Below are 230,686 nucleotides of genomic sequence, written 5' to 3' on the forward strand. Positions count from 1 at the left end.
TGATAATATTCCAAGCTCTATAAAACCTGTCTCGTCAACCATTCGTTTTAAAAGTCGCTGCTGTTGAAGCAAATCCATACTTTCCATTTCTTCCATTACTGAAATTGTATCTAGAATTTTTCTCTGTGATTCCAATCGACTACTTTCCAATTTAGCAGCATCTAAAGCTAAAGCTTCTAACGTAGTTTTCGCTTCCTCAATTATAATATTACTCGCTATATTTATGGTAATAATTCCAGAAGTGATTAGGGCTAACAAAATTAAAACAGTAAATTGTATAATAAGTCTTGTTTTAATGCTTTGGCTTTTCAAATTAATTTCCCTCCAATGTAAGTTTCAATTTTTTATTCTCGGTACCTTTAGCAAATCATCCTTTGTAACTAGTTCGCTATTCCTCCTCACCCTTTTTTATTTTACTCAGAATTATCGAATGAAATTTCTAAACCAAATAATGAATCTCATAAATCACATTGAGTAATAAAATGATGTTTTCTTGATTTCATGCGCATAGAAAAGGGAACAACTTCTTGTGTGTTATTGATAATATACCTTAACGCACAATAGTAAGTTCCCAGTTACTAAAAACCTACGATGTCACTGACCATTCATGAAAAAAACTGAACATGAAATTTTTAAAAAATAATGTGATAATAGCACACGAGTACCAATACAACATAATACATAAAATGTTACATTAAAATTTCCTCTTATTTATTAAAATGCAGCAATTTTCTATAACTAATTTTCTAAATAATATAAAAAATGTTGAAAAACAATGTAACATTTTATATAATCATATATTAAAACTTTACATCATGGAGGAAATGAAAATGACGGTTGAACCAATCAGAGATAAGAATAAAATTAAACTAATGCAGCAATTCTTATCTGGGAAAGATTTACGCTATGCCACAATATTTAATTTTGGATTAAATACAGGTTTAAGAATCAGTGATATCTTACCCCTTAAAGTTAGCGATATATTAACGAAAAATGGTGAATTTCGTGATTATCTTGTGATTAATGAGAAAAAAACAAAAAAAGAGAAGAAGATTAAGCTGAACAATGCACTACGAAAATCATTAAATAAATATATTAAAGAATATGAATTAGGACACCAAGATTACCTGTTTCCAAGCAAAAAAGGCGCCTATATTGGGAGAATTCAAGCATATCGAGTATTAAAGGAAGCTGCTGAATTATTTCATATAGAAAATTTCGGAACACACAGCCTACGAAAAACATGGGGCTATTGGACATACAAGATGTCAAAATATAATATTGGCTTAATAATGGATACCTTTAACCATAGTTCTCAAAGTATTACCTTGCGATACATTGGGGTAAACCAGGATCAAAAAGATGAGCTTTATTCGCTTGTCCAATTTTAATTAATTTTAATTAATTTTCTATAAAATATTGATATTCTAAGGATATAATGGTATATTATTGTAAAATGTTATATATTTTTAATCATTTCCTTATGTAACATTTTATGTAATTTGTTACATTCATAAGTAACATTTATGCAAATTCCCTATTTTATTACATAATCAACAGTTATATACTTAGTATATTATCCAATAAATAATATCTTTTTAGTCCGAATTGTATCTTTCACAATTAAGTATGTATATTTACTCTTGTACCTTTTGTTAAGGTACTTTTTTTATTTGAATAAAATTAATATTCATCAATAATGATTTTTAAACTATTTACACTATACGATTTTACCCAAGCTAATATAAAGAAATTCTTACATTCTTAAATAAGAAATCTAAGTAAATAGAGGTACCCCAAAATTTTTATAATGTGATACCTCATTTCTTTATTTGATGAATTTTAAGTTCATAACTATTTGCTTATTATCTCAATCGGTTTTCATATTTTAGGATTGCTTTCTTTCTGGAAACGAGATACAACATAATTCCTATGTTCGCTACAATCAATTCAGCTGCTGGGAACACGAGCCAAACACCCAACATTCCACCAAGTGCAGATAGCAAAAATGCAAGTGGAATGATAATTAAAAATCCGCGCAAAATTGATATGATATGTGCTGGGCGTGCATAATCGGTCGATGTAAAATAAACAGAAATAATGATATTAAAACCAGCAAAAACACATGCTGTGAAGTAAATTTTCAAACCTTTTACAGCAATGCTTTGCAAAATCTCATTCTTCTCGCTATTAAAAATACTTGCAATCTGCGGTGCTCTTAGAGCTATAGTTAGATAAACAATTCCTGAAACAACTAACATAGAAATCATAGCATATCGTAAAATTGCCTGTACATTTTCACGCTTGCCAGAGCCATAGTTACTACTTATTAACGGCTGTATTCCTTGAGCGATTCCTGTATATATCGAAACTACTACCAGTGAAAGATTAGCAATAATGCCATAGGCAGCAATTCCTACATTTCCTTGCAATCTCAGTATAATTATATTAAAAACGATCATAACAATACCGGAAGATACCTCTGTAATAAGCGATGGAATTCCACTTGAAACAATGCCGCTAATAAGCGTCATAGAGAGGTTACACTTCGTTAAGTGAAAACAATTCTTCTTTCGAAAAAAGAATGGAGAGAGAATTAGTATACTAATTACCGGTGCAAGGCCAGTAGCAAGAACAGCACCAAAAATGCCCATCTCGAGTGGAAACATAAAGACATAATCAAGTACAATATTTGAGAAGCTCCCGCCTAACATTGCTATCATGGAGAGTTGCGGAGAGCCATCATTTCGCACAAAGCATAAAAGAACATTATTCAATAGAAACATCGGAGCGAACAATAATATTACTTGTAAATAGGTTTTACTCATATGTAAAACTTCTCCCTCCCCACCCAATAGCATTACAATGCGTTCGGAGTAAAAAAGACCAAGTATAAAGAAAATAACAGCAAAACCCAGCGCAAGAAAAACAGTATTAGTAAATATGTGATTTGCGCTATCTGTTTCATTTTGGCTACTTTTGATAGAATACCCCGTAGCACCTCCCATGCCAAGCATTAAACCACTTCCATGAATGAAACTATAAATAGGAATTGCAAGATTGAGTGCGGCCAGTCCATTCGCCCCAAGCCCTTTGGAAACAAAGAAAGTGTCCGCTAAAATATAACAGGACAGCCCTAGCATACCTAGGACGTTTAACGATGAGTATTTTACAAAGTTCTTAAGACAATCCGTATTTTCCATAAATATTACCTCCATACAAAAATAAAAAGCGCCAGAGTTTCATATCTTCTATGGCCTAATGATATGAAATCTGACGCTTAACTTCTTTACTCGGCAGTAAAGAATAAGTCAATAACTTATTCAATTTAGCGATTAGTGTAACACATGATATTCGGATTGTCAACGCTGTATGATTTTGTTCTTCATAATATAATTAGATGCACAATAGTAATGGAAACCTATGCACCCATCTTCAAGGGCTTATCTTATGTCCAAGGATAACAAAAAGCCTTGAAAACTATGTTTTCAAGACTTTTATTAACAGGGGCAGTAGGATTTGAACCCACGACCTGCGGTTTTGGAGACCGTTATTCTACCAGCTGAACTATACCCCTATATTTAATTTTTATGTGTCACTCACTGTGCTATATCATGATACTATGAATTGTCATAATTGTCAAGAGAAATATGAAAATTATCTTTCCTTATTTCAGATATCTCAAACACCGATAAATAGCATATTTACGCAGTTTTTTCACTGTAATGACTTATTTTTGTATAATTTACCATAATAATTCGTCTTAATATCTCACTTTTGTATAAAAAGATTATCTTATAATATAGACAGCTTTACAAAAGGAGGTGTCTCGAAATGTATGTAATCTACATTTCAAAACACCTCTCAACTTCTTTAAAAACAATGAATGATCTTAAAACCTCTATTTTTTAGCTGTTCTAAGCTCATCTATAAATCTCTATAATCTATAAAGCTTAATGATTTTATATCTATACTAATTTTCTTCCCATTAAAACACCCATAACTGATGCCATCATAAGGCCTCTTGTCCATCCAGAAGAGTCTCCTAGACAATGAAGTCCCTTAATGTTCGTATCAAATTCTGGTGTCATCTTAATGCGGTTGCTGTAAAATTTTAATTCTGGAGAATATAATAATGTTTCTGAACTTGCGAATCCAGGAACTACATTATCAACTGCTTGAATAAAGTTTATAATATTTGTCATTGCTCGGTAAGGCATTGCTGCTGTAATATCTCCAGCGACAGCGTCTGGAAGTGTTGGTTTTACATTGGATTGACTCAATTCCTTTGGCCAAGTTCTCTTACCAGAAAGAATATCTCCATAACGCTGTACTAAGATATGTCCACAACTTAGCATATTCGTTAATTCACCAACCTTTTGTGCATAAGCTATTGGTTGATTAAATGGAACGCTAAAGTTATGAGAAACTAAAATAGCAAGGTTTGTGTTATCAGACTTCATTTCCTTGTAGGAATGACCATTTACTACGGCTAAGTCATTATCATAATTTTCTTGACTAACAAATCCTCCAGGATTTTGACAGAAGGTACGTACTTTATTCTTAAATGGAGCTGGATATCCAATTAATTTGGATTCGTATAATACCTTATTCACATCCTCCATAATCTCGTTACGAACTTCTACACGTACACCGATATCTACTGTTCCTGGTTGGTGAGCAATATCATGTTCTTCACATATTTTCTCAAGCCAGTCAGCTCCTTTACGACCTGTTGCAACAACAATCTTATCTCCCATTAACTCAATACAATCATCATGTTTTAAAACATTTTCAATGATTGCACCGGTACAGGTGTTGTCTTCTATAATAATATCTTTACATATATAATTAAAATAAATCTCCACACCATTTTCTAACAGATACTCTTCAATGCTCTGATAAATCATTTGTGCTTTCTCTGTTCCAAGGTGCCTGATTGGACAATCGACCAATTTTAAACCAGCTTGAATCGCTCTTTTACGGATATCTTTTGTTTTTTCTGGCTCACTAATTCCCTCAATCTTGTTATCAGCGCCAAACTCTAGATAAATTCCATCGGTATAGTGAATCGTTTCCTGAGCAAGATCTTCACCAATTAGAGTTGGTAAATCTCCACCCACTTCATAGCTTAAAGACAATTTTCCATCTGAAAAAGCTCCAGCACCGGAAAATCCTGTTGTGATATGGCAAAAAGGTTTACAATTCATACATTGCTTGGTTTTTGTTTTTGGACAGCTTCTTTTTTCTACAGAACGTCCTTTTTCAACGATTGCAATCTTTTTATTACTACCCTTTTTGATCATCTCAAGCGCGGTAAAAATACCTGCTGGGCCTGCTCCAATAATCACGACATCATAGTGTTTCATCTGCATCATCCTTTCGGTAATTCCTTCATCAGTTTACTGATTCGAAACTTTATTCTGAAACTATAAAGCGGTGAAAAAAGCAATTGCTTCCATATCCCCTTATTTTCTTCCTGATATGTTTACAATAGTTTCTTAACCGTATTTATTATAGTCAGCATTAAAACTTGTGTCAAGCAGAAGGTAACTATCAGAAGACTATCTATCAAGCTAACTATCACCAGACCTATCGGCAGAAACTAACTATTTATACGTTACATACGAAAACAAATCTCTTGTATTTTGGCGACCTAGATCTTAAATTGTTCTACTATTTTTTGTAAGTCCTTTGCATGCTGCATCGATTCAGATACGATCTCAGTAGTTTTTCCAGTAAGCTCAACTGTATTCGAAGTCTTGTGAGCAATATCATTGATTCCTGTTGCAGCCTCCGAAACTGTGTCATTAATTCCATTGATTGCTTCTGCTATGTTTTTAATTGTTGTCTGTAGACCACTTATCGATGTATTGATAATCGACATACTATCATTAAATTTGAGAGCATCATCGGAATACTGTGTACTGACATTACTAAATTCCGTATAATCATTCAATACTGTTTTTTCTAAGAAATCCAGTGTCTTTGATAAACAATCTACCATATTGTTAACAGAATCCTGTACCTCTTCTACAATATCTGTAATATCTTTTACTGCTCTTGTAGATTGATTTGCCAAGTTACCAATCTCCGAAGCTACTACTGCAAATCCCCTTCCTGACTCTCCAGCTCTTGCAGCTTCAATCGATGCATTTAAGGATAATAAACTGGTCTGAGAAGCAATGTCCATAATCGCTTTCGAGAGGGCCTGTATTCGTTCCACTGATTTTGATTTATCAATTGCTATTGTAGTCCTTACTTTTACTTCTTCATACATCTGCTTTGTAAGGTCACTAGCATGTTCCATGTTGGAATGAAGTTCTTTCGCTCTTAGCATGATATCCTGAGCCATTGACTTTCCTTCTTCCGTAAGCAGATTAATTTCTTTTGTATTACCTTCTATATGAATAATATTTGTATTAATAGATTCTGTTGTTGCCGCTGTTTCTTCTATACCAGCAGCAATTTCCTCTGTTGTCGCTGAGTTATCACTTGAATTTTCATTCACCTCATTGGAGAAGCGACTCAATACTTCTGCATTATTTCCAATTCTATCGGAAGCATTCGTCAAACTTTCAATGACACCAATAATATTATCACGCATTTTACCAATAGAACGGCTCATTTCACCAAATTCATCTCGATGGCCATTAAGTTTTTTCTGACTCTCATCCTCTGAAAAATCGAGATTTGAGATACGATTCACTGCATTTGTTATAATAATAGTAGGTTTTGCTAGTAAATAAGCAATGATGGCTCCTATAAGAGTTGCTACCGCCAGTATAAAAATATTACCGTATATCATACTTCTATTAAACTCTTCTCTAGGTAACATAATATCAGATTCGTCAGCTGTTAAAACAAGGATAGAATTATCCACTCCGGAAATATAATATCCCGCATACTTTTTAACTCCTTGGAACTCATAGTTTATCGTATTATTCTCAGGTATTATCCCTTGGTTCAACTGCTCTACGATTCCCTTGACAACAGAATTTTCAACCTGCATTCCAACTTTACTTTCCGTAGGATGATATAGCATAACTCCATCACGGTCTACCACATATGCATAACTTGACGGATTACCTTCTAATGAAATTCCACGAAGAAGTATAGCAAAATCTTCGTATGTAAGAGCTTGAGCTTTCATATTCGACTCATTTTCCAATAAACGTCCATAAGCATTGGTTACATCCATCATGCTATCCTTGGTCTTCTCATCAATTACTTTTTCAAAACTTGGAAAGGCATTCCATAGGTTAAATACAGACCCGATCGCTGTAATTAATAGCACAATACCTATCACTTTTACCTTCATGGTGCGAAACATACTTGTTTTCACTGTTTTTCTAATCTCTTTTGTAATTTCTTTTTCTTTTAGACTTTCTACTTTCATTTGTAAACCTCCACCCAAGTATAGTATTTTAATTTCGCCCCTTTATATTATCGACAATATTTACTGAAAGCTTATATTTTTTAATATTTTCTTATAATTATTAACAATAGTTATTTTTTACCATTTTTAAGCAAAATATGTACTAAAGCAAAAGCTGTTACATCGAAGAAGAAAGAAAGTACGATTTCCGACTTTCCATATCCCAAAATGTAACAGCTTTTAAATTTAACTACTCATCTTTATTAAACTCTTCTAATTCCTCTTCCCGGGTATAAATACCTTCCATATGAGTCAATTCCTCTGCAAATTCTTCCTCTACTTGCTTTGCTAAATCTTGGGTAAATAGAAGAAAATCTTCATTCTCAGGCTCTACGCTCGTATCCTCTTGCTGCAATGTAGACTCCTTTTCCTCTAACATAGAGTCATACTCGTCCTCTTCTTCTAACTTGGATTCATACTCGTCCTCTTTTTCTAGCATGGATTCATACTCGTCCTCCTCCTCAGTATCCGTTATTTCTTCCGATATATCTAAGGAATCATATTGCTCTTTTGAATTATTACGTGCTCTCTTAAAAATATCCGTATCCTCATCTTCGTAACTGTCTTCTTCCCCAGTTAACTTTTTCTTTATTGCATAGAACATTCCTTCAATTAGAATAGTCATAATAAGATAGAAGATAATGCATACAAATATAGAGAAGAACGGATACATTGTTCTTTGGCCAATTCTTGTCATAACTTCTGTTAAATCATTTACTGAAATATATCCAACGATAGTAGTCCATTGTAAAAGCAAGATTGCAAGACGTTTGATCATAAATAAGGTATCTTCCACTGTCTGTGGTAGTGTTACTGTAAAATAGACTTGTTTCAATCTTCGAATCACTGCAATGTCCTGATGCTTTTTCGCTTCTCTCACCTGTCGTGCAATAATTTGCGCAAAATGCCCTGCTCCATATAATCCAATTGCAATCCCAGAAATTAGAGTGACACTAAAAACCAAACGTTTAAATACCACATAATAGAATAACAAAAGTAATAATACTACTGGTGTACTACGAAATATAAAACTAGTTGCATGTGCTAAACCCGAGATTCCTCGCTTATGATATGACATAAAGTAACTTAACACAGATCCGATTACTACCGTCACGGTCCATGCGATCATTACTAAAATAATTGTCACAATAACGCTTTTTGCGATTAGATAATATGCTCCACCAGAGATTAGATTGTTATTTATCGCATCAAAGATATTTCTGATAAAACTCATATTCTTTCCTCCTCTATTCTAAAACTAGATAAGCGTATTGATTCATCGTATAGTAACCGTCAGTCATACAATATAATTTTTTTGTATCTACTGTATTCTTACTAGTTCCATAGCTAAAAAGCACATCTACTTTACCTCCCATGAGCACAGAAAAACTCGTGTCATTTTGAAGGTATACAAATCGAATATCTTTTCCTAAGATTTTACCTATTTCATGCATTAATGCTACGCTAAATCCATATGGTTTTTGCTCAAAATCTACCATATCAATCGGAGGTAGTGCTCCCGTAACACCTACATATATCGTACCATTAGTTCCTGGAATTTTTTCAAAATTCTTGGCATACATAGGCTTGATTTCTTCTGCTTCAATATAGGTAGATACGAGGGATTCTAAGGTACCATTTTCCTTTAACGCTTTCAAAGCTTCATTCAGATTATCTTTTAATACTTGGTTCTTGGCTGAAAGCGCCATACCAAACTCTAATCGATCCTCTGATGCTTTCGGAATCTCAAGCTTTCGGATTCCTTTTTCTGTACGTGCTAAGTAATCTGCTGTCACATCAGCAAACCAAGCTACCTGTATCTCATTGGTTTTAAGCGCTGAGAGTGTTTCATAAACATCCGAATAAGAGCGATACCCTTTTAATTTAATTCCAAGTATGCTATCAAACAATATCTTAGCACTAGTATCTGGCATTTTAGAAACTACACCACCCATTGTCTTACCGTTAAGTTCCACAACAGCTTCTAAATTCTCAGAGGTAACCTTAGCTTCATCATGAAACAGTCTTGCACCAGCACATATCAGACAAAAGATTGCAAGAACTGCAACTGTTAACCATTTTGATCTCGTTCTCATCATCTTAAAGTCACCCCGATTATCTTTTCATTTCGAGTTCCTACCACAATTTTATTCTCATACACTGCTGCAGTCGCCTCGATTCCGCCACCAACATCAATGCTATCAACAACTTGTCCTGTAACAGCATCAATTAACATAAGTTTGTTATTATAAGCTCCCTGTAATAGATAAGCATCCCCGTTTGTTGTATAAATCATATTAGCTGAGCTCCAAGAATCTGTACCTAGGTCTGTTCTCCAAGTTTCCTCTCCAGTCTTCTTATCTAATGCTACTAGATAGCCGCCTTCAATATTAGGAGTCTTAGAAACAAAGTAAAATACCGAATTGGAAACTCTTCCTTTTCCTACAATTCCTGTTGCTAAAAATCCGCCTGCTAGACCTGCAACACTATGAACTTCATACGGCTTTTTCCATACAATTTCACCAGTTATCGCATTTAATTTATATACACTGGCTTCACCCATATTGTGGATGTCTTTTCCATACTTAAGGGTTGTTGCTACATAGATGTATTTTTTTCCATCCTCTTCTTTATCAAAGAGTATGGAAGAGTTAACATCATCTCCGACATCCTGTGTCCACATAAGTTTCATGGTATTTAAGTTAATACAGTTTACAACACCGCCATTATCACCAAGGTAGAGATAATTTTCCCACACACTACCACTGCATTCACTACCCCATACATGAGATTCTTCCGATGCACGCGCAGCACTATATACAACACGAACTTCCTCTGATGGCGCTATGGATAAGGTTCCTTTCACCTTATCGTATTTTGTATTAAGTTTTAATGTATACAATACACCATTTTCACCAGGACATATAATAGTGTCAGATTCCACATGGAAGATAGCTGAGCTATCATAAGCATGCCAAATACGAGGTGCAATAGGATCATTCATCGCAAACTCGTAAAGTTTTGAACCATCAATCAAACTATAGATATAAATTCTTGGGCTAATACATTCCCCATAAACACCAGTTTGTGCATCCCCCGATCCCATAACCAGCAACGGAATACCACCTGGATGAATTGAGCCAGTACCTTTAAAAGTCATACCAACATTGATTGCATCTCTTGTAGGTTCACCAGTATCCATATCCAAAAAGTGTACATATCCATCCATACCAGGATAGATTACTTCTACAAGTCCTTCCTTCTTCTTCGCTGTATCATACAAATTCATGATTCTCTTCGTCTCTTCATCCCACTTAACAACCAGTGGCTGACCTGTCCATCCATTCCCTGACCAGTAATCAACCCCATTGCTTTTTAATACTTTTCCCGTTTTAAATGACCAGATGTCAGAATCAAACTTTTTTTCTATAAGATTAGCATAGCCATAGGCTTGGTGATTTCTATAATAGTCTCCGCGAAACGTATAGATACCCTTTAATTGATTCATTCCTGATAAGTCCTCCTCTGAAAATGACAGATCATAAGGACGTTCATAACTCTTAACATCTATCCCATTCACCTGAATACGGGTAGACATCGATAGTACACTCGAATTTGTATTTTTCGTTGCTCTTGGTACCATCTCCTCCGCACCCTTTGCATTATCAAGGTATTGCTCTACCGGAAGGCTTCCTCGTGTATTAACGGTGTAATTATATAAATAGCGAATGTTTCCCTTAACTTTTACCAGTAATTTAAAACCATAAAATCCTGCTCCCAGTATTGCTAGAACTAATACACCGACTAGAATCCGAAATGTAATTGACTTTGTAAATCTTTTCTTTTTATTCATATTTAACAACTCCCATCTGCACGCTCTAGCACGCATACAAATAAGAAAAAGCACGCTTTACGAACTTTTCCTTCTAAACCATTCCATCCATTAAATTTTCTATCTCATTAGTTGGCACCTTATCTAACACAATATAGATAAAGTCCTCCACAGATTAACAATTATGATAAAGAATATTACCTTTTTTGTCAATACTTATAATAATATCCAATGAATAGTAAGAGAATCGTAAAAAAATACAGCGCAAAAAAAGAATGCAAGCAAGTACAAACATAAATCATTGTCGAAACGCCTACATTCCCTCTTATTTTACTTCAATTCAATGTATCCTAACTACAGCTTAGATACAATTGATACAATCTCCAATTACCTCAATGTCTTCACGGTGAACTGCTACTTCATTCTCCATGATATGTACTAATTCACAAGCAGCGGCAGCCTGTGTATTCAATGTGTTGATATACTGTGATACTAATATACCAATCGATTCCTGTTCTTCCACCATCGACATCACATGTTCTAACTCTTTTAATTGTTCCCCTTGTACTCTTGTTAGATGATCTTTTAAATGATTTGAAACACAGTAATTAATTGCTTCCATCTTAGAAATTAACTTTTGCACCTCAAGCGAAGTTTCTGAAACAAGGCAACAAAGTTTATCCTGTTCATTGAGTACATCAAATGTAGTTTTCTCAACTTGCTCTTGAGAACAATACAGCTTTTCTACAATCTCTTGTAAAGATCCATTTTGCATTGTTATCCCCCATATAAAATTTCTTAGGCAGCGCCTTTTGGCGCCTTAGAAATTCTCTTCACGCTTAATCCTGTAATAATTTAAATAATTCTCTGACGTTATTAACACCAATAAGACGGATTCCCTGTATCTTTAAATGCTGCTGATTCACCTGTGGTAAAATACAAATTTCATAGCCCATCTTCTTTGCATCGTTAACACGCTGTTCCGCCATACTTACAGCACGTACTTCTCCCGTAAGACCTACTTCTCCAAACACAAGTGTTTTACTACTTAGTGCTCTATTCTTGTAGCTGGATATTAGCGCCATCACGATAGCTAAATCTAGGGCAGGCTCATTTATTTTCATTCCACCTGCAACATTTACATAAGCATCACAAAAAGATAACTGTATCCCTAATCGTTTTTCAATAACCGCCATCAATAAATTCACACGATTATAATCGGTTCCTGCTGCTGTTCTACGGGGCATATTTAAGTTGGATTGACAAACCAAAGCTTGTACTTCAACTAACATGGTTCTTGTCCCTTCCATAGAAGCTGCCACAACAGACCCTGGTTCATCCTCTGGTTTTCCTTGAAGCATATACTCGGAAGGATTCATTACTTCTGCCAATCCTGAATTTTTCATTTCAAACACACCGATTTCATTCGTGGAACCAAAACGGTTTTTCACCGCTCTAAGGATTCGATAAGCAGCAGTATTATCCCCTTCAAAATATAGTACCGTATCTACCATATGCTCTAAGACTCGTGGTCCAGCAACAACGCCTTCCTTCGTCACATGCCCAACAATAAATATCGATATCCCCATACCTTTTGCTAAATGCATTAAGGCTCCTGTGGATTCTCGTACTTGGCTTACACTTCCTGGGGATGCACTGATTTCTTCTTTAAACATTGTTTGGATCGAGTCAATTATCATTATCTCAGGAGTATCTTTTGATACAATATCCTCAATCTGATCAAGGTTTGTTTCAGAAAGTAATAGCAGTTCGCCTTGGAAGGTTCCAAGGCGCTCTGCTCTCATTTTAATTTGTTGTTGAGATTCCTCTCCGGAAACATATAGTACCTTCTTTTTAGCCGTAGTCAATTGTCTGCACATCTGAAGAAGAAGTGTGGATTTTCCAATACCCGGATCTCCACCGACTAAAACTAAAGATCCTTTTACGATACCGCCACCAAGAACACGGTCTAATTCGCCAATTCCTGTTACGGTTCGATTTTCTTCTTCCGTACATACCTCAGAGAGGTATTTTGGTGTTTCTGTTTTTCTGCTACTAGCTTTATTCACCGGTGTCTTTTTGACAACAGGTTCTTCCGTAAAGCTGTTCCATGATTTACATCCTGGACATTGTCCTACCCATTTTGTAGATTCAAACCCACACTCTTTACAAAAGAATACGGTACTTTTCTTTGCCATTCTTCTTTCTCCCATGCTAAAAACAAGTATGCTTTCTTGTATTTTATAACTTGATCACGCGTACCTCAACTTCTCTTTCGCAATTAAGCTCTGTACTGATTACTAGCTTTCCGCCTAAATTTGTCTTCATTTTACCAACATTGGTACCATCAATGAAGATTTTGTATTCTTTTTCTGCTTCTAACTCTAAAGTAATCTGAGCATCTTCGTTGCCCTTTACAAAGAAGCTAACTTCTTTTTCTGAAATATCCAAATGAGATACAGCAGTCCCTGGAACAGACTCATAAACAAATAAACCATTTTTCTCTAATTTTGTAATCTCATGAAATGTTTTTACTTTATATAAATCTCCGTTGTGCTGGAAATCCGAAACCTTTTGTTTTGCCTCTAAGGTATAATCACCAAAGCTAATTGTGCCATCCTTTTCTTCACGAATCAGATTCTCATATAATGCCATTTTCTTATCCTCCCGGTATTGTTCACAACCATTTGTTTTTAGACTCATTTTGTAACGTATACAAATATTATGATTCATTTTCTATATAAGCATTATAATATAATCGCTGACATAATGCTACTAAATCTTCTGCAATTCGATTAATTTGTATAGAAAATGAGTTAGATATTTCCTTCGAAAGAAACTACTTACAGTTTTGACTCACAATAAATAATACAAGCCTTCTATGGTTATTAAGCTGCCCGATTTCTATTTAAACTAATCAAATATTACTCTGTTTTTGCTTTTCTGGTTCGTTTCTTTTTCCCTGTCATCACAATCTGATTTTCTTTATAATCGACCGCTACAAAGTCCCCCGAACTTACCTTACCTTCTAAAATTTCTTCCGCCAACTTATCTTCAATATAACTTTGTATAGCACGGCGGATTGGTCTTGCACCATATTTATCATCAAAGCCTTTTTCCGATATAAAATCTATTACACTTTCTTCTATCGTAAGCTTTAAATCCATTTGTTGCTCGCAGCGCTTTTCAATGGTTGCTAACATAATCCGAACAATGTTCTTGATATCTTCTCTTGTTAAGGAATGGAATACAATAATTTCATCAATTCGATTAATAAACTCTGGCTTAAAGATTCGTTTTACCTCATCCATAACGCCTTCCTTCATTCGATTATAATCTGCCTTCTCATCGACTACCGAAGTAAAGCCTAGCTTCTTTGGTGAAATAATACTTTGCGCACCAGCATTTGACGTCATGATGATAATTGTATTCTTAAAGCTAACTTTTCTTCCCTGTGCATCCGTGATATGACCATCATCCAACACCTGAAGTAAAATGTTAAATACATCTGGATGTGCTTTCTCAATTTCATCAAATAATATAACGGAATATGGATTTCTGCGTACCTTCTCACTTAACTGACCGCCCTCATCGTATCCAACATATCCTGGTGGAGAACCAATCATCTTTGATACACTATGCTTTTCCATATATTCAGACATATCAACTCGAATCATGGAATTCTCACTTCCAAACATCGCTTCCGCAAGTGCTTTGCTAAGCTCTGTTTTACCTACACCAGTTGGTCCAAGGAATAAGAAGGAACCAATTGGGCGATTCGGATCTTTTAGCCCTACTCTGCCTCGGCGAATCGCCTTAGCAACTGCAGAAACCGCTTCCGACTGCCCCACAACACGTTCATGCAATATTCCTTCCAATTTCATGAGACGTTCGCTTTCTTCCTCTTCTAATTTTCTTACCGGAATCTTGGTCCAGCCCGAAATCACCTCCGCAATTTCGCCCTCAGTTACCATTAGTTTATTCTCTTCCCTAGCCTTTTCATGCTCAATCTTCTGACGATTTAGTGTATCTCTTGCTCTATCTTGCTTTTTCTTAATTTCACTTGCTTTTTCAAAAGCCTCCGCTTTAATAGCTTCTTCTTTATCAGCTTCTAACTGTGCAATCTTTTCCTCTAACTGCTTTATCTTTGGGGATACCGCATAAGTACTTAATCGAACTTTTGATGCAGCTTCATCCATAAGGTCAATTGCTTTGTCTGGTAGATAACGGTCGTTTAAATATCTCTTTGATAATTTTACTGCTGCAATTACTGCATCATCAGTTATCACTACATTATGATGACTTTCATAGCTTGAACGAAGACCCATTAAAATTTTGATGGTTTCATCTTCGGATGGTTCCTCTACGACTACCGGTTGGAAACGACGCTCTAATGCAGCATCCTTCTCAATATACTTACGATATTCCTCTCTCGTAGTCGCACCGATTAATTGAAGTTCTCCTCGAGCTAGGGATGGCTTTAATATATTCGATGCATCGATTGCACCCTCTGCTCCACCAGCACCTATAATGGTGTGTAATTCATCTAAAAATAGCAGAACATTTCCATCATAGATAACTTCTGCAATTACTTTCTTAATACGTTCTTCAAATTCACCACGGTATTTAGAGCCAGCTACCATACCTGATAAATCTAAGGTTACGACACGTTTATCCTTAATGGTATCTGGTACATCACCCTCCACAATTTTCAGTGCTAATCCTTCTGCAATTGCAGTTTTACCAACACCAGGCTCTCCTACCAAACATGGATTGTTTTTCGTTCTTCTGCTTAAGATTTGAATGACACGATTAATTTCATTTTCCCTACCAATGACTGGGTCTAGTTTTCCTTCTTTTGCATACTCCGTAAGATTTCTACTATATTGATCAAGTGTAGGGGTAGAGGACTTTCCCTTGCCCTTTCCTTTTGCGTTACTAAATTCGTTCTTTGCTGCATTCATGTCAACTCCAGCAGCAGCCAAAGTATCTACGTAAAGCTTTTGAATATTAATACCGAGCGTATTTAATAATCGTATTGCGATACAGTCTGATTCCTTCATTAAAGCAATCAATATGTGCTCCGTACCAATTTGCTCTGCATTCATTCTTTTCGCTTCTTTGTCACTTTGCTCCAAAATTCCTCTTGCTCTGCTGGTAAAATTATTACTTCCTGCGACTTTCATCGGTGTGTTAGGTGCAATTAATTGATTCACTAATTCCAACACTTTATCTTCCTCTACACCGTTTGTTTCAAGCACTTTAGAAGCAACTCCGTCGGCCTTTAACAATCCAATTAGTAGATGTTCAGTTCCTATATAATTATGCATTAAGCGGAAAGCGACATCGGTTGCTAGATTGATTGCCTCTTTCGCATTTTCTGTAAATCTATCTCTCATATATTCCTCCATTCCTCTTTAAAGCTGTGGTAACTTATTATTAATGTATTCCGCACGATAGCGGTCTCTTTCGCCACGTCCGACACTCTTACCCAGACTTTTTTGCAAATTACCTGGTGTAACCTCCATCATTAACTTATGAATATTAAGTGGCTCACTTAATTTCATAAGCCCTGCATCCATTCCTAGCTTTAACTGAGATAACATCATTAATGCATCCACAGTATTAATCTTTTTCGCATATTTTAATACACCGTAAGAACGATATACCTTATCTTCAATTTCATCCATATTCATGTTAATCAGGTATTCTCTACGCTTTCTTTCTTGAAATACCACCTGATCCACAAGTTTCTCTAGGTTATCGATAATCTCTTTCTCTGATCTTCCAAGGGTTGTTTTATTTGATATCTGAAAGATATGTCCTAACCCCTTGGTTCCTTCACCATAGATGCCTCGAATTTGTGCCCCATAGCGGCCAATTTCTTCTGCTAGTTTTTCAATCTTACCAGCGATATTTAATGCAGGTAAGAATACCATATAGGATGCCCGCAGTCCAGTTCCGACATTGGTTGGACAGCTGGTTAAATAACCATAGCGATCATCATATGCATAACCCAATTGCTCTGAAAAAAAGTCATCTACTCTATCCGCATCCAAAAATGCCTTTTCCATATTCATTCCACTTGAAATTGCTTGTATGCGAAGATGGTCTTCTTCATTTACCATTACACTAATTCCCTCATCTTCAGAAACAATAAGACCAGTTTCTAGCTCTTTTTCTGCTAAGAGAGGACTGATAATATGCCATTCTACCATCGATGCTTTATCGATATCTCGCAGTTTATTTACATTACAGTGATAAAACTTCTGATTTTCTTTTAGTTCCAGGTCTTTTGTCAGTCCAGTAACTTTAGTCACAAGCTGTATCGCTGACTCTCTATTCATTCGTTCTTGAAAATAAAATCCTTTGATGTTTCTTGCAAGGCGGATACGGCTAGAAATTACAACGTCGCTATCCGTTGATTGCTCTTCATACCATTTATTCATAGCCTACCTCCCTCTTTAAACCTTCTTAAGTTCTCGGATTCGATCTCTTATTCTTGCTGCTTCCTCATATTCTTCCTGTTCAATCGCCTGTTGCAATTGAATTGTTAGTTTTTCCTCTTCTGAAAGTTCATTTATAAGACGATTCATTTCACTTTCATAGCCCTTTGGCTTTTTACCGGTATGAGTGTCTGCTCCATGAATACTTCTAAAGTTTTTATTTAGTACCTTACCAAAACTGCTATAGCAATCTGCACAACCAAATTTTCCTTGTTTTAAAAATTCTTCATAGCTTAACCCACAGCTTTTACATTTAGTAATCGGGATTTCTTCCTCATTTTGTTGTTTTTCAATACTCTCAAGTAATTCAAATAACATTCCGCCTAAAGTGGGATCACTACCATCCCCCTGTGGAAAATTTAGGAATGAACTGTTTTTCGCAGCGCATTCGGAACACAGATGCTGTTCTGTTTTCTTTCCGTTTAGGATTTCCGTATAGTAGATTTTCGCTTCTTTCTTTCCGCAAATATCACATAACATAGCTTACCTCCTATCTGGAGTCACTGGAGAACTCTCTCATGATACTATCCATTAGCTCATGAATCTCCTCACAACTGATATCTTTACAGATGGCCTGTGCTAAAATCACTCTCATCTGACTCTTAAGTTCAGCAATAGCTGCAATTTTATCATAATCGAGTGCGATTACAGCTCCTCTTCTTCGGTCAAGTTTTACAAAGCCCTCCTGTTTTAAAATAGTGTAGGCTTTATTCACTGTATGCATATTAATTCCTATATTTTCTGCTAATTCTCTCACAGATGGGAGATTATCCCCTTCTCTGATTTCTGAGGTTGCAATTCCCAGGATTATCTGATTTCTTAATTGAATGTAAATTGCTTCATCACTATTAAAGTCAATGGTTACAATCACATTCTTCACCTCCTTGCTGTATTACAACGTGTTCTCGAAGTTATATCTGTTATATTCATACTATAACACTATGATTCATTTGTCAACTGATACTATTTGGAGAAAATCCGAGAAATCAAAGATACCTCACATTTTTATAATAAAGCAATTCACTCTGATAGTATTGTGCTACCACATGAATTCGTAGGTTTGCAGTTTAGTGGTAGGGTTTGCAGTATAGTAGTAGTAGTTTATCATTTTAAAATAAATCATCCTCTTGATTCGTTTTCATTCGGAGCATTAAGCGAACAATACCGATCAAAAGTATAGCGCAGATGCCACACAGTACAATAATAACGATCGTTAATTGACTTATTTTCTCTTCAAATTCTTTTTTCTGTACTTTTAGCTCTAGATTATTGTTAGCAGCAGGAGAGCTGTCCTCTCTTTCTATTATTGTCTGCTCTGTATAAAGTTGAATCGTTTTCTCGGTACGATCATATCGATAAAGTGAAGTATTCCCGAATTGATTCTCAAGAACCATCAGTAAATAATCCTCTTTTAGACTGTCTTTCTTTTGATAAATTGGAATTGCACAGCCATCCACAAGAATGCTACTCTTTACATAACCTTTTGGTATTATAATATTGCTATCATCAGATGCTACGGTAAACTTAAATTGACCGGTTATCATTATCTTCCCTGCATCTCTCACTGCTCTAAAATTAGGAGCATCTCCGCCTTCGTTTGAACCATCTTCCACTTGTTGATAACCTTCTTCTTTTAATACTTGTATTCGGTACTCACCAGTATTTCCGCTTTGCGCTGTAACAGTTATCACAATTGTATTATTTCCAATCTTCAGGGCCTCATTACCTTTTATCCCCACTGTTGCATCGGTATCCTCCGGTATTGCACTGATTATAATTTTCTCTGTTTCCGGTCCAACCATAATACTATACTCTTTTTCGTCGGCCTTAAAGGATGGCGTTAAAGTACCAGGACTAACTTTCAATATTGCTAAATTCGTATTCTTTGAAGCAGCCTCCTTGGCGCGGATTGTGACGCTCCCAGAATATGCGGACACAGACATCGGATCTCCTGATTCGAACTCATAAGCAATTGGGTTTCCAGTCATTAATAGCTGGCAATTCCCCACTTCTAAAGCTTTAAAACGCAATACATATCTTCTTTCACCATCGGAGGAAGATGCATTCGTATCCATAAATCGAAGCATTCCATTCCCACCAGAAACACAGGATGGTCCTGACATAAATTCTATGATTTCCGCATTATAGGAAAGGTAACCTTCAAAGTCACCAAGTATACTATCGGATGCGATTACAATTGAAATCTTAAATTCATCCCCCTTACCAACCTCATCATTTGGTACCTCTATTTTAATAGTTGCACTCGCAGCAAGACTATCTATACTTGGAATATTCATTAACAATATTCCAAGACTTAAATATAAAACAGATAGTACGATTTTTTTATACCATGTTTTCATAGTATTCTCCTCTCGTTTTTAGAAAATCCCATAAAGTTAACCATTTGTCTTGAAACCTTCGTTTCTTACCGGTCGGCTAACTTTATGGGATCTCTTTTAATATATATAAGAAGTATCTTCTATTCTACGCGTTATAAACACGCTTTGTTTTAAATCATCTTAATTACTGTAATTCTCGAGCAACTGAAATCTTATAGTCACGTAAATCTCCATTTTGAGCAATTACCATAATTGTAATTTCGTTAAGACCTGGATTTAATTGCACAACACCGGTTCCACTAAGAACTGCCTTATTACTTACTGTCGCAGCAGATATATTAATTCCTTCACAGCTGTTAGGTACAACTAAGAAGAATTCTTTTGTATTTAGTATGTCAAATGTTGGTGTTAATGTCAATTCATTTCCATTGAAATCTTTTACGCTTAATGTCTTTAGATAATTATTCGGATTATACTTTGTTGTTGGTGCGGCACATGGAATCTTTGGCATATTTAAGTAAACAGGAATGGAAAATACCAATGGGAGATTTCCAATCTGAGCATAAGCTGCGCCAACCTTCTTTCCTTCAGAAAATGGTGCTTCTACATTCGACATATACTGATGGGAATGTGTTGAAGTAGGTGTTACATTAAACTTTTGAAGGTATATGGTATCCTGTCCTCGGTTGATATAGGAGTCACCAATAATAAATGCTCCCCCTACGATGGAACGGTAACGATTGTTCCAAGGAATTAAGGACTTCACATTTAAAGTTGCATTCGTGCTACCACTCTTTGCATACTTTAAACCATTTGCAATTGCACCACCTTCTGCCGTGGAGTTATAAGCACCAATATTATAGAAGTTATATAAACCTTCCCATCCGCTTACAGTACCAGATACACTATTACTTAAGGTAGAGGTACCAGTCACTACTTCCTGCTTTACACGAGAAGCTAGGTGATAAGGACTTACACCAGAATACTCTGCTGCTTTTATAAAGGTCTCACCATAGGTGATACTTTGCGTCGTCCCATATTCATCGGTATAAGTATAACTTGAATTATACATAGCCGTAGACTTTAGAATACTCTCAACACCGCTTAGATTTTGATAGGATGTTTTATAAGTAAGCACCTCAAACTGGTAGATTGACTTATCATCTAGGAAGTTTCTTGGATCCATATAGTACATGATAGCATCTCTTGAAGCTGTTACCCAAGTAGAACCATCATATACAATGAAACTATCCGTCTTCCAGTTGTATGCCTTATCCTCTAGTGATTTCCACTCGATTCCTTTTGCATTTGATAGCAAATTCTTTCCAGGAATACTTTGATTATCGATTACTGAATTCCAATCAAGTCCTGTGTGATATGCCTCAAATGTCCAGTCTGGATTGGCTTCGTGCAGTGCACGTAAATATGGCTTATAGCTATCTGGAAAGCCCTGTATTGTTAACAGTTGTTCAAAATCTTGACTTACTACAGGTGCTGTTGGCGTTGGAGTTTCAACACTTGATGAAGAATCACCATCAACTATCGTTGATTCATCAATTTTAACATAATTATCGTTTACATAGCCCGAATATTCAACACCACTTTGAGTGAATTTTATATTATACCAATAGATTTTATCCTCGTAATACTTTCCATTTACCTTTACTTTATCATTATTATAAAGTGTTACAGCATATCCTGCACTATTTTTAACAAATGAACTACTATAACCTGGCGCTTGTTTTACAACTAAAGCAGTTGCGTTGATTATCATACCATCCGCCGTGAAGAGTTTTACTGCTGGAGTTGGTGTAGCCGTAGGCTTTGGTTTTGCACTAGGAGTTACTGTTGGTTTTGGCGTTGCCGTTGGTTTTGGCGTCGTCGACGGTGCCACAGTTGGCTTCGTCGTTGGTGCTACAGTCGGCTTTGGTGTTGCTGTTGGTTTCGGAGTCGCAGTAGGTACTGGTCCGTTAGCAACTAGTGTAACTGAGTTTGCTTTCAGATAACCTGTTACTGTCTCTCCTGATTTTGTATAGGAAACCTTAAACCATTTATCGTCAGAAGTTTCTTCTGAGATTACGGTTACTTTTGTATTTTTAGCAAGACTTACTAGCGTTCCATTCTTATATTTCACGTAGCCAGCTGTAGATTTCGCTGAAGAGCTTATTTTAGTGCCATTTGCTAAGATAGAAGCAGTCGCCTTATCTGTTAATGTTAATTTCACATAATTACTAAGAACATGTCCAATCGTTTGTTTCTTGTTTACAGTAACAGCTACTCGGTACCAAATATCACTTCCAACCTTAACCTGATTGAGTACGGTTAGTTTTGTATTTTTCGCGAGCGTTCCTAGTACCTTGCTACTTGTCGTTGCATCCTGTCTAAGATTTACTGTTGATGCAGTTATTACACCAGGTATTTGAAAAGCTTCATTTTTATCGATTGGTTTCTGTGTTGGAGTTGGAGTTGCTGTTGGTTTTACCGCTTCGGTAGGTTTTGGCGTACTGGTTGGAGTCTCATCCACTGCAGTATCTTTTGACTTACCAATTAACTCTAGATCATTCTCCGTTACATATCCAAAATAAGTAACAGTAGGCTCTTTATAGCTAATACGGAACCACTTTGTACCAGCAACTGTTTTCTCCTCAGACACCCATACATAGGAACCTTGCGTTGCTGTAATCAACTCTCCATCGTCGGTATATAAATCCTCTGCTGTAAGAGAAGCTACCTTTTTGTAAGTGATTTCGTTTGTAGGTTTTGCATAAAATCCACTTCCCACTGTCGCAGTAACATATTTACTAAGCATATAACCAGTTACTGTTTTTTTATCCTGTACAAAGGATATCTGATACCACTTATCATTACCGTCGTACTTCTCTTTTACTATAGTCACACTGGTGTTTTTATTTAAAGAGGTTACCTTAGTACTGCCTGTTGTTGCATCTTTTCTTACATTGACTCCCTCAGCATTTACCTTACCACCTAGATTTATCTTATGGCTTGCTGGTGTTGTTGAAGTGTTTGGAGTTTCTGTTTGATTCTCTCCTTCGCTGCTACCACCGGAATTTGAATTATCTGAATTATCCTGACTATCATCAGTATCCTCGTCTCCGATTGTCTCATTACCTCCGGTTGTTACCTTGGTTCCATCTAACTCTACAAGGCTCGCTGGAACATAACCATAATATTTTGCCCCACCGTACGTAATATAGACATAAAACCATTTATCGTTTCCTACGCGTTTTTCTCCGGTTATAAATATTGCACGATTCTTATTTAAAGTAAGCTTTGTTCCATCTGCAGTCGATATCGTTTTATTTCCTTCTCCTGCATCAAGTTGCATTGCTGTATTATTGGTACGAATCTTGCCATAAATTCCGCTTTTATAATTCATCTCGACATAAATAGCCAGAACATATCCAGTTACCGTTTTGCCGCCTACTTTTGTCTGAATTTGATACCAACAATCCACACCATTCCACTTAGTCCCTATTACAGTAACGGAGTCACCACTTACTAAGGTTCCTAAGACAGTACTTGTAGTATTGTTATCTTTTCTAATATTTAATTGGGATGCGTTCACTGTTGCTGGTTGACTTAATTTATATGTTGCTGAAGAACCGCTTGATGGTGTAGGAGTTGGAGTTGGTTTACTTGCAGTACCATCCACTTTCTTTATGTAGGTTCCCAGAGAATAGCCTTTGATCTTTTTCCCACCAAATGTAGCTTCAATCTCATACCATCCGTCTTTTTCTGATAAAATTGTTACCTCTTGATCCTTTACGAGATATACATCTGCGCCACCTGAGGTTACCTTATCATACGAAGTTTGCGGCCCTTTTCTAACATAGAGCGTTGATGCTGTACAAATCCCTTTTGTTGCTGCATAAGCTGCATTTGGAGTTTGCCAAAGTATATTTGGAATCAACATGCTGATGCATAATATCCATATAATTAAGCGTTTGTGTTTCATTTCTAGTCTCATATTAACCTCAATTCTGGCGCTATGGCGCCCTTTTTTAACCATTGTAAATTTGTTCCCATATATAAAGGATAAAACTTTAAGCGACTTATTTCTTCGTTTTTCACGTTTTTTCATTCGTTATCATACTAAATGGGAGATATGGCAGTATTATGGCATCTTATAGAAAATAGATAGGTAAAACGATATATTTTAGATATGATCAGAAATGATTTAGATTAATAAAACGATTCTTAATATCAAATTTCCCAGTTATTTATAGATACTGGAATAAATATGCTTTCTTCATTCTCATATATAAAAATGAACCGTTCCATTAGCCATAAGACAGGATACGGTTCATAAATGTTATTATGCAATAAATCAAGAGGATTAAATCCTTTTATATAAACAAGAAAAAGCAGATACTTTTAAACTTCCTCTATAGCTTTCCCAATATCGTTTCTCTTGTATTTATTTTCAAACTGAATCCATTCCGTTGCTTCATACGCTTTATTACGTGCCTCACGCAAATCTTTACCGGTTGCAGTTACTCCTAACACTCTACCTCCATTGGTTACGATACCTTCGTGTGTTCTCTTCGTTCCTGCATGAAAAGCATAAAAATCTGATTTTCCTTTAAATGTGGAAAGACCATCAATTAAAAATCCTTTCTCATATTGTTCCGGATACCCCTTGGATGCTAATACAACACAAACCGCAGCATTATCGTAAAACTCCAAAGGAACTTCTTGTAGTCTTCCATCAATACAGGCTTCCATCACATCGATGATATCATTTTTCATTCGTGGTAACACTACCTGAGCCTCTGGATCACCAAATCTGGCATTGTATTCCAGTACTTTAGGTCCCTTCTCGGTTAACATTAGACCACAAAATAGGATGCCAGTAAAATCTCTACCCTCATTTTTCATAGCATCGATGGTAGGTTGATAAACGTACTTCTTACAAAATTCATCTACTTCTTCGGTGTAGAATGGACTAGGAGAAAACGTTCCCATTCCACCTGTGTTTAGCCCTTGATCACCATCTTTAGCACGTTTATGATCTTGTGCACTTGTCATAGGCTTAATCGTTTTTCCGTCACAAAAAGCCAATACGGACACTTCCCTACCAATCATAAACTCCTCGATCACAAGAAGATCTCCTGCTGTTCCAAACTGCTTATCAAGCATGATGCTTTTAACACCAGCTAAAGCTTCTTCATACGTATTGCAAATCAATACACCTTTTCCAAGGGCAAGACCATCCGCTTTTAATACAATCGGATAAGGAGAGGTTTCTAAATAACGGATTGCCTTCTTTGCAGAATCAAAAGTTTCGTAAGCAGCCGTTGGAATATGGTATTTCTTCATTAAGTCTTTCGAAAATGCTTTAGAACCTTCAATCATCGCAGCATTCTTTCTTGGTCCAAATACTCTAAGCCCTTGCTCTTCAAATAAATCCACAATTCCACCAACGAGGGGATCATCCATACCGATAATGGTTAAGTCAATTTCTTTTTCATTTGCAAACGCTACCAATTTGTCAAATTCCATTGCACCGATTGAAACACACTCAGCAACTTCTTCTATTCCGGCATTTCCAGGTGCACAATATATCTTAGTAACACGTTTGCTTTCTGAAACTTTTCTTGCAATGGCATGCTCTCTACCGCCACCACCTACGATAAGTACTTTCATAATCTACCTCTTTTCTACGCTATCAGTTATGAAACTAAGGCTTATGCAACATCTACTATCTCACAATAGCTTTGTTATCCTTTATTTCGACTCTTCCATTTGCAATCGCATCGATAGCCTGAGGCAAAATAATCCACTCTGCTTCCTCCATCACACGCTTTTGGAGAATTTCCGGTGTATCATCAGCCATAACACTAACCGCCTTTTGTAAAAGAATCGGACCAGAATCTGTCCCTTCATCCACAAAATGAACAGTTGCTCCCGTTATTTTATTCCCTCTCTCTAACACCGCCTCATGAACCCGAAGACCATAGAAACCTTCCCCACAAAACGACGGAATTAGGGATGGATGAACATTAATGATTTTGCTCGGATAACTAGCCACTAACTCTTTTGGTAATATTACTAAAAATCCAGCGAGTACTATTAAGTCTGGTCGAAAACCGTTAATAGTATTTAAAAGCGCCTCATGAAACTCTTCTCTTGTCTCAAAGTCTTTTGGAGATACACTGCAAGCAGCAATGCCATAGTTCTTTGCTCTCGTTAAGGCATAAGCATCTTTTTTATTACTAATGACCGATACGATTTCTGCATTACTAATGCGCCCTATTCGGATGCTATCTATGATCGCTTGAAGATTTGTTCCACCACCAGATACCATTACCACAATTCTTAGCATAGGCAGATTCCTTTCTCTCCATCCTGAATCTCACCAACAATATATGCAGTCTCACCAGCTACACTCAGTAAGCTCACTGCTTTGTCTGCATCAGCTTTATCAACAGCAATCATCATACCAATCCCCATATTGTAGGTATTATACATCATCTGTTCTTCAATGCTGCCATCTTTTTGTAGCATATGAAAAATCGGAGGAATGACATAAGAATCTTTTTTCACAATAGCGGTAACACCTTCTCGTAACATTCTTGGAATATTCTCATAGAATCCTCCACCCGTGATATGAGAGCAAGCTTTTACTTCCACATTCCCGGTCTTTAAACTATTAAGAGCTTTCACATAGATTTTCGTTGGTGTTAAAAGAACTTCACCAAGTGTACCGGAAAGACTTTCATAATACGTGTTAAGTGCCTCCTTTTCCATTCGAAACACCTTACGTACTAAAGAATATCCATTGCTGTGGATCCCAGAAGAAGCGATCCCAATTAATACATCTCCATGTTTTAATTTATCACCTGTAATTAATTTCTTTCTATCAACGATGCCAACTGCAAATCCTGCAAGGTCATATTCTTCTACTGGATAAAACCCAGGCATTTCAGCAGTTTCTCCACCAATTAAGGCAGCATTCGATTGTTTACAGCCTTCTGCAACACCGCTAACAATCGTTGCAATCTTCTCAGGCTCATTCTTCCCACAGGCAATATAGTCTAAGAAAAATAACGGTTCACCGCCCGCACAAGCAATATCATTTACACACATAGCTACACAATCAATTCCTATGGTATCATGCTTATCTAATATAAAGGCAAGTTTTAACTTTGTACCAACGCCATCCGTACCAGATACCAAAGTAGGTTCCTCCATGTCTTTAAAGGAGGTTAAAGAAAATGCACCCGAGAAACCACCAATTCCCGTTAATACCTCACTTCTCATCGTTCCCTGAATATGTTTCTTCATCAGTTCTACAGCCTTATAACCTGCTTCAATGTCTACTCCTGCTTTCTTGTAATCCATGGGTACCCTCCTGATCATGTGTTTATGAATTTCCTCTTAGTTGCCTATTTTTATATCTAAAGATTAATAAATCAGCTTTTATACTCTTGTCCATATCTTATTTATGAATATTATTCTACCATAGGTTCTATCCTTTGTCGTTAATTTTCCATTCTTGATTTCTTATCTAACTTATTACTATAACTTATAAACCTATAAGCTAGACTATAAAATAGACTACTCCGACCGCTATTATGTTGCAAGTATTATTAACAAAAAAATAGTCCTGAATCTAGTTGCTAGACAGATTAGGATGGTACCAAAGTAAATACTCTCAGTATGTAAAGAACCTCAGCCCATCACTTTGCACACAAAGTATGAAAACGGGGTGACAAATAGGTAACCCTTGAAAGCTAACACTGCTTTCTTTAGATACCTAAATGCCACCCCACTTAGAGTGAATAAGTTATACAAATAAATTTACATTAGATTCTTCCGCATCTCCAAGGTAAGTTGCAACTCCAGCAAACTCTACCCCATCAAGTAACTCTTCTTTTGTAATTCCCATGACATCCATCGACATCGTACAAGCAACTAATTTTATACCACTCTTCATAGCTTGCATCATCAATTCTTCCACAGAATTCACATTCTTATCTTTCATTACTTTTTGCATCATCTTCGTTCCCACTCCGCCCATATTAAGCTTTGACAGCTTTAATCTCTTGCTGCCTCTAGGCATCATAGCACCGAACATTCTATCCATAAATGGCTTTTTTACCTTTACTTTTTCTGGTTTTCTTAATGCATTTAACCCCCAGAAGGTAAAGAACATCGTAACTGGTCTTCCAAGCGCTCTTGCGCCATTTGCGATAATAAAGGAAGCTAATACTTTATCTAAGTCTCCACTAAATACAATTATCGTCTTACCTTGTGGAAGCGTAGTTGGTATAACACTATTTAAAATGGAACAAGAATCATTTCCCTTTTTGATGTATACCGTATTTTCTTTTTTACCTCGCTCCGTCTTAACTAAAGTATTTCCTGTGCGTTTACACCAAGCTTCGGCATCCCTAGCAAATCCCATGTCGGTTGCAGTTACTTTTATCACATCTCCATCCTTACATTTGGAAAGTGTTTCACTTACCTTTATAATTGGGCCTGGACACTGCATACCACAGCAATCTAAGATAGCAATCTCTTTTACTGGTAACTCTGCTGCGGATTCTTTTATAGACTCTTCAACTGGTACCTCCGTCGCAGATTCTTTAACCTGCATTTTCGCTATATTTGTCTCTGCTGCCATTACTTTTTCATCACCTTTCAATAAGCTATCCTCTGATTTCATATCTACCTCATTTATATCATAACCTTTTGAATATTCTTCATGGTGCACAGACTTATAAAATGAGGTTCCTCCGGATAACACTCTCACTTTATCAAATCCATGTTGCTTTAATATACGGGCTGCATTATAGGAACGTACACCGATAGAACAATAAGGCACAATGGTTTTATTTTTATCTAATTCATTCAGTCTTTGGCGTAATTTTCCAAGAGGAATGTGATATGATTTTGGTAACTGATATACCATTCGTTCTACTTCTTCTGTAACATCCAGTATGATATAGTCCTTAGATTGTTCTACATCTGCTATGATCTGATCAATCTCCTTTGGCTCAATAAAACTTACGAGACCATTTATGATATTCTCAGCGGTAAAGCCTAACATATTAACAGGGTCTTTTGCTGAAGAAAATGGTGGTGCATAAGCAAGTTCAAGTTCCGTTAGATCATGTACCTTACCACCTAGCTTCATCACAGTTGCTAACGTATCGATTCTCTTATCTGCTCCTTCTACACCAACGATTTGACCGCCGTAGATTTGTCCCTTCGCATCAAATATAAGCTTTAATGCCAAAGTAGTAGCCCCTGGATAATAACCTGCATGTGATTTCTGATAAATAAGCGCGGTATGATAATCGATATCTTTCTTCTTACCAAGCTGTGTTAACATTCTCTCATTTACGCCAACACTAGCACTTGTTAGATCAAATACTTTTGCAACCGAAGTTCCCATCGTTCCTTGATACTTTAAGTTATCACCGGCAATATTATCCGCTGCTATTCTTGCCTGCTTATTTGCTGGTCCTGCTAACGGTATCATTGTTTTATTAGATAGAATTGGATTCTCTACTTCAATTACATCACCAACTGCATAAATTGAAGGATCTGATGTCTGTAGGTATTCATTGACAACAATACCACCACGCTCGTTAAGCACGAGATTTGCTTCTTTTGCAAGCTTACTATTTGGCTTGATACCGATTGACAAGATAACCATATCCACAGTACAAGATTTTCCACTGTTAAGTAATATCTTTGTTTTCTCACCGTGTTCCAAAGCTTTCACACCATCGGATAAGATTAACTCCACTCCTTGGCTTCGAATTTGTTCATGAAGAAGCTGTGCCATCTCGTAATCCAGTGTTGGCATTACTTGATTTTGCATCTCTATCATCGTCACTGAAAGACCTGCTGCATGAAGATTCTCTGCCATCTCAATCCCGATGAAACCACCACCAATTACTGCAACACTCTTTGGCTTTTCTTTGTTTAAGTAATCCTTAATCGCATCCGTATCTGGTACATTCCATAATGCAAAAACATTCGGTGCATCAATTCCTGTTATGGATGGACGGATTGGAGAAGAACCTGTAGCAATGATTAGTGTGTCATAGCTCTCTTCGTAGGAATCTTCTTCTCCTACTTTCTTAACGGTTACTGTTTTCTCCTCTGGATTAATTTTAACTACTTCACTCTGAACTCTAACATCGATATCAAATTTAGCTTTCATTCCAGCAGGTGTTTGTAGTAATAAAGCATCTCTGCTTTTAATTACATCACCAATATAATAAGGGAGACCGCAATTAGCATAGGAGATTTCTCCTCCTTTTTCAAAAACTACGATTTCCATCTCCTCATCACGTCTACGAAGTCGTGCTGCTGCGGTAGCTCCGCCAGCAACTCCACCAATAATCACTGTTTTTTTACTCATCATTATCCCTCCAACTAAGATTTATTGAACAATACTACTTCTAGTTGTCATTTGTATTTGATAGAACCTATTCTTATCTTTTATAATTGATACCGTCACATATAAGAACTTTCCCAGAATATGTTTGCTTAATTTTTAACAAAGCAGTAGAAAAGGTATCCCTTATTTTAGATCCTTTAAACACAGTATATTCCTGTAAAAAAACTAAGTCTGTGATTAAATCACATAGTACATTTTTAAAATACAAATTCAGTAATTATTACAAAAGTACGTGATTAAACCACAAAAGTTATTGTAGTAGTACAACTTCCAGATCTTATAATATAAGTGATTGTTTAAAATAATTATCTAAAAATTATTGAATTATCAAATTAGTATTATCAAATAAAGTGATTATCAAATTAGTGATTACATCAATGTCATTGCAAACATGAATAAGCCTCTTCGTAAATTTCATAATATCGTTTGTCAAGTTTCATTGGCCACACTTAATTTAAAAAGAGCTATTACAAAATAGGCTTAAACCTAACGTTGTAATAGCTCCTTTGTTTTACTTAGGATGATTTATTGTTTCGTTCTCATGTTATGAAAGCATAGTCTGGGGACTACATGGGGATTATTTCATGTATTCTTTGTAGCCAACTTTCTCAAGTTTCTCTTTCTTTGCTACGACAGAATCTTTTAGCTCTTCTTTATAAGCCTTTAGCTTCTCAAGAATTTCTGGATCAGAAGTTGCTAGTATCTTTGCAGCTAAAATACCTGCATTCGCTGCTCCGTCGATTGCTACAGTTGCTACTGGAATACCTGCTGGCATCTGAACGATGGAGTATAGGGAATCTACACCGCTTAATGCTTTTGAATGAATTGGTACACCAATTACAGGCATAGTAAAGATAGCTGCTGCCATTCCTGGAAGATGTGCTGCACCACCCGCACCCGCTATAATTACCTTAAATCCATTTTCTTCTGCTTTTGTAGCATAATCGAAGAAAATATCAGGCATTCTGTGCGCACTGATTACAGTTATTTCATAATCAATTCCAAACTTCTCTAGCATTTCTGCTGCCTTACTCATTACTGGAAGATCTGAATCACTTCCCATTACAATTCCTACTTTAGCCATGTTAAATACATCCTTTCCTTTTACTTTCTATCTTTAGGTAACTCTTGATGTAGAGTAACTTTAAAAGGGTGAGTACTTCTCTATTTTATTGAAGCAATTTTATTGAAGCTCTTTTAATGCATCATTTAAACGCTCAGTTCCAGGTAGAACAAAACATCCATCTTCTATAATCATGATCTTTTGATTGTCTTTGGTATGAACTGAGATTTCTTTGATTTCATCATATGGAATCGTAATGTCTGTGTGGCAATTTACATAAGCTTTTGCCATGTCGGTATGACGAAGTGCGGATACTTCATTTTCTCTTGCAACAATCTCTTTTCCATCCGGATTATATACCTTATGGTCCTCACTTCTACTATAGCAAGTATCCCCTACAGCAAAATGTGGTCCTGTTTTTTCTGCAATTAGAATTGGCAACTTACGCTGGATATCAAACTTACGCCCCATAACATAGGCAGTAGTATTGGTTCCTATCGCAAATTCTCCAAGAGGAAGAGTATCTCGATTCATCAAGATATTTTCCTTTACATAGTTAGCATTTTGTTCACTGTCAGTAAAATTAGAACAACCATAGTCGGCTATCATACCATCTTCAAAACTGATCTTTAGGTTCTTGTATTCCAAACCATTTAAGAATACTTTGCTTACATTTAACACACCACAAGTTCCTGTCAGCTTTGGTGAGGTAAATACTTCTCCTACTGGAATATTAACATCTGCTGTACAGTTTTCAAAAATCGTTTCTTTCCCTGGATTCTTTAACTCATATAGCATAACCTTTAGGTCTGTCGTATTTCCATTTGCGCCTAAGATATGACAGTAAACCCCCTGATCAAGTGCGTCAATAATGTGTTGCTGAATTGCTTTATATTCATCATTATCAAGATTATTTACTTTTACAGTCTCAGCAAATATATCATGGAACTTCGCTCCGATGGATGGAAGTGGATAAGCAATGATGGTAAAGGAGATTTCCTCTGATTTGATAAACTCTTGCATCATCTGACTTATCTGTCCCTGTGACTGAGTATTTAATTCCTGTTGTTTATTATCTAAATGAATTGCTTCTGGCTTATTGATTGGTTCAAAATCTGGTTCACCAAAGGTTTCTAAAACAGCAGGACCCGCGTAGGAGGTACACTCCACACGATATTTTTCCATTGCTGCTTTGGTAGCAACCAAATGACGTTCTGCATAGTTTTTATCGAAGAACAATGCCTTATCAAATCGATGGTCATATTCATACTGTGGATTAGGGCTAGTTGCATAGTAACCAACTTTTCTACCACCCTTACGATTAATCACATCAGTGGCTACACGATATACCGTTACCTTCTTACCTAGGTTTTCAAAGTTTTGAAATGCATATCGATTCATTCGTTCAAAACCAATACAGGTACGAATTCCAACAATACTCTTCTTAGATAAGTCCGCTCCCATTACAACAAAACCACGAACATATCCTTCTGTATAAGTATTCGCCATCGCTTTTACTTCCTCTTCCGAAAGTTCATTTAAAAACTCGGCGATTTTTAATTCATTTTCTGTAATGTATTCTCCGTATTGATAGAGATATCTAAGGTCTGATAAATCAGAATCCATGATAATATCATAAGCAAAAGTATAGGTTGGATCATACATTTCACGTACACGCATGTCCATAAATTCTTCTGCATAATCACTAGCGAAGTAATAAATAGCTCGTTTTACATCCTTGTAAGTGTATTCATCCTCTTCTTCAAAGTAGTTATATACTTCAATAAAAAGCTCTACAGACATAGTAAATGGTAATAATTTATACTCAAAAGCACATGGAATTAAAGAACGAACCTCTGTCGCCAAAAAGGTTATGATCTCCCCATATTCCTCACCAAATACAGAAACAGCATAGGCAGGATTTGCATAGCTTTGATTATAATTATCATTCAGTATATCTTCATAGAGCTCTGCGTTCTGTTGCTTTAACTGCTCCAGTGTTAATTTTGCTTGATCTCCACTTTTAACTGCTAATGCAATATCATATAACTTTAATAAGAAGGCAGCATTTTTCTTAAAAAAATCACGATACTTCTCACTCACAGTATCCTCGGTTTGCATTACTTGCAGGCGTTCGATTGATAATGACAATCTCTCTAACACTGCTTCATTTTCTTCCTGTAAACGTTGAATCGTTCTCATATTCACCATTCCTTCTTTCTATGCTTTTTTCTCTTTTTCTATGCTTCTTTACTACTTTTGTATGCTAAAAAACTTTTATAATTTATAATACAATTCCTAAAATATATAAACAGAACAAGCTTATCAACATGATTCCATTGATACCAATACCTAAAATAGGTGCTACCAAATAAATATCTTTCTCTTGAAAACTTTTATAACCTGCTAAAAACCCATATACCGATGCGAGAAAGGTTGTAATACCAATTGCACCAAGCACGATATCGCCTTGTCCTTTATTTATACCAGAGATAATTGAAATGGTAAAGAAGGATATGATTACAGCAATTCCGAGTAAAAATGATAAGATACCATTCTTTGAATGCACTCTTCCTTTAAATTTATATTTTGCTTTTTTTAGTATCATGAATTCCTCCTGTTTCTTCGATACAATTATTCTGTTCCATACTAACGGTGACTACTATTTCTTCTCCTATATACCAAATAAATCGCAAGCATAATCTTGTAGCTTATATATCCAAGCACTCCTCCAATGGTATTTAGCAACAAATCATCAACATCAAAAGTTCCAATCTGATAGAGAAGTTGTATTGTCTCTATCGTTAAGGAAAGTCCAAAACTCCAGAAAAGTATAGAGAAAAACCCTCTCCGTTTTAAACTTATCATCGGTAAACAAAAACCAAACGGCATAAATGCTACCACATTCCCTACCATATTTACTAGAAACCCTTCTAGCCCAACTTCCTTTCGGTAAGTATAGAAACGCTTTATTTCACGAAATAATACTAAGTTGTATCGGTATCCGTTACTTGAATCTGTTCTCCCATATCGTTCGCTAAAAAAAAGAAAGTATGACAAACAAGCTAAATAGACAAGAAAAAGTATCCATACCATTGCTCGTTTCCCTGCGGTCAAATTATACTTCAAAACACATACTCCTATCTGTCATACTAGAATCTATCTCATTATACACTAGCATTTGTTCATATTCAAGAAACTCAAGTAACAAAAATTTCATACTTAATAAAATAACCAATTTCTGTGCTTTTAGCCAATTTAAAATAATCTACAAATTAAGAATTTAGTGCAATATGATATCCTTATCTTATGATAATCAGTTTAAGAAAGCACAAAAAATCTCCAACCAATGAAACATGGTTGGAGATTTAAAAACATTATGACCTGTCTACTTGATAAAGATCACTAATTCCCTGATAGTGTTCCTTTAATATCTTTCAACTTTACATTAACTCTTTTAGTTAGCTTTTTGAATCATAATAGGGGAACCAAGTGAAACTGGATTTCCATTATTATCAACAAAGTAATTACTTATTAATAACAGATAGCTAGCATTTGGGATGGAATCTTTAAATGCCACATAAATGGTATTACCATTTACAAAAGTACTTGATACATTTACTAAGCTAGTTCCATTAAATACTTGGAATGTCCCTGTTCCGCTAATCTGCTTTGACATAACGATTTCAACACAATATGCTGAAGTTTGCTTACAAGAAATAATTGATGCTGTTGTATTTTCAGTAAGTGTTACAACAGTATTGTATTGTTTCATCTCACTATAAGTTCCATTGTAGCCCTTAACATTAAGAACCTTAAATGCATAGGAACCGGTTGTAGATATTACTCCATTCTGGAATGTAAGCTCTACTACTGCTTTGGTATCATTTTGTTCTAAAATCACAGCACTAAATGGTGTAATATAGGATCCTAAAATATAATTAGAAACATTTGTCGCACTTGCAATATCAAGTTTATTATTAAAAGTCACCCTTATCTTACTTGGGTTTGCTACATCTTGAACAATAGACACTGGTGCAGGTAATGCTGTTGAGGAGCCTGCTGATTTAATAATCTGAACACTTTGCTGCAATGAACCATTACCTAAATTATCGATTACAAAATCTTTAGGAATATTAAATGTATATGTTCCTGCTTCTAATGTTTTATTAGTGAATGTTAAGGTAACGACTTTATCAGTCACAGTACCTGTATAAGCATATCCGTTAGATGATATATTTCCATTACTACCATATAATGATCCTTCAATCGCACCTGCAACATTTGTTAAGCTTACAATCTTGTCAAAAGTTAATACAAGCTTATTCACAGTTATTTTGTTTTCTACTACGCTTGTAAGCTCATAAGCCATTAAATTTGGTGGAGTCTTGTCTAAAGTAAAATTCACAGCAATTGACTGATTAGCCATAGAAGAATAACTTGCATTATAGTTATACCATCCGGTAAATGTAACTGACTGCGTGCCAGTAAGCGCCTGATTTGGAATTGTATACTGTACCTTAGTATTATCCTCTGTAACTACTGATCCATATACGGTAGCACCATCAATTTTTGCATAACCACCCATTTGAATTGGCTTACTGAATGTTGCTTCTAAAATTGTCTTATTTATTCTTTCAACTTTAACAATACCTGCTAGCGGTTTTTCAGAAGCATCACATTTCACTACTACTGACATAGGGAACTGAATAGCTGCATTTCCCTTTAAGTCTTTTACTCCAGTAATCTCGACTAGGGTATCAACAACTTTTTTACCAATTGTCCTTAAATCAATTATAAGGTATTTCTTATCCGCACTAAGTGAATAATTTCTTACATCACCAAGATAAGTCTGAACTACAGTATCATTATCTCCTTGTACCTTTAAAATCTTCAACTCAGATACATCGACTGCTTCATTGAAGTATATCTTTGCCTGATATCCATCGTCGCTAATTTTTGTCTCTGTATACATTGGTCCAATCGTATCTTCAAAATCATTCTGGAAAGATGTTGCCTGAACAGGAGTTCCATCTAATGCATTTACTTTATTAAACACAGTAACTACATAAGTACCTGAAAACTCACCGCTTGACATAATATGGATTCCACTCATATCATCTGATAACTTAGCACTTAAGTTACCAACAGGAGTTGCTCCATTGCCAGGAGTTATTGTTATTGCCCCAGAAATTAGATTTCCATTTTTATCAATAATACTTGACTTACTTAACTGACAATTAAAATTAACTAAAATTTCTTGTGAACTAATTAAGGTTACTCCAATTGCTTTTGGTTCTGCTACTGGTGTAGGTTTTGGAGTTGCTGTTGGAGTAGGAGTCGTACTAGACTTAGGTCTAATTAATATATAGGTTCTCGCAACAACCGTGTTGGTAGATTTCATTGCTTCCGTCTTATTTAAACCAATTCTTGCTTCTAACACAGTAATTCCAGGTTTCTTGCCAGTAACAATACCTGCAGAATCTACTGTAGCATAGGTAGTATCTGAGATACTATAAAAAGTAGAGTCTGTGGAAGTTGCTGGTGTTAACTTTGTATCGAAGTCATATTTACCTCCAACTTCAATAATATGAGCATTAATTTCGTCATAAACTACGTTAAGCTCAACACCAGTAGCTGGGATACGCTTCTTTACAGTTACCTTACTATCTAACTGTTTCTGAGTACCATCTTTGAAATAAACAGTTGCAGTTATTGTTGCAGTTCCTGCTGTGACTGGAGTTACAAGTCCCTTACCATTAACTGTGGCAATTTTAATATTCGAAGATTTCCATGTGGTTTTGGACATATTCGTAGCATTATTTATAGACAGTGTATATGTATTGCCCACTACCACTGTCTTACTGGTTGCATTCAACGCAATGGTAGCAGCATATGTATTCACTGGCTGACTTACTGCTATTGTACTGAACATCACTGCAAGCATCACCGCAATAGCTATGAATCTCGCGTTTCTTTTTTTCATTTTTTCTCCTCCTAGTGTCAAATTTAGGACTATTACCCTTTATATTCTAATTCTAGAGATTAGTTTTGTCAAAACTATGTTAAAACATTTATTTAATGGTAAATTAAGAAAATTGTAACAATATTTTGTCACTGGTTTTCTACAAGATAGCAAGTATTTATTATCATGAAAAAACCGGGCTTATTTGCCCGGTTTTCTTAACTATAAATGTAAGATTCTAATAAACATCTCACTCTTCTATCTATGCCAAAAACGAGATAAATTACTTTACTGTCTTAACTCGATTCCAAGAGCTGAAAGTCCCTTTAGAATCTTGTTCATTACTTCTGTTACATCCTTATCCTCTAACGTACGATCAAGTGCTCTGAAGCTGATAGAGTAAGCCATTGACTTATGGCCTTCTTTAATCTGTGCACCTTCATAGATATCGAATAAGTTATAGTGCTCTAATAACTTACCACCGTTTTTGCGGATTACTTCTTCTACTTGACCAGCTAAGATTTCTTTCTTCATAACCATACTAATATCTCTGGAAACTGCTGGATATTTTGCAATTCCAGTATATTTTATATCATAGCTTGCTCTTGCAACGATTTCAGGCATATCAAGTACTGCAACATATGCTTTTTCACCGATATCATAGTTATCAAGTACTTCCGGATAAACTTCACCTAGGTAACCGATTAAGGTTCCTTCATAGTAAATATTTGCTTGGCGGCCTGGATGAAGGAAGGTCTTTCCTGAATTAGGATCATAAGTTAAGATACCTTTCATTCCAACCTTCTCAATAAATTCTTCCACAACACCCTTTAAGTCAAAGAAATCACCTGCACCATAGAAACCTAGAGTAAACTGCATTCTCTCATCTGGTAACTCTGTCACTGGAAGTGCCTTAGGTAGATAAATATTAGCAAGTTCATATAAACGAACATTTTTATTACGACGATTAAAGTTTGTAGAAAGTGAACCTAACATACCGTTTAATGGTGAGGTTCTCATCACACTATAGTCTTCTCCAAGAGGATTTGATATGGTTACTGTCTCTCGAAGTTTATCTCCCGCTGGTAATAATAACTTATCAAATACCTTAGGACTTTCAAATGAATACGTCTGAGCTTCGGAGAAACCAAATTGCTCTGCCATCGCTCTTGCTTCATCTTCAATACGAAGTTTAAAGGAAATCTTACCGGTAGTTGCCTCTCCTGTAGGAAGTGTTGTTGGGATATTATCATATCCAAAGAAACGAGCCACTTCTTCATCAAGATCGGCTTGGCATTCTACGTCTTGTCTCCAGCTTGGAACGATAACTTCATCTGTTGCAGGATCAAATCCTAAGTCTACCATTTTGAAATAAGAAAGCATTGTTTCTTTATCAAGAGAAGTACCAAGAACTTTATTGGTACGCTGCCAGTTGAATTTTACTCTCTTTTCTCCACGTACTCTAGGATAAACATCCACTGCTCCACCAACAACTTCGCCTACGCCTAGTTCTTCGATTAACTGACATGCACGGTTGATTGCTGCCATTGCTGTGTTTGGATCTAATCCTTTTTCAAACTTTGAAGATGCGTCGGTACGTAAACCTAACTTCTTACTGGATAAACGAATGTTAGTACCATCAAAGCAAGCTGCCTCGAATAATAATATCTTAACGTCATCTGTAATCATTGAGTTTTCGCCGCCCATAATACCAGCAATAGCAACTGGCTTTTCTGCATCACAGATCATAAGCATACTGGAATCGAGTTTTCTTACCTGACCATCTAAGGTTACAAATTCTTCTCCATCTTTAGCACGTTCTACAATAATCTTGTTACCTGCAATTAAGTCAAGGTCGAATGCATGCATTGGCTGTGCGAACTCTTCCATAACATAGTTTGTGATATCAACGATGTTATTGATAGGACGGATACCGGAAGCAGATAATCTTCTCTGCATCCATAATGGAGATGGACCAATCTTAACATTCTTAACTACCCTTGCAACATATCTGCTGCAAAGATCGGTATCTTTAATTTTAACTTCTACATACTCTGCAACCTTTTCATCATTTCCTGTTTCTTTCACAACTGGAGGAACGAATTCTTTACGGAATGTTGCTGCAGCTTCTCTTGCAATTCCAATAACACCAAAGCAGTCTACACGATTTGAAGTAATCTCATATTCAAATGTAATATCGTTTAATCCCAACGCTTCAATAGCACTAGAACCAATCTTAATATTATCGTATTCCTTCATATCACTAAAAATATAGATTCCTTCTTCTGGTGCCTCTGGGTACATTTCTTTGGAAGAACCTAATTCTTCAATGGAGCACATCATACCATTTGACTCAATGCCTCTTAATTTACCCTTTTTAATTTTAATTCCACCAGGTGTCTTACTTCCGTCATGTCCGCCAGCAACACGTCCGCCGTCTAATACAACTGGAATTACGTCACCTTCTTTAACGTTCTTTGCTCCAGTTACGATTTGTACGCTCTCGCCCTCTTCTGTAGTCTGAACCTGGCATACAATTAATTTATCCGCATCTGGGTGTCTCTCTATTTTAAGAATCTTACCAACGATGATTTTCTCTAAATCAGCGTCTAGTCTTTCAAATCCTTCTACCTTAGTTCCAGTCAGGGTCATTGCGTCCGTATAATCCTGTGCTGTCACATCCAATTCTGGAACATAAGCCTTAATCCATGAAAGTGGTGTATTCATTCTTATTCTCCTTTCCCGCGCATAATGTGTTATGCGCTACCGTCTTCTAGAACTGCTTTAAGAATCTCATATCGTTCTCATACAGAAGTCTCATATCATCTATTTCATATTTGAGTAATGCGATACGCTCAAGACCTACTCCGAAAGCAAATCCTGTATACTCTTCTGGATCAATTCCGCTCATTTCAAGAACTCGTGGGTGAACCATACCACATCCTAAGATTTCAATCCAGCCAGAACCCTTACAGAAACGACATCCCTTTCCCCCACATTTGAAACAAGATACATCCACTTCAGCGCTAGGCTCTGTAAATGGGAAATGATGAGGTCTGAATTTAACCTTTGTCTCTTCTCCAAACAACTGCTTTGCAAATTCAGCTAAGGTTCCTTTTAAATCTGCAAATGTGATATTCTTATCGATTACTAATCCTTCAATCTGGTGGAAACTTGGAGAATGTGTCGCATCCACTTCATCAGAACGGAATACTCTACCTGGTGCAATCATACGGATTGGAAGTTTTCCCTGCTCCATTACATGTACCTGAACTGGAGAAGTCTGTGTACGAAGTAAGATATTGCTTGTAACATAGAAAGTATCTTGCTCATCTTTTGCTGGATGGTTCGCTGGAATATTAAGTGCTTCAAAGTTATAATAATCATACTCAATTTCTGGACCTTCTACTACTTCATAGCCCATACCAACGAAGATACGCTCTGCTTCCTCTAATGCAATCGTATTTGGATGACGATGACCAAGCATAGGCTTCTTTGCAGGAAGTGTAACGTCGATTGTCTCTGCCTTCATCTTTGCTTCACGAAGCACTTTTCCAAATGCTTCCTTCTTACTCTCTAGTGCTTCCTCCAAACTTTCTCTTGCTTCATTCACTAACTGACCAACTTTTGGACGATCTTCTGGTGCCACATCCTTCATTGATTTTAAAACAGAGGTCAATTCTCCCTTCTTACCTAAGAAATTCACTCTGATTTCATTCAATGCATCCAAGGTATCACTTGCATTAATTTGGCTGAGTGCTCTTTCCTTGATTTCCATCAATGTTTGATTCATAGTAATGCTCCTTTCTTTACACTTACTTCAATTCTTTACTTAGACAAAATTATTAATCATTTTTCAATTACTTCTAGGTTGGAATTTACCATGCGAATATATACTTCGCCTTCCGATCCCGCAGGATGAGTGCACATACCTCGGAGAGTTTTTATTTATAGGAAATTGCATAGCAATTTTCTATAAAATAAAAAAACTCCGTCCCCAAAACAGGGACGGAGTATAAAAGCTACCCGCGGTACCACCCTAATTCCTATAATAAAAACAAAAATTATCATAGGCACTTAAGTCATGCGTAACGTGCATATACGTCATATCCTACTAATGTTAACCCTGTGACTTTAATTTTGTGGAGGTTGATTAACAAATTCAAATATGCGGCTCCGGTGAGAAAATCAACTAAACTTTGAACTTAAGGAAGCTTTCAGCCGATGACTTCCTCTCTCTGATAGAAAAGTTTAATCTGGTTGCCTGTGGCAACACCTTCATAGCCTTTTTCTTATAGGGGTAATTCTATCAGTATATTTTTCTATTGTCAAGTGCTCAATTTTGTTTTACTATGGATATAATATAATATAATATCAAAAGCTGTTTAAAGCTAAGATCGGAGTTTGTGCAATGCTGTTTATTTCAATCGCAAGAGTCATTCGGGTATTTAGTCATAAACTAAGAGATGATTATATCAGTGCCTTTTCTGCGCAGGCAGCATTCTTTATCTTCATCTCCTTTTTCCCGTTTGCTATGTTTTTATTATCCATTATGCAATTCCTACCTTTTACAGAGAATGAGGTAATGAATGCTTGTAGAAGTGTTTTTCCTGCTGCAATTCAAGGCTTTGTAATCTCTATTATTACTGAGCTTTATGGAAAAGCTACCTCAACTGCAATATTATCTGTTACTTTGGTAGCAACACTTTGGTCCTCTTCCAAAGGTTTTTTAAGTATTATCCGCGGAATGAATGGGGTTTATGCCAATACTGAAACAAGAAATTATATTGTTATCCGTATTAAATCAGCGATTTATACACTTCTTTTTGCCTTTATGATTATTTTATTTCTTGTAATCTTTGTTTTTGGAAATCAGCTATATCTTTGGATTGTTAAGCGTTTTCCAGTATTAAAAGAATTCGCTTTAGTTATTATTAGTGTACGTACCATCGTAGGTCTTTGTTTACTGATTGTTTTCTTTTTATTTATGTTTATGGTGATACCTAACCGAAAAACAAAATTAATTAAGGAGCTTCCTGGTGCTATATTAGCGTCCTGCGGGTGGATGATTTTTTCTTATTTGTATTCTTTCTATATTGATAATATGAGTAATTACTCTTATACTTATGGCAGTCTTACTGCAATTGTTTTAGCCATGATATGGCTGTATACCTGTATGTACATGATGTTTATTGGTGCGGAAGTTAACTCAGTACTTTCAAATCCAACGGTACTTGCTGCACTTAAAAAACTGTTTAGCAAAAATTCGGTAGAGGAGTAAACATAATTCCCTAAATTTATGGTGTTAATATGGCTCTAACACAACATATTCTTGAATTTTAATATATTTTGAGCAGACCATTCTCTGCTCAATTTTTTTAATTTGACAAAATAACCTAAAAGGCATTCATTTATGTTCCATATAGCAGCATTATTTAAACCGTAGTTCCTGCTAGAAGTTCCTATTGAAACTCCAATTTATGCAAAACAAGGAAAAGTTCGCAAAGCGTACTTTTCCTTGTTTTAAAGTTACAATACAGTGTCTTTTCTACTCATAGATTACTTCCAGATTAGCATCCGTATAATAATGCTTTAGAATTTCCTCGTAGCTCTTACCTTGGTTAACCATTGTTTTCACGCCATTTTGTGACATTCCTGTTCCATGACCAAATCCACCACCGGTAAATGTAAATGCTGTCTTAGAATCCTTGCTGCCCTTATCAATAACAATGAATGCGCTTGGTAATAAAGACATTCCATTTACGGTACTACCATCTAATCTTACCACCTCTGTTGCAACAGGTGCTAATAATTTACGTATGTTCGTTTGATATCTTACTAGTATAGTATTCTCCGTACCCTTTATTAGCAACTCTTTTATTATTCCACTGGTTCCCCTTGTAATAACTTTCATATCTGTCACAGTTCCAATACTAGATACCGGAATACTTTTAAAGACTTTTCCTTCCACGATGGTTGCTCCTGGAATTTCAGTAGCATCATTTAAATCTTGTGAGGTTACATAGGTTAAGATTGATGTTTTATTACTGTTATAACAATTCAATATATTGCTGTTAATCTGTTTGCTTAATGTCCCCGTATCCATCGTTACGTTCCAGCGATACATTAAGAATCCGCTGTCATAGGTTGTCATAGGTTCCTCTTTTGTTGCTCCTTCCGCCATTACTGCAACCGTATCGTTTGCAAGGAAGTTTCGAAATACCTCTTCCTTCGAAAAATCTACCGTTATATTTTTTTCGGTTTGAAGATTCCCTGTCAAATATTTCGTTGGTTTTGCATCTTGCCAGACATCCTCAATACTTGCGGTGTGCCCACAAGAGGTTGAAAAATAGTAAGCTGTTATCACCTTCCCACCTTGCGTTAACACTTTCCCATAAGTATCTTTTACTGCAATAATAGAAGCATCACTTTCTGCCACATTATTGTATACTTGGCAGCTTACACTATCATCGACATGTGCACCGTAGGCACTATATTTATTAGCATAAAGCTGATTAAAGGCATAACTTCTTGCACAAACTGCTTGAACCTTTAAGGCCTCATTACCGTAACTTACCGGCATCTCACTCGGTACTACAGCATATAAGTATTCTTCAATACTAAGTTCGTTTATTACGATGAGTCCTTTTTCATTCGCCACGATCTCTATGGTTCCTCGATATCTTGGTACCCCTAGATTGCGCTTTACATTTAGGAGTGCCACTTTCCCATGTTCTTCTAATGGGGTAATCTTAATTCGGCCTTTGACTATAAGATTACTATCTTTCGATACGGTTATCTCCTCATCTTTTTCATAGCGTACACTCTCTTCTCCATTGTCAACGGTAAATGGACAATCAACCGTAAAGGAGACCGACTCATGATAAATACCTTGATAATTGCTTGTATTAATTAAAACTCGAATATTTTCTGCCTTGATTTGATCTCGAATTAATGCTGCACATATTTTTCCTTCTGAAACAACAAAGTCGGTAACACTATATCCTACTAAGATGTTATTGGTCTTTTCCATCTCCATCTCACCAAAAAGCTTGTATATTCGATAGTTTTCATCGAGTGGCAACACTCCATAACCTTCTACTTCAATCTCATTTTTCCCAATCACTAGAACTTTTCCTCTTATGACATCTGGTTTTATTGTTACCCCTGTAATCAATCCACCCGATAATGTGATATCTCCAACTTTCTCCGTAAAACTATCAGAAAGGGTAAGACTCGTTTCAAATGTTCTTGTCATTCCTGATAGAAAGATCTTTATTCCCTTATCTTTTCCCTCGATCATATAAACATTCTTTAAAACAACTGGCTTGTCTATCTGAGATTTCACATAAACTAGTTCATCAGAACAAGTTATTACAGAAAGAAATTTCCCTATGTATTTTTCAAAGTCTTCCTTACCTCGAAATGGTACTGCCTTTGTAGACGGTTCCTGCTCCGATTGGAATAAATCCTCATAGTTACGAAAATAAGCAGTATGATACTGATTCCCATCCTGCGCTAGTATAACATCTCCTGCTTCAGATAAGCTCCCAATAAAATAAAGTTCCCTAGAAGAAAGCTTCGTCTCTCCTTTTAACATCGAAATCATCGATTCGTAGGTAGTAAGAAACTCCGAAAGTAACAGTTCATCATTTTCTCTTACTGTAGAAAACCTCGCTGGAAATGTTTTCTTTAACTTATTGTAGTCCATTTGATAAAGGTCAGTTATTATAAACAGCATGTCTCGAAATTCACCACAAGTAATGTTCTCTGACAGCCTTGCTTTCTTATCCTCATTCGTTGCATTACTGACAAATCCTGCATTAATTGCAGCGTTTAAATACTCGCTATACTCATCTTTCGCTGAAACATCAGTATACTCACTTAGGAAAGATAATCCTTTCCTTCCTTCCGAGTCATAGAAAAGATAACTAAAGAGACGAATCGCTTCTGCACGGGTAATGCGCTCCCCATATATTGTTTTAGACTGCTCTCCGCTATCCTTATCCCCTACTCCTCCCAGAATATTACGAAATAAAAGTATGATAAATATAACAACACAAATCCCTGCTAATATCAGCTTTTTTATCCATTCCTTTTTCTGCATTCTATCCCCCATTCTGGCACAAGCTTTATGCATATTTGAAGTCTTCGCCAATACAAGAAAAAAGTACACTTTGCGAACTTTTTCTTGCCATGAACTAGTAAAATCACGCTTCGCGAACTTCCCCTTGCCATGAATAATATGGCACAAAAATGATGTTTGAGTATTTTTCCTTATAGCTTGTATTACCTTATAAGCTAATATATTAAGAACAGAATTAGAATATACATCAAAGTTTCTAGTACTACTTTCCCTATGTAAACCCATTTAATAAACAAGAAAAAGTACACTTTGCGAACTTTTCCTTGTCATATACATAAAAAGAAAGGAGCTGTTGTCATGGTATCTATTTAAAGCGAATAAATACTTACAACAGCTCCCTTTTCTTATTAACATGTGAATTAGCTTACCAATTCATCTTGTCTATCAAAATTAATCGATTGATACGCACATTGCCTTTTTCACTTTAGCAACTGTTTCCTCTCCGATTTTATTTGCCTTTTCACTACCGGCCATTATAATCTCTTTTACTTCTGATCTATGTGCTTCATAATAAGCACGTCTATCACGAAATGGATCAAGCAGCTCATTAAGCTTTTCAGCCAAACGCTTCTTACAAGCAACACAACCGATCGTAGCTGTACGACATCTATTGCAGACATCCTCATGTTCAGTAGGATTAAATACCTTATGATATGCTTGGACTACACAGATTTCTGGATTTCCTGGATCTTTTAACGTAATACGATTTGGATCAGTAACAGCATTTCTTACTTTCTCACTTACAGTTTTCGCATCATCGGAAAGGTAAATTGCATTTCCAAGACTCTTACCCATCTTTGCATTTCCATCTAATCCAACCAATCTTGAGCAAGAGCTAAGTTTCGCTTTTGGCTCATGTAATGTCTCGCCGTATAAATCATTAAAACGACGAACAATCTTTCTTGTCATCTCCATATGAGGGAGCTGATCTTCTCCTACAGGAACTAAATCTGCATTACAGAACGTGATATCTGCTGACTGACTTACAGGATATCCAAGGAATCCATACGTTAAATCTTCGTATCCATAATTAGCAGCTTCTGTTTTAATTGTTGGGTTGTGGCGAAGTACATTGACCGATACAAACATAGAATAAAATATAGTTAATTCTGCAATCGCTTTGATCTGGGATTGTTGAAATATTGTAACCTTATTTGGATCAAGGCCAACTGATAAGTTATCCATCGCAACATCGTAAATACTAGCATTAATTAGCTCCGGTCTTTCAAAATGTGTTGTTAAAGCTTGTATATCCGCTAATAAAATAAAAGTATCGTATTCATCTTGCAACTCAACACGTTGGGAAAGACTTCCCACATAATGTCCAAGATGAAGTTTACCTGTCGTACGGTCACCAGTTAAAATTCTCTTCTTTGCTTCACTCATGATTTTCCATCCTCTCAAAAATACAATTTACATTTTTAGGTGATTAAATAAAAAGATAAAAAAAGCTCCTGCCCCTGCTATTTCAGGGACAAAAGCCTAAACTTCTGCGGTACCACCCAGATTGGTGCAAAAGCACCCTCTCTATCTGCAACGTTTTTCATTGCAGTCCCATTAATAACGGCCGGGGTTCCGTCAACATCTACTTCCTTACGGTTTCAAGTTGCCCTCACAAGTCCATTCCATAAGTTCTCGTTACTGTATTCCCACCTACAACAGCTCTCTGAAAACTCCTTACTTATGTACTCCTCTTGATCATCGGTTTATCTTTTATTTGTAGTATATCTTTTGTATTTTCATTTGTCAAGCTAGCGTAATTACTATAAACAAAATTTGCGTAATTACTATAAACAAAATTTGCTCGTATTTACTAAAACCAAATTATGAGTATTTATATAAAAAGAGTGTTTGTCATAAACAATAAGATTTCCTATGCAATCACATCACTCATGGAATAAAGCCCTGGACCTTTACCCGCTAAATACTTTGCGGCTGTAATAGCCCCCTTGGCAAAGATTGCTTTGGAATAAGCAGTATGCTTAAATTCGATCACTTCATCCGTACCTGCAAAGATTACTTCATGCTCACCAACGATATTACCGCCACGAACTGCACTGATACCAATCTCTTTTATATCACGCTTCTCACGTACCTTGGAACGGTCATACATGTAATGATATTCATTATTCAAAGCCTCATTGATCGCATCTGCAAGTGCAAGAGCTGTTCCGCTAGGTGCATCCACTTTTTGATTATGATGCTTTTCAATAATTTCAATATCAAAGTCTGCTTTCGCAAGTACATTCGCTGCAACACTAACTAGTTTTAGTAGCGTATTTACACCCAATGACATATTGGCAGAGCGAAGGATTGCAACTTCTTTCGAGGCTTCTTCGATTTTCTTAAGATCCTCCTCTGTGTAACCTGTTGTACATAGTACTAAAGGAAGATTTCGTTTTTTAGAAACTCGAAGTAGCACCTCTAAGCTCTTAGGAGATGAAAAATCAATGACTGCATCTGCTGCAACCGTACACTCTTCTAGATTTTTAAATACCGGATATGGATTTCTTCCATCATCAAAAACATCCACACCAGCAACAATCTTTGCATTCTCATCCTGCGCAACTAAATTACTGATTACCTGTCCCATCCTTCCGTTACAGCCAACCATTATTATCTCTGTCATGACTTCACCTTTCCTTTGCCTTTTTATCTGTATTAGCAGGGAATTGATTTAACAATTCCCTGCATATTATTCTTTCATAGAAAGATTCTTCTATACCAAAAATCTTTATAATTTTTCTTCTATTGTATTTTAAATTATATTAAACCAACTTTTTTCATTTCATCAGCAAGAATCTTTGCATGAGCATCTTCCATCTCGGTTAATGGACTTCTTAAAGGACCCACTTCAAAGCCCATAAGATTAAGCGCTTTCTTCACCGGTATCGGATTTACCTCGCTAAATAATGCATTGATTACTGGTAAATACTCTAACTGAAGATCTAAGCTGCCTTTCGTATCCCCTTCAAGAAATTTTGCCACAATATCATGTGTTTGTCTAGGTGCAATATTAGATAATACAGAAACAACTCCAAGTCCTCCTAAGGACATTACTGGTACAATAGAATCATCACATCCAGAATAAATATCTAACTTTCCTTCACATGTATGCGCAAGTTCTGCAACCTGAGCGATATTACTCGAAGCTTCCTTCATAGCAACAATATTATCTACCGTATTAACTAAAGTAGCAGCCGTCCCTGGTAGGATATTGCAACCCGTTCTTGAAGGAACATTATATAACATAACAGGTAGATCAATAGACTTAGCAATCGCAGTAAAATGCTCGATTAATCCTTTTTGAGTTGCCTTATTATAATAAGGAGTTACTAAAAGTACTGCATCTGCACCTGCAACCTGTGCTTCCTTTGATAAGTATATCGCTGTTTCTGTACAATTTGATCCAGTTCCAGCAATCACTGGTACTCTTTTCTTTGTGTATTCAATTGCAAAACGAATACACTCGATATGTTCTTCATGTGTCAAGGTAGATGATTCTCCTGTTGTACCACATATTATTATACTATCAGTTCCATTGTTAATTTGAAAATCAATAAGTTCACCTAGCTTTTCGTAATTAACCTCTCTGTTTTCCTTAAATGGTGTAACAATAGCCACACCAGCACCAGTAAAAATCGCCATAATAGCACCTCCATGGAATAAATTGGCATAAAAAAAGCCGACGCGGAGTCGACACTAAAGAATTCTACTGCATTACCAAGTGATACCCTAACGCTTTCTAAATAGGATATGATTGATTCATTCTTTAGGTAGCTCTCCATCAATAACTTGATGACAGTCCCATGATTCTTCATCATACGACCAGCCTTACATACTCAGGATATCTAAAGCTTCGGCATCTCATCCTTTCAACAAATCCTCATCTATGCCTGACATATCCGATTGTTTACTGATAATTGATGCACCTCTACCAATTGTTGTTCAATTGTAAGGTAATATTATCATCACAATCTCTTAATGTCAACCCAATCTAACACATATTTCTAAATTCTGCGCTATGCTCCATTCATTCCATCTTTATAATTATTATATTCGTACATAAAAAAAGGGTGTTGCTTCTAACACCCTTCTTTTTATTATGTTATATATGGAAAGCAGTGTCCCTTCTTGCAATTCGTATGCAAAAAGGCATTCATTATTCTTCCTCGCTATTTACATACTCTAGTTTACTTACAGAAACTTCATATGCTACTCTCTTCTCAAAATCAATTTCACCAGTCTTCTTCTGATACTCACGACTTTGTATTCTGCCCCATACCTGAATATGTCCGCCAACTTCGAAGCTTTCTGCAAATCTAGCATTTCTTCCCCAACAAATGCATGGAATGTAATCCGACTTACCATATGGACGATTCACAGCAAGTAAGATATCCGCAATTTCTCTTCCAAGTGGTGTCTTTCGATATACTGGTGGTTTGCATACAAAACCATCTAAGAAAATGTAGTTTGGCTTTGCTTCGGATTCTTCATCGGTCACTTTAATCTCTCTAGCAAATACAGAAAGTACTAACCGATTCTTACTGTCTTCATGACGATTATAGGAACGGAATTGTCCGCTAACTTCAACGAACTTTCCCTTATAATTTCCTTTCACATCAATCAGACGTTCTGATACCATTACAGGTATCATATCAAATGAGTTACTTAATCTTCCAACAAGTACCTCCAATAAATAGAAGCCTTCTCCAAAGACTTCATGGCTAAAAGTAAATTCACTGATTACCTCGCCTGCAACACTTACTTGATTGTTATCAAATACTTTATCTGTCATGCTGTATGACTCCCTTCTCTTCTTCTGGTTCGTTCAGATTTTCTCTACAACTAATTTGTATTCTATCTGTCTTCATTATATAAGGAAAATATTTACAAATCAATCATTTTTGGTATTCAATTTCTGACATAATTCTTGTCAAAAGTACTCTTAACCTGTTTCACGATACCCTTTTCCTCATAATTTCTGTTCTTTTGTGTTGCTACATCAGTTCTTGCAGTAACTAACGTAGTTAAAACACAACTTCTTTATAGTATTCCTATCCGTGCAGAAATACCTTGAAAACTTTGGTTGCTTTGGAAATGTTTTACTTGTGAATTTTTACTAATTATACCCTAGAATTACAACGAAAACAAGTTATTTTTTTGTTAAGATTTGTCGAATTCTGTTTATATATAAGTAATAATACCTAGATGAAAATATTTATCATTTCAAGTTAGGTAAATATATCACAATACTCTATATATTGGGCATTTTACCATTGTAAAATTACCATTACTTTATGTTAGTTATGTGGATAAAGGTCGTAAAATATACTTATACTTTTAAATAAATCTATCTTTATCACAATCTATTTATAAAAAATTTCTTCCTATTTAAATGATTTTAAATTTATAACCATATACACTTCTCAATCAAAGCTCACACTTCGCTTGAGAAGCACGCTTTTCTTAAGAAGTAGGGGACTTCCCTTATGAGTTAAACCGTAAAAAGAATAGCCCAATTTCTCATGATAATTGAAAAAATATCCTAATTTAACAGAACTCGCATAACCTACCATGAAGTAAAAACAAGAATTTTCTTGTAAATTCATGAAAATATGTTACAATACAAAAGTTGAACAGTGAACGATTAAATGATGGACCATTAAAGAAAGAAGGTTTCAAATGAATACGAAACGTGAAAATGTAAGAAATATCGCAATTATTGCCCATGTCGATCATGGTAAAACTACGCTCGTAGACGAGCTTCTAAAACAGAGCGGTGTATTCCGTAGCAATCAAGTTGTAGAAGATCGTGTTATGGACTCCGGTGACATAGAAAAAGAACGTGGTATTACTATCCTAGCGAAAAACACGGCTGTTACTTATAAAGATACAAAAATTAATATCATTGATACTCCTGGCCATGCGGACTTTGGTGGCGAGGTAGAACGTGTTCTTAAGATGGTAAATGGTGTTGTACTTGTAGTCGACGCCTTTGAAGGTGCCATGCCACAAACGAAATTCGTTCTTAAAAAGGCATTAGAACTTAGCTTACCAGTTATCGTGTGTATTAATAAAATTGACCGCCCAGAAGCTAGACCAACCGAAGTTATTGATGAAGTGTTAGAACTCTTCATTGACCTAGATGCTAGCGAAGAACAGCTTGACTGTCCATTTATCTTCGCTTCTGCAAAATCAGGAATCGCAATTCTTGAATTAGATCATACTCCAAAGAATATGGAGCCACTTTTTGAGACTATCCTTGAATACATCCCTGCCCCAGAAGGTGATCCAGATGCAGGTACTCAAGTACTCATTAGTACCATCGACTATAACGAATACGTAGGTCGTATTGGTGTAGGTAAAGTTGATAATGGCGTACTCCGTGTAAATCAAGATGTTGTTATTGTAAATGAGCATGATCCAGACAAGTTTAAAAAGGTTAAAATAAATAAGCTTTATGAATTTGAAGGTTTGAAAAAGGTAGAAGTAAACGAAGCAACTGTAGGTTCTATCGTTGCTGTCTCCGGTATCTCAGACATTCATATTGGAGATACCATCTGTTCTACTGACAATGTGAACCCAATCCCTTTCCAAAAGATTTCTGAGCCAACCATTGCAATGCACTTTATCGTAAATGATAGCCCTCTTGCTGGACAAGAAGGTAAGTTTGTAACATCAAGACACTTAAGAGAACGTCTCTTCCGTGAATTAAATACTGACGTCAGCCTTCGTGTAGAAGAAACCGATACCACAGAAAGCTATAAAGTATCTGGCCGTGGTGAGCTTCACTTATCCGTATTAATTGAGAACATGCGCCGTGAAGGCTTTGAGTTTGCTGTTAGTAAAGCTGAAGTATTATATCGTCATGATGAAGCTGGTAAAAAGCTTGAGCCAATGGAAAGAGCATACCTTGACGTTCCAGAAGAATTCTCCGGTACAGTTATCGAAAAATTAAGCCAGAGAAAAGGTGAACTCATTGGTATGTCATCTGCAAACGGTGGATACACTCGTCTAGAGTTTTCTATCCCTGCAAGAGGCTTAATTGGATACCGTGGAGAGTTCATGACCGATACGAAGGGAAATGGTATCATCAACACATCATTTGACGGTTACGGCCCTTATAAGGGAGATATCCAGTATCGTAAACAAGGTAGCTTGATTGCTTTTGAATCTGGTGAAGCGATTACTTATGGTTTATTCAATGCACAAGAGCGTGGTTCCTTATTCATCGGACCAGGCGAGAAGGTATATTCCGGAATGGTAATTGGACAGAACGGTAAAGCTGAAGATATCGAGATTAATGTATGTAAGAGAAAACAGCTTAGTAACACTCGTTCCTCCAGTGCAGATGAGGCACTCCGCCTTACAACACCTAGAGTATTAAGCTTAGAGCAAGCGTTAGAATTTATCGATACCGATGAGTTATTAGAGGTTACTCCAAAGAGCTTAAGAATTAGAAAGAAGATTCTTGATCCTACGATGAGAAAGAGAGCAAGTAGAAATTAATTATAAGAATCCCAAACTCCTTAACCCTAAGAAGTTTGGGGTTTTCTTATGCAAATGATGATTATACCGTCATTAACTCATATACAATTTTACTGCACTTAATAAGTTCAGAAACTAAAGTATACTCCTCTGTAGAATGCACCTTGTTCATTCCAGATGCTATGACAATTCCAGTGATTCCATGGCGAATGAAATTATTATTATCACTTCCTCCAAAGGTCTTTATATATTTAGTCGGAATTTCTAGCTTATTGCATGCTTTTTCATATTTTATAACGACAGGATTGGTTTTGTCTATTTCATATGCGATACAACCAAAGGATGTCTTAAATTCGCACTCTGCACCGTATTTTTCCGCAGTAGCTTTAAAAATACCTTGAATTTTATCTACTTCAAGTACTGCTTTATCGTGATTTAAACTTCTCGCTTCTCCTTCGATGATGCAACCTTCTGATACAATATTTTTTGCCAAACCGCCAGAAATTGTACCTATGTTTACTGTTGTAATCTCATCAATGCGCCCTTGTTTTACCTGCCCTATAGCATCTGCTACTGCAGCAATTGCATTTATCCCATTCTCCGGAGCAAAACCTGCGTGAGCTGCCTTTCCAATCATCTTAGCGGTAAAAGAAACAAGAGTCGGTGCACTTAGCGCTGCTGTCCCAACTTCTCCGGTTAAATCAAGGACATAGGCCTCCTTGGCACGAATTAAGGAATAGTCGAGGACCTCACTTCCTAATATATAGACTTCCTCCGCTATCGCAAATAAAACCTCAATACTTCGATGAGGAACCCCTTGTTCCTTTATTTTTCTTATCGCTTCTAGGATAGCGACGATGCCGGAAATATCATCCGCTCCAAGCACCGTAGTACCATCGCTGGTGATTCTCCCATCCTCATGAACTACTGCTTTTTTATTCCTTGAAGGTTCTACCGTATCCATATGAGCGGAAAAAAGAATAGGATCTCCCGGCAATTCTCCTTGTAAAAAACCATAGATATTACCGCAGTTTCCGTTATAACAATCCCCCGCCTTATCTTCCCTAACCTCAAATCCTAGTTCCACAAGATAAGCTTTTAGCTGATCTGCTATTTCCCGTTCCCCAAATGAGGGAGAGTCAATCTCAACTAATTTACAAAATTCCTTTACGATACGTTCTTCCATCATATCATCTATACCCCCCTTACATTGTTTTATTATTTTTTGTTTTATTATTTTTTGTTTTATTGTTTTGTTTTATTGTTTTATCAATCCTTAATCTTGTTATACCTTAATCTTGTTATTCCGTAATCCCAATGATATCTTTAACCACTTCACCTGCAATAATGAGTCCTGCTACCGATGGTACAAAGGAGGTACTTCCAGGGATTGCTCTTCTTTGGGTACACTTTCTCTCTGCTCCAGGAGGGCAGATACATCCAGTTTTACAACTAAGTGCCATATCAGAAAGAGGCTGTCTAACAGGCTCCTTTGAATATACCACCTTTAACTTTTTAATCCCCCTAGTCTTTAACTCCTTACGCATTACCTTTGCAAGCGGACATACTGATGTTTTATAAATATCGGTAACCTCGAACCTGGTAGGGTCTAATTTATTCCCTGCACCCATGCAACTTATGATTCTTGTATTTGCTTGATTGGCACGTAAAACTAGTTCAATTTTTGCAGTAACAGTATCAACAGCATCCACAACATAAGTATACTCGCTAAAATCAAAATTGCCAGCATTTTCTGGCATAAAAAAGCACTGATGCGTATTCACAATAGCATTCGGATTTATCTCAAGAATTCTTTCCTTCATTACATCCACTTTGTACTTTCCAACGGTCTTTCTTGTTGCTATCAACTGTCTGTTTATATTCGTTAGACAAACTTTATCATCATCGAATATATCAAAAGTACCAACACCGCTTCGCGCAAGTGCTTCCACTGTATAACTACCAACACCACCAATCCCAAATACCGCAACTCTCGCTTTTGATAACTTTTCCATTCCTTCTGTGCCTAATAACAGCTCTGATCTTGAAAATTGATTTAACATAAAACTCCTCTTTCTTAACTAAATTCTAATCATTCCTATATAATTAATATGGATTAGTATAGGTATTTTCTAATATAAAGTCAACTCATTTTTCATAATCATACATTGACACACATTTTTCAGAATCATGATTGGCACCATTTTTCATAATCATAGATTGACACTTATTTTTCATGATCATAGATTGACACTCATTTTTCATGATCATAGATTGATTTTTCTCTCTGATTATCCTCCTATGATAGGAGACTACACACATGAGATGTAACTAAAAAGCAGTTCACGAACAAAATAATTCTTAATTCGTGAACTGCTTTCCTTATGTATTTCATAACTTACCTTGCTATGTTATATCTCTTTATATATATTCACAGAAAATACGTCTTTTCCAATTGCCTGAATAAGCCTCTGCTGTAGATACTTTGGAAAATCTTGATAGCGTTTTATTTGGAATTGACCAAACATCCTACCGTATACATTTCTTAAATAGTCTTTCGTTAAGATTTTGCTTTTAAGCCCTTCTAATAATTCCTCCGTAGCCTTTCTCTCCACTGAAGCGATGGCCAAAAAAGCTTTATTCCCATACCAACCACAGGCATTGTGGACACAATCTATAATGTCTTTATCATTTCTACTTAACTTATCAGGGTTCATTTCAATTGTACGAATCCCTTGCTTCTTTAGAGCCTCATAGAGGTTTAAATAAGGCATCTGATTGTAAGTCAGCTGTGCATCTTCTTCAAATATCTCTTCTCCCAAAAAAACTAGAGAAAGTATTTGAGAGTAGAACAATATATATTGAATCTGCCTTGCATTTATTTCAGCATTTGCCTGATTAATAATATATTGTGTTGCTACATGAAGCTTCGAACGCATCATAGCCTCCAATACTGCTCTTTTGCTTTTCTTGAAAGCAACATTGGTAATTTTACTTTGGTTCTCCATAAGAATACGATAATAGTACATTGGGCTTTCTGCAATCTCTTGTAACTTTTCTGTATATTCGGAAGTTGGAATATCTCCTTCCAGATAGCGAATTACTGTGGTCTCTCCCCACCCCAATAACTTCGCCAATGGTTTTTTCCCTATGTTGTACATCTCCAAAATCTCTCGAATTTGGTTTACGCTGATGATTTTTTCGTTTAATGACTTTTCCATTACATCCACGCTCATATTAACCCCTTCCCTTTAAATTGGTACCCCTCTTAGACATATCCATTCTTTTGAGTCTGATGTATTTTGGTTCATATTTCTAACTTTAGTATTTTCTGAAATCGTTAATACCAGAAACTATTATTTTAATACCGCGTGTAATTCGTTCAAACATTCCAAGTCGATAAAGACTAACTAGTACCATTCCTATTGGAATTCCAAATATCATACCGCCAATTCCATATAGTTTATATCCAATAAACATAAAGAGGAGGGTCTGAAAAGGATTGATTCCAATGCTATCTCCTACCATTTTAGGTTGCAATACCTGCTTAATGATTTGGCAAGCAAGATATAGTACTAATATAACTATGGCCTCTACATAATTTTCATTTATAAATGAAATTACTGCCCATGGCCAGAATACTAGTCCTGTTCCAAGTACCGGCAAAAAGTCGATGACTGCTATAGTAAGTGCTAGTAAAATTGAATAGTTTATTCCCATAAACTCAAATGTTATAAACATTACCACCGTAAGTATAATCATAATTTTAAACTGGGCTTTAAAATAGCCCCCAACTGCTGTTTTAAAATTATCACTAATGATACGGTTAAATCGTTTTATAGATTCCGGTAAAATCTTGTTCGCAGCTGCAATTATCTTATCGCGGTCCACAATAAAAAAGTAAGTAGCCAATATTGTAATTATCATCATAAATACCGTATTGGTAAAAGTCGAGACAACCCCGCCAGCCTTTATGACGCTGGTTAAATCCACACCGCTTAATAGCTTGTCTAACGATCCTTGTGCACTAGTATTTAGATTATCTAAGAACGTCTTCAAGCCTTGTGGAAGTGCTTCATACAAGCTTGCAAACTTAGTAGAAATACCCTCTATGGATTCGGCGATTTGCTGTGCAATATTTGGTAAATCAGTAATTAGACTATAGATCTCACGAAATAGTATTGATAAAACCAAATAGAGCAAGCCAAATATTAGAGCCAATACTAGTATAATGATAATGGCAGAACCATGCTTTCTTGCTATCTTTATTCTTTTTTCCATAAACTTAACAAGTGGATTAGCAATTAGTGATAGAATATAAGCGACTACAAACGGAAGAAAGAACGCTAATAACTTTGGTCCAACAAACAGTAGGAGTACTCCTAACAGTATTGTTAATAATAGGTTTACAATTATTTTAATATAAATGACCCAATTTTTCTGCACTTTTTCACCTCTAATACGTTGGTCTGAAGTCAGTATAGCAAATTTTGTAAACTTTTACAATATCAAGCCAACATAATTCTATAATTTTCGTTCATTTTCGTTACAATAAATCGTTGTTCTATGTGAATTTTGCATATTTCGCAAGAGTATTTTTTTTACATTCACTTTACTGTGATTATTTAGTCACGAATATTACTATCTTTAAATAAAAAAGTTTCTTAAATCCCGAAAGTTTAGCTCTCCACTCGTCCCTTTATCCATAACGTAGAAAAGAATATAACTGCTGAAATAATTACGATCATTGGCCCAGTTGCTAAGTTTAAGTAATAACTTAAGATTAGCCCCAAGATACCGGAAAATACTGATATAATAACACTAAACAGGTGGTATTCTCTCATATTTGAAGAGATATTTCTTGAGGATGCAGCAGGTAAAATTAACAATGCATTGAGAATTAGTAACCCCACCCACTTAATAGATAGCATGACAATTAGAGCAATCAATACCGCAAATAAATTCTCAATTACACTAATATTTACTCCTTTGCTCCTTGCTAGGCTTGAATTCAAGCTTAAGGAATGCAACTTATTAAAACATGTTGCAAAAAATACAAGTGTAACAGCAAAAATGATTACTAATAACCCTATTTCATTCGGCGTAATACTCAATACATCCCCAACAAATAAGGAGGAGTATTTTGAAAAATTACCACCACTAGATAATATGACTAGACCAATCGCTGTACTAGTGGAGGAAAACACTGAAATTATAGTATCCGTAGACGCAGTGTTATTTCTCTTTATAAAATTAAGTAACAAAGCAAATACTACCGCAAATGCAATGGTAGAAATGTTCGTATCCCCTATTCCAAGTATTACACCAATCGCCATTCCTGTAAATACAGAATGACCTAATGCATCCGAGAAAAACGCTAATTTGTTATTTACGATCATCGTTCCTAACATACCAAATAACGGTGTGATTACTAAAACCGCTAATAATGCATTTTTCATAAAATTATAGGAAATAAAATCGAACGGAAGCACTGCTTCCATTAAATGATAAATTGTATCCATGGTTTCTTACCCTTTCCATGATTTCGAATAGAAACTTATAATGACTAAGCTCCAAACACCTCTTTAAATTCTTTACTTGATAAAACCTCTTTTGGTGTTCCCTCTTTTAAGATATGCTTATCCAATAGAATTACATGATCAGCATATTTCTCTACAAATTTTAGATCATGGGAAACTAAGATAAATGCACAGTCGTAGTTGTTTTTAAGCATTTCAATATTTCTATAAAAGAGTTCCATACCGTTTCGATCAATTCCAGATACCGGTTCATCAAGTAATAGTAAGTTTGGCGTTGGGGTACATGCGATGGATAACATTACTCTTTGTAATTCTCCACCAGATAAATCGCAAACTCTCTTATCAATTAAGTCCTGAGCCTCAAAAAAACGTAGTTTTTCTTTGATATCCTCATATAGACGTTTTTTTCTTGGTAAAAATACAGGACGACTATCAATTAATCCTGCAAACATATCATATACACTGGTTGGTGTATTTTTCTCCACATTTAGAGATTGTGGAACGTACCCTACCGTCATCTTTGGAAGAGTATTATTCTTCATATCTTTAAATTCTATGGTTCCCTCATGCTTTAGTTCGCCAAGAATAGCTTTTATCAACGTCGATTTTCCGGCGCCATTTTTCCCGATGATGACTGTTAATTTGCCACAATGGATATGCAAATTAATATGTTCAATAATCGTTGTCTTTCCTATTGTAACACCAATATCATTCATTCGAATACAATGACGACCACAGGCTCCTTTTGAGCAGGATTCATGCTGGTTCATACAAGAAGAACAGATAAGCTCAATCTGAGATTTATCCTTCTTTATATTAGGCGATGATTTTTGTTGTTCCATACCTTTCCTCAATTCTGGCGTCCTTAACGCCTGTCTATAACAATGGAATATTTAATAGCAATCACTTGCTCTTTACTGCAAAAGCTTCTTTTAATATCTCAATATTCTTTTTCATTCCCTTAATATACGAATTCTTATCAAGTCCCCCTGTTACCAAGGAGTCCATCACATAAGCCGTTGCATTGGTTTCTGCCTCGATTCGCTCTGCAATTGTATGCTCGTACTGCTCTTCTGTAAATAGAAATGAGATATCATGAAGTTTTATTTCTTCCACTACTTCTGCAATCTCACCAGCACTCAGCGCTGTTTCACCATCGGTATTGACTGCATGTACCACTTCCATTCCTAGCTCTTCCGCTAAATAGGCAAAAGAATCATGGAAAATAATGATTTCAGCACCTGATGTAATCTCTTTTAAGGATTCTAACTCTATTTTTAATGATTCAAGTTTCTCTAAATACTTTTCTTCATTCTTACGATACATTCCTTCATGCAAAGGATCAATTTTACAAAGTCCATCCGTGATTGTTTGTATCTGTTTCATATAACGCTCTACATTAAGCCATACATGTCCATTAATGTCACTGTGGTTATGAACATGTGAGCTCTCTTGTTGATTGCTCTCCTCCTCATGGTTATGCTCATGAGTACTACCAGTCAAGAATTCCATACCAGCACTAGAATCAATCACCTGAATTCCTTCCTGTTGATCTAGTACACTCTCCATGAATTCTTCCATCTCACCGCCATTTAATATAACCACCTGCGCTCCCGACAACGTTCTCATATCCTTTGTCGTTAGCTGATAATCATGAACACAGCCAGTTTGGTTCTCTGTTAAGTTCATCACCTGTACTCCATCGATTCCATCGGCTATATTAAGGGCAGCAATATACATCGGATAAAAGGAGGTGACTATCGTAAGCCCCTCCCCCTTATACTGCTTATTTTCCCCATTAATTTTTATCGCTCCGTAGCTACCTAGTGATAATAAAAGCATCACTGATAGTAAATAAATTAATTTTCTTTTCATTCCAGCCTACATTCTAGTGCATTCGCACATATCTAATTCAATTGTAACCTAATTTTCTAACTTGCAAACTAATTCCATTTTAGTCATTTTTCTTATAAACTAATTCCCTTGTAAATTTATTCCCTTATAAACTCATTTTCTTACAGACTATTTTCTTGCGAAATAGCTTATTCTCTTCCTAAATAATAAGCTATAACAAACCCTATTGCAAATGTTAAAACACTTACGATAACACTTGCTACCGTAATCACTCCCAAACCAATCCCCATATATATGGCAAATGGTGAGGCAGTTACTAAACCAAGTATAGCATAGTAGGTTCTTTTTTCATAACGAGAAAGTAAAAATTCTATAATTTTTGCAATAGCAAAAATACCGACAAGTACTCCAATTCCAAATGGAGCAAGGATTGCAACATTATGAAGTATCGTATTAAAATCCCATGGTGACAATGCTCTGATAGTTGAATTTATAGTTTCAATGATTGGATTATAATATCCTAAGATTAAGAGTACCATAGATCCACTCACACCTGGAATTACCATAGTTGCTGATGCGATAACGCCTATGATAAATAGTTTCACCATCTGAAATACAGATACCGTTAAAGTAATCTTTGCTTCCTTACCACTTCCAAAAACCTGTAGAACTATGATTAGAGCAAAAAATGCTAAAAATAATACTATATCTAATACATCAAACCTACGCCCCTCACTTTTTCCTCCAGCTGAAGGTTTTTTCACTTTACTTATAAGGATTGGAACACCACCTAAGATGAGCCCTACAAATAGTGAACTAGTTTGTAAAGGGTAATTTTCAAAAAAGGTCTCAATAAAATAGGATAGTCCTATAATTGCTGCTGCCATTCCAATCGCATATGGAAACAAGGTTATTACACTTTTCTTAAATTGTTTAAAAAGGTTTGTGATGGAACCAATGATCTTGTCATAGATTCCCATCGATACAGCCATGGTTCCTCCGCTCACGCCTGGAATGATATTGGCTATGCCGATTAATATACCGCATAGTATGTCTTTTATGAATCTCATAGTGGTATCCTTTCTTGGTTGTGTTATTTTATAAAAACTAAAGCATATTTAAGCTGATCTGTTATTAACTTTTTCTCACTCTCCATCTTACCTCTACATCAGTCTAATAATTTTATCTCTTGTAGAATAATATCCCATAACTCATTAAGTATAACACAGTCCAATTTTCGTTGTAAATGAGTTTAATTTATTTCTAATAAAAACAACCATTTTTCTAATTATGATATACTATTTCGTGTTATATACTAAAACTTTGTAGATGTAGATTAACTTACTACAAAATATAGATTTTTCTAGGTATAATGTAAGCACTCAATAAAAGAGTGGCGAGTAAAAATAAGGACCGGCTATAAAGCCGATCCTTGAGTCATTTACCACATTCAGCTTTCACATTTTCTAGCCAAGTCAATGCATCTAGTTCTTCTGGATGATTACGTCAGTCCGTATCAGACATATATAAGGCAGATATTCCAGATATGTATATATATTAAGAACACCTTACTTTTGTAGTATCGATTACACTATATACTGCAGCTGATGCAAAAGCTCCCTTTGGATTTATACCATCCACGCCCAAAAGGAGACAGTTTCGATTGTATTTTAGTATTGACGATGTTTCATCGGTCCTTCATTTTCGTTTAGTTCCATGATACACACAAGCCTACTCTATGTAGCCTTTTCCTTTGTGCTAAGCACCATGACTTTAGCCACAGCAACCCAAAAGTTGTTTGAAGCTTATACCTGGTTCATGAGGCCCACCCTCATCTTATATAAATCATGCACTATTTTCAGTGCCTCAGGACACACTTGAACACTTTACATATCACCCTCTAGCCTTGCTGGTTTAACTTCCTTATCAACAAAAAACCAAGGTCTTCGCCTGCTTCATTGACTATATTATATGATTGCAGATCACTACTGTGAATTTATCGTATATTTCTTTAAACTCCTCTGAGGTTGCATCATTATATGTAAATGAATTACTCGTAGCACCTATAATATCTATTAAGGTACCTTCTTACAATTTGATTTGTTCTATCGTTTTTTTTCTCTCTTCTTAGTTAGTTAAATAATGATTTATAGAACAATAAAATAACTCTACATCTAGCATTTAGTGGGATTACAATGAGTTCTACCAAAACTTGACATAGAGTTTACCTTTATAATATTGTAATGCTTATTTATTTTTAAATATACTAATATTAATTAATTTATGTGCTATCTTTTGTGATGGCTTTTCAATAAACTTATAAATAAGAAACGAGACAATAAAACAGATTGTGCACGAAATTAGAAATGAATACTTAAATGGTATTCCATTTTTATGCAATATATTTAGTACTAAAGTTCCTACTGGTAGATGAATAAGGTATAAAGAGTAACTTATGTCGCCTAAAAAAGTAGTAATTTTATATTTCTTGTTATAAAATATCTTGAAAATAAAAAATACTATTATAGCCATTATAATCGTATAAATAATGTGTGATGATTCATTAAATAGACTGTTCGGATATAAATAATCATAAAATAATATATAACAAAACAGACTTACAATTCCTAAAATTATCGATTCAAACAATGGTATGTATTTTTTCTCACAAAGATATATTATACGACCCAATAATACGAAGAATAGATATACTGCATAATGAGCAATTCTATTAATTATTGGATTAATCGAAGAGAGTATTATAATTATGTTTATAGCAATAATAAAGTACCATGTTGCTTTTAGCGGATCTTTTTTTGTAGACTTTATAAAAATTGCTGTTAATAAATAAAACAAAATTTCGACAAATAAAGTCCATGTTACTGCTAAAGCGCTTGGTGTTCCAAGAGGATAGTCCAACAAAAATAATGAATATAGATAGTCTTTTAATTCAGTTGCATTGTTTCCTAAAGGAATGCTCAAATTAGTTCTTAAACTAAATGTTGCTATTATATAAGAAATAATTAATACAATAAATAATGCTGGGAATATTCTAAAAAATCGCTTCAATAGAAATCTTGAAGAATTTTCTTTTAATGATACATGTGCTACAATATACCCACTAATTAGAAAAAATATTAGAACCCCGAGATGCCCTCCATTTTGATATAAATGGAAAGGTCTTACTATTAAATTTTCCCAATAACCCTGTAAATTCGAAGTTGCCTGATTGACAGGCAACCACCAGCCAACAAGGTGCGACCAAACAACTATTAAAGACGCTAATCCTCTTAACACATGCACAAAATTAAAATATTCATCTTTTGATTTTGACAAATTTTATTAACCACCTTTCAAATTATACTATATCTACCTAATGTTAACATTTTTATTATGACATGTAAATCAAAAGTATAAATTATGTAGCTTTTTAGGAACATTATAGTTGTTATTATAAATTCTTACTTTAATTAAATTCAATCCAATTGATTTAATACCATTTATTATTGGTTGTATCCAACATTTCTTCTCCATTACCTCTGGGTGCTATATTACCAATCGAACCGTTGATAAATCTAAAGGCTTCATATTACAATTACCTATATATGTACTTTTAAACAATTCATCACGAACCATATATTCACATTTGAGTCCTATACCTGAATATCAGCTTCGAAGGGGCCACCCTCATCACTGTTTTGAGTCCGCCAGGACACATTTGAGCGCTTACGGTATAATAGAAAAAGAATGGCATTGCGAGCTTTTTCTTGTTACGAATAAAAAATGACTCCTAATCTTCTTAGAAGTCATTTCAATTGGTATTTCCTCAAATCTACCTAATATCGGTTTTGTTACAATTTATAACTACATTTCTTAGAAAATGTATCTGGTATGCCTTTCGTCGAAACCTATTCAGAAGCTGCAACTTCTTCTCTTGCTTCAATATTATAAGAATAGGTATCTACGATTTCTCCGACCATTTCTCGAATATACTCTGTCTCGTTATTACATGCGGTGTATAACTCCTCTAATTGATGATGAAACTTTTCATCATCAATCTTTAAAGGCTTCCCAATAAATATCTGTGAGTTTTCGGTTTCACCTAATCCCTCCTCTTCCATAAGAAGCTCTTCATATAATTTTTCACCAGGTCTTAATCCAGTAAACTTAATTTTTATATCTACATCTGGTATATACCCAGACAGGCGAATGAGGTTTGTAGCTAAATCAAGAATTTTAACTGGCTCTCCCATATCCAGTACAAATATCTCTCCACCCTTTGCATAGGCACCTGCTTGTAATACTAAAGATACCGCTTCTGGTATTGTCATAAAATATCGGATAATATCCGGATGTGTTACGGTAACAGGCCCACCTGCTTCAATTTGCTTTTTAAAAAGTGGAATTACACTACCGTTACTTCCGAGTACATTACCAAATCGAACCGCTACAAATTCAGTTTTAGATTTTCTATTAAATGTTTGTACAATCATCTCACACATACGCTTCGTTGCACCCATGATGTTTGTAGGATTAACTGCTTTGTCAGATGAAATTAATACAAACTTTTCAACACCATATTTATCGGCAGCTTGGGCAGTTTTAAATGTTCCAAAAACATTGTTTTTAACAGCTTCATTTGGGCTATCTTCCATTAAAGGTACATGCTTATGGGCTGCAGCGTGATAAACAATGTTCGGGCGATAAGTGTCAAATATTTTGTCAAGTCGTTTCTCATTACGTACCGAACCAATCAGTGTTACAATATCTAAATTTGGATATCTTTTCTGTAGCTCCTGCTGTATATCATAAGCATTATTTTCATAGATATCTACGATAACTAATTGCTTTGGTTTATGCCCTGCTATTTGCCTACAAAGTTCACTTCCAATAGAACCACCGCCGCCAGTAACTAAAACAACCTTGTCACTTACATAACCCATAATCGAGTCTAAATCTACTCTTATAGGATCTCGTCCCAGTAAATCTTCAACCTCAACACCGCGAAGTTCTGATACACCAACTTCACCGTTTAAAAATTGATACATTCCTGGTAATATATATAACTTACAATCTGTTTCTTTGCAGATTTCTAAGATTTTACTAATTTCTTTTCTTGATACCGATGGCATCGCTATGATAATCTCATTTATCTCATACTTCATCACATTATCTATGATGGTGTCTCGACTACCAATAACTTTAATTCCATGGATATAGCGACCTAATTTATCTTCTGCATCATCTATGATGCACTTAACTACTTTATGTATATGGTCACTATTTATTATTTCTTTGATTATCATATTGGATGCTTCTCCAGCACCAATTACCATCACATTCTCACAGGACTTCCCATTCTCTCTCTTCCGTAACTTCACCCGAACAGCGCGATAAGTAAATCTCGAAGCCATGGTAGCTATAATTAATAAAACCGGAAATATGAAGAAATAGCTTCTTGGAATTGGAAGCTTTAAAAGTATGAAACCAATTACTTGTAAGGCTGAAACCCCGATTGATGCAGCAATAATATTCTCTAACTCAGTAATACCTGCAAATAACCACAAACTGTGATACAAGCGAAAAATATAGAATATTAGTAGTACTGTAATGATGTTAATAGGGAAATATGTCCATATAGTATCAAGGTATATCGTATCTATATTTTTATATCTAAAATCGTATCGAATTAATAGAGATAAAATACTGATTAAGCAAACAGCTCCTATATCTATCAAAAGCAAACATAATCTTCGAAGCAATAACTGTTTATCCTTTATATACCTTTTCATACGCATCTCCAATAATTGTTTTATATAACTAAATTAGTATAGCACATATAAGTTGTATGTGCAAATGTTAAAACAATTCACAGCTTGATTCTGCTTTAAAATAGTGTATAATTAAGGAACATAATTACTTTTTTTTAGCAATGAAAAATAAAATCATGTTAAGCTTATGCTATAGCAAAGGAGATAATATATCAATGACCAGAAAGAAAACTTACACTTACCAAAGTCGTTCTAATACTAATTCTGTATTATTACTATTCCCTTTATTCTTAATTATAACTATATTACCTTTAATAGTAAGTATACATAGCTTTAATCCCGGACTTAATCAATTTGATTGGTATCCTAATACTGATTTAGCGAATGATTTTTTTCTATACTATAAACAATGGTTTTTTGTTTTTATTAGTGGTTTGTGTGCCCTCATATTAGTAATCAGAGCTTTTCTAAATAAGAAAGAGGTTAAATTTCATAAAATATTTATTCCATTGGTTATATATGCAGCGCTTGCACTAATCTCTACAATTGTATCCCCTTATCGTTCATTTGGTTTTTCCGGTATCTTTGAGCAATTTGAAAATGTGTTTTGCCTCTTGGGTTATGCATTGATTGTTTACTACTCTTTTTGTATCATTCAATCAGATTATGAATTGCAATTATTAATTAATGCTTTAGCTATTGGTGCATTAATTCTTGGAGTCATTGGTTCACTTCAGGCACTTGGCTATGATATCTTTAGTACTACTTGGGGAAAAGCTCTCATTTTAGATAAGAGTGTAGTAGATCCTAATGCTTTGGAGATAACATTTGGTAAAAACCGTACCTATGCGACATTGTATAATCCTAATTATGTTGGTGTTTATACATCAATGATAATTCCACTTTATACGGTATTATTATTTTATACCAAGTTCAGTTACGAATATATATTATATATATCTGTAATTATAACGAATCTAATCAGTATGTTTGGTTCACAGTCAAAATCTGGTATTGTTAGTATTGCTGCCAGTATGTTGATTGCTCTCCTCATTATGCGAAAAAAATTAATAAATCGATGGTTTGTTACATTACCTATCATAGCCTCCGTATGTATCGCATTCTTAGGTATCAATTATATTCAACAGAATGCTTATATTAACGCGATAAAGAATGCATTTAAAACTACTTCCACTGCAACACCAGCTCTGACAGAAATCAATACGGAGAAGGAGTACATCAAAGTAGTTTATAATAGCAACACCCTATATGTCTCACAGGATAATCAAAACAGTCTATTGTTTTATGATAGCTTTATGAATGCTATCCCATACCACGGTTATGAAGTAGAGAATAACCAGACTATTCTAGAGCTAGAGGATCAACGATTCTTAGACATTACTCCAGTGGTCTATCATGATGAGATAGTAGATTTTGGATTATTGATTAAGGAGAAACCATGGTACTTTAGATATGATGAAGAAACAGAACAGTACCTATTTTATAACAGATATGGACGATTCTCGCCAATTGCAACCGCTCCAAGTGCGGTCTTTACTGGCCATGAGAATTTTGCTTCAATGCGTGGGTACCTTTGGTCCCGAACGATTCCTCTTCTTCCTAATTATATCTTTCTAGGGTCTGGAGCAGATACATTTACCATCACCTTCCCGCAATATGACTTCGTAAATGCTTCTAATTTTGGTTATGAAGATTCGTTGGTTACAAAGCCTCATTGCCTCTACTTACAGATAGCAGTGCAAACAGGTGTTTTCTCCCTGATTGCTCTCCTTGTCTTTTATAGTTGGTATTTTATACAAAATATAAAGCTCTATATAAATCATTCTTTTAATACGAAATCCTCCATTTATGGAATGGCAATATTCATCAGCAGTACTAGCTTTATGATTAGTGCCATCTCGAACGATTCCAGTATCTCTGTCTCACCAGTATTCTGGTGCTGCATTGGTATCGGACTTGCTGCAAATATGATGGGAAAGAAAACTGATAAATAAAAGGGTTCTATAATAAAGGTTGGGGTGTGTATCATTTAACACATTCCCAACCTTCTTTTTATTTAATAAAATAAAAGAAGCCTCCCCGAAAATGCCCGTCGTCCAAACAAACACTTCCAAAGGAGGTTCCATATAAATGCACTCTAATTGTACCAGAAATCTTTTAGATTTAAAAGATGTTTATATCAAAAAAGTCGTGCATGCTGATCACTATGTAAAGATATTCATTGAAACAGCTCCTTCTTTACATACTTGTCCTTGCTGCGGTAATCAAACCAAACGCATTCATGATTACCGTAATCAAGAAATTAAGGATCTTCCATTTCAAATGAAACATACATATTTGGTCCTTAAGAAAAGACGCTATGTCTGCCAGTGTGGTAAAAGATTTACGGAAAAATATCATTCCTTCCCTCTTATCAACAGCGTACTTTACGATTATCTTACAAGATTATAGACCTACTCAGAAATCTTATAAATATCAAGTCCGTTGCTGAAATAACGAATGTATCAGTAAATACTGTTACCCGGCTTTTAGACACCGTTAACTATTCCGCTCCCTCTCTTCCAGAGTGTATCTCAATTGATGAGTTCAAGGGAGATACGGATGCAGGAAAATACCAATGTATTCTTTTGGATGCCAAGAAACGTAGCATTCTAGATATACTACCGGACAGAACGCAGAGCCATTTAAGTGCCTATTTTAAAGAAACAAGCCGAGCAGAGCGTCACCGTGTGAAGTTCTTCGTCTGTGACATGTGGCAGCCTTACGTGGACTTAGCAAAAGCTTATTTCCCTAATGCCACAATCATTATCGACAAATACCATTTCATCCGGTATGTTACATGGGCAATTGAAAATGTGAGGAAAAGACTCCAGAAAACAATGTCTGCAAACCTCAGAAAATACTACAAACGTAGCCGAAAGCTAATACTAACTCGCTACGCCAAGCTTAAGGATGAAAACAAGAAAGCATGCGACCTTATGTTGCTTTACAATGATGACTTGAGAGTAGCTCACAATCTTAAAGAATGGTTCTATGGTATTTGCCAAAGCGAAAAATATTCTTATCAACGAACAGCTTTCTGGGATTGGGTTAAAACAGCTGAAAAATCAGGAATACCTGAATTTGAGAACTGTGCCAAAACCTATAGAAACTGGTCAAAAGGTATATTAAATGCCTTTAAATACAAATATACAAATGGCCCTACCGAAGGCTACAATAACAAAATCAAGGTACTAAAAAGATTATCTTTTGGAATGCGTAACTTCAATAGATTCCGAACAAGAATTATACACTGCACTATTTAATTAGAAAATGGACGACTAGGCAAGAAGCTTATTTGGCACGCCCAAAAACATGAATTATAAACCCAAACATTAAAATAGCTCTAAATGAAGTAATGGAGCGGGATTCCGTGAATCCCACCCCAAGACTTGACAAAGAGCCAATAAAAGAAATGGGTATAAAGATAGTCTCTCTTATCTTTATACCCATTTCACTTTTTATAATTCTCTATTCATATATGTTACTAATAATATTCTAATTACTCCAGCTACTATAGTATATTAACGACCGGATATGTAAATTTGGAACGTTCAACAACAAATGAAAGTAAAACGCCACAGCTTCAACGTTAAAATATCATTGCTTATTTAACAGTTCAGAAATTATTTATTTTCAGATACAGAATTAAATACTATACTATTTAAAATCCAAAACAACATTATAGGTAATGCAGTTGTAAGAATAGGCTGAACTAAGGCAATTATAAACAATGAACCTAATGATAGTATAAAAGTACATATCAATCTTATCTTCACTTTATTTTTAAAAGAGTATAGAACAATTGAAATAACCGGTAATACTAAAATAATAAGATACAAAATACCGCCAATGCTCCCAAAAATTAAAATAGATTCTAAAATAAAATTATGTGAACCTTGCATTACTATTTGATCTAGATACGTTGTTTCAAATACTATATTTCCTGTTCCAAATAGTGGGTCTTTTGAAATTTCACTAAATGATTTATTCCATAAATCTGATCTAACTGAATTACTGCTATTTATTCCTTCTAATACATATTGTTTATAACTTTCATCATCATTACTACTATTATTTTCTGGTTCATTAGTGGTACTAGTAGTAGTATTATTCGAAGGTATTTTATCAATATAGGTAATGGTTTGCCTTAATATTGAAGTTCTAATATCCATGTAATTAATCTTGTAAAATATTGCAATTAAAGATATGGATATACTTAATATAATTGCACATTGACATATAAATTTTTTACTTTTATCTATGTTAATTATTATGCTAATGATAAAAGATAATAAGACAATTACTAATGCAGTACGCGAACCAGAGGCAATATTTGCAATAAATATAATTATTAAATTAATAATAGATAAATATTTTATCACATTTTTTTTACTGTATCTTAGAATATAGAATAAAAAAGGAACCATTAAATTAGCGCAACTAATATATACCATAATATTCTGCAATACAAAAGAAAATCTTATACTGCCTAAATATATTGACACAATAACTTGTAGTATATTTATTAAAGTTATGATAAATAAAACATCAAAATGAATGTCTCTAATATTTTGTATTTCTGTTTCAATTAAGAAATAGAAAACAATAGCTGAAAATAATGTTACAACATGATAAAAGCTTTGAATAGCATTTCCACCGGTAAAGTATCTATAAACACACAAAAATAAGTAATAAAAAAATAGAAATAATGTTAAATTAAGAATTCTTTTTGATGTTTTCAATGATATATATTCTTTTTTAAAGAATTTATATAAAATGTATAACGCAAGCAGGCAAAGTACTAATTGTGGTAAAAAAATAATTACAGTATCAATTTTGTCAGGTAATATGGAATAAAAAGTGGATGAAAAAACTAATATAAACAATAATTTTGCAGTAATATGTCTTAGACTAAAAATATTATTAAATATTTTCATAATTAAATTCCTTCCTTTTTATCTACAGTATAGACTAAATATTTTTTAAAAAATTTTTGTTGAATAAATCCGTAAGGTAATAAAATCAGAGCATTTATAATTATTATACAAATCCAACTTTTTATAAAATAAGAGGCTAATATAACAGCTGGAATTTTTATTACGGCCGCTAACGCATTACATATTACTTGACACTTTAACTGCCCTATACCATTCGCTATACATGAAGATGCTGTATTATAAATGGTAATACTAGCATACAGAACAAAGAAAAAACCGTATATATAATTAATTTTAAAATTATTATTAATCCATAAATTGATAATGTTTTGTGAAATAATTAGTAAAAATAGATTACCAATCGTTATAATTAAAACAATAATCTTCAAAATTTTATTCACATTTATTATCCAATCATGGCTCCTATCCGCATATGCTTTAGTAATTGCTGACCATAATGGATTTGTAATTAAAGAAAATAATGTTACGGCTAAATAAAATAGCTTGTAATATATTTGATAATCGACTACAAAAATTGGACCATAAAGACGCATTATTAATAGTTCATTTGTTGAATTAATAAATAAAAGAGCAAGTTGTATACCAAAAAAATTACCACCCAATTTTAATATACTATATGCAAAATTTTTATCATAATATTTTATACTTGGTTTTTCCTCTTTTAGCTTAGTTGAAAAAATTGCTATAGTAGCTATAAGAAGTGGTATATTTATTGATATGATATTAATAATTGCAAGAAGTATTAAATCGGTTTGAGTATCCCCTGTTTTAAAAAATGATACATAAGCTAAAATTAAAAGTGAAGATATTAGTAAAATCATATTAGATAATGCTGTTTTTTGCATTGCATATAGTATAGAAAGTATTAAATTAAGTATAAATTGAAGAATTATACCAATAAAAACTATTAATATAACAGTTTTTAATACATTACTAGGTACTACAAGCGTTGATACATTCAATAAATTATTCCAATTAAAAATTAATATCAAGATAGTTCCTGTGATTAGTACAAAAAATGAAATGACGCCAATGATTATATACGAAGATGATATATACTTTTTTATTTCTTCTTTATCTTTATTTACTATCGCTGGTACTAGCTTATTTCGAAGTCCATTTCCAACACCTAAATCGAACATTAAAACCCATTGCAATATTGATAATATAGTAAACCAAACACCCAAAACTTTTTGGTCGGAAAAATATTTCATATAGGCAGGTATAGTTAATAAGCTAATAAAAAGAGAACTTCCTTTTACTAGAAATGTTCCAATAATATTATGTATCAATTCAGTATTTTTTAAATATAAACCCTTTATTTTATCTATTTGCATTTTAGGAATGTCCTCTCATTACTTTAAAAATTAAATCTAATTAAGGTGCCAAAAGGAGCGTGGCCTTATTAATATATTTGATTTACTGAGTAGGCTAATTACTTTTTAGTAAATAAGACTCTTAATGTAGCCTTTATACTTTCATTCTTTGGAATTTTAAATATCTTTTTAATTATAAGAGATATCTTTATTTTTAATCGTAAAGAAAAAGGATAAAGAATGATTTTACCTACCTTTTTTTCATATTCTTTATCCGGAATTATTGTTGAAGGATGTATTAAAGGAAATTCAAGAGGAAAACTTTTTATATTACAAAAACGCTGAGTCATAATATTTGAATAGTCTACTCCTCCATGTATTGAATCATTATCTACTCCAATGTTTTCAATTTGGTTATATTTTGGGGAAATTCCATACAGATTATTGGCACGTAAAGCAAATTCCATTTGATAATCCCATGAAATTGGTCTCATATTATTATCAATTCTACTTTTTTCCATGCTTGTTAAATATAGTTGCTGAAAGTATAAGCGATGATCTTCATATTGTGACTTTAAACGAATGAGAAGATCTTTATTATTCATAAGATTTAATTCACCATCATAGAATTGTAAGAATTTTTTACTCCATGATGCCCACCCACAAGGCATTAAGTGTTTTGTAAACACATAACTAGAACCGTCTTCTGGTTCGTATTTTTGCAAATAATTAGTACCGCATATCCAAAGAATACGTGTATCTTCACGGTATCTTTCCAATAATTCTTTGCAAAAATAAAAGAATGTAACCTCTGGCAAATTATCATCTTCTAGAAAGATGGCATATTCTTCGTGTTCAAATACCCATCTTGCACCTAATCCTATATTTGCATAAACACCTCGATTTTTATTAGCATAATTTCTTACTATCTCACAGTCCCATACAATACAGTCTTCTACTTGCCTACGACATTCATTAATTGCTTCAATTTCGCTATCATTTCTTGGTCCATCTGCTATAATATATATTTTCTGAGGTTTAACTTGAGCAATACGTTCTAATATTCTTTTTATTTTCTCTTTTCTTTTATAAATAAGTAATACTATTGGTATATCAAATGGAATATCAATATTAATCATAATAATTATACATAATTCCTTTCAGAATTAATATCTCCTAACACTATAATTTAGAATTAACACTTAATATTTATCTTATAATCTATGATTACCTTCAGATATAGTAATTATCATATTAAGTAATTTTTTTGCTTGATTAGCACTATTTTTCTCTTTCAATACAAATTCCTTTGCACGAAGACCTTTTTCTTTCAATTCCTCATCAGATTTTTCTAGTACTTCTTTCATAGTTAAAAAAAGGCCATCACTTTCTTCTGTATCTTCATTAATAAAATAGATATACTCATTATACTCTTTAGGAATACCATCTAATCTATATGATATTAAAGGAATACCAGATGATAAATACTCCAAATTTTTAGACGGGAAACTATATTTTGTATATTCTTCATTATTGGGTCTAGGATTTACTAGTACAGTTGCAGATTTCTGCAATGCAAGAACTTCTTCCCTTTTTAATAATCCTTTGAAAATTATTCTTTTATCTCTAGTAGCAGCTTTTTTTATATATGCTTCTGCATCTCCAGAGCCACAAATAATTAATTGATAATTCTTTTCTTGCAATTTTTCAAATGCTTGTATTAATTTAATGACCCCGTATTTTTCATTCAATCCCCCGCTATATAGTATAGTTTTTATTCCGTTGTCTTCAGGTACACCATTAACATTATCAAAAAGATTTGTAGAAATACCTTCTATAACAACATACGGTACATTAATATTTAAAGCATCTCTCATATATTCTGTTAGCAAAACATAACTATCAATATAATTAGTATCAGATTTAATTAAATTAATCTCAATATTTTTTATTAATGTATAGATTACCTTCTTATTATATGTAAGGTTCATATACTGAGGTAAATCTGGCACTATTAAACAAGTAATAATATTGCTATTTATTCTTTTTACATATCTCAAAATGTGCGTAAATGTAAAGGTCATTGCATATGCGATCACAATCTTAGTTTCTCCGCTTTTGTTCAATGCCCACTTTTTAAAATATGTTTTTAGAGAATGATATCTACTAAAATTTTTAATTATAGGTAAATTTAAAAAGCCTACATTTATATCATGGGAATTTTGGAGTGCATGATGAAACTTATAAGTATCAATAGTTAATTTTTTATATCGTTTCGGAAACGAACCTATATATAATGAATTTATAATCTTTATTGGTTTTGGTAGATTTTCATCTAATCCTTTAACAAATTCCCATTGTAAATTATTAGCTGCATTTTGAACTGAGATAATAGAATTATTTATAATATCTTCTTCTTTTTCTTTTGGAAATAGTCCACCCAGAAAAATAATATCTAAATTATTGTACAATGTCATTTCCTCCAAACAAATCTATTAACATAATCTGTATATGACAGTATAATTCTTAATACTTTATCCGAAACATTAGGCATGCAATAATCAGATACTTGTCTCAAAATATTTTTTTCCTGTGCTTCCAAAACTTCAAGTCCTTGTAATATTCTATCTTTACCTAGACCTACCATCATAACTGAAGCCTCTTCCATAGCTTCAGGTCTTTCATGATTTTGTCTAATATTTAGTGCCTTAAAACCAAGAATAGATGATTCTTCACTTATTGTCCCACTATCACTTAGGACTGCTTTAGCTTTTATTTGCAATTTAATATAATCATTGAATCCTAAAGGTTTCATTGTATTAACAAGTGAATTAAATACTACTCCCTTTGATTCTATCATCTTTCTAGTTCTTGGATGAGTACTTATTATTACAGGTAATTTGTATTTTTCTGCTATTGAATTAATACTATTAACTAACTCGAAAAAGTTCTCTTCAGAATTAATATTTTCTTCTCGGTGAGACGATACAACAAAAAACTTTCCTTCTGAGAGTTCTAATCTTTCTAATATATCTGATTTTTCAATATCTTCTATTCTTGATTGTATAACTTCATACATTGGGCTTCCAGTCTTTACTATTCTATCTGCTGGTAAGCCTTCTTTGATTAAATATTCTCTTGCAATATCACTATATGGCATATTAATGTCTGATATATGATCTACGATTTTTCGATTAGTCTCTTCTGGCACTCTTTGATCAAAACATCTATTACCTGCTTCCATATGAAATATTGGTATATGTCTCCTTTTTGCAGAAATAGCACATAGACAACTATTAGTGTCTCCAAGTACCAGCAGCGCTTCTGGATTTACTTTTTCAAGTATCGAATCAATCTTTATTAGAATGTTGCCTATCGTTTCTACTGCAGTTCCTGTTGCTGCATTTAGAAAAAAATCAGGCTTTTTAAGTTTAAAATCATTAAAGAAAACCTCGTTTAATTCATAATCATAATTTTGTCCTGTATGAACAAGTATATGTTCAATAGCTTCAGATTCTTCCAATTTATTTATAACTGCTGACAATCTTATAATCTCCGGTCTAGTACCAACCACCGTCATTACTTTAAGTTTTCTCATTTCTTTATACCTCCAAATAGTTAGTATCTGGTTTTTCCGGATTAAACACTTCATTTGCCCACATTACTGTAACCATATCAGAGTCACCTTCATTAATTATACTATGAGTATACCCGACAGGAATATCTAATACCTCAAGTTTCTCGCCCGATACATGATATTCAATTACTTCTTCGCTATCTACTTTTCTAAACTGAATTAAACCATTTCCTTTAACTACTAAGAATTTTTCATTCTTCGTATTATGCCAGTGATTGCCCTTAATAATCCCTGGCTTAGATATATTAATTGACACTTGTCCTCTTTCTGGGGTTTTTATAAACTCAGTAAAAGAACCTCTACTATCTATGTTCATCTTTAATAAATACTTAAATTGATCTTTAGGTAAATAGCTTAAATAAGTACTATAAAGTTTTTTTTCGAATTCATTAGCCATATTAGGAACCATTAAGTTAACTCTAGATTCTTTAAAGGATCTAATCAGTTCTACAATTTTCCCAAGTGTTACTGTATGTATCACTGGAACCATACAATATTTATCTATTTTATTCTCTTTCCCCTCTATTGCATTAATAAATTCATCCACAACATCATCAATATAGACTAAATTCATTACAACTGTTGGATCATTAACTATAATCTCCAAATCATTTGCTATATTGTTACAGAAAGTTGCAACAGCACTATTATAATTAGGTCTACACCATTTTCCAAAAACATTAGGTAGTCTATATATTAATACTTTACTGTTATTATCTTTTTCATATGCATAAAGCTCTTCTTCTGCAGCTTTTTTACTTCTTCCATAAGGGTTATCTAGTTCAGCTTGTATAGAAGAAGTTATCAGAATTGGTGATCTATTACCGTTTTCTCTTAATTTCCCAAGAAGTATTGATGTAAAGCCAAAGTTACCCTTCATAAATTCTTCATCAGTTTCTGGTCTATTTATTCCAGCAAGATGAAATACAAAGTCACACTCTTTCGTATAATGATCAAGAAGAGATATATCTGTATCTTGATCAAATTCTAGAATATCTTCATACTTTCTGTTTCTTAACTCAGCTATTAAATTCTTTCCAATGAAACCTTTTGCACCAGTTACTAATATTTTCATTATCGGTTCTCCCAAGCTTCTATTTCTTCTCTTATATAGGATAATGTTAATAATTTTTCTTTCGTCTGTTCTATAGTAAGTAGCTGCGTATTATTAGAATTAAATTCAGATAATTTTTCTCTTCCTTGATCTCCAACTTTAAAATACTTATCATAATTTAAATCTCGTTTATCTGCAGGAACACGATAAAAGTTGCCCATATCTATTGCATGTGCACACTCTTCATTAGTTAATAATGTTTCATACATTTTTTCTCCATGGCGTATTCCTATAGTTTTTATTTCGTTATCGACATTAAACAATTCTTTTATTGCTTGAGCCAAGACTCCGATAGTTGTTGCCGGTGCCTTTTGAACCATAATATCTCCACTTTCAGCATGGTGAAAAGCGAATATAACCAACTCAACAGCCTCTTCTAAGCTCATAATAAATCGAGTCATTGTGGGTTCTGTCACAGTAAGTGGTTGTCCAGCTTTTATTTGTTCTATAAATAATGGTATTACAGATCCCCTTGAGCACATTACATTACCATAACGAGTTCCACATATTAACGTTTTGTTTGGATCTACTGTTCTCGACTTCGCTACAAAAACCTTTTCCATCATAGCCTTCGACGTCCCCATGGCATTGACAGGATAAGCTGCTTTATCTGTGGATAAACAGATTACCTTTTTCACTCCCTCTTCTATACAAGCTGTTAATACATTGTCTGTACCTATGATGTTAGTCTTTACTGCTTCCATCGGAAAAAATTCGCATGATGGTACTTGCTTTAAAGCTGCAGCTTGAAAAACATAATCAACACCATGCATAGCATTTTTAATGCTTTGTAAATCCCTGACATCTCCTATGTAATATTTAATTTTATCATTATTATATTTATGTCGCATATCATCTTGTTTCTTTTCATCTCTAGAGAATATGCGAATCTCTTTTATGTCGGTATTAAGAAATCTCTCAAGCACAGCATTACCAAAGGAGCCTGTTCCACCAGTTATTAATAAAGTTTTTTCTTTAAACATTTGTTTCCCTCCGTTACTTACATTAATCAAAATAGTAATCCATTTCATTTAATAACTCAATTTTGCTAAAATTATTATTGTAGTAATTACATGAATTTTTACCTAATTGAATCAATTCATTTGATGTTTTTTCTAACATCAGCATAATGTTTTTACTTAATTCTATTTCATCTCCTGGAGAACTACACAAACCTGCATTAGCTTCCGTTATTATATTTTGTGATTCCCCCTCAGCAGATGCAAGAATAGCTATTCCACAAGCCATATATGATTGAAGTTTTGCAGGAATTGTTTTTTCAAACAACGGACTTTTTATTAAGCAAAGAAATGCTGCATCACTCGCTGCTATAATTTCAGGTATCCGAGTGCTTGGCTGCTTAGGAATAAAATTAAACATTTCTGAAACATTATAATCACTTACTAGATTTATCAAAGTTTCTTTATATCTACCATCTCCAACTATGTTAAATCTTACTTTTCTTTTTAGTTCCTTATTCTTTAAAACACGTGCTGTTTTAGGTAATATATCCAATCCTTGAGCGGCACCAATATTTCCTGCAAACGTTATATTAAACGCACCGTCGTTAGGAATTTCACTGACACTTGTTTTTCCCATAGGATAGTAATAATCTTCCGCATATTGCGGCCAATATTTTATTTTATCTTTCGGAACACCTCTAACTTCAATAGCTGTAATAAAGCTTTTAGAAGTTGTAAAAACGTTTGTACAACGGTGATATATATAATCAACCATCTTACCAATAGCACCAATAATTTTTCTATTAGATATTCCAGTTATAATTTCAACATTTTCTGGCCATAAATCTTGAACATATAGGTAACATGGTATTTTTTTCTTTTTTGAGTACCATACTCCTGGTAAAGCCTGTGTCATTGGTGAAACTTCAAAAATAAACACATAATCCGCTTTTACTTTAGTGAAATTTTTCCAAATAAATCCTGATGCGACAAAAGAAAAATAATTCATAGCAAGCATTATTGAATTATTACCCCGTGGAATTAATGGAATTCTAATAATATCCATACCATTATAAACTTCTTTTCTCTTTTTCGTTAAACCATACCCTTTATAATACTTACCATGAGGATAATTAGGAATACCTGTTACAACTGTAACTTTATATCCCCTTTTTACCCATTCGGAACAAATATCATTTATTCGAAACTGTTCAGGGTAGAAATATTGTGATATAACTAGAATATGTTTCTGCAACTTATTATCCACCCTTCTACTCAAATTTCAGTAGTCTTAATTGAATCTTTCAGATCCCTAATTTGATAATCTTCCTTATATTCACTCATACTATGATCGTAAACTAAATTACCAAACACTTTATTTATAATTATAATTTTATTACTCATTATTTTTAACATCCAATTGAATACTTTTACCAATTTAATTTTCTTTCCATGAGCTTCAGCTACTAGCTTTACCATTTCACTAGTTTTAACATACTCACTATTTTGCGGAAAAAATAGCCCACTTTCTTCATTAATTATCATTAACCTGATAAATTCACAAAGATTATCTATATGTAACATGCTTCTTTCATTATCTATATCTGGGAAAATAGGAAGTTTACGAGCTGCTTTCGCCAACTTTGGATAATTCCCTTTTGATCCTCTCCCATATATCATAGGTGGTCTAAGGATCACAATCTTAAATTTATCATCTTCTAACGATTTAATACTTTCTTCAGCTTGCAGCTTACTATTTCCATAGGCATTACTAGGTGATGGCACAGTTCTTATATCAATGACCTTTTTAAAACAACTACTATCACCATATACAATGATACTACTCATAAAAAGAAATTGCTTCACGCCTTGATCTTTTGCCTTTTGGGCAATTTTTATTGTTAAATCGCGATTCACTTTATAATATAAGTCTTCTAAGTTAGGGTCTGATGAAACATGAGCTATTCCAGCAACATGAAATACAACATCATAATATGAAAAATCTATTTCAGTCCATAAATCATTTCTCGTATCTACTGTTTCAATGAAATAATCATCTGGATACTGGGATATCCATTTTTCAAAGCTTGTCCCTATATAGCTATTAGCTCCTGTAATAAGTATTTTTTTCATTGTCCAGCCGTCTCCTTATTAACAGTTTTTCGATGCCCTAATGTTCCTGTTCCACCTTCAACAACGCCATCTCTTTTTAAAACTGCTATAAATGTTCCAAAGAAGCATTTCACATCCATTGAAAACCCAATTTTATTAACATACTCACCATCTAATTTTGCTTTTACATCAATAGGGAGTTCATCTCTTCCATTAATTTGTGCCCATCCAGTAAGTCCCGGTAATATATTATTAGCACCAAATTTATCTCGCTCATCAATTAAATCATATTGATTCCAGAGTGCTGGCCTAGGTCCAATAATACTCATATCACCTTTAATTATGTTAAAAATTTGTGGTAACTCATCTAAACTTGTTTTTCTTAAGAACTTACCAACTCTTGTAATCCAATAATCTGGATTTTCTAACATATGTGTAGGAGTATCCTTTGGAGTATCTATCCTCATAGTTCGAAACTTTAATATATTAAAATAGCTTTTATGTCTACCAACTCTTTTCTGCTTAAATAAAACTGGTCCTCTTGAATCAATTTTAATAGCAATTATTAAAATCAAGAATAATGGAGATAATAATATAAGTGCTATTAATGAAATAATAGAATCCATTAATCTTTTAATTTTCAAATAAAACATAATTATGTATTCCCTTTCACTTTTTACTAGTAACATAACCTTTGATGATGACTCAAACATAGCAGCAATTTCGGTAGATACAACGTTAACTAATTATTAATTACTAATATCTTGACTTTTAATTATATAAGTTGGACCATCATTGGATGCAATTTATTTTTCATAAACTATGATAAATACAAGAAAAAATCGCAGATATTTACAATTTCACTTACTTATTTCTTTTTTGAAATGGAATGAGCCGACTGTTAATTGTTATGAAGTTCTCTATATAGAAATTAATAACTTATGGGTATTGGATATGATAAGTAAAAGCGTCTATACCGTTTCAATATATATTCTATCTATCTTTGGTAAATTAAAGTCAAATCTTTATCACTTGTTTCCACATGATTATTAGTGTAGCATCTTTGATAAATTAAAGCAATAAGTAGCAGACAAAAAATACAATATTTACATACATTATCCCGAATTATTTATCATAGTTCAGCCAAGATGCTTCGCAGCGTATAGTTACTATTTTTCGATCTTTTTAATGCTTTACTTTATAGAATGAAGTCATAATAATAAAGAAAGAGTCTCTCATTGGGTATATTTTTCTACCTCACAAATCTCAAACCAAGGAGAAACCCTTTTCTTTAGTTTATGTTTGCTTCAGTCAGAAAGCAACATTGAGACCAAATATAGTATTAGATTAGCGATTCTAATTTTTTCATCTCTTGCGCTTTGGTCTGCGGTAAAACATGCGTATACAAATCCAACGTCATTGTAATACTGCTATGCCCTAATATCTCCTGAACAACCTTTGGTGGAATACCATTCTCAAGAGCTCTCGTCGCAAAAGTATGACGTAAAGCATGGGGTGTAAAATAATCAAACTTCTCTTCCAGGAGTTTCTCTTGTCTAATTGACTTCTTTGAATAATACTTCTCATTAATACCATCCACAATATGAACAAGTTGCTGTCTAATATGCTGACCCGAGAATGGTTTGCCATCTTCTCTCAAGAAAACCAAGTCTTCTAGTCCTTCTATCGGTTTCCAATCAATCCCCATTGAAAGCTTATGTTCCTTTTGAATAATTCGATATCTCTTTAACATCAATTCCATATTGTCTAATAGTGGAATGCTCCGAGTACTTTTATCTGTTTTGGGTGTATCCTTATAATATTCCATACCCTTCCTTGTACACTTTAATGTTCCACGGACAGTTACCTCTTTTTTATTAAAATCAACATCACACCATTCTAAACCTGTAACCTCTCCAACCCTTAGCCCTGTAGCTAATGATAAGCGTACTACTGGCTCTAATTCATGCCCTGTAATTTCTTTTAATAATATCTCTTGTTCCTTTAATGTAAGTACTCTTCTTTCTTTCTTCCTTTCTGCTCTAGGTAAAGTTGTAAAATCAACTGGATTCTTTTTAATTAATTCATTCTTTAGGGCTTGCTTAAACATAGCACCAAGCAGAACATGAATAAGTGAAATTGTAGATTTCGAATAACCATTTCTGGATAGATCATTATACAATTTCTGAATATGCTCTCCACGAATATCTTTTATTAATCTCTTACCTAATTCTGGTTTCACATAATAAAGATACATACACTCGTAACTCTCCACTGTACCCTGTTTCACTGTCATTGACTTGTACTCATTTATCCATGTCTCATACCAAGCATTTAATGAAATTCTTTCTTCCTTTGCGTAGATACCATGTTGTATCTCATATTTTGCATTATTTAGTCTTTCCTCAAGTTCTTTTACATCTCTACCATATAAACAATATCGATGTCCCTCATAAGTATATCTAGCTTGATAACGGCCGTCAGAACACCTAGTAATTCCCTTAGGCAAATTCAATGACTTTTTTTCATTCTGTTCTTTCTTAATTTCTTTCTTGCTTTCTTTCTTGTTCAGTACCTCCTTATTACCTTGCAGACTTTCCACACCTAATTTTCTTTCCATTTTTTTTAATTCTTCTTTTTTTCTCATCTGTACTTTTTCAACTCCTTCTTCCATTTTTCACCTTTCTCCTATATGAGGAATTCAATCCAAGTTTTAGTGATCAAACTTAGTTCAAATCAAAAGATGCATCATCTAATCTTTCGTAGGCCTAGCTTTGATGCCACTTTTTTTCCTATGACTGGCATCATATGGCATCAGTCTGGCATCATTGCATTAAATCATCAAATATTTTTTATGAAATTTCTCTTGATTCTACTAACTTAGAGATATTTTATGTATTTATCTGATAACTTAATACATCATTAACAAGATGCCAGAAAGTACATGATTTGGTAATCAAAACACAAGAAATTGCAGAGTAAATATAAGAAAAAACACATATACTAGGAGGAAGAAGAAAATGAAGAATTTCTTTAAGAAACTAGCCTTCGTTTTAGCTTTGGCTATGGTAGTCCTTGCGATTGCCCCAGCAGCAAATGCCAGTGCTGCAACAGCGCCAACGTTAAACACTACAGGCAAAAAGTTATATCTTGAAAAGGATGTAGCTACAGGAAACTATAAAGACTACTTTACGCTAAAGGTTTGGAATAAGGGTGATTACAAGGTAACATTCAAGAGTATGAATCCAACAATCGCTACTATCCATTCAACAAATGGTACTGTAAAAGCAAAAGCAGTTGGTGAAGCTTTATTAAAAGCTACTGTAACTAATACTAAAACTGGTAAGGTTGTAAAGAACTTAGAATGTAAAGTATGGGTTAAGAGAAATGCTGTTGAAAGTGGTGTTTCTACTGCATCTGCTGCAAAACTTGATAATGTATTAGCTATCGGTGATAAGGTTAAGCTTAATATCTACAGAAAAGCTATTACTGGTCAAGTAGCTTGGCAGCAAGCAGATAAGACAATCGTTACAGATTACACCGTTTGGTCTTCTAGTAATACAAAAGTAGCTACAGTTGATAAGTGGGGTACTGTTAAAGCGGTTGGAGCTGGTACAGCAACTATAACTGTTAAGACTTTACAGACTGAGAACACCGCTGTTCCAACTACAAAAGAGACTAAGTTAACTGTAACAGTAGCTGAACCTTTCTCAGTAACTTCTGTTAAGGTTGACACGCTAAAATTAACTTTAGGCACAGGCATTGAGTCTTTATCTGCTGATGCTATCGTAATCAAAGATGCAAAGACTCAAACTAGAAGTTATGTTAAAAATGTAACTCTTTCTGCTGACAAGAAGACTGCAGAAGTTGAATTATTCAATCCATTAGTTAACGGAAATATTTATACTGTAGAAGTTTCTACAAATGGTAAGGTTTTAAAAGATGAAATCGAATTTAAAACAGGTAAAGTTACTAAGATTGAAGTAGTTGATCAGATTATTCCAGCAAACAAAGAGACTGCAATTCAATACAAAGTATATGATGAATTTGGTCTTGATGTAACAGCTGTGACTAATGTATCTTTCAACGATAATTTAGGTATCAACAGCAATAAGTTAACATTAGATAACGGTGTTATTGCTTACTGTACTATCTCTTATGTAAATCCTACAACTGCAGAAGTTATCACTTCTGGTCAGTTTAAAATAACTGCTAAATCTTCTACAGTTACTAGCATTATTGGACATACACTCAGCACACAAGAGAATGTAGCAAATGAAACATTTAAAGAAACAAATACTTCTTTATCATTATCTGATGCAAATAAGTACTATTTATACTTACAGCAGGTAGATCAGTACAATAACAAAGCTGGTATTATCGCAGATTCTTATACAAGTTTAACTCCAGAAGTACTTGTTGTAAGTTCTAACGGTTTAGTTACTCCTGTTAAAGAAGGAACTGGATTAGTTTCTGTTAAGGTTGGTGATTTAACTCAGACTATTTCTATCACTGTAACAGCAGCTCGTAAGGCAACTGCAATTAAAACTACAGTAAATGATGGATCTATGACAGAAATCACTCAGTCAACTGAAAATCCATTAGCAGCAAATAATAAGCCATCTATCAAGGTAGAGATTCTTGATCAGAACGGTAAGATTCTTGAAAATGCGAATGGTACTGCTAACCTTACAGTTATTAGTGGTTCTAACTTAGGTTTTTCAAATACTACTTTAAATATCGTTAATGGTGTTGGTACTTTAGAAATCAATCCGACAACATATGGTACTGCAGTAGTAAAGGTTGAATACGGTACATTGAATTTTGCACTTTCAAACGTAACTGTAAGAAAAGCAGATACAATTGCTACAGGATACAAGATTTTCGGTGCAGCTAACCTTGATGTTAAAGATTGTTACGAGAAAAATGAGTCTATCAACCTTGGTCTTTACTCTGTAAACGCTTCTGGTGATTATATTGCAGATGCTAGAACAACAATCTCTGATGCAAGCAAGATTGAATTTAAAGTAAATAATGCATCTGGAACTACAGTTAAGACGGTTACTGGTGGTACTCTTGCACTTAGAACATCTGATCTTAAAGATGCTACTGGAACATATACAATCGTAGCTTCTTCTAACGGACAGGTAGTTGCTACTACTCAGATTACAGTAACTGATTCTTCTACAAAGCCTGTATTAACATTAGTTAAAAACAGTGCTATATCGAATGGAACAATCAGTACAGAAGATATCAAAGATTGCTTAAACTTTGACAAATCTTCATACACTATTGTTGGTGTTAAGTTCGTATCTAACAATACAGAAGTTGCAAGTAAGTCAACCTATAGTTTATTAGATACAACATCTATTTCTGAAACAACTACACTTTACAATGTAGGTGTTCAGATTAAGGATGCTAATAACAGAATCTACACTTACGAAAATATTGGTCACATTACTTTTACAAGATAATTTAAAAGAAAAAAAGATGGTGAGATTATCTCACCATCTTTTTTATTTTACTCAATAGAAATAAATATTACTGAATGTTGAATGTGATATGTCCAAGATTCTCGTAAGTATAAGTTCTCTGAGTGGTAGTAGTGTTAGTAGTGTCAGTAATCTGAACACTAACATTGAAAAGAATAGTATTTGTTGTTATTGTTGCATTAACAGATCCGAAGGTTGTTAAGTTAGGAACTAAAGCATTGCTAGATAAGAACTTAACGCCTGTTACATGGTATCCTGTAGGAAGTGTTAAACAATCTTCAATTGCTTGATTAGTAATTAAAGTAGAAACTTTGCTATTAACATTAATAGAAACAGCTGGCTTAGTAGCAGAATCAGTTACCTTGAACTGAGCTACATTAACAACTTCATTGTTAGTGATAGCAGATACTGTATAAACACCAGGAGTATCCTTAACAGTTGTTTGATCAATTGTCATAGAAGCACCTGTTACAGTTTTAACTGTTGCTCCAGTAGCATCGGTAATCTTGAAAGTAATGTTAGCAGCAGCTACTCTATCTGTAGCATTTTCAATATAGAAACCACCTGCGTTTACAGAGTAAAGCTCAATATTTGCAGCTGACTGAGTATTAGCGTAAAGCTTAGCAAGGTCAAGATCCTTAACACCAGTAATCTTGTATCCTACAGCAACTCTATCGGAAGCTGCTACAGCTACTGTTGCAAGTGTGTATTGTAATGTATCAAATTCAACCTTAAGAATTCCAGTGCCAGCAGCAGTTGGGTTAAGGTTAATTGTAGCTTCACCATTTAATAATGTAACATTTGAAACAGCACCTAAGTTAGTTCCGCTTAATACAGAAACGCCTACAACGCCATTTGCAGATTTAAGAACATTACCATACTGATCAAGAACTTCAACCTTAACGGATGGTAAGTTAAGTGCAGCTGGAGTAGTAACAGTCAAAGATCCATTAGTTACAGTAGTTTTGATTGTTGTAGCCTTTAATTCAGCAGTAACAGTAATTGCTATTGTTGTGGATTTATCACCAATATTAATTCTTACATAACCAGTACCCTGAGCTACAGTATTAACTAAACCATTGCTGGATACAACAAAAATTTCAGGAGATAAATTTTCGTAAGTAACTTTAATTAATGGGTTATATTCACCTTTAACAGCAACTTTGGTATTATACTGATCTACTGTTTGAGACCATAAATAAGTGTTCTGAGCACCCTTAGCAATTGTGAGAACTGGTGTTGTAAAGGATACATCAGTACCAGTAGTCTTTGTTGAAAGAGTAGTGTTAGTAATATTAGCAATAACAGAAGTACGTCCAGTAACTGTAAACTGAGCTGATCTAATTAATTCAGCTGTAGTTGGGTTTACATAAGTAATAGTAACATATGCAATAACACCATCTGAAAGAGTTAATTTACCATTCTGATTAACACCAAGGTTATCACTAAATGTAACTACTGTACCAGCTGTTACATCAAGACCAAACTCATCATAAACTGTGTACTTGATATTAGAAGCAACACCAGCAACGATTACTTGATTTTCAGCAACGATAGACTTAACAGCACCGCTCTTGAATGCAAGATCAGTATTGTATGTCTTACCACCAGTTGTAGCTGCAATAGCGTATGTCTTGCCATTTGTAAAGTTGTTATAGAACTCTACAGTTGCAGTTTTCTTATCTTCAGATAAAGTTACGCTCTTAGCATAAGTTCTAACATCATCAGATGTATTCTTAACAACAACGTTAGCTGCGTCTAAAGATTCAACTGCAGTACCAAATGTTAACTTTAATGTGTTAACTTTAGTAGCTTCTGCCTTGAAAGCTTCAACTACTGTTACATTATAAGATGCTGACTCACCAGCTGTTGGGCCTTGAGCCTGAGTAGCTGTAGCTGTAATTTTAGCTTCACCAGGAGCTACTGCAGTTACAGTACCAAACTTATCAACTGTAGCTACTTTTACATCGCTGGATTTCCAAACGATCTTATCTGTACATGTAGCCATGTCATTCTGAGTCCAGATCTTCTTTTCGCCAACAAGTCTGTAAACATTGATCTTAGCTGTTTGACCTACAGTTAATGGAGATTCAACAGCTGTCATGCTACCAAATCCAACTTCTTGAGCATTCTGTCTTACATAAACTTTAGCTTTGCAAACAACTTCGTTGCCAGCTTTGTTTTTAAGAGTAGCTACAACAGTTGTTTCACCAACGCCAACTGCAACAACTTCTTTGTTCTTGTTAACAGTAGCTACTTTTGTATTTTCGCTTTTCCATGTAGCTGTGTATCCAGCTGCGTTGTTAAAATAGAAACGAAACTTTGATGGGATCGTTCCTGTTAGGTCGCCACCGATGTAAAGGATCTTGCTAGTCTTCTTAAGAGAAGGTGCTTTAGTAGCTGCGTTAGCTGTAGCTGGCGCAACTGATACTAATACCATAGCAAGAGCTAATACGAAGGCGAGTTTTTTAAAGAAATTCTTCATATTCTTTCTTCCTCCTTAAAATATATGGTTTTGTATTATATTGACTTACGTCACATAACGAGTATAATTAAATTGTTAATGATGTATTAACAATTCGAAAAACTCTAAAATGTGCATAAGTAAATATAATCGTTCCAATAACAAGATGATTATAACAACTATCGTAGGAAAGGTCAAGTCTTTTTGCTTACAAATTCACTTTTTGTACCCCATTCTAAGTCATGTTTCTAAACATTTCATCAAAGAACTTCATTTGATTTGCCACAATATTTCGACAAATTAAAATTCTTGTACAAACTGGTCAAAACGACTGGGTTGCAATCCTACTATCCTGTAACTGGATTGATTATATCTAGCCAAATAACCTGCCTTACGGGCAATTCTCCAAACCCCTACTAACATCCTATAGGACATTTGTCTGGATGTGACTTATGCTGTCTTATAGACATGCTCGCAGTAGTCCCGGGCATTTGGTTTTGACTTACCTTAATAATGCACTTTCTTTGTGTCAAAGATATGTCATGCTCTTGTCACATTTAGACTATTTAGAATTTTGTGATTATGTACAATAAAGCAAAGTTTCTTTTAGTTATTTTTCTTTCTCTTATTCCCTTATTACCATAGAGCTTTTTAATCCCCTTTATAATTTCCTTTTTATAATTTCATCCTACTCAAAAAAGGACCTTGCTGGTTTCCATCAGCAAAGTCCTTTTTTACAATTTGTATTCTATATTTATATTAATTAATCTATTTACTAATACTTTGTCTATTTATTTTATCTATTTTCTTAATCTGCTGTCTTAATCTATTTCTTAAAACTCCATACATTTACCTAATACTACCCTATTATACCCTCAATATCTTCTCCACCATCTCCTGCATCTTCTCTGTCTCGCATACCATCTTATGAATAACAGGTGCGGTACGAATTTCTTCGATAGCTTGAGGTATCTTTGTTTTACTTATTTCACTAAGCTGATCTATTAATTCAAAATCAGACTTGCTTTCTGTCTCAACTTCTAATGCTTCCATCACGCTACGAGTAAACTTATATGGACTAGCCGTTGAAGCGATTAATGTCTTTGTTGCATCACCACTTGCTGCTTTGTAGTTATAGTATACACTTGCAGCTACAGCTGTATGTGTGTCAATGACATAATCGGCTTTCTCATAGACACGTTTAATAACAGCCTTTGTTTCTTTTTCCTTTGCATAACCCCCAATAAAGTCCGAGAGTTTTTGTCTCATCTGCGGAGTGATTTCATATTTACCTTCTTTGGAGAGTTGGTTCATAAGTGTTGCATTTGTGATTGCACGTTCTTCAGTGGTTTCTCCGGAAATCATATATATCAAACGTTCTAAATTGCTTGAGATTAAGATGTCCATAGAAGGTGAACTTGTTAAGATGAATTCACGGTTTCTATTATACTCTCCGGTTGTGAAGAAATCATATAACACTTTATTTTCGTTTGAAGCACAGATTAATTTGCTAATCGGAACACCAAGTTCTTTTGCAAAATATGCTGCTAGTATATTACCAAAGTTTCCGGTTGGTACCACAACATTTAATGGTTCACCTTTATTTAATTCGCCAGCATGAAGTAGACGACAATAAGAATATACATAGTATACTACTTGAGGAACCAGACGACCTATATTAATAGAGTTTGCAGATGAGAATAAGTAACCCTTATCCTGTAAGCTCTTTGCAAGCTCTTTATTGTTAAACATTTCTTTCACACCAGTCTGTGCATCATCGAAGTTTCCATGGATACCGATAACATAGGCATTATCACCCTTTTGTGTTACCATTTGCATTTCTTGAACCTGACTTACTCCATCCTTAGGATAGAAAACAATGATCTTTGTACCAGGAACATCTGCAAATCCAGCAAGAGCTGCCTTTCCTGTATCACCAGAAGTAGCCGTAAGGATTACAATCTCTTCCTTTACTTCGTTCTTCTTTGCAGCTGTCGTTAGTAAGTGAGGTAATATAGAAAGCGCCATATCTTTAAATGCTATGGTAGCTCCATGAAATAGTTCAAGATAATATGCTCCATCCGATTTCTTGATTGGAGCTATTTCTTTTGTATCAAATTTATCATCATAAGCTGCAGTGATGCAGTGTTTTAATTCTTCTTCAGAGAAATCCGTTAAGAATAGTTTCATAACCTCATAAGCTATTTGTTGATAACTCATGCTGGCTAATACTTCTAGACTTATATTAAGCTTTGGCAATTCGGTCGGAACAAACAGTCCACCATCCGAAGCAAGTCCTTTTAAGATAGCCTGGGACGCTGTAACCTGTTCATGATTATCACGGGTACTTTGATACAGTAAATTCATGGTCTTCTCTCCTTTATAGCTTTCAGTTCTATTCTATGATTAATATATTTAGCACTTTAACTTGTTAATGTAAGTTCAAAGTATTATATCATGATATCATAGACGTGGCAAGTCAGAATGGGTAAAAACCTGCGAGTTATTTGATGAATTGTTTGATTAATTTGCCCATTAATTAAATAAATCGGGTACAGACTGAATACCAAAGTAGCGTTACGCTAAATAGACATTCTTTACTGTACCCGTTTTTATAATGGCTTTATTAATAACTTCTGTGGACTTAGTCTGTAAGAATTCTATTCCCCTTACTACTTGTCCTTATAAAATTCATGGCAACCATACTTTACTACCTTACGAAGACTGTTATCAAACCAACAAGCTTTATTCTTACTTGTTAGCTTTCTCGCAAAGAAGTACACGGCACCATTACTGTAGTCCTCTCCCTCAAGGGCACGGCTTACTGCTTCAATCGTTTCCTTGGATATCTTCACAGACCAATATCGACCATCTTTGGTTGGGGAGAACTGATAAGTATTACCGCTCTTTTGAAACACAACTTTTTCTACTGTATTTGGAAAATTTTTGTTGTTTACACGATTTAATATAACGTTTGCCACAAGTATCTTACCGTAAATATCTTCTCCAGTTGCTTCTGCTTCAACAATACGATATAAAACATCAAGTTCATCTTGTGATAAAGACTTTATCATTTTCTTGTTTAATGTCTTTACAAGGGCATCTGATTTTGTAGAAGTAGTGTTTGATTTATCCTTCTTACTATCAGAATCTTTCGCGTTATCCTTCGCTTTTTCTTTTTTCTTACTAGTTTCTGTTTTTTGGCTATCCTTACTAGTTTCTGCTTTTTGGCTATCCTTACTAGTTTCTGCTTTTGGGCTATCCGTGCTAGTTTCTGTTTTTTGATTTTCCTTAATAGCCTCTGTATTATCTTTATTTCCTACTGTGTTTGTGGAATTTTCCACAGCCATGGTTGCTAATGCAACTCCTGCTTCAACTTGTGCAGCGGTAGTCAAGTTAGTTAATTCCTTTTCGGAATCCTCTAGGCCTAATAAAACAATCTCTTCCTCTTTTGGATTCGAGGTATCATAGAGCATTTGCTTTAATTGTTCCACAGGATCTGTAATTGCTACTTTTGCCACTGTGTTATTATCCGAAAATGATTCTATGTCTTCTTTCGTTAACTCCCCTTGGTATAATTGTCCAAACGGATACACCAGGAGTGATGCTTCTAACAGCTTCGCATTGTTTTTCTGATACGATAAATCTTGTGTATCATTTTCTTGTCCCTCAGTTTCGTGCGTAGCTGCATTAACCATATACTCTAGAGAGTACAGGCGTAAACCAGGGATATCTCCGAAAGATGTAACAAGAAGTATAGCAGTCATAACATAGGCAACAATTGCAATTCTTTTGCTGTGTTTATATTGAATACCTTTCTCAAAGTGCTTTTCCTTGTCTTTCATCGTCCGAAGAAATGAATATATTTTTAACATAATATTTCCTCTTTCTTTAACTTTTCTGACAAAGACTACTGCGTATAATAGCACGTAGTTGACTCAGTCAATTCGACATCTATAATAAAGCGTTTCCAGTCATCCCCAAAACGAATGGATTTTTCGCATGAGTTGTATTATAGGCATGGGGCTTTTTACTGTCAATAAGGTTGCCATATTTTCGTCACATACAGAGAGAAGAAAATTACCTCTCATTTCCACATGTGTGTAATGTGCACAAGTTTTTAACCTAGAACGCCCTCATAAATTGTATGTTTTTACTATACTCAGAAAATCTAATTGTTACGCTTTTGTTAAGAATTATATACATAGAATTTAATATTTATACAGTCAAGCCTAATATGATTCAGTTCTATAGCTGTAGAACACCTATATTTGCTATATTTATGTTAATTTGGGTGTCAATTTTTATCCAAATTAGTGTAATAATTATGTAACAATTAGTCATATTTAGGTATTACTGTCGTACTCTTCGACATACTTCTTATCTATTGCATTCTGCCTGATTGTTGAGTATAGTTAAATCAGAAATTCTCTGCTCAATACCGTAAGTGGAAGCTCTTTCAAAATACATATTATATTCTGCTCAATATCAAAAGTGGAAGCTCTTTCAAAATACATATTATATATAGAAGAAACTCATACCAGAAAGGGGTGGTACCATGCCATTACCGGGGGTCTATGTAGCAAACAAAAAAAATGGTGAGACCTACTATCGTTCTTCCATTACCCACAAAAACAAACATATTAGTCTTGGGAGCTTCGATACCGAAAAAGCTGCTCACGCGGCATACCAATCTGCAATGAAATTATTAAATAAGAAAAAAGGCATAAAAAAAAGCATTCCTACTGCGGATGCCTTTTACGCCTTACGTTCTCCAATCTCTTTTGATAAGTGGATTATGTTATTAAATTTTATAGATAACGGAATCTACTGTCGCAATCCTATCTATTTGCAAAACAATTACTTCTTATATTATCTGGATGAACATACACCTCTGAAATTTGATGCAGATGATTTGTTTTATTATATGAACCATCGCATTATGAGAAGAGGCGGCCACTTATTCGTATCTGATTATGGGATGCAAGTAAATATTCTATCCCGATATGGAATTAAAAATTTTGCGGTTGCTGGGCGAGACTATCGCTTTTCGAATGGTGATTTGATGGATTTTCGTTATGGTAATATAAAAATTATAAACCGATATCATGGAGTTCAAAAAACAATAGTAAAAGGTCAAGAACTTTATACAACAAGAATCCATATCAACGGTGATTATATTGTTGGAAAATACGGAAGTGAAATTGAAGCAGCGATCGCTTATAACAAAGCCGCATCATTATTAAAGAGTAAAGGTTTAGTAAAAGACTTCCCTGATAACTATGTTGAAGGGGTTGACGATATCACCTATGCTAAGCTATATAATAACCTCAGAATCAGTAAAAAGCTTCGTGAATTGCCAGACTTTATTTAATGTGATTTGTGATTTGTCAGGCTTTAATTAACGTAATTTGTCAACTTTAATTAACATATTTTGTGTTTTCTTCCCAGTAATAAATTGTCTGAAAACTTTTTTAAAAAAAGGTACCTTTTTTCGATATTTTATGATATAATACAACTATATTTTTCTTCTTCCATTTTCATATTTAGCGCCATATGGCGCATTGGAAACGCACGCTACCGCGTGCGTTTTCTTTTTTTCACTGGAGTGATTAGCCAGGAAGAAACAATAATAAGTATGAAAGATACCGCACTTTGTACTAAGAGACTTATTGTAAACCAATGATTGATGAGATATTTCGTCGCTTTGCTATAAGCTCTCCAATCGGTAAATGCACCCGCTTCAATTCCTATTTGTTGTTTTAACATAGAGAAAAAAGTAAAAATAGGGTCAAATAATAGGGTAGAAATCGTAATTTTAACTTCAGCCATACCACTCATTTTACTCACTCCATAAACCACCTCACGTCTCATACTTCCAAGTGATTCAAGCAAATGACCTCCAAGTAATAACATCGCAAGCCCTATCGTTATAATCAATCCAGTTGTATAAGTACAAACTGTTGAGAGTGTTGTTCGTTTACATAAACTAGAAAAGAAGATACCTATACTGCCTAGATAGATAGAAGTTACAAACATAAATAGCTGAAACTGAAGCAGCTGAACGAAGTTAATTCCTCCTACTGCAAAAACTAGTGCAGTAATTGGTAACGAAGAAACTCCTAGTAAAAGAATTAAACTTAAGGACGCAAGTAATTTTCCTTTAATAATTTGCAATGGAGTCATCCGAGTCGAAAGTAAAATGTCTAATGTTTGTTTTTCCCTCTCGCCAGAAATTGCGCCAGACGATATTCCTGGGATCAAAAACAACACTAATAAAAATTGAGCACCGACTATAATTCCGTATATGGTAAGTATATCAGAGTAATTAACTGAGCTTCCAAGCTTTTGTGCACCTTCAAACGTAAGATAGAAAGCTAAAAGTCCAAATAAAGATAGGATTCCATTAAATACTGACAATAAAACCGCAGTCTTTTTCATTCTTGCATTTTGATATAGTTCTCTAAGATAGACAGAGTTCACATGCCACATACTTTTTCTCCTTTCTATTTGGTCAGCCTAAGAAAAATCTCCTCTAAAGTTCCATCCTCTCTCTTATAAGAGGCGATTGAAACACCAGAAGCTATCAACCTTGATAATAATTCTGCTTCTTTACTCTCTTCTCCATAAAAGTGGAAGGAGATGCTTCCTTCCTTACTTGCAATATTCGTTACTTCAGGCATTTTTTTTAGTAACTTTATTGCAATATCATGACCATCTATAATTTTCATCATAAGAGGGTTTTCCGCTTTTTGTTTTGCCATAATTTCTTTCATTGGGCCTTGTATCACAAGTTTTCCACTCTCAATGATTCCAAGGTTTGTACACATTTCCGAAAGATCCTTAAGGACATGAGAACTTAAAAGAATCGTTACTTTCTGTGCGCAAAGATTCTTTAATATTCCCTGAAGTTCTAACCTCGCTCTTGGTTCAAGACCAGAAGCAGGTTCATCTAGTAACAACAATTTCGGTTGATGCAGCAATGTCCTCGCCAGACATAACCGCTGCTTCATTCCCCTAGAAAGTTCATCCACATAGTCATGCTTCTTATCTTTAAGATCTACAAGTTCAAGAAGCTCATCAATTCTTCTTTCTGCATTACTACCAACAATTCCATAGATTGTGGCATAAAAATTTAAATACTCCGCGGCATCCAAATTGTCATAAACGCCGAAGAAGTCAGGCATATATCCAATCCGTTCTTTTGCATGTCTAGGATAGCGAAGGGCATCAATCCCATCCACCCAAACTTCACCAGAATCCGCTGATAAAAGGGAAGCTATGATTTTCATAGTGGTTGTTTTACCAGCACCATTAGGGCCGACAAAACCATATAATTCTCCCTTATGAAGTTCCATATTCAGTCCATCAAGTGCATATGACTTACCAAATTTCTTTACCAAATCCTTTACTACTAACATAGCTCCTCCTTTCCGTTCATAATACATTCTTTTCTATCCTTGATTCACTTTTACAACCCACATTGTGAGTACGCATCTCTTAAAAGATACAATTCTTCAAGAAACATTTATAACCGATTAATTAGCCATCTTTATGTAGGAGATAACCGGAATAGTGAATACACCACTCATCTCGACTTCTTCTCCTTCATACTTAATCTTTAATTCATGCTCCTTACTTAGATAATCCTTTAGTTCTTCTGCGCTTAAAGAAGCATCTCCCTCACCATCTTCAGCATTCACCTTCTGATATCTACCATCCTGTAATAAATCAGATCGAAATACCAAATCATACTGGCTGGTAGTTCTATTGTAGAAATATATCTTCTTTGCCAATAAATAATAATTTGTATCTTGATTTAAGCTAAGTTGAAAAACATCTGCCAGTACTAGCTTTGAAATTTCATCTTCTTTTGGTAGCTGATACTCTAATTCAATGCTATTCGTATAAACATAGCGAAGCGCATTATCATAATAGTTGCTCCCACCTGCCTTTAGATAGCGATCAAGGTTTGGAACTAAAGTCACATCACCGGTTGTTGTATTAAGTTCCAAAGGAACTACCATCATAGAAACTCCATAGCTAGCACGATTGTTAGATAAAGATGAAAATGGATGTTCCTTAGGTAAACTATCTATAAACCCGATAAGATATGCTCCTTCTTTCGCATAAAGTCCCTCTTCAATCACCATGCTAAGTGCATTATTTTTTCTTACACGATCCGGTGATATCTTAGTTTCTTGATTACCAAGCTCTACACTAATCGAATTTGAATTATACAAAATACTATAAATATTAAAATTGTATTCTTGGCTACATTCCTCAAGGGAAGCACTCTCACCGCTTTCTAAATCTCCAAGCAAAGCAACTCTACCATTATAATAAACATATGCTTCTTCAAAATTTTCCGAAGTATCATTTGTTACACTACCACTCATAGTACTTTCTGTAACCGAAACCTGACCTGTTACTTCATCATCTAATTCTCTGGAGTAATCTAGAGAAAAATACTGAGGAGTGAATGCTGGTATATGGTCAAACATCAAGGAATAGCTATCTTTCGATTTTAACACTGAAGTATTGACTGCCTCACCAAAGCTCAGAGTATCATATGGTTTCTCTTTATCAATTACATCATAAAAGGTTGGATACTGATACTTTCCCGCAATGACCTCATTTGCATCCCCAAGACTTAGCTCCGTCTTTTGGTTGGAGGATAAATATACATTTACATTGGATTCGGCCTCAAGCGTTTTAGTATTAGGGTCATAAGTCTCTACATTAAAATAAGAAATATACGGCTCTGTAATTCTTGTATTGGTTCCCATCACATATACAATGCAAGAAAATACAAGAGAGAGACAAGGAACTAACACCCAGACTAGGATATTCTTCTTCTTTTTATGAAGTATAAAGTATAGGAGAGGTCCAATGATAACAATATAGACCACTAATAAAATCGTATAAGGAAACACTTTCGGAACATCAATAGAATTAGAGTTATTTATAATTCCCTGGACTCTGTAATTATCGAAGTTCGCATATTGCTCAACCTCCAAATGTTTCTTTACAGCAGCGGGTATGTCTTCAAGCACTTGCGAAACCACGGAAAGATAAAAGGTATTCAATATCTTTCCACTTACCCCATCATTCACTAAAATCTTTGCTTCCGTCAATCCCTCCATACCCAGTGGAAAATGAAATACCAAAACATTACCTTCTCCATATGGCACCTTCTCATAGATAGTAAGATTGTTAGATTCCTTCTTTTTTGTAGCATTCGTGGTAGAAAATACAGTAACAGTCTTTTCAACCGAAGTAAACTTTAAGTCGCTAATAATTTTATTACCTAAAATAGATTTTCCAATATATAAGTTACAATCTTTCTGTGGCTCTTTGTTTTTTATATCCTCTTTATATTTTAAGTTAGAAGCTCGTAATGTTTCATATCCCTTCACCCTTAATAAAAGATCTGAAAATTCAGAAGGCTCTTTCATGGATATCTTTGCATTCTGCACTGAAAAATCGGAAGTTTCTTCTTCAAGACTTACTATATTTTGATTACTAAGCCACTTAATTGCAGGTATACCATCCTCGTAGTAAGCCTCACTTCCAAAAACCAGCGTACCACCACGTTTCACAAACCCTAGTATTGCTTGTTGCTGTTCCTCGGTTAGACTAGATATCTTAAAATTTTCAATTACCAACACATCTATCATATCAAGTCCAAAATAATCACTTGGAAAATTACTTTTATCCAAGTAAACACACTTATTCCCAAAATACTCAAAATAAGACAGCGGAGTCGACATATCACTTAAAATACCTACGTAATAATAGGTTCCTAAGTTAACGACATTAAGAGGGATTACCTCTTCTACAATTGTATCCTTACTGGAAGATAGAAGCTCAAATTTCATGCTTTTACTGGCTCTGTTCATAGGAATATTTAACGTTACGACATTTTTTTCTAATCCTAGAATTGTCGCTGTAGTAGCATAACGAATATTATCTTGTTCTTCATTCATTATAGTGGCAGCTATTTCACCAGTAAAACTTTCACCTTTGTTATAGATTTTTGCAGTTACCTGTATGGTTCTACCATATCTAGCTTGTTGCTCAAACCCATATTGTAACGTAACTACGACACGGTCATTGGCTAAAATGATTGGTTTCCCACTTTGATCGGTATTTCCTACATTCGTTTGCGGAGCCCTTGCTGCAGTTGCATCAACCATTTTACATGGCAATAACATGACTATAGACAATGAAATTATTACAAGCAATATTATAGCTTTCGATAATATTGCTTGCAATAAACAAGGTACACGTAAATGTTTCATGGAGCTCCTCCTTTTCCTTTATTGACCGATTGGTAATATCACCTCAAAAACTGTTCCATCCAACCCACTTCGAGCCGTCACTTGACCACCGTGCATCTCAAAAATATTTCTTGCAATAGCAAGACCAAGACCTGTCCCGCCATGCTCTTCATTTCTAGAATATTCAACACGATAGAATTTCTCAAAAATGTGCGTAATATCTTTCTTTGGTATAACCTCACCATAATTTGTGATTGTTACAATTACCTCAGTATCTTTTACCTCTAAACGTAAATTTATATTCTTACCATCTGCGCCGTATTTTATTGCATTTCCTATTAAATTAGCAAATGCTCTAGCCAAATAATCTCCATCTGCACTTACAACCGCGGAAGGTACTGTCACATCAAAACTATATTCTAAGCCATATTCCGTAAAGCTTGGATAAAACTCATCCAATAATTGATAAAGCATCTTTACGATATCAACTTCTTTTTTATAAAATTTAACTTCTCCAAATTCAAACTTGGTATAGGAAAATAAATCTTCAATTAACTTTTCCAAGCGAATTGACTTATTGTAAGCAATACCGATATACTTATCCTTTATCTCCGCAGGAAGGTCTTTCTTCGATACCAAATCTAAATAACCTATTATTGAAGTTAATGGAGTTCGTAAATCATGCGCTACATTTGTGATTAACTCATTTTTCTTACTTTCCGTGTTACGCTCTTCTTCCATGATCGCTTTTATTTCCACTGCCATGCGATTTAAATTCTGAGCTATTCTTGTAAATTCGTCATCATTGCGAAGCGGTATTCTCACATCAAAATTGCCAATGGCCAATTCATCAATGCCCTTTGATATTTCTTTTAGATAAGAACTCATCTTCTTAGTAAAAATCATAAAATAAGTAATAAAAGATGCAAAACCAATAAATAAAGCAACCAAATAAACGACTGGATCAAGCTCGCCATTACTTTGGCTATTTTTTGTGTTTACATCTGGTGCATATTTTAGATTTAAAGAATTCTGGTAAATAGCATCACTCACCGAATTATTAGAACTATTTGATGTTTGATTTTTATAATCCGAAGTTGCAGTTTCAAGCGCTTGTCTATATTCCTGATTTGATAGCAAAGTGTAAGAGATGAAGTGAACTATACCTAGAAAAAACAGTACTGTAAGTAAGGCTAAGATAGCACTTAGGATACTGTACCATAAGTTTCGGTATCGAAAACTATGAATAAATTTATCTTCCATCGTGGTCCTCTCTTCCAAACATGCCGCCAAAGGCATCACGCCGCTAAAGCGGCACAACACTTACTTCTCAATCTTGTATCCAACACCCCATACAGTTTTAATGATTTCTGCATTCCTTGAGTCCATTTCGATTTTCTCTCTAAGTCTTCGGATATGTACCATGACCGTATTATTTGCCTCGTACATCTTTTCGTTCCATACGCGCTCAAATATTTCATCCGTACTAAATACTCTTCCTGCATTTGAAGCTAATAAATATAAAATATCAAACTCTATTGGTGTCAATCTCACTTCTTTACCATATGCCATAACAACATGGGTTTCTTTATTAATTACCAAATGAGTCACCGTAATTTCTTTTTCATTTTTGTCCTCATAGGTACTTGGATTAAATTTTGTAAAGCGTCTTAACTGTGACTTAACTCGTGCCATTAATTCCAGCGGATTAAATGGCTTAATCACATAATCATCGGCACCTGTGCTAAGACCTATAATTTTATCGATGTCTGCTGACTTCGCACTTAACATAATGATTGGCACAGTACTGGTTTCTCTAATCTTTTTACACATACTCAGTCCATCAATTCCTGGCATCATGATATCCAGTATGACAAGTTTAATGTTCTCCTTTTGGAGAATTTCGAGTCCTTCCATGGCATTGTATGCTTTAAATACCGGATATCCATCACTAACTAAATGGATTTCAACCAATTCTGCGATCTCTTTATCATCATCAACTACTAAAATATTTATCTCCTCTGCCATTTCTTACCTACCCCCATTCTGTCGCAATTCTGTGAATTTGAGCGACAGCACAAATTCGTGTGTGAAAAATCTTGATCTTTCACACTATTCTCACTAGATTTATCTTATCATACCATAGTCCCAAAATCTTTACTTTTTTCTTACAAAACCCTAGTTTTTCTTGTACTAATTCCTAAGTAAATCCAGCTTATTCCTGTATTTCCTTATGCTGTTTCAATATCTATGTTTTACTTCCTATTTATCTTTATCGAAACCTATCTACTAATACTTTACCTATCCCGCACTCATATATTTATCTATTTTTACGCTCATACAAAAATACATTACTTAGGATACTATGCGCATTTATATTTCAAGTGAATTATCCACAAAGACCTAAAATACAAGTACATTTATCCACAAAAAAGGCGAAATCTCTGATACTCTGTGTATTACAAAAAAATAAGACTGTCTCCATGTTCTGCATATCTGCCGAACCGGATTCAGTCTCATAATCATGACAAGTCAGAATCTTACTGGCTCATCTTAAGTTTAATCGAAGTTGAGTAGTACTATAAGCCGGGTTCTGTATTTGATGATCATCTATCTTGACTGTACGTTACCATACAGCTCATTTGCCCGTTACCAGACAAAACGCGACCTACCTAAGAGCACGACGGGCCGCCGTATCGCTCTCATACCATAAAGGTATTTGTTTGGTCTTGCTTCAAGTGGGGTTTACACAGCCTTCTCTGTTACCAGAGAAGCGGTGGTCTCTTACACCGCCATTCCACCCTTACCTAACCTAACGGTTATTATCTAACCTGCGGTTAGGCGGTTTATTTTCTGTTGCACTGGCCTTAGAGTCGCCTCCACCGGACGTTATCCGGCACCCTGCCCTATGAAGCCCGGACTTTCCTCACCGATTAAATCGGCGCGATCATCTGTACTACTCAACCTTAGTATGCTAACATGAATCATTTCATTTGTAAAGAAGTTTATCTTGGTAAACATCAAACTTTAAAACAACTTCCACCAATAAACTCCCTAATAATCGAATTCTTAGGAATATCTTCTGAACTTACTCCAAGAAAATAATCTAAAAATTTTAATAATCGTTTTGCTTCTATATATTCTTTGCAATCTTTATCGATTCCAAACAAAGCTGGTTCTGCATATTGCTTTAGAACAGACAATTCATAAATAAGAGCGGAATTAAACATACAATCTGCTTCTTCTTGAAATGGGAAGATATTTTCCTCTTCTCCTCGGCGTACCGATGGCCACATCGCAATTGTCTCACGGGCGGAAGTCCCCCTCGTTCTTGCATCTCTTACCATACGGCGAATTAATCTTCCATCGGTAGTCGGAATACGGTTATGTTCGTCAATATTGAGCTGAGTTAAGGCACTGATATAGATTTTAAATCTGCTCTCTTTTGGTAGAGAATAGGATAATTCATCATTTAGGCCATGGATTCCTTCTATGACAAGAATATCTTCTGGTCCTAGTTTCTTATAGTTTCCTTTATATTCCCGTTTCCCAGTTTTAAAATTAAAGTTTGGAAGTTCTACCGTTTCTCCATTTAATAATGCAGTCATATCCTTATTAAATTGCTCTATGTCGATTGCATGTATAGATTCAAAATTAAAGTTACCATATTCATCTTTTGGAGTATTTTCTCGATCCACAAAATAATCATCGATGCCAATCGGGTGTGGCTTGTATCCTAGGGTACGTAACTGAATTGATAGACGATGAGAAAAGGTGGTCTTACCAGAAGAGGAAGGTCCAGCAATCATGATAAACTTCTTACTTCCTGCACTTTTAATCTTTTCTGCTATCTCTGCTATTCTCTTCTCCTGTAACGCCTCCTGAATCAGAATGATGTCATTCATATTCCCTTTTGTTATCTCATCATTCAAGGAGCCAACCGTAGAAATCTCCATGGTTCTTCCCCATTGATTGGCTTGCTGGAGAGTTTCAAATAGATTCTTTCTTGGTTTAAACTCTGGAACCTTTTCTGGTTCTTCTTTTAGCGGTAGCATTAACATAAATCCATCTTCATATGGAAATATATCGAAATACTTTAAGATTCCGGTGCTTGCAGGCATATAACCATAATAATAATCCTCAAATCCATCTAAATTATAGAGATTTGCGCTGGATACACGGCGATAGCGAAATAGTTTTTCCTTATCATACATCTGATACTTATGAAATAACTCTGCTGCCTCCGCGGTAGCTATGGAACGTTTCATAAATGGTATGTCTCGATGAATAATGGATTGCATCTCCTTCTTAACTTTATCCATTAATGTAGCGTCTACCTTAACTTTTCCATCTAATTCGCAATATAAACCAGAACCAATCGAATGTTCCACCCTTACTTTATCAATATTATCATGACCTAATACGCGATAAATAGCACGAATCATCACAAAAATAAGCCCTCTGGCATAAGTCTTACGGCCAGCATCCTCAGTTATTGTAACAAATTCTATCGTACAGTCCTGTTTCACTGTTTTAAACAGCTCACGTAATCTTCCGTTCATTAAAACAAGTATTATCTCATGTTTAAACTGAGGCTGATATTCCTTGCTAATTTCCAGATAAGCCGTACCCTGTGTGTATTCTTTTGTCACGCCATTAACCGTAACTTTAAACATTCCCATATACTTATCACCTCATTTCTTCGCTGCTTTTATCTTACCCGCAAGACAATGCGTATCATCAAGTTTATGGTTGCAGCGCAGATATAAACTTGATAAGAGAAAGATCTATTCCCTCCCATCTACACGATATTGCTTGCGTGCAAATAGGGAGGGTAACTTGCCCCTCTAAGATCTATAGTATTGTAACGCATCCTCTAACATTTCTATTTCCTTTAAAAGTTCTGCATATCTCTCTCTATTTTTAAGAGTACTAATGCTTTCTAAATTTTCTCTAATTTGATAAGCTTTCGCTCTTTCTTTCTCAAGAAACTGCTGTAGTACTGGATGTTTATTCTCTAAGAGATATCTCCCATACCTATTATATAACTCTTCGGCATCCTTCGTGACTTCCCTCTCTTCGCAGAAGCTGTCCCGGTTTTCTTGGAGCAATGAAGTACAGCCCCGTGATTGGGGCTGCGCATAAAGTACTGTATAATACTTACCTTCATCAATACACATATCCTCTTTTGTAATTTCGAAGTTCAGATTATGTAGATACTCTCGTACCCTCCAGATTTCTGACTGTGGCTGTAAGATAAGTTCCTTTGCCGCCGCTACGCACTCGCTGCCTTCTTCTAATATTCTAATCATAAGGGCTCCACCCATGCCAGCGATGACAATCGAATCTACCTCATTTGGTTTTAGCATGTGCAATCCATCGGATAACCTTGTCGTTATCAGATTCTCCATCCCATAGCTTATGATGTTTTCCTGCGCCCGCAGCAGCGGACCCTCATTTACATCAAGAGCTATCGTTTTAGGAGCAATCTTTCCTTCTACAAGATATATGGAAATGTAGGCGTGATCACAGCCTACATCTGCAACCACATTTCCTTTTGTGACGCTATCAGCCACCATACGTAATCTTTTTGATAAGTTCATGTGAAACTATTTTCCTTCCTCTGTATCCAATATTAATTAATCTAAAGATTAATTACTCTAAATAATCCTTTAATTTGCGAGAACGACTTGGGTGTCTCAATTTGCGAAGTGCTTTTGCCTCGATTTGACGGATTCGTTCTCTCGTTACATTAAACTCTTTTCCTACTTCTTCCAGCGTTCTGGCACGACCATCATCTAACCCAAAACGTAATCGCAATACTTTTTGCTCACGATCAGTTAATGTGCCAAGTACCTCCATTAACTGTTCTTTTAATAAAGTAAAAGCTGCTGCTTCTGCTGGAACTGGTACGTTATCATCCTGAATAAAATCACCCAAGTGACTGTCTTCTTCCTCACCGATTGGAGTTTCAAGAGAAACTGGTTCTTGAGAAATTTTCTGAATTTCACGTACACGTTCTACTGGAATATTCATTTCCTTAGCAACTTCTTCTGGAAATGGTTCTCTACCAAGCTCTTGTAATAGCTGGCGTTGCACACGGATTAATTTATTTATGGTCTCTACCATATGAACTGGAATACGGATTGTTCTCGCCTGATCTGCAATGGCTCTTGTTATCGCCTGACGAATCCACCAAGTTGCATACGTACTAAATTTATATCCTTTTCGATAATCGAATTTTTCTACCGCTTTAATTAATCCAAGATTTCCTTCCTGTATTAAATCTAAAAACTGCATGCCACGGCCAACATAGCGTTTTGCTATGCTAACTACCAGCCTTAAATTTGCTTCTGCAAGTCTTTTCTTTGCATTTTTATCTCCTTGCTCCATACGCTGAGCAAGAACAATTTCTTCATCTGCACTTAAAAGCGGTACTTTACCAATTTCCTTAAGATACATTCGCACCGGATCTTCTGTACTAATTCCCTCTGGTACCGTTAAATCGATGTTAGTTATTTCCTCTTCTTCTGCTTCGATCAAAGCTAAATCGCTTTCATCAATCTCTTCTTCTTCCTCTAATTCTGGTGCACGCAAAACATCAATATTATGTGCCTCTAAATACTCATAGATCTTCTCAATACGGTCCGCATCAATCTCCATATCAGAAAAGAAGTCATTAATCTCTTCGTATTCTAGTACATTCTTTTTCTTTTTTGCATACTCCAACAATTCTTTCAGCTTCTCGTGAAATTTTGCCATGGTTTCATCCATAAATACTTCCTTCTTTCTTCGTCTGAATGTTGTATAATTCGATACCCTATATTTTCACAGTTTAACCATGATTTAAAGAACTATGCAATTTCTCTAAGCCATGCTGTTCTTTCATAACATTCTGAAGTGCCATTATGTCATTGTCTTCAATCGCTTTCTTATAAGCAATGTCTAGACTAGCTCTTTTGACACGTACTACCGTATCCGCAAAAAGCTTTCTTCTCTCCGCCTCTGTCATCTCAAGCTGAATGGAAGTCGAGAATAGACCGGCCACTTCAGTTTGCAACTCCTTGCTTTCAAAACGATTGATAATCTTAGCGGGAGTTACTTTATGTTCACTTTCGTATTGCTCAAAGACCATATTTGCAACCTCGCGATATAATTCCTCTGTAAAATCATCCGCTGTAATAATTCCACGAATTTGATCAAACGCCTTGGAATCATCAATCAACCAGGTTAGCAATATCTTTTGCGACTTTTGCATCCCTTCTTCTGGCTTGCCTTTTTTCGCATTTTGTTCCTTTTCTCGGTCTCTTGTTTCTTTCGCTACGTTTACCACTGTCATTTGGGCACCATAACGGTTTACTAGTTTTCTTAAATTGTCATAGGAAACATTATATTTTCTTGACAACGCCTCAATGTAGTTGTTTCTCTCAATTTCCTCTGTAAATATTAACAGTTTCTTTGCCATCTCATTGAAGAACTTCGTCTTTTGTTCCGGATCTCCTAAATCATAATCCCTTTCTAATACAGAAATTTCAAAGAAGAAACTGTTCATTGCTTGATCAATTCGATTTTGATACTCCTCCGCTCCAAGTGCCTTAATAAATTCGTCCGGATCCTTGTAAGGCTTCATATCAATTACTTTTGCAGATAGCCCTGCCTCTTTCAGAATCGGTATTGCTCGAATCGCAGCCGCAACTCCAGCACCGTCACTATCATAGGTCAGATACGCTTCTTTTGTGTAACGGGATAATAATCTTGCTTGTTGTGGTGTAAATGCAGTTCCTAAAGATGCTACTGCATTCTGAAATCCAGCCTGGTGAAGTGCTATAACATCCATGTAACCTTCGCAGATCAGAAAGTAATCCTTTCTTGATGTTCTGGCAAAGTTTAAACCAAATAAATTCCGGCTTTTATCAAATACTATCGTTTCCGGAGAGTTTAAATACTTTGGTACTCCATCGCCCATCACTCGGCCACCAAATGCTATCACTTTATTGTTCCCATCCATAATCGGAAACATGACTCGGTTCCAAAACTTATCATAAGCCCCTTTACTTTCTTCCATTGTAAATAGGCCAGATTGTCTAAGTAACGAATCTTCATACCCAGCTTTTTTCATATATTGATATAAATCATCGGAGTATTTGGTAGAATACCCAAGCCCAAACTTTGTAATAATTTCCTCGCTAAGTCCTCGATTTCTTAAATAAGCTAGTGCTTCTTCTCCTTGCTTACTTCTTAGTTGGTAATAATAATACTTACCAGCCTCTTTATAAAGCTCTAAGACTCTTGTTTTTAAATCTGCTGCCTTTTTCGCTTCTTCTGAATATTCTAATTCCGGCAGTTTCACTCCAGCTCGGTCACCTAAAACTTTTAAAGCTTCCACAAAGGTATAATTTTCATATTCCATCAGAAAGGTAAACACGTTTCCCCCAACACCACATCCGAAACAGTGATACATCTGTTTTGAACCACTTACAGAAAATGACGGAGATTTCTCATTATGAAATGGACATAGTCCCATGTGGTTGGCGCCACGTTTTTGTAATTTTACATAAGAACCAATCACATCAACGATATCATTGCGTTCTCTAACTTCTTCCACAAGTTCCTCTGGATAATACATAGTAAGCTCCATTTCTTAGTTTGATACACTTATTCAATCTCATCTTAGTAATTTAAAGGTTGTATTTTAAAATTTCCTTTTTCAAAACGTAAATCATATATTTTTCCTCAATACACAGCCCTTGCTTTAGAGCCCATATTCTTTTAACACATTTTTCATGGTGTAGAAATTATATTTTTTAATATACATCCCATGCTGTAGGAATCATAATTTTTAATATACATCCCACGCTGTAGGAATCATAATTTCTTTATATTTCGCAACCGCATATCGGTCAGTCATACCAGCAATATAGTCACACACAACTCTTCCAGCTAGTTCCTTCTTCTCTTCTATCATAAACAAATACTCTTCTGGTAAGCAATCAAGGTTCGAATTATAATAAAGATAAAGCTGCTCTATCATCTTCTCTGCTTTTGCCTCCTGCCCTTTTGCGACAGGATTCGTATATACACTGCGAAACATATATTTTCTTAATTCTAACATAGCGGTTTGTACCCGCTCTGACATAATAATATCGGCTTTTCCGAAGCTATGGATAACAATATCATGAATCAGAGTATTCAGTCTCTCTACCGGGCTATGTCCAAGAACATCCGTGAATTCCTTCGGAATCTCTTCTTCCTTTATAATTTGCCCACGGATGGCATCATCTATGTCATGATTTATATATGCAATTTTATCCGATAGCCTTACTACCTTACCTTCTAAGGTCGATGGGTTTCCGGCTGTTTGATGATTTTTTATTCCATCCCTTACTTCTTTCGTAAGGTTTAGTCCCTTCCCATGCTTTTCTAATAACTCCACTACTCGTAAGCTTTGCAAATGATGTTCAAAACCACCTTTGTATACACGGTTTAGTGCTCTCTCTCCTGCATGGCCAAATGGGGTATGGCCTAAATCATGTCCTAATGCAATCGCCTCGGTTAAATCTTCATTTAGTTGAAGTGCCTTAGCAATTGTTCTCGCATTCTGCGAAACTTCTAGCGTATGGGTCATTCTGGTTCGATAATGGTCTCCTTCTGGTGCTAAAAACACCTGCGTTTTTCCATTGAGTCGACGAAATGCCTTAGAATGTATAATTCTGTCCCGGTCTCTTTGATACACTGGACGAATGTCGCAAGCAACCTCATCCATATCTCTGCCAAGAGAACAATCACTGAATGCTGCATAGGGGTTCAAATATTCATGCTCTCTTTGCTCCTGAAGTTTTCTTATGTTCAGTTCTAACTGCTCCATACTAACCTCCATTCCTAAACAAACGTAGCCATCCGGGTCTCCTTAACATCCTATTCCGTTTTAAAAAGAGACGAACCTTGTCCCAAACTATCTCAATAGGTATTATAGTAAATACGATATTGTCTTATACTAAATAATACCGTCTACTATACTGTTCTACAAAATAATTCGAATTCCTCTTTTTATTTAGAAAAAGTTGAATGCAAATTTGAATGAAGTTGAATGCAAAACTAAATTTAGGTGCTTTTTTCTCATTACAACTTTGCAAAACTCAAATTTGTTTTGTAATTTTTTCTTTATTTTCCCTTTACTTTCGGCATCTATACCGACTTTAATATCCTAAAGTTTATGATATATTATAATAGGAAAAGGAGGCAGATGCTTTCATCTACCCCTTTTCCTATCACTACTTATTTTTCTCATTTATCCTTGAAATATTTTCACTTTCTCTTTTGCTTTTTTTGTATCATCAACTTTCGAACAGTTACAATGACTTGGACAATCGGAACATCCACAACTGCAAAACTTACCAGCTTTTATTTCTCTCGCTCTTTTTCTCACGACATAGAAGACATATGCTCCTAGTAATAGTACTATAATTAATGTTGGCCACATACTCATCATCCTTTCTTAAGCCTTGTATTAATATCTAACCTTTATTCAGATATCTTAAAGACTTGTAATAAAACTGCCAATCTGGAAAAACAATACGGATACCAGATAAGCAACACCTAATTGAAACAATATTGAAAATATGGTCCACTTCGTGGATTTTAATTCTCTCTTTACCACTGCGATGGTTGCTACACACGGAGTATACAGTAAACAAAATAGCATAAATGAATATGCATTAACCGCGGTAAAATTCTGACTTGATAGTGAAGATATCAAGGTATTCATACCCTCACGGGAACTGATATTTGCTATTCCATATAATACACTGAAACTAGATACTACAACTTCTTTTGCAGCTAATCCAGAGATTAACGCCACAACAATTTGCCATAATCCAAGACCCGCTGGTACTAAAATTGGACTAGCAAACTTACCAAAGATTGCACCAAAGCTCTGTGACATATCCTCTGTCATTCCTTGTGGTCCAAAATTTAAAATAAACCAAATTACGATCGATGCAAGGAATATCGTTGTTCCCGCTTTCGTTAAATAATCTTTCACTTTGTCCCATACATAGATAAAGATAGTTCTTTTATTTGGTGTCTTATACTCTGGTAACTCAATAAGTAAAGGACTCATATTACCTTTTTTTCCGAATTTGTTCATTACAAAGGCAGATATTACTGCAATAACCAAGCCAACCACATACATGGAAAATGCTACTAGCATTGCGTATCGTCCAAAAAACATTTGGGAAAATAACACGTAGATTGGAAGTCTCGCACTACAGGACATGAATGGTGTAATCAATACAGTTCTTCTTCTATCTCTCATATCCTCTAAGGCTCTTGATGCCATAACCGCAGGAACAGTACAACCAAATCCAAGTATCATTGGGATAAAAGCTCTTCCTGAAAGTCCAAGTTTTCCCATCAAACCATCCATCACATATGCAACTCTTGCCATATAGCCACTATCCTCTAAGAAGGCTAACGCAAGAAATAAGATAAAGATATTTGGTAAGAAAGTGAGGATTCCACCAACACCAGCGATAATACCATTAACTATTAAAGAAGTTAACATCTCATTTGTACCAATCGCTTCCAGTCCTTTAAGAGCCATAGTAGAAAAGCTTTCTAAACCAACTTCAAAATACCCTTTCAGAAAATCACCAATGGTAAAGGTTAAGAAAAATACCACTGCCATAATTCCTAAGAATACTGGTAAACCAAAAATACGATGTGTAACCACTCGATCCACTTTATCTGTTAAGGCAGCCTTTTTGCTTTTATTTACTAAGCATTCCTCAATAATTTCATCAATAAAATCATACTTTTGATGAATAATCTCTGCTTCGTAACTTTCATTAGCAATCCCAGCTAAATCAATAGATACAAGATTCATTACCTCTTCATCATGCTCTAATAACTTAAGTGCGTACCAGCGATAGTTTTCACTTTCAAATCCTACTTCCTTCATTCGATCAGTGAGTATATCAATCTTATCCTCAATTTCATCGCTATAGACCATCGTAAATTCTTTATGATGTTCATGCGCGTGATGGCTTTTGCTCTTTCCAAGGTTTGGATGCTGATGTACAATGCTATTATGACGACACTTTTCTTTATGGTGTGCTACCGTATGCATTAGGATATCTAGACCAGTACGTCTTCTTGCTGATACTGGGATACAAGGAATCCCAAGCATCTCAGGTAATCGATGCATATCAATCTCCATACCACGTTCTTCTACAATATCCATCATATTAAGTGCTAAGATTACTGGTTTCCCAAGTTCTATTAACTGTAACGTAAGATATAAATTTCTCTCCAGAGCCGATGCATCTGCAACGTCAATGATGACTTCTACCTCAGAATCCAAGATAAATTGTCTCGTCAGTTTTTCCTCCATGGTATAGGAAGTTAAGCTATATATCCCTGGAAGGTCTACTAATTTAAAACGATGATCATGGTATTTCATCGCTCCTTCTTTTTTTTCAACCGTAACTCCTGGCCAATTAGCCACCTTTAGTTTGGCACCAGTATAGGCATTAAATAATGTCGTTTTTCCGCAGTTTGGGTTTCCTACAAACCCAACTTTTAATTCCTGCTCTTCTCTGAGATTCTCTTCTTGAATCATGGTTAACATCCTTTCCGTCCCTAACATGCTGTTAATGTTGTTGTCTTAACTTTCCTCGATATGAATTGCTTCTGCGATCTTCTTTCCCACTGCAAGTCTGGTTCCACGTACATTGAAAATAACAGAGCCACCACGTTTATTATTTAAAACCTCAATCTTTGTGCCATCGGTTAAGCCAAGCGCTTTCAAACGGATTTCCGTCTCTTTTGCCAACTGAATGTTATGCACTGTATAGGTCTTGTTTGCCTTCCCATCCACTAGTGTCATGTCGTTCACGTCCTTTTCTCTCGTTCATTTTCTTTTATTGAGAATAATTATCATTTACAAATTCATTATATGAAGAATTTTGCGTTCTGTCAACGTTGATTTTATAAAATATGCTATTTTTTTTACTTTTTCTAAATATATAGACTAAACCAAGCTAAACCCATAGGATGAAGGCGTATTTCTCGCGGTTTAAATTTATAGAGACTTACACCGACTGGTATGTCCAGCTTTGATGGACATACCACTAAAAAAGACTGCCGCATATAGCAACAGTCTCCGAGATATAATACTATGATTTATTTGATTATAAAAATGCAATCTTAGGAAAATAGCTTATTTTTTATCATTGAAAGTATCTTAATTTGGATTGACATAATAGAGAATCCACCTGCAATTCCAGTTAAGAATCTTCTTTTATTTGTTGACTCCTTAATTTTTGATTGCTGTATCGCCCAATCCGCAAACATTATCAAGGCTCCAGTGATGGAAAGCTTTTTATGAAACCCAAAGAGAAGATAGCATGGTATTGCAATTAGATAACCTATGATAACACCGGTACAACGCGCGCATACCGGAAACTGATATCCATGATAAAAAAAACTTCTCTCCGGCTTTTGATGACATCCTGTGTACTCTCCAACTCTCATTAACTTTTTCCACATCTCATCATGTTTCTTACGTATGCTAATTTTCATATCCTCTCCTTACTCTATCATCAAACCAAACTATGATTACTTTACTGTCTTTACGTTCTAAATTTTCTACCACAATGTTGGCAAATCCAGAAAGTTCTTCTTACGGTATGTGATTTTCCCATTCCGCATAAACCGCATACCCAACCAATTGGTCCTAAAATTAGATAGCCACAGCAACCTTTCCCAAGACCATATCCTTTTTGATTCGTTTCGGATTCCTCTACAATAATACAACGATCATCTCCGCAATTTGGACATCTCATATCTACATCCTCCCGTACTAAAAGTAAAAACAGATATTATAGGCAGAGTTTAGCATAATTAAATTCGTCCTGCAATAATTCTGGAGAATTCTAATTGACTACTTTTCTATTTCTAATCAATCTCTCATTTCTTGACAAAAAAACTAATAAAAAAATTAAAAATGATAATATTAACAATTACTAAAATGAAGAAAAATTACTAGAATAATAAAAACCTGATTAAAGAAAGAAAAAAGCTGCTCTAAACAGATCTTAAGCAACTTATCGTCACACTTTTTCCTCTGTTTAAAACAGCCATATGCTTTACATTACAGTAATTCTAATTTCTTTAATACATTCTCAAACTTTGTTTGGTCGATTGGTTTACCTGCATAAGCAACACAACCAAGTTCGAAGGCTTTAGTAACATTTCTTCCTTCACTTAGAGCTGTAGTCATAATAATCTTTGCCTGTTTTTCTTCAGGAATTCCCTTTTCCTTTTCTAAATCACGGATTCCCTTTAATGCTTGATAACCATCCAATGCTGGCATCATAATATCAAGGCAAACTAAATCGTATGGTTCATTTGATTCAAGCGCCATCGTAAAGGCATCTACTGCTTCCATCCCATCTACGGTAATATCACATTCCCCGTATTGCGATAAAAATCGAAGCATAAACTTTCTACTTGCAAAATCATCTTCCGCTATTAGTATCTTCACTGTATCCTCTCCTCAAAATTATTACCTATCCCAAGGTTTACAATAATACCCGTTGTAGGGAAAACGCAAAATTATATGAAAGCAGGTCTTCTTACGAATATTCCTTCGTTTCATCGACTTATATGGATAAGATATCTACACTTTCCCTTGTAGTATAATGTCATTATACACCGTTTTTTGTTAATAATCTAGTCACTTTCCAAAATTTCTTAAAAAATGAGAAAATTAGACTATATTTCTTACTACCCTAAGAAACTCATTCATCTCCTCATCAGTTCCGATGCTGACTCGAAGATAGTTAGAAATCCTTGGTTTATTAAAGTATCTCACGTAAATGTGCTCTTTTCTTAGCGCATCGAATAAATCCTTCGCTGCGACTTTCTCATGGGTAATAAATAAGAAGTTCGTTTTAGAATCCGGCATTTGAAAACCGAATTCAATTAGTTCACTCTTCACACGCTCTCTTGTTGCTATAATCTTATCAAGTGTCTCATAAAAATATTCCTTATCTTTTACTGCCTCTGCCCCACATACTATGGAAGGATAATTCATGGTATATGAATTATAAGATTCTTTTACATTCTTTAGAGCTGTGATTAGTTCTTTATTTGCCATTGCAAATCCAATTCGCATACCTGCCATTGACCTTGACTTAGAAAATGTTTGTACCACGACCAAATTATCATATTTTTTTAACAACGGCAATGCACTTTGACCGCCAAAATCAACATATGCTTCATCTACGATTACAATCGAATCCTGATTATTGGCGACGATATCCTCGATTACACTAAGATCCTCAGAGATAGAGGTTGGAGCATTCGGATTCGCTATTACGATACCTCCATTTACCTTGTAATAATCTTCTTTTCTTATGTGGAAATTCTCATCTAATGCTGGTCTTTCATAAGGAATTCGGTATAAATTCGCCCATACATCATAAAAAGAGTAGGTTATGTCGGGGAACAATATCGGTTTATCGGAGTTAAAAAAGGTCAAAAATGACATTGCAAGCACATCATCAGAACCTACTCCTACAAAGATTTGATCTTTATCAAGTTCATAAAATTTCGCCAGTTCTTCCACAAGAACGGTTGCTTCTGTATCTGGATATAATCTAAGCATTTCAGATTGATGTTTTAAAGCGTCTTTGATATTCTTTGTTGGTGGATAAGGATTCTCGTTCGTATTTAACTTTATTTTATTCAAATCTTTTGGCTGCTCACCTGCCACATAAGGTGTAACCTGTCTTATATTCTTTTCCCATGCTCTCATGATTTTCCTCATTTCCGTGCTGCTAATTTATCTTTTATTTCCGCGTATGTTTTCTACGCTATTAAAAACCATATTCCTTCGCTAACTGCTCAAAATGAGGTAGCGCACGTTTTATCATATCATAATCGACACAATACGCTAAGCGGAAATATCCTGGGCATCCAAAAGAAAATCCAGGTACAATTAATATGTTATGTGCCTTTGCCTTTTCTACAAATGCCTTATCATCCTCTTCTAAGGCTTTTACAAATAAATAAAATGCCCCCTCTGGTTTAATACACTCATAACCATAAGACAATAAACTTTGATACAAAAGTTCTCTGTTTCTATTGTAGATTTCTACGTCAACCTCCGCATCCAAACAACGAGACACCGCACGTTGTATGAGGGATGGTGCATTTACAAAACCAAGGATTCTGGTAGCTACGTTTGCTGCTGCCTTTATATCACCAGCATCATCAAGTTCATCTGGTAGGACAAGATAACCAATTCGCTCTCCTGGAAGAGATAAGGATTTACTAAACGAATACCCAACGATCGTATTCTTATAGTATTTCGTAAGATAAGGAACCTCTACCCCATCATATACAAGTTCACGATAAGGTTCATCGGAAATCAAATAGATGGAAGTTTTATATTCCTCCTGCTTTTCCTCTAAGATACCAGCCAATTTTTTAATGGTCTCCTCAGAATATACAACACCGGTCGGATTATTTGGAGTGTTAACAATCACTGCTTTTGTCTTAGCTGTTATTTTATCCTTAAATTCCTCTAAGTTAGGCTGGAAATCTTTTGTATTCGGAGATACCACCACAAGACTACCATCGTAATTGCTAACATAGTTACGATACTCACCAAAAAATGGAGCAAACACTATTACTTCATCGGATGGATTTAATAGAGTTTTAAAAATAACATTTAATCCACCTGCTGCACCAACCGTCATCACGATATTGTCATGGCAGTACTTGGTATCAAACTTTTGATTGATATGATTTGCAACCTTTTCACGGACGTCTTCATAACCAGAATTATTCGGATATCCATGGATAAGATTCTGGTTCTCTTCATTAAGAACTTCGATAATTGCTTCTTTCACTCTTTCTGGTGGCTCTACGCTTGGGTTTCCTAAACTAAAATCATATACATTCTCTGAACCGTATTTAGCTGCCAACTTCTTTCCTTCTTCAAACATCGCACGGATTACCGAACTATTTTTCACCAAATCTACCATTTTGCTTGATATCATCTCTTATCCTCCATTCCAAAGCACCATTTTTATATTGATTCAAATAGACTTATATCTATTTAATTTTACTATAATTCGAATAAAATACATCTATTCAATTTTACTTTAATTCGAATAGAATAAATCTATCCAACGTAAATTCTACTATTCAGCTAAATAAAGATAGCATTTACATTAATGTTTATGAATACTACTGCATGTAATTTACAATTCATATATCAATATGCAGAAATACTTGAAAGGTTGAAAGAAATAATATTTCCTCCAACCTTACTTTATTGTTTTATTACTTCAAACGAATATCCATGTAGTCAATTACCATATCAACACACTTTTCGAACCCTAATTTACTACTATTTAGGCACAAGTCATAATTCTCCGCACTCTTCCAGTCCCTACCTGTGTAATATTTATAATACTCAGCACGGTGTTTGTCAATCGATGTTATTTTCCTTGATGCCTCTTCTTTCGAGAGACCATCTAATCCCATCACTGTTTTAACACAGTCGTCAAATGGGGCATGCACAAATACCTTAATGACATGATCTACATCTTTTAATACATAATCTGCACAACGGCCAACCATAACACAAGATGTTTCATTCGCTAACTCCTTAATTACCTTAGCTTGATAATTAAATAAGTTGTCATTCGATACAAAATCATCGGAATCTGGCGGAATTAATTCTCCTCTATATTCTTTCCTAGCAACTCGAAATAGTAAGCTTTTCTTTACCATCTCGTCTGCTCTCACAAACAATTCCTCATTGATTCCACTCTTATCCGATGCTAGTCTCATTAGTTCCCGATCATAATAATGAACTTTTAGGCGTTCCGCTAACATCTTTCCTATCGTTCTACCACCGCTACCGTAACCGCGTGCTATTGTGATTACAAATTTTTCACTCATAAACATAACCTCCTTATTCTCCTAGGTAAGCTTTTTTAACAGAGTCATTATTCATCATCTCATTCGCATCACCAGATAAAACAATTTTACCAGTTTCCAGTACATAAGCTCTATTGGCAATAGAAAGAGCTTTTTTTGCATTCTGTTCTACCAATAATACTGTAGTTCCATTCTTACTTATCTCTTGTATGATATGAAATATTTCTGAAACAAATAAAGGGGATAACCCCATGGAAGGTTCGTCTAATAACATAATTTTTGGCTTAGACATGAGTGCACGCCCCATAGCAAGCATTTGCTGCTCCCCTCCGGATAAAGTTCCGGCAATTTGTTTTTTACGTTCAGCTAGTCTTGGAAAACGCTGATACACTTCTGTCAAGGTTTTCGAAATCTCTGCATTATCTTTTCTACTATAAGCACCCATCATAAGATTCTCAAATACCGTAAGCTCTGCAAAGATTCTTCGGCCTTCCGGTACATGTGCCATACCAAGCGAAACAATCTTATGTGCTGGTGTTTTTAATAAATTGTGTCCTTCAAAATCGATACTGCCATGTTTAGGAGTCACTAAGCCAGTAATCGTATGTAGGATTGTGGTCTTACCAGCTCCATTGGCACCAATCAAAGCAATAACTTCTCCTTCATTTACTGTGAAGGAGACACCCTTAATTGCTTGAATTACTCCATAGTATACATCTAAATCATTTATTGTCAACATTGCCATATTAGCACCTATTCCTTTCTATCATTCGCCAAGATATGCGGTAATAACTTCAGGGTTATTTAAAACCTCAGACGGTGTTCCTTTTGATAATTCCATACCGAAGTTTAGTACCAATATCTCCTCACAGATACCTGTCACAAGTTTCATATCATGCTCAATTAAAAGAATAGTTATTTTATAACGGTCTCTTACTAAACGAATTGTTCGCATCAGCTCTTCTGTTTCATTCGGATTCATACCTGCTGCTGGCTCATCAAGAAGCAGTAGCTTTGGATTTGTAGCTAGTGCTCTCGCAATTTCTAATTTACGTTGCTTACCATAAGGAAGATTAGAAGCTAAAACCTCCGCTTGCTTATCAAGGTCAAATACCTCAAGGATCTCAAGTGCCATCTTATCCATTTGCTTTTCTTTCTTCCAATACGACGGAAGTTTAAATAATGCCTGGAATAAGGAGTAGTGTACCTGATTGTGTAAGGCTACTTTTACATTATCAAGTACTGTCATCTTTTTAAACAATCGTATATTTTGAAATGTTCTTGCGATTCCGGCTTGGTTAATTTGAACCGGTTTCTTTCCATTTAATCTCATACCCTCTAATATAATACTACCATCTGTTGGTTGGTATACTCCAGTTAATAAATTAAATAGGGTAGTTTTCCCAGCTCCGTTTGGTCCAATTAATCCATATAATTGACCTTCCTTGATAGAAAATTTAACTTGGTCTACTGCTCTTAAACCACCAAAGGAGATACCTAAATTCTTTACTTCCAATAATGCCATCTTAGTGCTCTCCTTTCTTTTCCTGTAATTTTTTCGGTTTTACTTTACCAAAGGGTACTATTTTTCCAAAGAAACCTTTTATCTTTTCTTTCATCTCACCAGAATTAAGAATCATAATAATTATCAATGCAAGTGCATACGTTAGCATACGGTAGTCACCAAACTCACGGAATTTCTCCGGAAGGTAGGTTAAAAGAATCGTTGCAACGATAGTACCCGGAATATTTCCCATACCACCAAGTACAACAAATATTAATATATCAATTGATTTGTTATAATCAAAACTATTAGGTCGTAGTACACTATAGGTATGCGCATATAATGCACCAGCTATTCCAGCAAAAAAAGCTGCTATTGTAAATGCGAGAATCTTAAACTTAGTAACAGGTATTCCCATAGCTTCAGCTGCTACATAATTCTCACGAACGGATAGAATCGCTCTTCCATGCCTTGAATTCTTTAAATTTACCGCTACCAAAATTGTTAAGATACCAAAGATATAAATCCAAGTATAATTCGCATAATCCGGAATCTTAGATAATCCCATTGCACCACCAGTAATTGACATAGAATTGATGATAGAACGAATAATTTCTGTAAAAGCCAGAGTAACAATCGCAAGGTAATCCCCACGTAAACGAAGTACTGGTATTCCAGTAATCACGCCAAATAATGCAGCCATAATACCACCAATGAGAAGTGCTATGATAAAGGATAAAAATCCTGGGAGTCCTACCGCCTGCGTAGTAAAGATAGCACTGGAATAAGCTCCTATCGCCATAAATCCAGCATGACCAAGAGACAATTCCCCTAATAATCCTACCGTAATACTTAAGGATACCGCTAGAATAATGTTAATTCCAATTCTAGGTATTAAGGATGTCATCTGACGGCTTAAGATATTCCCTTCCATCATGAAATAAACAGCCATATATCCAAGGATAATTGCAGCAAAAGCAATCACCGCATTTATTAGATTCCGTCTTTTCTTATTCTTCTCCATACCGTTCACCTACACCTTCTCAATTCTATTCTTGCCAAGTAACCCAGATGGTTTTACAAGTAAGACAAGTACAAGAATGCCAAATACGATAGCATCTGCAAGTTCTGTTGAGATATATGCTTTACTTAAGCTTTCAATTACACCTAATAAAAGTCCACCAAGCATAGCTCCCGGAATACTACCAATACCACCAAATACCGCTGCAACGAAAGCTTTGATACCTGGCAAGGTTCCAAGCGTTGGTCTTAGAGATGGATACTGACTAATAAAAAGGATACCAGCTATTGCTGCAAGCATGGACCCAATTGCAAACGTAATCGATATGGTTCGATTCACGTTAATTCCCATAAGCTGCGCAGCCTGTTTATCTTCCGATACTGCTCTCATTGCACTACCAATCTTCGTATGATTAACAAATAAGGTTAGTAAAATCATGCATACTGTAGTTACTATAAAGGTAACTATCGTAATACCAGAAATGGTTATTTTCCCGATATGTAAAGCAGGTACCTCAATAAAAGTAGAAAAAGGAATTGGAGTAGCTTTAAATATCAAAAGAGCTACACTTTGTAATAAGTAACTAACACCGATAGCAGTAATTAAAACCGCTAAGGATGGAGCCTTACGTAGTGGTTTGTATGCCACTTTTTCAATGGTAATACCAAGTATGGTGCATACTAACATTGTAAATATAACTGCTACTACTGGAGGTAGGTTAAGTTTTTCAATAAATATATATAAAGAATATGCTCCCACCATGATAATGTCACCATGCGCGAAGTTAATCATCTTTGCGATACCATAAACCATGGTATAACCGATTGCTATCAAAGCAAATATACTTCCAGTTCTTAATCCATTAATCAATTGTTCTATAAAAACCATACTAACCACCTCATCTAAGTTTTAATTTCGTAACTTCTTCCGAAATGCTTCGCTTGCCTCAGAACCTTAAGCACATTTCCATAAATCTTTACTTCTTAAAACTTTTTCTGTGTCAAGCGAAGAATTTCGCTGTGAGAAAAACATTTCCGAAACAGCATACTTCGCTGATTCGGAAATGTAATACTTCCACTACATCAAGTCATTTGACTACAATTACTGTCTTAAAGCGTAATTACCAAACTATTTGATTACTGTCTTGAAGTATAATTGCCATCCTTAATTTCGATGTATTTCGCACCTTTATTTGGCTCACCATCTGCGGTAAAGGATACACTACCAGTAAGACCATCTACTGTAATTTGTGTCATTGCAGAAATCATATCTTTGCTATCTACAGAAGAAGCTTTTTCTAGAGCTGCCTTTATTACATATACACTATCATAGCCATCTGCCGCGAACTGATCTGGTACCGCATTGTAATTTGACTGATAAGTCTCTACAAATTTCTTAAGTACAGGAGCTTCATCACTAGCAAAGAATGGGCTTAAAAAGATTGCACCTTCAAGAACAGCTGGGTCCTTAACTTGCGCTAATACACCATCCCATCCATCGCTACCTAGGAATGGAAGATTCATACCAAGATCACTTGCCTGCTGTGTAATGTACGCCGCATCATTATAATAAGCAGGTACGAAGATTACTTCTGCATCCGTTGCCTTAATCTTTGTTAATTGAGTGTTAAAATCAATTGCATTCTTTGCGAAGGCTTCAGAAGCAACAATAGTTCCGCCATTTAAAGTTACCTGCTCGGAAAATGCTTGCATAACACCGGTACTGTATTCATCAGAGTTATTGTAAATAATAGCAATTTTCTCATAACCTAATTCCTTTGCAAGATTAGCAAGAGTTACACCCTGTAATGGATCAGTAAAACATAAGCGGAAGGCATTCTCATATTCCGTACATTCAGCTGCAGATCCAGAAGGTGTGAGCTGAAAAATTCCTGTTTCAAAAGTATCCTTCCTAATAGCAAGACAAGAACCAGAGGTTACTGAACCAAGAATTGCTTGTGCTCCCCAATCCATCACCGTATTAAACGCTGTGACTGCAATTTCAGGAGATGCTTGATCATCCGCAAAATTCATCTCTAATATGTAGTTCTTATCGCCAACTGTTACACCACCTGCATCGTTAATTTCTTTGATTGCTATCGTTGCACCATTTTTAACAGAGATACCATAAGATGCAGCCTCTCCTGTCAATGGTCCAATACCCCCGATTTTAAAAGTAGCTGCTCCACTACCATTTTCATTGCCGGGTGTAGATCCACCCTCCTTAGTACCGCAACCAACCAAGGATATCGCCATAGCTGTCGCAAGACTTAAACTTGCTAATTTTTTTAGACTTTTCTTCATAATTTTATCTCCTTTTCCTTTAATATCATTACAAACCGTTACTACATTAGAAATAGTAGAATGTTTCTTTAAGAAATTTTTTCACCTAAGAGAAATTTTTTTCACTAAAAAGAGATTATTTCACCTAAAAGATATTACTTTCATTTCTCCTCTGTACCACATTAATACTTATAAACGTCAATATGTTAAAGCGTCATGGTTGAAAAAGAAGACGTCGAAAAAGAGAAAATCCCTCTCTGGACGCCTTTTATGTCACTATAATACTATCGAGCTAATTGTTTGTCAAGTCCCCACCGCATTTATCACAATATTCCAGTCCCTCTAACGTAACTCCTCCACAATCCGGGCAAATAATTTTTTCTGGCATAATCTCCATCTCAATGACCTCATATTCACAGTCTCTTGTACCCCCCTGAGAAATGGAAGGATTGTTATTAGCCGTCGTTACCTTGGGTATCGTTACGGTTTCTGTCTCCTCGGGCGCTGTATTCTTACGTTCTAACTCAGCGATGTCTATCTTTTTCTTTGGGAATACACGAAGCAGTTTATTCATTAACGTCATATACTCGCATCCTTTTCTTTCATCTAGCACAATTATAGTATGGATGTGACTTCTTCGCAAGTAGATTATTATGTAAGACGTAAACTATTAAATGCACCATAGATATCAAGAATACCATATCCAAATTGTCTGTTTGGGTATTCTGTGCCTATTCTTTTTGCTCCCCTTATCATTAGAGTTTTCACATTCGTCGTATTAAAATAAAAACTGTTTTCTCTAACGATAGCCCACTCTAATAAAAGCGCTGCTGCACCTGCTGTATGAGCTGCTGCAATACTAGTTCCACTCATCATTGCAAAGGAATTTCCGGGTACAGGACCATAGATATTCACTCCTGGTGCTGCAATATCAGGTTTTATATTCCCACTTCTGGTATAACCACGCCCAGAATTTATATAGATACTGTTATTCACATGATTGCACGCCGCCACAGTAATCGGCCTAGTAGTGTTGCCCGGGTCGGTGATTGTAATATCAGGGTATGGCTGTATAAAATATGTATCGGAAGTCATAAATTGCCGTATTGGTAACCAGAGATCAAATTCATTCTTAAAAGACTGTTCACGAAATACCCGAACTTTCCATATACCTGGTGTGGGGTTCGCGAATCGAATAAAGACTGATTCGTCACCAGTGCGTCGTTCTATTACTTCATAATCAACATAAATGACCGTTGGCTCAAAAAGAAAGGAAATCACTCGATTTTGTTCAACGCTTGGCGGAATCCTTTCTATATACTCTCCGCTCGGTGAAACAAAACCAATAGAGTAAATACTTGGTGCCCTGACCCAGAATTCTAATACAAAACCTTTTTCTCCCCCTCCTACGTTAATTTCCACATCTATATAATCCTCTGTTGGTTGGACAATCCCACGGTAATGCCCTCCACTATTTGCCTCGTTACCAGTTGGGAGTACAATACAAATACCTGTATAATCAGATATATTTCCTAAATACTCATCCCAGATTCCACTGCCATCATGCCCTCCGGAATTCGTTCCAACCCCAATACAAATAACTAGTGGCTTTCCAAGCTCTATTGCTAATTCAAGTAAATACTTTGTACCCATGATAAGATCTGTTTCCTGATAACACTCTACATCATCTCGGATATAATAATAGTCCCTTAAATACTTTTTTGCCTGTTTTAACTTTACCATTGCAATATCCGCTAGAGGAGCAACTCCGGTAAAGTCATTTTCATTATCAATATTACCAGCTGCAATCCCTGCTAAGAATGTACCATGACCATTCGTATCGGTAGAAGGTACTACCGATAACGGGTTCTCACTATTTAGTGCCTCATCTATTTGTTCCTTAGTATACTCCGTCCCATAATAGTGTCCTTTTGGTGGTGTTCCCGTTTGTATTGTCTGATCCCAGATACGTATCACACGTGAGGTGTTATCTGCATTCTTAAAAATCTCATTCTGATAATCAATTCCTGTATCTATAAACCCAATGATAACATCTTTTCCTAATAAATTCAGATAGGTCTGTCTACGAATTTTCTGAACTCCAATATACTCCATATTAGACTGATCCATCAGCCCATAACATTTAGGAAAGGAACTGTAAGAAAAATTGTAATTTTGTATATTGGAAAAATCAGACACAAGCTGATGTACTATTGTATATCTTGGGTTTACTACTTGTATACAGTCTGCATCATAGAATTTCATCATATCAGCTATTGATCCACGTACTAGAGCAAAGGAATCTATCACATTCTCAGAGAGAATGGCTTCTTTGCACCTGGAATTTAAATCAGAATCACCATTCATTCTATCACCACATAGTTTATTTTTTATAATCTATGCGGTGTAGCTTAGCATTAATCATCTTTCAAATCGCTTTATATGGAAAATTAAATACAACTGCTTTATAGAAGCCCATACTTCTAAAGTGATAGGGGAATTCACTTACTAATTACCCAAAAAGGTCCATTTTCAGCTGCCCATGCTTTTGCCTCATTCACAATAAAGGATGGCTCATAAGACTCTTTCGTTAGTTCTTTACTATTTGGATCTGCGATTAAAATCTTTCCGTCCTCCGTGATACCTCGAAGAACAATGAAATGCCCGCTTTTCGTGAAAGTTCCCTTTCCCATTAAAACAATGATCAAATTGCCAGAAGATAACGCATTTTTTATTTTATCTACTGCATCTGGCGTATTTTCAATACCTTCTACCTTAAGTCCAAAGGCTTTCGCTGCATCCGGGATTAATCCATGAATCGAACCGCTACCAGAATACCAATAACCGCGATCATAAGCCCATTTACACATTTGCTCAGGATCAATTTTTACATTAGTAAATGCAGATATCACCATTGCGAGCGAAGTAGGTCCACAACCAAATTCTCCTATGGTATCGGAACCGCCATAAAGCTTTTGCCCCCATCTTTCGTCTGTTTGCATATAATAAGTTAAATCGACTGCCCCGCTACTACTCAAAGACTCTCCTGTTTGTGCTTCGGATAGGTTTGCCAAAAATGTCTCTTGACTTAATTTATTGGATGTAGAACCTTCATTTCCAACCGATGAACCTTCAGAACTTGAGGAATTTCCTCCCTCAGTACCTTCTGAACCGGTATTATCTAGTACCCCGTCTTTACTATCATTGTTTTGGTCAGTTCCATTAGAAGAATCATCCCCATTCGGTGATGCATCGTCAACTTTTCCTGGAGAAGTATTCCCATCATCTAACTCTGGCGTCCCTGTTATTCCTGGCACCTCTGTTATCTCAGGGGTTACTTCCGGAGTGATTGTTATCTCATTTTCTGTGTTTGGTTTGGTCCCTGTCTCCTCACTACCACTTCTCGTAATCTTTATTCCCGCGTATATTCCAATGAGAATTACTAAGCACAAAAGCTCAACCGCTATTATGCGGTTAAGCTTTGTCCCCTTACTAATCTTCTTTTCTTGCATCACTAAAGCCCTCTCCTAGTGTTTTATCCTTTTTGTGTCAGCATAGGTGTCTTAAAACTCCCACGCATTTCTATCATTGGAGCTCCCTTTTTCTCAATATAATCTCTTGTAATGGTAACACGACCAATACTATCATCTTTTGGTATCTCATACATGATATCTAGCATAAACTCTTCTATAATGGCACGAAGTGCACGTGCACCTGTTTTTTTCTCCATTGCCTTCTCAGCAATTGCTTCTAGTGCACCCTGATCAAAATTAAGATCAACCTCATCAAGTGCTAATAATTTCTTATATTGTTTTAATATTGCATTCTTAGGCTCAATTAATATCTTAGTTAACATATCTTTAGTTAAGGATTCTAAAGAATAAACAACAGGAAGTCTTCCCAGAAATTCTGGAATCATCCCAAATTCACGTAAGTCATCCACCGCTACTTTTTGAAGTAAGTTTGGATCATCATCATATTTATCTTTCAAATCAGCTGAAAATCCGATGGAGGATTGTTTATTCAAACGCGCTTTGATAATCTTATCTAGATCTGGAAATGCTCCCCCGCAGATAAACAGAATATTTTTTGTATTAATTGTAGTAAGTGGAACCATTGCATTCTTACTGGTAGCTCCAACTGGAACTTCTACATCACTACCTTCTAACAGCTTTAACAATCCCTGTTGTACGGACTCTCCGCTTACATCACGATTATTTGTACTCTTTTTCTTTGCTATCTTATCGATTTCATCAATAAAGACAATTCCTTGCTCTGCTTTTTCTACATCATTATCTGCAGCTGCTAATAGTTTACTAAGAACACTCTCAACGTCATCACCGATATAACCAGCTTCCGTTAATGAAGTAGCATCCGTAATTGCTAGCGGTACGTTAAGAAGTCTAGCGAGTGTCTTAACTAGATAAGTTTTACCGCTACCTGTTGGTCCAATCATCAGCATATTAGATTTTTCTATATCTACATCCTCCATTAAAGGATGTTCGGTATCTTTTAGCTTAGCCACACGTTTATAATGGTTATAAACAGCAACAGAGATTACCTTTTTGGCATGGTTTTGTCCTATAACAAACTCATCTAGCGATGCCTTTATAATATGAGGAGCAGGGAGTTTCTTAATATCGATTGCTTTTTCCGTTACCTTTTCCTTCTCCTCAGCTTTTTTATCTGGCTCTTCTACTTTTTTCTTAATTTTTTGACGATTTGGTATATCCTGTTGCATCATAAATCCCATCATTGCAGGGTTTAATGCAGACATATCCATATAAGGATTGTTTCCATTGTTCATCGTATCAAAGGTCTTTTGCATACAGCTTTGACAGATGCAGATATTCCCTGGTATATGAATCATCTTCCCAGCTTTACTTTCTGGTCTTCTACAGATATAACAAATCTCTTCATATTTATTTTTATTATTTTCCTCGTTATGGTCGAGGTTATTATCCTTTTTATTTTCATCACTCATGGATAGTTCTCCTTCCAATCTTACAACTTAAGATGTCATAGTAGCAACAAGAAAAAACATCTAATATGGTCATTATAACGTAACCCTTAATATTAAACAATAGGTACCGAAAACCCACTTAAAAACATACCTGCTTAGTAGTACGCTGTGTGAAAATTGTCTTTTATCTTCACGTTTGAACACATGGACTCTTAGTAGGCTGGAAGTTTGTGCCGAGGATTACGCAGGCACAAACTTCAGTTTGAAAGAACTTTGTTCTTTCAAACTTAGCTCTTTTTCATAAACTCAGTTTGACACTTTGGACAACGAACCATAATCTTACCTTTTCCCCTAGGAACACGAATCTTTTGCTTACACTGAGGACAAGAGTAAATATGGTGAGTCTTATTCTGATTGTTTCGATATTTTATTTTACTAATATAATACTTTACTTTATCTACTTGTCTTGTGTAAAACAGATTTTCTTTATATCTTTGCTGATGATTTTTTGAAAATACACGAAATGTACTAAAAACAATTAAAATTAGCGCTAGTGTGTTAAATACCTGAGGTAGCACAAACCAAGATAATAATAAAAAGGCCATGGCTACCGCCGACATTGCTCGCGACAATGCATCCGAACCATATCTCCCAACCATAAACCTAGCGAATGACTCTCTCCATCTCATATCCTTACCTCCAATTTTTTTATAGAAAGGAACTGAAACTTCTCCTTGTTCCTCTTATCTCAACTTGATATGATGTTTTTTATTGTAGCCCTTAAGGCACAAACATTCAAATTAAATTTTCGTTAAATCTAATTAATTAAAAAAGGAAGGATGCTGTAACATTTTATGCTACAATATCCTCCCTTTACACTCGAGTACTGTTTTTAACTTATAAATAATTAAAACACAATATTTATAAATTAAAATTTTTATAAGTCTTGATGCTAATAGGCATTTTTATTAATAAATCCTTTAAATATGGTTAAGAATAATATCTTAAAGTCGAGACCAAGTGTCCAGTTCTCTATATAATACAAATCACATTCAATACGTTTTCTAATTGAAGTATCTCCACGAAATCCATTGATCTGAGCCCATCCGGTAAGGCCTGGGCGCACCTGATGTTTAATCATATAGCGAGGAATTTCCTCCTTAAACTTCTCCACAAAGTAAGGGCGTTCTGGTCTAGGACCAACCAAACTCATATCTCCACACAAGATGTTAAAAAGCTGAGGTAATTCATCAATACTAGTTTTACGAATAAAACGACCAATCGGAGTCACTCTGTTATCATTTGCTGTTGTCCATGCCTTCTTTTCACTCTTTTCAGTTTGTACGACCATCGAACGGAACTTGTACATCTTAAATTCCTTATTGTGAAGACCTACACGTACTTGAGAATAGATAAGAGGGCCCGGGGAAGTACACTTAATGATAATAGCAACAATAGCCATTGGTATTGAGAACAAGATAAGAGCAACAATGGCTCCAAAGACATCTACCAACCTTTTCACAATACTATTAAATGAATTGTTTAAAGGAACATTACGTATATTAATTACTGGCAGACCATCCAAATCTTCCATTACAGGTATTGTTGGAATAATATTGTGATAATCAGGAACAAATTTCGTATGAGCTCCAGCTTTTTCACAGACTCCTACTAAGTACTCTAATTTTGCATATTCATTAATACTAAGAGTTACTGCAATTTCATCTAAATCATTTTCCTCAAGGATTGTCTGCAATTCATCGGTTGTACCTATTACTTTCACTTTTTTATAGGTAGTACCAACCTCCATGATGTCGTCAAGAATACCATAGATATGGTAACCCCAATCCGGATTTCCAGCAAGCCGATCAATATAACCTTCTGCAGCACGGCTATAACCAACGATAAGTACGTGCTTTTGATTAAATCCCTTCCTTCTCATTTCACTAAGAATTTTCGCTAGGATAAAACGAAATAAAGCTCCATATAAAACACTTACCGTCATAAAGGTAGCAGAGAATTTACGAGATACATCCAACTCCTTGGTTAACCATAGTATTGATATAAATACTAAAATACCAATGAAATTCGCCTTCACTAAATTCCATACCATAATACGTTTGCTATTGCTTCGTTGAGGCTTGTACATATTACAAGAGGAATATATGATTAAATATGCTGGAACTAAGATATAGAGATAGGGCAATAATTTATATAACTCATAAAATTTTTCACTATCCTCTATCTCAAAGAAAGGCATTCCTTTTAATAAATGGAATCGTAAAGAATAGGCTGATATAAAAGCCAAAATAATTAAGATTCCATCAATAATTATATGAATACGGTTTAATATTTTCTGATTATCCTTTATCATTCATTACCTCATTTCTGCTTATCATCAAATTGGTGGATGCAATGCAGACACAAACTTTGATGACTGCAAAATTGAAAATTTTTTCACTCTTGGCTACCATCTGCGCGACACAGTGCGAATAAAAATCAGGGGCACTTTATTCCTTTTAATAAATTTGATCGTCACATTGTTTATAAGAAAAGATACAATACTGCCATATTTAAAGATAATTGAAATATATGGCAAAAATATTGCAATATGCTTAAGAATTTCTTACCACCACAATAATTATGCAACTAACAAGTACTATACTGATTATATCAGATAATTTACAATTATACAGAATTTTAAACATTTCTTCACATTATATTCACAAACTATTGATACTATGGAACAAAGAAATCCAAAACAGCAGCTGCTGATTCATCAGATTTCAATTATAGACACTTTTACTAAATATGCAAGTATTTTTTTATTTATTAAGTATAAAGGAGCAATGTGATATGACAGAGAATAATTCGAATTTTAGTAATTCAAATGATAATCAATTCAGTAATTCAAATGATAATCAACTTAGTAATTCAAATGATAATCAACTTAGAGACTCAAATGAGAATCAGTTCAGAAACTCAAATGTGAATCAATTTTGTAGCTCAAATGAGAATCAACTTAGTAACTCAACTGAGAATCAACTTATTAACTCAAACGAGAATCAACCAAAACCCCAAAACACTTACAGCTTCTGGGCAGAACAAATGGGACAAAATCAAAACGCTTCTAGTTTCTCTACTCAGAATAGCGAAGCAAACAGCAGCAATAACAATTTCAATGAACAAACTTTAAACTCACACAATTTTAGTGCTAACCAAGGGAGCCAAAATTTTTATAATGTACCTCCTACAAGCGATAACCCTCCAGAAAAGAAAAAATCAAAAGCTGGCAAAGCTGTAGGTTTTCTTCTAAAAGCTGCTTCCTTCGGTGTTGTTGCTTCCTTAACTTTCCTTGGCTGTAATGCATTATACAATAATTATGGGGATTCTAATTCTGGGGGTAATAAAACTACGGCAAACAGTAATGGATTATTTCTTGAGCCTGCTAGCAAAGACAATAAGCTTGCTTCCACAACCGTATCCCAAAACGTCTCTATACAAAGTACCGACGTTTCTGATATTGTTGAACAAACTATGCCTGCTACCGTAGCGATTACCAGCACTATGAACCAAAACATTAACTTTTGGGGACAGGGATATAATCAAGAAGTAACTGGTGGAGGTTCCGGTATTATTATTGGAAAAACCGACAAAGAATTACTTATTGCCACTAACAATCACGTAGTTGCGGATGCAACCAAGATTCTTGTAACTTTTATTGATGATTCTACTGCAGAGGCAACCATAAAGGGCCGTAACTCTTCTGCTGATCTTGCTGTTGTTTCTATCGATATAAGTAAATTAGAAAAAGATACATTAGATAAAATTAAAGTTGCTAAGCTTGGTAATTCCGATGATATTAAGGTAGGTCAGATGGCGATTGCAATCGGTAACGCACTCGGCTATGGTCAAACCGTGACTGTTGGTTATATCAGCGCTAAAGAGCGTGAAATTACAGTTGAAACTGGTAACAAATTAGAAGTTCTTCAGACCGATGCAGCAATTAACCCAGGGAATAGCGGTGGTGCTCTAATTAATATAAAAGGTGAAGTTATCGGTATCAATTCTGCTAAACTTGCCAGCACAAATGTAGAAGGAATGGGCTATGCAATCCCAATTTCCAAAGCTTACCCAATCGTCGATGAATTAATGAACCGTGAAGTTCTTACTGACAATGAAAAAGGATACCTTGGTGTTTATCCAAAGGATGTAGATGAACAATATGCGAGTGCCTATAATTGGCCAGTCGGAGCATATGTTTACCAATTAGTAGATGGTGGCGCTGCCGAAAAGGCAGGTATCTATCAAGGCGATATCATTACCGCAGTGAATGGAGCAACAGTAAAAACGGGTGATGAATTAAGAGAAGTGGTAACCTCTTATCGATATGGTACGACAGTAAAAATAACATTAATGCGTTTGAATAATGGTGAATATAAAGAAATGACTGTGGATGTAGTTCTACAGGCAAATACGACAAACAATAACACAAATACCCCAACAGATGCTCCAACAGATGCTCCAACAGATGCTCCAACAGATGATAATCAAGGCATTCCTGGAATCACAATAATACCTCAGCCATAATATTGTAGGATTTAAATATTATTAAAATCTCAATCAGAGAGTATTAGGTAATAATGAAATAGCATTCGTTAATATTAAATGGTATTTAATAACCTTTAATAAAGAAAATTTGTGATAAAGAAAATTTTCTTTAACAGTTATAAAAAAAAGACCGAAGAATTAATTACGATTAGGTAATAAACACCTCGTAAAAACCTTCGGTCTTTTTTATTTCTTCTTATAAGCTATTGTTATTACTTCTTATAAGTTCTTTTTATCACTTGATCAATGCGATCAGCTACCTTTATAGAAGCTGCTCCTGTTTCTTTTACTTCAAGTTCCGCTAAAAATCGTTTCACTACTTCTTGTTCTGAATCCTCGTAATGTCTAATCTTATCCTTTAACTCTCCTTCCGTATAAGCGATCGGAAACGGAAGTGTAGGAAAATCAAAATAGAAACCTCTCTCTTCCTTATAGTTTTTATAATCTTTCGCGTATAAAAAGACTGGACGATTCATCAAAGCAAATTCAAACATGGTATTTGAATAATCTGTTATTAATACGTCTGCAATTAACATCAGTTCATACATATCTTTATAAGAACTTGCATCGATACGGTTTCCTAGTTTCTTTAACTGTGTACTTTGTTCTCTAACCAGTGGATGGAGGCGCTCAATTGCAACGAACTCTCCTCCAAATTTCTTCGATAACTCACTACAGAGAGTATCATAATGAAGTTCGTACACCGATAAATCTTCTGAACTTCGATAGGTTGGTGCATACAGTACAACCTTTTTTGTCTTATCAATACCTAAATTTGCTTTGATCTGATTCTTTAATTTCTCATTTTGGGAAAGTAAAAGGTCCATTCGAGGGCTTCCCCACTCTGCTATTTCACCAGTAAACCAAAACGCTCTCCGGTACATCTTGGTACAATAAGTACTGTTAGATACATACAAATTCGTCATCAAAGAATCCTTCTTTGCACGTTTAATATAAGTTTCACCGAGATAATCTTCACAATCGCCTTCTATTTTCTTTAGCGCAAATCCTCCATGCCACAACTGTATATAATACTGGTTCTTCCGCTTCTTAATATAACCTTCTTTTCGGTTACTCTCGACCCACACCTTAGCGGTAGCAAGTGCATAGATTGCAGATAATGTATTTGTCTTTTTTATCTTTACCGATTTTGATATGGTTACATTCTCTGGACGATTACATATAAAAATAAGCTCATAAGGTTTCTTTCTGCTTATAAGCTCTTCCGTCACATATTTTACATTGTCGCCGAATCCCCAAACATTCATCAATACGATTCGATTCTTCCTTATCGGGAAGATTCGAAACAGATAAAAGAATACGGTAATGAAACCATACCGTATTCCTTTATATAATTCAATAATAGCTTTTGGCGTTAGCCTCTTAATTCGTTCTCTCATAATCGCTCCAAAATCTCACCAAACTGCTTTCCGGTCTTTTCCCAGCTTAGTGTATTTAGATATTCCTGTGCATTCTTTTGTTGTTCCCTAAGAACCTCTGGTTTAGAAATCACACTTTTTAATTTATGATATAAATCATCCGCTGACATCTCAACTAAAGTAGCAGAATTCTTTGGGAAGAAATATTCAAATGTACCTTCACTAAACTCGATGAGCGGTAATCCCGTAGCTAACATCTCATATGGTACCGTACAAATATTAGTCATGGATGCAACAAGGCCAAAATCGGCTTCTTCATAAAGTGCACGAAGCTCTTGTTTATTTAACATACCAATATTTTCACCGCCCTGTACTTTAAAGGTCTTTGCTTCCCCATAATACTTAGCAGTAAGTTTAACGCCATCTTCCTTTAGCATCTTACTAACTTTTTCTATCATGTATTGAACTACACATGGAAGGCGCTTTCCATAATATTTTAGATATACAGCGATCACAATCTCCTTCTTATCTGGATAGATATCAAAATCTCGCTCTTTTAGCGGATATTCCGCTCTTTCATATGGAAAATCAACGACATCAATTGGAGAAACCGGCTTACACTCATGCTCTATCATCTGTTTATTCCAGGCGCCAAAACTTACCATATGAAGCCCTTGCTCATATGTCTTTTTTGCCATTAGAAACATTTCACCAAAGGTATAGAAGTATGGCTCATAGTCCTGAACATAATACATCTTATAACTGCCAAGCTTCTTTACGTGGGATACGGTATCCCAGCCAGTCGCAACCACAACGTCTGGACATTTTTTTTCATTAAATTTACGGAAGGAGGCTGCTGTTAAAAAAGTACCTTGTACTCCTGGTAGATTGCACTTAGCAACATATTCCATCTCTTCCTTGCTTTGTGGTTTGTAAACCGCATAATATACGTGATATCCCTGCTTTGATAATTCTGTTCCTAAACGCAAAACGGATGTCTGCCCACCAACAAAACGAACCATACGGGTTAATAAAAAGCAGATTGTTTTTACTTGTTTAGGCGGATTATTCTCCACTACAGAAGGATCATAATTTTCTAATAAAGCGTTGACACGATAAGCATCTACTCTTGCTTGTACACTATGAATCAAACTGAGTAATGTTCGTTTTCCCTCTCGAATTAAGGCTTCCATTTGAGTCCTCCATTGCATCTTTATTGTTATTTATTCATCTTCTGCTCATATAAATTACAAATTGTTTCTGAATCTCCCTGGGCAACAATTCGTCCCTTTTCAATAATGATAGCGCGGTCACATATAGCGCGTACCTGCGCAAGACTATGTGATACAAATAAAACAGTAATCTGTTTATCAAACATGTCCTTTATCTTTTTTTCACTTTTTTTTCTAAACTTAGCATCACCAACCGACAAAACCTCGTCCAAAATTAAAATATCTGGCTCTACTACAGTTGCAATGGCAAAACCAAGTCTGGATTTCATACCAGAGGAGTAATTTTTTAATGGTACATTGATAAAATCTCCTAGCTCGGAAAACTCTACGATTTCATCATATTTCTCCTTGATAAAACTCCTAGGATAGCCAAGTACTGCTCCATACAAATAAATATTCTCTGCACCGGTATATTCTTTATCAAATCCAGCACCAAGCTCAAGCAATGGTACGATATTTCCACTTTTTGTTACCGAGCCCTCGGTTGCTTTTAACACTCCGGCAATTACCTTTAAAAGAGTACTTTTACCAGCACCATTTAAACCTAATATGCCGACACGTTGTCCTTTTTTTATCTGAAATGACACTTCTTTTAGAGCCCAGAATTCATTGTACCGAATTTCTCTTCGAAATAGCTTAATAGCATATTCCTTCAAACTGTCGACTTTTTCTGCACTCATATTAAATCGAACACCAACATTATTTACTTTTAATGCTATATTATTATCCATTCTTCCTCCATTCAGTTCCTAATCTTGCCCTTCGCTTCTTTAAAACACGCCCACTTAGTCGGCTGGATATTTGTGCCGAGGACCACGCAGGCATAAATATCCATGTGAGAAATCTTGATTTTTCACACTTTCCTGCACATCTTTCCTAAAAGTTTGTGCTAAGGATTACGTAGGGGCAAACTTCCTGAGTAAAAGATTTATCTTTACTCTTCTTAAATATGCGCTCTTAGATATATAATACGAATTTATCTTGCTTTTTATAAAACATGAATACACCTATAATAAGTGTGACTACACTAAACATAGCAGAATACGCAAAATACTTTGTATTCATTGGGGCTCCTAAAACTGCATTACGGAAATTCTGAATAATACCAAACAGTGGGTTATATTTTAAAATCCATGCATTGCTACTTTTCAGTATCTTTTCTGGATCGTAGAATATAGCTGATGCATACATAATAAGCGTTAGGATAACACCCCAAAGATATTCTGTATCACGGAAAAATACTCCTAAAGTTGCCAAAATAAATCCAACGCCAACGGTCAGAAGAAGTAATGTTAACATAGGAAATATGGCCTCTAAAATATGCCATGTAGGTTTTACATTCTGTACGACTGCTACGGCAAATAAAACAATTAATGATATTAAGAATGTTATAAATCCTGACAAAGTAGAAGATAGTGGATAGATATACTTTGGTACATAAACCTTTCTTATCATTGCACTATTCCTACGAATCGATTTTAGAGCTAATTTGGTACCGTTAGAAAAGTATGAATACAGCAAACGACCACACAATATATATACTGGGTAATGAGGTGTAGTACGCCCCATCAACGATGTAAATACGATTGTTAATACAATCATTGTTAACAAAGGCTCTAACATAGTCCAAAATAAGCCTAGTACGGAATTACGATATTTTAATTTAATGTCTTTTCTTACTAGTTCTCCTAGTAAGTATCTATACTTATTAAAATTATTTAATATTCTCTTCAAATTATCCTCCATTCTTGCGCACGCATTTACGCATTGGAAGCTATAAAAAACCAAACGTAAAGAAACGTTACTAAAAATTGCTACACAATCTATCAGTGACAGTATCTCATTCAAGAACGGATATGTCAATAGATGCGATTATGTAGCAGAATTTGTTACTACGATATATAATCGGAACTAAAATCGTATTCCAATCATCGAACTCTCGGTGCTAAAGAACGCACCTTTTGTCAGAAGTTTATAAAACAGTCTTTTGATAAGTCAACTATAAGTAATACAACCTGTTAATTGCACTGAATAAACCTCTTAAAGAAGCTCTTGTAATATTGGAACTGGTGCCGACACCAAAGGCAGCTTTTCCAGATTCCTTATCCATTACATGAATATAAGCTGCTGCCCTAGCATTTGCACCTTCTCCAAGGGCATGTTCACTATAATCTAGAATCTTAATTTTCTTCTCGACAACATCTTGTAATCCATGATGTACTGCATCAATCGGACCATTGCCGGTAGCATGAAATACCTTCTCTTCACCATTGTGACAGTAGGTAACTGTAACAATAGTATCATAGGTATCATTCGAATCAGTCACATCCTCCATCTTGCAGCGTACAAAATGAAGTGGTTCCATTCGTTCCAGATAGCAGTTTTTAAATTCCTGCATAATTTGCTCCGGAGCTACTTCTCCCTGCTTTTCGGAAATTCGTTGAATTACATCTGCAAATTCCTTGTGCATTGCCTTAGGTAACTTATATCCAAAATAAGTTTCCATAATAAAGGCTACGCCACCTTTTCCGGATTGACTGTTAATACGAACAATCGGTTCATAGCATCTGCCAATATCGGCCGGATCAACTGGCAAATAAGGTACTTGCCAGAATTCCCTGTCTCTATCCTTCATGGCTTTTGTTCCCTTGTTAATAGCATCCTGATGGGAGCCGGAAAATGCAGTAAACACTAATTTCCCTGCATACGGATGTCTTGGAGGTACTTGCATTTTACAACAGCGTTCATAGATTTCTATGGTATCATTGATATTTTCAATATTTAGTTTAGGATCAATTCCTTGAGAAAACATATTGTAGGCAATCGTTAAGATATCAACATTACCAGTACGTTCTCCATTACCAAATAAGGTACCTTCCACACGGTCCGCACCAGCAAGAATCGCTAATTCTGTACTGGCAACTCCCGTACCTCTATCATTATGAGGATGTACACTTAGGATAATGCTTTCTCTGCTTTTTAAATGTTTTGACATCCATTCAATCTGGTCTGCATATACATTCGGTGTATTCATTTCCACCGTAGCAGGCAGGTTTATTATTATCTTGTTCTCTATTGACGGTTTCCAAATCTCTTGAACCGCTGTACAGATTTCTAACGCAAAATCGAGTTCTGTTCCGGTGAAACTCTCCGGTGAATACTCTAATATGATTTTGCCCTCAAAATCCTTTGCATATTCCTTGACTAACCTCGTTGCTTGCTCTGCAATATGAGTGATTTCTTCACGGTTCATGTGAAATACAACATCTCTCTGCAGAGTAGAGGTTGAGTTGTAAATATGTACTACCGCTTGTTTTACTCCCTGGAGAGCTTCAAAAGTTCTTTGGATTAAGTGATCTCTACACTGTACCAGAACTTGTATGATAACATCATCCGGTATTAATTTACGGTCAACTAACTGCCTTAAAAAATCATATTCAATTTGGGACGCGCTTGGAAATCCAACTTCAATTTCCTTAAAACCTAGTTTGACTAATAGGTTAAAAAATTCTATTTTTTCTTCTACAACCATTGGTTCGATCAAAGCTTGATTGCCATCTCTTAAATCAACACTACACCATATTGGTGCTTTGACAATCTCCTTGTTTGGCCATTCACGCTCTGGATACGTAACTACAGGATTTTTTTGATATCTCTTATAATTAATCATCCTTAACCTCATCAATGCGCTGAAACTTTATGCATATCAAGTTTGCGGTGCAGCGCAGACACAAACTTGCATAGTGAAAGACTTATCATTCACTCTTTATTATCTTTCGACTATTATATCAACACTTGTTTTATAAGTCATTCGAAATTTAGTACAAATTGTTCTACATATTCATTTATTTTTCGTGATATTCTACGAATTTAGATTCTAGAGCATCTACCATCTTATCAAATGCTTCCTCCTCATTCTCACCATCGCAGATAACCTCAACTTCATCACCAAACTTGATACATGCTGACAAAACACCCAATACACTCTTTGCATTTACGGTACGATTGCCTAGTTTCATTTCTATCTTGCATGGAAATTTCATAGCTAATTTACATAGATCCCCGGCTGGTCTAAGATGAAGACCTGTTTCACTTTTAATTACAACCTTACCGCTAATCATCTCTACCTCCATTCCTGCACTTAACATCTACATAGAATATTTAACCTCTACAATAGAAATTACCTAGGGAATGTATCAGACAAGTCTGCTGCATTCCCTAGCCACTATGCCCACTTTTGCTTTTTATGAACTTAGTATCACTATTCTCTCTTCACCACTTCAATACTAATCGTAACAGGCTGAATTGTGAGTTCCTCATTTGATTTATATTGTACCGTAACCGAATGGACTCCCAGTCCATAATTTGTTACATCTATATATGGCCGTATCGTTAATGCAGATACCTCATTTAACGATCCTGAAACACCTCTGACGCGTACATTTATATTACCAAGTGTCCTAAAAATAACTTCATAATCAGGATCTAAATTTCTAACCTGAATGTCTGACGTCGGTATCGTTATATCTTTGCTACCTAACTGGTCAATCTTAACCGTGATGTCAAAGGTATTACTTTCATCGACTAAAGTATACATTCCTGGATAAGTATCTTCTAAGATTGTTTCAATATTTCTTTTCTCTGGGAAGGTTTCTTTCTTACCACTAATGTCTATCTGTTGCTTTAACCAATAAATCTTATTCAGATCTTTTTGCTCTCCAGCAATGGTAATGGTTTTTGGCTCCCAAACAACGTCGGTGCATTTATAGCCATATGCAGGAGTTCCAACTGCAGATACTTGAATTGGTATTGTCTTTGTTGGTAGCACAGTCACATCTATCGTTGCTTCTTTAGTCTCAAAATCAAGTTTTTCAGAGTCTATAATATATCCATTCTCATCATAAGCAACTAGTTTTTTTGTAACTTGATAAGAGTTACTTACCTGTTCAACGTTAACCTCAACAACTACATCCTTAATTTTAGCAATCTTTCTTTTCGATCCAGAGATTTCGATAATGCTTGGATTAGCGATTAATTCCGTAACATAGAAACCTGCCTTCGCTTCTCCAGTCTGTCTAACATTAACACGGAAGGTTTGCTTATCTAACTCTTCTAGTGTCAGTTTCATCATCTGTGTCTGCTCTAGAATCTCTATTTCATCTGCATTGTATCTGTAAGATTGCTTTGGTGATACATGAATAGGTACAGCATCCACCATAGACATCTCTTTAAAATCAGCAACCGCTATAAAGTCAGTATTCTTTAATCCGTCGATAATCGAGCGTTTTCCCCGAACCTTTATTGAGATAATATCGCCAGACTCTACATCATAACGCTTGTTATGTTGTTCCATAGTCTCCGTGTTAATGGTTTTAACTTCAATATTATCAATCGTACTGGTTATGTAGGGATCTGAAATATTCATAATCATTACCCAACATAACACTGCGATAAGGAAAGATATGATTTTAAGCGGTATATTTCTAGTTATTACCTTTTTCATCCTTTCTCTTTCCCCTCCATAGCTTTATCTTCTTAACTTCGCCTGGTGCTTTTTTTTGTATCTCTAAAAGTTTGGCTCTTAAATAATCTCCATCAACACTACGGATTAATTGTCCACCCTTCGCTATTGATACCTTACCTGTTTCCTCTGAAACGATAATTGTAAAACTATCTGTTACCTCACTAATACCAACCGCAGCACGATGCCTTGTTCCTAAATCCTTTGAAAGTCTCATATTGTCAGAGAGCGGTAGATAACAAGTTGCTGCTGTAATTCTATTTCCACGAATGGTGATAGCTCCATCATGGAGTGGTGTATTGTGTTCAAAAATATTAATTAACAACTGACTACTTAACACTGCATCAAGTGAAATGCCAGTTCGCTCAAACTCACCTAAGGATACCTCTTGCTCAATCACCATCAAAGCTCCAGTTTTCGTTTTTGCCAATTCAAACGTCGCTCTTACAAGCTCATTTAAAGTTTCATCAGAAAATCGTTCTGGTTTTTCTTTTGTATCACTAAGGTAGAACAACGGAGAAACAATGCTCTTTTGTCCTAATTGTTCTAGCGCCTTTCGAAACTCTGGTTGGAATACAATAATCAATGCTATGATACCAACATTAATCGTATTCACGAATATCCAAATAATTACATTAAAGTTAAAGATGTAGGCAATAACCCAAAAGGCAAACAGGATCACTAATCCTTTCATTAAGGACCATGCACGTGTTGTCTTTACCCACTTAATCACATTATAGATTAAGAATGCCAGTAAGAATATCTCTATGATATCCGTTATCTTTAATTTTGGTAAAGAAAGGCGTACTAAATAGTCTTGTATAAACGTCTTAATTGATTCCATGTACATCCCCACCTGTTTGTATCTTTCTTATCGTCTTCGATTCATATTATCCTGTAATCTTGCTTCTCTTGCCCTCGTATCACGAATGCGACGTTCTACTTCTCTTGTATCTTCTCTGTCATCATCATCAAAAGAATCATCAAGCTCTTCTTCAGAAGCACGTTGTGCATTAATTCTTTTTACCTTAACATTCGTCATACTTACTTTAATTTTAGGAACAGCCTTTACATAATAATAGTAATCATCATCTTCAAATTGAACATTTTCAACGGCCGTATAATCAAGTACTCTGCGGAAAAATTGTATCACAATGACAATCAGAGCAGAAATTAAGGTCCCTAAAATCATTGTACCAATCTGTTTTGGTATGTCAAGTCGAAGGTATACGATTAAGAATCCTATAATGGTGGTTATGGTTCCAGCACCGATTGCAATTTCAAACGCATACTCAATTTTTAATCGACGTATTACATAAACTAAAGTTATTACCAATGCAAATACGATAATCGACATAATCAATTGTTTATTTGCAACGATTTTATCAACAATGTTTATAAAAATCGGAAAAATATCATCCATATTAGTAATATCCGGTGCTGTAGCTACTTCTTCTTGAATAATGTGGATAATGTAATAGATTGCCACACCGCAAGATGCAGGTAGTATCGTAATTGGACTAGCAATTAATCCAAGTAACAACGGAACTGCATATGGAATATGAAGTAAATATAATATCGGTATACCTAAAACTACATACCCGAATCTTGGGGTATATCTTACAAATAAGCAATATAAAATAACATAAATAAATACCAATAAAATTGCAAGTAACTTTGCTACCGAGTAGACATGTGCTAAAGATAAAACCATTGCTAGTAATACTAAGATAGCAGATGGTGTAAACGCACTTACTACGGCTAGTAACAAGGAAATAGTAACCTTATTAAGCTTATCGTTATATCCAATTGCCTTATTGATCATCAGAAACACGATAAACCCAACGATAAATTTTAACACTGGATTTAAATAGTTCTGATATTTTTGATAGATTTCGCGAAGTTTCTCACGAAATTCAAGAATTTGCATCATATTGACGTATCCTCCCTTTGCAGCTCATTAAGGCTGCCGTCTTCTTCTTTATAGATGATACGAAGCCTTTTTAATAAATTGAAATACTTGGACAATTTTTTTCTAGAACGATCATACTTTATGGAGTATCCAATCATGGTCCCTATAATTGATATCGTTTGTAGTACAATAAAGTATCCAAGAATTGTCATTCCGATGGAACGATAGTCCAATGAAACTGCATGTTGAATTAAATATTCTGACTTATAGATAAAAATCATAAGCAATAATAACAGATAGCCAATGGTGGTTGCTGTAATTGATTTTAATACCTGAAGTCTAACATAATCTGTTTTATAATACTTACTAAGTCGAATGTCCTCTTTGCCTTCCTTATTCTCATAAGCGGCAAGTTTAGTCATCAACCTAATCTTCCTGTTATTTAGCATTTCGCGCCTCCTTACATACTTACCCTTTGCGCATATGCGCATAGTGAAAATTGTGCTAAAAATCGTAACACAATTTTCTTGGTTAAAAAATATTAACCTTTGCGAAGATATGTATCAAAGTAACTGTCCCCTCAGAATGAAAGGAACAGTTACTTTTATTTTTCACCTATTTTAACTGATATATTCCATCTTCGCAAAAAAGCAATTACCGCATAATACAGGCAGTGTAACGTAAATATTATATCACAATGGTTTTTGAATATCGATAGTTTTTAAAAATTTAAATATTCTGTAATACATTTCCATCTTATTTAAATAACTTACTCATCATCTGGTTGACCTTTTTACGACGCTCATCTGCTTCTTTATCATTGATTCGAATGATACCGTCGTCATCAATAAGGGAGTCTCCCTCCTTGACTTCCATTGGAAGTTTATACTTTGGGATATTTACCATATTTTTCATCTCATCCTCGCAGACTGCGTAGGTTCCTTCAAATCTGTCAATTATATATTTCATAAACAAGCTCCTTGCATTTTTTTGCTTTAAGTCTTATGGAATTGGAGACACATTACATGTCAACTGATCTCCATCTGATATCATAACAATAGTACCTTGTTCATCCGTACGAAAATATTTAATCTTATTATTCTTAAGCATCTTAATCGTACTTTTACTTGGATGTCCATAAGTATTACCTTTTCCTACCGAAATGACAGCATACTTTGGATTTACTGCCTTCACAAACTCTTTCGTTGAAGAAGTATCACTACCATGATGTGATAACTTTAAAACGTCTGCGCTTAAATCAAGTTTTGTAGCTAACATATCTTCCTCTGCTTCCTTCTCAGCATCACCGCACATGACAAAGGAGTGTTTGCCATTACTAACTTTAATTCCGATTGACCAGTTGTTTAAATTATTACCGTAATCCCTACTCGGTGCTAAAAATGTTACAGTAACAGCGCCAAAATTAAATTTTTCTCCAGATTTTGGTGCGTTGAGTGTATTTCCAGTTTCTATTACTGCATTTAATACATCTTCGTAAGTCTTTGTAGTATGTTCTTTTTTCGGTGCATAGATTTTCTTTACTTTAAATTCTCGTATTACTGTATCAATGCTTCCAATATGGTCTTCATGTGGATGTGTCATAATGATTGCCTCAAACTCTTTTACGCCAAGACGATTTAGATAGTCCAGTATAACATCTTTATCGTCATTATTACCACCATCCACTAGCATGTACTTATTGTTATTTTCTACTAAAATACAATCCGCTTGGCCTACGTCAATAAAGTGAACCTTCATTAACGGATCATCCGTATCCTTCGCAGATGTTTCCTTGTTTTCTTCTGTTTGCCCTCGTTGGTCTGATGTATATAGATACTGTCCAATTACTAATATTATAATAAGTAATAATTTAATAATTGTACTAATCTTCTTATTTCTTTTCATCTAAAATTCCTCAAATTATTCTTTCTCTTATGTTACTACAAACTCAGGGAGTCTTCAAGTTATAACACTTAATATGAAAAAAATCCCTCCTTATTATATTTCTTTGCGTCTCATACTAAACTTAACTACCCAGAACACTAAAAAAGGTTGCCACACAGTTAGGCAGCGTCGTATCTTCCTATGCCTCTTCACAAATCACTTGCAATGATTTGTACTGTGTAACAACCTCTTATCGTGGTTCTTTCAGGATTATATCCAATTCGCTATTAGCTTAAACTCCTATTGCTGGGAATAGAATTTGATTTCTCATAACTTCTCTTATTTTCATTTCGTAATTTTCTGTTGTATTTGCTTCACTTCCTTATTCGTTAATTCAGTCCAGTTACCACTAGGTTTAAACCACCCCTCAAGTCCAAATATCTGCGCTTCTGCTATAGTTATATAAGCACGCTGTTTTTCACTACTAAAATTGTCAATTAAGTATTTATCCCCTTTATCATCAACAATATACAGGAAAGTAGACTCTTTTTTTCTATTACTTGAATTTGTATATCCATATTGTATATATACTCTGTATACAAAATCTATCGTAGTATCGGTCCTTTCTTCATCTGATACATATATCTCGTTTAATGATAAAGAATTTGGATTATTAATAGTCCTTTGTAACTCTAAGCTTTACATTAATTCCATTATTTCACTTATATTATATCAAAATACGACCTTTATTCAATAAGATTTTTGTATAGCAAAATGGATTTTACCAAAATCAGAAACAGCATTCTATGTATTTTATAAAAGCAGAAGTATAGTTGTTAAATATGGAAATAAACTAAATTCTCTTAGTTTAGAAAAAACACCATTACCTATATTTTAATTCTATAAGCAATGGTGCTTCTATCATTTTACTATTTTATTTATCTAGGCTCTTCATAGTAGGGAACAATAATACATCGCGGATTGCAGAAGAATCCGTTAATAACATTACGAGACGGTCGATTCCAATACCGATACCACCAGTTGGAGGCATACCATATGCTAATGCATTTAGGAAATCTTCGTCCATGGAGTTTGCTTCCTCATCTCCAGCAGCTTTTAATGCTTCTTGTGCCACAAAACGTTCTCTTTGATCGATTGGATCATTTAACTCAGAGTATGCATTTGCCATTTCTCTCTTAGTCACAAACAACTCAAATCGCTCTGTGTACTCTGGGTTCTCTGGTTTCTTCTTTGTAAGTGGAGAAATTTCAACTGGATGATCTATTACAAAGGTTGGTTGTATTAGATGCTCTTCTACAAATTCTTCGAAGAATAAGCTTAAGATATCACCCTTTTTATGTCTGTCTTCAAAAGAAACATGATGCTCTTTTGCAAGAGCCTTAGCCTCTTCTTCTGTCTTAACCTGATCAAAGTCAATACCTTTATATTTCTTTACTGCTTCTACCATGGTAATACGCTCAAATGGTTTGCCTAAGTCGATTTCAACACCTTCATAGGAAATCTTTGTTGTACCAATTACTTTTTCTGCCACGGTACGGAATAATTTTTCTGTTAAATCCATCATTCCGTTATAATCAGTGTATGCTTGATATAACTCAAGTAGAGTAAATTCAGGGTTATGACGAACAGATAAGCCTTCGTTACGGAATACTCTACCGATTTCATATACTCTTTCTAAACCACCAACAATCAATCTCTTTAAATATAATTCTAAGGATATTCTTAGGTTTAAGTCTTCATCTAAAGAATTGTGATGTGTCATAAATGGTCTTGCAGCAGCACCACCTGCATTCTTAACTAAAACTGGAGTTTCTACTTCAATAAAGTCTTCTCCATCTAAATAATTACGGATTTCACGGATGATTGCAGAACGCTTAATAAATGTCTCTTTTACTTCTGGATTCATCATTAAGTCTACATATCTTTGACGATATCTTGTATCTGTATCTGTTAAACCATGGAACTTTTCAGGTAATACTTGTAAACATTTTGATAATAGAAGAATTTCATTTGCACGTACTGAGATTTCCCCTGCGTGTGTTTTGAATACCTCTCCTTTGATACCTACGATATCACCGATATCAAACTTCTTAAATCCAGCATATTCTTCCTCACCTATGCTGTCTCTTTGAATATAGGATTGAATATTACCAAGCTTGTCCTGAATATTGATAAAGGAAGCTTTACCCATCACTCGCTTTGTCATAATTCTACCAGCAATTGCTACGATTTGACCTTCTAAATTCTCAAAGTTATCTTTGACATCTATAGTATGATGAGTCACATCATACTTCATAATCTGAAACGGATCTTTTCCTGCTTCTTGTAAATCAGCAAGCTTTTGCATTTTTACTTTAATTAATTCATTTACATCTTGCGCGTTATTTGCGTTTTGAACCTTATTCTCCTCTGCCACTGTTTTCATCCTTTCCGTTTATTGGCATCTCATATTGCAGAAAGCGACCATTTAAAATGCTGTTGCACCTTTTATGGTCGCTCTTTCCTCTGCGCATTGCAGCCAATATAAATCTTAATTTGATTTTTGAATCTCAAGAACTTTATATTTAAAGCTGTTGCCATTGATCTCGATTTCAATCACATCATCTTTTCTTGCGCCAATTAATGCTTTACCTACTGGTGACTCATTTGAGATTTTTCCCTTTAAGCTATTCGCTTCGGTAGAACCTACAATTTTATATTCTAATTCATCGTTAAATTCCATATCTAAAATTCTAACTAGACAGCCAATGTTTACGGTGTCAACGTCAACCTCATCTTCTACGACAACTTCGGCATTCTTTAAAATCTTATCGATTTCTTCGATTCTTGCCTCTATATCTCTTTGCTCGTCTTTCGCTGCGTCGTATTCTGCATTCTCTGACAAATCACCTTGTTCTCTGGCCTCTTTAATCTTCTGAGAAACTTCTTTTCTTTTGTTTACTTTTAAATCTTGTAACTCATCCTCTAATTGTTTCAGCCCTTCATAGGTCAAAATATTCTTCTTCTCCGCCATTAAAATACCCTTCCTCCATACTACATTATTATCTTGTGAATATATCTCTGCAGTCAAGCTAATAAGCATAAAAACGATATAATACCAATATTCAAAGTATTATATCGTATTCAAAACCTCTTGTCAACAAGACCAAAGGGATATATTATGAAATCCTTATCGACACAAATCTTTCTTTCTACCGATAAAAACAATTGTCTCACATATGATTTGGTCAACATTTAACCTCTAATCTTCTAGTTCATTTATATGTCCATGAATTGAATTTCATACATAGTTTTCAATTGTATGGATGTAGTATGACAGAAAATCAAAAAATCATACTTATTATATTTAGGTAGTTACTGTTAATTTTTAGTATGTTAATTTCTAATCTGAGTTCTTTCCGTATTATAATAAGTGTAAAGATCACACCATATTTTTACAGTTTTTACACGTTTCATTAATAATTTCTTATATTTCTTTATTTGTTTGTAAAATTTACTTAAATTTCGCCAGAAAACAAAAGAAAGCCTTTACTAATTAATAGTTTAGTGATACTCTTTTATGTAGGTATTTTTTAAAATACATTAAACCTAGGTAATTGAGGAAAGTTACAATTACCATTATATAAGGAGGATATTCAAACATGGCTAGAAAAATGAAAACCATGGATGGTAATACCGCTGCGGCACACGTGTCATATGCATTTACCGATGTAGCGGCAATCTATCCAATCACACCATCTTCACCAATGGCTGACTACACAGATATGTGGGCAACTCAGGGAAGAAAGAACATCTTCGGACACGAAGTATTATTATCCGAGATGCAATCTGAAGCAGGTGCAGCAGGTGCTGTTCACGGTTCTTTACAGGCAGGTGCATTAACTACAACCTACACCGCGTCCCAAGGTTTATTATTAATGATCCCTAATATGTATAAGATCGCTGGTGAGTTATTACCAGGCGTTATTAATGTTTCTGCACGTGCTCTTGCAAGTCATGCACTTTCCATCTTTGGCGATCATTCCGACGTTTACGCTTGTCGTCAATCAGGATTTGCTATGCTTTGCTCCGGTAATGTTCAGGAAACTATGGACTTAGGTGCTGTTGCTCACTTAACAGCTATCGACGGTCGTGTTCCATTTATCCATTTCTTTGATGGATTTAGAACATCTCATGAAATTCAAAAAATCTCTATCTGGGATTACGAAGATTTAAAAGAAATGACTAATATGGAAGCTGTAGATGCATTCCGTAATAGAGCTTTAAATCCAGAACACCCAGTTCAAAGAGGTACTGCTCAGAACCCTGACGTATTCTTCCAGGCAAGAGAAGCTTGTAACCAATACTATGATGCAATTCCTGAACTTACTCAAGTTTACATGGACAAGGTTAACGCTAAAATCGGTACTGACTATAAATTATTCAACTACTACGGTGCTGCTGATGCAGAGCATGTTGTCATTGCTATGGGTTCAGTTTGCGATACTATCGAAGAGACAATCGACCATATGAATGCAAGTGGTGCTAAGGTTGGTCTTATCAAAGTTCGTCTTTACAGACCATTCTCCGCTAAGCATTTATTAGAGACTATTCCTGCATCTGTTAAGCAGATTACTGTTCTTGATAGAACAAAAGAGCCAGGTGCTCTTGGTGAGCCTTTATACTTAGACGTTGTAGCTGCTCTTAAGGATACACAATTCCATAATCTTCCTGTATTAACAGGCCGCTATGGTTTAGGTTCCAAAGATACTACACCAGCTCAGATTATCGCTGTTTACAACAACAAGGATAAGAAGAATTTCACAATCGGTATCAACGATGATGTAACTCATCTTTCTCTTGATATCACAGAGAATCCAGATACAGCTAACAAGGGTACAACAGCTTGTAAGTTCTGGGGACTTGGTGCTGATGGTACTGTAGGTGCTAATAAGAACTCCATCAAGATTATCGGTGACCATACAGATAAGTACGCTCAGGCTTACTTTGATTATGACTCCAAGAAATCCGGTGGTGTTACTATCTCCCACTTACGTTTCGGTGATAGCCCAATCAAATCCACTTACTTAATCAACAAAGCTGACTTCGTTGCATGTCACATGCCAGCTTACGTTAGAAGATATAACATGGTACAGGATCTTAAGAAGGGTGGTACATTCCTCCTTAACTGTTCTTGGAACATGGAAGAAATCGAGAAGAACCTTCCTGGTCAGGTAAAACGTTATATGGCTCAGAACAACATTAAGTTCTACACCATCGACGGTATCCAGATTGGTAAAGAAGTTGGTCTTGGTGGACGTATTAATACTATCCTTCAGGCTGCTTTCTTCAAATTAGCTAACATCATTCCTATTGAGGATGCTGTAAAATATATGAAAGATGCTGCTACTGCTTCTTATTCTAAGAAGGGTGATGACATCGTTAAGATGAACCATACCGCAATTGACCGTGGTGTTGATGGTCTCGTTGAAATTAAAGTTCCTGCTGAATGGGCTAACGCTTCCGACGAGGACTTAGCTGCTAAAGCAACTGTTGGTAGACCAGAAGTTCTTGATTATGTTAACACAATTCTTCACAAGGTAAATGCTCAGGACGGTAACAGTCTTCCAGTTTCTGCTTTCGTTGACAATGCAGATGGTACTGTACCTCTAGGAACAGCTGCATACGAGAAACGTGGTATTGCAATCGACGTTCCAGTATGGAATCCAGAAATTTGTTTACAGTGTAACCTTTGTTCTTACGTATGTCCACATGCAGTAATCCGTCCAGTTGTTATGAACGAAGAACAAGCTGCTAATGCTCCAGAAGGCATGAAGATGGTTACTATGAAGCAAGTAGAAGGCAAGAAGTTTGCTATCACTATCTCCGTACTTGACTGTACAGGTTGTGGAAGCTGTGCTCATGTTTGTCCAGAAGTTAAGGGTAATAAGGCTCTTAGCATGGATTTACTTGAGAACCACTACGATGATCAGAAGTATGCTGATTACGCTGCATCCTTAGAAACTCCTGTTGAAATCCTTGAGAAATTCAAAGAGACAACTGTTAAGGGTAGCCAGTTCAAACAGCCATTACTTGAGTTCTCCGGAGCTTGTGCTGGTTGTGGTGAAACACCTTACGCTAAATTAGTTACTCAGTTATATGGTGATAGAATGTATATTGCAAACGCTACTGGATGTTCTTCTATCTGGGGTGGTTCTTCTCCTTCTACACCTTATACAGTTAATAAAGAAGGCAAGGGTCCAGCTTGGGCTAACTCCTTATTCGAGGATAATGCTGAATTCGGTTTCGGTATGCAATTAGCTCAAACAGCTCTTAGAAAACGCCTTATCGATTCTACAGAGAATTTAGTAGCTAATTCATCAAGTGCTGATGTTAAGGCTGCTGCTGAAGAGTTCCTTGCAACACAGAATAACTCCACTGCAAATGCTCCTGCTACTAAGAATTTACTCGCTGCATTAGAAGCTTGCGGATGTGACAATGCAGATAGAGAAAACATCTTAAAGAACAAGAGCTTCTTAGCTAAGAAGTCTCAATGGATCTTTGGTGGTGACGGTTGGGCTTACGATATCGGTTTCGGCGGTCTTGACCACGTAATCGCTTCCGGCCAGGATGTAAACATCATGGTATTCGATACTGAAGTTTACTCCAATACAGGTGGACAGTCCTCTAAGGCTACACCAACAGGTGCTATCGCTCAGTTCGCTGCTGCTGGTAAAGAAGTTAAGAAGAAAGACCTTGCTCAAATTGCTATGAGCTATGGCTACGTATATGTAGCACAGATCGCTCAGGGTGCTGATTACAATCAGTGTATCAAGGCTATCACAGAAGCTGAGAACTATCCAGGTCCATCCTTAATTATCGCTTATGCTCCATGTATCAACCATGGTATCAAGGGCGGTATGACAGGTGCTCAGACAGAAGAGAAACGTGCTGTTGAAGCTGGTTACTGGCACTTATTCAGATTCAATCCTACTTTAAAAGAAGAAGGAAAGAATCCATTCGTGTTAGATTCTAAGGCTCCAAAGGCTAGCTACCAAGAATTCCTTCAGAGCGAGGTTCGTTACAACAGACTTAGCAGAACAAATCCAGAAAGAGCTGCAGAATTATTTGCAAAGGCTGAGAAGGATGCTAAGGAGAAATACGAGAAGCTTGTAAAGATGGCTGAGTAATTCAAAGTAAATACTGACAAATAAGCAGTTATTGTTTTATTTGTTGTAATAAAAAGAAGGGGCTGTGCACTAGTGGTTGAAAAACCGCTGGTGCACAGCTCCTTTCTAATAAAATCTGATATTAGAATTCTTTGCTAAGTCCAAAAGTAGAGCTATAATCTGGTTTATTTTGTACGTTGCATTTTTTAGATAAGATCTTTTCGTTTAGCTTTATACCTTCAAACTAAATTTATTATATGATTAATACTATCTCATTCCTTCCCATAAAGATAATTAGTATTAAACTCTATATTTTCCTCCAATATCAGTTCCCCTTCTTCCGAATAAAAGCGTAGCTGAAAAGGGTAGCTTTCTGATACGTTATATCTAATTTCTGCAAGCCCTCCCAACATTTCAATCAAATGTTCCAAATTGGCATCTTTTTCCCATGCAAACTTAGTTTCTTTTTGATTCTCTATTTGAAAAAAATAAACCCCATCTGCTTCTCTTGTACCCTCATATGTGAAAATATTTGATGTCTTATTCTCATTACGATCCGCAAATTCAAAATTGATTGTCATTTCCGCTCTCATCGAATCTTTCATGTTTGTTACTACAAAAATCGCGCTATTGTTAAGCCCGAGAGTGTCGTGTGGGATCACCGTTATATCACCATGGCTTTTTTAACTGAAAAAGCCCATACCTTTCCACAAGTGATTGGACTTATAAACCTTGCCAACCTGTATATAATCCTGATATGTAGATAATACGATTTTTGTATTAAAAAAGTTTGGATCATCTCTTATCACAAGAATCTCTGACGGTCCGCTTAAATATGCCTTTTCAAGTCTTCTAAATGCCCCTTCAGGAGTAAAACTTGCGAAATCGACAACAAATAACCATATAATCAATAAAAGAAATACTATAACTAAATTGCGGATAACTCGCTGCCTTCTCTTTAATCTCGGTAATCTAATCATAGGTCCCCCTTCCTATCGTGGGTATGCGAAGTCTAAAACTTCTTCCCAAAAAATCGTACTGTAATTCGATCCATTCTGCATCAGGTGATAATTTATCTACCCACATCTCAAACTGGCTGCTAAACAATCGTTTCACTGTTAGATTTCCCACGACACTAGGTCCCCTCGTATACCCAGAAACGTCTGTATAATAATTTCCGAGGTTATCAATCGCTGTCAGATGCTCTAAGATTCCCTTGGGAGCATCTAAAAACGGACTATGTTTGGCTTTTACTATAAACTTAAAGGTATCACTTTGATATACCTTCCCATCTTCCTCATATTCAAATTTCCAATGAACCACCTTAGGAATAGACAATTGGTAACCATCAATCCTTGCTTCACAATTCGGAGTTAAATCTGCTACTAACTCGTATGCACTATCTCTATCATATACCTCACGATTCTGTTCCCAATAGTCCTTCTGTGGTTTTAGCTCCTCAATCATATTTCTAATCCCTCCAGCTTGACGACAGACATAGAATATTAACAAAAAGGATAACACCAACAGTACCTGAGTGACTCTCCAAAGATAACCCAAGTATGGCTTATGTATTTTTCTCATCATAAGCCCAATCTCTGTTGCATCTCCCATCTCCTCAACAGCAGCTTTCATCGCTTCTTCACGCTTCATGCCACAGTTTTCAAAGTCATTTACCTTATCAAAAATATGAGCGAGTAGTTCTTGGTAAACTTCCACTCTATCAGGTTTAAAACAGATATATCTGCTCGCTTCGTGGCACCAATGGTAGATATCCATCATTGTTGTTTCTTGACTCTTTCCCATCATTTAGCCTCCTAATACAACAAGATTAACTTTTTGCGCGAAATACTCCCATTCCTGCGTTCTTTTGGTTAGTAGTTTTGATCCTTTATCAGTTATTTTATAATATTTTCTCTTTCTTCCATTCTCTGCTTCCATCATGCGGGACGTTACATACTTCTCTTTCTCTAACGTGTGAAGAATAGGGTAAAGTGTTCCTTCCTTTAGTTGAAATGCATTTTCTGACTTACCTGCAAGTTCTACAATCATTTGATACCCATACATCTCTTCTTCTTTAATCAGAGAGAGAATTAATAAGATATGGCTTCCACTTAGTAAATTCTTATCAATATTCATCCAATACCTCCTTTTATACCTCGATTGTCTAGGCATATTATACCTAGATTATCTATGTAAGTCAATAACAATGATTATCTGTTCCCCGCGAAATGATATCTCTTGTTTGAATCTATGATTATCATTGCTTACGGATATGACCATCTGTTTCATGTGGTATATTACAACGAAACACCCTATGGTTTGTTTACCACAGGGTGTCTATTTATAACAAGGAAAAGTTCGTTTCACGAAGAACTCTTTCTTGTTTATCACTATTTAATTACTTAGTCAGTGCTTCTTTCAAAGCAGGTCTTAACATATTCCAATCAGTGTAGCACAAATCAAAAATCATTGTTCCATCACTGAAATCGATACAAGCTTTTGTTCCGATTTTCAACAATTCTTCGGTATTAAGATCTGGAAGACTCATCGATGCCATCATTGGAACCTTATGATTTGTTACGATATTACCGATCGTTGTATACTTTTCAATCATCTCTGAAGTTCCATAATAGCAGCCAATCATAAGGAAATCGATATAGTCTACATAGCTAGTTTTACTGTAATCCTCCGTATAAAGCTTTGATACAGGGAAATTCAGTCTCTCATTATATCTAAAGTCCTTACTACCCCAGTTCACACCGTTTTGATAATACAAGTCGAACCAAGATCCAACATACGCTGCTAAAGCAATTGGTCTCTTTTGATTTTTTGCATATTCATCAACTATTCCTCTTAATCTCCTTGCAAAGCCTTGAATTATACTGCTTCTAAAGGTAAGCCAATCTAGATATAACGGTCCGAAAATCATCTTTTGTTCCGCATCAAAGGAATAAATATCTTTTGGCCAATGAACTAACTCTTTTCCTTTACTCTTAAGATACTCTACAAACTGGATTCTAGTAACTTCACTAAAATCCGCATATTGATTATCGTATCTTGTACGGTCCATGATTACGCCATCGACTTCATAATTATCTAGTAGTTCCTTTACACGCAATAACTCAAAATCCTGAACTTCTTTATTTGCTGGATTTACATAGCATAGCATACAGTTTCTTTTGGTTTCTAATACGCTTTTTAACTCCCCTTGATCTTCTGGAACATGAAGTACTTCTGCCCAATCTGGATGAGTATTTGGCAAGTCGATTGCAAAGTCATTTGAAGCGATATTTCCTTCCACGAAGAAGTTAAAACTCGCATAAACCCTTAATCCACTTGCATGCGCAGCTTTTACAAACTCTTCTAAGAAATCAATCTCCATTTGGAAAGCTTTCTTTGGATTTGTCGTTTCTGTCATATATTTTACATTGGTTAAGGTAGATTTCCTATAGGCTGCATACCCTTCACATCCCTTTACATCAAGTGCAAAAGCGGTAATGCCAGCATCCTTTGCTGTCTGAATTAAGGATTCTATTCTTTCCACTGTTTTAGTGGTCTCCGCATTTACATACTGTTCCGCCCACATGATAATTTCTTTTGGCTGATTACTTGTTTGTTTATAAAAAACAATATGTGTATGCTTCGAATCAGAAATTTCTATACCATCTTCTACTAGAGTACAATCGATATAGTTTGCACCAAGTGTTAATGGAACGGACACTGAGAAGCTTTCACTTGCAACAAAAGCTGTCATTTCTCTGAATGACTCTTCTCTACCGTCTCCGTACATAATTCTTAATTCATATTTCTTGTTCTTATGAAAATGTTCTAATTTTCCTTCTAATAAAAAGTTATCCTCTTCGACTGTTGCATATTCTTTGGAATCTACAGTAAGAAATACGCTAGTGGAATCCATACGTTTTTCGATAAGAGATGCGAGACCAAGAGTACTCATATAGTTTACTCCTAGCTTATAACGAACAACATCTCCTTTTAAAAAGCTCTCAAAAACCTGCTTAGCAAAAGAATTGTTCTCTCCAAACGCTATATTCTTATCTTCGCTTAGTAAGGAATTCTTAAGTGTGGTTAACTCTCCCTCTAGATATACAATCATAGCTACACTGGCAGCTTTTACTCTCTGTAATGAAGTAGTGGAGCCAATTTCAGTACTATAAATCTCACCCTCTATAACAAATGAGGATTCCGACACCGCTTGATTCTCATCCATGCAAATCACAAGAGAGTTTGAAAGCGTAGCAAGAGTTATATCACTTAATTGATTCGTTGTTAATAGGTGTAACTTATCTTTTCGATTACTATCTATTTGAATGCTATTATTTGCATCTTTATTATCTTCTTTTGCCTCTATCGAAACATAATCAATCGGAAATAATTCTCCATGACTGGTAAAATCGTATATAAATGAGGTTTCTATACACAAACCTTCGATGTGAACCTGACAATCTTTCATTTTGCCTCCATTTTAAACAATACATATTCTCTGGACGACTCACTGATTCAATAGGAAAAAGCCCCTGATGGGCATAAAAAGTCCACCCACTCCAAGTTATAAAATCTTAGATGAAATGGATTCCGTCGTCTTCGCTTTATTTAATTTAGATTGATGATAATGCTTTGTAAAATATAATAAATACAAAATATCCAAAATATAAAATTGTACCATGGAAGTAGAGGATGCACCACCATCTAAAGGTCCTTCATTGGAACCACATGGGATGACAACATCTGATATATTTGCAAGGTGTGAGTTGACATATCTTGTAATGCTGACAACTTTACAGCCATTGGACTTTGCAAGATTAGCAATCTCTATGGAATCTTTTGTGGATCCAGAGTAAGAGAAAATAATCGCCAAATCACGGCTTGATAAAAGTGCAGCAGACATAAACTGCATATGGCAGTCCGCAATATGTTCTACATTCGGTAGAATTCTCATAAACTTCATCTTAGCTTCTAACGCAATAACGCCAGAGGAACCCATGCCAAAGAACTGAACTTTGTTCGCGTTGGATATCATATCCACTACCTTCGTTACAGCTTCAAAGTTTAAGCCCTCAAATGTTTCCGTTAGAGCAGCGATGTCAACAGCCAATGCTTTTTTGCATATGGTTTGTATATCATCATCCTGACTAACCGAGCCATTAATGGTATAATCAGAGCCTGTTCTCACTGCAATATCCTGTGCCAAAAACATCTTAAACTCCTGATAACCATTCAATTTGAGCGCTTTACAGAAACGAAATACCGTAGTATCCCCAACTCCACAAATCTCAGCCAAATCTGTAATCGATGTATATAATACCTTCTCCGGATTCTCAAAGACAAAATCAGCTACGATTTTCTCTGATTTCGTAAATTTTGAATATGAACTTTCAATTCTTGCAAATATTCCTTCTGCCATAAGTACCTCCCCTTATTTTTGGATTGCTTGTACGTAACGTTTTGTAATATCCATTGGTCTAGTTATTGCAGTACCTACAACAGCTGCATGTACTCCACATTCCAATGCCTGTTTTAATTGTTCCGGCGACCAGATGCCCCCTTCTGCTATTACCGGAATTTTACTATAATTTGCTAGCTTTTGCAACAACTCGAAATTAGGTATCGCCACACCTTTGGTCTGCTCTGTATAACCACAAAGGGTTGTTCCAACCAAATCAAATCCTATTTCATATGCATGGATTGCCTCTTCATAAGTAGCACAGTCAGCCATAAACAATTGATTCGGATACATCTCTCTTACTTCTTTAAAAAAGTCATCCAAAGAGATTCCATGCGGACGTAAGCGGTTTGTTGCATCGATTGCAATAATCTCCGCGTTTGCAGCAACAATATCACGAACAGCTTCTATCGTCGGCGTTATGTAGACATCGCTGTCTTCAAATACCTGCTTATATAAACCGATAACAGGAAGATTTACGGTCTTTTTAATTTCTATTATATCTTCCGGTGTATTGGCACGAATGCCGACAGCTCCACCAAGCTGTGCAGCATATGCCATTCTGCTCATAATATAAGAACTATATAAAGGTTCTGTTGATAATGCCTGACAAGACACCACCAAGCCCCCTCTAATTTGGTCAAGTATCTCTTTGTTTTGATTCATAGTAGGCCTCCCAAGATTTTATCGATATGATACCGTAATGTCTGTCTCAAACATACGGCGCCATGGCATTTTTATATCCTCAATCAGAATATGTTTCGTGATTGATGTAAGTTTTGTATCCGCAAAGTCCTGCAGATACTTCTTTACCAGTTCACTAACAACACCGTTCTGTTCTTTGATATCGAAATAATTCATTCCTAATGCGGGCAATTCTTTCTCGGTGATTTCTTTTCTAATGAATCCACAGTAACCTGCATCTTCTAAATATCGAAGAAGTAAAAACTCCATATGTTTCTTATTGCTTCCATAATAGAGATATTTAACGCCCTCAGCCAACGCAGTACCTATCGTATTCGATGAGGTATTCCAGCCAGCATAACCTGCCACCTTTAATAATAACTCTTTTTGGTTAAGAATTGCAACAAGTTCTAGATCACTACCATTTGCGTATGCATTATCTCCAATTGTAACTGGTTTCCCCTCGGAAATATAAGTTTCAATCGCATACACAAATTCTGTAAGATTGCGTTCTACATCATAATCTGCGTTGGATGCAGGCTGTGTTACAGCTTCTAGCATCTTTCTTGCTGGTGCAGATAAGGCAAGTACAAAATCTGCTTCCGACACACTATCCACCTGAATACATCCAGCTGCCATAATATGATATCTGACGGTCTCCCCAAGGGATCTATCCTCATAAGAAGGTATTAAATAAGGAGCATGAACGGAAGCATATTTTACATATACTTTCGGACGCTTTACCATAACCTCATTCATAGCACGAGATAGTAAGGTCATCTCTACCTCATCTGCTCCAGGGTAAACAATAACTTTATCAGAAAGACAATTTTCTAAAATTTCTTTACGTACGGAGATTTGATCCATTGCTGTATAACCATAAGGTGCTGAATCATCCTGCGGAATAATTAGGAATTCTAGAACTCCTTCTTTCGCCAGTTTTAAAACCTCAAGATTAAATGAGCGATTAAACTCCCTACGATTTTCATAATCTTCTAAATCCTCTTTCTTAATCTTAGAAAGAAGTTCTTCCCTATTATAATCACTAGAAATCCCTAATTTTTCTTTGTGAATAGCATTTCCTAGCTGATGAATCTGCTCTCCACAATATTCATAATAGTCTGGTTCCTCATCATTGCTAGAATATTTCGGGCAACGCATGATACATTGGAAAGCATAGATTTTTAAGTTATTGTTTTGGCTCTTGATTTCACGTAGTAGATTAAGGCGTTCCATTACCTCTTCTTTCGTAAAATGATGAAGTCTAGATGGTATTAGTCCACCATAAAGTAAGGTATCCATCGCCAAAACCGCAATATCTGCATCTTTGCATTTTTCCTTTAACATCCGTGAAACCTCACTGACATCAGCCGGAATCTTCTTGTCTCCTAGCGGTTCTATCCTATCTATAATAAAATCCTCACTATCAAAAATTTGATAAGGAAATTTAAAATTACATGGTCGCTCATCCAGCGGTAATAAGACCACCTTCTTTGTATCTTTCATTTTTACCTCGTTCCCGCGCGTATGCGCATATTAAGCTTGTGTCAAAGATACGCAGGTACAAGCTGTGTCTCTTAGTCCCTGCGCATCTTTTTTGTACCTATTAAGATTGATAAAAGCATCTCACAGGCACCACTGCGCCTCATATCAATTATATACTTTGAAAACATGCCTACTCAGTAGTAGGAAGTGTAAAGTTTTAGAATTTCTTAGGTGGCGTCTTTTGGCGCCTTAGAAATTCTTTTTACACTAAAAAACATGTTTGTTCAGTAGGCCGGAAGAATAAAAATGAAATTCCAATGGATTTCATTTTTATTCTTCTAGTGTGAAACTTAGAAATTCTTAGTCAGCGTATTGTGCTGACTTAGAATTTCTTTTCACACTGACATCTTAGAAAAATCCCAATGAAGCTGTACACCTTCTCGTTCAAGTTCATCTTGGAATGTCTTTAATTCGCTAGTTAATAACTCTTCGAATGTAACTTTATGGTCAATACAATATGCTGCTGCATAACCTGCCACCTCACCAACGTTCCATTCTACTGGATGTAAACGATAACATCCACTTGTTAAGTGGGTAGATCCAATATTTTTACATGCTGGTAACAGATTCTTCATACGTACTGGTATCATAGAAGATAATGGTATCTCGAATGGATACGTAGCATCGTATAAAAAGCTATGTGATTTTGTCGTCATATGGATATCAATTGCATAATGTCCAACACCTACAGAATCCACTAACTTAGGTGGAAGGTCATTATTACGTTTACTAACATCTTGTTCACAAATTGTTTTCTTTGCTACAATTCTTCTGGACTCTCTAATATAAGCAGCCTTTGCTAGACCATCCTCAGTTCCCATGATGTCTGGGCGAAGTTTTACTGCATAACCCTTCCCTCCATCAACTCTTGGAGCTTCATTTTGTAACCAGTAAATAGAGCAAAGTGTCTGCTGTCTAGATAATTCTAAGTTTTCTTTTGCATCCTTATCTTCAAATACATTACCTAGTGCAAAATCATTTTGTGGCCAGTTTAATAAGGTAACTTCTTTTCTTCCATCGGTATAATTCGCTGTATCTATAACTCTACGATAGCTCCAAAGTCCAAGCGGTTTCCCCTCATACTCTCCGTCAAACATCGGAAGAAATGTCTTCTTCTGTGTATGAGCATCTGCCATCCACCAGCTAAATAGTAAGTTGTTATCGTATGGGACACCTAAACTTGCAAAGTAATCATATTTTTCTGGCTTTTCGAGTTTATAATCCCCGTCAGGATTTAATTCAAGTGCAGCTACCCAGGTAATTGGCTGCATATCATAAGGATCTCCAACCTCAGGTGCATGTAACTCTCCTGTTAACTCCTTGCTTTCTGCACCGGTACGATATTCTGCACCAACGATTGGTAGCAAGTCACCGCAATCTGTAGCATCAAGAAAATACTCAGCCTCAATAGATTTTTCTTCCTTCGTTTGAAGGTTTTTCACTGTAACACTTTTTATTGTATCATTTTCTACAACGCTATCGACTGCTACTGTGAAATATTCAAGGGTTAGACGTCCATCCTGTAGATACTCTGCGATTTCATCTTCAAATAATTGAAACGCCACCTTAGGTTCGTGTGCGACACGGGATACCCAAGAGTTACCTGGGCAAAAACATTCCTTTTGTCTTACTTCATCCTTAAATTCCGGTATGCTGCGATAATAGTCACGAACAGACTTACGGAAGTCCAAATAACGCTTAGTAGCACCAAATTCCTCAATCCATGGATGCTCATCCGGTGGAACTGCCTGTGAGGTTAATTGACCGCCTATCCAGTCTGTTTCTTCACACAGATAAACCTTTTTGTTTTGCTTTGCTGCACTGATAGCAGCTTGAACTCCACCTAAACTACCGCCTATAATTGCTATATCGTACTTCATACTAACCTCCATCCCTGCGTTTTGTGTGTTGTGTTTTAGGCCGAAATAACGCAGGCACATTCATTTATTTTAGCCTTTTACTGCACCTGCAGACACATCGTTCTTTAAATATTTAAAGATAAATGGGTAAGCTATGGCAATTGGTACAATTGACATTAATACATAACTCATCTTAATTCCATCCCAGTAAGTTAATAAGGTTGGGTTGTTCATTGCTATCTCCATTGGATTTTGACCAAGGAAGTTTTTAATGTACATAGGAACCGGATAGATGGATTTGTTATTTGTTATATAAAGAATTGGATTGTTAATGTTATTCCAGTAGGTGATTGCAGTAAAGAAGGATACTGTTGCAATCATAGGAGAAGCAATTGGCATAATAATCTTAAAAAGAATACTAAAATTGCTTGCACCATCTAACTTCGCAGATTCTTCTAATTCCACTGGAATACTTTCAAAGAATCCTTTTAATAATAGTAGGTAATAAACCATAACTACAGATGGTAAAATTAATGCCCAGATGGTATCCATTATGCCAAGTGCATTAACAAGTAATATGTTTGGTGCAATACCACCTGAGAAAAGCATTACTATCATAAAGAACATCATCATTGTTTTTCTTAGTGGCATATGTGGCTTAGAAAGTGGATAAGCTGCCATTGCCATGGAAACAACAGATATTAAAGTACCTACCAAAGTAATAAAAATCGAGTTTCCAAAGGAACGAAGGAATGCTTTGTCTGATAGTACGTACTTCATCGCAAAGAGATCAACGTTTTTCGGAACGATATTAATGATTTGACCAGGTGCAGATACTGCACTTGCAAATACATTTAAAAATGGAACAAAAAAGAAAAGTATTAATATGATTGCAATTCCTTTTGCTAAAATCTGAAATACATTTTCATCGTTATATCTTCGAAGTACATTTGGTAACTTAAAGATACAGATAATTCTAGCCCAGAGAAGACTCGGTACAAATAAGGATACTGGAACTATCACTGCAGATGCTATTAGATATATAAACTCTGCCTTGTCAAACTTAATATATTCGTGAAATCCTGATTTCTTACTAATGCGAAGAATACGAACTACGCCTTCAACCGTCATAACCGCCCATAGGATTGCAAAGGCAATGTCCATAAAGCGTTTGGTACTCTCGCTAAAGCGTTTATCAATAAATTGGGCAAATAAGATACCGAGGGATACCATAAGGCAAAGTAGCATCGCCCTACGGATATGATTTTTGATTCTTTCTTCTTTGGTTAAATGTGCTTTTACTTTATTCTTTATCATCTATGACCCCTCCTACCATATTCCGCGGTTGAAGAACTTTTTAGAGATGAAGTTACCACCGACCACTAAGATTAATGCGACAACTGAGTTAAAGAATCCTACAGCAGTTGATAACGCATATTGTGGGATCAACGCTGCTTCCCTTACCAAACGATAAGTATAAGTTCCAAGGATATCACCGCTTGCTTGAACATATGGTGAATAGAATACAAATATTTGTTCAAAGCCTGCATTCATAATAGAACCAATTCTAAGAATTAACATAACAGCAATAACTGGCATGATTCCAGGTAGGGTAACATAACGAATCTGTTGCCACTTACTTGCGCCATCAATTTTTGCAGCTTCAATTTGGTTACGATCTAATGCTGTGATAGCAGCCATATAAGTAATGGTGCTCCATCCAATATCCTTCCAAGCAGTTGTTGTTACCATTACAGAACGAAACGTAGCATTACTTGTAATAAAGTTTACACGGTTATGTCCAAAATAAGCTAACACGTTATTAACAAAACCAGTATCCTTATTTAATAAGGCAATGAAGATACCTCCAATGGTAGCCCATGATAAGAAATAAGGAATATACATTGATACTTCTAATGACTTACGGATTACTTTACCACGCATTTCGTTAATGAGAATTGCTAACGCGATTGGAATTGGGAATACGATTACAATTTTTAAAGTACTGATAATTAAGGTGTTGTATAAAGCATGAATAACTTCTTGTTTACTAAATATCTTAACAAAGTTATCAAACCCAACCCATTTTGCATCTAATATACCTCTTATTGCGGATGAACTTCCCAAAAGATTCGGATTCGCTTTAAAAGCCATGATAAGACCAGCCATCGGTATGTAGGAAAATAATATGGAAAACACCACTGCTGGAATGTAGAAGATGAATAAATTACCGTGTTGCTTCATCTGAGCACGAAAGCTTTCTTTACCTGTCTTTTGCTTAACTTTCTTCAATATCCTAACCAATTTGGTTTACCTCCTTAAGTTCCATCACCGGAATACGTAGTGGCCTTACCCCATTTGTCAGGCACCTACGTATCCAGGTGATGCAATTTTGAAAGATTGGGGCTGTTGCAGTCATACCCTTGCAAACGCCCCAACCATAATAATACAAAACTATCTAGCTCTTACTGTATTAAACTGATCTTTTAAATCCCAAGATCCATACCAGTTGTTTACTGATTCTGTAACAGCCTTACCTTCATACTCATCAAACTTAGCCTGAATTGCTGCTAAATCAAATGGAACATCCTTTTGGAACATAGAGATTACAATTGCATTCTTAACTTCAATATTTGCTGCATTATAATATGTGTCATAAGCTTCGTTTGGAGGCATTACAGTAACAGGGTTTTGGATACCTGTTGCACCAACATTGTAGTTAGATTGACTAAACATCTTCTCCTGTGCTGCTGTCTTTCTAACACGGCATAACCAGTATGCTGCATAGTCATTTTCTCTTGTACCATCAATGAACTTATCAGAGAATCCCTGCTTATCATTGAAAGCTGGAAGAATTGGATAGTACTGACCATCCACGATGCTATAAGTATCACCTTCTGTACCAAGTACTAACTTAAGGAAGAAATCTTTATCTAATTTCTTATCTGCAAAATCAACATAAGCTGCTGCCTGTTCCTCTGTAGCAAAGTTTGGAATTACAGTGTAGTAAACATAACCTTCTGCTGCAAAAACTCTAACCTTACTCTTATCACCCTTGCAATCATCTGGAACAAGTGCGGAGATATAGCCAATGCTATCATCTGTATAGGTAGAAAGATCTGTTCCTTCTTTTGCATTTGTAGTTTCGATTGCAAATGCATTCCAGTGAGCAATACGTCCAGCACCTGCAGTTCTAGACTGAAGTGATTTCACTGCACCAGCATCATCAGAAGTTGCTTGGTAAAGAATTAAGCCGTTGTCATAAAGGTCTTCCATATAAGCTGCATATTCTGCAAAGCCTGGCTGATTTACTACATAAGTAAGTTGTCCATTAATGTCTGCCCACTCATGATAGATACCGAATGCTGGTAAGATGTTTTCCATGTAAACGACATTAGTATCAACCGCCATAGCATATCCGCCTGCTGGAACCTTTGTAGCAAAGTATGTTAACATTGTTTTATAATCTGTTAATGACATGGAATATCCATTTTCTTCGGATGGAACTGGAATCTGAGCACTTGGATTTGCTACATTGTATTCCTCTAACCAATCCTTACGATAACAAATACCAACAGCAGTACTTGCGAAAGCATTTTTCTGTGGGATTGCGTAAATTTCACCATCTTTGGATGCAGTTCCCCAACCAAATTCAGAGATCTGATCTTTTAAGTTTGTAGAACCTTCAATATACTTAGTAATAGGTTTTAATGCACCCATAGCCAATAATGTATAGAATTGATCCTTACCAACCTTTACTGCCTGATAGTCCTGCTTTAACATAAAGATGTTAGTGATTGCAGTCTGTGCGTCCATTGGATCAGCAGGGGACTGAGAATAGGTAACCTTGTATCCGGTTTGATCTTCCACTAACTTTGCTAAATCAAGTGCGTTGAACTCTTCATCCGTAATACCAGCACCAATACTGTAGTAATTAAAGGAATCCACCTTAGGATACTCTGCTAAAGATTTTACAGTTTCCTCATTCTCTGGAGCAGGAGCTTTAGTTGCCTCAACCTTATTATTGTTGTCTCCATCTTTACTTTGATTTCCCTTGTTGTTATCATCACCCTTTTTACCGCAGGCTGCCATAGAAACTACCATTGCGCCAACTAAGAGCATAGAAACAACTTTTTTAAATTTCTTGTTGATCATGAAATAATCCTCCTTTTAAATTTCGTCTGTCCTCATCCCATAACAGCCGGTGATACAATAACGTTCCACAAATTATAATTTAGTCTACTTCCATCCTCTTGTTCAAAATAAGCAAATGGAAGTCTCTCTTCTTCTAATTCGTCGATCCGTTCAATATCTCCTTCTGTCCATAGTAAAATTTGTTCCTTTGCGTAGTAAAGTCTTTCCTTTAATCCGCCAAGACGTATCAATTGTATTTCAAAGCCAAAGGATTTGTTCTCCTTATGCCATTGATACCGAAAATCTCGTATAAACTGGTCGAGTCTCTTCAATACTTCGGGAATTTTTGATTCAGCAATTTCACGTAACCTATCAAAATCCTTTTTATCATATGCATTTTTTATCTCTACTCCCAAGTCTGCTTTCTCCTCTAATAGGGAACATAGACTTGATAGGGTCTGAAATAGATAGGAATATCTTGTACCCGCCTTCGCTACTGCAGCTAATTGATTCTTCTTGTCTTCGTAAGCTATCCTTGTTTCACTCTTCACAATGGAATCAAATGTTCCGATTAACACATCGTTGTATAATAAGAACTTACAAGCATTACTGTGTGTATAAGTAGTTTCTGCAAATACTTCATTTGGACTATCCAGTAGCATAAATTCTGCAAAAGAAATTCCTGTTGCAACTTTAAAATACTCGGAATAATCTTTCTCTTTGGTAAACTCTTTATCTACAAGGCTTTCATACTGATAAGCTAATTCCGCATAATAAAACAGGGTTGGTAACACCGAGAGGGCACTTGCTTCTGCGCCGTTATCTCCCCAACAGGTTACTAAGAAAGTATTTACTCCCTTTTCTACACAAGCCTTCATTGCTTCTTTACCAGCCACCTGGCTAAAGCTATTCTCTGGTGCAAATCCAGTCCATTTCCATGCACCGGCAGCGAAACCTATGCGGTCTGAAATTCTAAAATGTGTCACTAAGTTCTGTTCGTAATGATGATAGTCTCTTGAATAATAATCCCAGTAAACTAACTCGATATCCTTCGGTACATGTTGTAATAAATCACTTTTTAACTGCTCTTCCTTAAGGGAATAATATTCACCGTTTGCAAGCAATCTAAAAAACATATCACTCCACATCATTGCAGTAAATCCATAACGATGCAAAATTTCTTGTACTCTCTTTAAATGCTCAACCATAATGGTGAAACGGTTCTGATAACCGTTCTGATCTAGGTATTTTCCTAAACCAAGCATATGAGCTTCATCCATACCGATGTTGATTCTTCTTGAAGTAAAACACTCGGATGCAGTCGATATGATACGTTCAATTAATTGATATGTTTTTTCATTTCCTACTAAGAAAATATCATTCACATCGATGATGTCTTGGTAACGCTCATATCTTGTAATCTGATTAATGTGAGCTAATGTTTGTACGCATGGCACTAATTCTATGCCGAATTTTGCGCAGTAAGCATCAACCTTTTTTATTTCTTCTTTTGTATAAGCTCCACGCATATAACCAAAGTACGGTTCTTCCTCAATTCTAATCGTATCCTCAGTATATAGTTGTAAACTATGATATCCAAATATTGCTAACTGCCTTATGTATTCTAATAGGGTAGGCAGTTTCATCACTGCATTTCTAGAACAATCTAGCATCACACCCAAATCTCCAAAGCTACATTGTTCCTTGATATCGTATTCATTAAGAGATTCATTCCGAAGCATGAGGTACCATGCTCTTGCTAACTGGTTTTTATCTCCCACTGTAATTTGTCTTACATTATCCTTCTTTGTTACTTGAATTCCAATACCTTGATGCTTTACCTCAACAGGTAAGCCATCTTCTGAAAGGGTAAATGGTAAGGATTTTTTCAATTCCTCAATAAGTTCATATTGCCATGCCTGATCTGCCAATACATGAAACGGAATCATGAAAATTTCTCCTTTCTCATGTGAAAGTTGTATATTAATGTTTATTCAGTATTTCTCGTATGATAGGTTCCAACCCTTTTCCCATAAAATAAAATCCTAAATCAGTTGGATGTATAAAATCAACGGTGTACTCATCAAAGTCATCACCCCAAAGTGTATACCCATCTAAAAAATAAATAGCGTTATCACCAAGTGTTCTAAATTTTTCAACCGTTTCTCTTTGAAACTCTCTTAAGCTATTTCTTAAGGAGGTAGTTGATTCCTCCAGAAAATCCATCATATGAGGGACTCTGGATACGACTAAGATAGGCACCTCTTTGTGACTTTCTCTAAGGCAATGAACAAAGTCATCAAGTGATTTTACCATTCTTCCATTCGTTCCGGAATTTGCTTCATAATCAATGATATATAGAAGCGGTTGCTCTATTTCAGAAAGCATCTTTGCAACCTCATATTCCCCTAAACCGTTTCCGGAGAAACCAAAGTTACAATGTGCTAAATTAAGCTTTCTTGCCAAATAATTTGTGTATGCCATTCCTGGTCTACTTGCACAACCTCCCTGTGTTATGCTAGTTCCATAAAAAATAAGTTTGCCTTCTTTTTCATATGGAGTAGGAGGTTCTACTACTGCATTACTATCAATTCCTATTTCCACTTCCATCACTCCTGCATAGAGTGGAAAATGAATTAAAAATTCTTTTGCTTTTGTTGTATCCAGTTTTGATACAACCTCACAAGTATACTCACTCGCTGATGTGTCAAACTTTGTAATACCAAAGAACTTTAAATCTTTAGGGTTATCTCCGATATAACAATCAAATCCACATTGAGCAACTGGTGTCATATTCACCATATTGGGTGCTGTGGTTATCTTCGCTTTAATAAAAACTCTGGAGGTATTGGATCGAAAGGACAACTGTCCACCTGCTGTATGTACGCCAAGCTCATTAAGACATGGATTAATTTCTTTAAATACACTCTTTAATCTGCTAGGAACTCGTTCTAACCTATGATCTTCCTCATAAAATGCAAAACCTGATAGTCGAAGCCTACAATCCTCTACGGTGAGCCAAGTGATATTTTCTTCCACCTTCGTCTCATTCCCTATCATGTTTTTATCCACTGGTTTATCAGTTTTCATTTCCTAACCCCCCAGGATGTTCCTCAATGATATTTATGAAAATTATTTTCACTAATTTTCGTGGTTTTTCTTGTTTTTGGTGAAAATATTTTTTATTTATCTTTATTTTAAGTGCATATTGCCAAAAAGTCAAGGGTTAAATTTATTAATTTTTATATAATTTATCTTTTCAGTTTCCAAAAAAGAAAATTTTTTTTATTTTTCTTGCTATCTATATATATAATGCTATAATTAGCATAAATACATACCAAATGGCGCTAAAGCGCCGGGATGGAGGAACATATGAAAATTATCGCACTTGATATTGGCGGTACCGCTATCAAATATGCCTACTTTGATGGAGATGATTTGATCTTTGATGACGTACGACCTTCCGAAGCTTCGCTTGGTGGTGATAAGGTATTAGAAAACATTATTTCCATCATTACGGAGATTGGTAATCAGCATTCTTATGATACCATTGGTATCAGCACCGCAGGTCAGGTAGACTCTATAAATGGAACAATCGTTTACGCAAATGATAATATTCCGAACTATACCGGGATGGAATTAAAGAAAATTCTAGAAGATAAATTTAAGGTTCCAGTTAGCGTTGAAAATGATGTCAATGCTGCAGCTATAGGAGAAGCTATCTATGGCGCCGGAAAAGGAGAGAATGACTTTCTATGCCTAACATATGGCACAGGAATTGGTGGTGCTATCTTTTTAAATCAAAAGCTTTATAAGGGAGCGCAAGGTGTTGCAGCTGAAATGGGTCATATGATGATTCACCCTGGTGGCTTACCATGTGGCTGCGGCTCCTTTGGTTGTTATGAGCAATATGCTTCCACCACAGCTCTTATTCGAACAGCGAAAGCACATAGCCCTGAGTTTTATAATGGTAAGGCTATTTTTTCTGCCTTTGACCACGATAGTAAAGATGCAAAAAGACTCATTGACCAATGGGTAAAAGAAATCAGCTATGGATTGGTTAATTTGATTTATATCTTTAACCCTTCCTTAATAGTTCTTGGTGGTGGAATTATGACTCAACCTTATATCATCAATAAACTAAATCAAATCATTAAGGAAAGTACGATGCCAAGCTTTCATGGTGTTAGGGTAACCCTAGCCTCCTTGGGTAATCTCGCAGGAGTATATGGCATGAAGGCGATTACATCAAAAGAGTATCAGGAAAAATGAAATCAAGTACCGCCCCTTCCCCATATATTTTAAATAATTTAAAAAAGAGGATACCAAAACAGTATCCTCTTAGCGTAAATCTTAATTGCTTGAAATATAATTACAAAACAGCACTAGGCCTACCAAAATCATGAAGATAATCTTCTTGTCTAATTTTCATCATATTACGATATTTCTTAATGTTTTCAGGTGGCTGTACTTTATTTAAAGCATAATATGCTTGGAAGAATAAATTGTGGATCTGTTTTGCAGTAAGATTCTTACTATCATAAACGGCAGTTTGTGTAGTGTAGTTATCGAAATCATGATCCACGATTTTTATGCCAAACTCATCTGTATGATTGTACATATAAGTTCCAGGATAAGGTGTTGAAATTGAGAATACAATCCTTGCACCTAACTCCTGTAATTTTAAAGCAATGTTTATTGTATCTTGAATTGTTTTATGCGTATCATATGGTTGTCCTATAATTAAACATGATGCAGTTTGAATCTCTAATTGATTACACCATTCAAATACTCTAAGAATTTGTTCCATAGTTATATTCTTCTTTAAACAATCTAGCATTTCCTGACTACCAGCTTCTACACCATATTGAATCATTTTGCAACCGGCTTTTTTTAGTTTCTCAAGTAATTCAAAAGTAACAATATCTACTCTGGATTCACAAACAAATGTAATATTAAGCTCTTGTTCAATTATCATATCAAGAACTTGATGTAATCGTTTCAAATCAGCTGTTAATGTATCATCTACAAATTGAATATGATGAAATCCTAAGTCAATTAGATACTTAATTTCCTCTATAATACTTTCAGCTGATCTTCTTCTGTATCTTCCACCTGATAAACCAGACGCTGCACAGAAAATACATTGGCCCGGACAACCACGGCTAGTTGAAATACTTGCTGGAATTCCGTATTCTTTAATATCAAAAAAAGAACGATCTGGTATCGGTAATGAATCTAAATTCTCAATGAATTTTCTATCTTGATTTGAAACTATAACACCATCTTTTATATATGAAATTCCATCAATTTCTTGTAAAGAACCAATGTTATTTATATATAAATCGCATAGTTCTTTAGTTGTAATTTCACCTTCATTTCTACTGACTATATCAACAACTCCAGAATTTAAGGCATCCTCATATTCATATGTAACATGACATCCTCCCATAAAAACAGTTGTGGCAGCATTCTTTTCTTTAATATATTTTGCTATTCGCATTCCACAATTATATGTTTCTGTTGTCGTTGATATACCTATTAGTTTAGGATGGTTATTTTGCATGACCTCATCTAGGTCGAATAATGTAACCTTCCTTATACTAAAATCTAATATTTTAACCTTATATCCATTCTGCTTTAAATATGTAGCTATATAACATAATCCAAGAGGGGGCAATCCCTGAACTCTATGAGACAACATACTAAGTGGATGAGGTGATGGAGCTGTAATTAAAATAATGTCTACTTCATTCATATACGACACCTCCAATTTCATCTGTAATATCCTGTGACATCCTATCCTTTAATAATGGATCCCAATTTAATATGATTAATTCCTTCTCATGTAAATCAATCATTAATTTAATAGTATTTTTGTAAATAGTCTGTTTATCATATAAACCCAAATATTCTTCAATCATGTCAACTAATTCACTCACCGTTCTTTTGCCGTTTGCAAACTCCCAAAAATACATTCCAGCACTGGTAAGTTTTATAGCTCCCTTACCATGGTAAATTATTACGCTTTCATTCTCATATAAATAACTATACTTCATTTTACAAGGTTTATAATTCCACATTATTATCATCCTTTTTAAAGTGAGCTTTTATTTTTTTAATCATATAATCCCTTCTACGTTTTAATGGTTTCCAAAAAATTATCAAAACAACTACACCCATAGCTAATCCTATTAAGAAGTCATTCATATTTAATTACCCCACTTTCAAATATTATTTTAATTAAATATTAGATATATTTGAACAATACACTTTTTCCAATGCCAAATATTCTAAAATGATAAATATTATATTCGATACAAATACAAAGATTAGATTGGTAATACTAATTCCGTCATTAAGAATAGCTGAAACAACCGGAAATGCAGAAAAAATAGGGACGTAATTTAGTATTGTAAATACTCCTTTATACAAATCAATTTTAAACATAAAATATGTATAAGATATAAATAACGGTGCCATAGATAATATAGCAAAGATATTTGCATCCTCTGGTTGTTTAGCAATACTACTTATTGCAATTGAGAGCATTATTAGACTTATACAAACAAATGTTAGATGAATTAATAAATAAATAAGTTTGCTAGTTGTAAAAAATGAGAAATCACTCGTATAAGTAGGATCGTTTATAACATAGGCAGCAACCATTGGAGCCATTACAATCAATAATGATACAACTGTTATTAACATACTAGAAATTACATTACAGAAAAATAATTGTTTTTCTGATACTGCAGTTAAAATTACTTCTGTCACCTTACTTCCCTTTTCATAAGCAACCTGAGCCCCAATCCTGGAAACTAATGTAATTAAAATCAAATAGAAAGGAATTGTTACCATTATGAGAAAATCCATGACTTCAGAATTCACTTGAATAATCTCATCAGATACGTCATTTATAATTATATTGTTATTTAGTAATTTATCATATTGTTGACCACTAATTTTATTTTCTTTTATAAATTCTGCATAATTGATTTGATGTATTTTTTGAAGCAAGTAGTTTAGCTTATCGTAACCTTCTCGAGAATTAATATCAATAAAATATTTATTATCTTCAAAAGTTACTTTTAAATCACATTTATTACTATAATCAACAAGGATAAAATTATCATCTTCCATACTATCTAGAGATACATTACAACCAACTGAAACAGGAGCATCATTAAAAAAATTTTTTTTAATATAAGGTAAAAAACTAATAGCTATTGAATATATTAATATAATCATAAGCATGATTTTGATTGCCGTAGAAAATAAAGCTTCTCTAAATTTTACGCCTATGATATTGCTGATTCTTTTATTCATTTTTAATACCATTTACCTTTCTAAAAATTTCTCCTAAGCTCATATATCTAATATAAAATCGTTTAGAAAACTTATCAGATAAGATATCAAAAATTTCTCTCGCTTGCGACTCATTTTCAATGTAAATAAATAACACCCCATTGGCTAATTTTACATTCTCGTCACCGTATTTATTTTTAATCATTTCAATTGCTAAACTATCATTCTCAAGTTCTAATACCATTGGATATTTTTCATTTAGTTGTTGTAAGGTTCCATTTTCTTTTATTTCACCTTTAACAATAAAAATGAACTTATCACACTCTAGCATTTTATCATCAAAAATATGTGTAGAAAAAATAATGGTTGTCCCATTTGCTTTCAGTTCTAATAATATTTTCCAAAAAAAATCAACAGTAATAGGGTCCAAACCACTAAAAGGCTCATCTAAAATAAGTATTTTAGGATTACAAGCGATGCTAGTAATTAACTGGAGCTTTTGCTGATTTCCTTTTGATAGAGAATCAATTCTACTATTTTGATAATCTAACATATTAAATTTCTCAAGCCAAAATAAAACATTTTTTTTGGATTTTTTTCTATCGATCCCTTTAAAGCTGACCATGTCGACTAGATGTTCTAAAGCATCTTTTCTTCCATTTAAACCTCTTGTTTCAGGTAAATAACTTACTACATTAGCGTTTCCTCTATTACTCTGATTTCCAAATACTTCACATTTGCCGCTATAGTCACTTAAAACTCCGGCAATTATTTTAAACATAGTACTTTTCCCAGCACCGTTCCGACCCAACACTCCAACTAACTCACCTTCACATATCTCACAAGAAACATCATTGAGCGCTATTACATTACCTTTCTTGTATAGTTTATTTACAGATTTAAGTTGAATTACTTTGTTTGATGCTATCATTTTAAAAACCTTCCTTTGATATAATATATCACCCATTAGATCTAGATAGAATATGTTTAGTCTTATCCAAAATAATATGGAGAATTTGAGTAATAAAGCAAGTAAAAATAGAGCTTATACTAATGATTATGAGTATAGAAATCAAAATTTCTAGAATACCTAAGTTCTCACCATTCAAACTAATTACGGTTACTAAGTTAAATAACATATATATTGTGTTATTAACCAATGCACACTTAACTCTTTCCTGTATTGTTTCATATGTAAATAGCGCAAATAAAATCGAACACAGATACCCTACTAAAGGTAACCAGGGTAATTGGGTAAATGCAAAAGCTAATACAATACCAAATAAAAACATGAAATTTACATTGCTAAATATAGCTTTACTCAATGGATCTTTTTCTAGATTAATATTTTTAGGATAAATATACATTGACTTTCCTATAATAATGTCTTCTGCAAGTATTTTATTAATATATTTAGGTGTACCCACTCCAGCTAAAATCTTAAATGCCTCCTGTGAAATTTCACTTGAAATATGATACATTACAATTCCAAGAGATGGCATTGTCCCTACAATGGTCTCAAACTCAGTCCCAACATTAAAAATTTCACTAAAACCTTTAGATTTATCAGGTATAAAAGTAGGTCCAATTAAGGAATGTATACTTGTTGTTATTCCTGTTATATAACATATTTTTCGTAACTTACATATTTCATCTAACCATTTTGAAAAATCTTTTGGTGAGTCCAGGGTTTTGATAATTAGGTTACAAGTGTACTGCTTGCATAACTCATCTAGTTCTTCTGATGAAGATATCTTCATTTTCTTTATATTAATTACTATATTGGGGTTTATTGCCTTTAATTTTTCCCCCAACACCTCTACTTTTTGATTTCCAATATCATCTTTTGTATATAATAACTGTCGATTAAGATTGCTTTCCTCTACTACATCAAAATCAACTAATGTAATCTCACCCACACCTAAGACAGTTAAGTTCCATGCTACATGACTTCCTATGCCTCCACAACCAAGTATTAATACTTTGGCTGCACTTAATTTTTCCTGTACATTACCGTACTTGTTTATACTATAATAAGCTTTTGATCTAGAGTATATTCCCTCTGTATCTATTTGATAGTTTATGAAAGTACCTTTTTTAATTAAATCCTCTAATGTTTCTTTTCCCCACTTTTCTATCAGGTATTCCTTTGTATACTCTTTTCCATTAATCATTTCCTCAAGGGTGGACTCCTGTTCTTTTGTAAGCGCGTACTTTTTTACCGTTCCTGAGGACAAATCACCTTCAATGCCAAACGTATATTCCTTTCCATCCGTAGTAATCGGTGAAAACACATTTAATCTATAATCGTTATTATATTTATTTATCATAATTTTTTACCTCACATAATTCACTATGACACGTACGACTAAAGCGATCAGTAAAGGCATATACACTATCGACATTACTCCATATATCAAAAAAATATATTTATCCAATATGCCTGATACATTTTCAACCTTTTCTATATCAAACTTTCTTTTTTTAGAATAAAAACGAGATGTAATATCATGACCAATCTGGCGAATATACGCAAATGAATTTTCTCTAAGATTCTTAATTGCTATCATCTCCTGTAATACAAAATACCCATCCATTTTTAAGAAAACCATAAGATTGGATAATACTAAAAATATATTGGTTATTGCAAACCAAATAAATCCCTCATACAATATTCCATGAATGAATTTTGATACAAATAAAGTAATACCAGCCAACAATAAGTTAGTCATATTCCCCGCTAAATGTATTAAAATTCTATCTCTCTTATTTTTAACAAAAGTCATACCACTGATTGTTGTATATCCTGCTGGCATAAACCAGTAAAGCATAACTCCTAGTTCTGCAATGAAAGCTCCCTTACATTTAGCAACTATCGCATGAGAGAATTCATGTAAAGTCACTACAATTAACATGATCGGAATAATTAAAAAATATTTAGGTGAAAATCCTGATATGGTAATTATTTCTGCAAATTTATCTGTGTTACCTACTCCTACAAATAATCCCAATAAAAATACGGGCAGTGACATATAAATAATGATAAAATATAGAAATTTAACAAAGATACTTTTTTCATTTATATATTTATTGGGATTTGTTAAACTTTTTTTTAATTTCAAAATATTTATCTTCTTTTTAACAGTAGAGTCATTTAATAAATTAATATTTCTAAATACCTCTATTAATTGTTCTATTTCCTCCTTTTTAAATAATAAATTATTCCTATTAATTTCTTCAATAGTACTTTTTCCATCAAGATTTTTTAAGACATTATATTCCTTATAACCCAAATTAAAAGTTCTCTTTGATTTTTTTTCAAATATCAATACTGAATCTTTCTTTTCCGAAAGTATTTCTATACTTTCAGTTACGCAAGGGTATTTCATATTCACCTCATAACTTAACAGATAATTTTATTAGTATTATTTTTATTCAAACTTCGCATATGCAAAAGCATCATAAAAGTTATGGAATCTTGTCCACTTTTAAAGTGATATAGATTAACTTTGATATGCGAAGTTTGAATATGTTAATCAAAGCTTGGGATATCTAAAATTGACCTGATATTAACATCCAAACCACATTAAAACAGTAACTATTGTTACACCATAACCCATTCCTGTAAAGAAATCATCAGCTGCATCTAAACAATCTACGTTCTTAATCTCTTCAATAGCAAAATTCATTATGTATTCCTCCTTCAACTAAATTTGTAAATTATAATAAGAATTAAAGTATAGACAGCTATTACACTACCAATAATTTTTAATATAATTCCGCTTTTACCTATATCATAATTAATTATGTCTTTAGTAAATATTGGAATCAAAATTAGGATTAATCCAATAATAACTCCAGCATTTTTCGTAGTTAAGAATTCATTTAGCTTTTTCATGATATTAGCAAGCTGCAATTCCGATAAGTACAACAACTTCCATTCCTAATAGAGTCCACTCTGAAAATAATGCATCAACATTTTCAATCTCTTCAATAGCAAAGTTATTCTCTAACATATCTCACCTTTTAACCTTTCTTAATATTTTTTATGCTTTTTATCAATGCGCATTGTTAAAGCATAATATAATCTTATTACATTATCCAATAATTGTCAATTTATAATTGACAAAATATGTAATTTTATATTTACATGTAATTATTAATGTGTTATTGTAAATTATTGTAAACATTGGTTTGAAATAATAAAAAAGGAGCGTAATATAATGAATGTAACTAATCAACAAAAAAGACATTATAAAGAATGTTTACCTTCAGACACAGTAAATAAATTAAAAACTATCTTATCTTCACTGAAGATCGATGTAGAAGAATGTGAAGAAAAAAATTCACTTACAAAATCTCTAAGACTAAATATTAAAGGTACAATGATTGGAAGTAATGGAAAAGGTATGACATTACAATATGCTCTCGCAAGTGCATATGCTGAGTTCTTTGAACGTCTTCAAAACAATTGGTTTCTTCGTAATAATACTGTATTTGCTGATCAGTTTGCTTTCAGATATTTTGCTGATGAGAAATTAATGTCTGCAGAAGAGATAGTTGCTAATGATAATGCATTTATTTGTAAATATTTTAATGATAGATCTATGACAAATGCATCATTTGAAGATAAAGTCAATGCATTTAAAAATACACAAAAGATTGATTATCTAATCTTAAATGAAACTAATAGGTATATCTGTGTACCATTTGTTAATGTCACAGCAAAACAGATTACATATCTACCATACAATACCTATAACTTCAGTTATGGAAGTAATGGAATGTGCGCAGGAAATACAGCAGAGGAGGCATTAATTCAGGGAATATCAGAGATAATAGAAAGATTAGCACAAAAAAAGATCCAATTAGAAAAACCATTATTACCTGATGTTCCAGAAGAGTATATCAAGCAATTCCCGGAAGTATACAACATTTTACATGAATTACGTAAAAATACAGATTACAATATCTTATTAAAGGATTGCTCATTTGGAGGTAAATACCCTGTAGCAGCATTAGTTATTATAGAAAAGAATACTGGTAAATATGGAATAAAATTTGGGTGTAATCCTGATTTTGGTGTCGCAATTGAAAGAGCATTGACAGAAGCAGGTCAAGGAAATGAAATCACTAAATATTGCAATAGAAGTACCATAGATTTAAAAAACAATAAAGTTGATAGTCGTTTTAATATATATAATTGTTATAAAACAGGCATGGGACAATTTCCATACGAAATATTTAAAAAGTGTTCAAATCCTTTTACAAAAGTAAAAGATGTTTCAAATATGACAAATAAAGAAATTTTATCTTACTTACTTGACCTAGTAATAAATGACGGTTATCAGATTTTAATTAGGGATGTTTCATATTTAGGTTTTCCATCATATCATATTATCATACCTAATATGTCTGAGATGCTTGATTTATCAGATAAAGATTATGAAAACCTTTATCTGAAAACTTATTTTCGTTCAATTATAAAAGACCCTTCAAAAATAAATAAAAAAGATTGTAACGCAATTATATCAATGATGGATTATTATTCTAATATGCATTTTGAGAATTTAATGAGAGATTATTATGGTATATTAACTGATTTTGATATACCAGCAGAAGAATATGCATCGGGTTGGCTATATTTTACTATAATGTGCTTTATATATTTAAAACAATACAAAAATGCTTCACAGAGAATGGAATACTTAGTTAAAGTATTAGAATCAAAAAACTTTTCCAATATTACTTACTATAAAGCTTTAAGTTTATACTTAACATACATGGATATCGAATGCTCTCATTCTAACGCAATTGATTATTTAAAGGTATTTTTTGAACTTAAGATTTGCGACAAAATTGATAATATTTTTTGTAATTGTGATGAAGTTTTTATAAAGCAATATCCAAACTTAAGTGATGCAAATGCAGATACTACAAAATTAATACGTTCAGATTATTTTGAATATTCAAAATGTATACATATTCGTAAAAAAAGACACCTTGAAAATAATATTACTCAAGAGAATCTAATAGACACATTATTATCGCTAAATAATCAGGAATTACTCAATGCTTAATTCACATAACAAAAACGGTACAAGCTCATGGATCAATGAATCAATGATTTTCTAATTGTGAGGGTATAACTAAAGATAGCAGCTTTAAGTTTGATGTATAAGAGAGGAGCTCCATTAAAATATGGGCTCCTCCTCTTTTCATTATTACTATATTTTTAATTCTATATATTTCGAAAATCAAAGCAGATATTCAGAATCCGCTTACGCTACTTACTCATAAGCCCATTACCATTACTATACGTGGCACTTTAAAACAGACAAGTACTAATTCCCTGATGAGGTTAAATTTCATTTCCTCTTACATAAACTTGTTTTAAATTAAAATCATTATCCACAAGTAGTAAATCTGCTTTTCTTCCAAGACCAATGCTTCCTACTGTATCCTCTAATTTAAGAGATTTTGCAGGATAGTAACTAGCGCTTAGAATCGCTTCCTCAATTGGAATGCCAAATGATATTGCATTCTTTACTGCATCAAATAGAGTTATCGTAGAACCAGCAAGAGTACCATCTTTTAAGAATGCCTTATGATCCTTTACTGTGATTGGTAATCCTCCTGCTACATATTCACCATCTGGTAAACCAGTAGGATTGATTGAGTCAGAGATTAAAATCATCTGATCTGGTACTGCTTTAAACATCAGCTTTACTACAGCTGGATGAATATGAATTCCGTCACAGATAATTTCTGCATTTAAACCAAACTCACTAACTGCACCAACTAAACCTGGTTCACGATGTAACAATGGTCTCATCGCATTAAATAAATGAGTAACATGAGTTGCACCCGCTTTCGCTGCAGCTTCTGCTTGATCAAAGGTACTCATTGTATGAGCTAAGGATATCGTAAAGAACTCTTTGTTCCTTTGAATAAACTCCAATGCTCCATCTAAGGTTGGATCAATATCTACTAAGCGAATTGCATTCCCGGATAACTCATTATATTCGTCAAATAAGTCTTGAGAAATTCTTCTTAAATATTGAGGATCATGTGCACCCTTCTTTTCTATACCAAAGAAAGGTCCTTCCATATTAATTCCTTCGATTGCAGCTTCTTTTTTATCTGAGTGTTCTTTTTGATCATCCATGACCTCTTTTATATAAACCATTGCCCGATGATACTGATTTTCCTCATTTGTCATTGTTGTAGCAAGTATTGAGGTTACACCATGCTTTGCATAATACTCGCACATCTCTTTGATTTCTTCTGGATTTGATAAAGAGAAATCGTAAGATAAACATCCATGCGTATGAATATCAAAGAAACCAGGTACAATGCGTAAACCTGTACAATCTACTTCATTCCCATCTCCTGTGATTGTCTCTGATATTTCTTTTACAAATCCATCTTCAACAAGAATATCTTTTCGTTCAAATTTTCCATTAATAAAAACTTCGCCATGTCGAAATATCATAGGCCACCTTCTTTCTATTCAAAACAACAGATAACGGTTAAATCCGGATGTAGCTGAAGAATAGAAGCTGGTACACTTGGAGTTACCGGTCCGTATAATGCTTTTTCAATGATGTCTTTTTTATCTGGTCCATTTGCAATTAAAAGAACTTTTTTCGCTTGCATAATGGACTTTATTCCCATTGTAATCGCCTTAGTTGGAACTTCATTAATATCTTCAAAAAATCTTGCATTAGCCTTAATTGTTGACTCACCTAAAGAAACAATATGGGTCGTCTTTTCGAATGCATCGTCAGGCTCATTAAATCCAATGTGACCATTGTGTCCAATACCAAGTAACTGTAAATCAATACCGCCAAGATTTGTGATTAAAGCATCATAATTCTGGCACTCTGCTTCCATATCATTAGCCAACCCACTTGGAACATGTGTATTTTCTTGTGGTATATTAATATGGCGGAACAAATTTTCAGTCATAAAATATCGATAACTCTGTTCATTCGTTGGTTCTAAGCCAACATATTCATCTAAATTAACGGAAATAGTACTTGAGAAATCAATATCTCCCTTGTTATACCACTCGATTAATTGTTTGTATGTACCGATTGGTGTAGATCCAGTAGCAAGCCCTAATACACTATTTGGTTTTAAAATCACCTGAGCTGATATAATATTTGCGGCCTTTCTACTCAAGTCGCTGTAACTTGTTGCATTAATTACTTTCATATTTACCTCCAAATCTACAATTTTGAAAATTTTTTTCAAAAAATGACAAGAATAATCAAAAATATGAAAAAAAATTTTCAAATATACTTTAATTATAGCTTGAAACAAAGAAAAAGCAAGAGTAAAATGAAAAAAACCTTGAAAGTAATCCTTTCAAGGTTTGATTAAAGCTGGGCTACAAGGATTCGAACCTTGAGATGCCGGAATCAGAATCCGGTGCCTTACCGTTTGGCTATAGCCCAATATTTAGTTTTTTTGCTTGGTAATTGTCAGCCACGAATGATATTATAACTCATAGATATATAATTTGCAAGTCCTATTTTTTTATTTTTTTATACCAATTTATACCACATTTTTTATCTTTATTTACCATCACCAAAGTATAAATAATTTAACTCATGAGTAGCGATTCCCTTTTTGAAAAATTGAGGCCTCTTTGAATATCCCTTAATCAAGAGACAACCTGTTTTAGATATGCCCCTTGATTAATAATAATAATGCGCTGCTGGGAAATTAATCTTCTGCTATAAAGCTATTTTCTATTGTTATTACACATTGATAACGTTCATCAATTTCTTTTATTCGATCCTGTAAATCAAGTAAAAATTCCTCTTCCTCATTTGGTTTATAATGATGTGGTAATACTAAATCAAAGATTAGATTAATTTGATTTTCTCCATTGACCACTCGAAAATCATGAATGGATGCCTTTTTCTCTAATTCTTTCACCTTTTTAATTACCTTAGCTCTTATTTCCTTTATCTTTACATTATTGACCTCTACTGGATCCATATGAATTACTAAAAAAATATTCTCATCCCTTAGCATGTCCCGTTCAATTCTATCAATTACCTCATGGGCATCTTCCATTGAAATATCATTTGGTACTTCACAGTGAATGGTAGCCATCGTATGAGATGGTCCATAATTATGCGCAACCAAGTCATGCGTCCCGATAATATATGGGTATTCCATTACCTTTTTCACTATCATCTTATATAATTTGGGATTTATTGCTTGTCCAATCAATGGTTCTAGGGTATCTTTTGCTATATTAAATCCAGCAATCAATACGAAAATAGAAACAGCTGCACCCATGTATCCATCCACTTTTAGACCTGTTAAATGTCCAATAATTAAGGAAAGAACTGTCGCAGAAGTAATTAATACATCACCTAGGGCATCTGCTGCTGTTGCCTTCATTACAGTGGAATTGATTCGTTTTCCTAGCTTTCGATTGAATAAGGCTAACCAAACTTTCAAGAAGATTGATAACATCAATATAATGATAGAAACTATAGCGAACTTAGTACTTTCCGGATGTAATATCTTATTCACAGAGCTTTTAAAGCATGTAAAGCCTACCTGTAATACAAGGAATGCAACAATAAGAGCAGAAATATATTCATATCTTCCATGCCCAAACGGATGCTCTTTATCCGCTGGTTTGCTAGCTAGTTTTACTCCCACCAAACTAATTAGTGATGATGCTGAGTCTGATAAGTTATTAAAAGCGTCTGCTGTAACAGAAATACTATTGATAAGAAGTCCAATGGTAAATTTACATAAAAACAGAATTAGATTACTGATTACTCCGACAATACTAGCAAGTATTCCATAGGAAGTACGTACTTTTTGCTCATGAACTTCCTCACTATTTTTCACGAATAGCTTTACTAATAAATTTGTCATAGCGTTCCTCCCATTTCTTTCTTCCTTTTTCTTAAGCGAATAGGGTTATTATAGCATACCCAAATTGTAGTTTCTATATTATCATCAAACGGAACGTAGTCAACCCCTTATTAAAAGGCAACCACGTTCCGCTGGACTTAAATATCATTCTCTAATAAAATTCGTACTAACTGCCTTCTCACGAGTTGGTAGCTCTACCCCTGCCTTCCTACCAGCTTCTTTACATTTTAAGAGATATGCCATATTTCTAGCTAGAACTCGCATTGTAAATAAGCCCTCTTCATCCTTTAGTACATCCTCTGGCTTTGTTCCATGTACCATATTCCAATACCTTGAGGAGACTACAGGCATCTCTTTAATCGTAAAGTATTTAATGAGTTGATCAAATGTTGCTGTAGTTCCTGCTCTTCTAGCTGAGATTACTGCAGCTGCAGGCTTCATATAAAATGTTGTATTCCCTTTACCCAAAGAATCACAGTAAAATACACGATCCATAAAAGAGGTAATTGCACCGCTTGCAGCGGCATAATGAACCGGTGAACCAAAAATAAATCCATCTGCCCTATCTGCTAAACCAAGAAACTCGTTTACCTTATCATCAAATACACAATGTCCTGTTTTTGCACAGCTTTGACAAGCAATGCATCCAGCAATGGGTTTCGTACCTAACCAAAAAATTTCAGTATCTATTCCTTCTTCTATTAACGTTTTCGATACTTCCATAAGTGCCGTATAAGTGCATCCCTTTTCGTGTGGACTTCCGTTAACAAGTATTACTTTCATACTATCAACCTCTTTCTGGCGCTATCATGCCTTTTTAAAATTTAATTCTAGACTATGTAATTTCTATATTATTTGTATCTTAACTCTTATACCTATGCTTTGGCAACTTAAACTAGTACATATAAGAAAATGTACATTAAAATAAGTTTTTAACTTCTGTGAAATTCAATATGATAAATAAAGTATCCGTATACTATGTACCTCAAAGTTTGTGCAAATTAAGTTATTGTAAAAAGGCTCTTACAAATTAATCAAGTATTCTAACGAAATACTTATTATTTTGTAAAAGCCCCGAATTAATTATTTTGTTGACTCTTTTAAGATAACTTCATATTTTAGTAATGTTTTCTTCTCTATCTCAATGCCATTTAAATAATTAATTAATACTTTGCACGTCTCTACACCCAACTCTTTCACATCAAATTGTAATGTAGTAATAGAGATATTACGATTTTCTAATATCATGCTATTATAAAAAGATAGTAACTTCACATCTTCTGGCACCCGAATTCCTTTGCTATAAAAGGTTTTTAATACATAAGAACAAATCGTATCATCCATACAGATAATCGCATCTACATGCTTGTCTATGAGCTCCAATGCAGATTTCTCAGCTACTATACTGGTTAATACATTAAGATGTACAATTTGCTTATCAACACTGATTCCAGTCTCTAATAGGGCATCCTTATATCCAGAATAACGGCTTAATGTAACAATATGGGATTCATCCCCTCCGATTAAACCAATTCTTTTGTAACCTTTCATTAGCATGAGGCTTGTCAGTTCCTTACATGCACTGCGATGATCATTATCAACTTGAATTACATCGTCATTTAATGATGTCCCAATTACAACAAAAGGAACTCCCTTTTCTATCAAATATTTTTCCGGTTTATCATCCACTAAGGTTCTAGTTAAAATCACTCCGTCTACTTTATGATTATCAATAATCCGCTCTAATTGAGACAAATCATTTTCATAACATACACACATTAAAACATCATAGTTAAATGTAGATGCAAATTCACTAATCCCCATGAGGCATTTTTGAAAGAAAGGTAAATCAACCAGATTATAATCCCCTGGTATGACTACCGCAATATTAAATGTCTTGGATTCAGCCAAGCTTTTCGCAATAAGATTTGGTTTATAGTTATTCTCAGCAATATAATTTAGTACACGATTCCTTGTACTTTCACCAACTCGACCCTTTCCAGATACCGCTCTTGAGACTGTTGTTTTTGATACTCCTAATGCATTAGCCACATCATCTATTGTTATTTTCTTTTGCCCATATCCGTAAAACGAATTCTGTCCCACCGATAAACACCTCTTATCCTAATTAAATTATTTCTAAACAAAAATACACTTTATGCGCAATCGGTTGCACATTTTTATAGTAACAGCTTTCTTGTAAAACGTCAACTTATAAAAAGAGAACGAACATCAGTATAAAAGCCAAGATTTATGAACCTTTTCCCCCACATGTCCATATTCTTGGCTTTTTACAAAAGTTAGTTGCTACCTCTTTCTAAAGCAGAAACGATAAAATATTGCTTAAATCTTTAGTTTACAATTTCAAGTCTCCACATCTGGCTTAACGCATTGGTGTCTGTTTGTTGCACCAAGGCCACGCCTTCCTCTGTTGAAGCATTCTGTACAGCTAAGAGTTTACCGCTTCCTCGATTGATCAGCTTATAATACCCATCTCCTGTGGAACCCAAACTCCATTGTTGGTTATTACCATTATTAGAGGTATACTGTATTACACTAGCTCCTTCACTGGTGGAAGCTCCTGATACATCCATTACCTTACTGCTTAATACACTTTTTATGGTATAATAACCGCTACTATTTAGCGAGAAAGTCCATTTTTGACTACTCCATGCCCCATAACTATATTGCTCAAGGACAGCATTATCGCTTGTTGAGCCACCTCTTACATTAATTGCTTTCCCACTAAGTCGATTGGTTAGTATATATGTTTTGCTGGTATCAAAAGATGAGCTATTATAGCGACAATCATAAAAAGCATCAATAGCTGTGGTGAACCTTAATTTTTTCCCAGAAACAACGCTGGTTGCTCCAAGCTTATAACGATCCGGAAGTACCGAGGAATTAGCCTCTGGTTCCCAGTAAAATACACCTAAACCTTTTCCGTTCGGAACAGCCTTCACCTTCTCAATGGTTGCTTTTAACAAGTTATAGGTATTGGCTGAATCTGTTTCAACCCCTCCCACTTCGCATACCATAACCTCTTTATTATAGCGAGATGCCATATCATTAAGGTTATTTGCCAAGTAAGAAATCGACTGTGTATAGTCACTTCCTATCCAATACGGATAGTAGGACATACCAATTACATCTGTTTTTCCACCATATTTAGTAATAAAATTATCAAAGAACCATCGAAACGTTGTATTGTTATTACCATCTGCAAGATGAGTTACAACTTTAGTCGATTTGCTTACCGCTTTTACCGCATCATATCCACTATTCAGTAACTCTGTCAGCTGGCTAAAGTTATTACTGCTCTGTCCATAAGGTAATAACATACCGCTGTTAATCTCGTTCCCAACCTGAACCCACTCCGGATAGATTCCCTTTGTAGCTAGCTGAGACATAACAGAATAAGTATGATCATAAACATCTTTTTTCAGCTGAGTAAAGGTATGTGATGACCAAGCAGATGGTATGTCCTGATAGGCAGGGTCAGCAAAATGATCACTATAATGAAAATCAACCATAATTCGAAATCCCATTGATTTTGATCGTTCTGCCATATATATTAAGCCAGCCGCATCAGTATACCCCAGCATACATGTTGATCCATCCTTTTTCGTCCAAGTGAAATTGGATGGAGGATTTACAAACAAGCGTAATCGAATCGAATCAATTCCATGATCCTTTAGTATCTGTAGTGCATCCTTTGTATAACCATAGTCATCAACCCAAGTTACACCTGATTTTTCTAACTGGCTTAACCAACCCACATCAGCACCATAAGCAAAACTAGTTGCCGCTTTCGTTTCTTTCGTATTAATTTGAAAACTAGTTAACATCATAATGAAGCAAAGAACTATGGATAATACTTTAATTTTTTTATCCACAAAACTACCTCCTTTTTAATTTTTAATAAAACTTACTCCATTCTGTTACATTATTTTCAAGCATACTCATACATTTTACCGTCTCAATTCTTATGTCTTTTCTTATGTCTTATGCATCTCTTCTTTTATACTTATCTTCTTTTATATCTTCACTTATGTTATCTTCTCACGCAATTCGTTTTTTATCGTTCCGGGTAGCAACAATCCCTTCGTTCACACAACCTTTTTTACTAATCAAAATCCGTAATACGATCCATCATCCTGCGATAACGAAATCTTGCCATCTCATTTTTCTCAAGGACATCCTCTTCACTTCCTGTATATTGGCAGCGAAGGCAATAATATTCTTGTCTTTCCTTATCATAAAACATATCAATATCAATATCTCTTATAAAGCAAGATGGACATCGATAATTTAATCTTCCTTTTCCAGCTTGAGCCATGTTGCATATACCTCCTTATTCTTAAGAGTCGTCTGAAACCCGAGAGTAAACATAGGAGAAAATGCATATCCTTCTTTGATATATCCTGTTGCACTCTCTTTGCTGCTTCTAACAGATACTTTGGTCTTAATCTGAGGTACAACTGCAGACACCAAGGTCGCTCCTGATAAATATTCCTCTCTACATTTATATTCGTATGATATCTGTTTCTTTTCGCTCTCTCCGATACATTCTAAGGTAATCCCTGTCATATCCTCAGAATATTCTGTTGTTCCATAACAGCAAACCATATATTCGTTGATATCCACCTTTGCATCAGGATCTGACATACTTAGGATGGTACGTTCTATTTTTATCTCAGAACTTCCCTCCTCAAAATAATACCTTGTCTGTAGTTTCACAGTAAGATCGTAGAATTCTATTTCCACTGGATCTAATGTAAGAATTCGTGTATTTTCTTCTTTAGAGAACTTTGCTTTCGTCCTGCACAGACATAAATCTACTTCTTCTCCTTTGTAGACTAATTTGGCACTTCGTATCGTCCCCTCCCCTGCATAATGTGTAAAATAACCTGCTCGATATTTTTCTTGAATCAGAAATGGATAGGATGCATCGGTTATATGTTTTGTCCCAATACCAACTGGCCATTCTAGTTTCGAAACATATGGACGTAAATCTACCAGCGCTCCTCCCTGATCCATATTCACACAGACACGTATAAATGGATCGAGGTACCAAAAGAGTTGTTTCTCCGAGCCATATAAAATATCTTTCCATAAGGCACATTCTGGTTCCGTATATGTCTTTTTTTCACGGTAATAATCTGCAAACTCTGCCATTGTCATATCTGTTAACTCACCAAGCTTTTTTAACTCGCCATAATAAGCCATACCATCATCATAACTCTTAGCAAGAAGCTCATACGGAGCTTCCCATCTTCCCATCTTATTTAACCAACCCGGGCCAACAAACATCATATTATAGGCATAACCATTGTTATATTTCTCTAATGAACGGTATTGATCAATTATGTTATACAGATACGGATATTGATTATCACGATAAATCATTCCTCTCAAAACATTTTGTGGGTGAGTTCCGAAATTGGAACCATTTCCGTCATAACAAGCAATCAAATCTCTGGATAAGTGAGGAATAGCAACAATACCACTATCCTCATCTTCATTCGCTGCTGGAGCGTGGGTGTTTTGCTTGGATGGAATCCATGGATTCCAAGGGCCTCCGTCCATAAAGGTGTACCATGAATTATTACAGGTATGATACGCTTTTGGACCTTCCTCAAAACAAGTTGCGACAGCACACTTAACGCTCGGATACTGCTTCTTTATGTAATTAATCAAATCTGCATCCATGTAATAAGAGCCTGTCGACTCTGGATAGAACCCAAAGGTATCATAGAACTTTTGAAATACATCATTGACTATTGAAATCTTATCCGCCATAGTAAACATCCAGATACAAAAGTCTTTTGTTTTATACTTATCACGAAATTCCTTACATGGAAGTCCTAACAAAGATAATGCTATTTCATCTCCATACACCTCATGGTGTTCCTTAGCTATAGCAATCGCTTCTTCGTTAAAAAGACTGGCATAAGTCATCTGAATCGTCGTCTTTAAACCATATTTGTGAGCTGTTTCCTGCTGAAATCTAAAGATATCAAGAGATTCGGTTAATAAATCTTTTCTTGCTATATCTTCCTCTTTTCCATGTCCAGTTACCTTTTCTGCATATTCTGGCACCATTTCTGGACGATGTATAATATTTAGTACGAATTTATCCATTACAACCTCTATTCTGGCGCTTAAGCGCCTTTAGATAATGAAAGTAATTAGTGTGTTTATGAATTTTGCTTGCAAAATCATTTTCTCAATTTTAATATCACGCTAATCTAAGTCAGTATTAGAAACTAAGTATTTTAGACGCACTTTCCTAAGGGGAAGGGATTTTTCCCCCTTCTCCTATTTTCTATTTATCTATTTTTTGGCCCCCAATGGGACGGTTCTTTCGCATAACCTTTTTCCATGTATTTATTTTGTGATTCTTATTCACAGCTTCAATGATATCTACACGTATATTTTGTGATCCATTATTTCACAGCTCCGGTAATGCCTTCCGTAAAATTCTTCTGTAGTACAAAGAAAATAAGTATAGTAGGTAAAGTACTAATCGACACCGCTAACATTAATACACCATAATTAATGGTATAGCCTGAAATTAAATTTGATATTAAGATAGGCATGGTCTGACTTTTCTTATCTTGTAAGATAACCAGTGGCCATAAATAACTATTCCAAGCGTTCATAAAGGTAACGGTAATTGCTGCTGCATAAGTAGGCTTCATAATTGGGACAAAAATTCTGGTAAAGATTCGTATCTCTGACATACCCTCAAGTCTAGCAGCTTCCACAATTTCATAAGGAAAACTTCTGGAACTTTGACGGAATAAAAAGATAAGAAATGCTGTTGATATGGATGGTAACATAAACCCTGCTGTCGTGTTGATTAGATTCATCTTACCAAACCAGGTAAATAACGGTATCATAGTTGCTGCAAATGGTACCATCATAGAAAGTAGTAAGAGCTTCATAACGCCGTCTTTCCATTTGTCGTGATAAATTTCAAAAGCATATCCTGCAAGAGAACACACAAGTAAACTCATAATAGTGAGAACGAAGGCATTACGAAACGAATTTATAAGTGCCTGACCAATTTGGGTTGTTTGAACAAGCTGTTTAAAATTATCCACTAAAGCAGTACCAAAGCTCATCTTTCCACGTATGACATCAAGACTTGTATTGGTCGCTGAGATTAACATCCAAAGCAGCGGAAATACAGAAATAAACGAAACAAGGATTAAAAAAGCATAGGCAAAGAAATATCTAATTTTAGCTTTAGTCACGTTTATCACCTACTTTCATCTGAAGGAATGAGAGAACTGCAACCAATAAAAATACGATAAAGGATATGGTTGCTGCATACCCAAACTGCGGAGAATATTCAAACGATAATTTATATATGTACTGAGAAATAGAAATTGTCATATTGGCTGGCCCACCATTGGTTAAATTCTTCGTTTCATCAAATAACTGAAGCGTTCCATTGGTTGACATAATTGCAGTCAATAAAATAATGGGCTTTAATAACGGAATAGTAATCTTTCGAAATTGTTGTGATGCACTAGCACCATCAATTTTAGCAGACTCATAGATCTGTGGGTCAATATTTTGTAGGCCTGATAAATAGAAAATCATATTGTATCCAGTCCATCTCCAGGTAATTGCAAGTATAATTATGATCCTCGCCGGCCAGATTTCACCAATCCAATTAATCGGTTTATTGATGACGTTTAAATTCATTAATACTGAGTTTGCAAAACCATCGAGTGCAAACATAGATCGAAATATAATGGAATACGATACCAAGGATGTTGCACATGGTAAGAAGATCATTGTTCGAAATAATCCTTTACATTTTATCTTAGGGTTGTTTAATAAAGAAGCTAAAATTAATGCTAAGATAAGCATCAATGGTACCTGTATAATTAGATAAATAAAGGTGTTCCCAAGTGCTGTCTTAAATAGGGAATCTTGAAATAACCTTTGATAATTATAGGTTCCAACAAATTCACTTGTCTTTCCAAATCCTTTTGTAAAGGATAGAAGAAAAGCTTTTATCATCGGATAGAAACTCATACCAGCAATCAAAAGTGTAGCAGGTAATAGGAATAACCAACTAACTAGCTTTCTTCTTTTTTCCAAGGGTAAGCGTATTTTCAAAACCTGCACCTCCTCCTATTTCTTATAGGGGGTGATGTAAGAAGCACCCCTTGCTCTTACACCACCCTCTAATGTTATCCTATAGAACCATTTCATTTCCAGCTAGAAATCTAATAGTAATTGAGCCATCTGAAATACTAATTATTTTCCTATCTTCACTCTTAATTTTATTGACCCATCTGGAATTCTAATTCTTTCTGAGCTTCACTGATTGCAGTATTATAATCCGTACCTGCTACAATCTTTGTAATCGCAGTACCGATAGCATCCCTTGCTTCATAGTTGTATACGCCATAAGAAACCTGAGGCACCTTAGAAGCATACTCTGTTATCTTTAAGTAAATGGTATCTCCCCTAAAGAAATCTTGTGGTTTAGCATAAGCAGCACTTTCCCCAGCTGGTAAGTAAGTTGCTAATGCACCGGAAGATGGAAGAATTGTTTCATATAATTCCACGCTACCACCAAATGTTGCACCTAAAAAGTCTGCTGCTACATCTTTATTTTTAGAATTCGCACATACTAGCCAAGAAGAGCCACCCTGGCTACTATAATTTGTAGCACCCGCACATGATAATTTAGGAATATTGGTTACTCCCCATAAACCAGATTGATCTGCTGCACTTGTTACCGTAGCAATAATCCAACATCCGTTCATTGCACCAGCTACTGTTGTACTATTAATACTACTTACATATTGATCCCAGTCATTTACTTCAACAAGTACACCGGATTTTTCTAATTCTACATATGTATCGATAACTTCTTTTAAAACTGCGTTATCCTTAAAGTTTGGTTTACCATTCTCATCAAGTACCCAAGCACCTGCACTCTGCATCATAAGCATTAAGAGGTCTGGAGAACCTGCTTGATTCGATAATAAAGGCTTTCCTGTCTTTTCAAGAACAACTTTACCTTTTTCAATAAATTCTTTCCATGTAATATTCGTAAAATCATCTATTGTGTATCCCGCTTGTTCTAAGATATCTGTCCTATAACAGGTAATTGCTGCGCCATTATCAAAAGGAACAGAATAATTTTTCCCATTTACAGTTCCTAATGCAGTTTTAAACGATGCAAATTGATCAAACTTAATACCGGAATTTGTTAGATCAAAAAACGCATCCGGATAGTTAATGATATTCTTAGCTAATGCATTGTCCTGCATTAATATAATATCAGGTAACGTGTTCGACTGCCCGGTAACTGCTGTAGTCAATTTAGTTTGGATATCATTCCAAGCAGTTTCAATTACTTCAACCTTTACATTTGGATGATCCTTTGCATAAATTTCGCCAGCAGTATCCATAGCAAAGCAGTTAAATTTCGGATCCCAACACCAAACCGTGAGTGTTACTTGGTCTGACGTTTTTGAACCTGCATTGTTACTACCTGTCTTTGACGAGCCATCGTTTTTGGAACATCCCGTAAATAGACAAGCTACCATTGCAATCATAAGAGTTACACTTAACAATTTTCTCTTCATACCTAATCCTCCCAAATTTGTTTTAAAGAACGGGTTCTAAGTGCGCAATCGGTTGTTCTTTATTATCAGTTTAATATTATTACTATTTATTGTCAATGTATAATTTTTATAATATAGTTTTACTTATTTTAGTAATTATATACAATTCATATGATGTTATAGAATATTAAATACTCTATTTATATTTATAATTGCAACCGCTAAACCAATTGATTTAACTGGATTTTATAGTACCATTTATTCAAATATAATCTACTTTTTGACATGTTTCCTATTTCCTTCTAAAAACCTAGCAATTTAGAACAAAAAAACTCGCGAACATTTCCTTGCTAAGAATAAAAAACTTCCTTGATAGAAGTCTGCTATCAAGAAAGTTTCTCTTAATTATCTACTTTACACTATACTCTACAATTCCTTTTCTACTATCTCTTTTTTTCAATTGCAAACTGTTCTAAAGTCTTCATTAATTTATTTGCCTGATTAACCATCTCTTCTGAAGTCTTATATAAGCCATTTGCAGTTTCTGACTGACTTAAGGTCTTTTCTCCTACCGATGTGGCAGAGGAAACAATCTCTTCAATCACTGCTGATATATTTTCCATATCAGTCAAAGATTCTTGCTTTTTATCTTGCATCCTGTTTACTTGATCAAATATATTATGTATAGTAACCATTAAATTCTCAACTTCCTGTTTAAGTCCATCAAATGCACCTTTTGCATTACGAACTGCTTGCTCTTGGGAGGTTATCGTCTCCCCAGCCAGTTCTGCGCTTGTCACCGCGGAAATCGTTTTTTTGTTAATTTTATCAACGATTATTTTAACTTCATCAGTAGCTGCAATGGATTGTGTTGCTAACTTTTTAATCTCTTCTGCTACTACCAGAAAACCACGCCCCGCATCTCCTGCTCTCGCTGCCTCTATGGACGCATTTAAAGAAAGAAGCGTTGTTTCATCTGCTATCTCATTGATAGTTTTAATAATCTGGCTAATTGCACTAGATTGAGTATGTAATTCTTTTATTGTTTCAATAACAGTCTGCGTAATATGATTTGTTTTGGTCGCCTTCTCCCTTAATGTTTCCATCTGACTAAGACTCTCATGTATAGATTCCTTGGTTTTGTCTGCAATATCTTGCATTTTCCTCGTTCCATCATCGACTAATCCGATCTGAGATGCCAAATCATCTAACTTATTCATACAAGATATCGAATCCGTTGCCTGACTCGATAATCCCCCCTCAATATCATTCATAGCACAAGAAATCTGACCTGATGATTCTGCAAATATTTCTGAAGACTTTGAAACTTTTACAGACATCGTTAAGACTTGACTGCTCACGGATTTCACCTCTAATAAAAGATCATGGATACCATCCATCATACTATTTAGATGTCCGGATAGCTCCATAAATTCATCCTTATGTTTTCTTCGAAATCTCGTATTAATCTGACCTTCCGCAATTAATCTCATATTTGTTATCATGTACTTCATTGAGCTACTAATTCGATGATAAATGCTACCTCCAATCAGAACGACTAAAATACTTGCCACAAACATAGCGCTCATAGCAACATACTTAATACTTATCGCTTGGTTTAATAGCTCACTATTCGGTATCAGTGTACACACCATAGTGTTCGTATCACCGACCATTTCATATAAAAAGATATAGTTGTTTTCAAGGAAAGATACTTCCTTAAATTCTCCTTCTAAAATCTCCCCATCTCTCGCCATTTTATAAAAATCGGTATCTATTATTAATGTATTCCAAACACCATCTTGATGGAGTTCCATTCCATCCGAGGAGATAAAGCTTAGATAACCGCCTTCTCCAACATCAATTTTGTCGATTATATTTAAGATAGCGTCTGTTTTAATATCGATTGCCAAGAAAGCATCCATTTCTTTAAACGCTTTTACTAAACGTATTGCATAAGATTCTTTCTTTATTTTAAGAGACTCATCAATTACAGAGGTCCCCTTTACCCATTCATATGTATTAATATTTTCTAAAACTGATTTTCCTTGTTCGCTGTTTTTATAAGAAGAATACATGCCAAGAGGTAATTTTCTATTCGTTGATAAAGGACTTACAGTATCACTAAAGAAGTAAATATTACTAATAAAATGATTTGCAGATGCCTTCGTTAATATCTCTGTATTCATTCTATTGTAAAATTTACTTTGTTGGTTATAATCCGATTCAAAACCTCCACTTAAATATTTGTTTAAATCCGCATTCATTAAGTACTCGACAGCTGTTGACTTTACTGAATCAAAACCATACTCAATATGCTCTCTTAACAAATCCAAGGACTGCTTTGTTGAGGTTTCATAGTTTTTGATAATGGTTTTCGATGCATTCCAATACGATAATACTCCTACCGTTAAAACTAATCCAAGCAATAATAGATAAGATCCTAACACTTTAAAACGAATGCTGTTAAAATTAAAAAAATGTTTATTAGATTTCATTTTTTCATTAACCTCCATGCTCCTTTTCGTTTGTATGTAACGAAATTCTCCCACTACTGTATAGCCAATGATTGCCTTTCTTAAGCTTACCTTTTTTTCCATATATAGTCAATGTATAAACTTGTGAATTTTTGTTTATATAGAATATTTTTTGTACTATAATGTCGTTTTTTTTAGTAATTATTATCAAATCAATTTATAAAAAACATCCATGAATGGGATAATTTATTATTTATAGAACTTTTACTTTCTTTTTTCATAAATTCGAATTATAATGAATAGATACTATATAAATTGACAGATACTGATATTTGTAAATGAAAGGAGTTCTACCATGAAAAAATTCTTTAAATTCGTTGCAGGTGTAGTATCCATTGGTGCTCTTGCATGTGGTGCATATTATTTTTGCAAAAAATATATCTGTAAAGAAACACCAGATGATTTTGATGATTTAGAGGATGACCTAGATGATTTTGACATGACAGATTCTTCTAGTTCAAATGATAGCCGCGAATATGTTTCGATCAACATTACAAGTGAATCTGCAGAAGCAGAATCTTTAGCTGAAGAATCATCCAATGAATCAGAAAAATCTTCTGAGGAAAAGGCTACAGAGGCTGAATAATGGACGAACATGAGGGTAATATTCTCTCGCAACATAAGAAAAGGACTATAACGGTGAATTCAATATCTTTACCGTTATAGTCCTTTTTTGTTTCTTTTTATTTTATTAATCCTTAGTTTAATATATTTTCAACGTCTCGAATCAAATCATAGGCTTGATCGACCTCATAAGAGGTAGACGTTACGATTCCCTCATTTCCATAGGTCTTAATAAGAACTTCGGAATCATTTAAAAAGTATACAATCTCATCATCTTCTGTTAATGGGATAGAAATAATATACTTTATCTTCTGGGCAGGTTCTTCTGTTGTTAAATGCAGATGTTTCGAAGACATAAGATACATAATATCTTTAATTTTTCCCTCATCACTACTTTCCAAATTAATATTCACAGTATTGACATCGGTCCATTGGTTAATGTCTTCCATTACATAATCAAAAGCTTTTCTTGAACCTCCCTCTACGTCTTGACTAGCTCCATCCGCCTGAGATTCTATTGTATTATCACCATTTTCACTCAAACTGCTCTGAGCCGATATGGTCGCCTTCTCTTCCACATCTAGCCCTTTCGATTCTATCTTGTACTTAAGTTCATTTTGAAGGTCTTGTTTTTTATTCCCTGTCGTAGCATCACCCTTGACAGGAGTCTCAGTGTCAAAGGAGAAGATTTCTGAACTTTCTTTATCCGTATTAGACCCAAAATTCACGTCACTGCTTGAGTTGGATGTACCCGAACTAGTGTCTTTCATGGATGTAAATTTACCTTCCATTAGTGGTGAAAACAAACCATGTCCACCCAAATAAATAATGATACTTGCTGCAACTACGGAACCCCATGTTCCAATATACTTTATGATTTTCCTCTTGTTCTTACTTTGGCTTTCTTTTTGGGTTTCTATCTTAGTTTCTATTTTAGTTCCTTTATTTGTTTCCTTATTTGTTTCCTTAGTTGTTTCATTTTTCGCTTCATTTTTTGCTTCATTTTTTGCTTCTTTTTTTGCATCTTTTTTTGCTTCTTTTTGTTCCTCAATGGAAATTATCTCTTTACCCTCTAATGGCAGTGATGCTTTTTCCTTTGTGGTTACGCTTTCATCCTCATGAAGCGCAGTCTCTTTCTTTATTTCGATAGCTCTTAAGGTAGACTGAATTAAATCCTCACTCACCATAATATTCTCTAGATCTAATGATTCGTCTAATTGTTTTTTTAACGAATCAAAGAAAGGGTCTGACATCAAATCAGATTGATCTATAGTATTCTTTTCTTTTTCTATATTTTTTTTCATACTATATCCTCCCTTCCATGGATTCTTTTAATTTTTCTTTCGCTCGTGCCAATCGACTTTTTACAGTTCCAACTGGTAAGTCTAGTGCTTTTGCTGTTTCATCCATACTAAGTTCATCAAAATACACACAAAGGATAACGGAACGGTAGTGTTCCGGTAAGGCCATTACAGCCTCCTTTACAGTATGTATGGTTTCTTCCCGCTCCACTGCATCAAACTCACTCTCTGATACAATGGAGTCTTCAATAAACTCCTCCATCGGAACCATTTTTCGATGGTATGCACTCTTTATATAATCTTTGCAGGTATTGATTGTAATTCTTAAAATCCAAGTTTTAATACTGCTATTCCCCTGAAATGTATGTAGATGATTATTGACCTTGATAAATACATCTTGAAAGATATCCTCTGCAATGTGAATATCTTTTACATACATATATGCAGTTCGAAGTACATCGTTACCGTAGGTTCTCACGAGATCTTCTATCTCATAGTCATTCTCGGTCTGCATCCTGCCTTCCCCCTATATAATATTTTTACGAGCCACCCCCGCAAATCTATTCTATAGTATAACTTATAAGAAGCTGCGAAGCAACTTCTTATAAAAGATGCAGCTTTTGCATCGTAAATCTGATTATTGAAACACGCTTTTTTGTTTCAATAATATAACTTATAAGAAGCTGCGAAGCAACTTCTTATAAGAGATGCAGCTTTTGCATCGTAAAATCTTTTATCTTAACATAGCACAACGATTTACAATCTGTGCATTGTATAAAAATAAAACGTCTTGACTAGTAAAATCTATAATTTCTCCTAGATACTGTGTGGCAACAAATCGAAGGTCGATTAATGTAATTTTTTGATATGCTTCTAAAAGTAATGGTGTAAGACTACTTGAGAATGAGTCACCAAAGATAATAAGCTCTCTTCCATTTGTTACTGCAGGATTTTCTATCGTTATCAAAGGATTAGGACCAGACAAAAACATGTTATACCATACATCTGTGTTGAATGCATTCATAAAATAAACACCGGTTTGCTCGGCAACATCAAAAACAGAAACTAAAGCATTTTGAGTATAATCATTCGTCAAATAGGTTAAAGTCTCTGATTTAGCTTCAATTCCATACCCCTTATAAACTCCATAATAATCATCAATTATATTTTCTTTAAAATTCTTTGTATTTATCTTAAAATCCATGGATTTTCCAAGTTTTTCTACTACCGGGAACAATTTTTCCTGTTTCCAATGCAAATCCGTCTTATAATAATCAGAGATGCTTAGCGTACCAAATAAATCGATGTATTCCATACCTTTTACTTCTTCCTTAAGAATAGAAAGCATGGAGTCATAGTTTTCTCTTGGAAAGATATCATTTTCTACAAAATAACTTTTTTCCGGTACAACAGAATAGAATTTTTTCATTGTATCATTTAGATATAATTTTGAGATTTCATTTAGTTTCTTGCTCATCAGATGAGAGTAATTTTCTTCATACTTATCCATCGCTAGGATAAAATAATCTCCGGCAGAAAATATTCCATTTTCACCAACTTCGCTTGCTACTAATGGCTCTACTTTTTTGTCATTTCCTTTTTTTATAAAAACTGCTAATCCTATCGAAAGGCATAGTAAGCATATAACCGAAATTCCCATGATGCCTTTTTTCTTCATAAGTATTTCCTCCATTATTTTTTATCGTTTCTAATCATTAGACGATAATACTTTTTAATAGTTCCAAAGGATCATCAGAAAATGAATTATTAGAACTATTTTGCAAGGTAGATTCCTGTATGATTTAGGGGAAATAATGTGGAGTTTTATATAAAGACAGACTAAAAGTAGAAAAAGAGCTCCAACCTGTAAATTGATCTTGTAGTAAAATCAATTCCGAAAGTTGGAGCTCGTTTTCTATTTCATTATATTATTCATGGCCAAACTCAGAAAGTACTAAGCCTTTATTACGGTCAAGTACCGTATTGATACTCCAAGCGTGAACAAAGAGGAGAAGCGCATTTCCCTTCATATTCTTGATACGCTTCGTATCCGAAGTAACACTTAAGCTAGATACATCAATGTCTTTGCTTTCTACCCAGCGGATGTACTCATATGGAAGCTGTTCCATACGAATTTCAACACCATACTCCGACTCAAGACGGAATTTTAAAACATCAAACTGAAGTACACCTACAACGCCAACAATGATTTCTTCCATACCAGTATTAAACTCTTGGAATATCTGAATTGCACCTTCTTGTGCGATCTGTGTAATACCCTTAATAAATTGCTTTCTCTTCATCGTATCAACCTGACGAATTTTCGCAAAATGCTCTGGAGCAAAGGTTGGTATTCCTTCATACTCGTATTTCTGGCCAGGCATACATAAGGTATCACCAATAGAGAAGATACCAGGGTCGAATACACCTATAATATCACCTGCATATGCTTCCTCTAAGATTTTTCTCTCTTGAGCCATTAACTGCTGCGGTTGTGAAAGTCTTAGTTTCTTACCACCCTGTACATGATAAACTTCTTCATCTGCATCAAATTTACCGGAACAAATACGCATAAATGCAATACGGTCACGATGGGCTTTATTCATATTTGCTTGAATTTTAAATACAAATGCTGAGAAATCATTCGTTAATGGATCTACTTCACCTAGATTAGAATGTCTAGGAAGTGGAGATGAAGTCATTGATAAAAAGTGCTTTAAAAATGTTTCTACACCAAAATTAGTTAATGCTGACCCAAAAAATACAGGAGATAATTCACCCTTATTCACTAATTCTTGATCAAATTCTGCACTTGCGCCATCTAATAATTCAATCTCTTCTGAAAGAATATCATGACGGTCTTTTCCTATTAAATCATCAAGGCTAGAATCTCCTATCGTAGCCTCAACAGTCTCTACTTCCTTCATACCATTATTAGCTGCAATGAATTTACTAATCGTTTGAGTACTTCTGTCATAAACACCCTTGAATTCTTTTCCAGAACCAATTGGCCAATTTACAGGGCAAGTTTTAATTCCAAGAACTGTCTCGATCTCATCTAATAATTCAAATGTATCTCTAGCTTCTCGGTCCATCTTATTAATAAAAGTAAAGATAGGAATGTTTCTCATGACACATACCTTAAATAATTTTTTAGTCTGATTCTCAACACCCTTAGAAGCATCAATAACCATGACAGCAGAGTCTGCTGCCATTAAAGTTCTATAAGTATCTTCCGAGAAATCCTGATGTCCTGGTGTATCAAGAATATTAATACAATAATCACCATAATTAAACTGCATTACAGAGGAGGTAACGGAAATACCACGCTCCTTCTCGATTTCCATCCAGTCAGACACCGCGTGTTTTGCTGTTTTCTTACCCTTAACAGAACCCGCCAGATTAATGGCACCTCCGTATAGAAGTAATTTCTCTGTTAACGTCGTTTTACCAGCATCCGGGTGAGAAATGATAGCAAACGTTCTTCTCTTTTTTATTTCCTTAGCATGATTTATCACAGCTAGTCCTCCATCCAATATTACAGCATTCTATTTTAATTGTAATTTTCGAACATTTTTTACAAAACCACTTAATCATATAATGAATTCCTATGATTTGTCAAGGGTCTTGCTTGTTTTTGGACGGATTTTACTTTCTAAACTTGATTAATTTTTCAGATATTTTCCTTACTTAACTTCATTATTTTTATCTGATATTTCATACTTAACTTAATTATTTTTATCTGGTACTTCTCTTACTTAACATAATTTTCTTAGCAGATACTTCTCTTAATCATCAAGACGATTCTTTTTATAAACTCGGATAAATATTGCTACGCAAAGAGCCATATTCGCTAACATAATAATAATTGTTTCTAGAGGCAGTGGTTTTGATATATTAGTCATCGCTTCACTCATTTGCGTACTATAGATATATTTTGCAATTGGATATAGGTCACGATTTAATCCAGCGAGCGCAGGAAGGATTCCAACAATCAGCATCACCGGAGTGAGATAGGAATTGGCATTCATTTGCGATTTTGCAATTAAACCTATAGTGGAACCTAATGACATTGTACATAGACTTCCAAGTAGTATCACAATTATGGCTCTTAAAATTTCAATTCCATGAAAACCACCTAGGTATATAAAATATGCAACTCCAAAAGATTGTATCGTTAATACAAAAAGACAGATACTTGCCATATACTCTGCAGGCTTTACATTTGACATCATAAGCACTCGTAAGGTATTCTTTTCTTTCTCTTCCGCCATAGTACTTCCTGTTCCCATAAGGCCGCACATAGCAACATACATAGGAAGATAGAGCCTCGTCATCATACGAATCTCTTCGGTAGGTATATCCATCTTTGAAAAAAAGAAACCTAAAAATGGAAGTACTAAAAAACTAATAACTAATGTTGGATTTTTAGTTAAATCCCTGAGCTGTTTTCCATATACGGTTTTTATTCTGCGAAATGACATTATAACAGCCCCCTTCCTGTTAACGCTAAAAACACGGTTTCTAAATTTGGTTCTGAAGAATGAATCGATTCCACCATTCCTTCACGTAATAAATCAGCAACCTTATCTGCATCCGAAGGATGATTAGAAAGTATAATTTCCGTTCGATCCTTTGTTGTTATCGTAATTTTATTTTCTTTGTTATATTTACGGCAGAGTTCTTTTGGTTCCCCAAATTCAACAATGGTTCCCTCATTTAATAAAGCAACATGGTTGCAGAGTTTCGTTGCCTCCTCCATGTTATGAGTTGTTAAAAATATGGTCATCCCTTGGTCTTTTAACGATAACAATAGCCTATGTATCATCGTAGCTGTTGCCGGGTCTAATCCACTGGTTGGCTCATCAAGAAATAAAATCTTAGGGTTATGAAGTACCGCTCTTGCTAAATTCAAACGCTGGCTCATACCTTTTGATAATTTCTTTGCTTTGGTTTTCTTTTCCTTCTCTAAACCTACTGCTAATAATACCTCATGGATTCTTTCTTTCGGGACCTGGTTTAGCTTAGCAAAAAACTCTAAGTTCTCATAACAGTTCATTCTTTCATATACGCCACTATTATCCGATACAACTCCAATTTGTGAGTATATCTTATCACTAAGTTTTAATGACTCTTCCCCTAATAATCTTGAATTTCCCTTGGTCTTTTTCAACTGCCCGGTCATAATCTTTATCATAGTTGTTTTCCCGGCTCCGGATGGCCCAAGTAATCCAAAGACTTCTCCTTGCTCTACTTTAATATTCAAATCCTTTAAGACTTTTTTCTCACCAAAATCTTTTGAGATATGTTCCATCTCAATTGCATACATATTCGTTTCCCTCCTTTGCTTCATCTAACCATATTATAAGGAATCGGTAGTACTTTGTGATAAATTCCGCCCCAAATGTGCTTTATTTCAGGCTAATAGTGCATTCAAAGTGGTGAACTGTGCTATCCAGGTGGTTAATTACGCTTAAATATGTAGTAATTCTTTCATTTCTTCAAGCTTTTGTCTTGATAATGGGATTTGGCTATTTTCATAATTACTTAATCTGAGTACATAGCTTCCTCTTGAATAACTTATAATCTCTCTTATTTTTTGAATATTAATTATGTAAGAACGATGGCATCGAAAGAAACCATAATCTCGTAGTCTTTCTTCTAATTGTGTCAGCGTTAAGGTAGCTTGAAATGCCTTACCATTTACGTTCACATAAGTTTCTCCATCTACGCTTTCTGCATAGTCAATTTCGTCCGGACTAAATAAAAGCAGCTTATCATCATAACGACAGGATATTTTCATAATTGGTGGAACTATAATGGTACGTTCAATTTTTGTAACATCTTTTGCGGCTTGTTTCGAATCAGTTTCGGTATCATTTACTTTTTTGGTATCATTTACTTTTTCGTAATCTATTTTATAGGTTTCTTTTCTCTCCTCTTTACTACACACTTCTTTTTTATCTATCTCAACCATCTCTCCATTATCAAATGGTCTTAACCCAATCTGATCATATAAATAGGTAAATACATTAAGATTCAATGCATCCTCTAAGTTATTCGTTAACAAAAGAATGGCAACCTCATACTCCCTTACGATAGATTGCAATAATTCTCGATAAATTAAGATTTCATTTGGATTTAGTATTTGTAAAGGATTCTTTAAAACAATAACCCCTGGATTTAAAGATACCGTTCTTATTAGATGTAAACACTGCTTCTCCAATGAGTTCAAAGATCCTATTTTCTTTTTCTTACCCTCTAATAACCCCGCAACACGTAATAATCCATCAAGTTGATTATTGCTCAACGGCTTGCTGCTTATTTTATTAAAAAAATTCAAATAGGAAGCTATATTGTCCCTCTTATAGATTCCATCTTCATTATATAATACATATATTCTTTTATCTGAGACCTCAACTTTCCCTTTTAAGTGATCTAACTTCCCCTCCATTAAACGAATTAAGCAATCTAAATAGTCATTCGTTGTTTTTATTACTACAAAATCCTTTTCACCCAATCGCAGATTTAATCTAGGAAGAGAATATCGATTACCTTCTATTATACAAACTTCATTCATCTCGAGTAGTGGCATACTGTCCCCCTTATTTTCCCTCTTTCAATACACTAAAAACATGTTCTTTAATTTGTTGAGTATCTGTTCTTGTTGCAAATCATATGGAGCCATTCCATATAATCAATACTTAGACCTGAATTACTATATTCTATATCATAATATATATATCACCATATAATGTCAAACTTATATTTAAAGAAGAACTAGGGGCAGCAAAAATTCCTCTAACATTGAGAATTATTTATCTTTTAGCATAGGGATCATTCTACTAATCACAACCTTAATCTGGCTAGAAAATATGGCTAGTTCACTTTACGCTCAAAGGCCGGCCATTAGGACAAAAAAAAGCACCATAAGTATCACTTTCTAATACTTACAATGCTTCCCATTCCTATTTAAGCTTCGCCTAACATAAATTTATCATGAACTGCCTTAATTGCCTGCTCTGTATAAGCCTCGTCAATTAACACGGTAATTCGTATTTCAGAAGTTGCAATCATCTTAATTGTAACACCAATATCATATAGTGCCTCAAACATCTTTGCTGCTACTCCTGGATTACTCATCATTCCAGCACCAACGACAGAAACTTTGGCTACTGCAGTCTCAACTTCAATATAATCACAAGCAAGACTAGTATTCTTATGGCGTTTAATAACCTCTAATGCATCCTCTACTGCATCTTCTGCTACTGTAAAGCTTACATCTTTGGTTCCTTCGCGAGCCACTGATTGTAAAATAATATCAACATTGATATTATGATTTGCCAAATGTTGAAAGAGCTTAAATGTTACTCCCGGATTATCTTGTAAACCAATGACCGAGATTCGGGCTGTATTTTTATCTCCTGCTACGCCACTTACTAACATTTCTTCCATTCTTGTCTCCTCCTTAACAACGGTCCCTTCCGACGTATTTAAACTAGAACGCACTACAAGCTGTACTCCATATTTTTTAGCCATTTCGACGGATCTATTATGAAGTACACCAGCACCAAGAGATGCTAAATCAAGCATCTCGTCATAAGTAATTTCATTAAGCTTTCTAGCATTCTTAACAAACCTTGGATCGGCAGTATAAACACCATCTACATCTGTATAGATTTCACAAGAATCTGCCTTTAATGCAGCTGCAAGAGCCACTGCTGTCGTATCCGAGCCGCCACGCCCTAGAGTTGCATAGTTATCTTGCTTATCGATTCCCTGAAATCCGGTAATGATCACAATACGCTTTGCATCGAGTTCGTTTCGAATTCGCTCTGTATCAATACGCTTTAGGCGGGCATTTCCGTAGGCTGAGGTCGTATGCATTGCTACTTGAAATGCATTAAGAGATACTGCAGGAACACCGAGGGAATCTATTGCCATTGCCATGAGAGCTACCGATGTCTGCTCTCCTACTGTTAACAACATATCTAATTCACGCTTCTGTGGATTTGGATTGATGTCTCTTGCTTGTTCAATCAATTCATCTGTCTTTTTTCCCATAGCAGATAAAACTACAACAACCTCGTGTCCTTTTTTATAATCTTCTATGCATCGCTTCGCGACATTTAATATTCTCTCTTTGTTGGCAACAGAAGTACCACCGAATTTCTTAACAATTAGCATAGATGCCTCCTAAACCTAGCTTTCTATAGAAAGAATTTCTTCCTCTATTAGCCTGTTGCTTTATTTTATTAATCATTCTATTTTTAAGTGCTTGATTAATCACATATTTTCTATGCTAGCTTAACTGAAGTAATTTGTCAATGAGCTGATACCCTTCTTTTACTAAATTTCCGCTTAATTTCGCTTCTTTTTCATTGTAGCAAGCAACTGTATTTAACTCTTTTGTACTGTCATAAAGCATATAAGGTACTGGATCTGAGGTATGTGTCCGTATGCTAAGCGGAGTTGGATGGTCTGGCATTACTAGCATTCGATAGTCACATCCTCTGTTTTTCATTTCCTCTTTTATAATACGAATGACACGATAATCCAATGCTTCTATTGCTTTAATTTTATTCTCCAAATTTCCTTGATGTCCCATCTCATCCGGTGCTTCCACATGCACATATGCGAAATCATAATCTTCTTTGGTTAGTGCGTCAACCGCAGCCATTGCCTTCCCTTCATAATTGGTGTGTAAAGTACCATCTGCTCCAGGAACTTCTATTACCTTCATTCCTGCCCCCACTGCAATTCCTTTTAGTAAATCTACTGCTGAAATCATTACCCCACGTTTTCCTGTTTTCTCTTCAAATGAGCATAACGCCGGTTTCGTTCCCGCTCACCAAAACCAGATGGAATTCGCTTTGTTTAATCCTTTTTTATGACGTTCAATATTAATTGGGTGATTGTTTAATATCTTAAAGCTCTTCTCCATCATCTCCCTTAATTTAACTTCCTCAGGAAGATACTCACCAATTACTCTGCCGAGAATATCATGTGGAGGTGTTAATTCGACCACCACACCCTGATCCCAAATAAGGAGATGTCGGTAACTTGTGCCTAAATAATAAGCAAACTCTTCCGAGCTTAATTCCTTTTTTACTGCCTCTAATAAAATAGCTGCATCCTCTGTTGATATTTCACTCGCACTATGATCTATGATTGTCTTTTGCCCATATGGTACATCTTCTTCTGATATCGTTACAATATTACAGCGAATCGCAATATCTGTTGGACTTAACTGAACTCCTATGCTTAATGCCTCAAGAGGAGATCGACCAGTATAATATATTTTAGGGTTATATCCTAAAACAGCTAGATTTGCTGTATCACTTCCTGGTTTCATTCCTTCTGGGATTGTGTGGCAAAGACCTATCTCTGATTTCCCTGCTAATTCATCCATGGTTTTTGTTTCTGCATACTCAAGCGGTGTCATTCCATTTAAACGATCAATTGGTTCATCTGCCATTCCATCTCCAAGTACTACGAAATACTTCATCTTAGCCTCCGCTTCTAGTTGGATCATACCTATCTCAACCTTATCCTCTTTTATTAATTTAAAGTTGCATTTTCGTAACTAAACCTAAAATAGTAACCTATATATTTGTAGGTGAAGAATGTAGCCATCCTTCACCTAACGATACTCATAACATCGGAGGAAACTTATTCCTCTTCTCTCATTTTCTATACGTACAATACATCCCCTCATGAATGTAACATGTAAGCACTATTCCATGTAAAAAACATGTTCTATACAATAAGAACGTATTATTTTATTAACTAAAATTTATTCCACAGAACAAGTAAACATTGTTTCATTAACTAAAACCTTATTCTATATAGCAAGATGTTCAATGACTAAAATTCCACACGAATACGGTTAATTATCGATAGCTTCTTCGCTGCCTCTTCAAAAGCTCCTTCCGTCATCTTCTCCGTGATAAATGCATACTCTCCGTCTATATCAGGTACTGAAACAACCTTTGCAATCTTAAATAATTCTTTTGCAGTCTCCTCTTCCCCTAAAGGTACACGAACAAAGAATTTACTCTCATAGGTACTCATATCCGCTGGAATTAGATGTTTGCTGCTCCATAATGTCATAATGTTGATTCCCATATGTTTGGTTGCATCTACAACATCAGAAACAACTGCACTTGCTGTTGGAAGTTTGCCTGCTCCGCTTCCATAGAACATAACATCACCTAATAAATTTCCTTTAACAAGTATTCCGTTAAATACATCATTTACAGAAAATAATGGATGCTTATCGTTTATCATCTTAGGAGCAACCATCGCATACACCTTACCGTCAACGTTTTTACTGGTCGCTAATAATTTAATGCTAGCATCTAACGCATTGGCATACTTAATATCCTCTGCTGTTATCTTCGTAATTCCTTCAGTATAAATCTGTTCGAAATCAACATGCATTCCATATGCAAGCGAGGTAAGAATCGCAATTTTACGGCAAGCATCAAAACCTTCGACATCGGCCTCTGGATTACGTTCTGCATAACCAAGCTCTTGAGCCTCCTTAAGAACGGTTGCAAACTCAGATCCTTGCGTTTTCATCTTTGATAAAATATAGTTTGTAGTACCATTCAAGATACCTGTTATTTCATCGATCTCATCCGCTGTTAAGGATTGATTCAAAGGACGAATAATCGGTATACCACCGCCAACACTAGCTTCAAACAAAAAGTTAATCTTCTTTTGTTTTGCTATCTCCAATAGTTCTGCTCCATGTTTTGCTACTAGTTCCTTGTTGGAAGTACAGACAGATTTCCCTTTTAATAAGGCTTCCTTCACAAAAGAATAAGCAGGATCTACACCACCCATAACTTCAACAACAATCTTAATTTCTGGATCATTTGCAATTACACTAAAATCATGAGTAATGATATCCTGAACAGGATTTCCTGGAAAATCTCTTAAATCCAGCACATATTTAATGTCAACTACTTCACCAGCACGTTTTGTAATAGTTTCATAATTTGTTTTTATTACTTCATATACTCCAGAACCTACGGTTCCAAATCCTAACACTGCTATCTTCATATAATCCTCCATTCCTGTACTCGCTTTTACATAAATAAAACAGCCAGTTAGCTTATCTCGTCAATCTGCACAGTAAATTTCAAAGTAATTCCTGTTTGAAAATCTTTGTTTTTCAAATTACTCTCTACCTAAAATTTTTAGGTAGTGAATCCCATCAAGCGCTTCTATTGATTCTAACATCTGTGATAATTCTAATGTCTGTGGCAATATCTCGATGCCTAGTGTTAGAGATGCTATACCACCAATTGGTATTGTCTGATGAATGGTTAATACATTTGCATTGCTTTTTGCGATCTGATTTAAAACCATAGACAATAGTCCAGGAATATCATCCATCTGTAACATAAAAGTAATCGTCTTACCACGATTATTTTCATGAAATGGAAAGATATCATCCTTATATTTGTAAAAAGAACTTCTGCTGATGTCCACAGCATCCGTCGCCTCTTGAATTGTCATAACCCGCTCCGAATCCAGCAAGCGCTTCGCTTCAACTACCTTTAATAATACTTCTGGTAGCGCCTTCTTCTTCACTATATAGTATTTTTCGTCGTCCATAAGATACCCCCATAAAACCCGTAGCGTATCACATCTGTACCTAGATGTAATACTAATCCCACTTACATTATTGTATGCATCACTTTGTGTTTGCACTACAAATACACATGTCCGTACTGAAAAGATATGTTACCACAATTTATCATTATGTGCAATAGATTTTCTCGAAATTCTATATTTAACTTTAAAAGATCATCAAGTCTTCCCGTTGCATGTCTAATATAAAACGCTTATAATACAACTTATCAGAAGTTTACTTTGCGCTTTTTGCGCCTCAAATCCGATTATATTACGATTGATGTATTTTAACATATGTATACGCTTAAAATTTGCTTGATGTAATAAATTCACATGGAGGAACGTATGGATCTAAAATCCAGAGCAAAAAAACTTAAAACAGATATTCCTGCAGTTTATCTTGCTATGAAGAAGAAAGAAACTCCTTGGATAGCTAAGGTGATTGCTGCACTAGCAGTTGCTTATGCACTCTCACCAATTGATTTAATACCAGATTTCATTCCCATTATTGGGTATCTAGATGATATTATTCTTCTCCCTGCTTTAGTCGCACTAACTATAAAGCTGATACCCGCAGAGGTATTTTCCACTTGCCGTGCAGAAGCTGCTTCTATATGGCAGGATAAAAAACCAAAAAAGTGGCTTTTTGCGCTTCCAATTATAATATTCTGGGTACTATTAATCTTCTTTCTTGTTAAATAATTTAAAATAGTAGTGCAATTCTATTAATATAAAAAGCGTTACTTCATAACTCTTTTTCAATAAGAATTATGAAATAACGCTCTTTTCTTATTTTATTTGACTTTTCAAGACCTCAATAGCTTTCTGAAGCTGATTATCTTCATCATGAGTAATCACTACTTTTTTCTTTAATTCTTCATTTAACTCTACTACCACATCTGGGGTAATTCCTGTTTTATGAATGCTTCTTCCATTTGGAGTAAAGTAGTTGGATACCGTTACCTTCACCGCACTTCCATCAAACAATGGGAAGAGGGACTGTACAATACCTTTTCCAAAACTCTGCGTACCTACAATAGTACCCTTCTTATAATCCTGAATTGCACCAGCGAAGATCTCGGAAGCGCTTGCACTATTGCCATTTACGATTACAGTCAATGGAACCTTTAATTCTTCTTTTGAAGTCGCATAATCTTCGGAACGAGTACCATCCTTAGTCTCAGTATAAACTAATAGCCCTTTCCCTATGATACGATCGAGCATCTTAACTGCAGAATCATATAATCCACCTGGATTATCACGAAGGTCAATTACAAGACCTTTCATTCCTTGTTTTTCTAAGTCATTAATCGCTGCCATGTATTGATCTACTGTTATTTTATCAAATTCTAGAATGCTAATGTAACCAATTTTATCTTTTAACATCTCATGTTCAATGGTTGGAATCTCTACCTGACCTCTTGTAATCGAAATCTCAATTGGTTCACTTTTGCCTTCTCTCATAACAGTGATTTTAACTATGGTATTTTCTTCACCTTTCATCTTACTAACAACTTTGGTGAGTTCAGTACCTGTTACCTCTTCGTCTTCCACCTTATAAAGAATATCTCCCGGAAGAACACCAGCCTTATTTGCAGGTCCATTGACAAATGGCTTTACTATAGTAATGATACCAGTATTTACATTCTGGCTAACAGTAGCACCGATACCATAGTAAATACCATTGGTAGTTTCCATCAAGGCGTCATATTCCTCTTTCGTATAATAAGTAGAATATGGGTCATTTAGGGCACTCATCATCCCCTTTAACATACCGGTTTGAAAATCCCCCTCATTTACATCCCATAAATAATAATTATTAACTAAGTTTTTAATATACTTTAGTTTCTTTTGAAACGTTGCTTCATCAATTGCAGTACTTCCTTCTGTTTTCGTGCCATTATCTGTTGACTGTGCTGATTCATTCGTGTAGGCATTATCTTTTTGTGCTAAAGCATTACGATATAGAATGCCAAAAGAAAGAGTACAAATAATCAAGGTACAGATCACTCCGGAGACTACGCCGGTCACAAATCTATTTTTCATTCTACCTCCAATCCTGCGCATACTTTGCGCATATTATTATTGTGCTAAAGATGACGCAGGTGTAAAAATGTATTACATCTAATCCTACGCATGTCTCTGCGCATAATGAAATTTTGTGCCATAAATTTAAGGCACAAAACTTCTGATGGAAAGCTATAAAAAATCTTCCCACTTTATTAAGGTATGATACAAATATAAGCACCCTAAACTTTAGTCGTACCATATGCTTACTATTATCTTATTATAATCAATTGTAACTTATGTATTGAAGTGGATCAACATAAGTTCCATTTAATATTAAACTAAAATGTAAATGCGGGCCGGTGGAAATTCCAGTGGAACCAACCTTTGCAATAACCTGTCCTTGCATGATTGTATCCCCGACACTAACCAAAAGTTTGGAGCAATGCAGGTAACTAGTCTGAACACCATTTCCATGATCAATCGTAATATAATTTCCTGAAGATGTACTATAGGTTGCAGTTACAACCCTTCCAGCTAAGGAAGCAACAATATTTGCTCCCATCGCACCACCAATATCGACTCCTCGGTGATAGGTACTTGCACCTGCAGTTGGTGCATTACGATAACCGAATCTACTATATATATTAGGATCTCCAGGTAATGGCCATATCATCTGGCTTAATTCCTTATTATCGGTCTTTTCTACACTTGAGGCATTGGGGGACTGATTCTCTAGTTCTAGCTTTTTTCGAGCCTCCTCTTCCCTTTTTATTCGTGCTTCTTCCTCTATTCGCTTTCGTTCCTGTTCTTCAACTCGTTTACGTTCTTCTTCTTTTATATCATCGATATTTTTTTCTTGATTTGCAATTTCATTAGAATACTCAGCAAACAATTCTTCATTCGCACCGATTGCTTCTGTATAACGGACAATCTCCTTACCTTTCTCGGCTGATAACGTAAGCAGTGTATCCTGTTCATAAAGAGCACTTTCTTCAAGAGCTTCTAGTTCTTCCAGTTTCGCCTGTTGATACGCTTCCTGTCTAATGATTTCTTCTTTAGTTTCAGTATAACGCTTTAACAGATTATCATCATATTCCGTTATCTTTTGGGAGTATTCAACTTGATTTAAAAATTCTACAATACTTCCAGAACTTAAGAATACATCTAAAACATCTTCTGAGCCATTCTCATAAAGATATTGTACACGTTTCTTCATCGTCTCATACTGTTTTGCTTCTGTTTCTTTTGCTACTATAAGATCAGCTCTGGTTTTCTCAAGCTCTGTTTTCGCATCCGCAATCTGGTTTTCTAATTCCTCTAGATGCAAAGTAAGTTCATTTAGCTGCATATCCAGTTGCTCAATGTATTTTAAAATATCATTTTTATTCTTTTCTAAATCTGCTAATTTCTTTTCTGTATCTTTTTTCTTCTGACTTAATTCTTCTTTCTTCTGTTGTGCCTCTTTTAGCTTATCTTCATAAGATTTATTAAAGAGAATACTATAACCGCCGCCCATTGTGGCTAGTTTTGGTGTAGAAAAAGCCATCGCAGTAATATGATTTTGATTTCGAAAGCCAATACTTACGAAAGGTACAGATAGTGCCATAACAAGACCACAGGTTAGCATCCGATATTCCCTCTGTTTTCTTTTTTGCATTACTCCTTGTTTCTTTATCGGCTTCTTTAGTTTCATCCCAACTCCTATTCCTGCGCTCGTTTTTTGCGCATTAGTAGATTTGTGCCAAGATTTGTTGGCACATAGTTTATAAGTGTATTTTGCTACGTAAATTTATTAGTCTCATTTTCAAGACGCCTATTCGGACATTTTGACACGTACTTTGTTAATTAATCTTTCTAAGCTGCTTCCCAAGAGTAATAAAGCTACCTAAGAAACCAATACCCACTCCAATTAACAAGCATGCCGGGATTAACGTCTTAAACATCGTTCCAGTTGCTAAAAAGTCTGCTTTTTTAAGCGGACTACTAAAACTAGTCATGAGATATTTAACACCCTTATTATAAAGCACATGTAGTAACCCTAAAGGAAGTATCGCTCCCACTAATCCTATAATGATACCTTCCACAATAAATGGAGCTCTTATAAAGAAATCGGTTGCACCAATCAATTTCATAATAGAAATCTCTTGTCTACGAACAGAAATACCCATGGTAACCGTCGTACTAATTAAGAACACCGCAACTCCTAATAATATCACAATAATCGCAGTTGTTCCGAAGGCTAAGCCTTTATTTACTCCAGATAAGACATCCGCAATTGCTTCCGAATTATTGACCTGTCTTACTCCTGGTATCGATTGGAGATATCGTACTAATATTTCCTGCATCTCCACATCATTTAAGTACACAATATAATGGGCAGAGTTCTCAAGCGGATTATCATCGCCGAAACTAGCTGCATGCTCTGGATCAAGCCTAGTATTCTTATATTCCTCCCACGCATCTTCTGCGGATATATAATCGCATTTTGCAACTTCTACTCTTTGCCCTATTTTCTCACCGATTAAACTTATTTCCTGTGAAGTTATACCTTCATTAAAAAAGACGGTGACGCTAACACCTTGCTCTGCATTTTTAATAATATGCTGAAAGTTCATTAAAATACAATAGAAAATTCCAAACAAAAATAAACATGTCGTTATCGTACCTACCGATGCAAGCGAAAACATACGGTTACGTTTTATATTTTTTGTGCCCTGTCTCACACTATAAGCTATCGTACTAATTTTTGGCATGTGCATACCCACCTTTTTTATCATCGCTGATGAGAACACCATTTTTCATCGTAATGACTCTCTTTTGCATCGCATCTACAATTTCACGATTATGAGTTACTACCACAACCGTAGTTCCACGCTTATTTACTTCTTCTAACAAATGCATAATTTCCCATGAATTTTTTGGATCAAGATTTCCTGTAGGCTCATCTGCAAGTAACATTACTGGATTATTCACCAACGATCTAGCAAGAGCGACCCTTTGTTGTTCTCCACCAGAGAGTTCCTTCGGATAAGATTTATGTTTTTCAGATAACCCTACGATAGAAAGCATCTTTGGGGTTTGTCTTCGTATTTCCCTTGCTGGAGCTTCTATTACTCTTTGTGCAAATGCTACATTTTCAAAAACTGTACGGTCGGGCAGCAAACGGAAGTCCTGAAACACTACTCCTATTGTTCTTCTATATTTACAAACCTGCCAACGTTTTAACCTAGAAAGCTCTCTTCCTGCTATAAAGATTCTTCCATTGGTTGGTTTGATTTCTCTCAGCATTAGTTTAATTAAAGTCGATTTGCCGGAGCCGCTTGGCCCTACAATAAAGACAAATTCACCTTTACGAATTTCGAAGCTTATGTTATTTATTGCGTGTGTTCCCTTTTGATACTCCTTACTAACATTCTGAAATAGGATTACCGGAGTATCTATGTCTCTTAAATCCTTACTTATATCATAAGTTTCGGCCATAATAATATCCTTTCCAAGTATTCTAATATTGCCGCTGCACCAGCCTATCGTCAGACGAAGCTTACCGGAACAGCGGCAATATAGCATTCTTTTGTTGCAACAAATTAGTACTCCATACTCTCCATATACTTCATGTACTTCACTACCATCAAAGCAATCTTGAAGGTAATCGCGTCCTCGAAAACACGAAGGTCTAGATTTGTACTCTTTTGAAGTTTATCTAAACGATAAACTAAAGTATTTCTATGAATATATAACTGTCTAGATGTCTCAGATACATTCAAACTATTCTCAAAGAACTTATTAATCGTTGTTAATGTTTCTTCATCGAAATCATCCGGTGATTTACCCTCAAAAATTTCGCGAATAAACATTTTACAAAGTGGCATAGGTAGCTGATAGATTAAACGTCCGATTCCAAGGTTACTATAAGCAACTACATTACGTCCGCTATAGAAAATCTTACCTACATCTAAGGCCATCTTCGCTTCTTTATAAGAACGAGAGACATCTTTAATTTCATTTACAATGGTACCAAAAGCAACATGAACTTTTGTCATAGCCTCGGTATTTAACATATCTAATATAACCTTAGCGGTCTTCGTTAAATCTTCGTAATTTTCATTCTGCTTTACTTCTTTTACTAAGATAATATTCTTTTCATCTACAGCAGTAATGAAATCTTTTGTTTTTGTAGAAAATAGTCCACGAACGGTTTCTAATGCATTCGTATCCTTTTCATTCTTTGTTTCAATAATAAATACAACTCGTCTAACATCAGTCTCAATATGAAGCTTCTTAGCACGATTATAAATGTCTACAAGTAAGAGGTTGTCTAGGAGAAGGTTCTTAATAAAGTTATCCTTATCGTAACGCTCCTTGTAAGCAACCAAAAGATTTTGTATCTGGAAGGAAGCTATCTTACCAACCATATATACATCATCACTATCACCTTTTACTAAGATGACATATTCAAGCTGGTGTTCATCAAACACCTTAAAAAATTGATATCCCTGTAAGACTTGACTATCTGCCGGGGAATCCACAAATGCAAGTACTGCATTCTCATATTCGTCAGCATTGTTGATGGTACTTGCTAACGCTTTACCTTCTGTGTCCATTACACAAATATCAATTCTTGTAATGGCTTTCAGGCCTTCAATCGTATTTTGAAGGATTTGATTAGAAATCATACAAACACCGAACCTTTCTTTATCTTCACCAAACGGTGATTACTTATAATGTGAAGTTTTATTATTCTATATTTTTAGTATCATAATACTCATTTATACTACTTGTATAAGTATCTTAATACCCATTTTAGCACTCATTTCGTAGAAAGTAAACTAAATTTCTTATATATTTTTTGTATTTTTTATGTATAAGTGTTAAGTTAGTATATAAAATATTTAGTTTAGTGATTAAATTAAATGGTTTTTTCAAAAAAAATGTTAAGACTTTACGAGATCATACTTCCTTATGTAATATATCAGGAAAAATATTGCTTCATTTATAACCTGATTTCTGCACTACTCTTTACTTCCCTACTATTCCCCTTGTATTATAATAGAATCTTTTGTCACAAATATGGTAAGAATTACTTTTTCCTTTTCCATATTATTGTAACTACCTATAGAGTAGGGAGATTCATAGGTAATTGCATCGCATTTCCTAAAAATTAAAAATAGAGCCGTCCTATCGGACGGCTCATAACATACATAATTAGTGAGAAATAACCTGCTCAGTTTCCTTATCGAATAAATGAATCTTAGATAAATCAAGAGCAATCTGGATTGTATCACCAGGTCTAGCCTTTGTACGTGGGTTAACACGTGCTGTGATATCAAATTGATCAATTGTGAAGTATAAGAATACTTCAGCACCTAATAATTCGTATACTTTTACAGTAGCATCAATTGTGCTATCTGGAGACTGGCTGATGAACATCTCTTCATCCTTAACATCCTCAGGACGGATACCAAGAACAACAGTTTTATCAATATAGTTGCCATCTACAAGTTTCTTAGCCTTAGCTTCTGGAACCTTGATAGAATGAGAACCAAACATTAATCTAATATCGTTACCATTCTTAACAACCTTAGCATCGAGGAGATTCATCTGTGGAGATCCCATGAAACCTGCAACGAAAAGATTGTTTGGTTTATCGTAAAGGTTCTGTGGAGAATCTACCTGCTGAACAACACCATCTTTCATAACTACGATTCTTGTACCAAGAGTCATAGCCTCTGTCTGGTCATGTGTTACGTAGATGATAGTTGTTTCAAGTCTCTGATGTAACTTAGAGATCTCGATACGCATCTGTACACGTAGTTTAGCATCAAGGTTTGATAAAGGCTCATCCATAAGGAATACCTTTGGATTACGAACGATAGCACGACCCATAGCAACACGCTGTCTCTGACCACCAGAAAGAGCCTTAGGTTTACGATCTAATAAATGCTCGATATCAAGAATTCTTGCTGCCTCACGTACTAACTTATCAATCTGATCCTTTGGAGTCTTTCTTAACTTAAGACCGAACGCCATATTATCATATACAGACATATGTGGGTATAATGCGTAGTTCTGGAATACCATCGCAATATCTCTATCCTTAGGTTCCACGTCATTCATTAGCTTATCGCCAATCCATAACTCACCAGATGTAATCTCTTCCAAACCTGCGATCATACGAAGTGTTGTAGATTTACCACATCCAGATGGACCTACGAAAATGATGAATTCTTTATCTTCTACTTCTAAGTTAAATTCTTTAACTGCTACGAACCCATTTGGATAAGTTTTGTTAATATTCTTTAATGATAAACTTGCCATTATTAGTTCCTCCTAATTATGATTCTTTTGCGCTCTTCACGTTAACATTCATGAAAACCAAGTAAACCATATATTTCACTTGGCATGAACAACCAATTACTAACATAGGTACATGATACTACATATAACCTATAAAAGCCATATCCCATTTTAACAAATTAATTTTTGATGATTTGTGTAATTTGTATATTCTCCGTTAGGATAAGTATTTTTACTCATAAAATCTCTTGGAATCCGCTATTTTACTGTTTAAATTCAATAAAGCCTTCTCCCATCACCTCTCTTACATCACTCACTATTACGAATGCTTTTGGGTCCTTTTTACTCACAAGATCAAGAACTCCAACCATTTCTTTCTTAGCGACTACACAAAACAGCATCTTTTTATCATTATTAGAGTACATTCCAGTAGCGCTAAGTCCAGTAACGCCATGATCTAGTACATGTAATATATCATGGGCTATCTCCTCATACTTGTCTGATATAATGTATGCTATTTTTGCGAATTTCAGACCCTCCAAGATTCCATCCGATACCTTGGCGGCGATAAAGATTGCTATGATTGCATAAAGAGCAGTATGAATACTAAAGACAAACATACCAATAATAATAACTACGCCATCCACTATCATAAGAATCATAGGTACTGTTACATGTTTTATCTTTGCATGAATTAACATAGCTAAAAGATCTGTTCCACCAGTTGTCGTCATGGTAGATAATACAAAGCCCACTCCTGTTCCGCAGAGTGCACCACCAAATATTGCTGCTAATAAGAACTCATTTTCAAACATACTTTGTGGTGGGATTAAATATATAAATACCGTTAGAGATGCTGCTCCTACTAATGTTTTCCCTATAAATTTTTTACCCAGGACAAAATATCCTACTATGAATAATGGTACATTTATTATAATATTGGTCAACCATATTGGAAGCCCCGTACCAAACGCTCTAAAGGTTAATTCTTTAATTACAATAGCAAGGCCGGTAACTCCGCCAGTTACCATCCCCATTGGTTCATATACCCAGTTTATAGCAATAGAAATTAAAAAGGTTCCTAATAACAAAAAGCAAATATCTCTTTTTTTCGTTCTCTTCCCTAACCACTCCATACGCAACCAAATTCCATAGTTTTAACTAATCTATGGAATAGCTTCCTTTCACATAAATTATACTATTTGCCGTTGCCTTCATCCCGCTTGCATTCGATGGTGATACATACTGATGATACAACTTTACGCTGCTACTTTTTTTTACTAATGAACCTGATGTTGCATTGATTAACCCCGTACTTCCAAGTACCGTAGCTTCACCGCTGTAGATAATGCATTCTGTACCTTCATTTAAGTACAAACTCTTTCCTTTGGTTATGTTCACTTTTTGAAATCCATTTTGCCCTGAATTTCCGCCAGAAACCTCTCGTAATCTCTGTTCCAGATAGCTTTGAGTGATTAGCGGATCCCCTGCTGAACCAGGTTCCTGTGATGCTGCGCCTGCAATCATACCAAAACGAAATATTCCGGTTCCAGCCAATATTAGGATAAGTATCCCTGCTATTTTCTTTCTCATAATTTTCCCTCCGCCAATTCTTATCATATTGTTTGTTTAAGGTAATTTCTTTACCACGTGAAATATACCTAGCTCAAATCTCATATGGCATGTGGCACAATGTACCGTTATGTATACTTGTAATACTTCTTAATAAGTGTAAGTACTAAAGTATAATATCCGCCGATATTATAACATGCTTTGATCAGAATTCCAATCTAGCCTTGATAAAATTCTTTTGCGGCATCTGTCCTCGATAAGATTCTTTATAAGATTCTTTATAAGATTCTAAGATTCTTTTATGACATCTAGCCTTGACAAAATTCTTTTATGACCTGTAAATTTATGCTATAATAATTACGATTATCGATAAACTAAATAAAAATTCGATATAGAAAGGAATTGGAGCGAAAATGAATAAAGTTGCTCTTATTACTGGCTCCTCTCGAGGCATCGGAAGAGCTATTGCTTTAAAATTTGCAAAAGAAGACTATGCCGTTATTATAAATGGCTCAAAGGAATCAAAGCAACTAGATTCTTTGCAAGAGGAAATCCTATCCCTATCTGTTCCTTGCCTTAAATTTGCCGGAGATATCAGTGATTATCACGTGGTAGAGACATTGTTTAAAGAAATCAATTGTCAGTTTGGTAGACTTGATGTACTTATCAACAATGCAGGTGTTTCACACATAGGTTTATTCACAGATATGACACCAGAGGAGTGGACAAGGTTACTTCAGATTAATTTTGTTTCTGTTCTTAATACCTGCCACTTGGCGGTTCCTATGTTTGTATCTAAAAAAAGTGGACGGATTTTAAATATCTCCTCCGTATGGGGAAATTGTGGAGCTTCTTGTGAGGCTGTTTACTCCGGGACGAAGGGTGCTATAAATTCATTTACCAAAGCACTTGCCAAAGAATTAGCTCCAAGTAACATTCCAGTGAATGCCCTCGCCTGCGGCGTAATTAATACTGAGATGAATCAGTGTTTTTCCGACGAGGAACGAGAAGCGCTGTGCGAGGAAATTCCAATGGGACGAATGGCGACTACAGAGGAAGTTGCTGATACAGTATTTCGTCTTTGTGAAGGAAGTGCATACCTAACCGGGCAGGTGATTACATTTGATGGTGGGTGGATATAAAATTTCATTGATGGATGTGACATATCTCTTTCAATCGCGACTGTTTAGAAAGGCATCACATAATAAAAAGGCTGCGTATTCGGTTATATCTGATACAGCAGCCTTTTAGTATATGTTTACAAGAATACTCCCCCATTGCTTCGGCGGGAGATGAACTAATGTGATGGGAGCATGTCACTCATTCCCATACTTGTATTTTTTCTACTCGAGACCTACCTGCCAAATAAATTTCTTCCTATAAAAAGAATTTATCCACAAGATAGCCTACATTCATTACATGTTATAAACAATCTCCTTATAAAAATCCACCGCCTTTGATAATACCTCTACATTAAGATTCTCATTGAGGCCATGAATACTTGCAAATTGCTGCTTATTAATATAAAGCGGAGCAAAGCGAATGCAGTTGTTGCAAATGTCGCTGAAGAATCTTGCATCTGTTCCAACTGTCATAACATATGGCACAACCCCTACGTCTGGAAATAACTTTTCAATTGCTTTTTCCACCTTAACAAAAGCTTCTCCTTTGAAGTCAACTACCGGACGTGGATAATCCTTATGGATAACCTCCGTCTCAAGATCATATTCTTTCGCAAATTTGGTTACAAGTTCAATGCTTTCCTCTGTTCCTTGATGCGGAATAAATCTCATGTTGGCAGTAACGTATGCTTCTTGTGGTAATACATTCAGCCCATTCGAACCTTTTGCAGTGGTAAATGCCATCGTTGTCTGAAGTAAAGCTGATCCCGTCGAATTAATTCGTCTCATCACTCTCTTAAATAACGGACCAAATAACCAAAGATTAGCAAACACAAGACGAAGACCAAAACCAGTATTCGGTGCCAATCGATGAAACATTTCTTTTACTGTAGGGTTAAATTCTTTACGGAAAGGATTTCTCTTCTCCATCTTAGTCATAAATTTACCAAGACGAACCAATGGAGTATTTCTACCTGGTGCACTTGCATGACCACCATTACTTCTAGCAGTAAATTTAATATCACCATAACCCTTTTCTAATACTCCAACCATTGCATATAGACCTTTTACACCACCAAGCGGCTCTTCTATAATCATACCACCTTCATCTACAAGCATCGCTAATTTAATTCTACGATGCTTTAAATATGCCACGATGGAAGGGGCTCCATCTCCAGAAAACTCCTCCGTGCAACTACTAGCAATATAAACATCACCTTCCGGCTCATATCCACTATCAATTAATTCTTCTACTGCTTGTAAAATACAACTAAGGCTTCCCTTCGTGTCTACAGTTCCTCTTCCCCAGATAACACCATCCTTAATCAATCCGCTGAATGGATCCTGCTCCCAAGTTCCCGTTGCTTCCACAACATCTTGATGACTCATAAGTAGGATCGGCTCTGCATTTCCTTTTCCTTTCAGACAGAATAGAAGGTTCCCATTCATTTCATGCTTTTCACACTTTTTATGTACAGATGGATATAACTCTTCCAGTACTTCATGCAACTTATAAAATTTTGCAATATCATTGTCATACCGGTTTGAAATTGTTTCACACTGAATCATCTTAGAAAGCTTCTTCGCATACTCCATGGACCTGTTATCTTTTGGATAGTCAATGGATGCAGTCTTTGCAGACGTAGGTTTTAATATCAGTGCTCGAATTACCGCAATAATAAGTATAAGAAATATCAGTGTTACTATAAGGAGAATTCCCTTACAAAGAATGCGATACACTGCTTCCCCTATAAAAAATAAAAATGCAGAAAAAACCATAGTTACAACCTGCCTTTCTAAAACAAGAAAAAGCTCGCTTCGTAAACTTTCCTTGTAATCAATTTTTATGTAATTATAGGATACTTACATAAACAATAAGTTAATTCTTTATGTAAGCATCCCATATTAATATAAAATATCTTATTTCTTCTTATGCGTATTTCGAATCGTTTTACCGTATTTTTTATTCTCTGTTTTTCTGCCTTCAAACCGGTTTAATTCACTACTTTGTGCACTTCTTCCGGCCTTACTTCCAAAGCCACCTCGTGAACCCTTATTTCCTTTACTACTTCCATTTTTCTCTCTACCATCGCCTGAATTAGAAGCTCCTCTTGCACCACCTTTTCTCACAGAATTCTTTCCTGACTCAGAAGGTCTGCTTCCGAACTTATCCTTATCCATATAATTTGGTCGTATTAGACACTTTTTATCATAACCAATTAAGTCGGTGCGATTTGCTAAGGTTAAAGCCTCTACTACCAAGTTATAGTTCTTCGGATTACGATACTGGATTAAAGCTCGTTGCATTGCTTTTTCGTGCGGAGACTTTGGCACATACACCGGCTTCATGGTACGAGGATCAATGCCGGTATAGTACATACAGGTCGAAACCGTGGATGGAGTTGGATAAAAATCCTGTACTTGTTCTGGCATATATCCGATATCTCGTAAATACTCAGCTAAAGCAACTGCTTCTTTCATCGTAGAACCAGGATGTGAAGACATCAGATAAGGAACAACAAACTGTTTCTTTCCTAATGTTTCATTTGTCTTTTTATAACGGGTAATAAATTTTTCATAGACAGAATTTTCTGGTTTACCCATCATAGAAAGTACAGCGTCTGAAATATGCTCTGGAGCAACCTTAAGCTGGCCACTCACGTGATTTTCACATAATTCCTTCATAAAAGTATCGTCTTTATCCTCAATTAGATAATCAAAACGGATACCCGAACGAATAAATACTTTTTTCACCTTTGGAAGCTCTCTTAGCTTCTTTAGTAAGGAAAGGTAATCGGTATGGTCAACCTTTAGGTTGGAACATGGTTTTGGGAAAAGACACTGTTTATTCAAGCATACCCCCTTTGTATTTTGCTTTTCACAAGAGGTATGACGAAAATTCGCGGTAGGTCCACCAACGTCATTGATATAACCTTTAAACTCAGGATCCCAAGTTAAAAGAGTTGCTTCGGATACAATGGATTCATGGCTTCTTGTTTGTATCATTCTTCCTTGATGGAAGGTTAATGCACAGAAATTACATCCACCAAAGCAGCCTCGGTTACTAGTTAAACTAAATTTAAGTTCTTCAATTGCTGGAATTCCTCCCTGTTCTTCATAAGAAGGATGGTAATCACGCATATAAGGAAGAGCATAAACACGATCCATCTCGGATTGTGAAAGTGGCTTCGCCGGAACATTTTGTACTACATAATCACCTGATTCATAACCTTCAACAAGGCATTTTGCCGTAAATGGATCTGTGTTTACATACTGAGTATAAAAACTTCTTGCAAATACTTCCTTATCTCTCAGAATGTCTTCGTAAGATGGAAGCATGACTGGTTCATATACGGAAGATAAATCTCTTGTTTTATAAACGGTACCAGAGATAAACGTAATGTCCTTTATGGCAATTCCGCTATTTAAAGCATCCGCTAATTCAACAATAGAATGTTCCCCCATCCCGTACGAAAGGACGTCCGCTTGGGAATCAAGTAAAATAGATCGTCTAACCTTATCACTCCAATAATCATAATGCGCTAGTCTTCTTAAAGATGATTCGATTCCTCCAATGATAATCGGAGCATCTTTATATACCTTACGAATTAAATTACAATACACTATCGTTGCTCGGTCAGGACGAAGGCCAATCTGTCCGCCAGGAGAATAGGCATCTGTTGCTCTACGTTTTTTCGCAACAGAATAATGATTTACCATGGTGTCCATATTTCCACCACAAACTAAGAAGCCAAGTCTTGGAGTCCCTAGGATTTGAATGCTGTTTTCATCTTTCCAATCTGGCTGTGCAATGATACCAACCTTATAACCGTTACTTTCAAGCACTCGGCTGATAATTGCTGGGCCAAAGGATGGGTGATCAACATAAGCATCTCCGATGACGTAGACAAAATCGCATTGTTCCCAGCCTCTATTATTCATATCTTCTCTGCTTATTGGCAGATAATCTTTACTCATCTTAACCTCTTTCTAACGCATACTTTAGCGCATCAATAATTTCATCGAGCTAACGCTTTGAAATTTGCTATAACTTCCTATCTATAACTGTAAATTAATTCGAAATCTATCTATATTCCTTATTAACTTAATAGAAAATAAGTTATCATCTTTTTACATTCGTCTTTGTATAGGTACTTTCTTCTTTAAATAACTACATCAACTCACTATAACACGAAAAAGCTGTCGTTTCAAGGAGGGATTACTACCATAATACTCACATTATTAAGAAATAATTTATTGATATTTTCTTCTTTTTATTAATCAAATTAACTTATAAAACAAGAAAATCACGTTACGCAAAGTGCTTCCTTGCATTGAATAAAAATGAGGGCATTCCATTATCCTTATACAATATAATCTTGTTTCGGATAATAGGAGCCCTTTTCTTTTTTATTACCTATTTATTATTCTGTTTCTTTTTATTCTGTTTCTTTTTATTTTATTTCATACTACAGTAACAATTAGCACTATCTTTTTCCCATTAACAACTAGCACTATCTTTTAAGTAAGTTGTCTAGTTCTTCTACCGGAAGTGGAATTGGTGTCTCATCAATACATAAATCAAAATCACAATGATTTGAAATTGCCATCATAATATCAGCACAGCCCTTTGCATCGCATATCTGTACCTTAGCATTTCCTAATGTTCCATAGGATAGAGCTTTGCCATAATAAAAATAAGGCTCAAATTTCACATAATTCTCTGATATATGACTACAGTAAGGATTATAGTGAGCATGAGATAAACGTTTTGTTATGGTTCCATCTTCGTTTCGAATCAATAATTGTTTCACTTCTGATAATCTTTGTGGAATATGATTGATTTCCTCGACTGCATGAAGAAACGTATTTCTCTCCTGACCTACTCCTATGAGTAAAATCTTTGCATTTTCCTGGTATAGTCTTCCCCAACATCCATCCGGTGATCCTGGCGTATCACTATGTTCTTCACCCTTAATGTATTCCTCTGAACGTTTGCCAAAAGCAACCATAGAGTGAGTTGGATGGTAAGATCTCTTTCCAAGAGGATGAGATGCCGCTATATTAGGAAGTGTTCCAATACAGGTTGTCGGATTCATTAAATCAAGTGTAGGTTCCTTCTCATTTATAAATGCCCAGGTATGTGTAGGGATTAGCAAAAGTCCATCCTTTAGGTACTCAGTAAAAGCTTTTATAATACCTTCCGCACCATTTTCAACTTCACCAATTGCACGAAGTGATGTATGTACCATTACAGTATCTGTCGGTTTGATTTGTAATTCTTCAATTTCCTTTATCAGTTGATTGATAGTTCGCATCTGTATCCTCCATTTAATTTAACTAGTATATACCTTATCCTTTGTTTCGAATATCATAACATAGATAGGAAGGGCCAGCAAGCGAATGTATTAATTGTAAATAGTTAGTCCCTCTCCTTACGATTCTTTCTCTTATTTACTCATAGACAAAATTCTGAAAGCATGCAACGCCTCCATATTGTTTCGTTGAATAATTAAATAATGCGAATCGACAGCCTGCAAAATGATCTAACTTAAAATATAAAGAATGTACGATACCAAGTTGTTCAAAACCATTTTCAGTTAGATAATAAAACTTTGCTTCATCTTTCTGATTCATAAAATCAACCGAAAGCTTAAAGGTGACTTCGTGGCTGTTTACTGGAATTCTAGCATACTCTATGCCATGGGCGTTTTCCGTTTCCGCCTCTAAAGAAGTATTCGTTGCCTCCCTAGCCTGCATACAGATATAATATTCTCCATTCTCACGCGTTAAGGCTATCATGCCAAAGCATCCCTGTAACGCTCCAATTCCAGCATAATCACCATCGTTTAACTCTGCTCCGTCCACAGTGACAAAAGCAGCACAGTTAGGAAATCTCATTCGCTGTGTTAGGGTATTATTCGCCTGTGTCATATCCTTAGAAAGTTTTTGAGTACGGATACAATAGCCATTCTTATTTTGATCAATCAACCATGCTTTAGAGTCAGGTTCATGATTCCACTGCCAAAAAGATTTTAGTTTTCTTTCTCTTATGTCGTTGGAATCATAAACAAAATCGTCACTTCCTACTAGGGGCTGATAGGTATACTGAGGCTTAAGACTACTGGTTGTTATCATTTTTGGTACCTTACCATCTTCACCAAATACCGGATAATCATTCACCCATGTCACTGGTACTAATACCGGAATCCTTCCAACCGCTCCCCTATCCTGAAATAAAATGGCATACCATTCTCCATCTTTCGTGTCAACAATTCCACCCTGTGCTACTCCCAGGTTTCGATACCCCATATCATCATTTAATATATCTCCGCCAATAAAAGTACCATCTAAGGAGTCTGAAACAAAGCAAGCCTCAATTCGTTTCCATTCCTTTGCATCCGAATGAATAAGAAATATGTAGTATTTGTTATGTATTTTATAGATATGTGAACCTTCATAGCCAAGCATTGGGTTCCAGTCCTCAGAAATAATCATACGATGAAGCCCATTCGGTTTAGGACCTAAAAGATCTTCTCTTAATTCTGTTATATATATTTGTTTATTCCCATAAACTATATAAACTCTATCATCATCAAAAAGAAGAGATGCATCATGATAAAAACCCTCCACTTGCTGTTTCTTCCACGGCCCTATTACCTGTTTTGAAGTATAGAGATAAGTTTTTCTAGTATCATTTGCTACAAATAAGATATAAAAGAATCCTTTGTTATAACGAAGTGTAGCAGCCCACATGCCTTTCCCGTATATATTTTCCTCATCCTGTAATCTCTGAGCTGGTGTACTATCCAAAACCTCATAAACATAAGAGGCATGTTCCCAATGAATCAAATCATAAGAACGCAAGATCTCACAACCTGGCATGAAATGCATCGTTGTACTCACCATATAATACGTGTCATCAACACGGATTACATCCGGATCCGGATAATCCAAACGTAGAATCGGATTAGTTTCCATATAAGTCCTCCTTTAAAGTATTCACTCATTAATCAAAATGATAGTAAAACATGAATGCTATTGCAATAGGTTTATACGATTTATTATGATATTTTTTATATCGTTTTGTGATTGGGTTTGCTATACTTCTTTTATATAAGACAGATTTAATAAATAGAAAGGAACCGCCGCTTGACGGCGGAATGGAGAATGATATGATTAATGTCAATGGCCGCTGGGCTCTCATCACCGGTGCTAGTAGAGGTGTCGGATATCAAATCGCCATATTTATGGCAAAGCAAGGATGCAATCTTATCTTACATAGCCGCTCATTAGAGCATACTCATGCAGTATTAGAAGAAGTAAAAGAACTTGGTGTCAATGCTTATTCCGTAGCTGCCGAATTGTCAAACCCGGATGAAGTTAGACATATGTTAGAAGAAATTGATGCCCTTGGTGTCGAGGTATCTCTTGTCTTTAACGATGCAGGTGTGCAAGTTGCATACCGCACTGAGTATTTCAAAACCCCGGTGGAAGATTTCACTTCAAGCTTTATGATTAATACCATAGCACCTGCTATGATTTGTTATCATTTCCTTCCAAAGATGATAGAAAAAGGGTTTGGCCGAATCCTTAATACAACAAGTGGTATTCAAAATGAGCCTCAACAAGCCGGATACTCAGCAAGTAAAGCTGCTCTTGATAAATATACTAAAGATTTAGCTTCGGTGGTAGAAGGTACCGATGTTTTAATAAACCTAACTGATCCCGGTTGGTGCCGTACCTCTCTTGGCGGTCCGTATGCTCCAAATTCCGTAGAATCTGTAATACCAGGTATCGTTGTTGGTGCCTTCGTAGATGATAAAAGAAGCGGAAGATTATTTAATGCACAATCTTTTTGCGATATGAGCTTAGAGGATGCGGTTAAAGAGGCACAAGAATGATTAATAGATAATTTTGGATTTCAAATGTTTTTTTATTTTCTAAGTTTTATTTATTAGGTTTTATTTATTGGGTTTTATTTTAATTAGATTCATTTTAAATTTAAAGAAAGTTTTACATCATAGCTTATTATGCTATGATGTAAAACTTTTTTTTATCTCTATTATTTATTACCTATCATCTTTCTTTTCGCTGGCTCTAAACGTATTCTATAATATTTAAAAAAATCTAATCTATTACTATATATAGTTTAAGCATGTTAGTGTTAAGAAATTACGGCGTTAACCATTCGTAGCATCTACCTTTTTATTAAACTCACCTGCCCACTCAAATCCTTTCTTAGCAATGATCACAGCAATTATCTCATTAATAACTGCCGCGGCGGCAATCGTACCTTGTATAATTTTCGCACTCTCTGGCGCAGGTGTAGATAGAACGGAAACTGCTATTCCTGTAAATACTAGTGATACCCCCGAATGTGGTAACAGCGTCAGTCCTAAATATTTTTTTACTGTGTCTGGCGACTTTGTAATACTGGCACCAAACAATGCTCCAAAATATTTACCAAATGCCCTTGCAAGAATATAGATAGCAGTAAATAAACCTGCTCCCAAAATTAAATGATAATCAAGAGGCGCCCCAAGATTTAGGATTACAACAATCATTGAGAGTCCTAAAATCGGATTAAAACTCTGCATAATTTGTTCCAGTCTCTCTTCTGACATCATATTAGCGAAGGTAGCGGAAAATGCCATACCAATTAGCATAAAATTTAACACTGGTTTGGGCATTATATAGTCATTAAATATAAAGCCAACTGCTGACGCAATCAATAAAGTTACAATGAGTAATGCAATTGTTGCTGGGGCATTACGCTCTTTCTTTAAAACAAATCCAGCAAATAAACCTGTTACAACACCAATTACAAGTGGCAAAAGAACCACTACTACTATCAGATAAGCAGGTAATTTTTTCTCAGAAATATTTGATGCTATAATTGATATTGTTGTAAAAAATACAACCACACCAACCATATCATCAAGAGCTGCCATTGGTATCAGTGCTTTGGTTACTGGTCCATCCGTTTTAAATTCTCTTACAATAGAAAGTGCTGGTGCTGGCGCAGTTGCTAAAGCAATACCACCAAATATAAAAGCAAGGTATAAAGGAATACTTGAAAAATAAAAAACTATTCCAAATACCAAAGATACAATAAGAAAGGTTCCAAGCGACTGAGTCAGTGTAGTTATGATAATAGACTTTCCGGACTGCTTAATTTTCTTCCAAACAAGCTCAGTACCAATCATTAACCCTACAGCACACTCTAGAATGTGCACCATTGTCTGATACCAATTGGCATCAAGGACCTCTAAATTCATAAGTGAGAAAGCATGAGGCCCAAGTATCATTCCAGCAATAAGCCAACCAAGTATTGCTGGTAACTTAACTTTAGAAACTAGCCTACCAATAAAATACGCAATTACAATTGCTGCTAATAATCTTAATAATAAAATTATCATTCTTTTCCCTCCTTCGCGATACCATAGAGCATCAAATCAAGTATTTTGGCAAGTTTCGTTTCATGTGCATCTATAAGTGCAGTGTAATCTTCATTTTGAAAAACTCCATATTGAAATAAACCATGAAACATATTCTGCACCATGCTGTAATACTCGAGCGCCTCCTGTTCGGTAACACTATCCCTCAAAGTTAATTTTGATAGCGCCAAACGGTAGATTTTGATATTCAATTCATCAAAATCTTTTTTTAATTCTTTAATCTCCTCTATTAAATGTTTTGGTGACTGTAAAACCGATTCAAAAAAGATTCGAGCGTACACTGGATGTTCTGAGAAGAAACGAAATCGCAATTCCATATACTGATGCATATCACTATTAACGTTTTGCTCCTGTAAATATGCCGTTATCATATCAAAACATCTTCTAACGCAAATCAAATAAATCTCATCCTTACTCTTAAAATTATGATAGATAAGACCTTTGGAAATTCCATTATCGTTGCATATATTATTTAGGGATGCCCCTTCGTATCCTTTTAAACCAAATTCTATGATTGCAGCATTAATTATCTTTTCCTTTGTTAATTCAGTTTTTTCCTCTTTCTTCATTATGCACCTCTTTCCTCGTTGTTATTATAAGTAATTTAATACTTAGGATTACTAGGTCATAAGACTACAAACTGACAAACTAACTTCTCTTTGCTCTAGGAAGTTTGCCTACAGTTAATTATTGACCATCTAGTCTGTAATTATTTTATCAGTTATGGACTAGATAGTCAATAATATTTTTACTTGTTTATAAATAGTATACTGTTAAAATTTTAATAATAAAAAATCCCACAGAATATAGACTGCAGGATTGTAATGTAACCTATTTTTTGTAACTGTCATTTAAACCAAATCCCATACTATGGGAAAACCATAAAATAATATAATAGCAACAAGAAAAAGCTCGACTCGTGAACTTTTCCTGCATCTGCATCTTGATCGCTGTTCCTGATACGTAAATAGCCATAGCATAGCTAGGACTAGTGTGACTGCCTGTCGCACAAAATGCCAGCCACACAAGTGGCTGGCATAAATAAAATATAGTTTAAACTAATCTCTCTAGATTATTAGCTATGTTTCAGAAGAACTTTATATTGAGCTACTTTTGAAATTTCACTCAGTCCATAAAATACTTTATATTTACTTAGATTCTATTTAAATTCTCCGGATACACATTCTCCTTCAAATAAAACAACTCTTTCAGGGCAAACTCTTCCTATTAAGTGGGCAGAAGTCTCTGCCTTTACAAAAAGAATATTTCCTTTATCTCCGACCTTAGGCCAAACCATATTTCCTTCTAGATCAAGAGGGGTTATGCCATTTGTAACAAGTCCTAAAGCCTGTGATAAGGAAACTTCATCAGTCATAGAAAAACATTCCGCCGCGCGACTTGCTCTTTCGATTAAGTCTCCCGATCCAAATGGGCTCCAGTGGTCATTAATATTATCATTAACTATATTTACCTTAACACCGTAACTTTCTAGCAATGGAATGGATAAAGCCTTCATCCCAATCGGAACGGTTGTATTAATTGCTATATTAGCCTCTTTTAAACGTTTTAAAGTAGCTATTACTACATCATTCGATACATCTGCAAGCGAAAATGCGTGACTTATTTGTACTTTTCCCTGCATATTCGTAGCAATCGTATAGTCAATGATACGATTGATTTCAAAAATACCTAAAGTACCTCTATCATGTAAATGGATATCAATTTCCTTCTGATATTTGGTTGCTAAATCAAACGTAATCTTTAATGATTTTTCAATGTCTCCATCAATTGTTGCTGGATCTACACTACCTATAGTTGTAACAGCCTCATCTTCTAATGATTTGCTTAATAAACCTAGTTCTTCTGTAACTACTGTTCCATGCTGTGGAAATACTACGATTTCATACTTTAATTTATGTTTGTTTTGTTCAAGAACTTCTTTGATAGCAGTAACATTATCTAACCCAATTACAGGGTCTACGTTCGTTTGTACACGTAAAAACGTTGCACCCCTACCTGTAATCAAGTCTATTAAGGCTTGTGCTTTTTGCGGTGTATCTGCAAGAGCATCACGTAAAAATCCTCTCTCTTCTTCAATTCTTTCTGCAACACTATGCATTGGTACTACAGCATGCCATTTGCCACCGTAATGACCTTTATCCAAGTGAATATGATTATCCATAAGGGTCGGTAATGCCAAATACCCTTTTGCATCAATTACATCTTTTGCATCTTCAGGAACTACTGACGTAATTTCTTTGATACTGCCATCTTGAATGAATAGACAAACTTGTTCTGTCTTTGTTTCCATTGTATCTTTTACAATTTCTTCTCTTCCTATCTCAAGAAGCACATTCTTAATCCAACCCATTCCTATGTTACCTCCAATTCTAATTTGCCTTACGTAATGTAATACTTTTATTATGGTTTGTATAAATTTCACTTCATAACCATTGTATATTTTAATAACTACATGTAATATAAAGTATGGAGTAGCTCCATAGTCAAGGGGGAAATTACATGGATGAGAATAATATGAACAAAAATAATATAAAATCCTTTACCACCGGAGAATTTGCTAAGAGATTTGGGATCAAAAAAGATACTCTCTTCTATTATGATCGGATTGGTTTATTTCATCCAGCCAAGGTAGGGGATAACGACTATCGGTATTACACATTTGAACAACTTGATGTCTTCTGGATGCTTCAATCTTTAAGAGAGCTTAACTTTCCAATTAAATCATTAAAAAACTATGTAAATGATCCCTCCCCGCAAAAATTAATTGATCTTTCGAAGGAACAGCTAACCCAAGTAAAAGAAGAAATAAAAAAGCTAGAGCAGATACAGTGGTTATTAAGTAATATCGTAGACTATACCGAGGAGGCACTTAGTGCACCTTTAGATGAATTCATTGTAAAAACCCTTCCTGATGAAACTATCCTATACAGCAATCCACTTCCTTTAAGAGAAGAGCTGAATACTGATGAGTGGTTTAACTTAACGGATCAGTTTTTAAAAGAGGCAGAACTAAAAGGCCCTGCTTACGCAGGTTCTATCATAAACCAAAAGGATATTGAATCTGGAATTTATGGGAGAGTTGGCCGGCTTTTTGTCCGAAGGAATGACGCGAAATCTAAAATAAAGCCAGCAGGACTTTATGCAATAACTTACCACAAAGGGCCATTTGAATTGCCGAAGGAACTTTATGAGCCATTTCTGCAAAAGATTAAAGAACAGGGATTAACGATATGCGGTGACGCGTACGAAGAATATCTTTTAGATAAGTTGGCAGTTCAAGACACCGATGATTTTATGATAAAAATTAGTATTGCGGTTTACTGATTGGACTTAGTTTTAAAGAGAAATCCCCAAATATTGTGAACATATTTGGGGATTTGCTATTAAAAAGACTTCGCATATTTTCGCGAAGTCTTTTGGGTTAATTA

General features: G+C 35.1%; 172 protein-coding genes, 2 tRNA genes, 1 other RNA gene, 3 pseudogenes, 1 riboswitch and 2 other annotated features (2 of these 181 running past the window's edge). Of the genes and pseudogenes, 16 read left to right on the forward strand and 162 right to left on the reverse strand.

Translation table 11 applies throughout. From position 1 onward, the window contains the following. On the reverse strand, window positions 1-312 hold the start of the coding sequence (locus tag CPHY_RS17900) for a methyl-accepting chemotaxis protein (RefSeq protein ID WP_012201451.1). Its footprint begins 1,683 nt before the window's first position; the window shows 312 of its 1,995 coding nt (coding positions 1-312); its start codon is at window positions 310-312; its stop codon lies beyond the left edge, outside the window. 518 nt (window positions 313-830) lie between these two features. Between CPHY_RS17900 and CPHY_RS17905 the strand changes: the two genes are divergently transcribed. Next, entirely contained in the window at window positions 831-1,391 is a 561-nt protein-coding gene (locus CPHY_RS17905; protein WP_012201452.1) for a tyrosine-type recombinase/integrase, read from the forward strand. A gap of 474 nt (window positions 1,392-1,865) precedes the next feature. On the opposite strand, the gene CPHY_RS17910 is transcribed toward CPHY_RS17905, so the two are convergent. The 27 genes from CPHY_RS17910 to pheS form a co-directional block, all read right to left on the reverse strand. Continuing rightward, window positions 1,866-3,203: an MATE family efflux transporter gene (locus CPHY_RS17910; protein ID WP_012201453.1), complete on the reverse strand. Its 1,338-nt coding sequence runs from the start codon at window positions 3,201-3,203 to the stop codon at window positions 1,866-1,868. A 301-nt stretch (window positions 3,204-3,504) separates the two neighbouring features. Further along, window positions 3,505-3,577: transfer RNA gene (locus CPHY_RS17915), tRNA-Trp, on the reverse strand. Between the two features lie 391 nt (window positions 3,578-3,968). Next, window positions 3,969-5,369: an NAD(P)/FAD-dependent oxidoreductase gene (locus tag CPHY_RS17920; RefSeq protein WP_041703769.1), complete on the reverse strand. Its 1,401-nt coding sequence runs from the start codon at window positions 5,367-5,369 to the stop codon at window positions 3,969-3,971. A gap of 287 nt (window positions 5,370-5,656) precedes the next feature. Then, the gene (locus CPHY_RS17925; RefSeq protein ID WP_012201455.1) at window positions 5,657-7,399 is read right to left on the reverse strand and encodes a methyl-accepting chemotaxis protein; all 1,743 of its coding nucleotides are present in this window, start codon (window positions 7,397-7,399) and stop codon (window positions 5,657-5,659) included. A gap of 229 nt (window positions 7,400-7,628) precedes the next feature. After that, window positions 7,629-8,672: a hypothetical protein gene (locus CPHY_RS17930; RefSeq protein ID WP_041703770.1), complete on the reverse strand. Its 1,044-nt coding sequence runs from the start codon at window positions 8,670-8,672 to the stop codon at window positions 7,629-7,631. A gap of 13 nt (window positions 8,673-8,685) precedes the next feature. Further along, a complete protein-coding gene (locus CPHY_RS17935) occupies window positions 8,686-9,537 on the reverse strand; it encodes a transporter substrate-binding domain-containing protein (protein ID WP_041703771.1) in 852 nt (283 codons plus the stop codon). Next, entirely contained in the window at window positions 9,534-11,291 is a 1,758-nt protein-coding gene (locus tag CPHY_RS17940; protein WP_012201456.1) for an outer membrane protein assembly factor BamB family protein, read from the reverse strand. The genes CPHY_RS17935 and CPHY_RS17940 overlap by 4 nt, the downstream gene beginning before the upstream one ends. Window positions 11,292-11,631: 340 nt before the next feature. Beyond that, window positions 11,632-12,045, reverse strand: coding sequence for a hypothetical protein (locus CPHY_RS17945; protein WP_012201457.1), 414 nt, complete (start codon window positions 12,043-12,045; stop codon window positions 11,632-11,634). A 64-nt stretch (window positions 12,046-12,109) separates the two neighbouring features. After that, window positions 12,110-13,468, reverse strand: coding sequence for a DNA repair protein RadA (gene radA, locus CPHY_RS17950; RefSeq protein ID WP_012201458.1), 1,359 nt, complete (start codon window positions 13,466-13,468; stop codon window positions 12,110-12,112). Between the two features lie 43 nt (window positions 13,469-13,511). Further along, complete coding sequence (locus CPHY_RS17955) at window positions 13,512-13,925, reverse strand: hypothetical protein (protein WP_012201459.1); 414 nt, start codon at window positions 13,923-13,925, stop codon at window positions 13,512-13,514. Window positions 13,926-14,194: 269 nt separating this feature from the next. Continuing rightward, window positions 14,195-16,669 carry an ATP-dependent Clp protease ATP-binding subunit gene (locus tag CPHY_RS17960; protein ID WP_012201460.1) on the reverse strand — a complete coding sequence of 825 codons (2,475 nt, stop codon included), beginning with the start codon at window positions 16,667-16,669 and terminating at the stop codon, window positions 14,195-14,197. Between the two features lie 18 nt (window positions 16,670-16,687). Further along, window positions 16,688-17,719, reverse strand: a complete 1,032-nt coding sequence (locus CPHY_RS17965; protein WP_012201461.1) for a protein arginine kinase — start codon at window positions 17,717-17,719, stop codon at window positions 16,688-16,690. Between the two features lie 15 nt (window positions 17,720-17,734). After that, window positions 17,735-18,256 (reverse strand): UvrB/UvrC motif-containing protein, encoded by a 522-nt coding sequence (locus tag CPHY_RS17970; RefSeq protein WP_012201462.1) that lies wholly within the window; start codon window positions 18,254-18,256, stop codon window positions 17,735-17,737. 10 nt (window positions 18,257-18,266) lie between these two features. Next, window positions 18,267-18,647 carry a GntR family transcriptional regulator gene (locus tag CPHY_RS17975; RefSeq protein ID WP_012201463.1) on the reverse strand — a complete coding sequence of 127 codons (381 nt, stop codon included), beginning with the start codon at window positions 18,645-18,647 and terminating at the stop codon, window positions 18,267-18,269. A gap of 238 nt (window positions 18,648-18,885) precedes the next feature. Then, window positions 18,886-20,136: a cadherin-like beta sandwich domain-containing protein gene (locus tag CPHY_RS17980; RefSeq protein WP_012201464.1), complete on the reverse strand. Its 1,251-nt coding sequence runs from the start codon at window positions 20,134-20,136 to the stop codon at window positions 18,886-18,888. 163 nt (window positions 20,137-20,299) lie between these two features. Beyond that, window positions 20,300-24,103: an SH3 domain-containing protein gene (locus tag CPHY_RS22360; RefSeq protein ID WP_049762425.1), complete on the reverse strand. Its 3,804-nt coding sequence runs from the start codon at window positions 24,101-24,103 to the stop codon at window positions 20,300-20,302. 407 nt (window positions 24,104-24,510) lie between these two features. Beyond that, window positions 24,511-25,782: a phosphoribosylamine--glycine ligase gene (purD, locus tag CPHY_RS17990; protein ID WP_012201466.1), complete on the reverse strand. Its 1,272-nt coding sequence runs from the start codon at window positions 25,780-25,782 to the stop codon at window positions 24,511-24,513. Window positions 25,783-25,837: 55 nt separating this feature from the next. Continuing rightward, a complete protein-coding gene (gene purN / locus CPHY_RS17995) occupies window positions 25,838-26,461 on the reverse strand; it encodes a phosphoribosylglycinamide formyltransferase (RefSeq protein WP_012201467.1) in 624 nt (207 codons plus the stop codon). Beyond that, entirely contained in the window at window positions 26,455-27,480 is a 1,026-nt protein-coding gene (gene purM, locus CPHY_RS18000) for a phosphoribosylformylglycinamidine cyclo-ligase (RefSeq protein ID WP_012201468.1), read from the reverse strand. The genes purN and purM overlap by 7 nt, the downstream gene beginning before the upstream one ends. 445 nt (window positions 27,481-27,925) lie before the next feature. Beyond that, window positions 27,926-30,520: a CoA-disulfide reductase gene (locus tag CPHY_RS18005; RefSeq protein WP_012201469.1), complete on the reverse strand. Its 2,595-nt coding sequence runs from the start codon at window positions 30,518-30,520 to the stop codon at window positions 27,926-27,928. Window positions 30,521-31,133: 613 nt separating this feature from the next. Beyond that, on the reverse strand, window positions 31,134-31,640 hold the full coding sequence (gene purE, locus CPHY_RS18010; RefSeq protein WP_012201470.1) for a 5-(carboxyamino)imidazole ribonucleotide mutase: 507 nt from the start codon (window positions 31,638-31,640) through the stop codon (window positions 31,134-31,136). Between the two features lie 99 nt (window positions 31,641-31,739). Then, window positions 31,740-33,821 (reverse strand): aminopeptidase, encoded by a 2,082-nt coding sequence (locus tag CPHY_RS18015; RefSeq protein ID WP_012201471.1) that lies wholly within the window; start codon window positions 33,819-33,821, stop codon window positions 31,740-31,742. A gap of 82 nt (window positions 33,822-33,903) precedes the next feature. Further along, window positions 33,904-34,227 (reverse strand): DUF6142 family protein, encoded by a 324-nt coding sequence (locus CPHY_RS18020; RefSeq protein ID WP_012201472.1) that lies wholly within the window; start codon window positions 34,225-34,227, stop codon window positions 33,904-33,906. 41 nt (window positions 34,228-34,268) lie between these two features. Further along, a complete protein-coding gene (locus tag CPHY_RS18025) occupies window positions 34,269-34,748 on the reverse strand; it encodes a VanZ family protein (protein ID WP_242657957.1) in 480 nt (159 codons plus the stop codon). Between the two features lie 328 nt (window positions 34,749-35,076). Next, the gene (locus CPHY_RS21025) at window positions 35,077-37,605 is read right to left on the reverse strand and encodes an Ig-like domain-containing protein (protein ID WP_012201474.1); all 2,529 of its coding nucleotides are present in this window, start codon (window positions 37,603-37,605) and stop codon (window positions 35,077-35,079) included. A 267-nt stretch (window positions 37,606-37,872) separates the two neighbouring features. Beyond that, window positions 37,873-40,311: a phenylalanine--tRNA ligase subunit beta gene (pheT, locus tag CPHY_RS18035; protein ID WP_012201475.1), complete on the reverse strand. Its 2,439-nt coding sequence runs from the start codon at window positions 40,309-40,311 to the stop codon at window positions 37,873-37,875. Window positions 40,312-40,357: 46 nt separating this feature from the next. Next, a complete protein-coding gene (gene pheS / locus CPHY_RS18040) occupies window positions 40,358-41,377 on the reverse strand; it encodes a phenylalanine--tRNA ligase subunit alpha (RefSeq protein ID WP_012201476.1) in 1,020 nt (339 codons plus the stop codon). Window positions 41,378-41,585: 208 nt separating this feature from the next. Beyond that, window positions 41,586-41,875: a binding site (T-box leader), on the reverse strand. A 120-nt stretch (window positions 41,876-41,995) separates the two neighbouring features. Here pheS and CPHY_RS18045 point away from each other — a divergent pair. Next, entirely contained in the window at window positions 41,996-42,865 is an 870-nt protein-coding gene (locus CPHY_RS18045; protein ID WP_012201477.1) for a YihY/virulence factor BrkB family protein, read from the forward strand. 267 nt (window positions 42,866-43,132) lie between these two features. Here the strand turns inward: CPHY_RS18045 and CPHY_RS18050 are convergent, their stop codons facing one another. The 5 genes from CPHY_RS18050 to CPHY_RS18070 form a co-directional block, all read right to left on the reverse strand. Next, entirely contained in the window at window positions 43,133-45,691 is a 2,559-nt protein-coding gene (locus tag CPHY_RS18050; protein WP_012201478.1) for a SpoIID/LytB domain-containing protein, read from the reverse strand. Between the two features lie 429 nt (window positions 45,692-46,120). Continuing rightward, entirely contained in the window at window positions 46,121-47,116 is a 996-nt protein-coding gene (gene trpS, locus CPHY_RS18055; protein WP_012201479.1) for a tryptophan--tRNA ligase, read from the reverse strand. Between the two features lie 81 nt (window positions 47,117-47,197). After that, window positions 47,198-47,441 (reverse strand) — a binding site (T-box leader). Window positions 47,442-47,603: 162 nt separating this feature from the next. Next, window positions 47,604-48,359, reverse strand: coding sequence for a 4-hydroxy-tetrahydrodipicolinate reductase (gene dapB, locus CPHY_RS18060; RefSeq protein WP_012201480.1), 756 nt, complete (start codon window positions 48,357-48,359; stop codon window positions 47,604-47,606). 134 nt (window positions 48,360-48,493) lie between these two features. Continuing rightward, window positions 48,494-49,378, reverse strand: coding sequence for a 4-hydroxy-tetrahydrodipicolinate synthase (dapA, locus tag CPHY_RS18065; protein WP_012201481.1), 885 nt, complete (start codon window positions 49,376-49,378; stop codon window positions 48,494-48,496). Between the two features lie 121 nt (window positions 49,379-49,499). After that, a riboswitch (Lysine riboswitch) is annotated at window positions 49,500-49,675 on the reverse strand. 217 nt (window positions 49,676-49,892) lie between these two features. Next, window positions 49,893-50,528: a single-stranded DNA-binding protein gene (locus CPHY_RS18070; RefSeq protein WP_012201482.1), complete on the reverse strand. Its 636-nt coding sequence runs from the start codon at window positions 50,526-50,528 to the stop codon at window positions 49,893-49,895. An 887-nt stretch (window positions 50,529-51,415) separates the two neighbouring features. Between CPHY_RS18070 and typA the strand changes: the two genes are divergently transcribed. After that, entirely contained in the window at window positions 51,416-53,242 is a 1,827-nt protein-coding gene (gene typA, locus CPHY_RS18075) for a translational GTPase TypA (RefSeq protein WP_012201483.1), read from the forward strand. Between the two features lie 61 nt (window positions 53,243-53,303). Here the strand turns inward: typA and CPHY_RS18080 are convergent, their stop codons facing one another. The 10 genes from CPHY_RS18080 to CPHY_RS18125 form a co-directional block, all read right to left on the reverse strand. Beyond that, window positions 53,304-54,410, reverse strand: a complete 1,107-nt coding sequence (locus CPHY_RS18080) for a M20/M25/M40 family metallo-hydrolase (protein WP_012201484.1) — start codon at window positions 54,408-54,410, stop codon at window positions 53,304-53,306. A 112-nt stretch (window positions 54,411-54,522) separates the two neighbouring features. Beyond that, entirely contained in the window at window positions 54,523-55,284 is a 762-nt protein-coding gene (locus tag CPHY_RS18085; protein WP_012201485.1) for a tRNA threonylcarbamoyladenosine dehydratase, read from the reverse strand. Between the two features lie 348 nt (window positions 55,285-55,632). Continuing rightward, window positions 55,633-56,457, reverse strand: a complete 825-nt coding sequence (locus CPHY_RS18090; protein WP_012201486.1) for a hypothetical protein — start codon at window positions 56,455-56,457, stop codon at window positions 55,633-55,635. 85 nt (window positions 56,458-56,542) lie between these two features. Further along, complete coding sequence (gene ytvI, locus CPHY_RS18095; RefSeq protein WP_012201487.1) at window positions 56,543-57,667, reverse strand: sporulation integral membrane protein YtvI; 1,125 nt, start codon at window positions 57,665-57,667, stop codon at window positions 56,543-56,545. Window positions 57,668-57,900: 233 nt separating this feature from the next. Further along, complete coding sequence (locus CPHY_RS18100) at window positions 57,901-58,743, reverse strand: metal ABC transporter permease (RefSeq protein ID WP_012201488.1); 843 nt, start codon at window positions 58,741-58,743, stop codon at window positions 57,901-57,903. Window positions 58,744-58,787: 44 nt separating this feature from the next. After that, window positions 58,788-59,603, reverse strand: a complete 816-nt coding sequence (locus tag CPHY_RS18105) for a metal ABC transporter ATP-binding protein (protein ID WP_012201489.1) — start codon at window positions 59,601-59,603, stop codon at window positions 58,788-58,790. Window positions 59,604-59,664: 61 nt separating this feature from the next. Continuing rightward, window positions 59,665-60,636, reverse strand: coding sequence for a metal ABC transporter substrate-binding protein (locus CPHY_RS18110; protein WP_012201490.1), 972 nt, complete (start codon window positions 60,634-60,636; stop codon window positions 59,665-59,667). Window positions 60,637-60,803: 167 nt separating this feature from the next. Next, a complete protein-coding gene (locus CPHY_RS18115; protein ID WP_012201491.1) occupies window positions 60,804-61,685 on the reverse strand; it encodes a DUF368 domain-containing protein in 882 nt (293 codons plus the stop codon). A gap of 1,177 nt (window positions 61,686-62,862) precedes the next feature. Beyond that, window positions 62,863-63,951 carry an acyltransferase family protein gene (locus tag CPHY_RS18120; protein WP_012201492.1) on the reverse strand — a complete coding sequence of 363 codons (1,089 nt, stop codon included), beginning with the start codon at window positions 63,949-63,951 and terminating at the stop codon, window positions 62,863-62,865. A 572-nt stretch (window positions 63,952-64,523) separates the two neighbouring features. Next, on the reverse strand, window positions 64,524-66,407 hold the full coding sequence (locus CPHY_RS18125) for a polysaccharide biosynthesis protein (protein WP_012201493.1): 1,884 nt from the start codon (window positions 66,405-66,407) through the stop codon (window positions 64,524-64,526). A 194-nt stretch (window positions 66,408-66,601) separates the two neighbouring features. Here CPHY_RS18125 and CPHY_RS18130 point away from each other — a divergent pair, with 194 nt between their 5' ends. Then, window positions 66,602-68,401 (forward strand): O-antigen ligase family protein, encoded by a 1,800-nt coding sequence (locus CPHY_RS18130; protein ID WP_041703774.1) that lies wholly within the window; start codon window positions 66,602-66,604, stop codon window positions 68,399-68,401. 136 nt (window positions 68,402-68,537) lie between these two features. Then, window positions 68,538-69,712 (forward strand): annotated as a pseudogene (locus CPHY_RS18135) (ISL3 family transposase). A gap of 360 nt (window positions 69,713-70,072) precedes the next feature. Here the strand turns inward: CPHY_RS18135 and CPHY_RS18140 are convergent. The 11 genes from CPHY_RS18140 to CPHY_RS18190 form a co-directional block, all read right to left on the reverse strand. Next, a complete protein-coding gene (locus tag CPHY_RS18140; RefSeq protein ID WP_012201495.1) occupies window positions 70,073-71,386 on the reverse strand; it encodes an O-antigen ligase family protein in 1,314 nt (437 codons plus the stop codon). 2 nt (window positions 71,387-71,388) lie between these two features. Continuing rightward, on the reverse strand, window positions 71,389-72,744 hold the full coding sequence (locus CPHY_RS18145; protein WP_012201496.1) for a polysaccharide biosynthesis protein: 1,356 nt from the start codon (window positions 72,742-72,744) through the stop codon (window positions 71,389-71,391). Between the two features lie 98 nt (window positions 72,745-72,842). Further along, entirely contained in the window at window positions 72,843-73,862 is a 1,020-nt protein-coding gene (locus CPHY_RS18150) for a glycosyltransferase family A protein (protein ID WP_012201497.1), read from the reverse strand. A 75-nt stretch (window positions 73,863-73,937) separates the two neighbouring features. Beyond that, window positions 73,938-75,194 carry a glycosyltransferase gene (locus CPHY_RS18155; RefSeq protein ID WP_012201498.1) on the reverse strand — a complete coding sequence of 419 codons (1,257 nt, stop codon included), beginning with the start codon at window positions 75,192-75,194 and terminating at the stop codon, window positions 73,938-73,940. A 2-nt stretch (window positions 75,195-75,196) separates the two neighbouring features. Then, window positions 75,197-76,321, reverse strand: coding sequence for a non-hydrolyzing UDP-N-acetylglucosamine 2-epimerase (gene wecB / locus CPHY_RS18160; RefSeq protein WP_012201499.1), 1,125 nt, complete (start codon window positions 76,319-76,321; stop codon window positions 75,197-75,199). Between the two features lie 4 nt (window positions 76,322-76,325). After that, a complete protein-coding gene (locus tag CPHY_RS18165) occupies window positions 76,326-77,435 on the reverse strand; it encodes a capsular polysaccharide biosynthesis protein CapF (RefSeq protein WP_012201500.1) in 1,110 nt (369 codons plus the stop codon). Beyond that, on the reverse strand, window positions 77,435-78,457 hold the full coding sequence (locus CPHY_RS18170) for a polysaccharide biosynthesis protein (protein WP_012201501.1): 1,023 nt from the start codon (window positions 78,455-78,457) through the stop codon (window positions 77,435-77,437). Before CPHY_RS18170 ends, CPHY_RS18165 begins: the two co-directional genes overlap by 1 nt. 22 nt (window positions 78,458-78,479) lie before the next feature. Beyond that, window positions 78,480-79,691, reverse strand: coding sequence for a glycosyltransferase family 4 protein (locus CPHY_RS18175; protein ID WP_012201502.1), 1,212 nt, complete (start codon window positions 79,689-79,691; stop codon window positions 78,480-78,482). Between the two features lie 20 nt (window positions 79,692-79,711). Beyond that, window positions 79,712-80,569, reverse strand: a complete 858-nt coding sequence (locus CPHY_RS18180) for an NAD-dependent epimerase/dehydratase family protein (RefSeq protein WP_012201503.1) — start codon at window positions 80,567-80,569, stop codon at window positions 79,712-79,714. Next, a complete protein-coding gene (locus tag CPHY_RS18185) occupies window positions 80,566-81,201 on the reverse strand; it encodes a sugar transferase (protein WP_012201504.1) in 636 nt (211 codons plus the stop codon). Before CPHY_RS18185 ends, CPHY_RS18180 begins: the two co-directional genes overlap by 4 nt. Window positions 81,202-81,890: 689 nt before the next feature. Then, window positions 81,891-83,222, reverse strand: a complete 1,332-nt coding sequence (locus CPHY_RS18190) for a tyrosine-type recombinase/integrase (protein WP_012201505.1) — start codon at window positions 83,220-83,222, stop codon at window positions 81,891-81,893. Window positions 83,223-83,568: 346 nt separating this feature from the next. Between CPHY_RS18190 and CPHY_RS22245 the strand changes: the two genes are divergently transcribed. After that, entirely contained in the window at window positions 83,569-86,022 is a 2,454-nt protein-coding gene (locus tag CPHY_RS22245; RefSeq protein ID WP_012201506.1) for an Ig-like domain-containing protein, read from the forward strand. Between the two features lie 67 nt (window positions 86,023-86,089). On the opposite strand, the gene CPHY_RS18200 is transcribed toward CPHY_RS22245, so the two are convergent. The 3 genes from CPHY_RS18200 to CPHY_RS21030 all read right to left on the reverse strand — a co-directional run bounded on the left by CPHY_RS18200 (window position 86,090) and on the right by CPHY_RS21030 (window position 92,379). Next, a complete protein-coding gene (locus tag CPHY_RS18200; RefSeq protein WP_012201507.1) occupies window positions 86,090-88,525 on the reverse strand; it encodes an Ig-like domain-containing protein in 2,436 nt (811 codons plus the stop codon). Window positions 88,526-89,371: 846 nt separating this feature from the next. Further along, on the reverse strand, window positions 89,372-90,871 hold the full coding sequence (thrC, locus tag CPHY_RS18205) for a threonine synthase (protein WP_012201508.1): 1,500 nt from the start codon (window positions 90,869-90,871) through the stop codon (window positions 89,372-89,374). A gap of 305 nt (window positions 90,872-91,176) precedes the next feature. Next, window positions 91,177-92,379: a cell wall hydrolase gene (locus tag CPHY_RS21030; protein ID WP_012201509.1), complete on the reverse strand. Its 1,203-nt coding sequence runs from the start codon at window positions 92,377-92,379 to the stop codon at window positions 91,177-91,179. A 683-nt stretch (window positions 92,380-93,062) separates the two neighbouring features. Here CPHY_RS21030 and CPHY_RS18215 point away from each other — a divergent pair. Beyond that, on the forward strand, window positions 93,063-93,878 hold the full coding sequence (locus CPHY_RS18215) for a hypothetical protein (protein WP_012201510.1): 816 nt from the start codon (window positions 93,063-93,065) through the stop codon (window positions 93,876-93,878). A gap of 203 nt (window positions 93,879-94,081) precedes the next feature. Here the strand turns inward: CPHY_RS18215 and CPHY_RS18220 are convergent, their stop codons facing one another. From CPHY_RS18220 to CPHY_RS18365, 31 genes are all read right to left on the reverse strand, one after another. After that, the gene (locus tag CPHY_RS18220; protein ID WP_012201511.1) at window positions 94,082-94,996 is read right to left on the reverse strand and encodes an ABC transporter permease; all 915 of its coding nucleotides are present in this window, start codon (window positions 94,994-94,996) and stop codon (window positions 94,082-94,084) included. 14 nt (window positions 94,997-95,010) lie between these two features. Continuing rightward, window positions 95,011-95,925 carry an ABC transporter ATP-binding protein gene (locus CPHY_RS18225; protein WP_041703775.1) on the reverse strand — a complete coding sequence of 305 codons (915 nt, stop codon included), beginning with the start codon at window positions 95,923-95,925 and terminating at the stop codon, window positions 95,011-95,013. A 117-nt stretch (window positions 95,926-96,042) separates the two neighbouring features. Further along, complete coding sequence (locus CPHY_RS18230) at window positions 96,043-98,808, reverse strand: hypothetical protein (protein ID WP_012201513.1); 2,766 nt, start codon at window positions 98,806-98,808, stop codon at window positions 96,043-96,045. 18 nt (window positions 98,809-98,826) lie between these two features. Further along, the gene (locus CPHY_RS18235) at window positions 98,827-100,050 is read right to left on the reverse strand and encodes a sensor histidine kinase (protein ID WP_012201514.1); all 1,224 of its coding nucleotides are present in this window, start codon (window positions 100,048-100,050) and stop codon (window positions 98,827-98,829) included. 60 nt (window positions 100,051-100,110) lie between these two features. Beyond that, a complete protein-coding gene (locus CPHY_RS18240; protein ID WP_012201515.1) occupies window positions 100,111-100,815 on the reverse strand; it encodes a response regulator transcription factor in 705 nt (234 codons plus the stop codon). Window positions 100,816-101,353: 538 nt separating this feature from the next. Then, an RNA gene (rnpB, locus tag CPHY_RS21100) (RNase P RNA component class A) lies at window positions 101,354-101,750 on the reverse strand. 57 nt (window positions 101,751-101,807) lie between these two features. Further along, on the reverse strand, window positions 101,808-103,463 hold the full coding sequence (locus CPHY_RS18245) for a nucleoside kinase (RefSeq protein WP_041704745.1): 1,656 nt from the start codon (window positions 103,461-103,463) through the stop codon (window positions 101,808-101,810). Window positions 103,464-103,634: 171 nt separating this feature from the next. After that, the gene (locus CPHY_RS18250; protein ID WP_012201517.1) at window positions 103,635-104,390 is read right to left on the reverse strand and encodes a tRNA (adenine(22)-N(1))-methyltransferase; all 756 of its coding nucleotides are present in this window, start codon (window positions 104,388-104,390) and stop codon (window positions 103,635-103,637) included. Window positions 104,391-104,442: 52 nt separating this feature from the next. After that, a complete protein-coding gene (gene rpoD / locus CPHY_RS18255) occupies window positions 104,443-105,561 on the reverse strand; it encodes an RNA polymerase sigma factor RpoD (protein WP_012201518.1) in 1,119 nt (372 codons plus the stop codon). Window positions 105,562-105,622: 61 nt separating this feature from the next. Further along, the gene (gene dnaG, locus CPHY_RS18260; RefSeq protein ID WP_012201519.1) at window positions 105,623-107,413 is read right to left on the reverse strand and encodes a DNA primase; all 1,791 of its coding nucleotides are present in this window, start codon (window positions 107,411-107,413) and stop codon (window positions 105,623-105,625) included. Window positions 107,414-107,626: 213 nt separating this feature from the next. Continuing rightward, entirely contained in the window at window positions 107,627-108,637 is a 1,011-nt protein-coding gene (locus CPHY_RS18265) for a deoxyguanosinetriphosphate triphosphohydrolase (protein ID WP_041704748.1), read from the reverse strand. A 438-nt stretch (window positions 108,638-109,075) separates the two neighbouring features. Next, a complete protein-coding gene (locus CPHY_RS18270) occupies window positions 109,076-109,267 on the reverse strand; it encodes a FeoB-associated Cys-rich membrane protein (protein WP_041703776.1) in 192 nt (63 codons plus the stop codon). A 54-nt stretch (window positions 109,268-109,321) separates the two neighbouring features. Next, window positions 109,322-111,415: a ferrous iron transport protein B gene (gene feoB, locus CPHY_RS18275; RefSeq protein ID WP_012201521.1), complete on the reverse strand. Its 2,094-nt coding sequence runs from the start codon at window positions 111,413-111,415 to the stop codon at window positions 109,322-109,324. A 36-nt stretch (window positions 111,416-111,451) separates the two neighbouring features. Next, on the reverse strand, window positions 111,452-111,673 hold the full coding sequence (locus tag CPHY_RS18280; protein WP_012201522.1) for a FeoA family protein: 222 nt from the start codon (window positions 111,671-111,673) through the stop codon (window positions 111,452-111,454). A gap of 320 nt (window positions 111,674-111,993) precedes the next feature. Next, window positions 111,994-112,368, reverse strand: coding sequence for a DUF2085 domain-containing protein (locus tag CPHY_RS18285; RefSeq protein ID WP_012201523.1), 375 nt, complete (start codon window positions 112,366-112,368; stop codon window positions 111,994-111,996). 50 nt (window positions 112,369-112,418) lie between these two features. Beyond that, window positions 112,419-112,631, reverse strand: a complete 213-nt coding sequence (locus CPHY_RS18290; protein WP_012201524.1) for a hypothetical protein — start codon at window positions 112,629-112,631, stop codon at window positions 112,419-112,421. 308 nt (window positions 112,632-112,939) lie between these two features. Further along, window positions 112,940-113,332 (reverse strand): response regulator, encoded by a 393-nt coding sequence (locus CPHY_RS18295; protein ID WP_012201525.1) that lies wholly within the window; start codon window positions 113,330-113,332, stop codon window positions 112,940-112,942. A 225-nt stretch (window positions 113,333-113,557) separates the two neighbouring features. Beyond that, complete coding sequence (hisC, locus tag CPHY_RS18300; RefSeq protein ID WP_012201526.1) at window positions 113,558-114,607, reverse strand: histidinol-phosphate transaminase; 1,050 nt, start codon at window positions 114,605-114,607, stop codon at window positions 113,558-113,560. A gap of 61 nt (window positions 114,608-114,668) precedes the next feature. Continuing rightward, window positions 114,669-115,856 (reverse strand): pyridoxal phosphate-dependent aminotransferase, encoded by a 1,188-nt coding sequence (locus CPHY_RS18305; protein WP_012201527.1) that lies wholly within the window; start codon window positions 115,854-115,856, stop codon window positions 114,669-114,671. Between the two features lie 286 nt (window positions 115,857-116,142). Continuing rightward, complete coding sequence (locus tag CPHY_RS18310) at window positions 116,143-116,772, reverse strand: cytidylate kinase-like family protein (protein ID WP_012201528.1); 630 nt, start codon at window positions 116,770-116,772, stop codon at window positions 116,143-116,145. Window positions 116,773-116,779: 7 nt separating this feature from the next. Further along, complete coding sequence (locus tag CPHY_RS18315; RefSeq protein ID WP_012201529.1) at window positions 116,780-117,490, reverse strand: ABC transporter ATP-binding protein; 711 nt, start codon at window positions 117,488-117,490, stop codon at window positions 116,780-116,782. A 21-nt stretch (window positions 117,491-117,511) separates the two neighbouring features. After that, entirely contained in the window at window positions 117,512-118,270 is a 759-nt protein-coding gene (locus tag CPHY_RS18320) for an ABC transporter ATP-binding protein (RefSeq protein ID WP_012201530.1), read from the reverse strand. Window position 118,271: 1 nt separating this feature from the next. Then, the gene (locus CPHY_RS18325; protein WP_012201531.1) at window positions 118,272-119,273 is read right to left on the reverse strand and encodes a branched-chain amino acid ABC transporter permease; all 1,002 of its coding nucleotides are present in this window, start codon (window positions 119,271-119,273) and stop codon (window positions 118,272-118,274) included. 9 nt (window positions 119,274-119,282) lie between these two features. After that, window positions 119,283-120,158 carry a branched-chain amino acid ABC transporter permease gene (locus CPHY_RS18330; RefSeq protein WP_012201532.1) on the reverse strand — a complete coding sequence of 292 codons (876 nt, stop codon included), beginning with the start codon at window positions 120,156-120,158 and terminating at the stop codon, window positions 119,283-119,285. Between the two features lie 248 nt (window positions 120,159-120,406). Then, window positions 120,407-121,573, reverse strand: coding sequence for an ABC transporter substrate-binding protein (locus CPHY_RS18335; protein WP_012201533.1), 1,167 nt, complete (start codon window positions 121,571-121,573; stop codon window positions 120,407-120,409). Between the two features lie 271 nt (window positions 121,574-121,844). Then, window positions 121,845-122,135 (reverse strand): hypothetical protein, encoded by a 291-nt coding sequence (locus CPHY_RS18340; RefSeq protein ID WP_012201534.1) that lies wholly within the window; start codon window positions 122,133-122,135, stop codon window positions 121,845-121,847. A gap of 68 nt (window positions 122,136-122,203) precedes the next feature. Then, a complete protein-coding gene (locus CPHY_RS18345) occupies window positions 122,204-123,919 on the reverse strand; it encodes a S8 family peptidase (protein ID WP_012201535.1) in 1,716 nt (571 codons plus the stop codon). A gap of 134 nt (window positions 123,920-124,053) precedes the next feature. Then, the gene (locus CPHY_RS21035) at window positions 124,054-125,064 is read right to left on the reverse strand and encodes a C39 family peptidase (protein WP_012201536.1); all 1,011 of its coding nucleotides are present in this window, start codon (window positions 125,062-125,064) and stop codon (window positions 124,054-124,056) included. Between the two features lie 23 nt (window positions 125,065-125,087). After that, a complete protein-coding gene (clpX, locus tag CPHY_RS18355; RefSeq protein ID WP_012201537.1) occupies window positions 125,088-126,536 on the reverse strand; it encodes an ATP-dependent Clp protease ATP-binding subunit ClpX in 1,449 nt (482 codons plus the stop codon). A 266-nt stretch (window positions 126,537-126,802) separates the two neighbouring features. Then, window positions 126,803-127,204 (reverse strand): zinc ribbon domain-containing protein, encoded by a 402-nt coding sequence (locus tag CPHY_RS18360; RefSeq protein WP_012201538.1) that lies wholly within the window; start codon window positions 127,202-127,204, stop codon window positions 126,803-126,805. A 263-nt stretch (window positions 127,205-127,467) separates the two neighbouring features. Further along, on the reverse strand, window positions 127,468-128,889 hold the full coding sequence (locus CPHY_RS18365; protein ID WP_012201539.1) for an undecaprenyl-phosphate glucose phosphotransferase: 1,422 nt from the start codon (window positions 128,887-128,889) through the stop codon (window positions 127,468-127,470). 482 nt (window positions 128,890-129,371) lie between these two features. On the opposite strand from CPHY_RS18365, the gene CPHY_RS18370 reads away from it, so the two are divergent. Further along, the gene (locus CPHY_RS18370; RefSeq protein WP_012201540.1) at window positions 129,372-131,105 is read left to right on the forward strand and encodes a S1C family serine protease; all 1,734 of its coding nucleotides are present in this window, start codon (window positions 129,372-129,374) and stop codon (window positions 131,103-131,105) included. Between the two features lie 233 nt (window positions 131,106-131,338). Here the strand turns inward: CPHY_RS18370 and CPHY_RS18375 are convergent, their stop codons facing one another. The 14 genes and pseudogenes from CPHY_RS18375 to greA form a co-directional block, all read right to left on the reverse strand. Continuing rightward, complete coding sequence (locus CPHY_RS18375) at window positions 131,339-132,526, reverse strand: CDP-glycerol--poly(glycerophosphate) glycerophosphotransferase (protein WP_012201541.1); 1,188 nt, start codon at window positions 132,524-132,526, stop codon at window positions 131,339-131,341. Then, a complete protein-coding gene (locus CPHY_RS18380) occupies window positions 132,523-133,698 on the reverse strand; it encodes a glycosyltransferase family protein (RefSeq protein ID WP_012201542.1) in 1,176 nt (391 codons plus the stop codon). The genes CPHY_RS18375 and CPHY_RS18380 overlap by 4 nt, the downstream gene beginning before the upstream one ends. A gap of 26 nt (window positions 133,699-133,724) precedes the next feature. Beyond that, complete coding sequence (locus tag CPHY_RS18385; protein ID WP_012201543.1) at window positions 133,725-134,468, reverse strand: ABC transporter ATP-binding protein; 744 nt, start codon at window positions 134,466-134,468, stop codon at window positions 133,725-133,727. A 226-nt stretch (window positions 134,469-134,694) separates the two neighbouring features. After that, entirely contained in the window at window positions 134,695-135,471 is a 777-nt protein-coding gene (locus CPHY_RS18390) for an ABC transporter permease (protein WP_012201544.1), read from the reverse strand. Window positions 135,472-135,736: 265 nt separating this feature from the next. Then, window positions 135,737-137,407 (reverse strand): 2-isopropylmalate synthase, encoded by a 1,671-nt coding sequence (gene leuA / locus CPHY_RS18395; protein ID WP_012201545.1) that lies wholly within the window; start codon window positions 137,405-137,407, stop codon window positions 135,737-135,739. A 175-nt stretch (window positions 137,408-137,582) separates the two neighbouring features. After that, window positions 137,583-137,858, reverse strand: coding sequence for an HPr family phosphocarrier protein (locus CPHY_RS18400; protein WP_041704756.1), 276 nt, complete (start codon window positions 137,856-137,858; stop codon window positions 137,583-137,585). A gap of 140 nt (window positions 137,859-137,998) precedes the next feature. Further along, window positions 137,999-139,240: a CdaR family protein gene (locus CPHY_RS18405; RefSeq protein ID WP_012201547.1), complete on the reverse strand. Its 1,242-nt coding sequence runs from the start codon at window positions 139,238-139,240 to the stop codon at window positions 137,999-138,001. Then, window positions 139,221-140,102 carry a diadenylate cyclase CdaA gene (cdaA, locus tag CPHY_RS18410; RefSeq protein ID WP_012201548.1) on the reverse strand — a complete coding sequence of 294 codons (882 nt, stop codon included), beginning with the start codon at window positions 140,100-140,102 and terminating at the stop codon, window positions 139,221-139,223. The genes CPHY_RS18405 and cdaA overlap by 20 nt, the downstream gene beginning before the upstream one ends. A 27-nt stretch (window positions 140,103-140,129) precedes the next feature. Continuing rightward, a complete protein-coding gene (locus CPHY_RS18415) occupies window positions 140,130-141,191 on the reverse strand; it encodes a hypothetical protein (RefSeq protein ID WP_012201549.1) in 1,062 nt (353 codons plus the stop codon). Beyond that, window positions 141,188-141,619: a hypothetical protein gene (locus CPHY_RS18420; protein ID WP_012201550.1), complete on the reverse strand. Its 432-nt coding sequence runs from the start codon at window positions 141,617-141,619 to the stop codon at window positions 141,188-141,190. The genes CPHY_RS18415 and CPHY_RS18420 overlap by 4 nt, the downstream gene beginning before the upstream one ends. Before the next feature lie 307 nt (window positions 141,620-141,926). Beyond that, window positions 141,927-142,139, reverse strand: coding sequence for a DUF3006 domain-containing protein (locus tag CPHY_RS18425; RefSeq protein ID WP_012201551.1), 213 nt, complete (start codon window positions 142,137-142,139; stop codon window positions 141,927-141,929). A gap of 33 nt (window positions 142,140-142,172) precedes the next feature. Next, window positions 142,173-143,075 carry a ComEC/Rec2 family competence protein gene (locus CPHY_RS18430; RefSeq protein ID WP_012201552.1) on the reverse strand — a complete coding sequence of 301 codons (903 nt, stop codon included), beginning with the start codon at window positions 143,073-143,075 and terminating at the stop codon, window positions 142,173-142,175. 922 nt (window positions 143,076-143,997) lie between these two features. After that, window positions 143,998-145,491, reverse strand: a pseudogene (gene lysS, locus CPHY_RS18435) (lysine--tRNA ligase); the annotation flags it as partial. A gap of 114 nt (window positions 145,492-145,605) precedes the next feature. Next, on the reverse strand, window positions 145,606-146,088 hold the full coding sequence (greA, locus tag CPHY_RS18440) for a transcription elongation factor GreA (protein ID WP_012201554.1): 483 nt from the start codon (window positions 146,086-146,088) through the stop codon (window positions 145,606-145,608). Window positions 146,089-146,716: 628 nt separating this feature from the next. Between greA and nifJ the strand changes: the two genes are divergently transcribed. Beyond that, window positions 146,717-150,244, forward strand: a complete 3,528-nt coding sequence (nifJ, locus tag CPHY_RS18445) for a pyruvate:ferredoxin (flavodoxin) oxidoreductase (RefSeq protein WP_012201555.1) — start codon at window positions 146,717-146,719, stop codon at window positions 150,242-150,244. A gap of 251 nt (window positions 150,245-150,495) precedes the next feature. Here the strand turns inward: nifJ and CPHY_RS18450 are convergent, their stop codons facing one another. The 14 genes from CPHY_RS18450 to CPHY_RS18515 all read right to left on the reverse strand — a co-directional run bounded on the left by CPHY_RS18450 (window position 150,496) and on the right by CPHY_RS18515 (window position 166,999). Continuing rightward, the gene (locus tag CPHY_RS18450) at window positions 150,496-150,828 is read right to left on the reverse strand and encodes a hypothetical protein (RefSeq protein WP_157668758.1); all 333 of its coding nucleotides are present in this window, start codon (window positions 150,826-150,828) and stop codon (window positions 150,496-150,498) included. Window positions 150,829-150,906: 78 nt separating this feature from the next. Continuing rightward, entirely contained in the window at window positions 150,907-151,203 is a 297-nt protein-coding gene (locus CPHY_RS18455) for a hypothetical protein (protein WP_012201557.1), read from the reverse strand. Next, on the reverse strand, window positions 151,196-152,029 hold the full coding sequence (locus CPHY_RS18460) for a permease prefix domain 1-containing protein (protein ID WP_157668759.1): 834 nt from the start codon (window positions 152,027-152,029) through the stop codon (window positions 151,196-151,198). The genes CPHY_RS18455 and CPHY_RS18460 overlap by 8 nt, the downstream gene beginning before the upstream one ends. Window positions 152,030-152,032: 3 nt before the next feature. After that, complete coding sequence (locus CPHY_RS18465) at window positions 152,033-152,362, reverse strand: PadR family transcriptional regulator (RefSeq protein WP_012201559.1); 330 nt, start codon at window positions 152,360-152,362, stop codon at window positions 152,033-152,035. A 262-nt stretch (window positions 152,363-152,624) separates the two neighbouring features. Beyond that, complete coding sequence (locus CPHY_RS18470) at window positions 152,625-154,697, reverse strand: family 10 glycosylhydrolase (protein WP_012201560.1); 2,073 nt, start codon at window positions 154,695-154,697, stop codon at window positions 152,625-152,627. Between the two features lie 96 nt (window positions 154,698-154,793). Next, window positions 154,794-155,648, reverse strand: a complete 855-nt coding sequence (locus CPHY_RS18475; RefSeq protein WP_012201561.1) for a MurR/RpiR family transcriptional regulator — start codon at window positions 155,646-155,648, stop codon at window positions 154,794-154,796. Between the two features lie 12 nt (window positions 155,649-155,660). Then, the gene (locus tag CPHY_RS18480; protein WP_012201562.1) at window positions 155,661-156,353 is read right to left on the reverse strand and encodes an N-acetylmannosamine-6-phosphate 2-epimerase; all 693 of its coding nucleotides are present in this window, start codon (window positions 156,351-156,353) and stop codon (window positions 155,661-155,663) included. 18 nt (window positions 156,354-156,371) lie between these two features. Beyond that, window positions 156,372-157,877 (reverse strand): DUF4127 family protein, encoded by a 1,506-nt coding sequence (locus CPHY_RS18485; RefSeq protein ID WP_012201563.1) that lies wholly within the window; start codon window positions 157,875-157,877, stop codon window positions 156,372-156,374. Between the two features lie 374 nt (window positions 157,878-158,251). Then, window positions 158,252-159,796, reverse strand: a complete 1,545-nt coding sequence (locus tag CPHY_RS18490; RefSeq protein ID WP_012201564.1) for an FAD-dependent oxidoreductase — start codon at window positions 159,794-159,796, stop codon at window positions 158,252-158,254. A 69-nt stretch (window positions 159,797-159,865) separates the two neighbouring features. Beyond that, the gene (locus tag CPHY_RS18495; protein ID WP_012201565.1) at window positions 159,866-161,092 is read right to left on the reverse strand and encodes a carbohydrate ABC transporter permease; all 1,227 of its coding nucleotides are present in this window, start codon (window positions 161,090-161,092) and stop codon (window positions 159,866-159,868) included. Between the two features lie 12 nt (window positions 161,093-161,104). Further along, on the reverse strand, window positions 161,105-162,079 hold the full coding sequence (locus CPHY_RS18500) for an ABC transporter permease (protein WP_012201566.1): 975 nt from the start codon (window positions 162,077-162,079) through the stop codon (window positions 161,105-161,107). Window positions 162,080-162,229: 150 nt separating this feature from the next. After that, window positions 162,230-163,930, reverse strand: coding sequence for a type 2 periplasmic-binding domain-containing protein (locus tag CPHY_RS18505; RefSeq protein ID WP_012201567.1), 1,701 nt, complete (start codon window positions 163,928-163,930; stop codon window positions 162,230-162,232). 32 nt (window positions 163,931-163,962) lie between these two features. Then, a complete protein-coding gene (locus CPHY_RS18510; RefSeq protein ID WP_012201568.1) occupies window positions 163,963-165,858 on the reverse strand; it encodes a beta-N-acetylhexosaminidase in 1,896 nt (631 codons plus the stop codon). 34 nt (window positions 165,859-165,892) lie between these two features. Beyond that, on the reverse strand, window positions 165,893-166,999 hold the full coding sequence (locus CPHY_RS18515) for an SGNH/GDSL hydrolase family protein (RefSeq protein ID WP_012201569.1): 1,107 nt from the start codon (window positions 166,997-166,999) through the stop codon (window positions 165,893-165,895). Window positions 167,000-167,281: 282 nt separating this feature from the next. Between CPHY_RS18515 and CPHY_RS18520 the strand changes: the two genes are divergently transcribed. Next, complete coding sequence (locus CPHY_RS18520) at window positions 167,282-168,181, forward strand: ROK family protein (protein WP_012201570.1); 900 nt, start codon at window positions 167,282-167,284, stop codon at window positions 168,179-168,181. Between the two features lie 100 nt (window positions 168,182-168,281). Here the strand turns inward: CPHY_RS18520 and CPHY_RS18525 are convergent, their stop codons facing one another. From CPHY_RS18525 to CPHY_RS18550, 6 genes are all read right to left on the reverse strand, one after another. Next, on the reverse strand, window positions 168,282-169,667 hold the full coding sequence (locus CPHY_RS18525) for a B12-binding domain-containing radical SAM protein (RefSeq protein ID WP_012201571.1): 1,386 nt from the start codon (window positions 169,665-169,667) through the stop codon (window positions 168,282-168,284). Beyond that, window positions 169,660-169,992, reverse strand: coding sequence for a PqqD family protein (locus CPHY_RS18530; RefSeq protein ID WP_012201572.1), 333 nt, complete (start codon window positions 169,990-169,992; stop codon window positions 169,660-169,662). The genes CPHY_RS18525 and CPHY_RS18530 overlap by 8 nt, the downstream gene beginning before the upstream one ends. Before the next feature lie 160 nt (window positions 169,993-170,152). Continuing rightward, on the reverse strand, window positions 170,153-171,238 hold the full coding sequence (locus CPHY_RS18535; protein ID WP_157668760.1) for an ABC transporter permease: 1,086 nt from the start codon (window positions 171,236-171,238) through the stop codon (window positions 170,153-170,155). Further along, window positions 171,231-172,148 (reverse strand): ABC transporter ATP-binding protein, encoded by a 918-nt coding sequence (locus CPHY_RS18540; RefSeq protein WP_012201574.1) that lies wholly within the window; start codon window positions 172,146-172,148, stop codon window positions 171,231-171,233. Before CPHY_RS18540 ends, CPHY_RS18535 begins: the two co-directional genes overlap by 8 nt. Before the next feature lie 28 nt (window positions 172,149-172,176). Continuing rightward, window positions 172,177-173,547, reverse strand: a complete 1,371-nt coding sequence (locus CPHY_RS21040) for a HesA/MoeB/ThiF family protein (protein WP_012201575.1) — start codon at window positions 173,545-173,547, stop codon at window positions 172,177-172,179. 6 nt (window positions 173,548-173,553) lie between these two features. Then, window positions 173,554-174,606 (reverse strand): metalloprotease, encoded by a 1,053-nt coding sequence (locus CPHY_RS18550; protein ID WP_012201576.1) that lies wholly within the window; start codon window positions 174,604-174,606, stop codon window positions 173,554-173,556. An 834-nt stretch (window positions 174,607-175,440) separates the two neighbouring features. Here CPHY_RS18550 and CPHY_RS18560 point away from each other — a divergent pair. After that, window positions 175,441-177,297, forward strand: a complete 1,857-nt coding sequence (locus tag CPHY_RS18560) for a YcaO-like family protein (protein WP_012201577.1) — start codon at window positions 175,441-175,443, stop codon at window positions 177,295-177,297. Window positions 177,298-177,578: 281 nt separating this feature from the next. On the opposite strand, the gene nagA is transcribed toward CPHY_RS18560, so the two are convergent. The 13 genes from nagA to CPHY_RS18625 form a co-directional block, all read right to left on the reverse strand. Continuing rightward, entirely contained in the window at window positions 177,579-178,712 is a 1,134-nt protein-coding gene (gene nagA / locus CPHY_RS18565; protein WP_012201578.1) for an N-acetylglucosamine-6-phosphate deacetylase, read from the reverse strand. A 14-nt stretch (window positions 178,713-178,726) separates the two neighbouring features. Then, window positions 178,727-179,437: a glucosamine-6-phosphate deaminase gene (gene nagB / locus CPHY_RS18570; RefSeq protein ID WP_012201579.1), complete on the reverse strand. Its 711-nt coding sequence runs from the start codon at window positions 179,435-179,437 to the stop codon at window positions 178,727-178,729. Between the two features lie 170 nt (window positions 179,438-179,607). After that, a tRNA-Gln gene (locus tag CPHY_RS18575) sits at window positions 179,608-179,679 on the reverse strand. A gap of 271 nt (window positions 179,680-179,950) precedes the next feature. Next, window positions 179,951-181,129, reverse strand: coding sequence for a cation diffusion facilitator family transporter (locus CPHY_RS18580; RefSeq protein WP_012201580.1), 1,179 nt, complete (start codon window positions 181,127-181,129; stop codon window positions 179,951-179,953). A gap of 144 nt (window positions 181,130-181,273) precedes the next feature. Continuing rightward, on the reverse strand, window positions 181,274-181,912 hold the full coding sequence (locus tag CPHY_RS18585) for a flavodoxin family protein (protein WP_012201581.1): 639 nt from the start codon (window positions 181,910-181,912) through the stop codon (window positions 181,274-181,276). A gap of 300 nt (window positions 181,913-182,212) precedes the next feature. After that, a complete protein-coding gene (locus CPHY_RS18590; protein WP_012201582.1) occupies window positions 182,213-183,235 on the reverse strand; it encodes a LacI family DNA-binding transcriptional regulator in 1,023 nt (340 codons plus the stop codon). A 245-nt stretch (window positions 183,236-183,480) separates the two neighbouring features. Then, window positions 183,481-185,025, reverse strand: a complete 1,545-nt coding sequence (locus tag CPHY_RS18595; RefSeq protein WP_012201583.1) for a glycosyl hydrolase 53 family protein — start codon at window positions 185,023-185,025, stop codon at window positions 183,481-183,483. A 230-nt stretch (window positions 185,026-185,255) separates the two neighbouring features. Then, entirely contained in the window at window positions 185,256-185,468 is a 213-nt protein-coding gene (locus tag CPHY_RS18600) for a hypothetical protein (protein ID WP_041703784.1), read from the reverse strand. Then, the gene (locus CPHY_RS18605; RefSeq protein WP_012201584.1) at window positions 185,441-187,273 is read right to left on the reverse strand and encodes a hypothetical protein; all 1,833 of its coding nucleotides are present in this window, start codon (window positions 187,271-187,273) and stop codon (window positions 185,441-185,443) included. The genes CPHY_RS18600 and CPHY_RS18605 overlap by 28 nt, the downstream gene beginning before the upstream one ends. 305 nt (window positions 187,274-187,578) lie before the next feature. Next, the gene (locus tag CPHY_RS18610) at window positions 187,579-188,391 is read right to left on the reverse strand and encodes a carbohydrate ABC transporter permease (protein WP_012201585.1); all 813 of its coding nucleotides are present in this window, start codon (window positions 188,389-188,391) and stop codon (window positions 187,579-187,581) included. Next, on the reverse strand, window positions 188,384-189,268 hold the full coding sequence (locus CPHY_RS18615) for a carbohydrate ABC transporter permease (protein WP_012201586.1): 885 nt from the start codon (window positions 189,266-189,268) through the stop codon (window positions 188,384-188,386). The genes CPHY_RS18610 and CPHY_RS18615 overlap by 8 nt, the downstream gene beginning before the upstream one ends. A gap of 167 nt (window positions 189,269-189,435) precedes the next feature. Continuing rightward, window positions 189,436-190,752, reverse strand: a complete 1,317-nt coding sequence (locus CPHY_RS18620; RefSeq protein WP_012201587.1) for an ABC transporter substrate-binding protein — start codon at window positions 190,750-190,752, stop codon at window positions 189,436-189,438. A 422-nt stretch (window positions 190,753-191,174) separates the two neighbouring features. Then, window positions 191,175-193,229: a methyl-accepting chemotaxis protein gene (locus CPHY_RS18625; protein ID WP_041703785.1), complete on the reverse strand. Its 2,055-nt coding sequence runs from the start codon at window positions 193,227-193,229 to the stop codon at window positions 191,175-191,177. A gap of 334 nt (window positions 193,230-193,563) precedes the next feature. Here CPHY_RS18625 and CPHY_RS18630 point away from each other — a divergent pair, with 334 nt between their 5' ends. Continuing rightward, window positions 193,564-193,854, forward strand: coding sequence for a hypothetical protein (locus tag CPHY_RS18630; protein ID WP_012201589.1), 291 nt, complete (start codon window positions 193,564-193,566; stop codon window positions 193,852-193,854). Window positions 193,855-193,966: 112 nt separating this feature from the next. Here the strand turns inward: CPHY_RS18630 and CPHY_RS21045 are convergent, their stop codons facing one another. The 11 genes and pseudogenes from CPHY_RS21045 to CPHY_RS18690 form a co-directional block, all read right to left on the reverse strand. Then, window positions 193,967-195,136, reverse strand: a complete 1,170-nt coding sequence (locus tag CPHY_RS21045) for a hypothetical protein (protein WP_012201590.1) — start codon at window positions 195,134-195,136, stop codon at window positions 193,967-193,969. Window position 195,137: 1 nt separating this feature from the next. Continuing rightward, a complete protein-coding gene (locus CPHY_RS18645) occupies window positions 195,138-195,647 on the reverse strand; it encodes an RNA polymerase sigma factor (protein ID WP_012201591.1) in 510 nt (169 codons plus the stop codon). Between the two features lie 219 nt (window positions 195,648-195,866). Further along, window positions 195,867-196,811: a DHHW family protein gene (locus CPHY_RS21050; protein WP_012201592.1), complete on the reverse strand. Its 945-nt coding sequence runs from the start codon at window positions 196,809-196,811 to the stop codon at window positions 195,867-195,869. 250 nt (window positions 196,812-197,061) lie between these two features. Beyond that, window positions 197,062-198,651, reverse strand: a complete 1,590-nt coding sequence (locus CPHY_RS18655) for a peptide chain release factor 3 (RefSeq protein WP_012201593.1) — start codon at window positions 198,649-198,651, stop codon at window positions 197,062-197,064. Window positions 198,652-198,921: 270 nt separating this feature from the next. Beyond that, entirely contained in the window at window positions 198,922-199,617 is a 696-nt protein-coding gene (locus tag CPHY_RS18660) for an ABC transporter permease (RefSeq protein WP_012201594.1), read from the reverse strand. Next, on the reverse strand, window positions 199,617-200,462 hold the full coding sequence (locus tag CPHY_RS18665; RefSeq protein WP_012201595.1) for an ABC transporter ATP-binding protein: 846 nt from the start codon (window positions 200,460-200,462) through the stop codon (window positions 199,617-199,619). Before CPHY_RS18665 ends, CPHY_RS18660 begins: the two co-directional genes overlap by 1 nt. Window positions 200,463-200,606: 144 nt before the next feature. Beyond that, window positions 200,607-201,728 carry a LytTR family transcriptional regulator DNA-binding domain-containing protein gene (locus CPHY_RS21055; RefSeq protein ID WP_012201596.1) on the reverse strand — a complete coding sequence of 374 codons (1,122 nt, stop codon included), beginning with the start codon at window positions 201,726-201,728 and terminating at the stop codon, window positions 200,607-200,609. A 377-nt stretch (window positions 201,729-202,105) separates the two neighbouring features. Then, the gene (locus CPHY_RS18675) at window positions 202,106-203,320 is read right to left on the reverse strand and encodes an aspartate kinase (RefSeq protein WP_012201597.1); all 1,215 of its coding nucleotides are present in this window, start codon (window positions 203,318-203,320) and stop codon (window positions 202,106-202,108) included. Between the two features lie 115 nt (window positions 203,321-203,435). After that, window positions 203,436-204,641 (reverse strand): annotated as a pseudogene (locus tag CPHY_RS22585) (cofactor-independent phosphoglycerate mutase). A 359-nt stretch (window positions 204,642-205,000) separates the two neighbouring features. Further along, window positions 205,001-206,203, reverse strand: coding sequence for a homoserine dehydrogenase (locus tag CPHY_RS18685; protein ID WP_012201598.1), 1,203 nt, complete (start codon window positions 206,201-206,203; stop codon window positions 205,001-205,003). 117 nt (window positions 206,204-206,320) lie between these two features. After that, entirely contained in the window at window positions 206,321-206,761 is a 441-nt protein-coding gene (locus CPHY_RS18690) for an ACT domain-containing protein (protein WP_012201599.1), read from the reverse strand. Between the two features lie 363 nt (window positions 206,762-207,124). Between CPHY_RS18690 and CPHY_RS18695 the strand changes: the two genes are divergently transcribed. Beyond that, window positions 207,125-207,481, forward strand: coding sequence for a YkvA family protein (locus CPHY_RS18695; RefSeq protein WP_012201600.1), 357 nt, complete (start codon window positions 207,125-207,127; stop codon window positions 207,479-207,481). A gap of 87 nt (window positions 207,482-207,568) precedes the next feature. Here the strand turns inward: CPHY_RS18695 and CPHY_RS18700 are convergent, their stop codons facing one another. The 8 genes from CPHY_RS18700 to CPHY_RS18735 form a co-directional block, all read right to left on the reverse strand. Next, window positions 207,569-208,825 (reverse strand): S41 family peptidase, encoded by a 1,257-nt coding sequence (locus tag CPHY_RS18700; protein ID WP_012201601.1) that lies wholly within the window; start codon window positions 208,823-208,825, stop codon window positions 207,569-207,571. A 247-nt stretch (window positions 208,826-209,072) separates the two neighbouring features. After that, complete coding sequence (locus CPHY_RS18705) at window positions 209,073-210,482, reverse strand: murein hydrolase activator EnvC family protein (protein ID WP_012201602.1); 1,410 nt, start codon at window positions 210,480-210,482, stop codon at window positions 209,073-209,075. A gap of 148 nt (window positions 210,483-210,630) precedes the next feature. Continuing rightward, window positions 210,631-211,542, reverse strand: a complete 912-nt coding sequence (gene ftsX, locus CPHY_RS18710) for a permease-like cell division protein FtsX (RefSeq protein WP_012201603.1) — start codon at window positions 211,540-211,542, stop codon at window positions 210,631-210,633. After that, window positions 211,529-212,269, reverse strand: a complete 741-nt coding sequence (gene ftsE / locus CPHY_RS18715; protein WP_012201604.1) for a cell division ATP-binding protein FtsE — start codon at window positions 212,267-212,269, stop codon at window positions 211,529-211,531. Before ftsE ends, ftsX begins: the two co-directional genes overlap by 14 nt. A 104-nt stretch (window positions 212,270-212,373) precedes the next feature. Continuing rightward, window positions 212,374-213,462, reverse strand: a complete 1,089-nt coding sequence (locus tag CPHY_RS18720) for a PucR family transcriptional regulator (protein WP_012201605.1) — start codon at window positions 213,460-213,462, stop codon at window positions 212,374-212,376. A gap of 529 nt (window positions 213,463-213,991) precedes the next feature. Beyond that, entirely contained in the window at window positions 213,992-215,104 is a 1,113-nt protein-coding gene (locus CPHY_RS18725) for an ABC transporter ATP-binding protein (RefSeq protein WP_012201606.1), read from the reverse strand. A 242-nt stretch (window positions 215,105-215,346) separates the two neighbouring features. Further along, the gene (locus CPHY_RS18730) at window positions 215,347-216,219 is read right to left on the reverse strand and encodes a YitT family protein (RefSeq protein WP_012201607.1); all 873 of its coding nucleotides are present in this window, start codon (window positions 216,217-216,219) and stop codon (window positions 215,347-215,349) included. 25 nt (window positions 216,220-216,244) lie between these two features. Then, window positions 216,245-216,676 (reverse strand): hypothetical protein, encoded by a 432-nt coding sequence (locus tag CPHY_RS18735; RefSeq protein ID WP_012201608.1) that lies wholly within the window; start codon window positions 216,674-216,676, stop codon window positions 216,245-216,247. 392 nt (window positions 216,677-217,068) lie between these two features. Here CPHY_RS18735 and ymfI point away from each other — a divergent pair, with 392 nt between their 5' ends. Next, on the forward strand, window positions 217,069-217,797 hold the full coding sequence (gene ymfI / locus CPHY_RS18740; RefSeq protein WP_012201609.1) for an elongation factor P 5-aminopentanone reductase: 729 nt from the start codon (window positions 217,069-217,071) through the stop codon (window positions 217,795-217,797). A 273-nt stretch (window positions 217,798-218,070) separates the two neighbouring features. Here the strand turns inward: ymfI and CPHY_RS18745 are convergent, their stop codons facing one another. The 4 genes from CPHY_RS18745 to CPHY_RS18760 all read right to left on the reverse strand — a co-directional run bounded on the left by CPHY_RS18745 (window position 218,071) and on the right by CPHY_RS18760 (window position 224,757). Continuing rightward, on the reverse strand, window positions 218,071-219,555 hold the full coding sequence (locus tag CPHY_RS18745) for a M20 family peptidase (RefSeq protein ID WP_012201610.1): 1,485 nt from the start codon (window positions 219,553-219,555) through the stop codon (window positions 218,071-218,073). Between the two features lie 141 nt (window positions 219,556-219,696). Further along, window positions 219,697-221,754: a YgiQ family radical SAM protein gene (locus CPHY_RS18750; protein ID WP_012201611.1), complete on the reverse strand. Its 2,058-nt coding sequence runs from the start codon at window positions 221,752-221,754 to the stop codon at window positions 219,697-219,699. Window positions 221,755-222,290: 536 nt separating this feature from the next. Then, window positions 222,291-223,094, reverse strand: coding sequence for an AAC(3) family N-acetyltransferase (locus CPHY_RS18755; RefSeq protein WP_012201612.1), 804 nt, complete (start codon window positions 223,092-223,094; stop codon window positions 222,291-222,293). Window positions 223,095-223,230: 136 nt separating this feature from the next. Next, window positions 223,231-224,757, reverse strand: a complete 1,527-nt coding sequence (locus tag CPHY_RS18760; RefSeq protein WP_012201613.1) for a glycoside hydrolase family 43 protein — start codon at window positions 224,755-224,757, stop codon at window positions 223,231-223,233. A 194-nt stretch (window positions 224,758-224,951) separates the two neighbouring features. On the opposite strand from CPHY_RS18760, the gene CPHY_RS18765 reads away from it, so the two are divergent. Then, window positions 224,952-225,680 (forward strand): SDR family NAD(P)-dependent oxidoreductase, encoded by a 729-nt coding sequence (locus tag CPHY_RS18765; RefSeq protein WP_012201614.1) that lies wholly within the window; start codon window positions 224,952-224,954, stop codon window positions 225,678-225,680. 279 nt (window positions 225,681-225,959) lie between these two features. On the opposite strand, the gene CPHY_RS18770 is transcribed toward CPHY_RS18765, so the two are convergent. The 3 genes from CPHY_RS18770 to CPHY_RS18780 form a co-directional block, all read right to left on the reverse strand. Next, window positions 225,960-227,198 carry a cation:proton antiporter gene (locus CPHY_RS18770; protein ID WP_012201615.1) on the reverse strand — a complete coding sequence of 413 codons (1,239 nt, stop codon included), beginning with the start codon at window positions 227,196-227,198 and terminating at the stop codon, window positions 225,960-225,962. Beyond that, the gene (locus CPHY_RS18775) at window positions 227,195-227,806 is read right to left on the reverse strand and encodes a TetR/AcrR family transcriptional regulator (protein WP_012201616.1); all 612 of its coding nucleotides are present in this window, start codon (window positions 227,804-227,806) and stop codon (window positions 227,195-227,197) included. The genes CPHY_RS18770 and CPHY_RS18775 overlap by 4 nt, the downstream gene beginning before the upstream one ends. Before the next feature lie 590 nt (window positions 227,807-228,396). Beyond that, window positions 228,397-229,608 (reverse strand): amidohydrolase family protein, encoded by a 1,212-nt coding sequence (locus CPHY_RS18780; protein ID WP_012201617.1) that lies wholly within the window; start codon window positions 229,606-229,608, stop codon window positions 228,397-228,399. Between the two features lie 149 nt (window positions 229,609-229,757). Between CPHY_RS18780 and CPHY_RS18785 the strand changes: the two genes are divergently transcribed. Further along, on the forward strand, window positions 229,758-230,582 hold the full coding sequence (locus tag CPHY_RS18785) for a MerR family transcriptional regulator (RefSeq protein WP_012201618.1): 825 nt from the start codon (window positions 229,758-229,760) through the stop codon (window positions 230,580-230,582). A gap of 101 nt (window positions 230,583-230,683) precedes the next feature. On the opposite strand, the gene CPHY_RS18790 is transcribed toward CPHY_RS18785, so the two are convergent. Continuing rightward, window positions 230,684-230,686 carry the final stretch of an SHOCT domain-containing protein gene (locus tag CPHY_RS18790; RefSeq protein ID WP_012201619.1) on the reverse strand. It continues 486 nt past the right edge of the window, so only the last 3 of its 489 coding nucleotides appear in the window; its start codon lies off the right edge, out of view; the stop codon is at window positions 230,684-230,686.

Origin of the sequence: Lachnoclostridium phytofermentans ISDg, assembly GCF_000018685.1 — a bacterium.
GTDB classification, from domain to species: domain Bacteria; phylum Bacillota; class Clostridia; order Lachnospirales; family Lachnospiraceae; genus Lachnoclostridium; species Lachnoclostridium phytofermentans.

Coding starts and splice junctions, on each gene's coding strand:
- CPHY_RS18530 (WP_012201572.1), bottom strand. CDS start 169,992: ATGTGGAATTATAAACCTTGTAAAATGAAGTATAGTTATTTATATGAG.
- CPHY_RS18270 (WP_041703776.1), bottom strand. CDS start 109,267: ATGTGGCCAACATTAATTATAGTACTATTACTAGGAGCATATGTCTTC.
- CPHY_RS21025 (WP_012201474.1), bottom strand. CDS start 37,605: ATGAAAAAAAGAAACGCGAGATTCATAGCTATTGCGGTGATGCTTGCA.
- CPHY_RS18375 (WP_012201541.1), bottom strand. CDS start 132,526: ATGAGAGAACGAATTAAGAGGCTAACGCCAAAAGCTATTATTGAATTA.
- CPHY_RS18560 (WP_012201577.1), top strand. CDS start 175,441: ATGAATGTAACTAATCAACAAAAAAGACATTATAAAGAATGTTTACCT.
- CPHY_RS18700 (WP_012201601.1), bottom strand. CDS start 208,825: ATGAAAAATAGATTTGTGACCGGCGTAGTCTCCGGAGTGATCTGTACC.
- trpS (WP_012201479.1), bottom strand. CDS start 47,116: ATGAGTGAAGCAAAGAAGAGAATTTTAACTGGTGACCGTACGACAGGT.
- CPHY_RS18045 (WP_012201477.1), top strand. CDS start 41,996: ATGCTGTTTATTTCAATCGCAAGAGTCATTCGGGTATTTAGTCATAAA.
- CPHY_RS18110 (WP_012201490.1), bottom strand. CDS start 60,636: ATGAAAAGAAAATTAATTTATTTACTATCAGTGATGCTTTTATTATCA.
- CPHY_RS18005 (WP_012201469.1), bottom strand. CDS start 30,520: ATGATGAGTAAAAAAACAGTGATTATTGGTGGAGTTGCTGGCGGAGCT.
- CPHY_RS17940 (WP_012201456.1), bottom strand. CDS start 11,291: ATGAATAAAAAGAAAAGATTTACAAAGTCAATTACATTTCGGATTCTA.
- CPHY_RS18780 (WP_012201617.1), bottom strand. CDS start 229,608: ATGGGTTGGATTAAGAATGTGCTTCTTGAGATAGGAAGAGAAGAAATT.
- pheS (WP_012201476.1), bottom strand. CDS start 41,377: ATGAATCAAACATTGATGGAAATCAAGGAAAGAGCACTCAGCCAAATT.
- CPHY_RS21055 (WP_012201596.1), bottom strand. CDS start 201,728: ATGCCACTACTCGAGATGAATGAAGTTTGTATAATAGAAGGTAATCGA.
- greA (WP_012201554.1), bottom strand. CDS start 146,088: ATGGCGGAGAAGAAGAATATTTTGACCTATGAAGGGCTGAAACAATTA.
- CPHY_RS18760 (WP_012201613.1), bottom strand. CDS start 224,757: ATGGAAACTAATCCGATTCTACGTTTGGATTATCCGGATCCGGATGTA.
- CPHY_RS18305 (WP_012201527.1), bottom strand. CDS start 115,856: ATGATATCAAGCAAAATGGTAGATTTGGTGAAAAATAGTTCGGTAATC.
- CPHY_RS18690 (WP_012201599.1), bottom strand. CDS start 206,761: ATGGACGACGAAAAATACTATATAGTGAAGAAGAAGGCGCTACCAGAA.
- CPHY_RS18665 (WP_012201595.1), bottom strand. CDS start 200,462: ATGTATGCAATTGAGATGGAACATATCTCAAAAGATTTTGGTGAGAAA.
- CPHY_RS18460 (WP_157668759.1), bottom strand. CDS start 152,029: ATGGGAAAGAGTCAAGAAACAACAATGATGGATATCTACCATTGGTGC.
- CPHY_RS17930 (WP_041703770.1), bottom strand. CDS start 8,672: ATGAGTTTTATCAGAAATATCTTTGATGCGATAAATAACAATCTAATC.
- CPHY_RS18675 (WP_012201597.1), bottom strand. CDS start 203,320: ATGCTAATTGTTAAGAAATTCGGTGGTACTTCTGTTGCCAACAAAGAG.
- CPHY_RS18140 (WP_012201495.1), bottom strand. CDS start 71,386: ATGAAAATATTTAATAATATTTTTAGTCTAAGACATATTACTGCAAAA.
- CPHY_RS18145 (WP_012201496.1), bottom strand. CDS start 72,744: ATGCAAATAGATAAAATAAAGGGTTTATATTTAAAAAATACTGAATTG.
- CPHY_RS18505 (WP_012201567.1), bottom strand. CDS start 163,930: ATGATCAACAAGAAATTTAAAAAAGTTGTTTCTATGCTCTTAGTTGGC.
- CPHY_RS18730 (WP_012201607.1), bottom strand. CDS start 216,219: ATGGAGTGGTTAGGGAAGAGAACGAAAAAAAGAGATATTTGCTTTTTG.
- leuA (WP_012201545.1), bottom strand. CDS start 137,407: ATGATTAATTATAAGAGATATCAAAAAAATCCTGTAGTTACGTATCCA.
- CPHY_RS18125 (WP_012201493.1), bottom strand. CDS start 66,407: ATGAAAAGGTATATAAAGGATAAACAGTTATTGCTTCGAAGATTATGT.
- CPHY_RS18380 (WP_012201542.1), bottom strand. CDS start 133,698: ATGGAAGCCTTAATTCGAGAGGGAAAACGAACATTACTCAGTTTGATT.
- purE (WP_012201470.1), bottom strand. CDS start 31,640: ATGGCTAAAGTAGGAATTGTAATGGGAAGTGATTCAGATCTTCCAGTA.
- CPHY_RS18360 (WP_012201538.1), bottom strand. CDS start 127,204: ATGAGATGGAGAGAGTCATTCGCTAGGTTTATGGTTGGGAGATATGGT.
- hisC (WP_012201526.1), bottom strand. CDS start 114,607: ATGAGAGCATGGGAAAAGAATATAAGACAGGTTACACCTTATGTGGCA.
- CPHY_RS21035 (WP_012201536.1), bottom strand. CDS start 125,064: ATGCAAGAAAAGAAGATTAGTAAGGGGACAAAGCTTAACCGCATAATA.
- CPHY_RS18050 (WP_012201478.1), bottom strand. CDS start 45,691: ATGCAGAAAAAGGAATGGATAAAAAAGCTGATATTAGCAGGGATTTGT.
- CPHY_RS18130 (WP_041703774.1), top strand. CDS start 66,602: ATGACCAGAAAGAAAACTTACACTTACCAAAGTCGTTCTAATACTAAT.
- CPHY_RS21040 (WP_012201575.1), bottom strand. CDS start 173,547: ATGATAAATAAATATAATAACGATTATAGATTAAATGTGTTTTCACCG.
- CPHY_RS21030 (WP_012201509.1), bottom strand. CDS start 92,379: ATGTTAAAAATATATTCATTTCTTCGGACGATGAAAGACAAGGAAAAG.
- CPHY_RS18170 (WP_012201501.1), bottom strand. CDS start 78,457: ATGTTTAAAGAAAAAACTTTATTAATAACTGGTGGAACAGGCTCCTTT.
- CPHY_RS18695 (WP_012201600.1), top strand. CDS start 207,125: ATGGATCTAAAATCCAGAGCAAAAAAACTTAAAACAGATATTCCTGCA.
- CPHY_RS18215 (WP_012201510.1), top strand. CDS start 93,063: ATGCCATTACCGGGGGTCTATGTAGCAAACAAAAAAAATGGTGAGACC.
- CPHY_RS18105 (WP_012201489.1), bottom strand. CDS start 59,603: ATGGAACAACAAAAATCATCGCCTAATATAAAGAAGGATAAATCTCAG.
- CPHY_RS18325 (WP_012201531.1), bottom strand. CDS start 119,273: ATGGAGAAGAATAAGAAAAGACGGAATCTAATAAATGCGGTGATTGCT.
- ftsX (WP_012201603.1), bottom strand. CDS start 211,542: ATGCCAAAAATTAGTACGATAGCTTATAGTGTGAGACAGGGCACAAAA.
- CPHY_RS17920 (WP_041703769.1), bottom strand. CDS start 5,369: ATGAAACACTATGATGTCGTGATTATTGGAGCAGGCCCAGCAGGTATT.
- CPHY_RS18630 (WP_012201589.1), top strand. CDS start 193,564: ATGAAAAAATTCTTTAAATTCGTTGCAGGTGTAGTATCCATTGGTGCT.
- dnaG (WP_012201519.1), bottom strand. CDS start 107,413: ATGTATTATCCAGAGGAACTTGTGGAAGAAGTTAGAGAACGCAATGAT.
- CPHY_RS18165 (WP_012201500.1), bottom strand. CDS start 77,435: ATGAAAATATTAGTAACTGGTGCAAAAGGTTTCATTGGAAAGAATTTA.
- thrC (WP_012201508.1), bottom strand. CDS start 90,871: ATGAATTTACTGTATCAAAGTACCCGTGATAATCATGAACAGGTTACA.
- CPHY_RS18620 (WP_012201587.1), bottom strand. CDS start 190,752: ATGAAGAGAAAATTGTTAAGTGTAACTCTTATGATTGCAATGGTAGCT.
- CPHY_RS18750 (WP_012201611.1), bottom strand. CDS start 221,754: ATGAGTAAAGATTATCTGCCAATAAGCAGAGAAGATATGAATAATAGA.
- CPHY_RS22360 (WP_049762425.1), bottom strand. CDS start 24,103: ATGAGACTAGAAATGAAACACAAACGCTTAATTATATGGATATTATGC.
- CPHY_RS18020 (WP_012201472.1), bottom strand. CDS start 34,227: ATGATACTAAAAAAAGCAAAATATAAATTTAAAGGAAGAGTGCATTCA.
- ftsE (WP_012201604.1), bottom strand. CDS start 212,269: ATGGCCGAAACTTATGATATAAGTAAGGATTTAAGAGACATAGATACT.
- CPHY_RS18785 (WP_012201618.1), top strand. CDS start 229,758: ATGGATGAGAATAATATGAACAAAAATAATATAAAATCCTTTACCACC.
- dapB (WP_012201480.1), bottom strand. CDS start 48,359: ATGACAGAGATAATAATGGTTGGCTGTAACGGAAGGATGGGACAGGTA.
- CPHY_RS18100 (WP_012201488.1), bottom strand. CDS start 58,743: ATGGATACAATTTATCATTTAATGGAAGCAGTGCTTCCGTTCGATTTT.
- CPHY_RS18090 (WP_012201486.1), bottom strand. CDS start 56,457: ATGAGCGTGGATGTAATGGAAAAGTCATTAAACGAAAAAATCATCAGC.
- CPHY_RS18775 (WP_012201616.1), bottom strand. CDS start 227,806: ATGAAGAAAGAGGAAAAAACTGAATTAACAAAGGAAAAGATAATTAAT.
- purN (WP_012201467.1), bottom strand. CDS start 26,461: ATGCTAAGAATTGTGGTAATGGTATCTGGTGGTGGAACAAATCTTCAA.
- CPHY_RS18115 (WP_012201491.1), bottom strand. CDS start 61,685: ATGAGATTCATAAAAGACATACTATGCGGTATATTAATCGGCATAGCC.
- dapA (WP_012201481.1), bottom strand. CDS start 49,378: ATGGCGATTTTTACTGGTGCTGGTGTGGCTATTGTTACACCATTTAAG.
- wecB (WP_012201499.1), bottom strand. CDS start 76,321: ATGAGAAAACTTAAAGTAATGACGGTGGTTGGTACTAGACCGGAGATT.
- CPHY_RS18465 (WP_012201559.1), bottom strand. CDS start 152,362: ATGAATATTGATAAGAATTTACTAAGTGGAAGCCATATCTTATTAATT.
- CPHY_RS17970 (WP_012201462.1), bottom strand. CDS start 18,256: ATGTTATGTGATATTTGCGGAAAGAAAGAAGCGAAAATCTACTATACG.
- CPHY_RS18495 (WP_012201565.1), bottom strand. CDS start 161,092: ATGATAAAGAATAAAGTAAAAGCACATTTAACCAAAGAAGAAAGAATC.
- CPHY_RS18625 (WP_041703785.1), bottom strand. CDS start 193,229: ATGAAATCTAATAAACATTTTTTTAATTTTAACAGCATTCGTTTTAAA.
- CPHY_RS18230 (WP_012201513.1), bottom strand. CDS start 98,808: ATGAAACATTTACGTGTACCTTGTTTATTGCAAGCAATATTATCGAAA.
- CPHY_RS18285 (WP_012201523.1), bottom strand. CDS start 112,368: ATGAAAATTAGCATACGTAAGAAACATGATGAGATGTGGAAAAAGTTA.
- CPHY_RS17960 (WP_012201460.1), bottom strand. CDS start 16,669: ATGAGAGATAGATTTACAGAAAATGCGAAAGAGGCAATCAATCTAGCA.
- CPHY_RS18660 (WP_012201594.1), bottom strand. CDS start 199,617: ATGTCATTTCGCAGAATAAAAACCGTATATGGAAAACAGCTCAGGGAT.
- CPHY_RS18600 (WP_041703784.1), bottom strand. CDS start 185,468: ATGGCTCAAGCTGGAAAAGGAAGATTAAATTATCGATGTCCATCTTGC.
- CPHY_RS18485 (WP_012201563.1), bottom strand. CDS start 157,877: ATGAAAGATACAAAGAAGGTGGTCTTATTACCGCTGGATGAGCGACCA.
- CPHY_RS18320 (WP_012201530.1), bottom strand. CDS start 118,270: ATGGCATTATTGGAAGTAAAGAATTTAGGTATCTCCTTTGGTGGTTTA.
- CPHY_RS21050 (WP_012201592.1), bottom strand. CDS start 196,811: ATGAAGAAAAAAGGCATCATGGGAATTTCGGTTATATGCTTACTATGC.
- CPHY_RS18525 (WP_012201571.1), bottom strand. CDS start 169,667: ATGAATGAAGTAGACATTATTTTAATTACAGCTCCATCACCTCATCCA.
- CPHY_RS18365 (WP_012201539.1), bottom strand. CDS start 128,889: ATGATAAAGGATAATCAGAAAATATTAAACCGTATTCATATAATTATT.
- CPHY_RS18400 (WP_041704756.1), bottom strand. CDS start 137,858: ATGATTAGCGGTAAGGTTGTAATTAAAAGTGAAACAGGTCTTCATCTT.
- nifJ (WP_012201555.1), top strand. CDS start 146,717: ATGGCTAGAAAAATGAAAACCATGGATGGTAATACCGCTGCGGCACAC.
- CPHY_RS18290 (WP_012201524.1), bottom strand. CDS start 112,631: ATGAGATGTCCAAATTGCGGAGATGATCGTTGTATTATTGTAGAGGAA.
- CPHY_RS18425 (WP_012201551.1), bottom strand. CDS start 142,139: ATGAAATATATAATTGACAGATTTGAAGGAACCTACGCAGTCTGCGAG.
- CPHY_RS18220 (WP_012201511.1), bottom strand. CDS start 94,996: ATGTGGCATGTGAACTCTGTCTATCTTAGAGAACTATATCAAAATGCA.
- nagB (WP_012201579.1), bottom strand. CDS start 179,437: ATGAAAGTAATTAATGCAACAAGTTACAGCGACTTGAGTAGAAAGGCC.
- radA (WP_012201458.1), bottom strand. CDS start 13,468: ATGGCAAAGAAAAGTACCGTATTCTTTTGTAAAGAGTGTGGGTTTGAA.
- CPHY_RS18070 (WP_012201482.1), bottom strand. CDS start 50,528: ATGACAGATAAAGTATTTGATAACAATCAAGTAAGTGTTGCAGGCGAG.
- CPHY_RS18280 (WP_012201522.1), bottom strand. CDS start 111,673: ATGACACTAGTGGATGGGAAGGCAAACAAGACCTATACAGTGCATAAC.
- CPHY_RS18080 (WP_012201484.1), bottom strand. CDS start 54,410: ATGATGGAAGAACGTATCGTAAAGGAATTTTGTAAATTAGTTGAGATT.
- feoB (WP_012201521.1), bottom strand. CDS start 111,415: ATGTTAACCATGATTCAAGAAGAGAATCTCAGAGAAGAGCAGGAATTA.
- CPHY_RS18605 (WP_012201584.1), bottom strand. CDS start 187,273: ATGGATAAATTCGTACTAAATATTATACATCGTCCAGAAATGGTGCCA.
- CPHY_RS18315 (WP_012201529.1), bottom strand. CDS start 117,490: ATGGCAATGTTGACAATAAATGATTTAGATGTATACTATGGAGTAATT.
- CPHY_RS18645 (WP_012201591.1), bottom strand. CDS start 195,647: ATGCAGACCGAGAATGACTATGAGATAGAAGATCTCGTGAGAACCTAC.
- CPHY_RS18310 (WP_012201528.1), bottom strand. CDS start 116,772: ATGTTTATGAGTGAAAAATTTGTAATCACAATAGCACGCGGTTACGGT.
- CPHY_RS18015 (WP_012201471.1), bottom strand. CDS start 33,821: ATGAGAACGATTCAACGTTTACAGGAAGAAAATGAAGCAGTGTTAGAG.
- pheT (WP_012201475.1), bottom strand. CDS start 40,311: ATGAATACACCACTTTCATGGATTAAGGCTTATGTTCCAGAATTGGAT.
- CPHY_RS18190 (WP_012201505.1), bottom strand. CDS start 83,222: ATGGAAGAAGGAGTTGAAAAAGTACAGATGAGAAAAAAAGAAGAATTA.
- CPHY_RS18725 (WP_012201606.1), bottom strand. CDS start 215,104: ATGGCAAGTTTATCATTAAAGAATATTAACAAAACTTATCCAAATGGG.
- clpX (WP_012201537.1), bottom strand. CDS start 126,536: ATGAGTGATGAAAATAAAAAGGATAATAACCTCGACCATAACGAGGAA.
- CPHY_RS22245 (WP_012201506.1), top strand. CDS start 83,569: ATGAAGAATTTCTTTAAGAAACTAGCCTTCGTTTTAGCTTTGGCTATG.
- CPHY_RS18405 (WP_012201547.1), bottom strand. CDS start 139,240: ATGAAAAAGGTAATAACTAGAAATATACCGCTTAAAATCATATCTTTC.
- CPHY_RS18200 (WP_012201507.1), bottom strand. CDS start 88,525: ATGAAGAATTTCTTTAAAAAACTCGCCTTCGTATTAGCTCTTGCTATG.
- CPHY_RS18335 (WP_012201533.1), bottom strand. CDS start 121,573: ATGAAGAAAAGTCTAAAAAAATTAGCAAGTTTAAGTCTTGCGACAGCT.
- CPHY_RS18745 (WP_012201610.1), bottom strand. CDS start 219,555: ATGGTTTTTTCTGCATTTTTATTTTTTATAGGGGAAGCAGTGTATCGC.
- CPHY_RS18755 (WP_012201612.1), bottom strand. CDS start 223,094: ATGCGAACTATCAATCAACTGATAAAGGAAATTGAAGAATTACAAATC.
- CPHY_RS18085 (WP_012201485.1), bottom strand. CDS start 55,284: ATGTTAAATCAATTTTCAAGATCAGAGCTGTTATTAGGCACAGAAGGA.
- typA (WP_012201483.1), top strand. CDS start 51,416: ATGAATACGAAACGTGAAAATGTAAGAAATATCGCAATTATTGCCCAT.
- CPHY_RS18420 (WP_012201550.1), bottom strand. CDS start 141,619: ATGCTAAATAACAGGAAGATTAGGTTGATGACTAAACTTGCCGCTTAT.
- CPHY_RS18770 (WP_012201615.1), bottom strand. CDS start 227,198: ATGATAATTTTATTATTAAGATTATTAGCAGCAATTGTAATTGCGTAT.
- CPHY_RS18540 (WP_012201574.1), bottom strand. CDS start 172,148: ATGATAGCATCAAACAAAGTAATTCAACTTAAATCTGTAAATAAACTA.
- CPHY_RS17910 (WP_012201453.1), bottom strand. CDS start 3,203: ATGGAAAATACGGATTGTCTTAAGAACTTTGTAAAATACTCATCGTTA.
- CPHY_RS18720 (WP_012201605.1), bottom strand. CDS start 213,462: ATGATTTCTAATCAAATCCTTCAAAATACGATTGAAGGCCTGAAAGCC.
- CPHY_RS17935 (WP_041703771.1), bottom strand. CDS start 9,537: ATGATGAGAACGAGATCAAAATGGTTAACAGTTGCAGTTCTTGCAATC.
- CPHY_RS18515 (WP_012201569.1), bottom strand. CDS start 166,999: ATGAAAACTGATAAACCAGTGGATAAAAACATGATAGGGAATGAGACG.
- CPHY_RS17980 (WP_012201464.1), bottom strand. CDS start 20,136: ATGAAAACATGGTATAAAAAAATCGTACTATCTGTTTTATATTTAAGT.
- CPHY_RS18580 (WP_012201580.1), bottom strand. CDS start 181,129: ATGACAAATTTATTAGTAAAGCTATTCGTGAAAAATAGTGAGGAAGTT.
- CPHY_RS18535 (WP_157668760.1), bottom strand. CDS start 171,238: ATGAATAAAAGAATCAGCAATATCATAGGCGTAAAATTTAGAGAAGCT.
- CPHY_RS18585 (WP_012201581.1), bottom strand. CDS start 181,912: ATGAAAGTAATACTTGTTAACGGAAGTCCACACGAAAAGGGATGCACT.
- CPHY_RS17945 (WP_012201457.1), bottom strand. CDS start 12,045: ATGCAAAATGGATCTTTACAAGAGATTGTAGAAAAGCTGTATTGTTCT.
- CPHY_RS18475 (WP_012201561.1), bottom strand. CDS start 155,648: ATGGCAGAAGGAATATTTGCAAGAATTGAAAGTTCATATTCAAAATTT.
- CPHY_RS18490 (WP_012201564.1), bottom strand. CDS start 159,796: ATGAAGTACGATATAGCAATTATAGGCGGTAGTTTAGGTGGAGTTCAA.
- CPHY_RS18150 (WP_012201497.1), bottom strand. CDS start 73,862: ATGATTAATATTGATATTCCATTTGATATACCAATAGTATTACTTATT.
- CPHY_RS18235 (WP_012201514.1), bottom strand. CDS start 100,050: ATGGAAGATAAATTTATTCATAGTTTTCGATACCGAAACTTATGGTAC.
- CPHY_RS18415 (WP_012201549.1), bottom strand. CDS start 141,191: ATGATGCAAATTCTTGAATTTCGTGAGAAACTTCGCGAAATCTATCAA.
- ymfI (WP_012201609.1), top strand. CDS start 217,069: ATGAATAAAGTTGCTCTTATTACTGGCTCCTCTCGAGGCATCGGAAGA.
- CPHY_RS18185 (WP_012201504.1), bottom strand. CDS start 81,201: ATGTTTTATTTGAAAATTAAAAGATTAATGGATTCTATTATTTCATTA.
- CPHY_RS17925 (WP_012201455.1), bottom strand. CDS start 7,399: ATGAAAGTAGAAAGTCTAAAAGAAAAAGAAATTACAAAAGAGATTAGA.
- CPHY_RS18225 (WP_041703775.1), bottom strand. CDS start 95,925: ATGTTAGTAGTAAAGGATTTGGTAAAGAAATTTGGTAAGTCATATGCA.
- CPHY_RS17965 (WP_012201461.1), bottom strand. CDS start 17,719: ATGAATAAATGGTATGAAGAGCAATCAACGGATAGCGACGTTGTAATT.
- CPHY_RS18180 (WP_012201503.1), bottom strand. CDS start 80,569: ATGAAAAAAATACTTATTACAGGAGCTAATAGCTATATAGGGACAAGC.
- CPHY_RS18245 (WP_041704745.1), bottom strand. CDS start 103,463: ATGTTTAAAGTTACGGTTAATGGCGTGACAAAAGAATACACACAGGGT.
- CPHY_RS18385 (WP_012201543.1), bottom strand. CDS start 134,468: ATGGATAATAATATAGCATTAAAAGTAAATAATGTTGGTGTTCGATTT.
- CPHY_RS18550 (WP_012201576.1), bottom strand. CDS start 174,606: ATGAAATACCCTTGCGTAACTGAAAGTATAGAAATACTTTCGGAAAAG.
- CPHY_RS18705 (WP_012201602.1), bottom strand. CDS start 210,482: ATGAAACTAAAGAAGCCGATAAAGAAACAAGGAGTAATGCAAAAAAGA.
- CPHY_RS18480 (WP_012201562.1), bottom strand. CDS start 156,353: ATGAATCAAAACAAAGAGATACTTGACCAAATTAGAGGGGGCTTGGTG.
- CPHY_RS18430 (WP_012201552.1), bottom strand. CDS start 143,075: ATGAAAAGAAATAAGAAGATTAGTACAATTATTAAATTATTACTTATT.
- CPHY_RS18520 (WP_012201570.1), top strand. CDS start 167,282: ATGAAAATTATCGCACTTGATATTGGCGGTACCGCTATCAAATATGCC.
- CPHY_RS21045 (WP_012201590.1), bottom strand. CDS start 195,136: ATGAAAAAAAATATAGAAAAAGAAAAGAATACTATAGATCAATCTGAT.
- CPHY_RS18470 (WP_012201560.1), bottom strand. CDS start 154,697: ATGAAAGATTGTCAGGTTCACATCGAAGGTTTGTGTATAGAAACCTCA.
- CPHY_RS18250 (WP_012201517.1), bottom strand. CDS start 104,390: ATGAACTTATCAAAAAGATTACGTATGGTGGCTGATAGCGTCACAAAA.
- CPHY_RS18330 (WP_012201532.1), bottom strand. CDS start 120,158: ATGGTTTTTATAGAACAATTGATTAATGGATTAAGAACTGGAAGTATA.
- CPHY_RS18240 (WP_012201515.1), bottom strand. CDS start 100,815: ATGGCAGAGGAGATAAATATTTTAGTAGTTGATGATGATAAAGAGATC.
- CPHY_RS18455 (WP_012201557.1), bottom strand. CDS start 151,203: ATGATTAGATTACCGAGATTAAAGAGAAGGCAGCGAGTTATCCGCAAT.
- nagA (WP_012201578.1), bottom strand. CDS start 178,712: ATGATATTTCGACATGGCGAAGTTTTTATTAATGGAAAATTTGAACGA.
- CPHY_RS18765 (WP_012201614.1), top strand. CDS start 224,952: ATGATTAATGTCAATGGCCGCTGGGCTCTCATCACCGGTGCTAGTAGA.
- CPHY_RS18345 (WP_012201535.1), bottom strand. CDS start 123,919: ATGAATGGTGATTCTGATTTAAATTCCAGGTGCAAAGAAGCCATTCTC.
- rpoD (WP_012201518.1), bottom strand. CDS start 105,561: ATGGATGAAACCATGGCAAAATTTCACGAGAAGCTGAAAGAATTGTTG.
- purM (WP_012201468.1), bottom strand. CDS start 27,480: ATGGATTACAAGAAAGCAGGAGTAGACATTGAAGCAGGTTATAAGGCT.
- cdaA (WP_012201548.1), bottom strand. CDS start 140,102: ATGGAATCAATTAAGACGTTTATACAAGACTATTTAGTACGCCTTTCT.
- CPHY_RS17955 (WP_012201459.1), bottom strand. CDS start 13,925: ATGGCATTATATGAGAATCTGATTCGTGAAGAAAAGGATGGCACAATT.
- CPHY_RS18735 (WP_012201608.1), bottom strand. CDS start 216,676: ATGAGAAAGAAAATAGCAGGGATACTTATCCTAATATTGGCTGGAACC.
- purD (WP_012201466.1), bottom strand. CDS start 25,782: ATGAAAGTACTTATCGTAGGTGGTGGCGGTAGAGAGCATGCCATTGCA.
- CPHY_RS18340 (WP_012201534.1), bottom strand. CDS start 122,135: ATGACGTTAATGAATAAACTGCTTCGTGTATTCCCAAAGAAAAAGATA.
- CPHY_RS18685 (WP_012201598.1), bottom strand. CDS start 206,203: ATGAAGATAGCAGTGTTAGGATTTGGAACCGTAGGTTCTGGAGTATAT.
- CPHY_RS18370 (WP_012201540.1), top strand. CDS start 129,372: ATGACAGAGAATAATTCGAATTTTAGTAATTCAAATGATAATCAATTC.
- CPHY_RS17905 (WP_012201452.1), top strand. CDS start 831: ATGACGGTTGAACCAATCAGAGATAAGAATAAAATTAAACTAATGCAG.
- CPHY_RS18510 (WP_012201568.1), bottom strand. CDS start 165,858: ATGATTCCGTTTCATGTATTGGCAGATCAGGCATGGCAATATGAACTT.
- CPHY_RS18450 (WP_157668758.1), bottom strand. CDS start 150,828: ATGAAAGATTCGATGAGAGCGGAAATGACAATCAATTTTGAATTTGCG.